The 227,062-nt window shown below is 69.7% G+C and carries 215 protein-coding genes, 4 tRNA genes, 1 pseudogene and 1 riboswitch (2 of these 221 running past the window's edge); of the genes and pseudogenes, 121 read left to right on the top strand and 99 right to left on the bottom strand.

All coding sequences use genetic code 11. The features are described 5' to 3' along the window. The 5 genes in view from JAV51_RS01855 to JAV51_RS01835 are tightly spaced (at most 1 nt apart) and all read right to left on the bottom strand, a layout consistent with a single transcriptional unit that may run on beyond the window. Window positions 1–723, bottom strand: the 5' portion of a protein-coding gene (locus tag JAV51_RS01855; protein ID WP_197318813.1) for an ABC transporter ATP-binding protein. Its footprint begins 75 nt before the window's first position; 723 of the gene's 798 nt are visible here — the first part of the coding sequence; its start codon is at window positions 721–723; its stop codon lies off the left edge, out of view. 1 nt (window position 724) lies between these two features. Further along, window positions 725–1,546, bottom strand: a complete 822-nt coding sequence (locus JAV51_RS01850) for an ABC transporter permease (RefSeq protein WP_197318812.1) — start codon at window positions 1,544–1,546, stop codon at window positions 725–727. Beyond that, a complete protein-coding gene (locus JAV51_RS01845; RefSeq protein ID WP_197318811.1) occupies window positions 1,543–1,800 on the bottom strand; it encodes a hypothetical protein in 258 nt (85 codons plus the stop codon). Before JAV51_RS01845 ends, JAV51_RS01850 begins: the two co-directional genes overlap by 4 nt. Beyond that, entirely contained in the window at window positions 1,797–2,567 is a 771-nt protein-coding gene (locus tag JAV51_RS01840; protein ID WP_197318810.1) for an ABC transporter permease, read from the bottom strand. The genes JAV51_RS01845 and JAV51_RS01840 overlap by 4 nt, the downstream gene beginning before the upstream one ends. A 1-nt stretch (window position 2,568) precedes the next feature. Then, window positions 2,569–3,594 (bottom strand): ABC transporter substrate-binding protein, encoded by a 1,026-nt coding sequence (locus tag JAV51_RS01835; RefSeq protein WP_197318809.1) that lies wholly within the window; start codon window positions 3,592–3,594, stop codon window positions 2,569–2,571. A gap of 571 nt (window positions 3,595–4,165) precedes the next feature. Between JAV51_RS01835 and JAV51_RS01830 the strand changes: the two genes are divergently transcribed. The 6 genes from JAV51_RS01830 (at window position 4,166) to JAV51_RS01805 (ending at window position 10,393) form a co-directional block, all read left to right on the top strand. Further along, window positions 4,166–7,357 carry a nitrate- and nitrite sensing domain-containing protein gene (locus tag JAV51_RS01830; RefSeq protein WP_197318808.1) on the top strand — a complete coding sequence of 1,064 codons (3,192 nt, stop codon included), beginning with the start codon at window positions 4,166–4,168 and terminating at the stop codon, window positions 7,355–7,357. A gap of 3 nt (window positions 7,358–7,360) precedes the next feature. Next, complete coding sequence (locus tag JAV51_RS01825; RefSeq protein WP_005441445.1) at window positions 7,361–7,816, top strand: roadblock/LC7 domain-containing protein; 456 nt, start codon at window positions 7,361–7,363, stop codon at window positions 7,814–7,816. 102 nt (window positions 7,817–7,918) lie between these two features. Further along, window positions 7,919–8,710, top strand: coding sequence for a DUF742 domain-containing protein (locus JAV51_RS01820; protein WP_197318807.1), 792 nt, complete (start codon window positions 7,919–7,921; stop codon window positions 8,708–8,710). Further along, on the top strand, window positions 8,691–9,299 hold the full coding sequence (locus tag JAV51_RS01815; RefSeq protein WP_197318806.1) for an ATP/GTP-binding protein: 609 nt from the start codon (window positions 8,691–8,693) through the stop codon (window positions 9,297–9,299). The genes JAV51_RS01820 and JAV51_RS01815 overlap by 20 nt, the downstream gene beginning before the upstream one ends. A 112-nt stretch (window positions 9,300–9,411) precedes the next feature. Continuing rightward, window positions 9,412–9,831 (top strand): roadblock/LC7 domain-containing protein, encoded by a 420-nt coding sequence (locus JAV51_RS01810; RefSeq protein WP_197318805.1) that lies wholly within the window; start codon window positions 9,412–9,414, stop codon window positions 9,829–9,831. Beyond that, window positions 9,824–10,393 (top strand): DUF742 domain-containing protein, encoded by a 570-nt coding sequence (locus JAV51_RS01805; protein ID WP_197318804.1) that lies wholly within the window; start codon window positions 9,824–9,826, stop codon window positions 10,391–10,393. Before JAV51_RS01810 ends, JAV51_RS01805 begins: the two co-directional genes overlap by 8 nt. Before the next feature lie 116 nt (window positions 10,394–10,509). Here the strand turns inward: JAV51_RS01805 and JAV51_RS01800 are convergent, their stop codons facing one another. Then, window positions 10,510–12,759, bottom strand: a complete 2,250-nt coding sequence (locus JAV51_RS01800) for a helicase-associated domain-containing protein (RefSeq protein ID WP_197318803.1) — start codon at window positions 12,757–12,759, stop codon at window positions 10,510–10,512. Window positions 12,760–12,835: 76 nt separating this feature from the next. Between JAV51_RS01800 and JAV51_RS01795 the strand changes: the two genes are divergently transcribed. The 4 genes from JAV51_RS01795 to JAV51_RS01780 all read left to right on the top strand — a co-directional run bounded on the left by JAV51_RS01795 (window position 12,836) and on the right by JAV51_RS01780 (window position 15,997). After that, window positions 12,836–13,021, top strand: a complete 186-nt coding sequence (locus JAV51_RS01795) for a hypothetical protein (RefSeq protein WP_197318802.1) — start codon at window positions 12,836–12,838, stop codon at window positions 13,019–13,021. A 107-nt stretch (window positions 13,022–13,128) separates the two neighbouring features. Continuing rightward, the gene (locus tag JAV51_RS01790) at window positions 13,129–14,529 is read left to right on the top strand and encodes an NAD-dependent malic enzyme (RefSeq protein WP_197318801.1); all 1,401 of its coding nucleotides are present in this window, start codon (window positions 13,129–13,131) and stop codon (window positions 14,527–14,529) included. Next, complete coding sequence (gene moaC / locus JAV51_RS01785) at window positions 14,526–15,035, top strand: cyclic pyranopterin monophosphate synthase MoaC (RefSeq protein WP_197318800.1); 510 nt, start codon at window positions 14,526–14,528, stop codon at window positions 15,033–15,035. The genes JAV51_RS01790 and moaC overlap by 4 nt, the downstream gene beginning before the upstream one ends. Further along, entirely contained in the window at window positions 15,032–15,997 is a 966-nt protein-coding gene (locus tag JAV51_RS01780; RefSeq protein ID WP_197318799.1) for a molybdenum cofactor biosynthesis protein MoaE, read from the top strand. Before moaC ends, JAV51_RS01780 begins: the two co-directional genes overlap by 4 nt. A gap of 148 nt (window positions 15,998–16,145) precedes the next feature. On the opposite strand, the gene JAV51_RS01775 is transcribed toward JAV51_RS01780, so the two are convergent. The 3 genes from JAV51_RS01775 to moaA form a co-directional block, all read right to left on the bottom strand. Beyond that, the gene (locus JAV51_RS01775; RefSeq protein ID WP_231641048.1) at window positions 16,146–16,808 is read right to left on the bottom strand and encodes a transglycosylase family protein; all 663 of its coding nucleotides are present in this window, start codon (window positions 16,806–16,808) and stop codon (window positions 16,146–16,148) included. Window positions 16,809–17,476: 668 nt separating this feature from the next. After that, the gene (locus JAV51_RS01770) at window positions 17,477–17,785 is read right to left on the bottom strand and encodes a MoaD/ThiS family protein (RefSeq protein WP_197318798.1); all 309 of its coding nucleotides are present in this window, start codon (window positions 17,783–17,785) and stop codon (window positions 17,477–17,479) included. A 30-nt stretch (window positions 17,786–17,815) separates the two neighbouring features. Continuing rightward, window positions 17,816–18,880, bottom strand: a complete 1,065-nt coding sequence (gene moaA, locus JAV51_RS01765) for a GTP 3',8-cyclase MoaA (RefSeq protein WP_197318797.1) — start codon at window positions 18,878–18,880, stop codon at window positions 17,816–17,818. Window positions 18,881–18,980: 100 nt separating this feature from the next. On the opposite strand from moaA, the gene JAV51_RS01760 reads away from it, so the two are divergent. Genes JAV51_RS01760 through JAV51_RS01735 form a run of 6 tightly spaced genes read left to right on the top strand, consistent with a single transcriptional unit; the run spans window position 18,981 to window position 23,800 of the window. Beyond that, the gene (locus tag JAV51_RS01760) at window positions 18,981–19,397 is read left to right on the top strand and encodes a molybdopterin-binding protein (protein ID WP_197318796.1); all 417 of its coding nucleotides are present in this window, start codon (window positions 18,981–18,983) and stop codon (window positions 19,395–19,397) included. Continuing rightward, a complete protein-coding gene (modA, locus tag JAV51_RS01755; RefSeq protein WP_197318795.1) occupies window positions 19,394–20,167 on the top strand; it encodes a molybdate ABC transporter substrate-binding protein in 774 nt (257 codons plus the stop codon). Before JAV51_RS01760 ends, modA begins: the two co-directional genes overlap by 4 nt. Window positions 20,168–20,198: 31 nt before the next feature. Next, window positions 20,199–20,975 (top strand): ABC transporter permease, encoded by a 777-nt coding sequence (locus tag JAV51_RS01750; RefSeq protein ID WP_197318922.1) that lies wholly within the window; start codon window positions 20,199–20,201, stop codon window positions 20,973–20,975. Then, entirely contained in the window at window positions 20,972–22,102 is a 1,131-nt protein-coding gene (locus JAV51_RS01745) for a sulfate/molybdate ABC transporter ATP-binding protein (protein ID WP_197318794.1), read from the top strand. Before JAV51_RS01750 ends, JAV51_RS01745 begins: the two co-directional genes overlap by 4 nt. A gap of 5 nt (window positions 22,103–22,107) precedes the next feature. Further along, the gene (locus tag JAV51_RS01740; protein ID WP_197318793.1) at window positions 22,108–22,932 is read left to right on the top strand and encodes an HAD-IIA family hydrolase; all 825 of its coding nucleotides are present in this window, start codon (window positions 22,108–22,110) and stop codon (window positions 22,930–22,932) included. A gap of 37 nt (window positions 22,933–22,969) precedes the next feature. Further along, window positions 22,970–23,800 (top strand): metallophosphoesterase, encoded by an 831-nt coding sequence (locus JAV51_RS01735; RefSeq protein WP_197318792.1) that lies wholly within the window; start codon window positions 22,970–22,972, stop codon window positions 23,798–23,800. Here the strand turns inward: JAV51_RS01735 and JAV51_RS01730 are convergent. The 3 genes from JAV51_RS01730 to JAV51_RS01720 are packed head-to-tail and all read right to left on the bottom strand — an operon-like array spanning window position 23,784 to window position 26,354. Next, window positions 23,784–25,418 carry an ATP-dependent DNA helicase RecQ gene (locus tag JAV51_RS01730; protein ID WP_197318791.1) on the bottom strand — a complete coding sequence of 545 codons (1,635 nt, stop codon included), beginning with the start codon at window positions 25,416–25,418 and terminating at the stop codon, window positions 23,784–23,786. The genes JAV51_RS01735 and JAV51_RS01730 overlap by 17 nt on opposite strands. A gap of 46 nt (window positions 25,419–25,464) precedes the next feature. Beyond that, entirely contained in the window at window positions 25,465–25,983 is a 519-nt protein-coding gene (locus JAV51_RS01725) for an SRPBCC family protein (RefSeq protein ID WP_197318790.1), read from the bottom strand. Continuing rightward, window positions 25,980–26,354 carry a YccF domain-containing protein gene (locus tag JAV51_RS01720; protein ID WP_197318789.1) on the bottom strand — a complete coding sequence of 125 codons (375 nt, stop codon included), beginning with the start codon at window positions 26,352–26,354 and terminating at the stop codon, window positions 25,980–25,982. Before JAV51_RS01720 ends, JAV51_RS01725 begins: the two co-directional genes overlap by 4 nt. A gap of 103 nt (window positions 26,355–26,457) precedes the next feature. On the opposite strand from JAV51_RS01720, the gene JAV51_RS01715 reads away from it, so the two are divergent. Beyond that, on the top strand, window positions 26,458–28,095 hold the full coding sequence (locus JAV51_RS01715; protein ID WP_197318788.1) for an AMP-binding protein: 1,638 nt from the start codon (window positions 26,458–26,460) through the stop codon (window positions 28,093–28,095). On the opposite strand, the gene JAV51_RS01710 is transcribed toward JAV51_RS01715, so the two are convergent. The 3 genes from JAV51_RS01710 to JAV51_RS01700 form a co-directional block, all read right to left on the bottom strand. Further along, complete coding sequence (locus JAV51_RS01710; protein WP_197318787.1) at window positions 28,092–29,129, bottom strand: ion channel; 1,038 nt, start codon at window positions 29,127–29,129, stop codon at window positions 28,092–28,094. The genes JAV51_RS01715 and JAV51_RS01710 overlap by 4 nt on opposite strands. 117 nt (window positions 29,130–29,246) lie before the next feature. Then, window positions 29,247–30,215 (bottom strand): R2-like ligand-binding oxidase, encoded by a 969-nt coding sequence (locus JAV51_RS01705; RefSeq protein ID WP_197318786.1) that lies wholly within the window; start codon window positions 30,213–30,215, stop codon window positions 29,247–29,249. Next, on the bottom strand, window positions 30,187–30,846 hold the full coding sequence (locus JAV51_RS01700) for a TetR family transcriptional regulator (protein ID WP_005466423.1): 660 nt from the start codon (window positions 30,844–30,846) through the stop codon (window positions 30,187–30,189). Before JAV51_RS01700 ends, JAV51_RS01705 begins: the two co-directional genes overlap by 29 nt. A gap of 83 nt (window positions 30,847–30,929) precedes the next feature. Here JAV51_RS01700 and JAV51_RS01695 point away from each other — a divergent pair, with 83 nt between their 5' ends. After that, window positions 30,930–31,577, top strand: coding sequence for an HAD family hydrolase (locus JAV51_RS01695; RefSeq protein WP_040919271.1), 648 nt, complete (start codon window positions 30,930–30,932; stop codon window positions 31,575–31,577). Here the strand turns inward: JAV51_RS01695 and JAV51_RS01690 are convergent. Beyond that, window positions 31,543–31,776: a hypothetical protein gene (locus JAV51_RS01690; protein WP_040919269.1), complete on the bottom strand. Its 234-nt coding sequence runs from the start codon at window positions 31,774–31,776 to the stop codon at window positions 31,543–31,545. The genes JAV51_RS01695 and JAV51_RS01690 overlap by 35 nt on opposite strands. A gap of 370 nt (window positions 31,777–32,146) precedes the next feature. On the opposite strand from JAV51_RS01690, the gene JAV51_RS01685 reads away from it, so the two are divergent. The 3 genes from JAV51_RS01685 to JAV51_RS01675 all read left to right on the top strand — a co-directional run bounded on the left by JAV51_RS01685 (window position 32,147) and on the right by JAV51_RS01675 (window position 34,320). Beyond that, entirely contained in the window at window positions 32,147–32,533 is a 387-nt protein-coding gene (locus JAV51_RS01685; RefSeq protein WP_005466419.1) for a cold-shock protein, read from the top strand. 137 nt (window positions 32,534–32,670) lie between these two features. Beyond that, window positions 32,671–33,117 carry an Rrf2 family transcriptional regulator gene (locus tag JAV51_RS01680; protein ID WP_005441398.1) on the top strand — a complete coding sequence of 149 codons (447 nt, stop codon included), beginning with the start codon at window positions 32,671–32,673 and terminating at the stop codon, window positions 33,115–33,117. A 12-nt stretch (window positions 33,118–33,129) separates the two neighbouring features. Beyond that, entirely contained in the window at window positions 33,130–34,320 is a 1,191-nt protein-coding gene (locus tag JAV51_RS01675) for a globin domain-containing protein (RefSeq protein ID WP_005441382.1), read from the top strand. Between the two features lie 10 nt (window positions 34,321–34,330). Here JAV51_RS01675 and JAV51_RS01670 read toward each other — a convergent pair whose 3' ends face one another. The 3 genes from JAV51_RS01670 to JAV51_RS01660 are packed head-to-tail and all read right to left on the bottom strand — an operon-like array spanning window position 34,331 to window position 37,461. After that, window positions 34,331–34,825, bottom strand: a complete 495-nt coding sequence (locus JAV51_RS01670) for a DUF2771 family protein (RefSeq protein ID WP_005466417.1) — start codon at window positions 34,823–34,825, stop codon at window positions 34,331–34,333. 9 nt (window positions 34,826–34,834) lie between these two features. Beyond that, window positions 34,835–36,565 carry an MFS transporter gene (locus tag JAV51_RS01665; protein ID WP_197318785.1) on the bottom strand — a complete coding sequence of 577 codons (1,731 nt, stop codon included), beginning with the start codon at window positions 36,563–36,565 and terminating at the stop codon, window positions 34,835–34,837. Window positions 36,566–36,603: 38 nt separating this feature from the next. Next, entirely contained in the window at window positions 36,604–37,461 is an 858-nt protein-coding gene (locus JAV51_RS01660; protein WP_374058961.1) for a glutaminyl-peptide cyclotransferase, read from the bottom strand. A gap of 64 nt (window positions 37,462–37,525) precedes the next feature. On the opposite strand from JAV51_RS01660, the gene JAV51_RS01655 reads away from it, so the two are divergent. Together JAV51_RS01655 and JAV51_RS01650 are read left to right on the top strand one after the other, a co-directional pair. Continuing rightward, window positions 37,526–38,593: a DUF3027 domain-containing protein gene (locus tag JAV51_RS01655; protein ID WP_197318784.1), complete on the top strand. Its 1,068-nt coding sequence runs from the start codon at window positions 37,526–37,528 to the stop codon at window positions 38,591–38,593. Continuing rightward, on the top strand, window positions 38,594–41,425 hold the full coding sequence (locus tag JAV51_RS01650; protein ID WP_197318783.1) for a sacsin N-terminal ATP-binding-like domain-containing protein: 2,832 nt from the start codon (window positions 38,594–38,596) through the stop codon (window positions 41,423–41,425). A gap of 36 nt (window positions 41,426–41,461) precedes the next feature. Here the strand turns inward: JAV51_RS01650 and JAV51_RS01645 are convergent, their stop codons facing one another. Further along, window positions 41,462–41,677, bottom strand: coding sequence for a DUF2530 domain-containing protein (locus JAV51_RS01645; protein ID WP_197318920.1), 216 nt, complete (start codon window positions 41,675–41,677; stop codon window positions 41,462–41,464). 102 nt (window positions 41,678–41,779) lie between these two features. Between JAV51_RS01645 and JAV51_RS01640 the strand changes: the two genes are divergently transcribed. The 3 genes from JAV51_RS01640 (at window position 41,780) to JAV51_RS01630 (ending at window position 45,468) form a co-directional block, all read left to right on the top strand. After that, the gene (locus tag JAV51_RS01640) at window positions 41,780–43,246 is read left to right on the top strand and encodes an NCS2 family permease (protein WP_197318782.1); all 1,467 of its coding nucleotides are present in this window, start codon (window positions 41,780–41,782) and stop codon (window positions 43,244–43,246) included. Window positions 43,247–43,644: 398 nt separating this feature from the next. Then, window positions 43,645–44,079, top strand: a complete 435-nt coding sequence (locus JAV51_RS01635) for a MarR family winged helix-turn-helix transcriptional regulator (protein ID WP_197318781.1) — start codon at window positions 43,645–43,647, stop codon at window positions 44,077–44,079. Window positions 44,080–44,124: 45 nt separating this feature from the next. Then, window positions 44,125–45,468 carry an MFS transporter gene (locus tag JAV51_RS01630; protein ID WP_197318780.1) on the top strand — a complete coding sequence of 448 codons (1,344 nt, stop codon included), beginning with the start codon at window positions 44,125–44,127 and terminating at the stop codon, window positions 45,466–45,468. Window positions 45,469–45,612: 144 nt separating this feature from the next. Here JAV51_RS01630 and JAV51_RS01625 read toward each other — a convergent pair whose 3' ends face one another. Together JAV51_RS01625 and JAV51_RS01620 are read right to left on the bottom strand one after the other, a co-directional pair. Further along, window positions 45,613–46,236 carry a superoxide dismutase gene (locus tag JAV51_RS01625; protein WP_197318779.1) on the bottom strand — a complete coding sequence of 208 codons (624 nt, stop codon included), beginning with the start codon at window positions 46,234–46,236 and terminating at the stop codon, window positions 45,613–45,615. Window positions 46,237–46,411: 175 nt separating this feature from the next. After that, window positions 46,412–47,908 carry a glutamate-cysteine ligase family protein gene (locus JAV51_RS01620; RefSeq protein WP_197318778.1) on the bottom strand — a complete coding sequence of 499 codons (1,497 nt, stop codon included), beginning with the start codon at window positions 47,906–47,908 and terminating at the stop codon, window positions 46,412–46,414. A 233-nt stretch (window positions 47,909–48,141) separates the two neighbouring features. Between JAV51_RS01620 and JAV51_RS01615 the strand changes: the two genes are divergently transcribed. The 4 genes from JAV51_RS01615 to JAV51_RS01600 all read left to right on the top strand — a co-directional run bounded on the left by JAV51_RS01615 (window position 48,142) and on the right by JAV51_RS01600 (window position 53,062). Continuing rightward, on the top strand, window positions 48,142–48,945 hold the full coding sequence (locus tag JAV51_RS01615; protein WP_197318777.1) for an RNA methyltransferase: 804 nt from the start codon (window positions 48,142–48,144) through the stop codon (window positions 48,943–48,945). Between the two features lie 24 nt (window positions 48,946–48,969). Continuing rightward, window positions 48,970–49,698: a DUF2537 domain-containing protein gene (locus JAV51_RS01610; RefSeq protein WP_197318776.1), complete on the top strand. Its 729-nt coding sequence runs from the start codon at window positions 48,970–48,972 to the stop codon at window positions 49,696–49,698. A gap of 172 nt (window positions 49,699–49,870) precedes the next feature. Continuing rightward, on the top strand, window positions 49,871–50,815 hold the full coding sequence (locus JAV51_RS01605; protein ID WP_197318775.1) for an NAD(P)-dependent oxidoreductase: 945 nt from the start codon (window positions 49,871–49,873) through the stop codon (window positions 50,813–50,815). Beyond that, the gene (locus JAV51_RS01600) at window positions 50,816–53,062 is read left to right on the top strand and encodes a glycosyltransferase family 2 protein (RefSeq protein ID WP_197318774.1); all 2,247 of its coding nucleotides are present in this window, start codon (window positions 50,816–50,818) and stop codon (window positions 53,060–53,062) included. On the opposite strand, the gene JAV51_RS01595 is transcribed toward JAV51_RS01600, so the two are convergent. After that, window positions 52,986–53,510: a GtrA family protein gene (locus JAV51_RS01595; protein WP_197318773.1), complete on the bottom strand. Its 525-nt coding sequence runs from the start codon at window positions 53,508–53,510 to the stop codon at window positions 52,986–52,988. The two genes, JAV51_RS01600 and JAV51_RS01595, sit on opposite strands and share 77 nt — an antisense overlap. A 152-nt stretch (window positions 53,511–53,662) precedes the next feature. Here JAV51_RS01595 and JAV51_RS01590 point away from each other — a divergent pair, with 152 nt between their 5' ends. Beyond that, a complete protein-coding gene (locus JAV51_RS01590) occupies window positions 53,663–54,817 on the top strand; it encodes an NAD-dependent epimerase/dehydratase family protein (protein WP_197318772.1) in 1,155 nt (384 codons plus the stop codon). A gap of 97 nt (window positions 54,818–54,914) precedes the next feature. Here JAV51_RS01590 and sepH read toward each other — a convergent pair whose 3' ends face one another. The 4 genes from sepH to JAV51_RS01570 form a co-directional block, all read right to left on the bottom strand. Next, window positions 54,915–55,727 carry a septation protein SepH gene (gene sepH / locus JAV51_RS01585; protein WP_197318771.1) on the bottom strand — a complete coding sequence of 271 codons (813 nt, stop codon included), beginning with the start codon at window positions 55,725–55,727 and terminating at the stop codon, window positions 54,915–54,917. 175 nt (window positions 55,728–55,902) lie between these two features. Then, on the bottom strand, window positions 55,903–57,033 hold the full coding sequence (serC, locus tag JAV51_RS01580) for a phosphoserine transaminase (RefSeq protein ID WP_197318770.1): 1,131 nt from the start codon (window positions 57,031–57,033) through the stop codon (window positions 55,903–55,905). Window positions 57,034–57,077: 44 nt separating this feature from the next. Beyond that, window positions 57,078–58,454 carry a serine hydrolase gene (locus JAV51_RS01575; RefSeq protein WP_197318769.1) on the bottom strand — a complete coding sequence of 459 codons (1,377 nt, stop codon included), beginning with the start codon at window positions 58,452–58,454 and terminating at the stop codon, window positions 57,078–57,080. A 5-nt stretch (window positions 58,455–58,459) separates the two neighbouring features. After that, window positions 58,460–60,259 (bottom strand): L-lactate permease, encoded by a 1,800-nt coding sequence (locus JAV51_RS01570; RefSeq protein WP_197318768.1) that lies wholly within the window; start codon window positions 60,257–60,259, stop codon window positions 58,460–58,462. A gap of 148 nt (window positions 60,260–60,407) precedes the next feature. Here JAV51_RS01570 and JAV51_RS01565 point away from each other — a divergent pair, with 148 nt between their 5' ends. Then, window positions 60,408–62,108 (top strand): SDR family oxidoreductase, encoded by a 1,701-nt coding sequence (locus tag JAV51_RS01565; RefSeq protein WP_197318767.1) that lies wholly within the window; start codon window positions 60,408–60,410, stop codon window positions 62,106–62,108. Window positions 62,109–62,112: 4 nt separating this feature from the next. Here the strand turns inward: JAV51_RS01565 and JAV51_RS01560 are convergent, their stop codons facing one another. Then, window positions 62,113–63,270 carry a citrate synthase 2 gene (locus JAV51_RS01560; protein ID WP_197318766.1) on the bottom strand — a complete coding sequence of 386 codons (1,158 nt, stop codon included), beginning with the start codon at window positions 63,268–63,270 and terminating at the stop codon, window positions 62,113–62,115. Window positions 63,271–63,542: 272 nt separating this feature from the next. Between JAV51_RS01560 and pdxH the strand changes: the two genes are divergently transcribed. The 4 genes from pdxH (at window position 63,543) to JAV51_RS01540 (ending at window position 67,922) form a co-directional block, all read left to right on the top strand. Further along, on the top strand, window positions 63,543–64,253 hold the full coding sequence (gene pdxH / locus JAV51_RS01555) for a pyridoxamine 5'-phosphate oxidase (RefSeq protein ID WP_197318765.1): 711 nt from the start codon (window positions 63,543–63,545) through the stop codon (window positions 64,251–64,253). A gap of 135 nt (window positions 64,254–64,388) precedes the next feature. Beyond that, the gene (locus tag JAV51_RS01550) at window positions 64,389–65,648 is read left to right on the top strand and encodes an MFS transporter (protein ID WP_197318919.1); all 1,260 of its coding nucleotides are present in this window, start codon (window positions 64,389–64,391) and stop codon (window positions 65,646–65,648) included. A gap of 139 nt (window positions 65,649–65,787) precedes the next feature. Next, on the top strand, window positions 65,788–66,699 hold the full coding sequence (locus JAV51_RS01545) for an aldose 1-epimerase family protein (protein ID WP_197318764.1): 912 nt from the start codon (window positions 65,788–65,790) through the stop codon (window positions 66,697–66,699). Between the two features lie 11 nt (window positions 66,700–66,710). Continuing rightward, window positions 66,711–67,922, top strand: a complete 1,212-nt coding sequence (locus tag JAV51_RS01540) for an amidohydrolase (protein WP_197318763.1) — start codon at window positions 66,711–66,713, stop codon at window positions 67,920–67,922. Window positions 67,923–67,991: 69 nt separating this feature from the next. Here JAV51_RS01540 and JAV51_RS01535 read toward each other — a convergent pair whose 3' ends face one another. Next, window positions 67,992–69,152, bottom strand: a complete 1,161-nt coding sequence (locus JAV51_RS01535; protein WP_197318762.1) for an acyl-CoA dehydrogenase family protein — start codon at window positions 69,150–69,152, stop codon at window positions 67,992–67,994. 72 nt (window positions 69,153–69,224) lie between these two features. On the opposite strand from JAV51_RS01535, the gene JAV51_RS01530 reads away from it, so the two are divergent. The 3 genes from JAV51_RS01530 to JAV51_RS01520 all read left to right on the top strand — a co-directional run bounded on the left by JAV51_RS01530 (window position 69,225) and on the right by JAV51_RS01520 (window position 72,268). Continuing rightward, a complete protein-coding gene (locus tag JAV51_RS01530) occupies window positions 69,225–69,812 on the top strand; it encodes a TetR/AcrR family transcriptional regulator (RefSeq protein ID WP_197318761.1) in 588 nt (195 codons plus the stop codon). 53 nt (window positions 69,813–69,865) lie between these two features. Continuing rightward, window positions 69,866–70,789: a carbohydrate kinase gene (locus tag JAV51_RS01525; protein ID WP_197318760.1), complete on the top strand. Its 924-nt coding sequence runs from the start codon at window positions 69,866–69,868 to the stop codon at window positions 70,787–70,789. A gap of 165 nt (window positions 70,790–70,954) precedes the next feature. Continuing rightward, window positions 70,955–72,268, top strand: coding sequence for a citrate synthase (locus JAV51_RS01520; RefSeq protein WP_197318759.1), 1,314 nt, complete (start codon window positions 70,955–70,957; stop codon window positions 72,266–72,268). Window positions 72,269–72,349: 81 nt separating this feature from the next. Here JAV51_RS01520 and JAV51_RS01515 read toward each other — a convergent pair whose 3' ends face one another. From JAV51_RS01515 to JAV51_RS01500, 4 genes are all read right to left on the bottom strand, one after another. Beyond that, complete coding sequence (locus tag JAV51_RS01515; protein WP_197318918.1) at window positions 72,350–73,984, bottom strand: alpha/beta hydrolase; 1,635 nt, start codon at window positions 73,982–73,984, stop codon at window positions 72,350–72,352. Continuing rightward, a complete protein-coding gene (locus tag JAV51_RS01510; RefSeq protein WP_197318758.1) occupies window positions 73,984–74,304 on the bottom strand; it encodes a type VII secretion target in 321 nt (106 codons plus the stop codon). Before JAV51_RS01510 ends, JAV51_RS01515 begins: the two co-directional genes overlap by 1 nt. A 100-nt stretch (window positions 74,305–74,404) precedes the next feature. Beyond that, complete coding sequence (locus JAV51_RS01505; protein ID WP_197318757.1) at window positions 74,405–75,418, bottom strand: LuxR C-terminal-related transcriptional regulator; 1,014 nt, start codon at window positions 75,416–75,418, stop codon at window positions 74,405–74,407. Window positions 75,419–75,508: 90 nt separating this feature from the next. Further along, window positions 75,509–77,299, bottom strand: a complete 1,791-nt coding sequence (locus tag JAV51_RS01500) for a thiamine pyrophosphate-requiring protein (RefSeq protein WP_197318756.1) — start codon at window positions 77,297–77,299, stop codon at window positions 75,509–75,511. Between the two features lie 224 nt (window positions 77,300–77,523). Between JAV51_RS01500 and JAV51_RS01495 the strand changes: the two genes are divergently transcribed. Next, on the top strand, window positions 77,524–78,276 hold the full coding sequence (locus tag JAV51_RS01495; protein WP_197318755.1) for a ZIP family metal transporter: 753 nt from the start codon (window positions 77,524–77,526) through the stop codon (window positions 78,274–78,276). On the opposite strand, the gene nfi is transcribed toward JAV51_RS01495, so the two are convergent. Next, complete coding sequence (gene nfi, locus JAV51_RS01490; protein WP_197318754.1) at window positions 78,254–78,952, bottom strand: deoxyribonuclease V; 699 nt, start codon at window positions 78,950–78,952, stop codon at window positions 78,254–78,256. The two genes, JAV51_RS01495 and nfi, sit on opposite strands and share 23 nt — an antisense overlap. A gap of 266 nt (window positions 78,953–79,218) precedes the next feature. Between nfi and JAV51_RS01485 the strand changes: the two genes are divergently transcribed. From JAV51_RS01485 to JAV51_RS01465, 5 genes are read left to right on the top strand one after another with little or no spacing between them, the layout of a single operon-like run. Next, window positions 79,219–80,727, top strand: a complete 1,509-nt coding sequence (locus JAV51_RS01485; protein WP_197318753.1) for an ATP-binding protein — start codon at window positions 79,219–79,221, stop codon at window positions 80,725–80,727. Further along, the gene (locus JAV51_RS01480; protein WP_197318752.1) at window positions 80,727–81,122 is read left to right on the top strand and encodes a roadblock/LC7 domain-containing protein; all 396 of its coding nucleotides are present in this window, start codon (window positions 80,727–80,729) and stop codon (window positions 81,120–81,122) included. The genes JAV51_RS01485 and JAV51_RS01480 overlap by 1 nt, the downstream gene beginning before the upstream one ends. A 2-nt stretch (window positions 81,123–81,124) precedes the next feature. Then, entirely contained in the window at window positions 81,125–81,481 is a 357-nt protein-coding gene (locus JAV51_RS01475) for a DUF742 domain-containing protein (RefSeq protein WP_197318751.1), read from the top strand. Further along, window positions 81,462–82,061 (top strand): ATP/GTP-binding protein, encoded by a 600-nt coding sequence (locus JAV51_RS01470; RefSeq protein WP_197318750.1) that lies wholly within the window; start codon window positions 81,462–81,464, stop codon window positions 82,059–82,061. The genes JAV51_RS01475 and JAV51_RS01470 overlap by 20 nt, the downstream gene beginning before the upstream one ends. Beyond that, window positions 82,058–83,290 (top strand): cytochrome P450, encoded by a 1,233-nt coding sequence (locus tag JAV51_RS01465; RefSeq protein ID WP_197318749.1) that lies wholly within the window; start codon window positions 82,058–82,060, stop codon window positions 83,288–83,290. Before JAV51_RS01470 ends, JAV51_RS01465 begins: the two co-directional genes overlap by 4 nt. A gap of 39 nt (window positions 83,291–83,329) precedes the next feature. Here the strand turns inward: JAV51_RS01465 and JAV51_RS01460 are convergent, their stop codons facing one another. The 3 genes from JAV51_RS01460 to JAV51_RS01450 are packed head-to-tail and all read right to left on the bottom strand — an operon-like array spanning window position 83,330 to window position 86,659. Further along, entirely contained in the window at window positions 83,330–84,436 is a 1,107-nt protein-coding gene (locus JAV51_RS01460) for a hypothetical protein (RefSeq protein WP_197318748.1), read from the bottom strand. 34 nt (window positions 84,437–84,470) lie between these two features. Then, the gene (locus JAV51_RS01455; protein WP_197318747.1) at window positions 84,471–86,030 is read right to left on the bottom strand and encodes a glycerol-3-phosphate dehydrogenase/oxidase; all 1,560 of its coding nucleotides are present in this window, start codon (window positions 86,028–86,030) and stop codon (window positions 84,471–84,473) included. Continuing rightward, a complete protein-coding gene (locus JAV51_RS01450) occupies window positions 86,027–86,659 on the bottom strand; it encodes a TetR/AcrR family transcriptional regulator (RefSeq protein ID WP_197318746.1) in 633 nt (210 codons plus the stop codon). The genes JAV51_RS01455 and JAV51_RS01450 overlap by 4 nt, the downstream gene beginning before the upstream one ends. 16 nt (window positions 86,660–86,675) lie before the next feature. On the opposite strand from JAV51_RS01450, the gene JAV51_RS01445 reads away from it, so the two are divergent. Continuing rightward, window positions 86,676–88,283: an FAD-binding oxidoreductase gene (locus tag JAV51_RS01445; RefSeq protein WP_197318745.1), complete on the top strand. Its 1,608-nt coding sequence runs from the start codon at window positions 86,676–86,678 to the stop codon at window positions 88,281–88,283. A gap of 24 nt (window positions 88,284–88,307) precedes the next feature. Here JAV51_RS01445 and JAV51_RS01440 read toward each other — a convergent pair whose 3' ends face one another. From JAV51_RS01440 to JAV51_RS01430, 3 genes are all read right to left on the bottom strand, one after another. Continuing rightward, window positions 88,308–89,459: a C39 family peptidase gene (locus JAV51_RS01440; protein ID WP_197318744.1), complete on the bottom strand. Its 1,152-nt coding sequence runs from the start codon at window positions 89,457–89,459 to the stop codon at window positions 88,308–88,310. A 57-nt stretch (window positions 89,460–89,516) separates the two neighbouring features. After that, window positions 89,517–89,939, bottom strand: a complete 423-nt coding sequence (locus tag JAV51_RS01435; protein WP_197318743.1) for a PaaI family thioesterase — start codon at window positions 89,937–89,939, stop codon at window positions 89,517–89,519. 83 nt (window positions 89,940–90,022) lie between these two features. Continuing rightward, window positions 90,023–91,645, bottom strand: coding sequence for a long-chain fatty acid--CoA ligase (locus JAV51_RS01430; protein ID WP_197318742.1), 1,623 nt, complete (start codon window positions 91,643–91,645; stop codon window positions 90,023–90,025). Window positions 91,646–91,932: 287 nt separating this feature from the next. Here JAV51_RS01430 and mihF point away from each other — a divergent pair, with 287 nt between their 5' ends. Further along, window positions 91,933–92,244, top strand: coding sequence for an integration host factor, actinobacterial type (mihF, locus tag JAV51_RS01425; protein ID WP_197318741.1), 312 nt, complete (start codon window positions 91,933–91,935; stop codon window positions 92,242–92,244). Between the two features lie 105 nt (window positions 92,245–92,349). Here mihF and JAV51_RS01420 read toward each other — a convergent pair whose 3' ends face one another. After that, window positions 92,350–93,501: an isochorismate synthase gene (locus JAV51_RS01420; protein WP_197318740.1), complete on the bottom strand. Its 1,152-nt coding sequence runs from the start codon at window positions 93,499–93,501 to the stop codon at window positions 92,350–92,352. A gap of 37 nt (window positions 93,502–93,538) precedes the next feature. Continuing rightward, entirely contained in the window at window positions 93,539–94,246 is a 708-nt protein-coding gene (locus JAV51_RS01415) for a 4'-phosphopantetheinyl transferase superfamily protein (RefSeq protein WP_197318739.1), read from the bottom strand. A gap of 139 nt (window positions 94,247–94,385) precedes the next feature. Here JAV51_RS01415 and JAV51_RS01410 point away from each other — a divergent pair, with 139 nt between their 5' ends. Continuing rightward, complete coding sequence (locus tag JAV51_RS01410) at window positions 94,386–95,555, top strand: acyl-CoA dehydrogenase family protein (RefSeq protein ID WP_197318738.1); 1,170 nt, start codon at window positions 94,386–94,388, stop codon at window positions 95,553–95,555. Between the two features lie 165 nt (window positions 95,556–95,720). On the opposite strand, the gene JAV51_RS01405 is transcribed toward JAV51_RS01410, so the two are convergent. The 4 genes from JAV51_RS01405 to JAV51_RS01390 are packed head-to-tail and all read right to left on the bottom strand — an operon-like array spanning window position 95,721 to window position 98,926. After that, window positions 95,721–96,053 (bottom strand): hypothetical protein, encoded by a 333-nt coding sequence (locus JAV51_RS01405; RefSeq protein WP_197318737.1) that lies wholly within the window; start codon window positions 96,051–96,053, stop codon window positions 95,721–95,723. Then, entirely contained in the window at window positions 96,046–96,654 is a 609-nt protein-coding gene (locus JAV51_RS01400; protein ID WP_197318736.1) for a TetR/AcrR family transcriptional regulator, read from the bottom strand. Before JAV51_RS01400 ends, JAV51_RS01405 begins: the two co-directional genes overlap by 8 nt. Next, on the bottom strand, window positions 96,645–98,177 hold the full coding sequence (locus JAV51_RS01395; protein WP_197318735.1) for an ATP-dependent acyl-CoA ligase: 1,533 nt from the start codon (window positions 98,175–98,177) through the stop codon (window positions 96,645–96,647). Before JAV51_RS01395 ends, JAV51_RS01400 begins: the two co-directional genes overlap by 10 nt. Beyond that, window positions 98,174–98,926, bottom strand: a complete 753-nt coding sequence (locus JAV51_RS01390; RefSeq protein WP_197318734.1) for an enoyl-CoA hydratase/isomerase family protein — start codon at window positions 98,924–98,926, stop codon at window positions 98,174–98,176. The genes JAV51_RS01395 and JAV51_RS01390 overlap by 4 nt, the downstream gene beginning before the upstream one ends. A gap of 48 nt (window positions 98,927–98,974) precedes the next feature. Here JAV51_RS01390 and JAV51_RS01385 point away from each other — a divergent pair, with 48 nt between their 5' ends. After that, on the top strand, window positions 98,975–99,406 hold the full coding sequence (locus JAV51_RS01385) for a GNAT family N-acetyltransferase (protein ID WP_197318733.1): 432 nt from the start codon (window positions 98,975–98,977) through the stop codon (window positions 99,404–99,406). Window positions 99,407–99,427: 21 nt separating this feature from the next. Further along, a complete protein-coding gene (locus JAV51_RS01380; RefSeq protein ID WP_197318732.1) occupies window positions 99,428–100,111 on the top strand; it encodes a metal-dependent transcriptional regulator in 684 nt (227 codons plus the stop codon). A gap of 51 nt (window positions 100,112–100,162) precedes the next feature. On the opposite strand, the gene JAV51_RS01375 is transcribed toward JAV51_RS01380, so the two are convergent. Next, a complete protein-coding gene (locus tag JAV51_RS01375) occupies window positions 100,163–100,969 on the bottom strand; it encodes an SDR family oxidoreductase (protein WP_197318731.1) in 807 nt (268 codons plus the stop codon). A gap of 74 nt (window positions 100,970–101,043) precedes the next feature. Between JAV51_RS01375 and JAV51_RS01370 the strand changes: the two genes are divergently transcribed. After that, the gene (locus JAV51_RS01370; RefSeq protein WP_197318917.1) at window positions 101,044–101,787 is read left to right on the top strand and encodes a 3'(2'),5'-bisphosphate nucleotidase CysQ; all 744 of its coding nucleotides are present in this window, start codon (window positions 101,044–101,046) and stop codon (window positions 101,785–101,787) included. 60 nt (window positions 101,788–101,847) lie between these two features. Here the strand turns inward: JAV51_RS01370 and JAV51_RS01365 are convergent, their stop codons facing one another. Both JAV51_RS01365 and recQ read right to left on the bottom strand, forming a co-directional pair. Next, window positions 101,848–102,105: a hypothetical protein gene (locus JAV51_RS01365; protein WP_197318730.1), complete on the bottom strand. Its 258-nt coding sequence runs from the start codon at window positions 102,103–102,105 to the stop codon at window positions 101,848–101,850. Window positions 102,106–102,540: 435 nt separating this feature from the next. Next, complete coding sequence (gene recQ / locus JAV51_RS01360) at window positions 102,541–104,361, bottom strand: DNA helicase RecQ (RefSeq protein WP_197318729.1); 1,821 nt, start codon at window positions 104,359–104,361, stop codon at window positions 102,541–102,543. Window positions 104,362–104,487: 126 nt separating this feature from the next. Here recQ and mgtE point away from each other — a divergent pair, with 126 nt between their 5' ends. Further along, window positions 104,488–105,828 (top strand): magnesium transporter, encoded by a 1,341-nt coding sequence (gene mgtE / locus JAV51_RS01355; protein ID WP_197318728.1) that lies wholly within the window; start codon window positions 104,488–104,490, stop codon window positions 105,826–105,828. A gap of 68 nt (window positions 105,829–105,896) precedes the next feature. On the opposite strand, the gene JAV51_RS01350 is transcribed toward mgtE, so the two are convergent. Next, on the bottom strand, window positions 105,897–106,979 hold the full coding sequence (locus tag JAV51_RS01350; RefSeq protein WP_197318727.1) for a M23 family metallopeptidase: 1,083 nt from the start codon (window positions 106,977–106,979) through the stop codon (window positions 105,897–105,899). A gap of 336 nt (window positions 106,980–107,315) precedes the next feature. On the opposite strand from JAV51_RS01350, the gene JAV51_RS01345 reads away from it, so the two are divergent. Next, on the top strand, window positions 107,316–108,152 hold the full coding sequence (locus JAV51_RS01345) for an SAM-dependent methyltransferase (protein WP_197318726.1): 837 nt from the start codon (window positions 107,316–107,318) through the stop codon (window positions 108,150–108,152). Window positions 108,153–108,173: 21 nt separating this feature from the next. Here JAV51_RS01345 and JAV51_RS01340 read toward each other — a convergent pair whose 3' ends face one another. From JAV51_RS01340 to JAV51_RS01325, 4 genes are all read right to left on the bottom strand, one after another. Then, window positions 108,174–108,608 carry a DUF4396 domain-containing protein gene (locus tag JAV51_RS01340; protein ID WP_197318916.1) on the bottom strand — a complete coding sequence of 145 codons (435 nt, stop codon included), beginning with the start codon at window positions 108,606–108,608 and terminating at the stop codon, window positions 108,174–108,176. A 250-nt stretch (window positions 108,609–108,858) separates the two neighbouring features. Further along, the gene (locus JAV51_RS01335; protein WP_197318725.1) at window positions 108,859–110,670 is read right to left on the bottom strand and encodes an NAD(P)/FAD-dependent oxidoreductase; all 1,812 of its coding nucleotides are present in this window, start codon (window positions 110,668–110,670) and stop codon (window positions 108,859–108,861) included. An 80-nt stretch (window positions 110,671–110,750) separates the two neighbouring features. After that, complete coding sequence (locus JAV51_RS01330) at window positions 110,751–112,247, bottom strand: FGGY-family carbohydrate kinase (RefSeq protein WP_197318724.1); 1,497 nt, start codon at window positions 112,245–112,247, stop codon at window positions 110,751–110,753. 256 nt (window positions 112,248–112,503) lie between these two features. Further along, window positions 112,504–113,469 (bottom strand): helix-turn-helix domain-containing protein, encoded by a 966-nt coding sequence (locus tag JAV51_RS01325; protein ID WP_197318723.1) that lies wholly within the window; start codon window positions 113,467–113,469, stop codon window positions 112,504–112,506. A 212-nt stretch (window positions 113,470–113,681) separates the two neighbouring features. Between JAV51_RS01325 and JAV51_RS01320 the strand changes: the two genes are divergently transcribed. After that, window positions 113,682–114,350, top strand: coding sequence for a C39 family peptidase (locus tag JAV51_RS01320; RefSeq protein ID WP_197318722.1), 669 nt, complete (start codon window positions 113,682–113,684; stop codon window positions 114,348–114,350). A gap of 16 nt (window positions 114,351–114,366) precedes the next feature. Next, window positions 114,367–115,317, top strand: coding sequence for a cutinase family protein (locus JAV51_RS01315; protein ID WP_197318721.1), 951 nt, complete (start codon window positions 114,367–114,369; stop codon window positions 115,315–115,317). A gap of 77 nt (window positions 115,318–115,394) precedes the next feature. On the opposite strand, the gene JAV51_RS01310 is transcribed toward JAV51_RS01315, so the two are convergent. After that, the gene (locus JAV51_RS01310) at window positions 115,395–115,958 is read right to left on the bottom strand and encodes a TetR/AcrR family transcriptional regulator (protein ID WP_197318720.1); all 564 of its coding nucleotides are present in this window, start codon (window positions 115,956–115,958) and stop codon (window positions 115,395–115,397) included. A gap of 90 nt (window positions 115,959–116,048) precedes the next feature. Here JAV51_RS01310 and JAV51_RS01305 point away from each other — a divergent pair, with 90 nt between their 5' ends. The 4 genes from JAV51_RS01305 (at window position 116,049) to JAV51_RS20155 (ending at window position 119,354) form a co-directional block, all read left to right on the top strand. Next, on the top strand, window positions 116,049–116,630 hold the full coding sequence (locus JAV51_RS01305; protein WP_197318719.1) for a dihydrofolate reductase family protein: 582 nt from the start codon (window positions 116,049–116,051) through the stop codon (window positions 116,628–116,630). Window positions 116,631–116,774: 144 nt separating this feature from the next. After that, on the top strand, window positions 116,775–117,086 hold the full coding sequence (locus JAV51_RS01300; RefSeq protein WP_197318718.1) for a DUF6403 family protein: 312 nt from the start codon (window positions 116,775–116,777) through the stop codon (window positions 117,084–117,086). Then, entirely contained in the window at window positions 117,079–118,440 is a 1,362-nt protein-coding gene (locus JAV51_RS01295) for a hypothetical protein (RefSeq protein WP_197318717.1), read from the top strand. The genes JAV51_RS01300 and JAV51_RS01295 overlap by 8 nt, the downstream gene beginning before the upstream one ends. After that, window positions 118,437–119,354 carry a hypothetical protein gene (locus tag JAV51_RS20155; protein ID WP_231641043.1) on the top strand — a complete coding sequence of 306 codons (918 nt, stop codon included), beginning with the start codon at window positions 118,437–118,439 and terminating at the stop codon, window positions 119,352–119,354. Before JAV51_RS01295 ends, JAV51_RS20155 begins: the two co-directional genes overlap by 4 nt. Window positions 119,355–119,364: 10 nt before the next feature. Here the strand turns inward: JAV51_RS20155 and JAV51_RS01285 are convergent, their stop codons facing one another. Both JAV51_RS01285 and JAV51_RS01280 read right to left on the bottom strand, forming a co-directional pair. Next, window positions 119,365–119,841 carry a DinB family protein gene (locus JAV51_RS01285; protein ID WP_197318914.1) on the bottom strand — a complete coding sequence of 159 codons (477 nt, stop codon included), beginning with the start codon at window positions 119,839–119,841 and terminating at the stop codon, window positions 119,365–119,367. Window positions 119,842–119,902: 61 nt separating this feature from the next. Beyond that, entirely contained in the window at window positions 119,903–120,613 is a 711-nt protein-coding gene (locus tag JAV51_RS01280; protein ID WP_197318716.1) for an alpha/beta fold hydrolase, read from the bottom strand. Between the two features lie 207 nt (window positions 120,614–120,820). On the opposite strand from JAV51_RS01280, the gene JAV51_RS01275 reads away from it, so the two are divergent. The 3 genes from JAV51_RS01275 to JAV51_RS01265 are packed head-to-tail and all read left to right on the top strand — an operon-like array spanning window position 120,821 to window position 121,993. Then, a complete protein-coding gene (locus JAV51_RS01275) occupies window positions 120,821–121,123 on the top strand; it encodes a helix-turn-helix transcriptional regulator (RefSeq protein ID WP_197318913.1) in 303 nt (100 codons plus the stop codon). Then, window positions 121,120–121,506, top strand: coding sequence for a VOC family protein (locus JAV51_RS01270; protein WP_197318715.1), 387 nt, complete (start codon window positions 121,120–121,122; stop codon window positions 121,504–121,506). Before JAV51_RS01275 ends, JAV51_RS01270 begins: the two co-directional genes overlap by 4 nt. A gap of 52 nt (window positions 121,507–121,558) precedes the next feature. Continuing rightward, complete coding sequence (locus tag JAV51_RS01265) at window positions 121,559–121,993, top strand: cytidine deaminase (RefSeq protein ID WP_197318714.1); 435 nt, start codon at window positions 121,559–121,561, stop codon at window positions 121,991–121,993. A gap of 1,644 nt (window positions 121,994–123,637) precedes the next feature. On the opposite strand, the gene JAV51_RS01260 is transcribed toward JAV51_RS01265, so the two are convergent. Continuing rightward, window positions 123,638–124,024, bottom strand: a complete 387-nt coding sequence (locus tag JAV51_RS01260; protein WP_307845705.1) for an NAD-dependent epimerase/dehydratase family protein — start codon at window positions 124,022–124,024, stop codon at window positions 123,638–123,640. On the opposite strand from JAV51_RS01260, the gene xerC reads away from it, so the two are divergent. Beyond that, complete coding sequence (xerC, locus tag JAV51_RS20360; protein WP_197318713.1) at window positions 124,017–124,877, top strand: tyrosine recombinase XerC; 861 nt, start codon at window positions 124,017–124,019, stop codon at window positions 124,875–124,877. The two genes, JAV51_RS01260 and xerC, sit on opposite strands and share 8 nt — an antisense overlap. A 53-nt stretch (window positions 124,878–124,930) precedes the next feature. On the opposite strand, the gene JAV51_RS01250 is transcribed toward xerC, so the two are convergent. Beyond that, window positions 124,931–125,003, bottom strand: a tRNA-Arg gene (locus JAV51_RS01250). Between the two features lie 164 nt (window positions 125,004–125,167). Between JAV51_RS01250 and JAV51_RS01245 the strand changes: the two genes are divergently transcribed. From JAV51_RS01245 to JAV51_RS01220, 6 genes are all read left to right on the top strand, one after another. After that, the gene (locus tag JAV51_RS01245) at window positions 125,168–125,818 is read left to right on the top strand and encodes a response regulator transcription factor (protein ID WP_197318712.1); all 651 of its coding nucleotides are present in this window, start codon (window positions 125,168–125,170) and stop codon (window positions 125,816–125,818) included. A gap of 46 nt (window positions 125,819–125,864) precedes the next feature. After that, entirely contained in the window at window positions 125,865–126,554 is a 690-nt protein-coding gene (locus JAV51_RS01240; RefSeq protein ID WP_197318711.1) for a response regulator transcription factor, read from the top strand. Beyond that, a complete protein-coding gene (locus tag JAV51_RS01235; protein ID WP_197318710.1) occupies window positions 126,551–127,936 on the top strand; it encodes a cell wall metabolism sensor histidine kinase WalK in 1,386 nt (461 codons plus the stop codon). Before JAV51_RS01240 ends, JAV51_RS01235 begins: the two co-directional genes overlap by 4 nt. Window positions 127,937–128,060: 124 nt before the next feature. Further along, window positions 128,061–128,840 carry a DeoR/GlpR family DNA-binding transcription regulator gene (locus JAV51_RS01230; RefSeq protein WP_197318912.1) on the top strand — a complete coding sequence of 260 codons (780 nt, stop codon included), beginning with the start codon at window positions 128,061–128,063 and terminating at the stop codon, window positions 128,838–128,840. 305 nt (window positions 128,841–129,145) lie between these two features. Next, window positions 129,146–130,477, top strand: a complete 1,332-nt coding sequence (locus tag JAV51_RS01225) for a S1C family serine protease (RefSeq protein WP_231641042.1) — start codon at window positions 129,146–129,148, stop codon at window positions 130,475–130,477. 219 nt (window positions 130,478–130,696) lie between these two features. Continuing rightward, window positions 130,697–131,197 carry a molybdenum cofactor biosynthesis protein B gene (locus JAV51_RS01220; protein WP_197318709.1) on the top strand — a complete coding sequence of 167 codons (501 nt, stop codon included), beginning with the start codon at window positions 130,697–130,699 and terminating at the stop codon, window positions 131,195–131,197. 218 nt (window positions 131,198–131,415) lie between these two features. Here the strand turns inward: JAV51_RS01220 and JAV51_RS01215 are convergent, their stop codons facing one another. The 3 genes from JAV51_RS01215 to JAV51_RS01205 form a co-directional block, all read right to left on the bottom strand. Then, complete coding sequence (locus tag JAV51_RS01215) at window positions 131,416–132,063, bottom strand: RcpC/CpaB family pilus assembly protein (RefSeq protein WP_197318708.1); 648 nt, start codon at window positions 132,061–132,063, stop codon at window positions 131,416–131,418. Between the two features lie 167 nt (window positions 132,064–132,230). After that, window positions 132,231–132,557 (bottom strand): FmdB family zinc ribbon protein, encoded by a 327-nt coding sequence (locus JAV51_RS01210; RefSeq protein WP_197318707.1) that lies wholly within the window; start codon window positions 132,555–132,557, stop codon window positions 132,231–132,233. Between the two features lie 125 nt (window positions 132,558–132,682). Then, window positions 132,683–133,294, bottom strand: a complete 612-nt coding sequence (locus JAV51_RS01205) for a 5-formyltetrahydrofolate cyclo-ligase (protein WP_197318706.1) — start codon at window positions 133,292–133,294, stop codon at window positions 132,683–132,685. 24 nt (window positions 133,295–133,318) lie between these two features. On the opposite strand from JAV51_RS01205, the gene JAV51_RS01200 reads away from it, so the two are divergent. The 6 genes from JAV51_RS01200 (at window position 133,319) to gdhA (ending at window position 139,143) form a co-directional block, all read left to right on the top strand. Then, window positions 133,319–134,221, top strand: coding sequence for a UTP--glucose-1-phosphate uridylyltransferase (locus JAV51_RS01200; protein WP_197318705.1), 903 nt, complete (start codon window positions 133,319–133,321; stop codon window positions 134,219–134,221). Further along, window positions 134,221–135,489 carry a gephyrin-like molybdotransferase Glp gene (gene glp, locus JAV51_RS01195; RefSeq protein ID WP_197318704.1) on the top strand — a complete coding sequence of 423 codons (1,269 nt, stop codon included), beginning with the start codon at window positions 134,221–134,223 and terminating at the stop codon, window positions 135,487–135,489. Before JAV51_RS01200 ends, glp begins: the two co-directional genes overlap by 1 nt. Before the next feature lie 11 nt (window positions 135,490–135,500). Further along, a complete protein-coding gene (locus tag JAV51_RS01190; RefSeq protein ID WP_197318703.1) occupies window positions 135,501–136,178 on the top strand; it encodes a GNAT family N-acetyltransferase in 678 nt (225 codons plus the stop codon). A 179-nt stretch (window positions 136,179–136,357) separates the two neighbouring features. Further along, window positions 136,358–137,215, top strand: a complete 858-nt coding sequence (gene glpR / locus JAV51_RS01185) for a gephyrin-like molybdotransferase receptor GlpR (protein WP_197318702.1) — start codon at window positions 136,358–136,360, stop codon at window positions 137,213–137,215. Window positions 137,216–137,272: 57 nt separating this feature from the next. After that, a tRNA-Ala gene (locus tag JAV51_RS01180) sits at window positions 137,273–137,345 on the top strand. 454 nt (window positions 137,346–137,799) lie between these two features. Continuing rightward, window positions 137,800–139,143, top strand: coding sequence for an NADP-specific glutamate dehydrogenase (gene gdhA / locus JAV51_RS01175; protein ID WP_197318701.1), 1,344 nt, complete (start codon window positions 137,800–137,802; stop codon window positions 139,141–139,143). 6 nt (window positions 139,144–139,149) lie between these two features. Here the strand turns inward: gdhA and JAV51_RS01170 are convergent, their stop codons facing one another. The 4 genes from JAV51_RS01170 to JAV51_RS01155 form a co-directional block, all read right to left on the bottom strand. After that, on the bottom strand, window positions 139,150–140,991 hold the full coding sequence (locus JAV51_RS01170) for a serine/threonine-protein kinase (RefSeq protein WP_197318700.1): 1,842 nt from the start codon (window positions 140,989–140,991) through the stop codon (window positions 139,150–139,152). After that, entirely contained in the window at window positions 140,988–142,913 is a 1,926-nt protein-coding gene (locus tag JAV51_RS01165; protein ID WP_307845704.1) for a serine/threonine-protein kinase, read from the bottom strand. Before JAV51_RS01165 ends, JAV51_RS01170 begins: the two co-directional genes overlap by 4 nt. Then, window positions 142,903–143,928, bottom strand: a complete 1,026-nt coding sequence (locus tag JAV51_RS01160) for a tryptophan--tRNA ligase (protein WP_197318699.1) — start codon at window positions 143,926–143,928, stop codon at window positions 142,903–142,905. The genes JAV51_RS01165 and JAV51_RS01160 overlap by 11 nt, the downstream gene beginning before the upstream one ends. A gap of 220 nt (window positions 143,929–144,148) precedes the next feature. Beyond that, window positions 144,149–146,050: a propionyl-CoA synthetase gene (locus JAV51_RS01155; RefSeq protein WP_197318698.1), complete on the bottom strand. Its 1,902-nt coding sequence runs from the start codon at window positions 146,048–146,050 to the stop codon at window positions 144,149–144,151. Between the two features lie 281 nt (window positions 146,051–146,331). Here JAV51_RS01155 and JAV51_RS01150 point away from each other — a divergent pair, with 281 nt between their 5' ends. After that, window positions 146,332–148,122, top strand: a complete 1,791-nt coding sequence (locus JAV51_RS01150) for a serine/threonine-protein kinase (protein ID WP_197318697.1) — start codon at window positions 146,332–146,334, stop codon at window positions 148,120–148,122. A gap of 97 nt (window positions 148,123–148,219) precedes the next feature. Here the strand turns inward: JAV51_RS01150 and JAV51_RS01145 are convergent, their stop codons facing one another. Continuing rightward, the gene (locus JAV51_RS01145; protein ID WP_197318696.1) at window positions 148,220–149,788 is read right to left on the bottom strand and encodes a dolichyl-phosphate-mannose--protein mannosyltransferase; all 1,569 of its coding nucleotides are present in this window, start codon (window positions 149,786–149,788) and stop codon (window positions 148,220–148,222) included. A 33-nt stretch (window positions 149,789–149,821) separates the two neighbouring features. On the opposite strand from JAV51_RS01145, the gene rsmI reads away from it, so the two are divergent. The 9 genes from rsmI to JAV51_RS01100 all read left to right on the top strand — a co-directional run bounded on the left by rsmI (window position 149,822) and on the right by JAV51_RS01100 (window position 161,159). Then, window positions 149,822–150,646 carry a 16S rRNA (cytidine(1402)-2'-O)-methyltransferase gene (gene rsmI, locus JAV51_RS01140; RefSeq protein ID WP_197318695.1) on the top strand — a complete coding sequence of 275 codons (825 nt, stop codon included), beginning with the start codon at window positions 149,822–149,824 and terminating at the stop codon, window positions 150,644–150,646. 62 nt (window positions 150,647–150,708) lie between these two features. Then, complete coding sequence (locus JAV51_RS01135) at window positions 150,709–151,695, top strand: DUF4185 domain-containing protein (RefSeq protein WP_197318694.1); 987 nt, start codon at window positions 150,709–150,711, stop codon at window positions 151,693–151,695. 137 nt (window positions 151,696–151,832) lie between these two features. Beyond that, complete coding sequence (metG, locus tag JAV51_RS01130; protein ID WP_197318693.1) at window positions 151,833–153,632, top strand: methionine--tRNA ligase; 1,800 nt, start codon at window positions 151,833–151,835, stop codon at window positions 153,630–153,632. Further along, on the top strand, window positions 153,629–154,465 hold the full coding sequence (locus JAV51_RS01125) for a TatD family hydrolase (protein WP_197318692.1): 837 nt from the start codon (window positions 153,629–153,631) through the stop codon (window positions 154,463–154,465). The genes metG and JAV51_RS01125 overlap by 4 nt, the downstream gene beginning before the upstream one ends. A 253-nt stretch (window positions 154,466–154,718) precedes the next feature. Next, entirely contained in the window at window positions 154,719–156,134 is a 1,416-nt protein-coding gene (locus JAV51_RS01120) for a resuscitation-promoting factor (protein ID WP_197318691.1), read from the top strand. Window positions 156,135–156,176: 42 nt separating this feature from the next. Continuing rightward, window positions 156,177–157,034, top strand: coding sequence for a 16S rRNA (adenine(1518)-N(6)/adenine(1519)-N(6))-dimethyltransferase RsmA (gene rsmA / locus JAV51_RS01115; protein ID WP_197318690.1), 858 nt, complete (start codon window positions 156,177–156,179; stop codon window positions 157,032–157,034). 53 nt (window positions 157,035–157,087) lie between these two features. Beyond that, window positions 157,088–157,177: riboswitch (SAM riboswitch) on the top strand. 192 nt (window positions 157,178–157,369) lie between these two features. Continuing rightward, window positions 157,370–158,374 (top strand): methionine ABC transporter ATP-binding protein, encoded by a 1,005-nt coding sequence (locus tag JAV51_RS01110; RefSeq protein WP_197318689.1) that lies wholly within the window; start codon window positions 157,370–157,372, stop codon window positions 158,372–158,374. Between the two features lie 48 nt (window positions 158,375–158,422). Then, window positions 158,423–159,349, top strand: coding sequence for a 4-(cytidine 5'-diphospho)-2-C-methyl-D-erythritol kinase (locus JAV51_RS01105; RefSeq protein WP_197318688.1), 927 nt, complete (start codon window positions 158,423–158,425; stop codon window positions 159,347–159,349). 22 nt (window positions 159,350–159,371) lie between these two features. Then, window positions 159,372–161,159, top strand: a complete 1,788-nt coding sequence (locus JAV51_RS01100) for an ABC-F family ATP-binding cassette domain-containing protein (protein ID WP_197318687.1) — start codon at window positions 159,372–159,374, stop codon at window positions 161,157–161,159. 27 nt (window positions 161,160–161,186) lie between these two features. Here JAV51_RS01100 and JAV51_RS01095 read toward each other — a convergent pair whose 3' ends face one another. Both JAV51_RS01095 and JAV51_RS01090 read right to left on the bottom strand, forming a co-directional pair. Continuing rightward, window positions 161,187–162,062, bottom strand: a complete 876-nt coding sequence (locus JAV51_RS01095) for a polysaccharide deacetylase (protein WP_197318686.1) — start codon at window positions 162,060–162,062, stop codon at window positions 161,187–161,189. A gap of 38 nt (window positions 162,063–162,100) precedes the next feature. After that, a complete protein-coding gene (locus JAV51_RS01090) occupies window positions 162,101–163,147 on the bottom strand; it encodes an MFS transporter (protein WP_197318685.1) in 1,047 nt (348 codons plus the stop codon). A 6-nt stretch (window positions 163,148–163,153) separates the two neighbouring features. Between JAV51_RS01090 and JAV51_RS01085 the strand changes: the two genes are divergently transcribed. Then, the gene (locus JAV51_RS01085; RefSeq protein WP_231641039.1) at window positions 163,154–163,543 is read left to right on the top strand and encodes a MerR family transcriptional regulator; all 390 of its coding nucleotides are present in this window, start codon (window positions 163,154–163,156) and stop codon (window positions 163,541–163,543) included. Window positions 163,544–163,588: 45 nt separating this feature from the next. Next, window positions 163,589–165,271 (top strand): fatty acyl-AMP ligase, encoded by a 1,683-nt coding sequence (locus JAV51_RS01080; protein ID WP_197318684.1) that lies wholly within the window; start codon window positions 163,589–163,591, stop codon window positions 165,269–165,271. 4 nt (window positions 165,272–165,275) lie between these two features. On the opposite strand, the gene JAV51_RS01075 is transcribed toward JAV51_RS01080, so the two are convergent. The 8 genes from JAV51_RS01075 to JAV51_RS01040 all read right to left on the bottom strand — a co-directional run bounded on the left by JAV51_RS01075 (window position 165,276) and on the right by JAV51_RS01040 (window position 172,011). Then, window positions 165,276–165,620: a DivIVA domain-containing protein gene (locus JAV51_RS01075; RefSeq protein WP_197318683.1), complete on the bottom strand. Its 345-nt coding sequence runs from the start codon at window positions 165,618–165,620 to the stop codon at window positions 165,276–165,278. Then, window positions 165,620–165,916, bottom strand: a complete 297-nt coding sequence (locus JAV51_RS01070) for a DivIVA domain-containing protein (protein ID WP_197318682.1) — start codon at window positions 165,914–165,916, stop codon at window positions 165,620–165,622. Before JAV51_RS01070 ends, JAV51_RS01075 begins: the two co-directional genes overlap by 1 nt. Window positions 165,917–166,074: 158 nt before the next feature. Continuing rightward, on the bottom strand, window positions 166,075–166,674 hold the full coding sequence (gene pth, locus JAV51_RS01065; RefSeq protein WP_197318681.1) for an aminoacyl-tRNA hydrolase: 600 nt from the start codon (window positions 166,672–166,674) through the stop codon (window positions 166,075–166,077). A 16-nt stretch (window positions 166,675–166,690) separates the two neighbouring features. Beyond that, window positions 166,691–167,314 carry a 50S ribosomal protein L25/general stress protein Ctc gene (locus JAV51_RS01060; RefSeq protein ID WP_197318680.1) on the bottom strand — a complete coding sequence of 208 codons (624 nt, stop codon included), beginning with the start codon at window positions 167,312–167,314 and terminating at the stop codon, window positions 166,691–166,693. A 279-nt stretch (window positions 167,315–167,593) separates the two neighbouring features. Further along, complete coding sequence (locus JAV51_RS01055) at window positions 167,594–168,574, bottom strand: ribose-phosphate diphosphokinase (RefSeq protein ID WP_197318679.1); 981 nt, start codon at window positions 168,572–168,574, stop codon at window positions 167,594–167,596. After that, window positions 168,571–170,043, bottom strand: coding sequence for a bifunctional UDP-N-acetylglucosamine diphosphorylase/glucosamine-1-phosphate N-acetyltransferase GlmU (gene glmU, locus JAV51_RS01050; RefSeq protein WP_197318678.1), 1,473 nt, complete (start codon window positions 170,041–170,043; stop codon window positions 168,571–168,573). Before glmU ends, JAV51_RS01055 begins: the two co-directional genes overlap by 4 nt. A 43-nt stretch (window positions 170,044–170,086) precedes the next feature. Then, window positions 170,087–171,841 carry a diguanylate cyclase gene (locus JAV51_RS01045; protein ID WP_197318677.1) on the bottom strand — a complete coding sequence of 585 codons (1,755 nt, stop codon included), beginning with the start codon at window positions 171,839–171,841 and terminating at the stop codon, window positions 170,087–170,089. Window positions 171,842–171,939: 98 nt separating this feature from the next. Then, window positions 171,940–172,011: transfer RNA gene (locus JAV51_RS01040), tRNA-Gln, on the bottom strand. A 161-nt stretch (window positions 172,012–172,172) separates the two neighbouring features. On the opposite strand from JAV51_RS01040, the gene JAV51_RS01035 reads away from it, so the two are divergent. Continuing rightward, the gene (locus JAV51_RS01035) at window positions 172,173–173,126 is read left to right on the top strand and encodes an acyl-CoA desaturase (RefSeq protein WP_197318676.1); all 954 of its coding nucleotides are present in this window, start codon (window positions 172,173–172,175) and stop codon (window positions 173,124–173,126) included. A 145-nt stretch (window positions 173,127–173,271) separates the two neighbouring features. Then, window positions 173,272–173,871, top strand: coding sequence for a TetR/AcrR family transcriptional regulator (locus tag JAV51_RS01030; RefSeq protein ID WP_197318675.1), 600 nt, complete (start codon window positions 173,272–173,274; stop codon window positions 173,869–173,871). Window positions 173,872–173,967: 96 nt separating this feature from the next. Here JAV51_RS01030 and JAV51_RS01025 read toward each other — a convergent pair whose 3' ends face one another. Continuing rightward, complete coding sequence (locus JAV51_RS01025; RefSeq protein WP_197318674.1) at window positions 173,968–175,182, bottom strand: sorbosone dehydrogenase family protein; 1,215 nt, start codon at window positions 175,180–175,182, stop codon at window positions 173,968–173,970. Window positions 175,183–175,310: 128 nt separating this feature from the next. Between JAV51_RS01025 and mfd the strand changes: the two genes are divergently transcribed. From mfd to JAV51_RS01010, 3 genes are all read left to right on the top strand, one after another. Next, a complete protein-coding gene (gene mfd, locus JAV51_RS01020) occupies window positions 175,311–178,913 on the top strand; it encodes a transcription-repair coupling factor (protein ID WP_197318673.1) in 3,603 nt (1,200 codons plus the stop codon). 114 nt (window positions 178,914–179,027) lie between these two features. Beyond that, window positions 179,028–180,029, top strand: a complete 1,002-nt coding sequence (locus JAV51_RS01015) for a hypothetical protein (protein ID WP_197318672.1) — start codon at window positions 179,028–179,030, stop codon at window positions 180,027–180,029. Then, a complete protein-coding gene (locus tag JAV51_RS01010; RefSeq protein ID WP_197318671.1) occupies window positions 180,026–180,994 on the top strand; it encodes a MazG family protein in 969 nt (322 codons plus the stop codon). Before JAV51_RS01015 ends, JAV51_RS01010 begins: the two co-directional genes overlap by 4 nt. A 2-nt stretch (window positions 180,995–180,996) precedes the next feature. Here the strand turns inward: JAV51_RS01010 and JAV51_RS01005 are convergent, their stop codons facing one another. Next, window positions 180,997–181,410, bottom strand: coding sequence for a M48 family metallopeptidase (locus tag JAV51_RS01005; RefSeq protein ID WP_197318670.1), 414 nt, complete (start codon window positions 181,408–181,410; stop codon window positions 180,997–180,999). A 178-nt stretch (window positions 181,411–181,588) separates the two neighbouring features. Here JAV51_RS01005 and JAV51_RS01000 point away from each other — a divergent pair, with 178 nt between their 5' ends. The 6 genes from JAV51_RS01000 to JAV51_RS00975 all read left to right on the top strand — a co-directional run bounded on the left by JAV51_RS01000 (window position 181,589) and on the right by JAV51_RS00975 (window position 187,172). Next, entirely contained in the window at window positions 181,589–182,110 is a 522-nt protein-coding gene (locus JAV51_RS01000) for a VOC family protein (RefSeq protein WP_197318669.1), read from the top strand. Window positions 182,111–182,244: 134 nt separating this feature from the next. Continuing rightward, window positions 182,245–183,531: a phosphopyruvate hydratase gene (eno, locus tag JAV51_RS00995; protein WP_197318668.1), complete on the top strand. Its 1,287-nt coding sequence runs from the start codon at window positions 182,245–182,247 to the stop codon at window positions 183,529–183,531. A gap of 5 nt (window positions 183,532–183,536) precedes the next feature. Beyond that, a complete protein-coding gene (locus JAV51_RS00990) occupies window positions 183,537–184,052 on the top strand; it encodes a septum formation initiator family protein (RefSeq protein ID WP_197318667.1) in 516 nt (171 codons plus the stop codon). After that, window positions 184,049–184,555 (top strand): DUF501 domain-containing protein, encoded by a 507-nt coding sequence (locus JAV51_RS00985; RefSeq protein WP_307845703.1) that lies wholly within the window; start codon window positions 184,049–184,051, stop codon window positions 184,553–184,555. Before JAV51_RS00990 ends, JAV51_RS00985 begins: the two co-directional genes overlap by 4 nt. A gap of 108 nt (window positions 184,556–184,663) precedes the next feature. Continuing rightward, window positions 184,664–186,205 (top strand): lytic murein transglycosylase, encoded by a 1,542-nt coding sequence (locus tag JAV51_RS00980; RefSeq protein WP_197318665.1) that lies wholly within the window; start codon window positions 184,664–184,666, stop codon window positions 186,203–186,205. 10 nt (window positions 186,206–186,215) lie between these two features. Continuing rightward, window positions 186,216–187,172 carry a Ppx/GppA phosphatase family protein gene (locus tag JAV51_RS00975; RefSeq protein ID WP_197318664.1) on the top strand — a complete coding sequence of 319 codons (957 nt, stop codon included), beginning with the start codon at window positions 186,216–186,218 and terminating at the stop codon, window positions 187,170–187,172. A gap of 116 nt (window positions 187,173–187,288) precedes the next feature. Here the strand turns inward: JAV51_RS00975 and JAV51_RS00970 are convergent, their stop codons facing one another. Next, a complete protein-coding gene (locus tag JAV51_RS00970; protein WP_197318663.1) occupies window positions 187,289–188,767 on the bottom strand; it encodes a S10 family peptidase in 1,479 nt (492 codons plus the stop codon). Between the two features lie 32 nt (window positions 188,768–188,799). Here JAV51_RS00970 and JAV51_RS00965 point away from each other — a divergent pair, with 32 nt between their 5' ends. Then, complete coding sequence (locus tag JAV51_RS00965) at window positions 188,800–189,507, top strand: uracil-DNA glycosylase (protein ID WP_197318662.1); 708 nt, start codon at window positions 188,800–188,802, stop codon at window positions 189,505–189,507. Between the two features lie 144 nt (window positions 189,508–189,651). Here the strand turns inward: JAV51_RS00965 and JAV51_RS00960 are convergent, their stop codons facing one another. Further along, entirely contained in the window at window positions 189,652–190,014 is a 363-nt protein-coding gene (locus JAV51_RS00960; RefSeq protein ID WP_197318661.1) for an antibiotic biosynthesis monooxygenase, read from the bottom strand. Between the two features lie 186 nt (window positions 190,015–190,200). Here JAV51_RS00960 and JAV51_RS00955 point away from each other — a divergent pair, with 186 nt between their 5' ends. Beyond that, the gene (locus JAV51_RS00955) at window positions 190,201–191,523 is read left to right on the top strand and encodes an NAD(P)/FAD-dependent oxidoreductase (RefSeq protein ID WP_197318660.1); all 1,323 of its coding nucleotides are present in this window, start codon (window positions 190,201–190,203) and stop codon (window positions 191,521–191,523) included. 28 nt (window positions 191,524–191,551) lie between these two features. Further along, window positions 191,552–191,628 (top strand) — tRNA-Leu (locus tag JAV51_RS00950). Between the two features lie 10 nt (window positions 191,629–191,638). Here JAV51_RS00950 and JAV51_RS00945 read toward each other — a convergent pair. The 3 genes and pseudogenes from JAV51_RS00945 to JAV51_RS00935 all read right to left on the bottom strand — a co-directional run bounded on the left by JAV51_RS00945 (window position 191,639) and on the right by JAV51_RS00935 (window position 192,859). After that, entirely contained in the window at window positions 191,639–191,863 is a 225-nt protein-coding gene (locus JAV51_RS00945) for a hypothetical protein (protein WP_197318659.1), read from the bottom strand. 29 nt (window positions 191,864–191,892) lie between these two features. After that, a pseudogene (locus JAV51_RS00940) lies at window positions 191,893–192,324 on the bottom strand (VOC family protein). A 46-nt stretch (window positions 192,325–192,370) separates the two neighbouring features. Next, entirely contained in the window at window positions 192,371–192,859 is a 489-nt protein-coding gene (locus tag JAV51_RS00935) for a TspO/MBR family protein (RefSeq protein WP_197318658.1), read from the bottom strand. 241 nt (window positions 192,860–193,100) lie between these two features. On the opposite strand from JAV51_RS00935, the gene JAV51_RS00930 reads away from it, so the two are divergent. Further along, window positions 193,101–193,916 carry a hypothetical protein gene (locus JAV51_RS00930; protein ID WP_197318657.1) on the top strand — a complete coding sequence of 272 codons (816 nt, stop codon included), beginning with the start codon at window positions 193,101–193,103 and terminating at the stop codon, window positions 193,914–193,916. Window positions 193,917–194,171: 255 nt separating this feature from the next. Beyond that, window positions 194,172–194,876 carry a hypothetical protein gene (locus JAV51_RS00925; RefSeq protein ID WP_307845702.1) on the top strand — a complete coding sequence of 235 codons (705 nt, stop codon included), beginning with the start codon at window positions 194,172–194,174 and terminating at the stop codon, window positions 194,874–194,876. 68 nt (window positions 194,877–194,944) lie between these two features. Here JAV51_RS00925 and JAV51_RS00920 read toward each other — a convergent pair whose 3' ends face one another. After that, entirely contained in the window at window positions 194,945–196,339 is a 1,395-nt protein-coding gene (locus JAV51_RS00920) for an MFS transporter (protein ID WP_197318655.1), read from the bottom strand. Between the two features lie 546 nt (window positions 196,340–196,885). Here JAV51_RS00920 and JAV51_RS00915 point away from each other — a divergent pair. Next, entirely contained in the window at window positions 196,886–197,521 is a 636-nt protein-coding gene (locus JAV51_RS00915) for a TMEM175 family protein (RefSeq protein ID WP_197318654.1), read from the top strand. 190 nt (window positions 197,522–197,711) lie between these two features. On the opposite strand, the gene JAV51_RS00910 is transcribed toward JAV51_RS00915, so the two are convergent. After that, the gene (locus JAV51_RS00910; RefSeq protein ID WP_197318653.1) at window positions 197,712–198,755 is read right to left on the bottom strand and encodes a 2-hydroxyacid dehydrogenase; all 1,044 of its coding nucleotides are present in this window, start codon (window positions 198,753–198,755) and stop codon (window positions 197,712–197,714) included. Between the two features lie 303 nt (window positions 198,756–199,058). Between JAV51_RS00910 and JAV51_RS00905 the strand changes: the two genes are divergently transcribed. After that, window positions 199,059–199,847, top strand: a complete 789-nt coding sequence (locus JAV51_RS00905) for a DeoR/GlpR family DNA-binding transcription regulator (RefSeq protein WP_197318652.1) — start codon at window positions 199,059–199,061, stop codon at window positions 199,845–199,847. A gap of 224 nt (window positions 199,848–200,071) precedes the next feature. After that, a complete protein-coding gene (gene ligD, locus JAV51_RS00900; protein WP_197318651.1) occupies window positions 200,072–201,004 on the top strand; it encodes a non-homologous end-joining DNA ligase in 933 nt (310 codons plus the stop codon). Window positions 201,005–201,017: 13 nt separating this feature from the next. Here ligD and JAV51_RS00895 read toward each other — a convergent pair whose 3' ends face one another. Both JAV51_RS00895 and JAV51_RS00890 read right to left on the bottom strand, forming a co-directional pair. Continuing rightward, window positions 201,018–201,437, bottom strand: a complete 420-nt coding sequence (locus JAV51_RS00895; protein ID WP_197318650.1) for an ATP-binding protein — start codon at window positions 201,435–201,437, stop codon at window positions 201,018–201,020. Continuing rightward, window positions 201,438–201,806, bottom strand: coding sequence for an STAS domain-containing protein (locus tag JAV51_RS00890; protein ID WP_197318649.1), 369 nt, complete (start codon window positions 201,804–201,806; stop codon window positions 201,438–201,440). It lies immediately after the preceding gene. Window positions 201,807–201,957: 151 nt separating this feature from the next. Between JAV51_RS00890 and JAV51_RS00885 the strand changes: the two genes are divergently transcribed. Genes JAV51_RS00885 through JAV51_RS00865 form a run of 5 tightly spaced genes read left to right on the top strand, consistent with a single transcriptional unit; the run spans window position 201,958 to window position 205,980 of the window. After that, on the top strand, window positions 201,958–202,812 hold the full coding sequence (locus tag JAV51_RS00885; RefSeq protein ID WP_197318648.1) for an STAS domain-containing protein: 855 nt from the start codon (window positions 201,958–201,960) through the stop codon (window positions 202,810–202,812). 6 nt (window positions 202,813–202,818) lie between these two features. Then, window positions 202,819–203,181, top strand: coding sequence for an STAS domain-containing protein (locus JAV51_RS00880; protein ID WP_197318647.1), 363 nt, complete (start codon window positions 202,819–202,821; stop codon window positions 203,179–203,181). Then, window positions 203,178–203,600 carry an anti-sigma regulatory factor gene (locus JAV51_RS00875; RefSeq protein WP_197318646.1) on the top strand — a complete coding sequence of 141 codons (423 nt, stop codon included), beginning with the start codon at window positions 203,178–203,180 and terminating at the stop codon, window positions 203,598–203,600. Before JAV51_RS00880 ends, JAV51_RS00875 begins: the two co-directional genes overlap by 4 nt. Then, complete coding sequence (locus tag JAV51_RS00870; protein ID WP_197318645.1) at window positions 203,597–204,610, top strand: ATP-binding protein; 1,014 nt, start codon at window positions 203,597–203,599, stop codon at window positions 204,608–204,610. Before JAV51_RS00875 ends, JAV51_RS00870 begins: the two co-directional genes overlap by 4 nt. Continuing rightward, window positions 204,607–205,980: a PP2C family protein-serine/threonine phosphatase gene (locus tag JAV51_RS00865; protein WP_197318644.1), complete on the top strand. Its 1,374-nt coding sequence runs from the start codon at window positions 204,607–204,609 to the stop codon at window positions 205,978–205,980. The genes JAV51_RS00870 and JAV51_RS00865 overlap by 4 nt, the downstream gene beginning before the upstream one ends. An 18-nt stretch (window positions 205,981–205,998) precedes the next feature. Here the strand turns inward: JAV51_RS00865 and JAV51_RS00860 are convergent, their stop codons facing one another. Next, window positions 205,999–206,382 carry an ATP-binding protein gene (locus JAV51_RS00860; protein ID WP_197318643.1) on the bottom strand — a complete coding sequence of 128 codons (384 nt, stop codon included), beginning with the start codon at window positions 206,380–206,382 and terminating at the stop codon, window positions 205,999–206,001. Window positions 206,383–206,516: 134 nt separating this feature from the next. On the opposite strand from JAV51_RS00860, the gene JAV51_RS00855 reads away from it, so the two are divergent. Further along, window positions 206,517–207,512, top strand: coding sequence for an ABC transporter substrate-binding protein (locus JAV51_RS00855; RefSeq protein WP_197318642.1), 996 nt, complete (start codon window positions 206,517–206,519; stop codon window positions 207,510–207,512). Window positions 207,513–207,546: 34 nt separating this feature from the next. On the opposite strand, the gene JAV51_RS00850 is transcribed toward JAV51_RS00855, so the two are convergent. From JAV51_RS00850 to JAV51_RS00840, 3 genes are all read right to left on the bottom strand, one after another. Continuing rightward, a complete protein-coding gene (locus JAV51_RS00850; protein ID WP_197318641.1) occupies window positions 207,547–208,470 on the bottom strand; it encodes a cell division protein DivIVA in 924 nt (307 codons plus the stop codon). A gap of 80 nt (window positions 208,471–208,550) precedes the next feature. Then, entirely contained in the window at window positions 208,551–209,306 is a 756-nt protein-coding gene (locus JAV51_RS00845) for a class F sortase (protein WP_197318640.1), read from the bottom strand. Further along, entirely contained in the window at window positions 209,303–210,901 is a 1,599-nt protein-coding gene (locus JAV51_RS00840; protein ID WP_197318639.1) for a collagen binding domain-containing protein, read from the bottom strand. The genes JAV51_RS00845 and JAV51_RS00840 overlap by 4 nt, the downstream gene beginning before the upstream one ends. Window positions 210,902–211,218: 317 nt before the next feature. On the opposite strand from JAV51_RS00840, the gene JAV51_RS00835 reads away from it, so the two are divergent. Beyond that, the gene (locus JAV51_RS00835; RefSeq protein ID WP_197318638.1) at window positions 211,219–212,049 is read left to right on the top strand and encodes a Bax inhibitor-1/YccA family protein; all 831 of its coding nucleotides are present in this window, start codon (window positions 211,219–211,221) and stop codon (window positions 212,047–212,049) included. 190 nt (window positions 212,050–212,239) lie between these two features. Further along, the gene (locus JAV51_RS00830; protein WP_307845701.1) at window positions 212,240–212,923 is read left to right on the top strand and encodes a hypothetical protein; all 684 of its coding nucleotides are present in this window, start codon (window positions 212,240–212,242) and stop codon (window positions 212,921–212,923) included. 45 nt (window positions 212,924–212,968) lie between these two features. Here JAV51_RS00830 and JAV51_RS00825 read toward each other — a convergent pair whose 3' ends face one another. Beyond that, window positions 212,969–214,189, bottom strand: coding sequence for an acetyl-CoA C-acetyltransferase (locus JAV51_RS00825; RefSeq protein WP_197318637.1), 1,221 nt, complete (start codon window positions 214,187–214,189; stop codon window positions 212,969–212,971). 120 nt (window positions 214,190–214,309) lie between these two features. Continuing rightward, window positions 214,310–216,151, bottom strand: coding sequence for a bifunctional UDP-sugar hydrolase/5'-nucleotidase (locus JAV51_RS00820; protein WP_197318636.1), 1,842 nt, complete (start codon window positions 216,149–216,151; stop codon window positions 214,310–214,312). Between the two features lie 138 nt (window positions 216,152–216,289). Between JAV51_RS00820 and JAV51_RS00815 the strand changes: the two genes are divergently transcribed. The 3 genes from JAV51_RS00815 (at window position 216,290) to JAV51_RS00805 (ending at window position 220,484) form a co-directional block, all read left to right on the top strand. Next, entirely contained in the window at window positions 216,290–217,663 is a 1,374-nt protein-coding gene (locus JAV51_RS00815) for a cystathionine beta-synthase (RefSeq protein ID WP_197318635.1), read from the top strand. 117 nt (window positions 217,664–217,780) lie between these two features. Beyond that, window positions 217,781–219,217 (top strand): hypothetical protein, encoded by a 1,437-nt coding sequence (locus JAV51_RS00810; protein WP_197318634.1) that lies wholly within the window; start codon window positions 217,781–217,783, stop codon window positions 219,215–219,217. A gap of 106 nt (window positions 219,218–219,323) precedes the next feature. Beyond that, entirely contained in the window at window positions 219,324–220,484 is a 1,161-nt protein-coding gene (locus JAV51_RS00805) for a cystathionine gamma-synthase (protein WP_197318633.1), read from the top strand. 3 nt (window positions 220,485–220,487) lie between these two features. On the opposite strand, the gene JAV51_RS00800 is transcribed toward JAV51_RS00805, so the two are convergent. Continuing rightward, window positions 220,488–220,757, bottom strand: coding sequence for a hypothetical protein (locus JAV51_RS00800; RefSeq protein WP_197318632.1), 270 nt, complete (start codon window positions 220,755–220,757; stop codon window positions 220,488–220,490). A gap of 122 nt (window positions 220,758–220,879) precedes the next feature. Between JAV51_RS00800 and ilvA the strand changes: the two genes are divergently transcribed. Further along, on the top strand, window positions 220,880–222,085 hold the full coding sequence (gene ilvA / locus JAV51_RS00795; RefSeq protein WP_197318631.1) for a threonine ammonia-lyase: 1,206 nt from the start codon (window positions 220,880–220,882) through the stop codon (window positions 222,083–222,085). A 44-nt stretch (window positions 222,086–222,129) separates the two neighbouring features. Here ilvA and hppD read toward each other — a convergent pair whose 3' ends face one another. After that, entirely contained in the window at window positions 222,130–223,314 is a 1,185-nt protein-coding gene (gene hppD / locus JAV51_RS00790) for a 4-hydroxyphenylpyruvate dioxygenase (RefSeq protein ID WP_197318630.1), read from the bottom strand. Window positions 223,315–223,434: 120 nt separating this feature from the next. On the opposite strand from hppD, the gene JAV51_RS00785 reads away from it, so the two are divergent. Then, the gene (locus tag JAV51_RS00785; protein WP_231641037.1) at window positions 223,435–223,980 is read left to right on the top strand and encodes an Lrp/AsnC family transcriptional regulator; all 546 of its coding nucleotides are present in this window, start codon (window positions 223,435–223,437) and stop codon (window positions 223,978–223,980) included. An 87-nt stretch (window positions 223,981–224,067) separates the two neighbouring features. On the opposite strand, the gene greA is transcribed toward JAV51_RS00785, so the two are convergent. Both greA and JAV51_RS00775 read right to left on the bottom strand, forming a co-directional pair. Beyond that, complete coding sequence (gene greA / locus JAV51_RS00780; RefSeq protein WP_197318629.1) at window positions 224,068–224,562, bottom strand: transcription elongation factor GreA; 495 nt, start codon at window positions 224,560–224,562, stop codon at window positions 224,068–224,070. A 176-nt stretch (window positions 224,563–224,738) separates the two neighbouring features. Further along, the gene (locus JAV51_RS00775; protein WP_197318628.1) at window positions 224,739–225,203 is read right to left on the bottom strand and encodes a DUF4307 domain-containing protein; all 465 of its coding nucleotides are present in this window, start codon (window positions 225,201–225,203) and stop codon (window positions 224,739–224,741) included. A 139-nt stretch (window positions 225,204–225,342) separates the two neighbouring features. On the opposite strand from JAV51_RS00775, the gene mca reads away from it, so the two are divergent. Then, a complete protein-coding gene (mca, locus tag JAV51_RS00770) occupies window positions 225,343–226,257 on the top strand; it encodes a mycothiol conjugate amidase Mca (protein ID WP_197318627.1) in 915 nt (304 codons plus the stop codon). Next, the gene (locus tag JAV51_RS00765) at window positions 226,254–226,637 is read left to right on the top strand and encodes a hypothetical protein (protein WP_197318626.1); all 384 of its coding nucleotides are present in this window, start codon (window positions 226,254–226,256) and stop codon (window positions 226,635–226,637) included. The genes mca and JAV51_RS00765 overlap by 4 nt, the downstream gene beginning before the upstream one ends. 49 nt (window positions 226,638–226,686) lie before the next feature. Here the strand turns inward: JAV51_RS00765 and JAV51_RS00760 are convergent, their stop codons facing one another. After that, window positions 226,687–227,062: the 3' end of an ABC transporter permease gene (locus JAV51_RS00760; RefSeq protein WP_197318625.1), read on the bottom strand. 467 nt of this gene lie beyond the right edge of the window; only the last 376 of its 843 coding nucleotides appear in the window; its start codon lies beyond the right edge, outside the window — the gene reads right to left on this strand; its stop codon occupies window positions 226,687–226,689.

The raw sequence follows: 227,062 nt of genomic DNA, 5'->3' as shown, positions 1-227,062 counted from the left end.
GAACTCGGCGGACTCCCGGGTCTTGATCTGGTCCCGCTCGGCGGGGAGGTCGACCGTCAGGTCGGCCACCACCGTGGCGGGCGACTTCGACAGCACGAGCACCCGGTCACCCAGGTACACGCTCTCGTCGATGTCGTGAGTGACCAGCAGGACGGTGCTGCCGTTCGCCGACTGCACCTTCCTGAGCAGATCCTCCAACTCGAAGCGGGTCTGCGCATCCACCGAGGCGAACGGCTCGTCCATCAGCAACAGCGCGGGACGCCTCGCCAGTGCCCTGGCGATCGACACCCGTTGCTGCATGCCGCCGGAGAGCTGCCACGGGTACTTGTTCCCCACCCCGGGGAGGTTGACCCACTCCAGGGCCTCCTCGGCCCTGCTGCGCCGCTCGGCCTTGCCGATGTTGCTCCAGCGCAGCGGGAACTCCACGTTCTGCCGCACCGTCAACCACGGGAACAGCGACCGGCTGTAGTCCTGGAACACCACGGCCAGGTCCTCCGGAACGCCGTCCACCCGGTCACCGTGCAGCGACACCTCGCCGCCCGAGGGCTTGATCAGCCCCGAGATGCAGCGCAGCATCGTCGACTTGCCGCAGCCCGACGGTCCCACGATGCACGCGAGTTCCCCGGTCTCCACGGTGAACGTCAGGTCGTTCACCGCGAGGTGCGCGCCGTCACCGCCGCCGTAGCGGTGGTACAGGCCGGACACCTCCAGCATTGTTGCCATGTCACGCTCCCGTCGTCTTGGCGTCCGCGGTACCCCGCGTGGGCTGCCAGGACAGCACCCGGCGTTCCACGGCCAGCAGCAACGCGTTGAGTCCGTAACCCAAGATCCCGAGCAGCACGATCCACGCCCACATCGTGGTGAACTCGTAGCTCTGCTGCGCGTAGATCAGTTGGAAACCGATTCCGCTGGTGACCCCGACCATCTCGGAGATCACCATGAGGATCAGCGCGAGGGAGAGGCTCAGCCGCATCCCCGCGAAGATCTTCGGCATGGCCGCGGGCAGCACGACCATGGTGACCCAGTAGTGCCGCGGGGTCCGGAACGACCGTGCGGTCTCCTGCTGCAGCGGATTCACCGACCGCACGCCGTCCACCGTGTTCAGGATGATCGGCCAGATCGACCCGAACACGATCGTCACGATCTTCATGGTGTTGTCGATGCCGAACAGCACCAGGAAAACCGGAATCAGCGCCGGTGGCGGAACCGCACGCATGAACGACAGCAGCGGCCCCGTGTAGTCGAGTGCCTTCTGCGACCGGCCCAACGCCGTGCCGACGGCGACACCGAGCACCACGGCGATCGCCCAGCTCCCGAAGACCCTGCCCAGGCTGGGCAGGACGTCGTCGAACACCGTGTCGGCGAGGAACAGCGAACCGGCCGGACCGGAGAAGAACACCTCGACGGCCTGGGACAGGATCTCCGTCGGCGGTGGGAAGAACGGACTCTCCCCGGCCGACGCGGCCAACTCCCAGACCACCACGAGCGCCAGGACGAGCGACCACTTCAACAGGAAGGACTTGAGGGCATCCACGGTCCTGCTCATGCCGCCTCCTGTGTCTTGCGGGACACCCGCACCCGGTCGGCGGCCACGAACAGCGGGCGATGGTGGTTCGTCGCCGCCTCCTGTGTCTTGCGGGACACCCGCACCCGGTCGGCGGCCACGAACAGCGGGCGATGGTGGTTCGTCGCCGCCTCCTGTGTCTTGCGGGACACCCTCCCCGCAGCGGCCTTGTCAGCCTGCCGCAGCGTGGGCCCAACCCGGTCGGCGGCCACGAGCGGGATTCGATGGTCGCTCATGCCACCTCCGCCGTGGTCGCCTTGTGCCACCGGAACAGCTTCCCGCTCAGCCTCTCCAGCCCCTCGTTGGCGAGGTAGCCGATGAGGCCCGCGACCACGGTCCCGGCCAGCACGATGTCCGTTCTGCCCGCGCCGTAAGCCGCTTCGAGAATGACGCTGCCTATGCCGACGTTCGCTCCCGCGATGAACTCCGTACTGACGATCACGATCAGTCCCACCGACGCCGAGATCCGCAATCCCGTGAACACGAACGGAGCCGCGTGCGGCAGGGCGACGGAGGTGAGGATGCCCGCCTTCGAGACACCGCACGAGCGGGCGGTGTCGATGAGCAGCGGGTCGATCTCGTCGAAGGCGTAGATCGTGTTGTAGAGGATCGGCCACAACGCGGCGTACACCGCGAGCGTGATCTTCGCCTCAGGCCCGCCGCCGATCGACACGAGGACGAGCGGGATCAGCGCCACCGACGGGATCGGTCGCAGGAACTCGACGAGCGCTCGCGTCGCGAGGCGGACGCGGGGGAAGTTGCCGAGAATCAGCCCCAGCGGGATGCCGATCACCGCGGCGATGCCCAGGGCCAGCGCCCACGCGAGCACGGTGGCGATGGTGTGGCGCAGGAATTCCTCCTGGCCCAGCAGCTCCACGATCCGCGAGAGCACCACCGTCGCGGGTGGGACGTCTTCCTCCATGACCAGGCCGAGCCTGACCACCAGTTCCCAGAGACCCAGGAAGGCGATCAGGCCGGCGAGGTTTCGTACCAGGGGGCGCACGTCAGGTGGTGCTTGGGGTGACGAGCATCGGCTTGATGTCGAACTTCTTCTTCAACAATCCGAATTCGACCATCAGGTCGGGGACCCGCTGCAGTCGGGACGCGTCGAGGCCGGCGTGGAAGTTCGGCAGGTTGACCAGCGACGCCGTGGTGGCGTCGATGCCCGCCGTCTCCTGGATGACCGGCTCGATCACCTCGCGGTTCTGCGTGTCCTCCGTCGCGCGCTCCATCGCGCGCTGGAAGGCGGCCACGGTCTTCGGGTTCTTCTCGACGAACTCGGCCAGCGCACCGTAACCGGCGAGCGGGAAGTCCTCCGTCGGACCGGTGGCGACGTCGCCGATCGGCGTGACGCCGTGCTCCTCGGCGCCGATCGTCAGGAACGGTTCCACGACCAGACCGGCGTCCACACGGCCCTTCGCCACCGCCGAGGCGATGTCGGGGAAGGAGGTCTGGACGAATTCGACGTTCTCGGGGTCGAGGCCGTTCGACTTCATCGCCGACATGACGAGCGTGTCGGAGATGGTCTTGACCGCCGACACCGCGACCCGCTTGCCTTCCAGGTCCTCGATCGACTTGACCGAGCCGCCCTTCTTCGCGATCAGAACGAAGGTGTCGGGAGCGGCCGAAACCGCGTCGGCGACGATCTTCAGCTCGGCGGCGCCACCCGTGTGAGCCAGAAGGAACGGCACGTAGCTCGACTGCACGATGTCGGCGTCCCCGCCGATCATCTTCTGCGTCGCAGCCTGACCACTGGCGGCGACCTCGATCTTGACGTTGAGGCCTTCCTCCTTGAAGTAACCCTTCTCCTGCGCGATGTAGAGGGGAGCGACGTCGATGGAGGGCAGGTGGGCGACGGTGATTGTGGACTTTTCGACGGAGCCGTTGCCGCCCTGCGGCTCGGAGGTGTCCTCCTCGCCGCTCAACAATCCGCATCCGCTCGTGGAGACGAGAAGACCCGCAGTCACCACGGCTGCGGCCAGCCGCCGTGGTCTGGACTTCTTTCTCGTCGGGGTGCCGTGTCGAAGCAAAGCCACTCCTCAGTGAGGTTCGTACCCAGTTTTGGTGTGCTGACCGAGCGCGAAGCCCTCCCGCAGTCGCTCAGTGAGCCAGGGTCACTGTAGAGATTCGGCGCGCCACTCACAATGCGTACGTGTTCGGAATCCGTCGGTGGTCTTGGTCCACTCGTTCGGATGCTCGCCGTTGTGGTGTAATTAACTTTGGGTTAGTCAGGTGGCGCAGTTGTGGACTTCCGGCGAGAGGTACACGCTCCGTGAAGTCCCGCGAAGACCAACTCTGGTGGGCTTACATCTTCGGAAGGTCTTCGCTACATTCTGTGTCTCAACTGGGGTGGCGGAACACCGAAGTAGTGACGGATAGATGACTGTTTGGTGTAAACCAGGTCGACCACGTCGGCCAGGTCGACGTTTCGGTGTGCTGATCGGCCCTTCGAGGATTGACCCATCTGGGGGGCTCCCGGCATGCTTCCGCTGCCTGGTCACCATGGCGGTGACCGACGTCGCGTGAACGTGCACGGTGAGTGACAAGTGCTCGGCCAAGACGCCGGCAACATCCGGCTCGGACAATGATGGTGGTAAAGCGGTGCCCAAGACTGAGACCGCGGACGGGGATGGGCTGGGAGCCGACAAGGATGAGGCCCGGAGCCAGGAGGAGTCGTCGGCGCGTCAGGACGCGACCGAATCCTCCGACGTCGGCTCCGAGGTCACGACGTCTCGGTGGCGGCTGAGCAACTGGCCGCTCCGTTACAAGCTCGCGGTCGTTTTGATCATTCCGCTGTTGACCGCGCTCGTTTTCGGCAGCCTTCGTGCTGTCTCGGAGTTGAGCGACGCCGGTGACTTCGACGACACGGTCACCCAGGTCGAGGTGGCGCAGCAGGTGACGGCTCTGGTGCACGAGCTCCAGAAGGAACGCACCCTGCAGGCCATCGACATGTCGTCCGACTGGGTCGACGCGCAGACCGTCAACGACCAGACGAGCAAGGTGAACGACGAGGTCAACCGGTTGCGCGAGCTGCTCGCCGAACGGGACCTCGGTGACGACGAACTGCAGCAGACCTACGAGCGGGCGATCCAGCGACTCGATGCCCTCGACCCACTCCGCGCGAAGATCAACAGCACGAACATTCCCGCGCTGACTGTCCACAGCATCTACAACTCGATCCTCGAACCGCTGGTGAACCTCGGCCGGACGGTGAACCTGTCGGTGACCGACCGCGAGCTGCTGCGGCGCGGCACCACGGTGCAGGCGATCACCGAGGCGAAGGAACACACCGCGCGCGAGAACGCGACACTGCAGATCGCGGCCGGGAACAACGCGTTCGTCGCCGACCTGCTCTCCCGCTCCCTCGCGTCGCAGGCGAGTGCGAAGGCGGCCGTCGGCAACTTCCAGTCGAACGCCACGCTCGGCGAGCAGCAGCGCTACTCCGCCGTCGTGTCCGGTGCGGAGGTCGACAACCGCGCTCGCATCATCGGTACCGCCTACGCCTCGTTCGACCGGCCCGAGGGCCTGAGCATCAGCTCGCGGCAGCTCTTCTCCGACAGCACCGCGACCGTGGACATGATGCGCACGATGGAGCGCGAGTTGCTCGCCGGGCTGCGTGCGCACGCCGAGACGTTGTCCAGCCAGGCGAGCCAGGCCGCGTGGATCTTCATCGGTCTGATGATCGCGACGCTGGTGGCGACCGTCGCTCTGACGCTGTTGGTGGCGAGGGCGCTGACCCGGCCGCTGCGCACGCTGCGGTCGAGCGCGCTGGAGGTCGCCTACGTCCGACTGCCCGAGACGGTGCGTCGGATCCTCGCGGACCCCAACCCGATGGACGCGTCCCGCGACGCCGTCACGCCCGTCCCTGTGCACACGCGCGAGGAGATCGGCGAAGTGGCGCGGTCGTTCGACGTCGTCCACGAGCGGGCCATCCGCCTCGCGGCCGAACAAGCGCTGTTGCGCGAGAACGTCAACGGCATCTTCGTCAACCTGTCGCGTCGGAGCCAGCGCCTCGTGGAGCGCCAGCTCGGCATCATCGACCGGCTGGAGTCCGACGAGCAGGACCCGGACCAGTTGGCGAGCCTGTTCGAGCTCGACCACCTCGCGACCCGGTTGCGCCGTAACGGTGAGAGCCTGCTGGTGCTCTCGGGCGCCGGTCTCACGAAGACGATGTCGAAGCCGGTGCCCGCGGCCGACGTGATCGGTGCGGCCGTGTCGGAGATCGAGCAGTACGCGAGGGTGGAGCTGGGCACCATCCCCGAGGTGTCCGTGCAGGGGCGTGCCGTGCACGACCTGGTGCACCTGCTCGCCGAGCTGCTCGACAACGCGACCTACTTCTCCGAGCCCGACACCAAGATCAGTGTCCGGGCGGTGGTCACCCGTCGCACCTCGTTGGCCGTGCAGATCACCGACCGTGGTGTGGGCATGTCGGAGCAGCAGCTCGCCGAGGCCAACGAGCGCCTCGCCGACCCGCCGGACCTGGATGTGTCGGTGACCCGCCGAATGGGTCTGTACGTGGTGGCGCGACTGGCCAAGCGGCACGGCATCGAGGTGCGCCTGCGCGAGAACGAGGACATCGAGGGTGGTGTGATCGCTCGCGTCGTCGTTCCGAGCGAGCTGCTCACCGGTGCGTCGTCGATGACGTCGCTGCCCTCGGCGGCCCCCGCCGCTCCGCGCGAGAGCCGGGCCGAGGTGTCATCGCCGTCCTTCGTGGACACTCCGCCTCCTGCGGGGGTGCCGCCGCTTCCCGCACCGCGCAAGCCGTCGGTGGACGCCGACCGTGCGACTCCGCCGCCTGCGCCACCGGCACCGGCACCGTCGGCGCCGCCCGCACCCCCGGAGCCGGAGGAACCGGATTCGCAGCCCGACTCCGGCGGTTCCCACGTGGAGAACGGGTTGCGGCCACTGGACCAGCCCATCAGTCTCGACGACCTCGTCGGTGGCACCGGCAAGGCGGCGGGACCGTTCGTCAGCCCGGCGCCGCCGGAACCCGTGCAGGAGCCCGCGACCGAGCTCGTGCAGCCGGCACCGCCCACCGGATCGGAAGAGCCGCAGTGGCCGGTCGAGTCGCCGGACGGCGACGACGACCAGGTCGTCGGGGCGGCCGAGGCGACCGGCTACGCCCCCGCGGGCTCGCCGGTTTCGCCGAACGAGGAGACGCGCTACGTCCCGAGGGACGCGGACTCGGGGCCCGCGCCGTCGGTCGGCGGCGACGGCAGCGCGCTGGAGGACGATGTACCTACCAGGAGGCTGCCGATCTACCAGTCGGTGCTGTCGCGGTGGTTCAGTGAGGAAGAGCCCCTCGACGAGGACGGTGCCGACGACAACGGTGCGGGCGAGGCCTGGGGTGCCCAGCCCGGTTCGGTGTCCGAATCGGACTCGGCCGAGGCAGGCGATGCCCCGGTGAAGGCGGACGAGCCGGAGAACACCGCGCCCAGCTCCCAGGACACGGGGTGGCACAGCGTCTCCGACAGCGGTTGGCAGGCCGCTCACGCTCTGCTTGAGGACAAGCACGAGGAAGTGACTCCCGCCGGTCTGCCCAAGCGTGTGCCCAACGCATACTTGGTGCCGGGTTCGGTCTCTTCGAGTAGGGGCAACGCGTTCGCCGACACCACTGTCGGGGAGCCCGGACGCAGTGCCGTCGCCAGATCGGCCGAGGCGGCGCGCAACCGTATGAAGAGCTTCCAGCGTGGCTACCAGAGCGGTCGCCACGCGCTCAAGGAGCCGTCGGCCCAGAGGGAGCAGTACGACGAGACGGGCAACGACACCCGTCACAACGGGGCGAAGGAGTAGAAGTTGACACGCGCGGGTTCAGCGCATCCGGGTGCGCCGAAAAAGGGCAACTCCGGACAGCAAGGCAGCTTCGCTTGGCTCATCACCGACTTCGTGCACCGGGTTCCCGGTGCCGCCCACGCCGTGGTCGTCTCGGCGGACGGGTTGCTGTTGGCGGCGTCGCGTGGCCTGCCCAAGGACAGGGCCGATCAACTCGCCGCGGTCGCGTCGGGGCTCACCAGCCTGGCGCGAGGTGCCGCGCAGGTGTTCGAGGGCGGTCCCGTCGCGCAGACCGTCGTCGAGATGGCTAACGGGTTCCTGTTCCTGATGTCGGTGTCCGACGGGTCGTGCCTCGCGGTGCTCGGTGCGCCCGACAGCGACATCGGGCTCGTTGTCTACGAGATGACGTTGCTCGTGGACCGGGTCGGACAGCAGATGACTCCGGAGTTGCGGGCCCAGTTGCAGGGGTCGCGCCGGTAGAGCGGACACGGGTTCGCACGACCCGAGACGCGCTTCGACAGTTGGCAGTTGCAGTAACCGTGAGACAACGCAGTTCGGTGACAACACACTGAGGAGACCGCCGTGGATACCGGGCACTCACGAGGTGATCGACGGCTCGACAGAGACCGTGTGACTGGGGGTTGGCCGAGCGAGCCGGAGGGCGCGGCTCTCCCGGGCCGTGCGGGCCGGGGACGACGCCCGTCGCGACGGGTCGACGATCCGCTCGACACCGGGGAGTGGTTGCGTTCCGGCGGCCTCGACTCCCCGGGGCCGTCGGATTTCGACCTCTCCGACTACGGCCGTTCCTCGTTGTTCTCCGGTCCCGGTGCCGAGCTGTACGGGATGGGTGGCGGCGGGTTCGCCGACGAGACCTCGTCGAACTACGCCGACGACGGTTATGGTCGTGCGTACGACACCGGCACCCATGAAACGGGCTCGTACCGTTCCTACGACGCGGGCCCTGCCTCCGGTGAGTTGTCGCGGCCCTCGGCCTACGATCACAGGGCCGCGGAACCGGAGGAGCCGGAGGAGTCGTCGGGTCTCGTCCGTCCGTACTTCCGCACCAGGGGCCGGACGAAGCCGGACTACGACCTGGCCATCGAAGCGCTGATCTCGACCAGCGAGCGGGGCAGGCGGCTGGAGCGGGTGCGCGTGCCCGAGCACCGTTCCATCTGCGGGCTGTGCCTGGACACCAGGTCGGTCGCCGAAGTCGCTGCGCTGCTGAAGATGCCGCTCGGTGTCGTGCGAATCCTCGTTGGTGACGTAGCCGGTCTTGGTCTAGTGCTCGTGCACTCCGCCTCGTCCTCCATGGTGGGAGACCGGCCCAGTATCGAGTTCATGGAAAGGGTTCTCAGTGGGCTTCGGAGAATTTGACGCGTCCGCTGCTCCGCCGGCGGCGTCAGGCCCGACCCAGTCGGCCAAGATCGTGGTCGCCGGTGGTTTCGGTGTCGGGAAGACGACGCTCGTCGGGGCTGTGTCGGAGATCGATCCTCTGACCACCGAGGCGTCGATGACCGAAGCGAGCGTGTCGGTCGACGACCTCTCGCAGACGCCGAACAAGATGACCACCACGGTCGCGATGGACTTCGGCAGGATCACGCTGGACTCCGACCTGGTGCTGTACATCTTCGGCACGCCGGGCCAGCATCGTTTCTGGTTCATGTGGGACGACCTCGCGCACGGTGCGATCGGCGCCGTCGTCATGGTCGACACCAGACGGCTCGCGGACGCGTTCCCGTCCATCGACTTCTTCGAGAACCGCAAGCTGCCCTACGTCGTGGCGATCAACTGTTTCGACCGACTGCTGCACCACCAGATCGAGGATGTCCGCCACGCGCTGACCATCTCGCCCTCGGTTCCGATCATGGCCTGCGACGCCCGTGATCGGGAGTCGGCCAAGCAGGTGCTCATCTCGATCGTCCAGCACGCCATCGCCCACGACACGGCGCTGCGGGCGGGGTGATGCGTTGGGCCACCGGCGTGATTGAGCCTGGCGGTCGGGGGAATTGGGCTCGACAGGATTGACCGGGCTAATAGTCTTGCCGCGACAGCGGGGCGGCAGGCTAGGAGGGACTGTGACCGCATCGGCCCACAAGGGCAGCTTCGGTTGGCTGATCACGGATTTCGTGCGCCGGGTACCGGGAGCAGCGCACGCCGTCGTGGTGTCGGCCGACGGTCTGCTGCTCGCGAACTCGCATGGGCTGCCCGTGGCACGCGCGGAGCAACTGTCGGCGGTCGCGTCCGGTCTCGTGTCGTTGACGCACGGGGCCTCCCGGTGCTTCGACGGCGGTGCGGTGAACCAGACCGTCGTCGAGATGGAGAACGGGTACCTGTTCCTCATGTCGATCAGCGACGGTTCGTGCCTGGCCGTGCTCGCGTCCCCCGGTGCCGACATCGGCACGGTGGCCTACGAGATGACCCTGCTCGTCGACCGGGTGGGACAGCAACTCACGCCCGAACTGCGGGCGCGGCTCTCGGGCGGCGTGCGTGGCTGAGGGCGTGGACGAGTGGGAGGCGCTCAACAAGCCCACCGACAGAGAAGCGTTCGACCAGCCCAGCAAGTTCGACCTGAGCTCGGTCTCCGGAGTCACCCAGCTCGCACGGCGAGTGCGTGACCAGTCGGGTTCGACACTGCCGGCGGGTGGGCCCAGAGCGGCCCGCCCACCGGCAGGTGTCCCGGCCCAGCCGAGGACGGCGACGGCGCCCCCGCACTTCACACATCGGTCGCTGGTGCGGCCGTACGCCCGCACCGGTGGCCGGACGAAGCCGGCCAAGGACCTGGCGCTCGAAGCTCTGGTGGTGACCACCGAGAGCGGCAGGCGTTACGAGGGCGTCGTGTCGCCGGAACAGCGGTTCATCTGCGACCTCTGCGTGGACGTGCACTCGGTGGCCGAGATCGCGGCGTTCGCCCGGTTGCCGCTGGGCGTGGTGAAGGTGCTGGTGGACGATCTCTCCGAGACCCGAGCGGTGGAGATCCAGCGCCCGGGCTTCGTCCTGGCCGACCGAGGCTCGCGCGACTTCATGCAGCGCATCCTGAACGGCCTGCGCTCCCTGTAACACCGTGTCCGCGAGTTGCGCACTCGTGTCCGCGAGCTGCGCACTCGTGTCCGCGAGTTGCGCACACGAGTCCGCGAGTCGCGCACAGGTGTCCGCAGTTGCCGGACGCCGTGCGGTCAGTCCTCCACGAGCGCGGCCGACGTGATGCGGTGCAACGGATACCGCTCGCCCGTGGCCGTCTCCAACATCCCGGCGCCGACGCGCACGGGGGTGAGCACCCGCTGGGTCGCGGTGCCGTGCGAGTCCACGAAGCCGATCCAGACCTCCCGCCGCTCCCGGGCGGCGTTCGACAGCAGTGCCATCGTGGCCGACGTGTCGGCACCGCCACCAGCGGGCAGCCGCACCATCGACCCCTTCCGGCTGCGGGCGGCCTTGTCACCGGCACGGACGTGAGCCACGACGGCCGTGAGCTGGTCCGCTCCCAGCGGGCCGAGGCGACTCGGCTCCAGCCGCCGAGTCTGCCGCGCCCGAGCGGGAATGCGCCGTCCGCTCGGCCGGAGGTCGACGATCCTGCCGTCCGGTCCCTCCGCGGCGGGGGCGAACCCGGCCGCGCGCAACGCGTCCAGCACCTCGGCCAAGGGGAACGGGCTGACGATCACGGTCGGTGCGATGCGGCGGAGTTCCAGCTCGGCGGCTGCCGGGGTGCGCAGGACCTCGGTGATCAGCACCTCGTCGTCGCAGCGCAGGAACGACGACGCGACCCCGCCGCGCAGGCGGCCGTGGCGTCGGGCGACGTCGTCGATGAGGTACGACAGCGACTGCGGCACCGGAGTGCGTGACCGGGTGCGGAAGAGTTCGTGCAGTTCGTCGGCGGTACGACCGGTGTCGAGCGCGCGACGGACCGACGCCTCGCTGACGCGGTACATCGTGGCGTGTCCGGCCGACTCGACGTCGGCCACCGCCTCGATCATGCGCGCGAGGTCCGGCTCCAGCGGACCGGGCGCGACGACCGTGAGGTCGGCCTGCACGAGGACGTGATCCACCGGCTGGGGCAGTGCGTCCGCCATCGCCGCGGCCGCGCCGTGCTGGTCGCCGTCCAGGAGTGCGCCTCCGGCGGTGGTGAGGGCGCCGAGTGCCACGACGCCGAGGGCGGTGGCCTCCGACATCGTGTCGCGCACGGCGTCGTCGCGGCTGCGCCCACCTTTGCGCGGTGCTCGCCAGGCCAGGAGCGTGACGAGGTCGTCGACCGACATCCCCGCCCCCGTGGGGAGTTCCGCGAGCGTGTCCAGCACGCGTCGACGCAGGACGGGAGCCAGCGGCCGCCGCAGTTCCTCCGACAGCGGCACCACGATTTTGTCGCGCGCGTCCCGCTCACCCGCGAGCCCGGGCATCCGGGGGAGGTCCAACCACGCCTGGGCCAGCATCAGCCAGCGTCCCGAGGGTGGGCTGGACAGCCAGGAGTCGGTCAGCACGGTGGGCACCCACTCCGGCGAGGTGCTCTCGTCCGACGCGGCGAGTCCGGCTCCGACGACGAGTTCGACCAGCAGCGTGGCACGGCGTTCGTCGACGTCCAGCTCGCGGGCGAGTCGACGCAGTTCCCGCACGCCGAGCCCACCGGACTTCAGCACCGGCGGCGGTTGGTGCGACCACGCGCGCAGCAACGTCTCGGTGTGGCGGAGGAACTCCATCGCCTCGCCCGCCGCGACGGCGTCGACGCGGGCACTGTCGTGGTGGTCGAGCCGCGGGTCGGGTTCCGTGAGCGCGGAGCGGTCGAAGACGACTCCGCCACGCAGGTGCAGGCCCACCTCGCGGGGGAGTTCCACGGTCTGCGGGTCGCGCCGCAGGAGCAGCCCCCGGGCCAGCAGCTTCTGCACCGGCGTCGTGGCCTCGTCCAAAGGCATGTCGGTGGCCGCGTCGCGGGTGCGTCCGAGCGGCGACCCGCTGGACAGTGTGGACAGCAGCGCCCGTTCGTCGTCCCCGATCTCGGTGAGCCGGGCGGCCACCGACGTGTCGTCGAGGTCGACCAGCTCGGCGGACGAGGCTCCGAGCCCGGCGGGGAAGGGACCGAACACCTCGCGCGCGGCGGCGGGCACGCGCACGGCGTCGTCGGGTCCCCATGCCAGCGCGAGGGACCGAAGCCGGTCGAGGGCCTTCGGCGGGACGAGCGGCAGGAGTCGGGCGAGGTCGTCGGCGGGGACGGGCGCGGTGTCGGCCCCGGCCACCAGCAACGTCTCCAGGACGGCGAGGGTCCCGTTGTCGAGGTTCTCGCAGGCCCGGGCCACCGAGCCGGCTGTCTCGGCGCGGGTGGCGAGGACGTCGGAGTTGGCGGGGGGAGGGGTGGCGAGATCGCGCCGGGCGCGCAACAGATCGGCCAGCGCGTCGTCAGGCAGGGAACGCAGCCAGTCCGCGAGCGAGGAGGCGGCCATCGTCACCACCATATCCTTCGGCCCCCGGCATCGGGCACACTATGGTCAGTCGTTTGGTGAGTACAGGGAGGACGACGTGGCCAAGGCCGACAAGGACAAGCTGCGGAATCGGATCGACCCGGAGTGGCCGGACGCCGAGCACGCGGTCACCGAACTGGCGGCCGACCGCCAGGGGGCGCTCTCGCCGTTCGGCGAGGTGAAGTTCCCGCTCGACAAGGTGCCGTACGTGCACCCCGAGACGGAGATCAACAAGTCGGCCTGACCTCGCAGAGGTTACTGACGAGTCACCCATCCGGCCGAATGTGACCTCCCGCATGCGGATACGCTTTTCCGCGTATCCAGCGCCAGTTTCGATGCGGGGGGAGACCCATGCCCGTTCCCGGTCCCGGTTACTCGATCACCGTGCGACTGGAGGCACCGCCGTCGGCGAGCGCGGCAGGTGACCTCACCACAGCCGTCGGCCGGGTGGGTGGCGTCCTCACCGCGTTCGACATCGTCGAGTCCCGCCCCGACTCGATCCTCGTCGACATCACCGCCAACGTGGCGTCGGCCGAGCATGCCGACGACATCACCAAGGCGCTCGACGAGCTGCCCGGCGTGCACGTGCGGAAGGTGTCCGACCGCACGTTCCTGATGCACCTCGGCGGCAAGCTGGAGGTCACTCCCAAGGTCGCGTTGCGTAACCGCGACGATCTCTCCCGCGCCTACACCCCGGGTGTCGCCCGCGTGTGCCAGGCCATCGCGGCGAACCCGGACGACGCGCGCAGGCTGACCATCAAGCGCAACACCGTCGCCGTCGTCACCGACGGGTCGGCGGTGCTGGGACTCGGCAACATCGGGCCCGCCGCCGCGCTGCCGGTGATGGAGGGCAAGGCGGCGCTGTTCAAGAAGTTCGCCGACGTCGACGCCTGGCCGGTGTGCCTGGACACCCAGGACACCGAAGAGATCATCCGGACGGTGAAGGCGCTCGCACCGGTCTACGCGGGCATCAATCTGGAGGACATCGCCGCGCCGCGGTGCTTCGAGATCGAGCGTCGGCTGCGTGAGCAGCTCGACATCCCGGTGTTCCACGATGACCAGCACGGCACCGCGATCGTCGTGGTCGCGGCGCTGCGCAACGCGTTGCGCGTCGTGAAGAAGCCCATCGAGGACTGCCGCATCGTGGTCAGCGGTGTCGGCGCGGCGGGATCGGCGATCATCCGCCTGCTCATGCGGAAGAACCCCGGTGACATCGTCGCCGTCGACATCGACGGCATCGTGCACCCCGAGCGGCCGAACCTCGACGACAACCTCCGCTGGATCGCCGAGCACACGAACGCGAAGCGGCAGTCCGGCTCCCTGCACGACGCGCTGGTCGGAGCCGACGTGTTCATCGGTGTCTCCGCGCCCAACCTCTTCGGGGCCGAACAGGTGGAGACGATGGCCGACGACCCGATCGTCTTCGCGTTGGCCAACCCGGACCCGGAGATCGACCCGCTGGAGGCGCAGCGGCACGCCGCCGTCGTGGCGACCGGCCGCAGCGACTACCCGAACCAGATCAACAACGTGCTGGCCTTCCCCGGGGTGTTCCGCGGGCTGCTCGACGCGCAGGCCCACAAGATCGACGACGAGATGCTGCTGGCCGCGGCCGACGCGATCGCCGACGTCGTGGACGACCGGCTGAACGCCTCCTACATCGTGCCCAGCGTGTTCGACGCCGCCGTGGCCCCGGCAGTGGCCGACGCCGTCAAGGCCGCCTCGCGGAGGCACGAAGTAGTCTCGGGTGCGTGAGTGAACTGAGCCACGTCGACCACTCGGGCACCGCCCGGATGGTCGACGTCTCCGCGAAGGACGTCACCGCGCGCACGGCTGTCGCGACCGGCACCGTGCACACGACCGCCGAGGTCCTCGGCCTCCTGGCCGAGGGCGGTCTGCCGAAGGGCGACGCGCTGGCCACGGCCCGTATCGCGGGCATCATGGGTGCCAAGCGCACGTCCGAGCTGATTCCCCTGTGCCATCAGATCGCGCTCACCAAGGTGGACGTCGACTTCGAGCTCGGGGTCGACACCGTGGGGATCACCGCCCTCGCCAGGACGAGCGATCGCACCGGGGTCGAGATGGAGGCGCTGACCGCCGTCGCCGTCGCCGGACTCGCCCTTCACGACATGATCAAGGCCGTCGATCCGGAGGCGACTCTCGACGGGGTGCGATTGGTGCGCAAGGAAGGCGGGAAGTCCGGCCTGTGGCAGCGCGCCGATGCGGGCGCACGCCAGGACGGGACCCAGGAGGACGCATGAGCCGGACCGCGCGAGTGATCGTGGCGTCGAACCGGGCTGCGGCAGGGATCTATCCCGATCGCACGGGACCGATCATCGAGGAGTGGCTCCAGCGGCGTGGGTTCGAGGTGCCGCAACCGCAGGTCGTCCCCGACGGCGAGCCGGTCGCCGAGGCGTTGCGGGAGTGCGTGGCCGCGGACGTCGACCTGGTGATCACGACGGGCGGTACGGGCATCTCGCCGATGGACCGCACCCCGGAGGCCACGGCGGGCGTGCTCGACCGGGAACTGCCCGGCCTGGCGGACGCGATCCGCGCGGCGGGGCGCGAGGCCGTGCCGACGGCGATCTTGTCGCGAGGACGCGCCGGTGTCGCTGGCCGCACGCTGGTGGTGAATCTTCCCGGCTCCCGTGGCGGGGTGAACGACGGGTTGACCGTGCTGGCCGACGTGCTCGACCACGCGCTCGACCAGATCGCGGGCGGCGATCACGTGACGACGTCGTCCGCCGTGGAGGGGAGCCAGGCCCACCCGGTGACGGAGGAGAACGACAACGGCGCCGGAGTCCGGATCGCGCTGGCACACGTGACCGAGGAGCCGCTCTCGGTGGAGGAGCACGCCCGGCTGGTGGCTGACGCGAGCGCGGGAGCGGTCGTGACGTTCGGCGGCGTGGTGCGCGACCACGACGGCGGCCGCACGGTGACGGCCCTGCACTACGAAGGGCATCCGACGGCCGGGGAGGTGTTGGCGCGAGTCGTGTCCGACGTCGTGTCCTCCCGTAGCGGCGTTCGTGCGGTGGCCGTCAGCCACCGACTCGGCGACCTGTCGATCGGTGACGTCGCCCTGGCCTGCGCCGTGTCGGCCGATCACCGCGCGGAGGCGTTCGCCACGTGTTCGGACCTCGTCGACGAGGTGAAGGCCCGACTCCCGGTGTGGAAACACCAGTGGTTCGACGACGGCACCGACGAGTGGGTCAACTCGCCCTGACCTGGTCCGCCCCAGCGGGCGCGGTGGGACGGGCGACCGGTGCCGTCACCGGAGTGCTGTCCGGCGAAGGCCCCACCGCCCGGGGGACAGCGGTGGGACCTTCACCGCACGCGCGCGTCCGAGCGCGGGTGCGGGTGGCCGGAACAGCTCACTCGGTGGCGATCTTCTGGCCAACCACGATGTAGTCGGGGTCGGAGATGTAGCCGTCGTTCAGCTCGACCAGCTTCAGGTAGCCACCCTCGACCTCGTGCTCCTTCGCGATCTCGCTGAGGGTGTCGCCCTTCTTGACGACGTAGTCGCCCTCGGGGTTCGACTTCGCGATGGCCGGAGTGGAGGTCGCCTCGGGTGCCGAGGTCGGGGCGGGAGCACTCTCCTGGGTGGACTCGCCCGCGGAGTTGCCGCTGTCGCTGCTGGTGCTCGCCGCGCCATCGGTGTTGGTGCCCTGGTAGGTACCACCGTCGGAGCCACGGGCGCCGCACACCGGCCACGCGCCGATGCCCTGGCCGTCGAGAACGCGCTCGGCGATGGCGATCTGCTGCTCACGGGACGCCTCGTGAGGCATGCCCGTGCCGCCGTACGCCTGCCACGTGCTGAGGCTGAACTGCAGGCCACCGTAGTAGCCGTTGCCGGTGTTGATGCTCCAGTCGCCGCCGCTCTCGCACTCGGCGATGGCGTCCCAGTTCACGCTGTCCGCCTGGGCGGGGGTTGCAGCGATGGTGAGCGGCGCGCCGACGGCGATACCGGCGACGGCGACGCGCGCCAGGTTGCGGGACGCGGCGGACGGTTTGCGGTGCTTGCCTCGGTAAGCCATGTTGACTCGTTCGACTTCCGCACCTGCGAGGTCGCAAGGCGGACCGTAGGGCCCGGCCGATCTTCGGGGGATCGGCGACCGGCACCGGGGGATGCCGGTTCCTTCTCGTCCCAGTCCGAGAAGTTCAGTTGCTCGGGGTTTCGGTTCCGGGAGTTCCGCCGGACTGGGTTCGGCGCGCGGAATCCCGGTCGTGGTCGGTTCGGGGCCAACCGGAATGCGACGGTACGTAACCCTGAGCGTGATCGGAAATTTTTCCGGGGGTGGCCTAGGTCACAGTAACGAGACGCAACCTTTTGCGATTCTGGTATTTTCCCTGATCAGGCGGCCGTTATGATCCCGTTTCCCTTCTGAAATATTTCACCCAAAGTGAGGTCTGAGTCACCCCGGTCTAGACCGCTCTGCTCCGTTCGTGGCAGGGGCCGCCGACAGTGGTTCGGACCCTTCGAGAGTCGGTGCGGTGAAGGGAGGTCGAAGCCGCGATTCGGGTCAACCGGGCGAACGGTGGTGAACCGCCGGCGACCGGGGGTACTCCTCTTCGGACCGACAGTGATCACGGAAAGGCGTGGCGATGTCCCGGACGGGACCGGACGGCAGGGCGCGCGGCACGTGGCTCGGCGCGCGAGCCGTGTCCGTCACGTCCGTTGCGGCCGAGTGGTTCGGACCGCGGCTCAGCCGCCGGCGAAGGGCGGCAGGACGTCCAGCTCGGCACCGTCGGGCAGCGGACGGTCGACGTCACGCACCGCGACGCCGTCGAGCAGGAAGCTTGCCGCCTCGAGGATGCGACCCAACTGCTCGGAGTGGTGGGAGCGCAGCCAATCGAGCGCGTCGGCCACGGACGCCGACGGGGGAAGCTGGATGACCTCGTGGTCGGCACCCCGGGCCGCTCGGGCGGAGGCGAAGTACCGCACTCGCACCGTCACCGTGTGCCCGTCGGCCTCCGGGGACGTGTCGACCACCTCGTCGGCGCCTGTGCTCATCGACCGCTCCTTCGTCGCTGCCGGCCCGGTTCAGCCGCCGATCGCGCTCATCGGACGGATCGGCTGGGCGAAACCGGCTTCGTTGATCTCGTGTCCCGCGAGTTTGCCCCACATCGCGTCGCGCCAGGCGTCGGCGATGCGTTCGTCGTCGGCGCCCTCGCGGAGCAGGCCGCGCAGGTCTGTCTCGGTGGTGCTGAACAGGCACGAACGGACGGCGCCGTCGGCGGTGAGCCGAGTTCGCTCGCACGCCGCGCAGAACGGGCGCGTGACCGACGGGATGATGCCGACCTCTCCGGGGCCGCCGTTCACCAACCAACGCTCGGCGGGGGCGCCGCCGCGTCGGGTCGGGCTCGGCGTGAGGTCGAACTCCGTGCGCAGCAGGGCGAGGATCTCGTCGGCGGTGATCATGTCGGCGCGGCTCCAGCCGTGCTGGGCGTCGAGCGGCATCTGCTCGATGAAGCGCAGGTGGTAGCCGTGGTCGAGAGCGAATCGCAGCAGGTCGGTGGCCTGGTGGTCGTTGAGCCCCCGCATGAGCACCGCGTTGATCTTCACTGGTTCGAGGCCCGCGTCCCGGGCCGCGGCGAGGGCGTCGAGGACGTGCCGGAGGCGATCGCGTCGGGTCATCGTCGCGAACGTCTCGGGGTCGATCGTGTCGAGCGAGATGTTGATCCGGTCGAGCCCCGCGTCGGCGAAGGCACGGGCGCGCTTGGCGAAGCCCACGCCGTTGGTGGTCATCGCCAGCCTGGGACGCGGCGTCAGCGCGGCCATCCGGGCGACGAGGTCTTCGAGGTGGGGCCGCAGGAGTGGTTCACCGCCCGTGAGCCGGACGTCGGTCACGCCGAGCAGCCGCACCGCGATGTCGACGAGGCGGACGAGTTCGTCGTCGGTGAGCACCTGCTGTTGCGGCATCCAGTCGAGCCCTTCGGCGGGCATGCAGTACGTGCAGCGCAGGTTGCAGCGATCGGTCACCGAGACGCGCAAGTCGGTGGCCACGCGGCCGAAACTGTCGACGAGCGCAGGTTCGGCCGGGCGCGGCCGATCGGGGGCCGTGCGCGCGGTGGGCACCCTGGGGATGCCGAGGTCCACTCCCGTCACCATTCCCAGCCTACTGCTGGTGACGGCAAAATGAAGGGCTCGCAACCAGCGGCGCGTCGGCCGCTGTCACATTCGCAGATGCGGACTTAAGATCGCAGACGTGCCGCATTTTCGGATTTCTGAGGCTGCTCGACTGCTCGGCGTCAGCGACGACACCGTCCGTCGCTGGGTCAAGGCCGGGCTGCTCACCGAATACACCGACTCCGCGGGTCGGAAGGTTCTCGACGGAGCGGAGCTCGCGGCTTTCGCCCGACGTGAGGCGGCGGCCTCGCCCGATCCCACGGGCGTCGCGCGGTCGGCGAGGAATCGGTTCGTCGGGCTCGTCACCGACGTGGTCGCCGACACCGTGATGGCGAAGGTCGAACTGCAATGTGGCCCCAACCGGATCGTGTCCCTCATGAGTTCCGAGGCGGTGTCCGAACTCGGGCTCGAACCCGGGGTGCTGGCCGTCGCCGTGGTGAAGGCGACGCAGGTGATCGTCGAGACCCCGGTCCGTGGTCGTGGGGAGGAGCGATGACCCGGCGCTCTCGCCCCGCGCGGTCGGTCGTCGCGGCGGCCGTGCTCACGCTCGTGGTCGGCGCGGGGACGGCGTGCGGGAACGGCGCCGAGGGAGAGCGGGTGCTCACCGTGTTCGCGGCGGCCTCGTTGACCGACGTGTTCACCGAGTTGGAGCAGCGTTTCGAGCGCACTCACGACGACGTGGACGTCCGCCTGCACTTCGCGGGGTCGTCACGACTGGCGCAGCAGATCGCGGAGGGTGCTCCCGCCGACGTGTTCGCCTCCGCCGACGTCGCACCGATGCGGACGCTGGAGCGCGAGGGCCTGCTGGACGGGGCCGCCGAGGTGTTCGCGACGAACACGGTCACCATCGCGGTGCCGCGGGGCAATCCGGCGGGGATCACGCGCCTCGCCGATCTCGCCGACCCCGACGTGACCGTCGTGGTGTGCGCGCCCGCCGTACCGTGCGGGGCGGCGGCCCAGGAGGTGCAGCGACGCAGCGGGGTGGCGGTGCGCCCGGCCAGCGAGGAGGCGGACGTGCGGTCGGTGCTCACGAAGGTCGAGGTCGGTGAGGCCGATGCGGGCCTGGTGTACGCCACGGACGTCGCCGCGTCCGACGCCGTGGAGGAGGTGGCGATTCCGGAGGCGGCCGAGGTGGTGAACGGGTATCCCGTCGCGGTGCCCGTGACCGCGGAGCATCCGGAGTCGGCACGCCGGTTCGTCGAGCTGGTGCTCTCGGACGAGGGCAGGCGGGTGTTCGCGGAGGCCGGGTTTGGCCTCCCGGAGTAGGCGGCGTCGCGCGTCGGAGGTCACCACGGGCGTGCCCGCGGTGCTGTGGGTGCCCGCGATCGTGGCGCTCGCGTTGGTCGTGCTGCCGGTCGTGGGCCTCGTGACGCGGATCGACCTCGCCCGGCTGCCCGAGCTGCTCGGCACGTCGGCGTCGCTCAACGCGCTCCGGCTGTCGCTCGTCACGGCCACCGTCTCCACCGCACTGTGTGTCGTGCTCGGCGTGCCGTTGGCGGTCGTGCTTGCGAGGTCGAGGGGACGCGGGGTGCGGTGGTTGCGCGCCGTGGTGCTGTTGCCGCTGGTGCTGCCCCCGGTGGTGGGCGGGCTCGCGCTGCTGTTCCTGCTCGGCCGCAACGGCCTGCTCGGCTACCTGCTCGACGTCGTGGCCGGGGTTCGGGTGCCCTTCACGACGTCCGCGGTGGTGATCGCGCAGACGTTCGTGGCCATGCCGTTCCTCGTCGTCAGTCTCGAAGGCGCGTTGCGTGCCTCCGGGGACGGATACGAACGGGTGGCGGCCACGTTGGGGGCGGGGCCGTGGACGGTGTTCCGGCGGGTGACCGTGCCGTTGCTGTTGCCGTCGCTCGGGTCGGGCGCGGTGTTGAGCTTCGCCCGCGCGCTCGGCGAGTTCGGGGCCACGATCACCTTCGCGGGCAGCCTCGAAGGCGTCACCCGGACTCTGCCCGTGGAGGTCTACCACCAGGCCGAGGCCGACGTGGACAGTGCCGTGGCGTTGTCGTTGCTGCTGGTGGTGGTGGCCGTGCTCGTGATCGTGGTGGCGCGGCCCAGGGCGTTGGAGGGAGTGCGTTCGTGACGCTGCGGGCCGAGCTGTCGCTGCGCAGGACGACGTTCGCGCTGTCGGTGGAGTTGGAGGTACCCGACGGCGGGGTGCTGGCCGTGCTCGGACCGAACGGCGCGGGCAAGTCCACCGTGCTCTCCTGCCTGGCCGGGCTCGTGCGGGCGGACCGCGCGCGAATTCGGCTGGGCGAGCGGGTGCTGGACGACGCCGGGGTGCACGTCCCGGCACACCGGCGCGGCATCGGGCTGCTCGCCCAGAAGGCCATGCTGTTCCCGCACCTGTCGGTGCTGGACAACGTCGCGTTCGCGCCGCGGTCGCAGGGCGCCACCAGGGCGCGGGCGCGTGAGGTGGCGCGCCGATGGCTCGCCGACGTCGACGCCACCGACCTCGCCGACCGTGCGCCGGGTGAGCTGTCCGGCGGGCAGGCGCAGCGGGTCGCCCTGGCCAGGGCGCTCGCCGGAGGCCCCGACCTGTTGCTGCTCGACGAGCCGCTGGCGGCCCTCGACGTCGACGCCGCCCCCGCCGTGCGTGGGTTGCTGCGGCGGGTGCTGCGCGAGAGTGGCCGCGCGCTCACCACGGTGCTCGTCACCCACGACCCGTTGGACGCGCTGACCCTGTCCGACCGGGTCGCCGTGCTGGCGGAAGGCCGCATCGTGGAGCGGGGGCCGACCCGGGACGTGCTCGCCTCGCCCCGGACGTCGTTCACCGCCCGGCTCGCGGGGCTCAACCTGGTGACGGGCGTGGCGAGCGGGTCGGGGACGAGCGCCGCGGTGCGGACGCGCGACGGCCTGCTCTTCTTCGGGGTGCCCGCGCCCGATCTGGTCGAGGGCGACGCGGCGGTGGCGGTGTTCGAGCCGGGCGCGGTGGCGGTCCACCCTCGGGACGCGGTGGTCGGAGGGTCGCCGCGCAACGTCGTGGACGCGGTGGTGACGGCCGTCGAACCGCACGGCGCCGTGGTCCGGCTGCGGACACGCGAGGGTGTCAGCGCCGACGTCACACCCGCCTCGGTGGCCGACCTCGGTCTCGATCCCGGCACGCCCGTGCGGCTGGCCGTCAAGGCGGCGGCGGTGTCGTTGCACGCCGCCGGGGGCGACCCTGGCATCGGTCGAGCACCCGACGCGGTGGACGGCGCAATAGGCTAGGAAACATGACCGAGCAGCCCGCTCCGCGCGAGGAGTCCGAGCCGTTGCAGTGGAACTACCTCACCGACATGGACGGCGTGTTGGTGCACGAGGAACACCTCGTGCCCGGTGCGGACGAGTTCATCGACGAGTTGAGGGCGAACGGGGCGCGGTTCCTCGTGCTCACCAACAACTCGATCTACACCCCGCGCGACCTGCGGGCCCGTCTGCTGCACAGCGGCCTTGACGTGCCGGAGGAAGCCATCTGGACGTCCGCGCTGGCCACCGCGCGGTTCCTCCGTGACCAGCGGCCCGGCGGATCGGCGTTCGTGATCGGCGAGGCCGGACTGACGACGGCCCTGCACGAGGCGGGTTACGTGCTCACCGACGTGGACCCCGACTACGTGGTGCTCGGCGAGACCAGGACGTACAGCTTCACCGCGATCACCCGCGCGATCCGCCTCATCGAGCGGGGTGCGCGGTTCATCGCCACGAACCCCGACCCGACCGGCCCGAGCCGGGAGGGACTGCTCCCGGCCACCGGGTCTATAGCGGCACTCATCGAGCGCGCCACCGGTCGCTCGCCCTACTACGTCGGCAAACCGAATCCGCTGATGATGCGTTCGGCGCTGCGGGCGCTGGGTGCGCACAGCGAGCACACCGTGATGATCGGTGACCGCATGGACACCGACATCCACGCGGGGATCGAGGCCGGACTGCACACGGTTCTGGTGCTCAGCGGCATCTCCACCCGGGAGTCCGCGGAGCGCTACCCGTTCCGGCCGACCATGGTCGTCGACTCGATCGCCGATCTCGTGGGACGGACCGCCGACCCGTTCCGGGCGGGCTGATCCAGGCGGACTCGGGACCAGGGCTTATCGTCGGGGCGTGAAGGACCATCCCACGTTCGTCGTCGGCGACGTCCATGGCCACCGCGACGAGCTGGCCGACGCACTCGGTGACGCCGGCCTCGTCGACGACAACGACAACTGGACCGGGGCCGACGCCCACCTGTGGTTCCTGGGTGACTTCGTCGACCGCGGCCCCGCCGGGGTCGGCGCGATCGACCTGGTGCGGTCGCTGCAACGGCAGGCCCCGGAATCCGGTGGGTTCGTCGACAGCCTGCTCGGCAACCACGAGATCCTGCTGCTGGGCATGCACCGCTTCGGCGACACGCCCGTGCCCTCCGAGGCGGCGGGTGGCCCCGGCCGTAGCTTCGCCCGGAGCTGGGCGATCAACGGTGGGCAGCTCGCCGACCAGGACGCCCTCACCGACGAGCACATCGAGTGGTTGACGTCGCGGCGCGTCGTGGCGGTGGCCGCCGATCACCTGCTGGTGCACTCCGACACGTTGGACTACCTCGACTGGGGAGACACGGTCGACGAGATCAACGACGCCGTGCGGGACGTCCTCGTCGGGGACGACCTGGGACTGTGGTGGGACCTCTGGCGCCGGATGACGACCCGGTTCGCCTTCCGGGGGCCCGAGGGCGAGGAGGCTGCCGGCGAGCTGCTCGACCACCTCGGCGGTGAGCGCATCGTGCACGGTCACAGCGTCATCGCCGACCAGGTCGGTGTGCATCCCGTGGAACTCGACGCCCCACACCTGTACGCGGGCGGCAAGGCGCTCGGTATCGACGCGGGACTGTTCGCGGGCGGACCGTGTCTGGTCGTGGAGTTGCCCTACGAACCCGACGACGACGTCACCGCACCGGTGTGAGCAGGTCGTTCTCGCGGACGGCGGCCAGCGACAAGGTGCGGTAGCCGACCTCGTCGAACAGCACCGTCAGCCGGTCGGCCTCGTGGTTCACCACCACTCCGTGACCCCACTCGCTGTGCCGGACGGCGGTGTCGACGCCGAACTCCGTGTCGTCGGGTGGGGCGTGGTCCTCGGCGGTGCCCTGCTCGCAGGTGTCGCAGAAGCCGCAGGGCTCGTCCAGCGACTCCCCGAAGTACCCCAGCAGGAACTGCCTGCGACACGACCGGGTTTCGGCGTACTGGCGCAGCACCTCGATGCGGGAGCTGTCGAGTGCGCGCCTGCGCTCGAACTGTCGCTCGACCGCGTCCTGTGAGTCCTGTGAGTCCTGTGCGCTGCCGCCACCCTGGTAGACGAACCCGCCGTCGTCGTCGGCCTCGACGACACCGGCCTCTTCCAATAGGTTGAGGTTGTTCATGGCGCTGCGGCGGGACTGCTCGACCTCGTCGTCGACGTCGGTCGGGTTCGGGGTGCCGTCGTGGTCGCGCACCGCCTCGGCCACCTCCCGCACCTTGTCCAGGTCGAGCGAGCGCGACGTGAGGAAGCGTTGCAACCGGTAGTCCTCGGGCCGGTGCACGAGCAGGGCGTCGGCCCGCTCGCCGTCGCGGCCCGCGCGGCCGATCTGCTGGTAGTAGGAGTCGAGCGAGTCCGTGGGCGCGCTGTGGACGACGAATCGCACGTCCGGCTTGTCGATGCCCATGCCGAACGCCGACGTCGCCACCACCACGTCCAGCTCGTCCGCCATGAAGGCGTTCTGCACCCGCTCGCGCTCCTTGCGACCCAGCCCGGCGTGGAAGGCCGCCGCGCGGATGCCACGAGAGGTCAGGTCCTCGGCGAACTCCTCCGCGGTGGCTCGCGTGGGCGTGTAGACGAGGCCGGGTTTCTCGGCGTCGCTCACCCAGTCGCCCACGAGACGTCGGCGCCGATCGTCGTCGGTCACCTGGACGGCGGCGAGGTGGAGGTTCGGCCGGTCGAAGCCGGTGACGAGGCGGACCTCGTCGCGCATGCCCAGGTGGTCGACGATGTCGTCGCGCACCGGACCTCCTGCCGTGGCGGTCAGCGCGAGCACCGGCGGGCGACCCATGCGCTCGATCGCGTGGCGCAACCGTAGGTAGTCGGGCCGGAAGTCGTGACCCCACTCGGAGACGCAGTGCGCCTCGTCCACCACCACGAGCGTCGGTTGCGCCCGGGAGAGCTCGGCGAGCGTCTCCTCCTTGGCCAACTGTTCGGGGGAGAGGAACAGGTACTCGGCGTCACCGCTGCGCACCGAACGCCAAGCCTGCTTCTCCTCTCCGCTGCCCTGACTGGAGTTCACGGCGACGGCGTCGGGCACGTCCGCGTCGTCGAGGTGGTCGAGCTGGTCGTGTTGCAACGCGATGAGCGGCGACACCACCACGGTCGGGCCGGACAGCAACACGGTCGGGACCTGGTAGATCGCGGACTTGCCGGAGCCGGTGGGCATCACCGCGAGCACGTCGCGCCCGTCGAGCAGCGGCCGCATCGCGGCGAGTTGGTCGTCGGTCAGCGACCAGCCGAACGCCGACTCGGCGACCGACTGGAGATCGGTGGTGTCGTGGGGCACCCGATCGGTTTCCCGGCCTCCGGATCGGGAAAACCGGCGCGCCCGGTCAGCTCTCGGCCAGCAGTCGGATGCCGTCCAGCGTGGCTTCCATCCCGCGGCGGAGGTCGGCGAGCCGGTGCCGGACGATCGCGCTCTTCTTGTCGGGCTTCGCCTCGACCGCCAACGTGAGCCCCGACCTCGCGGGTCCGAGCCGCACCGAGTGCCGCAACGTCACGCCGTCCTCGTGAGGGGAGAGATCGAACCGCCAGGTCGCCATCGGGGCGTCCGGGCTGGCGTGGGTGTTGCCGAACCGGCCGTCCGGGTCGACCACGGCCCAGGCGAACGCGGTCGGCGGCTCCCACGCGACGACGTGCGACTCGGTGCGCCAGGTGCCGAGCACGTCGTTGTGGTTGACACCCTCGAAGCGGGCGCCCGGCGCGGGGCCGGTGGCGCCGTCCAACCAACGCACCCGCTGCAGCTCGGGACTGAACCGCGCGGGGAGTTCGATGTCGGTGACGAGCTGCCACAGTCGGTCCGTCTCGGCCCGGACGACGACCTCGCACGTGCAGTCGGCCTGTGACGTCATCGCGTCTCCACGATCTGTCGGCCCAGCGGCAGCAACGCCACGGGAAGCAGCTTGAAGTTGGCGATGCCCAACGGGATGCCGATGACGGTCGCGCACAGCACCACGCCCGTGAGGACGTGCACGATGGCGAGCCACCAGCCCGCCACGAGAAACCAGACGACGTTGCCCAGCATCGACGGGAGTCCGGCGGTGGGGCGGTCGGTGACGGTGCGGCCGAACGGCCACAGCGCGTACCGCGCGATGCGGAACGACGCGAGCCCGAACGGGATCGTCCAGATCAGGAGGCAGCACACGATGCCGGCGGCGACGTAGCCCAGCGCGAGCCAGAACCCGGACAGCACCAGCCAGATCACGTTGAGTATCGACCGCACGCCCTCATTCTTCCGCCTCGGGCGCCCGCCGTGGTGGTGGCGAGTGTGAAGTGGCTCTCACTACACTCGCGGCGAGTGTCGCGCCGTCGACGAGGAGGCCGTCATGAGCGAGTCGCTGCCGAGTTATTCCTCGGGTGTCTTCGACGTTCCGCTGCTCGGTGACACCATCGGCGACAACCTGGACCGCACGGCGCGGACGCATCCGGACCGGGACGCGCTCGTCGACCACGGCAGCGGGCGACGCTGGACCTACCGCGAGTTCGTCGCCGACGTCGACGCGCTCGCCCTCGGACTGCTCGCACGCGGGGTGGCGAAGGGCGACCGGGTGGGCATCTGGGCCCCGAACTGTCCGGAGTGGACTCTCGTGCAGTACGCGACCGCGAAGATCGGTGCCGTCCTGGTCAACATCAACCCCGCCTATCGGTCGCACGAGCTGGAGTTCGTGCTGCGGCAGGCGGGTGTGTCGGTCCTCGTCGCGGCGGAGGCGTTCAAGACCTCCGACTACGCGGGCATGATCGCCGAGGTCCGGCCCCGTTGTCCCGCGTTGCGCGACGTCGTCCTGCTCGGCAGCGACGACTGGACGTCGCTGTTCGCCGCCACGGCCGACCGGAGTGCCCTGGACCGGGCACAGGCGTCACTGAGCGCCGACGACCCGATCAACATCCAGTACACCTCGGGCACCACCGGGTTCCCGAAGGGCGCGACGCTCAGCCACCACAACATCCTGAACAACGGCTTCTTCGTCGGGGAGCTCTGCGACTACACCGAGCACGACCGGATCTGCCTTCCGGTGCCCTTCTATCACTGCTTCGGGATGGTGATGGGCAATCTCGCCGCCACGTCGCACGGAGCGTGCATGGTGGTTCCCGCTCCCGCGTTCGACCCGAAGGTGACGTTGGAGGCGGTGCAGGCCGAGCGCTGCACGTCGCTGTACGGCGTGCCCACGATGTTCATCGCCGAGCTCGCCGAACCGAGCTTCGACGACTACGACCTCAGTAGCCTGCGCACCGGCATCATGGCGGGATCGCCGTGCCCGGTGGAGGTGATGAAGCAGGTCATCGAGCGCATGGGCATGGCCGAGGTGTCGATCTGTTACGGCATGACGGAGACGTCACCGGTGTCGACGCAGACGCGCAAGGACGACTCCGTAGAACGCCGTGTGTCGACTGTGGGCCGAGTGGGGCCGCACCTGGAGGTGAAGGTCGTCGACCCCGAGACGGGCCTGACCGTGCCACGCGGAACGCCCGGAGAGCTGTGCACCCGCGGGTACTCCGTCATGCTCGGGTACTGGGACCAGCCGGACAAGACGGCCGAGGTGATCGACGCGGCCCGCTGGATGCACACCGGCGATCTCGCGGTGATGGACGACGACGGCTATGTCAGCATCACCGGACGCATCAAGGACATGGTGATCCGAGGCGGCGAGAACGTCTACCCGCGGGAGATCGAGGAGTTCCTCTACACGCACCCGGACATCCTCGACGCGCAGGTGATCGGTGTGCCCGACCCCAAGTACGGCGAGGAACTCATGGCGTGGGTGCGGATGCGCGACGGCGCCGAGCCCGTCACCGCCGAGAGCCTGCGCGAGTTCTGCACCGGCAAGCTCGCCCACTACAAGATCCCGCGTTACGTCCACGTCGTGGACGAGTTCCCCATGACCGTCACCGGCAAGATCCGCAAGGTGGAGATGCGCGAGCGGGCCGTGGAGATCCTCGGGCTCGGCTCCGCCGAGAGTTCCTAGACCCGCAACGTGCGTTCGAGCTGGTCCGGTGTGAGTGGTTCGGCCGCGATGTAGTACAGCACCGAGCCCGGCTGGAGCTTGGTGTCCGACTCGGGATTGACGTGCAGGTTCTCCCCGTCGCGGGCGGCGAGCAGCGTCGCGTTGTACCGGCTCCCGAGGGCGGTTCGGCACTGCTCCACCGTCAGCGGGCTCACCGTCTCCGGCAGGGTCATCGAGTACGTGTTGGCGCCGCCGTGCGTCATGAGTTCGGCGTAGACCTCGCCGATGCCGGGCGACTGGATTTCCTCGGTGATCATGCGGGTCGCGTGCCACTGGACGGGCTGGATGTTGCCGCTGACGTAGCCGAGCAGCGACGAGCGTTCCAGGTCTCGCAGCGTCACCACGACGTGGGCGTCGGTCGTCACGTGGTCCACGGCCAGCGTCACGGCGAGCGCCTCGTTGTCGTCACGCACGTCCACGAGCACGGTGCGGGCCCGGTGCACCCCCGCGCGTCGCAGCACGGCCGCGTCGGTGAGGTCGCCACGGACGAAGGTCACGGCCTCGCCGGGCATCGGGTGGGTGCCCACCTCGTCCCACGCGCACAGCACCAACTCGCTGTTGCTGCCGCCGTCGTCGGCGAGCAGTTCCGCCACGATCCGTTCCGTGCGGCCCGGGGTGTACCCGAGCAGCACGGTGTGGCCCGACTCGTCGACCGTGACCGAACCCTGCATCCGCTGTCCCTTCGCCTTCTCCAGTACCGATGCCAGCTTCGTGAACACCGTGGTGAGGGCGGCGATGCCGCCGACGATGACGTAGGCGCCCACGGCGTGTCCCGCCGCCGTCTCGGGGTAGAAGTCGCCGTAGCCCACGGTCGAGGCGGTGACCACGAAGTACCACCAGTAGTTCGCGGGCTGGACCAACTCGCTGCCGTCCGGCTCGGCCAACGTCATCAGCGGCCAGCTCGTGAAGAAGACGAACGCGACCACGATCACCGGAGTCAGCCACGAGGTGAGCAGCGTGAGGCGCGCCAGCAGCCTGGCGATGAAGAAGGGCACGAGAGCTCCCGTTGACAACAGCGGGTGACTGACTCGTTTCTACCAGTGGTCAACGACAGCTTGCCGACGTCGGCAGGTGAGGGTGCTCACGCCCCGCCTCACCTGCCGACGGAGGTCTCACGCGCCGCGTTCGGCGGCCTCGGCGAAGGCCTTCTCGTCCTCCCGGCCGAAGGTCTCCTCCAACTGCTCGGGGGAGTGGTCGAGGTCGATCGCCGCGACGTCGGCGCCTCGGGCCGAGGCGATCGCGCCGAGTCGCCGCTGCGCCCGATCGGCGGCGTACTGCACGAACTCGTTGTTGTCGATGCCGAACGGGTTCTCCTCGAACTGCTCGTTCACCCACTTGATCATGCCGAGGGCGTGCGGCAGTAGCTCGCCCATGCGTTGCTGCACGACCTCCCACAACGAGTCGTCGGCGGCCACGTGCCGACGACACGTGAACGTGCCCCACGCCATGTGTCGACGCTCGTCGTCGGAGATCCGTCGCACGAGTTCCTGCATCCCGGGCAGGATGCCGAGACCGGTGCAGACCTTCTGCCACGCGTAGTACCCGGTCAGCGCGAGGGAGCCCTCGATCACGTGGTGGTAGGTGACGCTCGCGCGGACCTGGTTGCGTGGGCTCGGGTCCTCGGCGAGGACGCCGAGGGAGGCGGGCAGCTCCTCGTAGAACAGCGCGCGGTAATGCGGGTTCTCGGCGACGAAGGAGTGCAGGTCGTCGGTGAGGCCGACCGCGTCCATCCACCGCCGGAACACCTCGGTGTGCTTGGCCTCCTCGAAGCAGAACTGCGTCAGGTACATCTCGTCGCCCAACCTGCCCTCGGCGGCCATCGCCTTCATGAACGGCTGGATGTCCTCGGTGACGGCTTCCTCGCCCGCCACGAACTGCGCGCACAGGTAGGTGGCCGAGCGGCGTTGGTCGTCGGTCAGGGACTGCCAGTCGGCCGCGTCGGCGCCGAAGTCGATGTCGGCCGGGTTCCAGAACTTGCGGTTGCCCTTGACGAACAGGCGCAGTGGGAACGAGTCCCAGTTCAGTCCGCCGCGGCGCAGCGACTGGAAACCGTCACGGTGCTCGGCCGGTGTCGCGGTCATGGTTTCTGTCCCTTCGGTCGCGTGCTGTCGAGATGCTCGGAGGGAACGTCGTGTCGGGGCGGAGGAGGGCAGCCACCACGGTTCGGACGTGGTCGGCCGCGTCGGTGGCGGAGCCGTGCGGCAGCACGAGGTGGCTGAGGGTGAGTCGGGCCATGGTGGTGGCGACGAACCGGGGATCGGCGAGGTCGGGGAGTTGTTCCCGCAGGTACGCCTCGGCGAGATCGGTGGCGGCGTGCAGCACGGGCTGCCCGCGTGTGGTGATCAGGGGAAGCAGGTCCTCGGCCGGGCGTGCGCCCATGACGGCGGCCACCAACCGGTTCCTGCGCGCGTGCTCGACGGTGTAGACGGTGGCGGCGTGGACGCCGGTGAGGACGTCGCCGGCCTCGTCGAGCCGATGTCGGATGCCCTCGGTGACCTCGCCGAGGATGCGCAGCACCACGGCCTGGACGAGTGCGGCCTTGTTGCCGAACTCGTTGTAGACGGTCTGTCGGCTCACGCCCACCGCCGCCGCGACGTCCGCCATACGCAGCCCGGCATACCCGCTCTCGGTCAACAACTCGGTGGTGGCGTCGAGAAGCTGTTCGCGTAGCGATGCCCGAACTCGATCCGCATGGTTCGTGATCTGCGCCATAGCTCGATCTTGACAGAATGGGCTGCAGTGTCAATCGGCTGGACGGGTCTTCCCTCGCTGTCGAGCGAAGCTACCGTGGGCCCGTGGGCACCTGCGTGGGGTTCGACCTCGACATGACACTGATCGACCCTCGGCCGGGCATGGTCGAGGCCATGAACGCGCTCGCGGACGAGTCCGGCTTCCCGTTCGACGGTGAGCACTTCGCCGCGAATCTCGGGCCGCCACTCGACCACGTCCTGCGCGACTTCGGTGCTCCGGTCGAACGCATTCCCGCGCTCGTGGCCCGGTTCCGGCAGATCTACCCGGAGATCGTCATCCCGCGCACGGTGGCGTTGCCGGGGGCGGCGGAGGCGCTGGAGGCGGTCCGCCGGGTCGGTGCCCGATCACTCGTCGTGACCGGGAAGTACGCGCGCAACGCCGACCTGCACGTGCAGGCCCTGGGCTGGACGGTCGACACGCTCGTGGGCGAGCTGTGGTCGACGGAGAAAGCGGCGGCGCTCACGCGACACGACGCCCACGTGTTCGTCGGCGATCACGTGGGCGACGTCCGGGGCGCACTGGCGGCCGGGGCGGTCGCGGTCGGCGTCACCACCGGACCGTGCGATCGTGCGCAACTGCTCGACGCGGGAGCGCACGTGGTGCTCGACTCGCTGACGGAGTTCCCAGCGTGGCTCGCCGAGCACCGCGACGTCGGGTTCAGGCGCGACGGTGCTCGCGGACCAGCGAGATGAGTCCCAGTCCCAACCCGAGTGGGGTCACCACTCCGGCGGCGGCGGACAACCAGACCGGCAGTTCCGAGTAGCCGGCCGCGAAGAGCAGGAACACCGCGACGACTGCGAGCATCCCGAGCGCGAAGAGACCGATGCCGATCCGCATCAGCCACGGCTTCCGCGTGGCAGTCGAGTTCTTGTTCGGAACAGCGGTTTCCATGAGGTCATCTTAGAGGCGGCCCCGATGCCGTGCCTCGGCGTGTGTGACCCATCCGTCGGAGCGTGACCTGCGTCGCGATCGAAAGAGGGCAGCCTGCGGGAACTCGGCACTTGAGGAGTCCTTTGTGGAAGTCGAGAGGCGCGTCGGCCCGGGAGGGTCGTCGTGCGCGGTGTCGTCGGTGGCCGACGCTTGCCGTGAACATCGACGGCCACGGTGCCGGGTCGAACCGGACAATCACCCTCGCCGTCGAGGGTGCGGCGCGATACCCTGAAGGAGTGCGCGTCCTGGGTACGCCTGGGGCGCGTTCGTCGTGCGGGGCCGTGCGAGTTGCAGGGTCCGTTGCAGGAGAGCGAAGGAACGGTGAGAGGCAGTGCCGACCGGCAAGGTCAAATGGTACGACGCGGACAAGGGGTTCGGCTTCGTCACACAGGACGGAGGCAAGGACGTCTATGTTCGTAAGTCTGCGCTGCCGAAGGGTGTCGAGGCGCTGAAGGCCGGTCAGCGGCTGGAGTTCGGTGTCGCCGACGGCAGACGCGGCCCGCAGGCCCTGTCCGTCCGGTTGCTCGACCCGCCGCCTTCGGTGGCTGAGGCCCGGCGGCGCCCGGCGGAGGAACTCCACGGCCTCATCGAGGACATGATCAAGCTGCTGGAGATGAAGGTGCAGCCCGACCTGCGCAGGGGGCGGTACCCGGAGCGCAGGAACACCAAGCGCATCGCCGAGGTGATGCGGGCGGTCGCGCGCGACCTCGACCCGTGATCGCGGGGGCGCACACCTGATCGTCGACAAGGGCGGGCACGCGGGTGCCCGCCCTTTTTGTGATGTAAAGCGGACTCGGGGAGTCGTCAATCACAAACGAGTACGGCGGAGTCCGGTTTCGGGGTTAGCGTCCCGGCGTGCAGCTCAACCGGTCCACGGACATCGCGCTCAGGGTGTTGATGTACACGGCCGCCAAGGACGGTCGCCGGACGGTCGACGAGCTGGCCGCGGCGCTGTCCGTGCCCCGGCACCACCTGGCGAAGGTGGTGCAGCGGCTCCAGCGCCTGGGGCTGCTCGCCACTGCCCGGGGCCGTGGAGGAGGGGTGGAGCTGGAACCGGGCGCCCGGCGAGTCGGGGTGGGCACCGTCGTGCGGCGGCTCGAAGCCGACGACGAGGTCGTGCAGTGCGACGACCCACCCTGTCCGCTGCGTGGCCAGTGCCAGCTGCGCTCCGCCTTCCGCCGGGCCCACGACGCGTTCCTGCGCAGCCTCGACGAGGTGTCACTGGCGGACCTCGTGGCGGACGACGCCGGGCCGGTGCTGCTCAGCATCGGATGGAGCTCCGGGGACACCGGGGCACGCTGAGAGGAGGACGCCATGCTGTCGGCCAAGTCAGCCGAGATCGTCCGGGCCACGCTGCCGGTCGTTCGAGACCACGGGCCCGAGATCACGACGCAGTTCTACTCCGACCTGTTCGCCGGACACCCGGAACTGCTCGACCTGTTCAACCTCGGCAACCAGGCCAACGGCGACCAGCAGCGCGCGCTCGCGGCGGCGGTCGTGGCGTTCGCCGAGTACCTGGTGGGCGAGCGGCAGGCGGACTTCACGCCCATCGCGGAGCGCGTCGCGCACAAGCACGTGTCGCTCGGGGTGCAGCCCGCGCAGTACACGATCGTGGGGAGGTACCTGCTCGGCGCGGTCGCCAAGGTACTGGGTGACGCGGTGACCGACGAGGTGCGCGCGGCGTGGGACGAGGTGTACTGGCTGTGCGCCTGCCACCTGATCGCCGCGGAAGCGCAGCTGTACCAACGCGGTGAGGTCGAGTCGACGTCGCCCTGGCGGGACTGGCGGGTGGCGAAGCGGGTCGCTGAGGCCGAGGACACGGTCTCGTTCACGCTGGTGCCCGACGACGGTGGCCCGGTGCCGGCGTTCCGGCCGGGCCAGTACGTCTCCGTCGCGGTGACGCTGCCGGACGGGCGTCGTCAGCCCCGGCAGTACTCGCTTTCTCAGGGCCCGGGCCGGGGTTCGTTGCGGATCACCGTCCGCCGGGTGCGGGGCGCTGACGGCGCTCCCGACGGCCGTGTGTCCAACCATCTGTGCGACCGAGTGGCGGCAGACGACATCCTGCAGGTCGGACCGGTGGCCGGAGACGTGGTGCTGGACCAGGGTGACGACCCGGTGGTACTCGTCAGCGCTGGTATCGGAGTGACACCGATGGCGGGCATGCTGGACCACATCGGGCGGACCCAGCCGTTCCGCGAGGTCGTCGCGGTCCACGCCGACCGCTCGCCCGAGCGGCACGCACTGCACGACGACGTCGCGCACGCGGGCGCGCAGCTGCGCTCTTTCGAGCAGTTGAGCTGGTACGAGCAGGGCGCGACCGGCGACGCACGGCCGGGGTTGCTGAACGTCGACGAGATCCCGCTCCCGGAGAACGCGCTGGTGTACCTGTGCGGCCCGCTCCCGTTCATGGCGTCGGTGAGGGCAGGATTGCGCAGGCGCGGGGTGCCCGCCGAGCGCATCTTCACCGAAGTGTTCGGCGCGGGGATGCTCACCGGCGACGGGTGAGTCCGTCGCGTCAGTCCGGGTCGATCTGGAGCGACCAGACACCGCGCACGACGAGCTGCGGCGACCCCTGCTCGTCCATGATCGGCTGGTCGTTCTCGTCCACGGCGTAGGCGGCGCCGAGCTGCTGGACCTCCACCACGAGCGGCTGATGCTCGGGCGTCTCCGGCACCACGGTGTGGGCGTGCCGGGTGCCGTCGGTGAACACCTCCTGCTGCATCGGCAGCAAGGTGCCGTCGGGGGCGGCGGACTGCACGATCACCAGCCATGGCGTCTCGGCGATCTCGGCGGGAACGGAGATCTGCACGGGCTGACCGGGGCGGGCGTCCAGCGTGACGGGTTCGCCGTCGGTGTCGCAGGCCGTCAGCAGCGCGTCGCAGTAGCTCAGCGGTAGCGCCTGCACGCTGTCGCCGTCGGCGTAGAAGGTCACCTCGGGAGGGTGCGGAGCGGAACAGCCGGTCAGCACGGCCGCCCCGGCGGCCGTCAGCGCTACTACTGAACGTCGCATGGGGCGAGACTACGAGTCGCCCCGCGTCGGTTCCGGAGCGGGTCCGGCCGAGCGGGAGCGCAGGGCGGGGATCAACGACGAGCCACCTCGCACCAGCCAGGTCTGTGTGAGCCCGATCGCGAGCAGGCCGGACACGACGAGGAAGCCGATCCAGTAGGTGGGAGGAAGCAGGAGGCCGACCGCACCGCCGAAGACCCAGGCGAGTTGCAGCACGGTCTCGGACCTGCCGAACGCCGAGGCCCGCGACTCCTCGGGCATGTCCTGCTGGATCACCGCGTCGAGGCTGTTCTTCGCGAGCGCGCTCGCGGTGGAGCCCACCAGCCCGACGAGCGCGGCGGTGGCGATGCCGGCCACCACCGTGGCGACGACGGTGGCCGCGAGTGCGCTCGCCAGGCACGCGAGCACCACCTGATCGGACTTGCCGAAGTGCATCCGGGAGCCCAGCGCGTTGCCGAGGAAGCCTCCGACACCGGCGGCGGCGCCGATGATCCCGAGCAGCAACAACTGCACGAACGCGCTCTGCCCGCTGGTCTCGGTCTCGGCCTTCACGGCGAACGCGGCGAACATCATGAGGAACCCGGTGAGCACCCGGATCGAACCGTTGCCCCACAGCGCCACCACCACGTGTCGCGCCATCGGCTGCCGAGGCTTCTTGCCCGTGGCCTTCGTGGGATGCTGCCCGGTCAGCGAGGCGGGCACCTCGCCCTCGGTGACCTCGACCCACGACGGGATGCGCATGGCCTGTGCGGCGCCGACCGCGCAGATCACCGCCGTGAACCACAACGCACCGGCGGACCCGAACGCCCAGTTCAGACCACTGGCCATCGCGCCGAACACGCCACCCGCGGCGAGGCCGAACACGGCGAGCCGGGCATTGGTCTTCGACAGCGTGATCTCGGGTGGGAGCACTCTCGGCGTCACTGCCGCCTTGAGCACCATGAACGACTTCGACAGCACCATCTTGCCCAGCGCGGCGGGGTAGAGCACCCAACTGTCGAAGTTCAACGCCATGAGCACGCACATCAGTGCCTGCCCGGCCGACGACACGGCCATGGCGAGGCGGCGACCCCGTTGGATGCGGTCGAGCGCGGGGCCGATGACGGGAGCCACCAGCGCGAACGGGGCGATGGTGATCAGCAGATAGAGGGCGACCTTGCCTCGGCTCTCCCCGCTGCTTGCCGCGAAGAACAGCGTGTTGGCCAGCGCGACGGCCATGGCCGCGTCACTGGCGTAGTTGAGCATCACCGCGTACGTCAGGGAGGTGAGCCCCGACTTGTCGGCCCCGTCCGCGGTGGTGGCGCGGCGGAAGGCCGCCACGGCCTGTCCGGACAACTCGCGCCCGCGCAGGGCCGCGACCCGGGTGACGGTGAGCTTCTTCGGCAGCCGACGTGGTTGCGGCGGTCCCTCGAACCCGTGCGCCGCGGTGTCGGATTCGGGGTCGAACGTCTCCCGCGGTTGGCCCGGCGGATAGCCACCGGTGTCGTAGTGCTCGTACGGGGGTTCCCCGCGGCCCGTTCGCCACGGCGGCGGCCCGGCGTAGGGGCGCGCGCCGCGAGGCGGCGGGGGAGGCGACACCGGGACTGCTCCGGTCGGGGCCTCGTCGGCGGTCGGGACGGCGTCGGCGGAGCGGTACCTCCTGGTCGGCGGTGGCGTCGACCGGTGGCCGCGTGTGGGGTCGTGCGACTGACCCGCCCGCGGCTCGGGCGTCCACTTCCGCCTACCGCTGCGACCGGAACGCATGGACCAATCCTGCCGTACTCAGCGCGTTTTGGTGCGCGTCATCGACCGGTCGGGACGAACCTCACCGTGAACATCTTCGGCCACCACTTGCCGGTCACGAGGAATCGGTCCGAGTCGGGGAACGCCGCGATGCCGTTCAACACGTCGGCGTCGACCGCCTCCTCCGGGGTGAGCAGTCCCGAGGCGTCGATGCGCGCCGTGACCACGCCCGTCTCGGGGTCGATGCGCAGGATGTCGTCACTGTGCCACACGTTGGCGTACACGGTGTCGTCGACGCACTCCAGCTCGTTCAGCTCGTCGACCGGCACGCCGCCGTCGGTGACCTCCACGCTGCCGAGCACCGAGAAGTCGGTCGGGTCGCGGAACGCGAGCGTCGGTGAGCCGTCACTCATGACGAGCCGGTCGGCCTCGGCCTGGTGGCACAGACCCCAGCCCTCGCCCTCGTAGGTCACCCGGCGAAGTTCGGCGAGCGTGTCGCGGTCGCGTTCGATGGCGACGCCGTCGCGCCACGTGAGCTGCCAGATCCGGGAGTCCACCACCGTGATGCCCTCGCCGAACAGGGGCGCGGGCAACGACACCGTCACCGTGGGCTCACCACCGATCGGGCCACTCCGAAGCGTGGACTCGCCGACCAGACCGGTGCCCTCGTACAGGGTGTCGTCGACGATCTCCAGGCCCTGTGTGAAGGCCGTCGGATCGTGCGGCAGGACGTCGACGACCTCGACGGTCAGGCGTTCGGCCTCCGTGGCGGCCGAGGTCACGGAGTTCTCCGCGGACGTCTCGTCGGACGTGTCGTCATCGCCGGTCGTGCAGGCACCCGTACCCAACGCGACGGTGAGAGCCACGGTCGACAGGGTGGCCGCGGCCTTGCTCGTCAGACTGATCACTCGACGCACGGGCACCACCCTGGCACGAACCCACCGCTTCGGTGTAGTGCCTCGGTGCTGCACAATTGAAGGCATGACGCTGCTGCTCACGCACGACGACGGCACGATTCGCAGGAAGCTGCTCGATGCGGTCGAGGCGGCACGTGAAGCGGCGGCGGAGGACGCGGGCGCGGACAACGTGGGCGACTACGTGGGCGCCGTCGTCGAGGACGCGTTCGCGGTCACACACCTGTTCGAGTCGGCGCTTCCCGGCTACCGCGGGTGGCGGTGGTCGGTGACGGTCGCGACCGCCGACGAGGAGGCGCCCGTCACGATCAGCGAAGTCGTGCTCACTCCGGGGCCGGACGCGATCGTGGCTCCACGGTGGGTGCCGTGGGCGCGGCGGGTCCGCCCGGGCGATCTCGGGGTCGGTGACATCTTCCCGACCCAGCCCGACGACGCACGGCTCGCGCCCACGTACGCGACTCTCGACGACCCCGAGGCGGAGGAGGCGGCCCGCGAGATCGGCCTCGGCCGAGTCCGGGTGATGTCGCGACTCGGGCGCGAGGAGGCCGCCACCCGGTGGCACCGCGGCGAGTTCGGTCCCCGGGCCGACATGGCGCGCGGCGCTCCTGCCACGTGCGGCACGTGTGGTTTCTACCTCCAGCTCGCGGGATCGTTGCGCAACGCGTTCGGCGTGTGCGGCAACGAGATCTCGCCTGCCGACGGTCACGTCGTCCACGCCGAGTTCGGGTGCGGCGCGCATTCCGAGGTGAAGTTGGAGACCAGCTCGTCGGTTCCGGTGGCGGAGCTGGTGTACGACGACTCGCTGCTCGACACCGAGCCCCTGGAGCAGGACGGCGGCGAGGGCGGCGCTGAGAACGGTACCGAGGACACCGCCGCCGACGCCGGTACTGCCGCCGAGACGGCTGAGACGCCCGAGTCGGCCACGGACACCGAGCGCGCGGCGGCGACCGGCGCGCAAGCCACGCAGGCGGACCCGACAGTGGATTCGATCAAGGACACGGCGAAGGACACGGCGAAGGCCGCCGACAGCCGTCCCGAGCCGGACACCGTGACAGCCGAGCCGACTCCCGAGTCCCCGGCGTCGGAGGCCGCCGAGCCCGCCTCGGCACCGTCCCAGTCGACCCCGAACGCCTGAGTGGACCACGCGCCCGACGAGTCCGTCGTCGCGTTGCGGCAGGCGGTGCTGCGCGCCTGGCGCGACTCGCCGACCCGCTTCACCGAGGACACCCACGCCGAACGCGACCTACGGGTCGGTGCCTACCGCGACCGGGTGTTCGTCGAACTCGCCCAGAACGCGGCGGACGCGGCGGCGTTGGCCGCCGAACCCGGACGTCTGCGGGTCCGCGTCGTCGACGGGGAGCTGCGGGTCGCCAACACGGGTGCCCCGCTCGACCGCAGAGGGATCGCGGCGCTGGCGTCGCTGCGTGCGTCGGCGAAGGACGGCGAGCGCCGTCCGGACGACGATGCCGGGGAACGGGCCACTGTCGGCAGGTTCGGGGTGGGGTTCTCCGCCGTCCTCGCCGTGACGAGCGAACCTCGGGTCGTCTCGCGCACGGGCGGGGTGGCGTTCTCCGAGACCCGGACCCGGCAGGTGTGGGACGCCGACGAGGTCCCGATCCTGCGGTTGCCGTGGGAACTGCCCGCCGACGAGCCACCGGTGCCGGAGGGATTCGACACGGAGGTGCGCCTGCCCGTGCGGGGTGGTGCGCGCGTCGCGGCGGAACACGTCGCCGCGATGGAGCGTGAGGCCGCCGACGTGTTGCTGATGCTGCCGTCGCTGGTGGAGATCGACGTCGAGGGTCGGCGCTGGCACCGACGCGACGACGGCGCCGAGGTCGTGCTCACCGACCCCGACGGCGGGGTCACGCGGTGGCTGACCCACCGTGGTGCCGGCTGCACGTGGGCCGTCCCGATCGACGAGGACGGTCGCCCACGTCCGCTCACCGAGGACGTCCTGCACACCCCGACCCCGACGGACGAGCGACTCTCGTTGCCTGCCCGGCTGCTCACGACCGCCGTCCCGATGGAGCCGTCGCGGCGGCGAGTGCTGGCCTCGGCCGACGCGCCCGACGTGGTGCGCGCCCTGGAAACGGCAGCGCAGGCGTACCCGGGGTTGGTCCGGGCGCTGCCCGCCGGCCATCGCCTTGCGCTCGTGCCGCGGCCTCATTTCCCGCTCTCGGACGTCGACGCCGTCCTGCGTGATCTCGTGATCGCACGACTCACCGACGACGCCTGGTTGCCCTCCGCCGCCGACTCCGCGCTGCTGCCGGGACGCCGCGCGCGGGTGTCGACCGTCGACGCGCCCCGGCTGGTGACGCTGCTGGCGGACGTGGTGCCCGGGTTGGTCGCCGCACCCCTGTGCGGTCGGTCGGCGGCACGCACGGCCGACGTCGTGCAGGCGCGTGACCTCGGCGTCGGGGAGATCGTGGAGGCCGTCGGCGGCATCGACCGACCACCGTCCTGGTGGCGTGAGCTGTACACCGAACTCCTCGCCGCCGTCGACCGTGGCGAGGCCGAGCTCGACGAGCTGGGGGCGCTGCCCGTGCCCCTCGCCGACGGGCGCACGCTGCCCGGTGCGCGCGGGGTGCTGCTCGTCGACTCCGCCGACGAGGACACCGTCGTCGGCCTCGACATTCCGGGCCTACACGTCGCGCATCCCGACGCGGTGCACCCGCTGCTGCGACGCCTCGGCGCGGTGGAGGCCGGACCCGCGGAACTGCTGCGAGCGCCCGCCGTGGTCGAGGCGATCGCCCGCAGCGTGGACGACGCGTTGGCGGGGCTCGACGTGTCTCCGTTGGTGGAGTCGGTCCTGACCTGGGTCTCGGTGGCCGGAGGCGCACCGGGGCTCGGGGCGTTGGCGCTGCCCACCGCCTCCGGTCCGCGCCGGGCGGACGAGCTGCTGCTGCCGGACTCCCCGCTGACGACGGTGCTGCATCCCGACGCGCTGGGCGACGACGCGCCGCTGGACGTGCTCGCCGCCGACACGGCCCGCGGCTGGGGGCGCGAGGTGCTCGTCGCCTGCGGCGTCCGCGACACCTTCACCGTGTCGCCCGACGAACCCGATCCGGACGCCGACGAGCCGCCCGTGCCCGACCTCGATCTCGTCGACGACGACGCGTGGCCGCGCGCGATCCGACTGCTCGCCTCCGAACCGGACACCTGGCGCGTGCTGACCGCGCCGGACCACCGGCTCCGGGACTGGCTCTCCACCCACGCCCTGCTGGCGGGACGGCCGCCACGACACTGGCGACTGCCGTCGGCGATCGACCTCGCGGGTCTGTTCGACCCCGTCCCCGATGTCGGGCTGCCCGAGAATCTGCTCGCGGCGGTCGGCGTTCGTGCCGAACTCGCCGTCGACCCGGCCGAGGCCGACGACGCCGAGCTGCTGTGCGCGCGACTGGCCGACGCCGAGCGCGCCGTGCCTGCCGGGCTGGTGCTGCGTGCCCACAGCGTGCTGTCGTCCGTCTCACCCGACGACGTCGAGCCGCCCGACTACGTGCGCACCCTCGCGGGCACCGTGTGTCCCGCGGACGAGGCAGTGGTGCTCGACGCGCCGTGGTTGCTCGCGACGTGGCCCGCCGATCGCCTCGTCGCCGCCTCCGACCTCGCCGACGTGCCCGCGCTGGCCGACGTCCTCGACCTTCCGCTGGCGAGCGACGAGACCACCGCGACGGTCGACGACGACGGCGAGAGCGGCTTCGCCCCGTGGCCGGAGCTGCCCGCCGTCGTGGAGGTCGCCGAGCTGGTCGGCATCCCGTTGCCCGCCGGGGGAGTGGTGATCCACGACGAGCTGACCGTCGCGGGAACCCCGGTGCCCTGGTGGCGGGACGACTCCGGCGACCTGCACGCCACGGACTCGCCGGAGGGCCTGGCCCGTGCCTTCGCGTGGGCAGCCGACCGATGGTCCGACCGAGTACTGCTGGAACGGCTCCTCGACGACCCCGATCCCCGCGTGCTGCTGGGATGACGTGTGGTCCAGGTGAAGGAACGTCTGGTGACTGTGCTAAAGGTTTCGTTGTGCAAAACGCGACCCTCTGCGGGACGCGGCGCGCTGCCAGACCATGATGGCCATGCCCACCAGGCCGAGCCCGCCGCCCGCGAGGGTCGTCCACAGCCACACGCCGTGGACCCCGACGACCAACAGCACGACGAAGGCCACCAGCCAGCAGACCGTGCCGATGGTCACAGGTATCCAGAGGCTGACCACTGATGGCGGCAGTTCAGGCGTAGGACGAAGCCGTCCTTCGGTCTCCGGTGGGTTGTTCGGTTCGTCCACGCGGGACAGGCTACCGCTGCCGAGACGACACGAAGCAGGTGCGCGATGTCAGATGTGACCGCGGAGAAGCAGCGGTCGCCGCTCGACCGGTTCTTCCGGATCAGCGAGCGGGGGTCCACCATCGGCCGCGAGGTGCGCGGTGGGCTGGTCACCTTCGTGACGATGGGCTACATCATCGTCCTGAATCCGCTCATCCTCGGCAGTTACTCGGCCGACGACCCGGGTGCCGCCAAGGACATGACCGGGGCCATCCTCCCGGTCGACCAGGTCACCGCGGTGACGGCGCTGGTCGCGGGTGTCATGACGATCCTCATGGGGATCGTCGCGAACTACCCCTTCGCGATCGCCGCGGGACTCGGCATCAACACGCTCGTCGCGGTGTCCATCGCCCCGCAGATGACGTGGCCCGCCGCGATGGGGCTCGTGGTCGTCAACGGCATCGTGGTGATGCTGTTGGTGGTCACCGGGGTACGGACCATGGTGTTCAACGCCGTGCCCCAACATCTCAAGGCGAGCATCGCGGTGGGCATCGGTCTGTTCATCGCGATCGTGGGGCTCGTCGACGCGGGCTTCGTGCGCCGGGTCCCCGACGCGGCGGGCACCACGGTTCCCGTGCAGCTCGGCATCGACGGCTCCATCGCCTCGTGGCCGACGTTCGTGTTCGTCGTGACGCTCATCCTCATGGGCGTGCTGGTGGCCCGCGGCGTCAAGGGCGCGATCCTCATCGGCGTGCTGGGGGGCACCGTGCTCTCCATCGTGATCGAGGCCATCGTGCACGCCGGTCCGTCCCAGGGCGTCGACCCCAAGGGCTGGAACCTCGGCTACCCCGCACTGCCCGACGCGCTCTTCGACCTTCCCGACCTCTCGTTGGTGGGGGCGTTCAACTTCGACGCGTGGGTGCAGGTGCCCGCGATCACCGCCGCGCTGTTGGTGTTCACGCTCGTGCTCACCGACTTCTTCGACACCATCGGGACGATGACCGGACTCGGGCACGAGGCCCGGCTCGTCGACAAGGACGGCAAGCTGCCCAACGTCGGCAAGGGCTTGTTCGTCGACTCCGTGGGCGCCATCGCGGGTGGTGCCGCCTCGTCGAGCTCCAACACGATCTTCGTGGAGTCGGCCGCCGGGATCGGTGAAGGCGCGCGCACCGGTCTGGCGAACGTCGTCACCGGGCTGCTGTTCATCGCCGCGATGTTCTTCACGCCGCTGTACCAGGCGGTGCCGATCGAGGCCGCCGCGGCGGCGCTGGTCGTCGTGGGCGCGATGATGGTGCGGCAGATCGCCGAGATCGACTTCAAGGACTTCGCGGTGGCGCTGCCCGCGTTCCTGACGATCGTGGTCATGCCGTTCACCTACTCGATCTCCAACGGCATCGGCGCGGGCTTCATCAGCTACGTGCTCATCCAGCTCGTCACGGGCAAGGCCCGCCAGGTGCACCCGCTGATGTGGGTCACCTCCGCGGCGTTCGTCGTGTACTTCGCGATCGAACCGATCAGCCAAGCCCTGAACTGAGCCCTCGGGCGCCCGAGGTCCCGCGGGCGCCCGCGCGTGTCCGCGCGTGGCGCACGCGTGTCCGCAGTTGGCGTACTCGTGTCTGCGGCTCCCGTGTGCGTGTCTGCACTTCGCGTACGAAGCTCGGGCAAAAGCCCGAGGTGCGTCGCCGAAGTGCGGACACGAGTGCGCAGGGCGCGGACACGAGTGCGCAGGGCGCGGACACGAGTGCGCAGGGCGCGGACACGAGTGCGCAGGGCGCGGACACGAGTGCGCAGGGCGCGGACACGAGTGCGCAGGGCGCGGACACGAGTGCGCAGGGCGGCGCGCCCGACACGTCCCGTTTCGGGCCTGCGATCATGACGGCCGTCTCACCGCTGAACGGGTAGGGAAGGCTAATCGTGAGTTATGCTAAGGATGTGTCGGAAACTGCTGACGAACGGTCGCTGGCGAGCCGCCTGAGGCTGGCCGTCGTTCGGCTGAACCGCAGGTTGCGGGCGCAGCGAGCGAGTTCCGACCTATCGCTCACACAGATCTCGGCTTTGTCGACCCTGCACAAATGCGGGCCGATGACGCCGGGACAGCTGGCCACCCGGGAAGGGGTGCAGCCGCCGTCGATGACGCGGGTCATCGCCGCGCTGGAGGAACTCTCCTACGTCGTGCGCAGCCCGCACCCCACCGACGGGAGGCAGGCGATCGTCACGCTCACCGACGCCGGGAACGAGTACGTGCTCGCGACGATCACCCGCCGGGAGGCGTGGCTGGACCAGCGGTTGGCCGAGTTGAGCGAGGAGGAGCGCCAGACGCTCTCCGAGGCAGCGGAAATCATCGATCGCATGGCACGACACGGCTAGCGGGCCGCGGGGTGCCATGCCTCTGACGGGAGGCGACTTCACCGCGTGACTATCACGGGTAGCGAAGCGACCACACGACGGAACCAGCCCGCTATCCCCGATTCACCCGCACCCCCACGCCCCGGCGGCGACGTCGACGACGACGGTCGATCGCGGGGCATGTTCGCGTCTCTCAAGATCCGGAACTACCGCCTGTTCTTCGGCGGTCAGGTCATCTCCAACGTCGGCACCTGGATGCAGCGCATCGCCCAGGACTGGCTGGTGTTCGAGCTCAGTGGCTACGACCCGGTGGCGTTGGGCGTCGCCGTCGCGCTGCAGTTCATGCCGACGCTGTTGTTGTCGTTGTGGGCCGGCGTGCTCGCCGACCGCGTCGACAAGCGCAAGCTTCTCATCGGCATCCAGGCGGGCGTCGCGGTTCAGGCGCTCGCGCTGGGCCTGCTGGTGCTGAGCGGCGCGGCGCAGCTCTGGCAGGTCTACGCGCTGGCCTTCGTGCTCGGCACGCTGTCGGCGTTGGAGGTGCCCACCCGGCAGTCGTTCGTCTCCGAAATGGTGGGTCTCGACCAGGCCGCCAACGCCGTCGCGCTGAACTCGTCGATCTTCAACCTGGCTCGTATCGTGGGCCCGGCCATCGCGGGCTTCGCCATCGTGTTGGTGGGCACGGGCTGGTTGTTCGTCGCCAACGCCGTGACCACCATCGCCGTGATCGCGGGATTGGCCCTGATGAATCCCGCCGAGCTGTATCGCGCACCCGCCGTGGCTCGCGCGAAGGGGCAGCTACGGGAGGGGCTGCGTTACGTCCGCAGCAGGCCCGACCTGATGACCATCATGGTGCTGGTGTTCTTCGTGAGCACGTTCGGCATCACGTTCTTCACGTCGCTGGCGATCGTGGCGGCGAACGTCTTCGGCACCGAGGCCGACGGCTACGGCATGCTGTCGACGCTGTTGGCCGTGGGCACATTCACCGGTGCGTTGCTGTCGGCGCGCCGGGCGAGTCGGGAAGGTCCGAGCCTGCGGTTGTTGCTGATCTCGGCGGCGGCACTCGGCTCGGTGGAGTTCGTGGGCGCGTTCATGCCCACGTACCTGGCGTTCGGGCTGGCGCTCGTGCCGCTCGGGTTCGCCACGATCACGTTCCTCACCACGGCCAACGCGCTGGTGCAGACGACGGTCAGCGCGCAGATGCGAGGCCGGGTCATGGGCCTGTACGTCCTGGTGTTGATCGGTGGGAATCCGATCGGCGGGCCGATGACGGGCTGGATGGCCGAGACGTTCGGCGGTCGTTCGCCGTTCTACATCGGCGGGGCGGTCGCGCTCGTGGCGGCGTTGGTCTGCGGGTACCTGGCCCACCGGGCGCGGAAGCGAATCAGTGCCCAGGTCTTGCCTGCTGGATGAGGTTAGGCTAACCTCAGTCGCGTCGCTTCGTGGTGGGAGTGGCAGTCAGTTCGGGAAACGAAACGAGGCCCCGCACCGGGTTGGTGTGGGGCCTCGTTCGTGTCGAGGTCGGCGCCGTGTACCGGCGGCGCCGGGCAGGCCGACTCAGCCCAGCAGCAGGCCGTTGCGGCCGGCGCGGGCGTCCTCGAAGCGGCGACCGATCTCGGCCCAGTCGAACACGTTCCACAGGGCGTTGACGTAGTCGGGCTTGACGTTCTTGTACTGCAGGTAGAACGCGTGCTCCCACACGTCCACCAGCAGGATCGGGACGGTCGGCAGGATGAGGTTGTTGTGGTGGTCGCGAAGCTGCTGAGTGATCAGCGTCTTGCCCACCGGGTCCCACGACAGGGCGCCCCAGCCGTTGCCCTGGATCGTGGTGCAGACCGCGGTGAACTGCGCCTTGAACTTGTCGAAGGAGCCGAACGCCTCGTCGATCGCGGCGGCCAGTTCGCCGGTCGGCTTGTCGCCGCCGTTGGGCGACAGGATCTTCCACCACACGACGTGGTTCGCGTGGCCGGCCAGGTTGAAGGCCAGAGTGGTCTCCAGGCCGACGATGGACGAGAAGTCGTTCGCCTCGCGCGCGGCGGCCAGCTTCTCCAGGGTCTGGTTGGCGCCGTTGACGTAGGTCTGGTGGTGCTTGCTGTGGTGCAGCTCGTTGATCTCGCCGGAGATGTGCGGCTCGAGGGCACCGTAGTCGTAATCGAGGTCGGGAAGCTCGTACGTGGGCATGAGCCCTCCTTCGTATCTCGCGAACCAAGCCTTTGCGTCGCTGCCCAACCTAGTAGCCGTCGGTGGGACCGGCTAACCGGGGCGTGACGAAGTTGACCTTGCAAAGTGGAGTTAGGTGGAGGTCAAGACGCTGTTGCCCCCAACACATCCACGCGAGGTCGCGCGAGCGGGATCGTCAGTCGACCGGCCACGCGTGCACCGGCTCGCCGGAACGCGACAGCTCCAGGTAGCGGGCGACCATGGTGGCCAGCGCCGTCTCCCGGTCCATACCGCGTTCCTCGGCCCGCACCACCATGTCGCGCTGCCACACGCTGCCGGTGCGTTGCCGGACGCAGCGCTGCTCGATGACGCCGAGGTAGCGGTCGGCCACCTCGTCGGAGACGTCGGAGCTGCGCAGTCCCTCCCTGGCCAGGGGGAGCAGCACTCGCAGGGCGAGTTCGTCCGGCGGGATCCAGCCGATGCCCGGCCAGTACAGGTGGGCGTCGAAGCCGTTGCGGGCGCCCGCGTAGAGGTTCTCCTCGGCGGCCTGGAACGACATCTGTGTCCACACTGGTCGTTCCTGCTCGGCGAGGGCGCGCTGGGCGCCGTAGAAGAACGCGGCGTTCGCCATCATGTCGACCACCGTCGGGCCCGCGGGCAGCACGCGGTTCTCCACGCGCAGGTGAGGGCGGCCGTCCACCACGTCGTAGACGGGCCGGTTCCACCGCCACACGGTGCCGTTGTGCAGGCGCAGTTCGGTCAGCTTCGGCACCCGGCCCGACTCCAAGGTCTCCATCGGGTCCTCGTCGTCGGTCTCCGGCAGCAACCCGGGGAAGTAGCGGACGTTCTCCTCGAACAGGTCGAAGATCGACGTGATCCACCGCTCGCCGAACCACACCCGGGGCCGCACGCCCTGGTTCTTCAGCTCTTCGGGGCGGGTGTCGGTCGCCTGCAGGAACAACGGGATGCGCGTCTCGTGCCACAACGCCTTGCCGAGCAGGAACGGGGAGTTGGCGCCGAGTGCTACCTGCACCCCGGCGAGACACTGGGCGGCGTTCCAGTGGGCCGCGAACTCCTCCGGCGCCACCTGCAGGTGAAGCTGCACGGACGTGCACGCGGCCTCGGGCAGGATCGACTGCGCGAACGAACGCAGTCGTTCGGGTGCCCGGTCGGGCAGGCCGACGCCTTCCAACGACAACAGCGGCTTCTCTCCGCGGGAGGCGAGAATCTCGTCGTTGAGCAGGGAGTAGCGGGCGCTGTTGGTGATCCACTTCTGGTCGAAGTGCTCGGACCGCAGCGTGGGCAGCACGCCGATCATCGCCACCTGCGCGCCGGCCTCGGCGGCCTTCTGACGGGCCTTGGTGAGGTAGTCGTCCAGCAGCGACTCCAACTGCAACGCCGAGGTCCCGTCGAGCGGCAACGGCGGCACGTTCAACTCGATGTTGTGCTGCGACAGCTCGGTGGTGAACGCGTCGTCGTCGAGCGCGCCGAGCACGGCCGCGTTCGACATCGAGGGCTGCATGTCCTTGCCGACGAGGTTCAGTTCCACCTCGAGTCCGATGTGCTTGCGCGGGAACGTGAAACTGCCGTCGGAGAGCATCCGCGCCAGTGTGTCCAGGCACCGTTGTACCTTGCGGCGGTAACGCCCTCTGTCCCTCGGGGTGACGGCGTCCGGTGACACGTCCTTGCCCATGGAATGTCGTTCCTTCTCCTCGTCCGGCCTCGGCTCACCCGAACGCCTTGGCGTTGACCCCCTGCCAGGCGGCAACGTTGACACACCCCAGTGATCACGACTAGCGGCCAAACTGGTGCACTCTGTCACCTCCACGTAACTCAGCGCATGATCACGTCCGTTCGTACGCCCGGGCTACCCAGCATTCGGAGCACCGACTCCTGTCGGGAAGGAGGAGTGCGACACTCCGAGGCGTGGCGAAGCTGATCGAGATCGACGACGCGGCGGACCCGCGCGTGGACGACTTCCGTGACCTCACGACCGCCGACCGTCGACCGGATCGGCCGGGAGGGCGCGGACTCGTCATCGCGGAGGGTGTCGTGGTCGTGCGGCGGTTGCTGGAGTCCCCGTACCCGTTGCGCGCCGTGCTCGGGGTGCCGCGCAAGCTCGACGAGCTGCGGGACGATCTCGACGCGGTCGACGTGCCCGCGTACGTCACGTCGGCGCAGACCATGTCCGACGTCGTCGGGTTCCACCTCAACCGTGGTGTGTTGGCGGTCGCGGACCGGGCGCCCACGCCGTCGTTCACCGAGATCGTCGAGTCGTCGTCGGTGCTCGCCGTGCTGGAGGGCGTCAACGACCACGAGAACCTCGGCGCGATGTTCCGCAACGCGGCCGCGCTCGGGGTCGACGGCGTCCTGGTGGGGCCGGGATGCGCCGATCCGCTGTACCGGAGGAGTGTTCGCGTGTCGATGGGGCACGTGTTGCGAGTGCCCTTCACCTCGCGGCTCGACTGGCCCGACGCGCTGTTCGCGTTGCGGCGGCACGGGTTTCGCGTGGCCGCTCTCACTCCGCGCAGCGACGCGGTAGCGTTGCGCGACGTGTGTGCGGGCGGAACCGGTCGGATCGCGTTGCTGCTCGGCTCGGAGGGACACGGCTTGTCGGAGGTGGCCCTCGACGCCGCCGACACGGCGGTGCGCATCCCGATGGCGTCCGGGGTGGATTCCCTCAACGTCGCCACGGCGGCCGCCGTGGCGTTCTACGAGCTGACGAGGTGAGGTGCGAAGCGCGGGTGAGCGGGTGTGAATGAGGCCGAGCTGTTGGTGCGCGACGACCACGCCGTGATCGTCGGCGTCGTGCGGCACACCGACCCCGGGACGGCTGAGGACCACGTCGTCGACAGGAACGCCGGGGACACCGGTCAGGGCGGCGGGGAGGTCACGGTGATCGCGCAGGGGCGCGCGGACGCCCGGAGCGCAGGCCGCGCGGCCGGTGGTCCCGCCACGCTCGGACTCGACGAACTCGTCGGTGCCGACCTCGCCGAGGCGCTCGACGAGTGGGCGCGAGTGTGCGCCGCCATCCGCCGCACCGGCAGCGGAGCGGGCCGTGCCGTCGTCTCGCGGCGAGGCGGCCAGCTCGCGCTTCGGGTGGCGTCGATGCTCGACGAGCCCGTTCGGTACCGCGACCCCATGACCGACGGCACGACGCTCGTCCATCCGCCACGGTCCGGGGTGCGCCCGGCCCCCGTTCCGGCGAGGGCGGCGGTCGACACGACGCCGTGGGCCACCGGGCTGACCGCCGCCGCCTTCATCGCCGTGTTCGTCGTCGTGGCGATGCTCGCCCTCGCGTCGTCCCTGGCGACGGAGACGGCCGGGTGGGTGTCCGTGGTCGCTGCCGCGATCGTCACCGCCGGGCTCGCGCCGTCGCTCTGGTTGGGGCGGCGGGTGCCGGTGGTGCGGTGGATCGTGCTCGGGGCCGTCGCGGGCACCGCCCTGTCGTGGGTGGGGGTCCTGTTCATCGCGTTCGCGTGACGGTCGGGACGGTCCGGAGCGCCGGTGTCCCGGAACGGTGAACACCCGTGCGTGGGGTGCGAACAGGCGTGCGTGGGGCGCGGACACGAGTGCGTGGGGCGCGGACACGAGTGCGTGAGCTGCGGACACGGGTATGGGTTCGACCACTCGGCGCATTGGGTACGTTGACCTCATGTCTTCCGCCACGCATGCAGAGTCGCCTCACGTCGTGGTCACCGGTGGTTGTGGCTTCATCGGCCGCGCGGTGGTCGCCGCGTTCCGCAGGCGCGGTGCGCGGGTGACGATCGTGGACCGGGAACCGGTCGCCACCCACGACGACGGCGTGGTCGCGATCCGGGGCGACCTGGCGGACCCGGAGGTGCGGGAGCGCGCCGTGGTGCCGGGCACCGACGGGATCGTGCACCTGGCGGCCATCACCTCCGTGCTGCGGTCCAAGGAAATGCCCGCGAAGACCTACGCGGAGAACGTCGGCATCACCCACGAACTGTTGGAACTCGCGCGGATGCACGGCGTGCGGCGGTTCGTCCTGGCGTCGACCAATGCGGTGGTCGGTGACGTCGGGACGCGCACCATCACCGAGGACATGCCGTTGCAGCCGCTCACGCCGTACGGCGCCACGAAGGCGGCGTGCGAGATGCTGCTCTCCGGTTACGCGGGCACGTACGGCATCGCCACGTGCGCGCTGCGGTTCACCAACGTCTACGGCCCAGGGATGAGCCACAAGGACAGCTTCGTGCCGCGCCTGATGCGCGCCGCCCTGTCGGGTGGGGGAGTGAAGGTCTACGGCGACGGCACACAGCGCCGCGATCTCGTCTTCCTCGACGACGTGGTCCGCGCGGTCGAGCTGGCGTGGGACAGCGGGCACGTCGGCAGGGCGATCGTCGGCGCGGGCCGGTCGGTGTCGGTGCTGGAACTGATCGACACCGTGCGCGAGGTGACCGGTGCCGCGATCCCCGTGGAACACGTTCCCGCGCCCGGCGGGGAGATGCCCGCGGTCGTCGTCGACGTCGCGCGCAGTGCGGAGACCATCGGATACCGGCCGACGTACAGCCTGCGCGACGGGCTGGCGGCCACCTGGCAGTACTTCCTCGACCACGACAGGCAGAAAGTGTTCTGAGTGACCGGCTTCCTCCGCCGCCACTGGTTGTTGCTCGTCCTGCTCGCCGGTGGCATCACGCTCCGTGTGCTGGTGTGGCTGGCGTACGAGCCCGCGCTGCTGTACATCGACAGCTTCCGCTACCTCGGCAACCTCGACGCGTTGCGGCCCACCGACCTGAACCCGCTCGGGTACACGGTCGTGCTGAAGGCGCTGCTCTCCCTCGGTGGTCTCGCGTTCGTGGAGACCGTGCAACACGTGTTGGGTGTGCTGCTCGCGGTGTCGCTGTACGCGCTGACGCTGCGACTCACGTCGCGGCCGTGGCTCGGTGCGCTCGTCGCGGCGCCGGTGTTGTTGGACGCCTACCAGCTCCAGATCGAATCGATGCTCATGTCGGAGGTCTGGTTCCAGGCCCTGCTCGTGGGCGCGCTGTGGGCGCTGCTCGGTCGTGGCGAACCGACGTGGTGGCGGGCAGGTGTGGCGGGAGTCCTTCTCGGACTCGCGGTGGTCACCCGAACGATCGGGTTCACCCTCGTGATGCCGATGGTCGCCTATCTGCTGTTGGTGGGGGGCACCTGGCGTCGCAGAGGTGGGTGGAAGCGCATCGGTGCGCGGACCGCGGCGGGCGTCCTCGGCGTCCTGGCCGTGTTGTTCCCGTACTCGGCGTACTTCTACTCGCAGGCCGGGTACTGGGGGCTGACCGGTGCCACCAACAACGTGTTGTACGGGCGCACGGCCAGCATCGCCGACTGCGACGAACTGCCCCCCGACGACGCCGGGCTGCAGTTGTTCTGTCCCGACGTGCCGCTCGAGGAACGGTACGGGGTCGACTACTACACCCACTACGTGTACGGCGACCCGAACTGGCCCCCGGAGGGGCTGCCCGACGATCGGTCCAAGGAGGAGCTGGCGAGTCAGTTCGCCAGGGAAGTGATCCGGAACCAGCCGGTCGACTTCGTCGTCTCGATCCTGCGGGACTTCGCGAAGAACTTCGATCCGATCAAGCAGACGCACCACAACGACGTTCCGGTGCAACGCTGGCAGTTCCAGCTCACCTACCCCTACTACAACGTCGGCGACTCCAGTCTGGAGGCGTACAACGAGACGACCTACGCCTACGACGGGACACCGCCCCGCGCGAACCCGGATTTGACGGCGTTCCTGCGTGCCTACCAGCTCGGTGGTGGGTACACATGGGGGCCGGTGCTGGCGGTGTTCACCGTGCTCGGCCTGCTCGCGGCGCTCGGCGTCGGCAGGACGCGTCGAGCGGGGTTGAGGGCCGCCGCCTTCCTCGCCACCGGAAGTGGCTCGATCATCCTGCTGGGAGCCGCGTCGTTCGAGTTCTCCTGGCGGTACCAACTACCGGCGCTGGTGTTGCTCCCGCTCGGGGGAGCGCTCGGGCTCGCTGCGCTGTTGAGGCCGCGCGACCCCGGCGCCGCGACGACAACACGGAGGACCACGTTGGACGACTACCCCGACGACGTCGACGCCGCGGCCGTCGCCGACTTCCGGCAGCGTTACGGCAACAGCCCGTTGACGCCGCTGGTCGTGGTGATCGCCGCCTACAACGAGGCAAAGGGCATCGGTGCGGTGCTGCGCGAGATGCCCACGCACTGCGGCGATCTGCCGGTGTCCACCCTCGTCGTGGTCGACGGCGCCACCGACGACACGGCGAAGATCGCCCATGAGGCCGGCGCGTTCGTGTGCGTCGCCTCGCGCAACCGAGGCCAGGGTGCGGCTCTGCGACTCGGCTACCACCTCGCGTCCGAGTCCGGTGCGCGCTACATCGTCACCACCGACGCCGACGGCCAGTACGACAACAACGAGATGCCGATGCTGGTCAAGCCGCTGTTGGACGACACGGCCGACTTCGTGACGGGATCACGCAGGCTCGGCAGCTACCAGCACGACAGCGCGATCCGCTGGCTGGGCGTGCGGGTGTTCTCGTGGCTCGCGACCGTGCTGACCTTGCAGAAGGTCACCGACACGTCGTTCGGCTTCCGCGCGATGAAGGCGGAGCTTGCCACGTCGGTCACCCTGCGCGAGCCGCAGTACCAGTCGTCGGAGCTGCTGCTCGGAGTCATGGCGCGGGGCGCGCGGGTGCTGGAGGTGCCCATGACCATGCGGCTGCGCAACAATGGCCGCAGCAAGAAGGGACGCAGCATCCCCTACGGGGCGAATTACGCGCGTGTCATGTTGGGGACTTGGCTACGTGAATACGTCCTGCGCGGCGGAAAACGATCCGGTCGAGCAGTGCGAACTTCATGACGAAAACGATCGCGTAACCGGCCAGGAAGACGGCGTCGAGGACGATAATTCGCACGAACCCGGACAATTCCAGCGGTTCGGTGAGGTGGCCGGCGAGTGTGGTCAGTCCCACCGAGGCGAGCCCGGTGAGTCCGATCACGAGAAAGTAGGGCAGTAGTTCCCGCCGAACGGCGGGTGTGCCCCGGCGTCCCCACGCCCACCGCCGCGCGAGGAAGTAGTTCGGGATCGCGCCCGCCACGAAGGCCACGGCGCTCGCGAGGGCGGGTGCGGCGCCCCACCACAGCAGTCCGATGAGGCTGACCTGGCTGATGCCGGTGGCGAGAGCAGAGCTCGTCGCGGCCCGGAACAGGCGGACCAGAAGCCGGGGGCGACGGTCCGTCGAAGACGGGGGAGGTTCCTCGGCCGCCGAGGTAGCGGTGCTCACGTTTCCATTGTGCATACCCGCCATCCGGGTGGCAGGGGAACGTTCGTATCCTCCGGGCGGGTTGATCCGTGGCTCCGAGTGGTACACGGTAGAGCCATCAACAGGCGAAAGAAGTGCACCAGAACGGAAATTGGAACCGGTGCACCGTGAAGTGACGATCTGGAGGCAGTCGAGTCGTGCGAGTCCTCGTTCTCGGTGGTGACGGATACCTGGGGTGGCCGACAGCCCTCCACCTTTCGGATTGCGGGCACGACGTCGCCGTCGTCGACAATTATGCGCGCAGAAGGTACGACGAGGAGCTCGGCTCCCAGAGTCTGGTCCCCATCGAGGACCTCGACACTCGGGTGGCGGCGTGGAAGGAGGTCTCCGGTAAGGAGATCCCCGCGTACATCGGCGATCTGCTCGACGCCGACTTCGTGTACCGCGTCGTGCGGGAGTACGAGCCGAACGCGATCATCCACTTCGCCGAGCAGCGGGCCGCCCCGTACTCGATGATCGACCGCGAGCACGCCGTCTACACGCAGCACAACAACGTGATCGGCAACCTCAACGTCATGTACGCGATCGCCGAGATCGACCCGGAGATCCATCTGGTCAAGCTCGGCACCATGGGCGAGTACGGCACCCCCAACCTCGACATCGAGGAGGGGTGGCTGGAGGTCGAGCACAACGGTCGGAAGGACCGAGTGCTCTACCCGAAGAAGCCGGGCTCGTTCTACCACCTCACCAAGGTGCACGACTCGCACAACATCGAGTTCGGGTGTCGCATCTGGGGCATGCGTGCGACCGACCTGAACCAGGGTGTCGTGTACGGACAGCAGACCGACCAGACCGCCCGCGACCCGCGCCTGGCCACCCGGTTCGACTACGACGCCGTGTTCGGCACCGTGCTGAACCGCTTCGTCATCCAGGCCGCGCTGGGGCAGCCGCTCACCGTGTACGGCAAGGGCGGGCAGACGCGGGGCATGCTCGACATCCGCGACACCGTCGAGTGTCTGCGGCTCGCCGTCGAGAACCCCGCCGAGCGGGGCGAGTTCCGGGTGTTCAACCAGATGACCGAGAGCTTCTCGGTCAAGCAGCTCGCCGAGTTGGTGGCCGAGACCTATCCGGGGTCGGTGGACATCGACTACCTGGAGAACCCGCGGTGGGAACTCGAGGAGCACTACTACAACGTCAAGCACACGGGGCTGCTCGAACTCGGCCTGAAGCCACACCTGCTCTCCGACACGCTGATCGAGTCGCTGTTCCCGATCGTGGAGCAGAACAAGCACCGGGTGAACCTGGACAACCTCGTGCCCAAGGTGAAGTGGTCCAGCGCCAAGAACTCCTGACGCTACGGCCGGACGACGAACGAACGGGCCCCCACCGGTGATCGGTGGGGGCCCGTCGGCGTGAGTGGTGGTCGGCAGTGGTGCCGGTGGTGTCCGGTCAGCCGCGCTGGCTGCGCACACCGAGCAGGACGTCCTCCCACGCGGGCACGGTCGGGTGGGTCTTCTTGCCCCGCACCGCCCCCTGCTCGGGGACGATCGAGTCGCCCGCCACCTGGCGCGCCGGGGAGGCGTCGTCCGCGTCGACCGCGCCCGGAATCGGTGCGATCACCCGGCCCCCGTCGGCGGCGGCGTCCGTCCGTCGGGACTCGACGGGCTGCCCCACCGCCCGCGGCCGGTAGGCGTCCGGGTCCAACAGCGTCTCGGCCAGTTCGTCCAACGGCGTCACGGTGCCGCCGTGAGCGCCGGGCGAGAAGGCCCACCGGGCCCGGTTGTCCGAGCACCCCGCCGTCCACGTGAGCCCGACGATCCACCTGCCGTCGTCGGAACGCCATGCGTCCCAGTTCGCCTGCGTGTAGTCGTGCCCGCGTCGCGCGAAGGAGTGGGCGACGATTTCGCCGAGGGTGCGCACGTCAGGGCCGTCCTCGCGCGCCGGGTGCGCGCGCTGGGCCAGCTCCGCCGTGCGAGCGCGTTCCGCCAGCACGGGGTAGGCGAACCGCTCCACTCGGGCGACCGACATGCCCGCCGCTTCGGCGACCTCGGCCACCGAGCTGCCGGCGCGAATCCGAGCCTGGATCTCGCGCGGGCGCATCGTGTTCTCGTTCTGGATCTGCCCGAGCCGGGCGGCGTCGCCCCGGGCCGCCGCACGCAGGCGTTCGTCCGCGGGCAGGAGGAAGCGCTCACGCCGCTCCGGGTCTTCGCACACGATGGACTTGCCGTCCTCGTGCAACCCGACCACTCGTAGCGTTCGCATGTCCCCGCCTCCGAAAGACTTCACCTGTGTGGGGGTCCACGGTAGAACGGCGAGTCGCCTTGACGAGTGAGGCGCGCCGAACTCCCTGTGCATTCGCGTCGATCTGCTCGACCCGACCCACAGAATGCCAGTTACGACGCGCCCGTTTACCCGTTTTCGGATCAGTCGAACCCGATCATGACGAAAGTCGCTCCACGACCCAGTCGACGCAGCGGGTCAGCGCCGTGACGTCGTCGGGATCGATGGCCGGGAACATGCCGACCCGAAGCTGGTTGCGGCCGAGCTTGCGGTACGGCTCCACGTCCACGACACCGTTCGACCGCAGCACCTTCGCCACCGCGGCGGCGTCGACGGAGTCGTCGAAGTCGACGGTGCCGACCACCTGCGAGCGCAGTGCGGGATCGCTGACGAACGGCGTGGTGTAGGAGGTCTTCTCCGCCCACTCGTACAGGCGGTTCGACGACTCCCGCGTCCGCGCGGTGGTCCACTCCAGGCCGCCGTTGCCGAGCATCCACTCGATCTGGTCGGCGAGCAGGAACAGCGTGGCCACGGCCGGGGTGTTGTACGTCTGGTCCTTGCGCGAGTTGTCGAGAGCCGTGGGCAGCGAGAGGAAGTCGGGCACCCACCGGTCGCTCGCGCCGATCTCGTTCACCCGCTCGATCGCGGCAGGCGACATCAGGGCGACCCACAGCCCGCCGTCGGAGGCGAAGGACTTCTGCGGCGCGAAGTAGTAGACGTCGAAGTCGGCCGCGTTCACGGGCAGTCCGCCCGCGCCGGAGGTCGCGTCGATCGCCACGAGCGCACCGTCGCTGCCCTCGGGTCGCACCACGGGGACCGCCACACCGGTGGAGGTCTCGTTGTGCGCCCAGGCCACCAGGTCTGCCCCGGCCTCGTAGGCGATGCGGGGCGCGCTGCCGGGCTCGCCGCTCACGATGATCGAGTCGCCGAGGAACGGCGCCTTGTCGGTGACCTTGGCGAACTTCGACGAGAACTCGCCGTAGGTGAAGTGCTGCGCCCGCTCACGGACGAGTCCGAAGGCCGCCGCGTCCCAGAACGCCGTGGTGCCGCCGTTGCCGAGCACGACCTCGTAGCCGTCGGGCAGGCCGAACAGCTCGGTGAGCCCGGACCGGACCCGGCCCACCAGGGACTTCACCGGCTTCTGGCGATGGGACGTCCCGAGGACCTTCGCTCCCTCCTCGGCGAGGTTGGCCAACTGTTCGGGGCGAACCTTGGAGGGCCCGCACCCGAACCGGCCGTCGGAGGGCTTGAGGTCCGCGGGCAGGGTCAGGTCAACGGCATCGGTCATGCCCACAGTCTTCCACGCGGCGTCCATTCGGTGAATGGGCCGTCTCACGCCTCGGACGGCCCGGAGGCACTCGGTCGCCAGCCGTGTTCGTCGACTCCACCCGGCACGGGTGCGCTCGGGTCGTACGGCGTGCGCGTGAAGAGGAATGTGGCCAGGTCGAGGTGGTGCGGCCTGCCCTCGGCGTCGCGGGCCACGGTGAGCGTCTCGCCTGCGTAGTAGCCGTCGAGGCCGAGCCAGCGGTCGTCGCCGAGCGGGCGGAACCGTGACCCGCGGCCTCCGCCCGTCGCGGGATTGAGGTCGAGCCAGCCGTTGGGCAGCACCCGCAGGTGGTACGGCGTCGGACCCCAGTGCCACAGGCCCGTGAGGTCGAGCAGCGCGGTGTCGATGGCCGCGGGTTCCCACTCGGCGGGCAGCACGGGTTCGTAGTCGTCGGCCATCGACACGAGGTCGGCGACCAGCGAGAGGATGCCGATGCCCGCGGTGGTGTTGGCGAACGCGACCGCACCCGTGCCGGTGGCCGGGTCGATCATCGTGGAGGCGAGGAAGCCCGGCATCGACCCGCTGTGCCCGGCGAGGCGCTTGCCGTTGACCTGAACGACCTGGAAGCCGAGCCCGTACCCGGAGGTCCACGGCCCGCTGTCGTCGATCACGGCGGCCTCGCGCATCTCCGCGACCGTGTCGGGGTGGAGGACCTCGCCCGTGTCGCCACCCACGAAGGCCGTCCAGCGCGCCAGGTCCTCGACGCACGACCAGAGTTGTCCCGCGGGGGCCATGGCGCCCGCGTCGTGCTCGGGTTCGGGCAGCAGGACGTCGGCGAACGGGTGCACGGCGTACCCGGTGGCGTGCCTGCCGCTCGGCCTGCCCGTGGTGTGCGACATCCCGAGCGGGCGGAGGACCTCGTCGCGGACCGCGTCCAACCAGCTCTCGCCGCGCAGGCGGGCGACCAGCTCACCGAGCACGCCGTAGCCGACGTTGGAGTAGTGGAATCGACGTCCGGCGCGGTGCTTCAGCTCGTCGGGGCCGAGGCTCGCGTTGAGTTGGGCCCAGTCGCCGCCCGGCGTGCGTTCCCACCACGCGCCCGGCGACTCCGAGGTGAGACCGCTGCTGTGGGAGAGAAGCTGCGCGATCGTGACCGAGCCGAAGCTCGTGCCCGGCACGTGCTTCTCCAGCGGATCGTTGAGCGCAAGCCTGCCCTCGTCCCGGAGTCGCATGACGACGGCCGCGACGATCGACTTGGTGATCGAGCCGATCCGGTACTGCGTCAGGTTGTCGGGCGCGGAGTCGTCGACCTTGCCGCGCGCGGCCGACCAGACGAGCTCACCGTGTCGAATCACGCCGGCCACGAGGGACGGCGCGCGACCGGACACCTGTTCGGTGGCCACACGGCGGAGCAGGGCGAATTCGGTGGTGGGCAGCAGCATGGCGGCTATTCTGCCGCGTGTCGCCCGTCCGGTGCCGTTCGGCTGCGCTGCAATCGGTGGATCACCAGGCCGACGGCAGCCAGGAGCGCGACGAGCAGCACGGTGCCGAGATTGAGCCCGAGCCCGTTGGTGAACACGAACGTCAACGCTCCCGCGAAGAGGCAGTAGTAGACCATCGGGATGATCGTCTTGCGGATGGTCTCGCCCTCACGCCCGAGCAGGCCCACGGTCGCCGACGCCGCCACGACGTTGTGCACCGTGATCATGTTGCCTGCCGCCCCTCCGACGGCCTGACCCGCGACGACGGTCTCGGGTGCGACGCCGATCTGTTCGGCCGTGGAGAACTGGAACAGCGAGAACATCAGATTGCTCACCGTGTTGCTGCCTGCGACGAAGGCGCCGAGCGCGCCGATCCACGGGGCCAGCACCGGCCAGGAGTCCCCGACGGCCGAGGCGGCGCCGTCGGCCAGCGTCAACGGCATGCTCTCGTAGCCGGAGGTGTTCTCCCCGGAGTTGATGAAGACGCGCACGAGCGGGAGCGCGAAGAGCAGCGCCACCGCCGTTCCGGCGAGCTGTTTGCCCGCCACTCGCCACGAGGCGGCGATCTGCGCGCGGTTCATGCGGTGCAGGGCGTAGGCCGAGACGCTGGCCAGGACGAAGATGAAACCGGGCAGGTAGAACGGATCGAGGCTCTCGTCGATCTCGGTGCCGAGGATGGAGTCGAAGTCCAGCGACAGTCCGGTGAGGAAGTCGGTCAGCGGGGTGAGGGTGCGGGTGAGCACCAGCAGCGCCGCCACGAGCAGGTACGGCGCCCATGCCCGCAAGGGATGCATGCGGCGACCGGCGACGTCGGTGTCGGGTGCGACGGTGCCGGTCCACCCGGCCTGCCAGGTTTCACGCGGTCCGAAGTCCCACTGCCGACGGGGAAGGAAGAGTCCTCGGCGCGCGGCGGTGACCACGATGCCCAGCCCGACGAGCCCGCCGAGCAGGGACGGGAACTCCGGGCCGAGCACGGCCGCGACCGTCACGTACGGCACGGTCATCGCCAGCGCCGAGAACAGCGCGAACTTCCACACGCCGAGGCCGTCGGCGAAGCGCGCGATGCGGGGCCGGTCGTCGGTGCCGAAGAAGCCGGTCAGCAGACACGCCAGGAACAGCGGGACGAGCGTGCCGATGATCGCGTGCACGACGGCGGCGTCGAGTGCGATGCCGGCGACGTAGTCGGGCAGGGGCAGGCCGAGCAGCGACGCACGTTCCGCCACGGCCGCGCTGCCGCTGAGGCCGTCGGTGACGCCCACGAGGACCGGGGTGCCGACGGCGCCGAACGTCACGGGCGTGCTCTGGATGACCAGGCCGACCATCACCGCCGCCATGGCGGGGAAGCCGAGGGCCAGCAGCAGCGGCGCGACGACGGCGGCCGGGGTGCCGAAGCCCGACGCGCCCTCGATGAAGCTGCCGAACAACCACCCGATGATCACGGCCTGGACGCGTCGGTCGGCACTGATGTCGGTGAACGTGGCCCGGATCGTGGCGAGCGCACCGCTGCCGGAGAGCGTGCCGAGCAGCAGCAACGCGCCGAAGACGATGTAGAGCAGGCCGACCGCGAGGATGAGCCCCTCGATGCTGGACGCCGCGATGACCACCGGCTCGACGCCCCACACGAACGCGGCGATGCCCACGACGACCGCGAAGCCGATCGGCATCGCGTACTTGGCGGGCCAGCGCAGGCCCACGAGAAGGAAACCGACGACCGCGATGGGTGCCAACGCGATCAGACTCAGTACGGCCAGGTTGTCGATGCCCATCGTGTCGCCCGCCCCGCCTTCGTTGGTGGTTCAGGTTTCCGTAGAGCGGAATACAACTTCCGCTCTGTTATCGGGATCACACAGTGTTACAGCGGGTGTGCCGGTCGTCAATAGTTCGAGTGGCGAAGGTTCGCCCTAGCATGAGTCGATGCGAACGACGGTGACGACCAGCGACGGTGTTCGGTTGTCGGTGCGGGTGCGTGGTCCGGAGCGGGCGCCGACTGTGGTGTGCGTGCACGGCTACCCCGACAACGCGGCGCTCTGGGACGACGTCGTGGCGGCGTGGCCGGACGGGTGGCGGGTGGTCACCTACGACGTGCGGGGCGCGGGTTCCTCCGATCGACCTCGTGGGCGGCAGGCGTACGGTCTGGACCGGCTCGCCGAGGACCTGCGGGCCGTCGTCGACGCCGTGTCGCCGGATCGTCCGGTGCATCTGCTCGGGCACGACTGGGGGTCCATCCAGGTCTGGCACGCGCTCGAAGGGCCGTGGCTCGACGGCCGGGCGGCGTCCTTCACGTCGATCTCCGGGCCGTCGTTGCGGCACGCGTTCCGCTGGTTGCGTACCGGCTGGCGTCGTGACGGTGGCGTCGCGGCGGTGCTGTCGCAGCTCTGGCGGTCGAGCTACATCGCGTTCTTCCGCACTCCCGTGCTGCCCGAACTCGCCTGGCGCACCGGGCTCGCGACAGCCCTGGTGCGCAGGCGTGAACCCGCGGAGGCCACGCCGTCCAGGGCCGACGCCGTGTTCGGGCTGAACCTCTACCGGGAGAACATGCGAGGCCGCCGTGGCAGGCCCCGGCCGGTCGACGTGCCCGTGCAGGTGCTCGCGCCACGGGCCGACCCGTTCGTCGGCGTCCGGCTGCAGACCGAACTGGAGGACTGGGTGCCGAACCTGCGCGTGCGGCGCATCCCGGGCAGCCACTGGGTCGTGCGGGCCGACGCCGCCCGGATCGCCTCGGCCGCCGCGGAGTTCGCCACGTACGTGCAGGGCGGTCCGGAGACCCAGGCCCTCAAGCGCGCGCGACGCGGGACGCTGAGGGTGGGCCGCTTCGACGGTCGGCTCGTCGTCGTCACCGGTGCGGCCAAGGGCATCGGGCGGGCCACGGCGTCCGCGTTCGCGCGGGAGGGTGCCGATCTCGTCCTCGTCGACGTCGACGACGAGGCGCTCGCCGAGACGGCCGGGTCGGTGCGCGATGCCGGGGTGAGCGCCGTGACGTACCACGTCGACGTGTCCGACGGCGCGGCGATGAGCGCCTTCGTCGACGAGGTGGTGCGCGACCGCGGGGTGCCCGACGTCGTCGTGAACAACGCGGGCATCGGCCTGGCGGGGCCCGTGCTGGAGACGACCGAGGAGGAGTGGCGTCGGCTGCTGGACGTCAACTTCTGGGGCGTGCTCCACGGGTGTCGGCTGTTCGCCCCGCACATGGTGGAGCGAGGAGAGGGCGGGCACCTGGTGAACCTCGCGTCGATGGCGGCCTTCCTGCCCAATCCGCTGCTGCCCGCGTACGCGACGGTGAAGTCGGCCGTGCTGATGCTGTCGGAGTCGTTGCGGGCCGAGCTCGCGGCGTCGGACGTCGGGGTCAGCGCCGTGTGCCCGGGGTTCGTGGACACCGACATCGTCTGCTCCACCCGCTTCGCCGGGACCGACGAGGCCGAACAGCGTCGCAGGCGGCAGCGGGCGCAGCGGTTCTACACCGCCCGCCGGGCGCGGCCCGAGCTGGTGGCGAAGGACGTCCTGCGGGCGGTGGAGCGGAACCTGCCAGTCGTGGCTCCCACCGTGGAGGCGAAGGCCGCGCGCCTGGCAACCCGGTGGGCTCCGGGGCTCGTGCGCGCGGCCCTGCGCCGCCGGTGATGCGTCAGCCGTTCGTCGCGAGCCGGTCCCAGCCCTGGACCTCCTGCGGGGTCCTGGGGCCGGGGCCCACGTAGGAGGCCGACGGGCGCACGAGTCGTCCCGTCCGCTTCTGCTCCAGCACGTGGGCGGCCCAACCCGCGGTCCGTGCTGCCGTGAACATGGCCGGCATCATGGCGGGCGGCACCTCGGCGAAGTCGAGGATCACTGCGGCCCAGAACTCCACGTTGGTCTCGATCGCGCGGTCGGGACGCCGCTCGCGCAGCTCGGCCAGCGCGGCCTGCTCCAGCTCGGCGGCCACCTCGTAGCGCTTGGCGCCCAGCTCGCGGCACGTGCGCCGCAGCACCCTCGCTCGCGGGTCCTCGGCGCGGTACACGCGGTGTCCGAAGCCCATCAGGCGCTCTCCGCGGTCGAGGATGCCCTTGACCACGGCCCGTGCGTCGCCGGTGCGCTCCACCTGCTCGATCATCGGCAGGACGCGGGCGGGAGCGCCGCCGTGCAGCGGGCCGGACATGGCGCCGATGGCGCCGGAGATCGCGGCGGCCACGTCGGCGCCGGTCGAGGCGATGACCCTGGCGGTGAAGGTCGAGGCGTTGAGTCCGTGCTCGGCCGCCGAGACCCAGTAGGCGTCGAGGGCCTTCACGTGCGCGGGGTCGGGCTCACCACGCCAGCGGACGAGGAACCGTTCGGTGGTGCCCGACGCCTCGTCGACCCGGGACTCCGGTACCGCGGGTACGGCGTTGCCCCGTGCGGACTGGGCGATGAAGGACAACGCGATGGCGGACACGCGACCGAGTTGTTCGCGAGCGTCGGCCTCGGTGATGTCGAGAAGCGGTCCCAGCCCCCACAGCGGCGCGAGCGCGGGCAGTGCCGACTGGACGTCGGCCCGCACGTCCCCACTGCGCACGGGAATGGGGAACGGTTCGTCCGCCGGAAGTCCGTTCTCGAAATGCCCGTCGACCAGCAAACCCCAGACGTCACCGAAGCCGACCGTGCCCGCCAGTTCCTCGATGTCGACACCGCGATAACGCAGGGCGCCTCCGTCGCGGTCGGGTTCGGCGATCTCGGTGCGGAAAGCGACCACGCCTTCCAAACCGGGACGGAAACCGTCGTCCGGGTCCTGCGCCGCGCTCGCTGTGGGCTGCCCGTTCGTGGTGGGTGTCATGGCAGTAGACCTTTCGTGCGAATCGCCGTGGGTCGTCGTCGAGCGCGGGAGGCACGAACACGCGCCTCGTCGCGCGTCTGAAAGTGACTCTGCTCCTATTACTGACCGGTAGCAATCAAAAGCGCGGTGGTATCGGTCACGATTCCGAGAACGATTCAGAAAGCGTTCGTCCTGCCGAAGTGGGACCCGTCACCATCCGCGTACTTTCGCGCTTCCGTGAGACCCTTTACCGTCGGCCACAAGCGGGGAGATCAGGTGCGCGGGAGGTTGCCATGACCGAAACCGGAAACGGCGTGGACGGCAGCGTGGAGAGCGCCGCGAACGTCGACGTCGCTGACGTCGCCGTACGGCTGCCCGCCATGCGGGTCGCCTACAACGGGGGCGCGTTGGACGAGGCGGACCTCGCCTCGACCTGGCACGAACAACTCCAGTCCTGGCTCGACGAGGCGATCGCCCACGGCCTCCCCGAGCCGAACGCCATGGTGCTCGCCACCGCCGACGCCCACGGTTTCCCGTCGTCCCGCACCGTGCTGTGCAAGGGGCTCGACGAGCGCGGCATCGTCTTCTACACCAACTACACCTCCGCCAAGAGTCACGACCTCACGGTGACGCGGTACGCGTCCGCGACCTTCCCCTGGTACCCGCTGCAGCGTCAGGTGCACGTGCGGGGCGAGGTGGAGAAGGTCGACCCCGCCGAGACCGCGAAGTACTGGGCCTCCCGGCCGCGGGGTTCCCAGCTCGGTGCGTGGGCGTCCCCGCAGTCGGCGATCGTGTCCGGGCGTCGGGACCTCGACACTGCGTTGAGCGCCATCGAGCGCCGCTTCCGTGACGTCGAGGAGATCCCGGTGCCGCCCCACTGGGGTGGCTGGCGGATCCGTCCGGAGATCGTCGAGTTCTGGCAGGGCAGGCAGGACCGGATGCACGACCGACTGCGCTTCGTCCGCGGTGAGGACGGCTGGGAGGTCCGCCGCGTCGCTCCCTGAGTCGCGAGGCGCGCGCCATAATCCGACCGGGGCAGGTCGTTAGCTCGGCTAAGCTCCCGCCACGTGACCGAGCAGACCTCCACGGACTCCGCCGGACCCTCGTCCACACCGCCGCCGAGAGGCCGGTTGCGCAGGATGGTGGGCGCACTGGGCAACGTCGTCGCCGACCGGCGACCGCTGCGCATCCCCGCGTTCCGGCGACTGTGGTTGAGCTCGATCGTCACGGCGATCGGCAGTCAGCTCACCGCCGTCGCCGTGCCCAAGCAGATCTACGACATCACGGGCTCGTCCGCCTACGTCGGCCTCACCGGTCTGTTCGGGCTCGTCCCGCTGCTGGTGTTCGGCCTGTGGGGCGGGGCGATCGCCGACACCGTGGATCGTCGGGTGTTGCTGCTCGTGTCCAACGTCGGGATCGCGGTGGCGGCCCTGCTGCTGTGGGCGCAGGCGCTGGTGGGGCTCGACTCGGTGTGGGTCGTGCTCGTCCTCCTCAGCGTCAACCAGGCGTTCTTCGCGATCAACATGCCGACGCGGCAGGCGGTGGTCGCCCGCGTGGTGCCCGAACACCTGTTGCCCTCCGCCGCCGCACTGACGGGCACGATGGCCACCTTCGGTGCGGTGTTCGGGCCGATGCTGGCCGGGGCGCTGCTGCCCGTGGTGGGCCTGTCGACGCTGTACCTCGTGGACACGCTGGCGCTCGTGGCCGTGGTGTGGGCGGTGTGGACACTCCCGTCCCTGCCGCCACTGTCCGGCAAGATCCGCGCGGCGGGACTGCGGGACGTCCTCCAGGGCTTCCGCTACCTCGCGACCCAGAAGGTGCTGCTCGCGTCGTTCGTGGTGGACGTCGTGGCGATGGTGGCGGGGATGCCGAGGGCGTTGTTCCCCGAGATGGCCGAGCGCACGTTCGGTGACCCGCCCGGAGGGGGAACCGCGCTCGGGTGGCTGTACGCCGGGATTCCGTTGGGTGCGTTGCTGCTCGGGCTGATGTCCGGGTGGGCGCACCGCATCGGCCGACACGGTGTGGCCGTGGCCGTGTCCATCGGCGTGTGGGGTGTCGCGATGGTCGGGTTCGGATTCTCGCAGTCGTTGTGGCTGGCCGTCTTCTTCCTCGCGCTCGGGGGAGTGGCCGACATGGTGAGCGCGATCTTCCGGCAGGCGATCCTCCAACAGGCCACCACCGACGAGATGCGAGGCCGGATGCAGGGGGCGTTCACCGTGGTCGTGGCGGGCGGGCCGCGCCTGGCCGACATGACACACGGCTGGGCCGCCGCGGCGATGGGCACCACGGCGGCGACGGCGGGCGGCGGTGTCCTCGTGGTGCTCGGCGTGGTGGTGGCGGTGGTGCTGCTGCCCGCGTTCTGGCGTTACCGCGCCCCCACGGAGGCCAAGCCGAGCTAGAGCCGTCCCCGAACTGCGAACACCCGTGCGAGACCCGAGGACACGCCGTCCTCTCCGGCGTGTCATGGCTCGGCGCACGCGTGTCCGCACTTCTCGCACTCGTGGTCGCACCTCTCGCACGCTCGGTATCGTCTGCGGCATGGCGAATCCGACGGGGGAACAGTTCGAACTGACCAGGGGCAACGCCCGTGCCGTGGTGACCGAGATCGGCGCGGGCCTGCGGGCGTTCGAGATCAACAAGGTGCCGTACCTGGAGACGTTCGCGCCCGAGGTGGAGCCCCCGAAGGCGGCCGGACAGGTGCTCCTGCCGTGGCCCAACCGCACGAAGGGCGCCCGCTGGGAGTTCGACGGTGAGGTGCAGGAACTCGCCGTCACCGAGGAGGCGCGCGGCAACGCGATCCACGGCCTCGTGCGGGACAAGGAGTGGGAGCTGCTGGAGCACGGCGAGTGGTTCATCCGTCTCGCCGTCGAGGTCGGCGCGGAGCAGGGCTGGCCCGTGCCGTTGCACACGGAGATCACCTACGACCTCGCCCCGCGCGGCATCACCGTGACGCACCAGGTGCGCAACGAGGGCGACAAGCCGATCGGCTTCGGCGTGGGGACCCACCCGTACCTGCGCATCGGTGACGTGCCCACCGACGAGCTGACGCTCACGCTCGCCTCGTCGCGCGTGCGCCCCTACGTCGCGGACGAGCAACTGCCCTTCGGTGACGAGATCGACGTCGACGGCACCGACTACGACCTGCGCGAGGGCCGCATCGTCGGTGGACTGGACCTCGACACCGCGTTCGGCGGGCTCGCGGCGTACGACGACGGTCGCTACCACCACCTGCTGTCGCACCACGAGGCGACCGTCGATCTGTGGGCCGACCCGGACTTCGGCTGGGTCCAGGTGTTCACGCCGTCCGACTACCCGGGTCGGGGAAGGGCGATCGCGATCGAACCGATGACGTGTCCAGCCGACGCGTTGAACTCGAAGACCGACCTCATCGAGTTGGAACCCGGCGCGTCCTGGGGAGCGTCGTGGGGCATCCTCGTCGACATTCGTTAGCGTAACGAACTATGACGACTGCGATCATTGGCGGATATGTGGTCCCCGTCGACGGGCAACCGATCGACGGCGGGACCGTCTTGGTGGAGGACGACAAGATCGTCGCCGTGGGCACGCAGGCCGAGGTCGACGTGCCCGACGGCGCCGAACTCGTCGACGCGTCCGGCTCGTGGGTGCTCCCCGGCTTCATCGACGCACACGCCCACCTCGGCGTCCACGAGGAGGGCGAGGGCTGGTCGGGCAACGACACCAACGAGATGACCGACCCGAACGGTGCCCGGTTCCGGGCGTTGGACGGCATCGACCCGTACGAGGTCGGCTTCGACGACGCGCTCGCGGGCGGCGTCACCAGCGTGGTGATCAAGCCCGGCTCCGGCAACCCCATCGGTGGCCAGACGGTCGGGGTGAAAACGTGGGGCCGCACGGTGCTCGACATGGTCTTCGCCGAGCACGTCAGCGTGAAGAGCGCCCTCGGTGAGAACCCGAAGCGTGTCTACGGCGAGAAGGACAAGACTCCGTCGACCCGGCTCGGTGTCGCGGCCACCCTGCGCGAGGCGTTCACCAAGGCCCGCAACTACGCCGCCCAGCGCGACGCCGCCCGCGCCGAGGGCAAGCCGTTCGACACCGACCTCACGTTGGAGACGCTGGCACGCGTCCTGGACGGCGAGCTCTACTGGGACCAGCACACGCACCGGGCCGACGACATCGTCACGGCCGTGCGCCTCGCCGAGGAGTTCGGCTACAAGCTCGTGGTCAACCACGGCACCGAGGGACACCTCATCGCCGACTTCCTCGCCGAACGAGACGTGCCGGTAATCCTCGGCCCGCTGTTCACCAGCCGCAGCAAGGTGGAGCTGCGCAACCGCACCCTGCGCTCGGCGGGCATCCTCGCGCGGGCCGGTGTCGAGATCGCGATCACCACCGACCACCCGGTCGTCCCGATCAACTTCCTCGTCTACCAGGCCGCGCTCGCGGTCAAGGACGGGCTGGACCCGGAGACGGCCCTGCGTGCGTTGACGGTGAACCCCGCCCGCATCCTCGGCCTGGACGACAAGGTGGGCGCGCTCAAGCCGGGACTGGACGCCGACGTGGTGATCTGGTCGGGCGACCCGCTCGACGTCATGAACCGCGCCCTGCGGGTGTTCGTCCGGGGCCGCGAGGTCTACCACTTCGACGAGGCGGCCGGTGAGGGCGTGGTCGTCGACCGGCGTTATCGCGAGTGACGCGGTCGCTCCTCACCGCTCCCCCGGGGCGGTGAGGAGGACCGACGCGGTGGGAGTTCCCGCGCGGTTTCAGGACTTGCGCAGTTCCCGCGCGATGACCATGCGCTGGATCTGGTTCGTGCCCTCGAAGATCTGGGGCACCTTCGCCTCCCGCAGGTAACGCTCCACCGGGAAGTCCCGGGTGTAGCCGGCACCGCCGAACACCTGCACCGCGTCGGTGGTCACCTTCATGGCGGCGTCGGTGGCGACGAGCTTCGCCACCGACGACTGTCGGGTGAACGGCAGGCCCCGGTCGCGACGTCGGGCGGCGTCGAGGTACGTCGCCCGCGCGGAGTCCACCGCCGCGGCCATGTCGGCGAGCAGGAACTCCAGCCCCTGGAAGTCGATGATCGATCGGCCGAACTGGGTGCGCTGCTTGGCGTAGGCGACGGCCTCGTCCAGCGCGGCCTGCGCGAGCCCGACGGAACAGGCCGCGATGCCGAGGCGGCCGGAGGCCAGCGACGACAACGCGATCTTCAGCCCCTGTCCCTCGGCGCCGATGAGCCGGTCGGCGTCCACGCGCGCGTCGTCGAAGAGCATCTGCGCGGTGGTGGAGCCGGTGAGACCCATCTTCCGCTCGGGAGGCGCGGCGGACAGCCCCGGCGTGTCGGCGTCCACGAGCAGGCAGCTGATGCCCTTGCCGCCGTCGTCGGACGTGCGCACCATCGTCGTGTAGTAGTCGGCCTGCCCGCCGTGGGTCGTCCACGCCTTCACGCCGTTGACGACGTAGACGTCGCCCTCGCGCCGAGCTCGCGTGGACAGTGCGGCGGCGTCCGACCCGGCGTGCGGCTCCGACAGCGCGTACGCGCCGAGCAGCTCGCCCTCCAGCATCTCGGGCAGCCACCGCTGTCGCTGTTCGTCGGTGCCGTACTCCGCGAGCGCGTAGCACGACATCGTGTGCACCGACAGCCCGACGCCCACCGACATCCATGCGCGGGCGATCTCCTCCAGTACCTGCAGGTACACCTCGTAGGGCACGGCGCCGCCGCCCCAGCGTTCCGGGTAGGGGAGGCCGAGCAGTCCGGCGCGGCCGAGGACGCGGAACTGCTCGCGCGGGAAGGTCTCCTTCTCCTCGTACTCGGCCGCCAGGGGTGCCAGCTCGTCACGGGCGATCTCCCGGGCGAGGGCCAACAGGTCCTCGGACTCGGTGTCGGGGAGCAGGCGTTGCACCGCGGTCGGCGTCGTGGGCATCATCGCCTCCGAAAGTGTACTGAGGATAGTACTGACGTCTGGCTTACAGTACTACCACGTACGATGACGACCATGCGTTCGACCGGGCCTCGCACTCGACGGCAACGGGTGTTGCTGGCCGAGCTGGAGGAGTTGTTCCTCGCCGAGGGCTTCATGTCCTTCACCCTCGACGACCTGGCCGCCGAACTGCGCTGTTCCAAGACCACGCTGTACGCGCTCGCGCCCAGCAAGGAGCAGCTCGCCGTCAAGGTGGTCGCGCACTTCTTCAAGGGAGCGGCCGAGCGGATCGAGGCTCAGGTCGCGGACGTCGACGACGCCGCCACGGCGGTCCGCACGTACCTGGCGGGCGTGTCGGCCGAGCTCGACCGCGCCTCGCCCGCGTTCATGGCCGACGTCGAGCGGTTCGAACCCGCCAGGGCCGTGTACGCGCTGAACTCCGAGGCCGCGGCGCGGCGAATCCGGCAGTTCATCGCCGACGGCGTCGAGCAGGGCGTCTTCCGGGACACGCACGCCGACGCGATCGCCGAGATGGCGGGCATCCTCGTCGAGTCGATCCAGTCGGGCGTGGTGGGCCTGCGGGCGCGCACCACGGACGCCGAGGCGTTCGAGGCGCTCGCGGACTTGCTGCTCAACGGCCTGCGCGTCGGACTGTCGGACTGACCACGTCCTTCGACCCCGCCACGTCGGGGGTCGAGGCGTTAGCATCGGCGACCGTGATCGTGTCCGGTGGTGAAGCGCTCGTCGACCTCGTCCCTGCCCCGGGAGGGCTGTTGGCTCCCCGCCTCGGTGGCGGCCCCTACAACGTGGCCCTGACCGCGGCGAGGCTCGGTGTGCCCACGGCGTTCCTGTCGCGCGTCTCGACCGACGCCTTCGGCGACGCGCTCGTGCGCAGGCTCGGCGAGTCCGGTGTGGACACGTCGTTGGTGCAGCGCGGGCCAGAGCCCACCACGCTCGCCGTGGTGACGCTCGACGACGACGCCAGTGCCCGCTACAGCTTCTACACCGAGGGCACGGCCGACCGGTTCGTCACCGATCCCGGCCCGTTGCCCGACGGCACCGCCGCGTTGTCGGTCGGCACGCTGGGAATGGTGCTCGACCCGGGCGCCACCGTGTACGAGACGATGCTGCGCCGCGAGCACGAACGGGGCGTGCTGACCGCGCTGGACCCGAACATCCGCGCCGACATGATCGCCGACCCCGACGCCTACCGGGCGCGGTTCGCGTCCTGGCTGCCGTCGGTGAGGCTGCTGAAGGTCTCCCTCGACGACGCCGAGTGGCTCGCCCGCGCGACGGATCTCGACGACGTCCTCGCCGCCGCGCGCTCCTGGTTGGACGCCGGCCCCCAAGCAGTGGTCTTGACCAAAGGCGGCGACGGCGTGGTTCTTCTCACGTCTTCGGGGCTGGACGTCACGGTTGCGGGCCGTCCGGTCGACGTGGTCGACACCATCGGCGCGGGCGACACCGTTCAGGGTGCGATGCTCGCGTGGCTGGTCCGACACCAGGTCACCGACCTGTCTGCGCTGACCAGGGGCGAGGCGGACGAGTTGCTCACGTACGCGACGAGGGCCGCGGCGGTCACAGTCTCCCGCAGCGGGGCCGAACCCCCGACCGAGGACGAGTTGCAGCAATGCGTGTGAAGCTGGTCGCACTCGGTTAGCTGTGGGTAACGCCACGGCTGCGTAACCGCCCTCATCTGGACTAGCGTTAGAGGGCATTCATACCCCAGCGGGGCGGTGTGCGAAGTATGTGAACCGCACGATCTGCGGTCACAGCCGGCCCGTGTGACCGTGAGAGGCATGTGCATGTCCGACGCGACTGCGGCGCAGACCGGGGGCGAGAAGGTACAACTCCGCCTGCCGACTGGCGAGCACGAGTTGAACGTCGTTCGCGCCGTGGAAGGCGCGCCCGGGATCGAGCTCGGGAAGCTGCTCGCACAGACCGGGTACATCACGTACGACCCCGGCTTCGTCAACACCGGAGCCACGTCTTCGGCGATCACCTACATCGACGGTGATCAGGGTGTGCTGCGCTACCGCGGCTACCCCATCGAACAGCTCGCGCAGCACTCGACGTTCATCGAGGTCTCCTACCTGCTCATCTACGGTGAGCTGCCCACGAAGGAGCAGCTGGAGCAGTTCACCTCCAAGATCAGCAGGCACACGCTGCTGCACGAGGACCTGAAGCGGTTCTTCGACGGCTTCCCGCGCGACGCGCACCCGATGCCGGTGCTCTCCAGCGCGGTGTCGGCGCTGTCGACCTTCTACCAGGACTCGCTCGACCCGTCGAACATCGACAACGTCGAGCTGTCCACCATCCGACTGCTGGCGAAGGTGCCCACGATCGCGGCCTACGCCTACAAGAAGTCGATCGGCCAGCCGTTCCTGTACCCGGACAACTCGCTGGGTCTGGTCGAGAACTTCCTGCGGATGACGTTCGGGCTGCCCGCCGAGCCGTACGAGATCGACCCGGCGATGGCCAAGGCACTCGACCTGCTGTTCATCCTGCACGCCGACCACGAGCAGAACTGCTCCACGTCGACCGTCCGCCTCGTGGGCTCGTCCGAGGCCAACCTCTTCGCGAGCATCTCGGCGGGCATCATGGCCCTGTTCGGCCCGCTGCACGGCGGTGCGAACAGCGCGGTGCTGGAGATGCTGGAGGGCATCAAGGCCGACGGTGGCGACGTCGACACGTTCGTCAACCGCGTGAAGAACAAGGAGAAGGGTGTCCGCCTGATGGGCTTCGGGCACCGGGTCTACAAGAACTACGACCCGCGCGCGAAGATCATCAAGCAGACCGCGGACGAGATCCTCTCCAAGATCGACGGTGGCGACGAGCTGCTCGACATCGCGAAGCGGTTGGAGGAGCGCGCGCTCTCCGACGACTACTTCATCGAGCGCAAGCTCTACCCGAACGTCGACTTCTACACCGGCCTCATCTACCGGGCCATGGGCTTCCCGACGCAGTTCTTCACGGTGCTGTTCGCCCTGGGGCGCCTGCCAGGCTGGATCGCGCACTGGCGCGAGATGATGAGCGACCCGGCCACCAAGATCGGCCGCCCGCGCCAGATCTACACCGGCGAGAAGGAGCGGGACTACAAGCCGCTGTCCGAGCGCTGATCGCTCCCGTCGGACACCGTGATCCGGTGACGACGACCGAGGGCCACCCTGCCGACGTGCAGTGGTGGCCCTCGTCGTTGATCAGAACACCTTCTTCAGGAAGCCCTTGGCGGTGTCGACGCCGTCGCCCAGGACGTCGAGCACGGTCGTGCCCACGGTGAGGATGTTCTCGCCCACGTCGCCGAGTGCCTCGTCCTTCTCCGACTCCACCTCCAGGACGTCGTCGACGAACTGCTGGAGCGCCGAGGGGCCCGACACGGCGTCCTTGTCGCCCGTGATCACGTTCGTGACGTCGTCGAGGAACGTGCTGTCGTCCCAGTACCCCGTGTGGCCCGTGAAGACCGAGACGCCGAGCTTCTCCGTTCCGCTCAGCTCGGAGGGGCCGTCACCGTGCACTTCCAGCCCGTGGGCGGCGCGGATGAGGTCGGACCCGCCCGTGGCGGAGTAGACGTCGCCCTTGAGGTTCAGGGCCTTCTCGACGTCGACACCCGAGACGTCGTCGAGACCGAATCCGGCGCCGCCGACGGTGACGATGTCGGCCTCCATGCCAGGTGACTGCTGCGCTGCTTCGCTCACGACGAGCGAGGCGTAGGAGTGCGCCACCAGGGTCGTGTGCAGGCCCCCGCCCTCGTGGGTCGTCTTGAGGCTGTCCACGAACGACCGCAGCGTGGGACCGCCCTTGTCGGCGTAGCTGGGGTCGTGGGCATGCAGAAGCACGCTGTCGGGGGCGTCGTAGTCGAGCCACAGCACCGACGCCACGCTGCCGCCCTTCTTGTTCGCGGCGTCGAACATCGTCTGGGCTCGATCCAGGTCGACGTCCAGACCACCCCAGAGCGAGGCCGTCGTGCCCGGCACGTAGACGGACACGTCGTCGGCCGTGTCGGGGTCGCCGATCGAGACGATGATCTTGCCGTCGCCGGAGGTGTCGAGCTTCAACAGGTACAGATCGTCGGCGTTGTCGGCATCCGTTCGCGAGGCTTCGATCCGGTCACGGATCTCGCGGAGCCGCTCGGCCTGAGTCTCGTTCACCTCCGTGATCTGCTTGTCGAGCACGGCGAGGTTCGCTTCGTGGCGGTCGCGAGCCGGGATTCCGTCGAGACTGCCGATCACCTCGGGATGTGCTGCGATCAGTTCTCGCCGCTGCGCCGGGCTCAGTGCCTTCCACCAGGCCGCGATCTCGGCCGGGGTCTTGCCCGTGGGGATGGACACCGTGGCCGCGCCGGTGTCGAGGGCGGCGGCAAGGCCCGCGCACTCGCTCAGAACCGAGGCCAGTTCGGCGTCGATGTTCCTGGCTGCCGCGAGCGCTTCCGTGGCGAGCGCGGTCAGTTCCGCCATGTCGTTCGGTTCCGGTCGCTGCCCCGGAAGTGGTCGTGCGGTGCCGTCCGGGTCGATGCGCAGGCCCAACGCGGGTGCCTGGTCGCAGGCTCTCCGCAGTTGTCCCTGGGCTCCCCGCCACTCGTTCGCGGCCTTGGCGAGCGCGCCGGCAATGCGTTCGGCTTCGTCGGCCGATGTGGTCAGGCGCTCGCGACCGGCGGTGATCGCCTCGCCCGCGCGATCCGCCGCGGCTCCCTGCCATGCCCCGCCGTCGATGGTCGCCAGCACGCGGGAGCTCACCGAGGAGGCCGACTCGTTGAGTGCGTCGGCCAACGCCCTCCAAGCGGCGGCGTCGGCATCGACGGTGCCGAAGTCGCTCGATCGAAGCTGTTCGGTGTTCATCACGCCGACACCCCCACCCGCTCCAGCAGGCCGAGGATGCGGCGGAGCCCTTGGGCGGCCTCGTTGTCGGTGGCCTCGTACCGGTCCGCCGCCGAGGCCAGTCGGTCCCCGAACGAGCACAACTCGTCGGCCAACGCCTGCACCCGCGACTTCCACGAGGCCGCGGCCGAGGCCAGCGCCGGGCCCGAGCGAGTCCCCGCGAGGGTCGCCGCCGAGTCGAGAACCGCGCTCGCTCCGCTGCCGGCGAGCGATTCACCCGCCGTGGAGGCGTTGCGTGCTGCGACACGCAACGCTTCGCTGTCCACTTCCGCCCGAACCATGACCGGTTCCTCCTTCGCCGTTCGCGTCCGTCGTGCATTCGGACGCCGAGGCGAGGCGGGTGGGTCCGTCCGCGAGCGGCCATGACCGCCTCAGGACAGATCAGCGGCGATCGAGCTCGGAACCGTCGAGCCAGCCGAGTTGGGCGGCCCGGAAGACGAGTTGGATGCGGTTCGACACGTCGGCCAGCTCGTAGAGTTCGGCGATCATGCGGCGTACCGTGCGGGTGGAGACGCTGAACCGGCGTGCCACGGTCTCGTCCTTGCTGCCGTTGGCCACCATCACCAGCAGTTGCTTCTGCGCCCGGGTCAGCGGTGCGCCACCGCGGTCGGGTTCCTCACCGTCGAGCGGGGCCGCCGCGAGCCAATAGCGTTCGAACAACTCCGACGCCGCGGCCACCGCGCCAGGTGTCCGCACGAGCAGGCTCCCCTGCGTGTGGTCGTCGGGGTCGAGCGCGGACACCACGTACTCGTCGTCGACGACGAGGGTCCAGACCGGCAACGCCGGTGCCGTCCGGATCTCCACACCGGCGGCGCGCATGCGACGTGCTCCCTCGACGAGCGGAGCGAGGTAGTTGATGCTGTCGAGCATGACCACGCGAAGAGCCACCCCCCGCTCGGCGAGGCGGATCGCGAACCGAATGATCGGTGTGTAGTCGGTCGGGTCGGTGATGCCCGGTGCCGGGCCGGCCGCGGCGAGCGCGTCGAGCCGTTGCGTGGCGGTGACGGTGATGTGTTCGAGGCACCGCAGTGCCGCCGCAGATCCCCGGTTGACCTGGATCTCGGGGGAGTCGGTCGGGGCGCCCTGCACGACCTGCGCGGCGAGTTCCTCCGCCGCGGCGGCCGCCAGTTCGAGGCGCTGTTCCTCGGCACGCAATTCACGGCGTGCGCGGGCGAGCAGCGGGGGCAGGGCGATGGCCGGATGCACCGGACGTACCCGGTCGTCGGGTAGTGGCTCGACGAGTCCGAGCGCGTGCAGCCTCGCCAGCGTCGCGGCCGCGTCCTCGGACGTCAGACAGAGCCGCTCCGCCACGAGCGCCGCCGCGCTCTCCGGTCGTTCGAGCAACAGGCGATAGGCCCGCTCGACACGGTCGTCGAGCCCCAGGCACTCCAACATCCGTCCCCCACGTGACTGCCGCGACGGTGTCCTCGATGACGTGTGTCACCGTACCGATCCGCGCGATCACGTGGGGTGAGTCACGGCGGCTCACCGGGAGCCCGACAGCACCTCCTGCGCCTTGGTCTTCGCGCCCTGCACGAGCAGGTGCCAGGCGTTGGGGTCGCCCTTGAGCAGTGCCTCCGTCACCGACTTGACCTGGTCGAACGTCGCGTGCGGCGGAATGGGCGGCAACTCGGGGTCGCAGTGGACGTCGAGGACCACCGGCCGGTCGGCCGCGAGCGCCACGTCCCACGCCTCACCGAGGTCACCCGGCTCGTCGACGGTGATGCCCTCCAGGCCGACGAGCTTGGCGAACTCCGCGTACGGCACCTCGGGCAGGCTCTGCGACTCCTCGAACTTCGGCGCACCACCCATCGCACGCAGCTCCCACGTCACCTGGTTCAGGTCGTGGTTGTTGAAGACGCACACGACGAGCCTCGGGTCCTGCCACAGTCGGCGGTACCGGGCGATCGTGACGAGCTCGGCCATGCCGTTCATCTGCATGGCACCGTCGCCCACCAGCGCCACCACCGGCCGATCCGGGTACGCGAACTTGGCGCCGATCGCGTACGGCACGCCCGCGCCCATCGTCGCGAGCGTTCCGGACAACGACCCGCGCATCCGCCCCCGCATCCGCAGGTTGCGGGCGTACCAGTTGGTCGACGACCCCGAGTCGGCCGTGACGACCGTGTCGTCGGGGGCGCGGTGTGACAACTCGTGGACGACGCGCATGGGGTTGACGGGTTCGGCGTCGAGCAGGGCCTGGTCGCGCAGGGTGTTCCACCAGTCGGACACGCTGCCTTCGATCGTCTCCCGCCACGACCGGTCGGTCTTGCGGGCGAGCAACGGCAGCAGGGCGCGCAACGTCGCCTTCGACTCGCCGACGAGGTTCACCTCGGTCGGGTATCGCATGCCGATCCGGCCGCCGTCGATGTCGATCTGCACGGCGCGCGCCTGGCCGAACTCCGGCAGGAACTGCGAGTACGGCAGATTCGAGCCGACGATCAGCAGCGTGTCGCAGTCGCGCATCAACTCGTAGCTCGGTTTGGTGCCGAGCAGGCCGATCGAGCCGGTCACGAACGGAAGGTCGTCAGGGAGCACGTCCTTGCCCAGCAGCGCCTTCGCCACTCCGGCGCCGAGCGTGTCGGCGACCCGGATCAGCTCCTCCGCGGCGTTGCGCGCTCCCTGACCGGCGAGGATCGCGACCCGGCGACCGTCGTTCAGCACCTCGGCGGCGTGAGCGAGTTCGTCCTCGGGAGGGAGGACGACCGCCCTCGGCGTGCTCGGCGGGCTGGAGGGCACTTGCTTGAACGCGTGCTCGGGCGGAGTGTAGTCCTGTTCCTGCAGGTCGGCCGGGATGATCAGCGCGGTCGGTGCCTTGCGGGCCAGCGCGGTGCGGAACGCGCGGTCGAGCGCGTTGGGAAGCTGCTGGGCGACGTTGACCTCCACCAGGTACTCCGAGGCGACGTCCTTCAACAGCGACTGGAGGTCGATCTCCTGCTGGTAGCTGCCGCCCATGGCGCTGCGTGCGGTCTGACCCACGATCGCGACGACGGGCACGTGGTCGAGTTTCGCGTCGTAGAGCCCGTTGAGCAGGTGGATCGCGCCGGGACCCGAGGTGGCGAGGCAGACTCCCACCTCACCGCTGAACTTCGCGTAGCCGACGGCCTGCAGTGCCGACATCTCCTCGTGTCGTGACTGCACGAACCGTGGCTGGTTGTCGGCCTTGCCGAACGCGGCGACGATGCCGTTGATGCCGTCGCCGGGGTAGCCGAACACCTGGTGGACACCCCAGTCCCGCAGCCGCTGGAGCAGGTGGTCGCCGACCGTGTCGGTCATGGGCCCTCCTCGCGTCGATGCGCTCGCAGTCTGGAACCCGGCTACCCGAGTGGGTGCTTCTCAACCGTTCGCGCGCGTGCCGGCGTCCTGCGCGCGCGTGCCGACGTCCTGCGCACGCATGTCGGCGTCGTGTGCACGCATGTCGGCGTCCTGGGGTGCGGACACGCGTGCGCAGACTGCGGACACGAATCGCGGGTACACCAACCCCGAGGTGACGCGAGGAGGTGGCCGTGTGGTGGCAGGCGGGCCTGTGGGGGTTGGTCGCCGGGGCGGCGTTGCTGCTCGGAGCCTCGGCCGGGTGGTGGCTGCGGGTGCCGCCCGCCGTCGTCGCCGGGGTGATGGCCTTCGGCGCGGGCGTGCTGGTGTCGGCACTTGCGTTCGACCTCGTGGACGAGGCCGAGCACAGCGGCGGTCTGGTTCCCACCGTGCTCGGCTTCCTGCTCGGAGCGGTCGCCTACGTCGGCGTGAACGCGGTCCTCGCCCGTCGTGGCGCGCGACATCGCAAGCGGTCGACCGGATACCAGCCTTCCGAGGAGGAGTCGGCGGGCAGTGGCCTGGCCATCGCCTTCGGCTCGCTGCTCGACGGCGTGCCCGAGTCGGTCGTCCTCGGACTGTCCGTCGTGGAAGGCGGAACGGTGGGGCTCGCCGTGCTCGCCGCCGTGGTCGTCTCGAACATCCCCGAGGGACTGTCGAGCGCGGTGGGCATGAAGCGAGCCGGTCGAAGCGCCGCGTACGTCTTCGGCGTGTGGGCCGGCATCGCGCTCGCGTGCGCCGTGTCCGCGGCGCTCGGCAGTCTCCTGTTGGTCGACACGTCGGCGGCCACGGTCGCGGTGATCACGGCGGTCGCGGCGGGCGCCATCCTCACCATGGTGGCCGACACGATGATCCCCGAGGCCTTCCAGCGCACGCACATCCTCACCGGACTGATCACGAGCCTGGGATTCCTCGCCACGTTCACTCTGCAACGGTGGGGTTGACCCGCCCCGCCAGTACTTCGCGGCAGAGCTGGTCGGCGTGACGGGTCGTTTCGGGAAGCCGGTATCGAGTGCACAAAGTGAGCGTGTGATCACGTGCCGTGTCGAGGCTCAGTCGGTGTCCGATTGAGACGAACACCGGCTTGACGCCATCGCGGGTGCGGACCACCGCGCCGACGACCTCGTCGTCGAGCAGCAGGGGCGACCACGCTCCGCGTCGGGACGCCGGGGGGACGAACTCCCCGACGTGGACGTTCTTCGCGACTCCGAACGTCGGGACGTCGGCGAGCAGACCGAGGTGGCAGGCGAGTCCGAAACGGCGCGGGTGGGCGAGTCCGTGACCGTCGCACACGATCAGATCGGGCGTGGTCCGAAGCTGCTGTAGCGCCGTGACCAGCGCCGGAAGCTCGCGGAAGGCGAAAAGGCCCGGCTCGTAGGGAAACATCGCGGTGGTCACCACGGTGGACGTCTCCACGACCTCCAGGGTGTCGTGGTCGAGCACCACGACCGCGGCGGCGAGCCGGTTCGAGTCGGCGGCGTACGCAACGTCCACGCCGGCCACGGTGCGTAGTGGAGTGGTGACGTCGTCGACAGCGCGAATGCGGTGCCGGAGTCGCTGCTGCATCGCCACCGCCTCGGTCGCCGTCGTCGGCCAAGGATCGGAGAGTCGAATTTCCATGGTTCCCCTTTTTCTCACTAACGTGGACGTCCATTCTCGACAGTTCGGACATGTCGTAGGGGCAGTTCGCAGACATGATCGAATCGAGGTCTGTACGACGGCCACGGAGATCGACTACTCTGAGCGGCGCAGTGAGGCAGGCCGTTCGTGCCGCCGTTCATCTCAGGGCTTTCGTATGGAGGTGCACTGGGTTCCGCGGTTTTCCAGCGCGCCCGTGCCACGGTGTGCTGACATGTTCTGGCAGGCCGACCGATCTCTGGATGTTCATGGATAACTCATCGACGACGCGGCGTGGCCCGAGTCCTCTCGGCTGGGCGTGTATCGCCCTCATTGCCGGATACGTGATCGTCGCATCGATCATGCTGGCTGTCGGTGGGCAGCCGTGGTGGCTCGTTCCGGGAGCGGTGGCGCTCGTGGTGCTCGGCGTCTTCGCCTCCGTGACGGTGCGTACGGCCAACAGCATGGCCGCGTGTCGCCAGGCGTTGGCCGACGAGTTCGCCGCCCAACGCGAGGTGCAGGAGTTGTTCCTGCAGTACATGGACGCGTACTCGCAGGGACTGACGCCCACGGCACTGCCCGAGGAGCCTCCGAGGCCGGAGGCGGCCGAGCAGTACGAGCGCATGAAGTCGATGGTCGACAACGCGCGGAACGCCTACGAAGCACAGCGCAGTGCGGTCCACTCGGCGGTGGTGTCGCTCGCCCGTAAGGTCCAGACCTCCGCACACCGGATGCAGGAGGAAGCCGGGCGCATGGTCAGTCGGCACCCGAACGACCCGGACGTGCTGGAGACCAGCATGCGGGTCGACCACGCCGCCGCGCAGCAGGCGCGGTACGCCCAGTCGCTCGCCGCCCTGTGCGGGGAACGGCCGGGGCAGCAGTGGAACGAGGCGCTGGCCCTGTCCGACGTCGTGCGTGGAGCAGCCGGGCGCATCACCGCCTACCAGCGTGTGGAGGCGTCGGGCGACCCGGCGATCGCCGTCACGGCCCGTGTGGTCGAGCCCCTCATCCACATCGTCTCCGAGCTGTTGGCCAACGCCGCACAGTCGTCGCCGCCCACCACGAACGTGCTGGTGACGCTGCGGCATGTCCAGCGCGGTGCCGTGATCGAGATCGACGACTGCGGTGTCGGCATGGACGACCGCCGGCTCGAACAGGCGAGGCGGATCGCCTCGGGCGAGGAGGTGCACGACCTGTTCACGCTCGGGGAGGTGCCGCAGACCGGTCTGCCGTCGGTGGGTACGTACGCACGTCGGTACGGCTTCCGGGTCGACCTCGGCGAATCCGTCTACGGCGGTGTGCGCGCCATCGTGATGGTGCCCTCCGAGCTGACCGAGCCGTTGCCGCCGGGACATGCCGCGATGAGCGGTCAGCTCGCGCTCACCCGGCAACACTACACGGCCGACAACCTCAAGCCCGTGGTGAAGGGGGCAGCTCCGACACAGACCGCGCCGCAGTCGCAACAGTTGCCCCTGCCCGATCCCACTCCCGTCGCCACCGAGCAGCGGGAGGAGCCGAAGGAGGCTCCCGTCGCCCCCTCCGCCCCGCAGGCAGACCTTCCCGTGCTGCCTCGCCGGAAGTCTCGGCGCGGCGAGGCCGTCGTCGTCGAGAACAGCAGTGAAATCACCATGGACATTCCCGCGGTTCCCGCCGATCCTCAACAGGCGGCGGAACAAGCCGGGCAGTGGATGAGCGCGTTCCTCAGTTCGGACACCTCGAATCGGAGCGCCGCCACCCAGAACCCGCCGTCCGCCTCTCGTGACATTTCGGAGGAGTAATGGTTGCCCCCGCCGGTGACAACAGTTGGATGCTGGAACAGATCAGAAGCGTGCGTGGTGTGCGCCACGCGATTGTCCTCACGTCCGACGGTCTGCTGAAGGTCAAGACCGAGCAGACCGCCACCGACCTCGCGGACAAGCTCGCCGCCGCATGCGCCGGGTTGACCTCGCTCGGTCGAGGCGTCGGTGACGAGTTCGGTTCCGGCGGTGACCCGAAGCAGGTGATGGTCGAATTCGACGGCGGTTTCCTGTTCGTGCGCGGCGCCGGTGACGGTTCCCGGCTCGCGGTGGTGACCGAGTCCGTCATCGACCCGGGCCTCATCGCGCAACAGATGCAGCTACAGGTACTCCAGATCGGAGAGCGGACCCTCAGCACGCCGACACGCGCACGCTGATCATGGACCGCTCCGAGGAGTACCAGGACGGGCCGATCAGGCCCTACGTCATCACGGGTGGCCGCGCTCACCCGACTCGGAACACCCTGCGGCCCGAGACGCTGCTGGTGGCCAATCCCGATGCGCTTCTCCCGCCGTCGACCAGCCGGGAGAAGCGGTCCCTTGTGGACATGTGCCGAGGCATGCTGTCGGTCGCCGAGGCGGCGGCACACCTGCGCCTGCCGGTGAGCGTGGTCGTGGTGCTCGCGTCGGACCTGATCGACACGGGGCACCTCGTCGTGCGCTCCAGCCCGCAGCGACTCGTCATCCCCGAAATCGATCTGCTGGAGAAAGTGCTGAATGGGCTCCGCAAGCTCTGAGCGTTACGTGTCCTCGACCGTCATCCAGTCGGTCAAGATCCTGGTGGTCGGAGCCTTCGGCGTGGGCAAGACGACTCTGATCGGGTCGGTCAGCGAGATCGCCCCGCTGCGCACCGAGGAGACCATGACGGCCGCCAGCGTCGGAGTGGACTCGCTCGCCGGGCTGGACAGCAAGAGCACCACCACGGTGGCCATGGACTTCGGGCGCATCACGTTGACGCCCGAGATCGTCCTGTACCTCTTCGGTACGCCGGGGCAGAAGCGGTTCTGGAATCTGTGGGAGGGCCTGTCGGACGGGGCCGTGGGCGCTCTCGTGTTGGTGGACCCGCGCAGGCTGGAGGACAGCTTCGAGGTGTTCGACCAGTTGGAGCTGCACACGAAGGTGCCGTTCGCAGTGGCGGTCAACCAGTTCCCCGGCTCGCCGCAGTACAGCGAGGAACAGCTTCGGGAGGCGCTCGACCTGCTTCCGGAGACGCCCATCGTCTTCTGTGACGCCCGGGAGCGGAAGTCGGCCGCGCAGACGCTCGTCAAGCTCGTCGAGTACGCCATCGAGGTGCGTAACAAGTCGGAGGTCGCATGACCACGCCACGGCAGCAGCGGACGTTGGCCGAGATGACCGGGCTGACGCCGTTGTCGCACATCGTGAACTCGCAGGACCCGCAGGCGGTGTACAGCGAGTTGCGAGCCCGCTGGGGTCAGGTCGCGCCGGTGGAGTTGATGCCGCGGGTCAACGGCTGGCTCGTGATGGGTCACTCCGAGATCTGTCAGGTCGCCCGTAACGAGCGGCTGTTCTCGCACGACCCGCGGAGCTGGCGTGAGTACACGAGCGGGGTGATCCCGCCGGACGCGCCGCTGGCCGCGTTGTTGGCGCCGTTGGACAACGCCGTGTACGCGGATGGCGAGCGGCATCGTCGGTTGCGGGCGCCGGTCGAGGAGGGTTTCGACAAGCTCGACGAGCACCGGCTGCGTCGGACGGTCGAGCAGATCTGCATGGGCCTGCTCGACGAGTTCTCCATGCGCGGTGAGGCCGACCTCGTCAGCGAGTACGCCGCCGCCATTCCCATGCTGGTGATCCTGTCGCTGCTCGGTGTGTCCACGGAGGACCAGGCGAAGCTGCGGGAGACGCTGCTGGCGGGCATCGAGTCGTACTTCGCCGACGACTCGATGCAGAAGTTGCTGGTCCAGCTCGTGCACGATCGTCGGGCACAGCCGCAGGACGACCTGACCTCGCAACTCGTGCGGCACCCGGCGATGCGCACCGACGACGAAGTGCTGCACGCCATGATGATGGTGATCGGCATGGGGTACGAGGTCACCGGTGTGTGGATCGCGATGGCGTTGCGCCTGATGCTGACCGACCGCCGGTTCACCGCCCGCATGCGTGGTGGTCGCCTCGGTATCGACGAGGCCCTCGACGAGGTGTTGTGGCGTGACCCGCCGGTGGCGAACCTGATGGGTCGGTACGCGGCCGCGGACTGCGAACTCGCGGGGCAGCAGATCCGGCGTGGTGACGCGGTGATCCTCAGCTTCGCGGCGGGCAACGCCGACTACCGGGTGCGGTCCAACGATCCGTGGCTGGAGATCGGCAACCGGGCGTACCTGTCGTTCAGTGCGGGTTCCCACGCCTGCCCGGCTCAGCGTGCCGGGCGGTTGATCGCACGCATCGCGGTGGAGACGGCGCTGTACGCGCTGGACGACGTGACGGTCGCCGTGCCGGTGGAGGAGTTGACGTTCACCCCGGCGCTGTGGAACCGGCATCTGACGTCGCTGCCGGTGCGGTTCACGCCGTCCGCGACCGCCCACCGCTGACGAGACCGTTCCTCACCCACCGCCGTGGCCGGACGTCGGTCAGGCGGAGCCGCGAAGCGCGGTCCGGCGGACCGACCGCGCGAGCAGGGCGGCGGTCACGAGTGCGAGAGTGATCGCCGCGGCGACGTCGAGCGGCCCGGCCGCGCCGGTGACGATGCGGCTCGGCACGGCGAAGGGTGCCACGGGCGGCAGCAGGGACGTCACCAGCGCGGTGGGATCGTCCGGCCGAGGCAGTACGGCCATGGCGGAGCCGAGTCCTGCGAGCACCACCAGGACGGCGGGCACCCAGGCGGGTCGCTCGGCCTGCGACAGCAGCACGGTCACCGGTGCGCACGACACCCACGCGAGCCCGAACCACACCAGGCTCCACACGAGCGTGGTGACGGCGAGGTCGAGCGGTGGAGCCGCGCCGATGGAGGCGGCGACGATCAGGGCCGTCCCGCCGACGAGCAGCAGTTGCAGCGCCCCGGCGAGTCCTGCGGCGCACGCGAGTGGCCACACCGGACCGACCGTGCCGACCGGCGCCACGTCTCCCCGAGCCAGCTCGCGCCGGAGCACGACACCACTGCCTGCCAGCGTCACCACCAGCAGTGTGATCGCCGCCAGTGCCACGAGTGCGCGTTCGCCGGGTGAGGCGGTCTCGGGAACGGTCTCCACCTCGACACCCACGGACAGCACGTCGTCGTAGGCCGTCGCCGGGTCCGCGCCCGCCTGCGCCAGCTTGGCGGTGACGACCTCCGCGCGGGAGATCTCGGTGAGCAGACTTCTCACGACCTCGTCGAGGTCGGCCCCGGTGATGGCGCGCAGGTTCGCGGCACTGCCCGAGACCAGCACGTCGAGCGTTCCCCGTTCCACGTCGGCGCGCGCGAGTTCGGCGTCGTGGTAGCGCACGACGTCGACGTCCACACCCGCGTCGTGTGCGGCACGAAGAAGCGGGTCGGCGATGGCGCCTGCCTGCCCGCTGAGTCCCACCGTGGTGCCGCCCACTGTGTCGGACACGGAGGTGTAGAGCAGTGGGACACACACGAGCGCCGCGAGCAGGAGCACCGTGCTCGTGAGGAAGTAGCCGGGTCCCAGGTGGCCGCGCAGCGCGCGGAGCGTGGCGGCGGGCGACGTCTCGCGGCGGAGGGTGATGCCGTCGGGCATGGCATTCGCTCCTTCCCGTCGCGACGCGCCGAGCCTACGTCAGCCCACGCAACGCTCGCTCGACCAAGTCGGACACGACGGGGTGAGCTCTTTCCGCGTCCTCGGGGACCAGACCAAGGCGGGTCCGCCGGTGGAGCACGTCGTCGGCGTCGAGGGCCCCTTCGTGCCGCACCGCCCACACGACCTCGGCGGCGGTGATGGCGCACCCGGGGAAGAGAGGGCGGGCCAGTTCGGGGTCGACGTCGCCCAACGCGGCCACCCGGGGTGCCTCGATGCCGTACTTGCCCACCAGCCTGCGGGGTGCCTCCACGGCGGTGAGGGCAGGGCGCGGCGCGGCACCGACGAGCGGAAGCCGTGCGGTGCGCGAGGGCGCGGCGGACAGCCCGGCTCGCCGAACGGCGGCGTCCACGGCCTGCTCGGCCATCACCCGATAGGTCGTGAGTTTGCCGCCCACGACCGTGACCACGCCGGTTGCGGGATCGGTCAGGACGGCGTGTTCCCGGGAGAGGTCGGCGGTGCGGCCCCCGGGCGTGTCGAGCAGGGGGCGCAACCCGGCGAACGAACCCCGGACGTCGTCGCGGGTGAGCGGGCGGGCGAGCACCGTCGACGCCACGTCGAGCAGGAAGTCGACGTCGGAGTCGGGTACCTCGGTGACGTCGGTGGCCTCTCCGTCGAGCGGCTCGTCGGTCAGTCCCAAGTAGACGGTACCGCCGGGCTGGGGAAGCAGGAACACGAACCGGTTGAGTTCCCCGGGAACGCCGACCATGAGAGCCGTCTCGCCGATGCCGACGCTGCGGGCGTCGAGGACCAGGTGGGAGCCGCGGGACGGTCGCAGCCGCACGTTCGGCACCAGACCGCCCGCCCACACGCCTGCGGCGTTGACCACCTGCCGGGCGCGAAGCTCGACGTGTTCGCCGGTGAGCTCGTCGCGGGCGCGGACCCCGTCGCCCCTCAGGTCGAGTGCCCGCACGCGCGTGAGAACGCGGGCCCCGAGCCCGGCCGCCGTGCGGGCGAGCGCCACGACGAGTCGTGCGTCGTCGGTCAGTGCCCCGTCGAACGCCAGCAGACCACCGCGAAGCCCGGTGTCGCGCAAGCCGGGGACCAGTGTCAATGCCGCTGGAGCGGGAACTGTGCGGGGTCGGGGCAACAGCGAGGACGGGGTCCGGGCGAAGCGACGCAGCGCGTCCCCGGCCGTGAGCCCGGCCGCGGTCAGGGCGTACTCGCGGGACGGGGTGTCGGCGTAGCGGGGGAACAGCTGCGCCATCGGCCGCGTCAGGTGGGGCGCGGTGCGGCGAAGCAGGACGTCGCGTTCGACGGCGCTCTCGCGGGCCAGGGCCAGCTTGCCGTGGGCGAGGTACCGCAGGCCGCCGTGGACGAGCTTGCTGGAGAACCGGGACGTGCCGAACGCGAGGTCGTGGGCCTCGATCAGCGCCACCGACAGCCCGCGCGAGGCCGCGTCGAGGGTCACCCCGACGCCGGTCACGCCGCCGCCCACCACGAGGACGTCCACGCGCTCTCCCGAGGCGAGTGCGTCGAGTTCACGCGCCCGGCGGCGGGCGGTCAACGAGGCGTGGATCAGGTTCGTTCCGCTCATCGCGTCAGACCTTCTTCCAGGAGGTGTCGGAGTTCGGACAGCAAGGGCTCCGCCGCGACGTCCTGGGTGGCGGGGCGCCAGGAAAGGACGAACGACTGCACGGTGAGCAACACGGCCCTGGCCTGCACCGTCGGGTCACCGGAGCGGATCGAGCCGTCGGCCTGCCCCTCGGTGATCAGCTCCACGAGCGTGTGCTCGGCAAGTCGCTGGGTGCTGCCGAGTCGTTCGGTGACGTAGGGCAGCAGCAGGTCGGCGTCGCGGTCGAGCACGGTGCGCAGCAGCGGGTCGGTGACGAGGGCCCGCACGGTGGCCACGGCGAGTCGCACGAGGCGGGAGCGCGCGGGCAGCGAGGGGTCGACGGTGGCGTCGACCTGCCGGAGCAGTGACGCGAACTCGCGGGTCAGCAGCGCGGCGAGGATGCTGCGCACGTCGGGGTACCGACGGTAGAGCGTCATGCGGCTGACCCCTGCGGTCCGCGCGATGTCGGTGAGTGTCGTCCGTCGCACCCCGCCGTTGAGCACGCAGGTGCGGGCGGCGTCGAGGAGAACGTCGTCGGGTACCCGGGTGGTCGAGGTCCGTTCGCCCACGGCCGTCCCGCTCCGCGCAGGGGTGTGACGTTCGCTGCTCATGTGTCACACTCTAGTCGTGAACGAGACCGTCGACCATCGACTCCGCTCCGCCTGGACTCCCGAGGCGGGTCACGCCGCCGCCCTCCCGCCCCACGCGCTGCGCTGGCTGGCCGACCGCATCGGGCCGTTGACGCCGTCCACACCCGCCGCGCCCTCGTCGGCGATCGCCGTGCCGCCGTCCGAGCTGGCACCCGAGGCCAAGGCGGCTCTCGTCGAGGTGGTGGGGGCCGACGGAGTGCTCGACGAGGGGAGTGAACGGCTCGGTCGAGCGGGCGGACTGTCGTACCTGGACCTGCTCCGCCGCCGTTTTCCCGACGGGCTCGCGGTTCCGGACGCCGTGGTGGTGCCCGCGGACCCCGACGCCGTGCAGCGGGTCGTGGACGTGTGCGTGGCCCACGACGTCGGCGTGGTGCCGTTCGGCGGAGGCACGTCCGTCGTCGGCGGGGTGGCCGCGTTGCGGGGCGACAAGAAGGCGGTGATCGCGCTCGACCTGCACCGACTCGACCGGTTGGTCTCCGTCGACCCGACGTCGCGGCTGGCCGTGTTCCAGGCGGGCGTGCGCGGGCCCGCAGCGCATCGACTGCTGGCTCCGCATGGTCTGACGCTCGGGCACGTGCCGCAGTCGTTCGAACGGGCCACGCTCGGTGGGTTCGCCGCGACGCGCTCGGCGGGGCAGGCGTCGTCGGGCTACGGCCGGTTCGAGGACATGGTCCAGGGGGTGCGGTTGGCGACGCCGTCGGGTCCGTGGCGACTCGGGGTGGCCCCGGCTTCGGCGGCGGGGCCGGACCTGCGGGCGTTGGCCGTCGGCAGCGAGGGAACGCTCGGTGTCATCACCGAGGTCACCGTGCGGGTGCGGCCGGTGCCGGAGCGCGAGCGTTACGAGGGCTTCGTGCTCCGAGGCTGGCACGACGCGATGCACGTCGTGCGCACGCTCGCGCAGAACGGGCTGGCGGCCGACGTCACCCGCGTGTCCGATGTGGACGAGACAGAGGTGACGCTCGCCCTCAAGGGCGGGGTCGTGACGGGGGCGCTCCGTCGCTATCTCTCCGCGCGCCGGGTCCACGAGCCGTGTCTGCTGATCCTCGGCTGGTACGGCCGCGCTCCCCAGCGGGCGCGGGCACTGAAGGTGCTGCGGGCGGCGGGGGCCGTCTCGCTCGGGCGAGCGCCCGGCGAGGCGTGGCGACACGGCCGGTTCTCCGGTCCCCGCCAGCGTGACGCGTTGCTCGACGCCGGGGTGTGCGTGGAGACGCTGGAGACGGCCACACAGTGGTCGCGGCTGGCCGAGCTCTACGACGCCGTGCGCTCCGCACTGCGTGGCGCGCTCGACCGTCCGGTGATCATGTGTCACATCTCCCACGCCTACGAGACCGGTGCGTCGCTGTACTTCACCGTGCTCGCCGCGCGCGACCCGGACGACCCGTTCGGACAGTGGGAGCGCGCGAAGCGGGCCGCCAGCGAGGCGATCAGCGGACGCGGCACGATCAGCCACCACCACGCCGTCGGGGTGGACCACGCGCCGTACCTGCGCGCCGAGATCGGTGACGTGGGGATGTCGGTGCTGGCGGCGGCGAAGAACGCGACCGACCCCAGCGGCGTCCTCAACCCGGGCAAGCTCGGCTTGTGACACCGAGCCCGAGGCGGGTGCGGCTCAGTCGGGCAACGCGCCGGGCGGGGCGATGAGGTAGGCGACGCCCGCGGGGGTGTCGACGACCGCGCCGTCCTTGCCCGGACGTCGGGTGCGTTGCCAGACGGTCTCGAATTCCGCGCGTGGGTAGATCCGACGCACCGAGTCGGCGTCGTCGGAGGCGGGGTCGTGCGCGATCACGTCGCCGGAGTCGGTGAAGCCGACCACGACGAGGAGATGGCCGTTGGTGGCGTAGTCCGCGCCGGGAAGCTCGCCCTCGGTGAACGACACCGAGACGATCACCGGCACGCCGTGGGCGACGTGCCGTTCGACGTCGCGCAGTGAGGCCAGGCGCGCGACCCGGCCGTGAAGCCCGTACTGCGACGCGTATGCCACGTTGAACGCCCAGTTGCCCGTGCCGCCGTAGGCGTGGTCGAAGGTGTGTCGCGCGGCGTGCACCACGCTGCGGTCGGGGTGGTCGTGGGGGACCCACGCGAGTTCCGTCCGCGTCGGGCCGGCGCCCCAGTACTCGACGACCATCTCCGTCGAGGCCGGGCTGCACCATCCGTCGCCGCCACCGCCGTACTCGGCGAACTGTCCTCTGTGGAGATACTGCGCGTAGCGCGGCACGGGCAGTTCGATGCCGCGGCCCGGGCCGGGGGAGGACGTCGGGACGTCGGACCGGGGTTCCGTGGCGGAGACGACGCCTCCCACCGTGCTCACCACGGGGCTGGCGTCGGTGCCCGCCGCCCGGCACAGCGTCACCCTCACCCGGTAGCCGCGCAGGTGCACTCCTTCGGCGGCCAGGAGCCGGTCGACGGCGACGTACGCGGTCTCGTCGCGTTGTCCCGACACCGACGTGCGCCGGACGTCGGCCTCGTCGAACGACCAACGTCCCATCGAGAACCACGAGGTCTCGCGGCCCGAGTCGGTCCGGGCCTGCGCCTCGACGGTCAGCCACGTACCGGGCGGCGTCACGGCGTTCCACGACACGACGAGGTCGTCCGCGTCGAAGGGGACGGACACCTCGGGCGAGGTCCACCAGGCGTACTCGCCGCCGTCCTGGACCCCGGCCGGAGCCCCGATCCGGAGCCCGCTTCCCGTCACCTCGGTGCCCGTCGATTCGCCCTGGGCGAGGGGTGACTCGCCGCTCCACTCGTGGTAGTCGATGTCCACGTCGTTCAGCCTAAGGGCGTGGTGGGCGAGCTCGACGGATTCGCACCGCGGCGGAGGTCAGGATCTCAGTACCGCCTGGGTCTGGGTGACCTTCGCGACGAGGTGATCGTCGTCGTCGTGGATCTCGGTCTCCACGACGATCACCCGACCGCCCGCGTGCAGCGGTCGGGACGACGCGGTGGCGTGTCCGGTGCGGACGGCGCGCAGGAAGTTGGTCTTCGACTCGATGGTGGTCGTGCCCTGGGCGCCCTCGGGGAGGTTCAGGTACGCGCACACGGCGGCGGCCGAGTCGGCCAGCGACATAAACACACCGCCGTGCAGGGCTCCGCCGAGCGTGCAGAGCGACTCGTCGTGGGCGATCCGCGCCACGACGAGCTCCCGGGAGTGCCGCAGGACCTCGACACCCAGGCGTTCGGTGAACGGCATGGTGCGGTGGAACAGGGCGGTTCCGTCGTCGTCGACGGTGGGCGCTGTCTGCATGTGGTAACCCTGCCGCACCTCCCGGTCGGCGTCCAGCGGCCGGAGGCGACCCCGCCGGAGCGAACGGCGGGGTCGCGTGCGGCTCAGAAGTGCGTGACGTCGAGCTTGCCGTCGGCGTGGGCGGCCCGCAGCCGCTTCTTGTCGAACTTGCCCACGCTGGTCTTGGGAACCTCGTCGACGAACGTCCAGTGCTCGGGAAGCTGCCACTTCGCCACCTTGTCGGCGAGGAAGTCGCGCAGTTCCGCGGCGGTGACCTCGTGGCCCTCGCGAACCACCACCGCGACCAGCGGCCGTTCGTCCCACTTCTCGTCGGGCACGGCGATGACCGCCGCCTCGGCGACCGCCGGGTGAGCCATCACCGAGTTCTCCAGGTCCACCGACGAGATCCACTCGCCACCGGACTTGATGACGTCCTTGGAACGGTCGGTGATCGTCAGGTACCCGTCGGGCGTGATCGTGCCGACGTCACCGGTGCGCAGCCAGCCGTCGTGGAACTTCTCGGGGTCGGCTCCGCCGTGGTAGGCCCCGGCGATCCAGGGACCCTTCACCTCCAGCTCGCCCACGCTGGTGCCGTCCCACGGCAGTTCGCGGCCCTCGTCGTCGACGAGCCGAGCCTTCACACAGGCGGGGAAGCGGCCCTGGGTGTAGCGGTAGCGCCAGGCTTCCTCGCCGGTCGCCTTCGACGGAGGCCGCGCGACGCTGCCCATCGGGGAGGTCTCGGTCATGCCCCACGCGTGGAGCACCGGCACGCCGTACCGCTCCTCGAAGGCGTGCATCATCGCCGGCGGGGCGGCCGACCCGCCCACCACGACCTCGCGCAGGTGGGAGATGTCCTGCGGGTTCGCGTCGAGGTGCTGGAGCAGGCCCTGCCAGATCGTGGGCACCGCGCCGGCGAACGTCGGCTTCTCGGCGGCCAGGATGGTCGCGATCGCAGCGGGCTGGAGGAACCGGTCGGGCAGCACCATCGACGTGCCCACCATCAGCGCCGCGTACGGCATGCCCCACGACATGGCGTGGAACATCGGCACGATCACGAGCGCCTTGTCCTGGTCGGTCAGGCGCATCGAGTCGGTCATGCACACCTGCATGGAGTGCAGCCAGATGGAGCGGTGGGAGTAGACGACGCCCTTCGGGTCGCCGGTGGTGCCGGAGGTGTAGCACATGGCGGCGGCGGAGCGCTCGTCGATCTCGGGCCAGTCGAACGTCTCCGGCCTTCCGGCGAGCAGCTCCTCGTACGAGTGCACGGTGACCCCCGAGGGAGCCTCCAACGCCGCCGCGTCACCGTTGGCCACGACGACGTGCTTCACGGTCTTCATCTCGGGAAGCTGCTTGGCGAACAGCGGCAGCAGCGACCCGTCGACCACGACGACGTGGTCCTCGGCGTGGTTCGCGACGTACACGAGCTGTTCAGGGAACAGCCTGATGTTGAGGGTGTGGAGCACGGCCCCCATCGCCGGGACCGCCAGGTAACACTCCATGTGCTCGGCGTTGTTCCACATGAACGTGGCCACCCGCTGATCGCCGGTGACGCCGAGTTCGCGCAGGGCGTGGGCGAGCTGGGCGGCTCGCGCGCCGATCCGCGCGAAGGTCGTCCTCCTCGGACCGCTGTCCGTCCAGGTGGTGACTTCGGCGTCACCGTACATCCGCGTGCCGTGTCGCAGCAGATGCGCCAGGGACAGCTGATCGTCCTGCATGGTGCTCAACATTGAGGCTCCTGCTGTAGGTCGAGGGACCAGGTTGTCGGCGACTGTAATGCGCGCCGCACGTTCGGGGCTTGTGCACAGCGCCCAACTGTGCCCGCCGTCGTCGATTCGCCACCGGCTGTGACCATTCGGTGGCACGGAAGGGGAAACCTCGCGTGTCGATTTCGCGTCGCGGGCACAGTTGGCGTTTACTGAGGCCCAGGACCGCGGCGGTTTTGCGCATCGGCGTGACCGGGTAGGTCTGTCACCGCGCGTGCGCGGTGTTCGACGAGCACGAAAGGAACACGACGTTGGCACTTCCCACTTTGACCCCGGAGCAACGGGCGGAGGCTCTCGCCAAGGCCGCTGAGGCCAGGAAGGCGCGCTCCGAGTTGCTGGCCAACATCAAGTCGGGCAAGGAGAGCATCGACGCGGTGCTCAACCGGGCCAAGGAAGACAAGACCGTCGGAAAGACGAAGGTGACGCAGCTGCTCAAGGCCGTTCCGGGGCTCGGCCAGGTGAAGGTCATGGCGCTGATGGAGCAGGCGGGTATCGACCCCGACCGCCGGGCCGCGGGCCTCGGCGACCGGCAGCGCGAAGCACTCATCAACGCTCTCAAGTGAGTATTCGGGGCGAACCGGCCCCGAATACCTGAGCACGAAACGCCTCCCGGACGGAATCGACGACCGACGGCGAGGCGAGATCGTCGACCGACGCAATTCGGTCGATCACCTCTGGGGCAGGCCCATCGCGCGCAAGAGAGTCGCGAATTTGGCCGACGTTTCCTCCAGTTCCGTTCTCGGATCGGATTCCGGCATGATTCCGCCGCCCGCGTACAGCCGGAGCGAATGCTCCGTGACTTCGGCGCAACGGATCGAGACGGCCCATTCGCCGTCGCCCTGCGCATCCACCCAGCCGACCGCACCCGCGTAGTACCCGCGGTCGAACGTCTCCAGCTCGGCGACGAGTCGCCGTGCCGACGACGTCGGCGTTCCGCACACGGCGGGGGTGGGGTGCAGGGCGGCGGCGAGGTGCAGGGCCGTGACGGCCGGATCCGTCAGCTCGCCGCTCACCGTGGTTCCGAGATGCCACATCGTCGGCGTCGCCACCAGTGCCGGGCGAGCCGGTGCGCTCAACCGTCGGCAGTACGGTCGCAGCGTCTCCACCACCGCTTCCGTCAACACCGCGTGTTCGCGGTGGTCCTTGCGGGAAGCCAGCAGGGCCGTCGCGTTGCGCTCGTCGACGTCGGGGTCCGGCGATCGCGGTGCCGACCCGGCGTGGGGGTAGGACCGCACCGTCCGCCCGTGTCGGGACAACAGCAGTTCCGGACTCGCCCCCAGCAGCGTCGCTCCGTTCGGCAGGGCGGCCGCGAAGGTGTAGCCGCCCACGTTGTCCACGACGAGGTTGTGCAGCACTGCCTCAGGGGACACCGGCTCGGCGAACTCGACGTCGAGCGCGCGGGCGAGGACGACCTTGCGCAGGTGCCGGGCGGTCAGTGCGGTGATGCCCGAGGCCACCGTCCGGAGGTGCTGCTCCGGCTCGGGGACCGGCCGGATCGTGACGGGGGTGGTGACGTGGCGACGCGCCCACGACGCGGCCTGGGGATGAACGCTTCCGGCCTCGGCGAACTCGACCGGGACGACGAGGTGTCCGGGCGTGTCGGGTGCCTCGGCGAAGGGCAGCACTCCCACCGCCACGTCGGGCCCGGCGGTGCGGGTGTCGCGGAGTCGGTCTCGCACGAGATCGGCGAGCGCGGTCGCGTCGGGGTCCGTGAGCGTCGTGCGCACCCCGGTGGCGAGGAGGGTGCGTTCGCCCGTGGCGAGGAAGAAGTCGCCTCGCCGGTAGCGCGACACGAGTTCGGCGGGGCGGCGTGCGGTCACCTCGGCCCCTCTCGGGTCGGCTCGGTCGGACTCGCTCCTATTGTCCGTCGAGGGAGGCGCCCGGGCGCCACCAGCGCTCGGTGACGTCGACGTTCTCCGAGGTCAGGACGGCGACGGCCGCACGGTAACCCGGGCCTGCGTCGAGGTCGCGGAGTCGCGTGGTGTCGGGGGACAGGGTGGTCTCACCCGAGACGAGCAGCCGGGCCGGTGCGTCCGCACTCGACAGGGTCAGCGCCTTCAGCGAGATGCGCAGGCCGCGACCCGTGGCCTTCATCAGCGCTTCCTTGCGCGTCCAGAACGTGAAGAACGCGCGGGCACGGCCGGCGGCGTCGGTGGGCAGAGTCCGTTGCTCGGCTTCCGACAGGGCGTAGGAGATGAGCGAGTCGTCGGCGTTGCGGCTCGCGTCCTCCACGTCGAGGCCGACCGGCGCGCCCGAGGTGGCGGCCACCCCGATGCGGTCGCCCGCGTGGGAGATCGACAACGCCAGTGCGGCGCCGGGAACGCGCACGGGCCCGTGTGGCTTGTCGCAGTCGGGGCAACTGGCGTCGAAGTGGATGTTTTCGGGCGTGCTGCCCAGTCGGTGTGCCGCGACGGTCTTCGCGAGGACACGGCCGGTGAGGAACCGCCGCTGATCCTCGTGCCTGCGGTAGGCGCCGTAGCGCTCCTTCTCCGTGGGGTCGAGCAGGGCCAACGCGTCGGAGGTCGCGGTGATCGGTTCCGACCACCACACGGCGCAATCGGTCATCGAGATCCTCTCCCCCTGGAGCGCTGCGGATCGAGCCGGACCCAATCTATGCGGCGTCGGGGCTCCCGCCAAGGCCGCGCTTGCGCTACCGTGCGAACTAAGCAATCGCTTAGTCAGCTTCAGTCAGGAGCGTGAGCCGATGGATTTCAGCCTCAGCGACGAGGAACGTCAGATCCGCGACTGGGTCCGAACGTTCGTTCAGAAGGAACTCGTGCCCCTCGAACAGGAGGTGCTGCGCAGGGAACGCGCACACCAGCCGGGCCTGACCAACGACGAGTTGACCGAGCTGCGGCAGAAGGCGAAGAAGTCCGGGTTCTGGGGCGTGCAGACGCCGCAGGAGTACGGCGGCATGGGTCTGTCCGCGGTCATGACGGCACTGCTGGAGGCCGAACTCGGCCGCACGTTCGTGCCGTTCAGCTTCGGCGGCTCGGCCGACAACATCCTCTTCCACGCCAACGAGGAACAGAAGCAGCGCTACCTGCTGCCCACCATCGAGGGCACCCGCAAGTCGTGCTTCGCCATCACCGAGCCCGGGGCGGGCTCCGACGCCAAGGCGATCCGCACCACCGCCCGCAAGGAGGGCAACGAGTGGGTCATCAACGGTGAGAAGACGTTCATCACCGGCGGCAACGAGGCCGACTTCACCATGGTCTTCGCCGTCACCGACCCCGAGAAGGGCGCGAACGGCGGCGTCACCTGCTTCCTCGTCGACCGCGACATGGGTTGGCGCTCGGAGTACATCGACACGATGGGCGAGTGGGGCCCCGCGTCGCTGATCTTCGAGGACGTGCGGGTGCCCGAGAGCCAGATCCTCGGCGAGGTCGGGCAGGGATTCGCGCTCGCGATGCAGTGGATCGGCCGGGGCCGCTACCTGCTTCCCGCGCGAGCCATCGGGTCGTGCGAGCGGCTGCTGACGATGGCCATCGACCACGCCAACACGCGCGAGACGTTCGGCGCTCCCATCGCCGAGCGCCAGGCGATCCAGTGGATGATCGCCGACTCCGGGGTCGAGATCGAGGCGTTGCGGTGGCTGGTCCTGCACGCCGCGTGGCTGGTGGACTCGGGACTCGACTCACGGCACGCGCAGTCGATCGCCAAGCTGTACGGGGGTCAGAAGGCCAACGAGATCGTGGACCGGGTGCTCCAGATCCACGGCGGCATGGGCTACACCCGTGAGCTGCCCATCGAGCGGTGGTACCGCGAGCTGCGACTGCTGCGAATCTACGAGGGCACCGACGAGATCCAGCGCCGCACGATCGCGCGGAACCTGCTCAAGGGGCACGTGAAGGTCGGCGGCACGCTCGGCTGAGGACGGGCAGAGGGCAGGTAGAGGGCAGGTAGAGGACAGGCAGAGGACAGGTAGAGGACGGAGCCTCGCGCAGGACGGGGTTCGGGAGACGCCGTGGAGTCGGTCGGTCCGGCTCCACGGCGCCCGTGTCACCTCGTCGTCAGTTCGTCATGTCGTGGCGTCGACCTACTTGTCGGCCTCGCCGCGCTCGCGGAGGGCGACCGGGACCCCGGCCAGGTCCTCCTCGTTGCACAGCAACTTGAGGTCGTAGTAGGGGTAGCCGTCGCGTTCGTCGTAGTCGAGGTGGACGGCGAGCACGTCCACCGGTTCCCCGAGCCACTGCTGAGCCTGCCGGAGCCAACCGGCGCAGCGTTCCAGCGCGGCGGGGAGATCGTCGTCGCGGAACTCCACCGGTCGGTAGGGCACGTCCTGGATCTGGTCGCGCGGGTCCGAAGGCATGGGAAGCTTCGGGGAGACACCGGCCTCGTTGAGTTCCAGCTGGATGGTTTCCTCACTCACCCTTCGACTGTCCCTCAGCCGCGCTCTGCGAGCAAGCTCCCACGGCACGCAGTGCTACGTCGGCGTAGTGCGAGGCGAGTTCGTCGAGCGGCAGTGAACCCCGGGGCGAGTACCACCGCGCGACCCCGGTGCACATCTCCAGGAGCGCGAGCCGGGTCACACCGGGGTGCGCGGTGGTGAACACCCCGGCCTCCACGCCGTCGGTGACGGCGTCGGCCCACAACCGCTCGTAGGCGTCGCGGAGTTCGACCACCGAGTGCCGCACGCCGGGGGAGAGCACGGGGATCTCGTGGTCGACGATCCGAGTTTCCTCCGGCATGCGTGCATGGGCTCTGACGTGCAGTTTCACGAGTCTGCGCAGTCGGGTCGCCGGATCGTCGACACCGGCGAGCTCGGCCTGTGCGGAGTCGAGCAACGACCGCAGACACCGACGCATGATGTCGGCGAGCAGGTCCTCCTTGGAGCCCATGTAGTGGTAGAGGCTGGCCGTCGACAACTGCGACTCGCTCGCCAGGTCGCGGATGCCGGTGCCGTGGAACCCCTTCTCCGCGAACAGCTTCACCGCCGCCCGGTGGACCCGCTCGCGCGTGTCTAACGCCACCGTTGCTCCACCCGGTCGTAGGAGTCCTTCGGGGCGTCGGCCCCCGCTTTGCGCAGTTCGCCCTTGGCGACGCGTTCCGACGCGGTGAGAGGCAGCGAGTCGACGAACGCCCAGTAGCGCGGCACCTTGAAGTAGGCGAGCTTGGTGCCGCAGTGTTCGGCCAACTCGTCCGGGGTCACCTCGTGTCCGTCGGCGAGGACGACGAGCGCCTTCACCTCTTCACCACGCAGCTCGTCCGGCACGCCGAGCACCGCGGCCGTGCGCACGGCCGGATGCAGTTGCAGTGCCCGCTCGACCTCGTCGGCCACGATGTTCTCGCCGCTGCGGCGAATCATGTCCTTCGTGCGGCCGACGTAGTAGACCAGGCCGTCGCCGTCCATCCGCGCCACGTCGCCGGTGCGGAACCAGCCGCCGCGGAACGCCTTGGCGGTGGCCTCGGGGTCGTCGTGGTAGCCGTGCATCAGTCCCACACCGCGGATGAGCAGCTCGCCCTCGGTGCCGCGCGGAACGGGGCGGCCGGCGTCGTCGGCGATCATGACCTCCCTGCCGGGCGCGGGCCTGCCGAGGCACCCCGTGCCGACGCAGCGGTCGTGGTCCTCCGGGTACATGCGGATGTCGCCGCCGGTCTCGGTCATGCCGAACGCCTCGTACCAGGGCGCTCCCCAGCGGCGTTCGAGTTCGGCGTGCAGATCCTTCGGGATGGCCGAGGCACAGACGGCGCGCACGCGGTGGTCGCGGTCGGCCTCGGAGGGCGGCATGCGCAGCAGCAGTGTGGGCATCAGTCCGAGACAGTAGAACCAGGTGACCTCGTACTCGCGCACCTTCTCCCAGAACGTCGAGGGATGGAAGCGGTCGAGCACCACCAGCGTGGCGCCGGACGCGAGTCCGAGTGCGACATTCCACTGTGGATCAATGTAGTGGAACGGTTGAGCGGTCAGGAGAGTGTCGTCCGCCGAGATGTTCGGGAACTGCGACACGAGGCCGTGCGCCAACGTCGTCCAGTAACGGTGTGGCAGGACGCAGCCCTTGGGTGCGCCCGTGGTGCCCGACGTGTACTGGATGTTGGTGGGGCGCTCGGGCGCGACCTGGTACGGCGGTGGAGCCTCACCGGTGATCGCCGCCAGTTCCTCGGGCGTGAGCACGCGTTCCACCGACGTCCGCGGCGCGATGGTGGTCAACAGCTCCACGAACCGCTCGGCACCGATCGCGAAGCGGGCACCCGAGTGGGCCAGCACGTGCTCGCCGTCGAGTTCGCGGTAGTTCGTGTTGACCGGCACGAGCACCGCGCCGAGCCGGGCCAGTGCCAGCCAGAGCAGGGGGAACTCGGGCCGGTTGTCGAGCATCACGGCCACGCGGTCGTCCGCGCGCACGCCGACGGCGTGCAGTGCCGCCGCGAGCGACTCGACGCGCTCGGCGAGGTCGGCGAACGTCACCCGCTCGCCGGTCTCGTCGAACACCCAGGCGTCCTTGTCCGGCCACGCCGTCGCGGCGTGCCGCAGCAGTCCTACGAGGTCGTCGGTCATCGTTTCCCGAATTCCTCCTTCGACGCGGCCACTTCCGGTGTGTGCTCGGTGATCATTGCGTGACTGACCTCCAGTTCCAGTGCCGTCTCGACCGTGCTGTCGACACCGCGGTCGACGGCGCGCTTGGCCAACGCCAGAGCCGAGGCGGGCTTGTCGGCCAAGGTGCGGGCCAGGGTGTGGGCCGTCGGGGCCAGCTCGTCGGCTGCGACGACCCGGTTGACCAGGCCCATCGCGTGGGCCGACGCCGCGTCGACCCGCTCACCGAGCATGATCATTTCCTTGGCGCGCATCGGGCCGACGAGCAGCGGGAGCAGGCGAGAGGCGCCGTTGGTGATGCTCAGGCCCAGGCCCACCTCGGGGAAGGCGAACACGGCGTCGTCGGCGGCGAGCACCAGGTCACACCCCAGCGCGAATTCCGCACCCGCCCCGATCGCGTAGCCGTGGACGGCCCCCACCACGGGCTGGGGCAGGTTCCGCAGCGCCCGCGTCACGTCCTGCAGCTGCTCCAGCCGTTCCCGGGACTCCTGCTCCGGCGGCGGCTGCTTGAGGTCGTGGCCCGAGCAGAACGCCCGGCCTCGACCGGCCAGCACCACCGCGCCGACACCGCGATCGGCCGAGATGCGGCCCAGCGCGGTGAGCAGGTCGGACACGAGCTGCGGTGTCACGGCGTTCAGTCGGTGCGGCCGGTTCAGCCACACCGTCGCCACCCGGTCGTCGAGGTCAACGTCCACGGTCTCAAGGTCTCGCATGAGCTCGCAGCCTAGCCAAACGATCGATCGATCGATAGGGTTCGTGACATGCCCATACGCGACGCCGTGAAGGACGACATCGACGAGATCTGCTCGATGATCGAGGAGCACGCCCGTTACGAGGGCAACGACGACCTGCACCTCGACCGCGCGGAGATGGCGCAGCACCTGTTCGGCCCCGATCCGAAGGCGTGGGTGCTCATCGCCGAGGTGGACGGCGCGGTGGCCGGGCTGGCGTTCTGCTCGTGGAACTTCTCGACGTGGGAGGCCAAGCCCGGAATCTGGCTCGACGACCTCTTCGTGCGTCCCCAATACCGCAGGTCCGGACTCGGCAGGCAGTTGCTGCTCGAACTGAAGGCCCGCACCGACGGTCGCGTCGAGTGGGACATGCAGGAGGGCAACGAGAAGGCCGCTGCGTTCTACGCCGACCTCGGAGCGCAGCCCGTGCCGGGCTGGGTGCGCTATCGCTGGCGTGGCTGAACGGTCCGTATCGTAGAAGCCATGGTTGGTGGCGCGAACCGTCGATCGGCCTCGATCGAGGACTACCTGAGGGCGATCTACGGCCTGGAGGAGCGGGGTGAGGCCGTCACGAACACGTCGCTGGCCACCCGCCTCGAGGTGAGTCCGTCGTCGGCGTCGGGGATGGTCACCAGACTCGCCCAGCAGGGCCTCGTGGAGCACGTCCCGTACCGGGGCATCGAGTTGACCGGTGACGGTCGGCAGTTGGCCATGTCGGTGCTGCGTCGGCACCGGCTGATCGAGTCCTACCTCGTCTCCGAGCTGGGATACACGTGGGACGAGGTGCACGCCGAGGCCGACCTGCTGGAACACGTGGTGTCCGACCTGCTCGTCGAGCGCATCGCGGCGAAGCTCGGCAACCCCGTGCGCGACCCCCACGGCGACCCGATCCCGGCCGTGGACGGGTCGGTCGAGGAAGTGTCCACCAAGCTGCTGGAGGAACTGCCCACCGGAGCCGTCGGCGAGATCGTGCGCGTGTGGGACACCGACCCGGAGCTGTTGCGGTACCTCTCCGAGCGCGCCATCGGCCTCGGCGAGCGCATCGAGGTCGTCGAACGTCAACCCTTCGGCGGGTCGATCGTGGTGAAGGTGGGGCAGCCGCCGCACGACGCCACGCACGCGCTCGGCAGGCAGATCGCCCACGCCCTGTCGGTGTCGCTGCGTTAGCGACGGCGCGGTGCCACGGGGGCTGGTCGCGAGGACGGCACCGACGGCACGTCAGCCGACGATCGAGGCCCCGGCGGAGTCCGGTTCCGACGCGAGGCGATGCAGCCGGGCGAGCAGGCGGTCCGGAAGCAGCCGCCCCGCCAGCACGAACGCCCAGTTGTAGAACGGGCCCGTGACGACGTGGGCGCGTCCCGCCATCACCGCTTGGTAGGTCTGCCGCGCGACGCGCACCGGGTCGTCCTTGAACGACAGTGAGCCCAGCTTGGTGTCGAGCATCCTCGCGCGAGTGAAGAACTCCGTGTCGGTGAGCCCCGGCAGCACCGTGGTGACGGTGACGCCCGTGCCCCGCAGTTCCTCGGCGACGGCGGCGGCGAACGACGACACGAACGCCTTCGACGCGTTGTACGTGGACTGGAACGGTCCGGGTAGGCCCGCGACCGTCGACGACACCACGACCAACCGCCCGCGACCGCGCTCGACCATCGCGGGCAGGAGGCGTTTGGCCAGGTGCAGGGTGCCCGAGACGTTGAGGTCGACCACCCGAAGCTGGTCGTGCAAGGGCGTCTCGCCCACGAACGGGCCGCCGACACCCACCCCGGCGTTGAGGACGAGGACGTCGACGGGCCGGTCGAGTTCCTCGATGCGTTCGACCAGCTCCGTGACGCCGGGGTAGGTGGCGAGGTCGCCACGCACGCTCCACACCCGCCGACCGTGGGCGCGCACCGCCTCCGCCGCGGCGTCGAGTGCGTCGTCGTCGGCCGAGAGGACGAGATCGAACCCGTTGCGGGCGAACTCCTCGGCGAGTTGCCGTCCGATGCCGGTCGACGCCCCCGTGATCACCGCCAGTTGCTCGTCCATCCTCGTTCCCCTTCCGCCGTTCGTGCCGCCCGAGGGATACCCGCCTCACCCGGGCCCTTACGCTGCCCGACGTGATGACGGACGTGGGACTCGCCGTCGCGCTCGCCGAGGAGGCCGGAGCGCTGTTGTTGCAGGTTCGGCAGGACGCCGGTCGGGACGCCGACGCCAGGGAATTGGGCCGTCGGGGTGACGCGGAGTCGAACGCGTTGATCCTGCGTCGACTCGCCGAGCACCGGCCGCACGACGCGGTGCTGTCGGAGGAATCGGCCGACGAACCCGCGCGGCGACACGCCGAGCGAGTGTGGATCGTGGATCCGCTCGACGGAACGCGGGAGTACGGGATCGGGCGTTCGGACTGGACCGTGCACGTCGCGTTGTGGCAGGCGGGGCGCGGCATTACCGACGCCGCGGTGGCGGAGCCGGACAAAGGGTGGGTGAGTTCCACCGACGGCGCGGCGATAAAAGGGGTAAACCCGATTCGGGAAAGAACGCGAATTCTGGTGAGCGACAGCCGGCCACCCGAATTCGCGAAAAGGGTCGCCGAGGAGGTCGGGGCGGAACTCGTGCCGATGGGATCGGCGGGAGCGAAGGCGATGGCGGTGGTGCGCGGGGAGGCCGACGCCTACCTCCACGCGGGTGGTCAGTACGAGTGGGACTCGGCGGCACCCGTCGGCATCGCCGTGGCGGCCGGGCTGCACACGTCCAGGGTGGACGGTTCCGAACTGCGCTACAACCAGGACTCGGTGTACCTGCCTGACCTGCTGATCTGTCGCCGAGAACTGGCGGAACCACTGCTGCGGGCGATCGCGCGAGCCTGACCGTACACATGGAAACGGGTGGGAGGCCAGAGCCTCCCACCCGTAGCTGGAGTAACGACCTCAGTCGTTGTTCGCCTCCGCGTTGGTGCAGACCGTGTCGCCGGTGACGTTGGCACCGAGCAGAGCGATCAGGTTCAGGTCCAGCGTGTCGCAGAGGTTGATGTCGTTGTTGCTCAGCACGTCATCAACGTTGATGAGGCCGATCTGGTTCGTGTTGTCGTTGGCCTCCACGTCCGCGGGCGTGGTCGCGAAAGCGGGCGAGCCGATCATCATCAGTCCGGCCGCGGCGGAGGCGACAATAGCAGTCTTCTTGAACACCTTAACCCATTCCTATCGACTCGAGGGACGTTCGGTTGCGGTTCGGAATTAACCCGCCAACCGAGAACGAATTTAGCCGCAGGTCCTGTCGAGCACACGACAAAAAGCGACTGCATCCGATCACCCAAAATTGTCGTGACACGGATCACTTCCCGGGGAGGATTAGACCGCGAATGCCCGTTGACCTGCGAAAACATGAAGCCGGTGAGGTTGCGCTGCGTAGTTGGGCACCTGGTCGGGAAGATCGCGACACTCGGGGTGGTGGCGACGAGCCTGCTGAGCGTGTCGAAGAATGCGAGCGCAAATGACCCGATGGAATGAATGAGAACCGTCGCTATCGCTAAAGGCGATTCATAAACCGCTGCTCACCTCGGCTTTACCGGGCCCGAGGGGGTGTCGGAGCGCGGGACGTCATCGGCTACGGGGGTGTCCGGGTCAGGACGTGAGGACGCCGAGCACCTCGTCGCCGTAGCGGGACAACTTGGTCTCCCCGACGCCGTTGACGGTGCCCAGCTCGGCGCGGGTGGACGGGCGCAACGTGGCGATCTGACGCAGCGTGGCGTCGTGGAAGAGGACGTAGGCGGGCACGCCCTGCTCCTTCGCGGCAGCCGCTCGCCAGGCACGCAGTCGCTCGAACACCGCGCTCGCCTCGTCGTCCAGTTCCACCGTCTCGGCACGTGCCGACGTCGTCCGCGACGAGCGCACCGCCGTTCGCGCCGGGTCGCGCCGCAGCGGCACCGTCCGACCCCGGAAGAGCACCTCGTCGGAGGCGTCGGTGGTGACCAGCGTGCCGTAGTCGCCCTCGACGGCCAGCAGTCCCTGCGCGAGGAGTTGCCGGACGACCGCACGCCACTCGCCCTCGCCGAGATCGGTGCCCACGCCGAAGACCGACAGCTGGTCGTGTCGGTGCTGGGTCACCTTGGGCGTGCGCTTGCCGCGCAGGATGTCGACGATCTGGCCTGCGCCGAACTTCTGTCCCCGTTCCCGCTTGAGACGGACCACCGTGGACAACAACTTCTGTGCCGCCACGGTGCCGTCCCACGTCTCCGGAGGGGAGAGGCAGGTGTCGCAGTTGCCGCACCGCTCGCCGTCGAGCTGCTGACCGAAGTAGGCGAGCAGCCGGGCGCGGCGGCAGTCCACCGTCTCGCACAACGCGAGCATGGCGTCGAGGTGCGAGGACAGTCGTCGTCGGTGCGCGGCGTCGCCCTCGGAGGTGTCGATCAGCCGACGTTGCGCCACGACGTCCGCCAGCCCGTAGGCCAGCCATGCCGTCGAGGGGAGCCCGTCGCGTCCCGCGCGCCCCGTCTCCTGGTAGTAGCCCTCCACCGACTTCGGCAGGTCGAGGTGCGCGACGAACCGCACGTCGGGTTTGTCGATGCCCATGCCGAACGCGATGGTGGCCACCACCACGAGCCCGTCCTCCCGCAGGAACCGCGCCTGGTGTCGCGCGCGGGTCCCCGCGTCGAGCCCCGCGTGGTAGGGCAGCGCCTCGATGCCGTTGCGGCTGAGGAACTCGGCCGTCTCCTCCACCGAGCGTCGTGAGAGGCAGTAGACGATGCCCGCGTCGCCCGCGTGCTCGGTGCGGAGGAAGTCCAGCAACTGCTTGCGCGGGTCCCGCTTCGGGACGATGCGGTATTGGATGTTGGGGCGGTCGAAGCTGGAGACGAACACCCGCGCGTCGGTCAGCTTCAACCGCGCGGTGATCTCCTCGCGCGTCGCCGGTGTGGCCGTGGCCGTCAACGCGATGCGCGGCACGTCCGGCCTGCGCTCGTGCAGCGTGGACAGTTCCAGATAGTCGGGGCGGAAATCGTGGCCCCACTGCGACACGCAGTGCGCCTCGTCGATGGCGAACACCGACACCGGCCCGCGCTCGACGAGCCGCATGGTGGCCTCGGAGCGGAGCCGTTCCGGCGCGAGGTAGAGCAGGTCGAGTCGGCCGGCGAGGAACTCCGCCTCCACCATGCGGCGTTCGTCCGGGTCCTGCGTCGAGTTCAGGTAGCCCGCGCGCACTCCGGCGGCCCGCAGGCCGTCGACCTGGTCCTGCATGAGGGCGATGAGCGGCGAGATCACCACGCCGACGCCGTCGCGTACCAGGGCGGGGATCTGGTAGCAGAGGGACTTGCCCGCGCCGGTCGGCATCAGCACGAGCGCATCGCCGCCGTCGACCACGTGGTCGACGACCTCCTGCTGGTCACCGCGGAACGAGTCGTAGCCGAAGACGCGGCTCAGCACGTCGAGTGTCTGCGGATTCCCCACGCCGCGATCCTAGGGCGTCGAGTCGTCGCCGAGGCCCCACGGCGGCGAACGGAACCGCACGTGACGCCCGGCCACGTTTACTCACGGGGTATCCCGCTGGGCGAACTGGAGGGAGTACCGGCCGTCATGGCAGCACAGCCGACCGACACACTGCGGGACCTGCTCGGGGACCACGACCTGCCCGGACTGCAACGCTGGCTCGACGAACACCAGCCGTACGAGATCGCCGACGAGCTCGGCAGGGCGGACGCCGTTCACGCCGTCCTGCTGTTCCGTCTGCTCGACAAGGACCGCGCGCTCGACGTGTTCGAGGAACTCGACCCGTCCGACCAGCACAAGGTGCTGGAAGGACTGCGGGAACCAGCGTTCCGTGACGTCGTCGAACGCATGGCCCCCGACGACCGGGCCCGGTTGGTGGGGGAGGCGCCCGCGAAGTTCGCGCGCCGCGTGCTCGCCGGGCTGAGCCCGCGGGAACGCGAGTCGACGGCGGCGCTGCTGGGCTACCCGGAGCACTCGGTCGGCCGCTACATGACACCGGAGACGGTGGCCGTGCGCCACCACATGACGGCCGACGAGGCGCTCGCCCTCGTGCGACGCAAGGGCGGTGACGCCGAGACGGTGTACACGCTGCCCGTGGTCGACGACCGACGGTGCCTGCAGGGCATCGTGTCGCTGCGCGACCTCGTCCTGAGCGCGCCCGACACCGAGGTCGCCGACATCGCGACCACCGACACGCCCCGGGTGCAGGCCACCGAGGACGTCGAGGAAGCGGCGCGGCTGATGCAGGACACCAACGTGCTCGCACTGCCCGTGACCGACAGCGAGAACCGGGTACTCGGTCTGCTCACCATCGACGACGCGTTCGAGGTGATCGAGGCCGCCGACACCGAGGACATCGCCCGGCAGTCGGGGTCGGCGCCCTGGGCGGGGCACTACATGTCGGCGAGCGTGGTGGAGCTGGCGCGCTCACGCGCCGTGTGGCTGCTGCTGCTCATCCTCGCGGCCACGCTGACGGTGAACGTCTTGCAGTTCTTCGAGGACACGCTGGCGAGTGTGACGGCTCTGGCGCTGTTCATCCCGCTGCTCGTGGGGACGGGCGGCAACGCGGGCGCCCAGGCGGCGACGGCGGCGGTGCGCGCGCTGGCCGTGGGCGAGGTGCGCACCCGGGACGTCCTGCGGGTCGCGTGGCGCGAGTGCCGGGTCGGCCTGGTGCTCGGGTTGATGCTCGCGGTGGTGGCGCTGGCCATCGGCTCGTTGCTCGTGGACGTCACCGTGGCGGGGAGCGTGGCCGTGTCGCTCGTGGCGGTGTGCGCGTGGGCGGCCACCATCGGGTCGACGATGCCGCTGTTGGCCAAGCGCGTCGGCATCGACCCCGCCGTGATCTCCGCGCCGCTGGTGACGACGCTGGTGGACGCCACGGGGCTCATCATCTACTTCCTCGTGGCGCGGCTCGTGTTCGGGTTGTGAGCACCATGACGAAGGCCACCGTCACCGGGGCTCGGTGGCGGTGGCCTTCGTGGTTGCCCTGTGGGCGATCACAGCACGATGCCGTGCTCCTGCAGCCAGGGCAGCGGGTCGATCTTGACGCCGTTCTCGTGGATTTCCAGGTGCAGGTGCGGGCCGGTGGACTGGCCGCGGTTGCCGATCGTGGCGATCTGCTGGCCGGCCTCGACGCGCTGACCCACCGTGACCAGCGACTCGTTGATGTGGCCGTACACGGAGATCAGGCCGTTGTCGTGCTGCACCCGCACCCACAGGCCGAAGCCGCTCGCGGGACCGGACGAGATGACGGTGCCCGACATGAGGGAGTGGATCGGGGTGCCGATGCTGTTGGCGATGTCCACGCCGTAGTGCGTGGTGCCCCACCGGGCACCGTAGCCGGAGGTGAACGTGCCCTCGGCGGGCTTCACGACGCCCGGAGCGGGGGTCGGCTCGGCTGCCGCGAGCGCGGCACCACCGGCGGCCGGGTCCTCGGCGGGCTCCTCACCGTTCTCGATCCGCTTGCGCTCGGTCAGCTCGTCCAGCGCGGACTGCTTCTCGTCCTGCTTGGCCGAAGCCTGCTCGTGTGCCTTCTCGGCGTTCACCTTGGCCCGCTCGGCCTTGGTCTCGTCGCGCTCGGCGGCCTTCACGGCCTTCTCGGCGTCGTCGACGGCGTCCTTCTTGTCGTCGACGTCCTCACGCAGCGAGTCGGTGACGTCCGAGCCGAGGAAGCCCAGCACAGAGGTGACGACGCCCGCGAAGCTGAAGCCGGAGGACTCCTCGTCGAGGCGCTCCTCGGCACGCTGCAGGTCGGCCTCGGCCTTGGCGACGGCGTCGCGGGCCTGGTTCAGCGCACCGCGAGCGTCGGCGGTGGCCTTCTTCGCCTCGTCGTGCACCGACGTGGTGTTGTCCAGCTTCCGCTGGGCGTCCTCGGTCTGCTTCTTCACGCGCTCCAGGGCCTTCTCCGCGGAGGCGATCTGCTCGTCGAGGGACTTCTCGCCCTGCTGGGCCGGGGCCTGGACGCTGTGCTGCGTCGCCGGGGTCGCCGGGTCGGCGAAGCTGATGCCGGGCGTGGAAATCAGGGTCAGGGAGGCGAGCAGGGCAACGGGGGCCGCCCGCCGAACATGATGCGCACGCATGATTCTGTGCGAACTCCATTGATGTCGGGGGATGAGAACACCGGTGGGGGGCCGATGCACTCGAATCGGGGCAATGGCGACTATGCGAGCTCCCCAAGATCGCTCTCTAGCAAACTTGACGCTCGCCACAACGTTTTGGTCACGGTTTCCGCAAAAATCGGCGTGGTGTACTTGACTGCGCACAGATCGCCGAACTATTGCAGCCCCTCGACGAAGGTCGGGAACCCCGGGAAGAGGGTTCCGTGTTGATCACCGAAGTGACACACTCGACGTGATCGAACACGCTCGGTGGCAGAGTGTTGATCGACAACTCGCCACCGGAAGGAGCCCAAGGCAGTGCAGGACGCAGAACGAACAGTTCCGCCGTCGGCTCGGCTCGACCCGACCAAGCCCACGGTGGCCCGCATCTACGACGCGAGCCTCGGCGGCAAGGACAACTACGAGGTCGACCGCCAGATCTTCGAGATGATCAAGCAGGTCGCCCCGCATCAGGGTGACGTGAGCTGGATGAACCGGCGATTCCTGGTGCGCGCGGTGCGCTACCTCACCGAGCTGGTGGGCATGGACCAGTTCCTCGACCTCGGCAGCGGTCTGCCCACGGTCCAGAACACCCACGAGGTGGCCCAGTTCAGCAACCCCGAGGCCAGGGTCGTCTACGTCGACAACGACCCCATCTGCAACGCGCACGGGCGGGCTCTGCTGGAGGAGAACGAGTACACGCGGTTCGTGGAGGCCGACCTCACCAAGCCCGCGGACGTGCTCGCTCACCCCGAGATCACCGCGCACCTCGAACTCGACCGACCGCTGGTGCTCATGCAGATCGGCACGCTGCACCATGTGTCCGACGAGCAGGACCCGGTCGGTGTCATGCGCCACTACGTGGATGCGTTGCCCTCGGGCTCGTACGTGGTCCTGACCCACTTCTGGGACCCCGCCGACGAGAACCCGGCCTGGTCGAAGCAGGCGCACGACCTGATGGACAAGCTCCGCAGCGCCAACATGGACACCGGCTTCTGGCGCACTCGCGAGGAGATCGAGAAGTTCTTCGGCGGCGCTGAACTGCTGGAGCCGGGGCTCGTGGAGCTCGACGAGTGGTGGCCGTCGGGTCCGCGCACGCGCGAACCGTGGCCGGAGGAACACCTCATGCTCGGGGGCGTGGCCGTCAAGCGGTGACGGGCCTGTGCCCGCACGTGGTCAGTGCTCGGCTCCGTGGCGGTAGGAGTGGGCGACGGCGTGCCCCATGCCACGGCCGATGAGCCACTTGTTCACCGGCGTGGTGACCACGAACGCCACGGCGAGAGCCACGGCGAGCGAACCCCAGAACAGGGGTGAGTCCAGCGGCGCGTCCATCGCGTCGGGGATGGCGAGGAGGACAGCGTTGTCCACCGCCTCCATCACCGCGATCGACACGGTGTCGGCGGCCAGCGCCACGCGCAACGCCTGCCGGAGACCGACGCCCGCGCGCAACACCCCGCGCATGCTGAGGGCGTAGCCGAAGAAGAACGCCAGCACGATGGCCAGGACGAGCGTGGGGACGGTGCTCCAACCGAACGCCGTCCCGATCACCATGCCGAGCACCTCGCCGATGGCGCAGCCGGTGAGGCAGTGCAACGTCGCCGACACGGCCATGCCCCAACCGGCTGCGGAGGCGACGCGATGTCGTTGCTCCGTCGGACTCGCGTGGTGGTCGCTGTGTGGCACCGTCCCCTCCTTCTCCGGTCACGGTGGCTACCCGCTGTCGACCATCGATCAACCTGGCCGGGCAGGCAAGGATTCCGTGGCGGTGCTCGACGACGTGACGCGGAATGCTGCCACCGTCGTCCGGTACCGAGCATGTCGACTCGCCGTCGGGGACCGGAGCCCGATACGCGTGCCGGGTTCACCTCCCGTCGCTGAGGACCTCCTCGATCCCGTCGCCCGAGCGCCATGCGCGCAGCAGGCGTTGGAACGCCGCCGGGCCGGGGCCGTAGGTCTGCCGGGGGCCACGGGACATGCCCTCGTTGTTGTAGTAGCCCGGCGTGCACTCGGCGTCGAACTCGCCTCGGTCCGGGGAGTTCGCGCGGATGGTCTCCACCCACGCGTTCTCGGCCTCGACGGTCGGTTCGATGCACTTCACGCCGCGCTTGCGGGCCTCCGCCACGACGGCCGCCACGTGGATCGCCTGCTCGTCGAGCACGTGCGTGAAGTTCACCGACGGCGCGTTCTGGATCGGACCGAGGTGGAACAGGTTGGGGAACCCGTTGCTGTAGAAGCCGTGCAGCGTGCGCGGTCCGGTGGTCGCCCACGACTGGAGCAGGTGCACGCCGTCGCGGCCGTACACCGGAAGCCGCCCGGTCATCACGTCGGACTTCCCGACCTCGAAACCGGTGGCGAACACGATGCAGTCCACTTCGTACTCACGGTCACCGACCACCATGGTGTGCTCGGTGATGCGCTCGACGCCGCCGTGGTCGGCAGTGTCCACGAGCGTGACGTTGTCGCGGTTGAACGTCGCCAGGTACTCGTCGCTGAAGGTCGGCCGCTTACAGCCGTAGCGGTACCAGGGCTTGAGCAGCTCCGCGGTCGCCGGGTCCTCGACGATCTCGTCGACACGTGCGCGGAGCTGGTTCATCTTGTGGAAGTCGAGCAGTTCCTCGACACGGTCCCACTCGGCGGGGTCCATGCCCTGGGGGACATCGGTCGACATGATTTTGCCGAGGACACGGGCGCTCGCGGTCCACGCGTCGTTCACGAGGTCCTCGTCGACCTCGGCGCCGGTGACGACGGCCTGGAAGTTCTCACGGCGCCGGCTGTGCCACCCCGGCTCCAGGGACGCCGCCCACGCCGGATCGGTGCGCCGGTTGCCGCGCACGTCCACAGTGGATGGTGTGCGCTGGAAGACGTACAGGTGTCGGGCGTCGCGAGCCACGTGGGGGATCACCTGGATCGCCGTGGCGCCGGTGCCGATCACCGCGACCCGCTTGTCGTTCAGGCCGGTCAGATTGCCGTTCGCGTCGCCGCCCGTGTAGGCGTAGTCCCACCGGCTGGTGTGGAAGGTGTGTCCGGCGAAGTCCTCGATTCCCGGAATTTTCGGCAACTTCGGGTGGTCGAGCGTGCCGTTCGACACCACCACGTACGTCGCCCGCATCTCGTCGTCGCGGTCGGTGCGCACGATCCACTCGCCGTCGTCCCACCGCAGCTCCCGCACACCGGTCTGGAAGCACGCGTCCCGGTACAGGTCGAACGTGCGGCCGATGGCCATCGCGTGCTGCCGGATCTCCTCGCCCGGCGCGTACTTCCACTTCGGGACGTACCCGACCTCCTCCAACAACGGCAGGTACACGTAGGACTCGATGTCGCAGTGGATGCCGGGGTAGCGGTTCCAGTACCACGTGCCGCCGAAGTCGCCCGCCTTCTCGATGATGCGGATTCGGTCGAGACCCGCCTGCCGAAGTCGTGCGCCCGCGAGCAGACCGCCGAAGCCGCCGCCGATCACGACGGCGTCCACCCGGTCCCGCAGCGGCTCCCGGGTGAAGCCCGGTTCGACGTAGGGGTCCTCGGCGTAGTAGCCGAACCGGCCCTCCGCTCGCTGGTACTGCGTGGCGCCGTCGGGACGGATTCGCCGATCGCGTTCCCGGCGGTAGCGCTCCCTCAGGGCGTCGACGTCGACGTCGAGGTCGTCGGGGAGCCACGGGTGCTGGGACATCGACATGAGGCGAATCTCCTGGGAGCGCGACACGGTCCGTTTCAGTCAGGTGACTGAAACGGACCCTACCGGACGTGATCGTCCGGTCACGTCCCTGCCGGTCGCGTCGCCCGCGCGGTCAGGAGTCGCTGTTGTTCGGCGAGGGCGTGCTGCACGGCGCGGCTCGCCGGATACAGCGCGCGGTACTGCGCGTAGAACGCGTCGTGGATCTCGCGGACGTCGGGATTCGGTTCGCACACGTGGGCGGGCGGGTTCCAGTCGGTCATGCTCACGGACTCCACCAGTCCGGCGGCGAGGAACGCGGCACCGTAGCTCGCTCCGACGGTCACGCTCGGCACGAGCTGTGGCAGTCCGGTGACATCGGTGACGATCTGGGTCCACAGCCCGCCCTGGGTGCCACCACCGACGGCGACCACCCGCGTGATGTCCGACCCCACCTCGCGCAACGCCTCGACGTTGTGTCGCACCGCGAACGCCGTGGCCTCCAGCACCGCGCGGTACACGTCGCCGCGCGTGTGGCTCACGGTCAGCCCGGCGATCACGCCCCGGGCGTCCGGATCGAAGATCGGCGTGCGTTCCCCGGCGAAGTACGGCAACACCAGGAGCCCGTTCGCTCCCGCGCCCGACTCGCGAGCCTCGGCCAGCATGGTCGCGTAGTCGGGGCCGCCCGTGAGGTCCCGCAGCCACGACGTGATCGCGCCGGAGGTGGCCATCCCGCCCGCGAGGTTCCGGGTGCCCGGCAGAGCGCCCAGCGTGCCCCACATGGCGGGCGTCGTCAGCCGCTCGCGCATGGTGTTGATCAGAAAGAGCGTCGTCCCGTACATGATCATGAGGTCGCCGGGGTTCTGCGCGTCGACGCTCACCGCTTCCGACCACGCGTCGATGGTGCCCGTGATCACGGGCACGCCCGCCGGGATTCCCGCCACCGCACGTGTCGTCACGCCCGCCCTCTCGCCGGGCCAGCGCAGTGGCGGCAGCTCCAGGTCCGGGCAGACGTGTCGGGTCCACGGTTCGTACCAGGCGGCGTCCACGGTGTCGAACAACGGCGTGCACTGGCTGGCGGAGTGGAAGTCGAGCACGTACTCGCCCGTGAGCCGGTGGACGAGCCACGAGCTGGGGACGAACAGGCGGCGAGCGCGCGCGTAGCGCTCGGGCTCGTGGTCGGCGAGCCAGCGTAGTTTCGGGCCCACCGCTTGGCTCGACAACATCGAGCCGCATCGGGCGAGGATCGCGTCCGCGCCGAGTTCGTCGTTCAACGCCTCGATCTGTGCGCCCGCGCGCGTGTCGACGCCGTAGAGGATCGCCGGGCGCAGCGGGGTGCCGTCGGCGTCGGTCACCAACACGCATGGACCCATGCCGCTGACACCCACCGCCGCCACGTCGACGTCACCGGGGGCGGTGAGTTCCTCGGCCAGCTCCACGAACTCGCGCCACCAGACCTCCGCGTCCATCTCCACGTGACCGGGAGCGGGGCGCTGCACCGTGTGCTCGCGGACGGCGGTGCGCACCAGTCGTCCGTCTCCCGTCACCAGCACGCCCTTGCTGCTGGAGGTACCGATGTCGACGCCGAGGTAGCCACGCATGTCCCGCAGACTGACAGGTGGCGGGCCCGGTGACAAAGAATTCGGTCGAAGGATTCGGTCGAACGGGCAGCGCTTCCGTTGTTGAGGGTCGCCGCCATGGCCTGGCAGCTCTACCACTGAGTCGAATCCCGCAGCCGCCGTCGCTCGCGTCGACGGCCGATCAGCCCTGCCCTCGTCGCGCGTCAGCGCGCGGCGTTGCGGGCGGCGGCGGACCTCGTCGAACGGTTGCTCCGACGGGTGTCCGGGCCGCGAAGCGTCACAGCAGTCCGCGCTTCGCGGCCTGGACCCCTGCCTGGAACCGGGTCGTCGCACCCAGCCGATCGAGCAGTGCGGCGATACGTCGCACCACGGTGCGTCGGGACATGTCGAGGCGTCGGGCGATGGTGTCGTCCGTCGCGCCGGCGGCCATGAGCGTCAGAATGGCGCGGTCCTGTTCCGGAAGACCCTGTTCGCCGCCCACATCCGTCACCGGAACACTCAGTGTCCAGAGTGTTTCGAAAATTCCGATGAGCGCCTGGAGTAAACCGGAGGCGCGCACCAGAAGTGCGCCTTCGAGACCGGAGTGGTCGGGGTCGGGCACCAGTAACGCCGACTCCGCGTCGCCGATGGTGAGTTTCACCGGCAGTTCGGGCAGCACGCGCACGCGTTCCCCCAGCTCGGCCATCCGCGTCATCGTGGTGAACAATCGTTGGTCGGCGTACACGGCCTGGCTGTAGAGAGTCCGATAGCGAATGCCCTCGGCCATTCTGCGCGTCTGCGTTTCCGCTTGCTCCCGGAAATGATGCGGCTTGCTGTAGTAGGGCGGGCGGTCGAGCCAACGGACCTGCTCTGCGGCCTGCTCCTGCAGCCGGTTGGTGAGCATGATGAGCGTCGCCGGGTGCTCGATCGGCTCGACGTACCGCAGCGGTCCACTCGCCGCGTGCGCGTGGTGGTAGAGCCGGTCCAGCTCGGCTCCCGCACGCCACAACCGAGCACGTCGTTCTTCCTCCTCCGCCAACGCCAACGACATCACGCGGTCGGGGGGAGCGGCCTCCCAGCGGGCGGGCTCGCCGTCGTCGGCGGCGACCAGGTCGAGCTCGGCCAGCGTGTGCAGGACCTCCAGCACCGTGTCCTCGGGCAGGCCGGTGTAGCGGGCGATCGCTTGGTGATCCGATCTGCCCCGCATCGTCAGGGCGCGGTAGATCCGCCCCTGGTCGCTGTCGGGCACGAGGACGTCGAGCACGGTCCCCTTCCGGTTTCCGGGCACACTGCGGGCCCGGAAATGATATGATCTTGCTCTTTTCCGGTCAACATACGAACGTCGGGAATTATGCAATGCCGAGTCGAGAATTGGCGCAACTGTGCGATGTCACAGGTGCGCCAGCTCGATCACTGGATATTGTCTCGCCGGTCTTGGCACCATCGAGTCCCATTTTCTGACTCAGGGGAGTAGGAATGCGTCAGCGAAAACTGGCCGCTTCGGCTGCCGCGCTCACGGTCATGCTCGCCGTTCCGCTGCTGGGGCCCGCCACTGCCGGTGCCGCCGTCGAGGCCACCGGTCCGGCCGTCACCGCGAAACCTGCCGCCGCCGACCTGGCGCAGGAACCGCGGGCGATGGGTGAGGTCATCCTCAACGTCGACTACCAGGTGCAGGAAACGGGTTACTGGTGTGGACCGGCCGCCGTGCGCATCGCGCTGTCGGCTCGCGGCATCTACCGCAGCCAGGCCGACCTCGCCGCGGAGCTGGGGACGCACACGGGCGGCACCGACTGGATCGGCCAGGTCACGCGCGTGCTGAGCAACTACGTCGGCTGGTACGAGACCAAGGAGATGCCCAACGATCCGCCCACGCAGGCCCAGAAGGACCTGTTGTGGCGCGACATCGTGCTCAACATCAACAACAACTACCCGATCGTCGCGAACATCGTCGCGCCTCCGGGCAACCAGCCCCCCGGCTATCCGCCGAACCAGACCATCTATCACTACTTCACGGTGATCGGCTACAACGACATCGACCGCACGGTGCTCATCGCGGACCCGGCGTCGTTCGGCGGCTACCAGTTCTACTGGCTGACCTTCGACCAGCTGGCCTCACTGATTCCACCCAAGGGATACAGCGCCTGACGGCGCGGAGGGAACGATGGCAAAAAACAGAAAAGGGCGTGCGGCGCTCCTCGCGACCGTCGCCGCCACCACCCTCGCCGGGCTGCCCGTCGCACAGGCAGCGGCTGAACCCGTCACGTCCAATGCCTGCCCGGAGACGGCGGTGTTCGAGGTCGACGGCTATGGCCACGGCGAGGAACTGACCAACTGGAACAACACGGCGTTCAACGCCAACCCGCCCGCCGGGTGGGAGATCGTCCAGGTGCCCTACCACGACGGTGTGTTCCCGGTGGTCGACGAGTACCCGCTGGACAAGGCGGTCGCCGACGGGACGAGTAAGCTCGACGCCGCGGTGCGGGACTTCCACGCCCGGTGCTCGGGGACTCGGTTGGTCATCTCGGGTTACTCCGAGGGTGCCTTGGTGGCGGGCAACGTGCTCGAAGCCTTGGCGAAGACGAACGACATCCCGCATCACCTCATCGAGGGCGTGCTGTACGGGAACCCGCGCCGGGCGTTCGGCGACGGCGGTGCGGGCGGCATCGCGGGTGGTATCGAGACGAACCTCCCGACGATCCTGCCCGACGTCACCATGCAGGGGCCGCACGAGTTCGGCGACCTCTCGGTGGCCGACATCTGCAACGAGAACGACGGCATCTGCAACTCCGCCAACATGATCACCAACCTGGCGGCGTTCGCCAACGGTCTCGTCGGCTACGCCTCCGGCGACCACGGCTACGTGCTGAACCCGGCGGCGGACCTCGGCAAGGGGCGGGTGCTGTACCGGCAGCCGCAGCGGGTGCCGCACGGTGCCCCGTTGCCGCTTCCGATCGGCACGCCGTGGCAGATCCAGCAGTTGCTGGGTGACACCACGATGGCTCGCGACGCGGCGCGGACGGCGGCCAACGGCCTCTCGGCGTTCGTGGGTCAGGAGACTCTCGACAAGCTGGCCGAGACCAACCCCTGGTACCTCCTCCTCAAGGAGGCCTGAGCAACGACGCTCACACCTCGACGGCCGCCTCGGGACACCGTTCCCGAGGCGGCCGTCCTTTGTGTTCTCTCCGCCGCTCACTCGGCGGGCAGCGCCCGCGCCACGAAGTCGGCCACCAACGCGTCGAGGTCGACGTCGTCGAGGACGTCGGGCAGCGTGAGGTGTTCCAGGATCAGTCCGCTCATCGCGTAGTACAGCAACACCGTCGTGAGGTCGTCGCCGGGCAGGCCGCCTTGACGACGTCCTTCGACGTTGAGCCGCAGGTTCTCCTTCAGTGTCGTGGTCAGTGTCGTGCGCAGGTCCGGCCGTCGGGTGGCTTCGAGTCGGAGTTCGAGCAGGGCGAGCCAGCCCGCGCGGTCGTCGGCGATGCGGTGCAGCAGCACCCGCATGAACTGGGTGAGCATCGCCTTCGGCTCGGTCTCGGTGGCATCGGCGGGGCCGACGGCCACCCGGTGGTGGATGCGCTCGGCTGCCTGTTGCAGCAGGTCGTCGCGGTTGGCGAAGTAGTTGGACGCGGTTCCCTTCGGCACGCCCGCCTCGGTGTCGACCGCGCGGAAGGTCAGGCCGCGAGCGCCGTCCCGGGCGAGCACCTCGATCGCCGCGTCGACGAGGGCGGTGCGGCGTTGTGGGTTGGTGACCATCGAACACCTCTCCGTCTTGACAACCACTGTGTCCATAGTACTACGCTCGAAGTACTTCAACTGGAGTGGTTCAAGTGGCGGGAGGCGCCCATGCGAAAACTGACCTACCTCGTGGCCCAGACGATCGACGGCTATATCGCCGGCCCTGCCAACGACGACCCGTCGCCGTGGTTCGTGCTGGAGGGAGACCACGCCGAGCCGTTGCGTCGGGAGTTCCCCGACATGCACCCCACGCACGTGCGCTCGATGCTCGGCCTGGAGGACGTGCCCAATCGGCATTTCGACACCGTGTTGCAGGGGAGAGGGTCCTACGAGATCGGGTTGCGACACGGCATCACCAACGCCTACCGGCATCTGCGCAGCATCGTGTTCTCCACGACGATGACGGAGAGTCCGGACCCGACGGTCGAACTGGTGCGTACCGACCCGGTCGCCACGGTGCGCGCGCTCAAGCAGCAGGAGGGGATGGACATCTGGTTGTGCGGCGGCGGCAGGCTCGCCACCACGCTGCGCGACGAGATCGACCGGCTGATCGTCAAGTTGCAGCCGATCGTCGCGGGCGACGGCATCCCGTTGTTCCACGGCGCGAGTTTCCGGCCGGAGCGCTACGACCTCACCGACGTCCGGCACTACCGCAGCGGCGTCGCCGTGCTCACCTACGACAAACGCTGACTCGGTTCGTCGAAGTGGCCTTCCCTCCGCGGGGCGGTGTCGGGAAGGATACGGCGTGATCGACGGCGTTTCCGGCGAGTTCGGGTCCGTTCGGAGGTTGTGAGAGCGACGGCACTTCGCCTCGAGAGAGAAAGCGATCGGTGCATGTCCTGGACGTGGTGGGTCTGGTCCCTCGGTGGTGCCGCTCTGCTCTGCGCAGGCTTCGCCGCCGCCTACGTACCTCGTCGGCGGGCTCGTCGACGGGCCGCGGCGGTGGAGTGGTCGACTGCGCGGGCGGCGATCACCCGTGCGGAAGTGAGTCGCGACGCCACTTCGGCCGCCGTGCCGGAGGCCGAACGGCTGCTCGCCCGCGCCCGGCACCTGGCGGCCGACGGTGGCGGCAGCGCTGCAGCGCGCGCGGCGGCGGACTGTGCCACGGAGGCCGACCGACTGTGGCGGGAGGCCGCCGATGTCTGACCACCACACCCGAGCCGAGGCCACGGCACACCGACGGACGTTGAGCCGCTGGGGCGCGCTCGTGCTCGCCGCCGTCGCGCTCGTCGTGTTCGTCGAGGCCCAACCCGACCGGCCCGACGCCAGCTACGCCAACACGTCGACGACGAAGTTGGCCGAGGGCAGCGCCGGGGAACTCAGCGACCACGGTGTCCCTTCGGTCGAGGAGATGACCGCGCTGCTCGACGAACGACCCGTGGTGCGGTTGCCGGGCTCGATCGCCGTCTGGGACGAGGATCGGGTGCGGGAGGCGATCGGCGACGCCGGATACCGGCTGCTCGTGGTCCCGCCCGGTCTGGACGAGGCCGAGCGCGACCGGGTCAACGACGTGGAGAACGCCGACATCGTCGTGCAGGGAACCCGGGTGTCCGGCGGCGGGTTCGAGGTGGTCGGCGACGAGCTGTCGGACTGGCGCGACCAGTTCGCGATCGGCGACGTGACGAGCGAGCTGGTCACATTGGTCCAGGCCCTGCGCGAAGTGCCGAGAGAGCAGGTGGAGAGCGACTTCGCGTGGCGGGAGCCCACCGAGTCCGAGCTGGCCACGGTGGTCGCCGACCTGCGCGACACCGGTGTCCACGTCGCGGAGGGAGCCACGCTCGGCGAGGTGCCGGAAGACTCCGCCCGCGGCGCGTTCCCCGACCAGGACCTCCTGGTGGTCGCGCTGCCGCAGCAGCCGCGCGGTGAGCCCGTCGCCCGGTACGGCCCCGCGCTCGCCGAGGTCTTCCCCGACACCCCGATCGTCGTCGTGTACGGGTCGTGGGTCGAGTACGACGGCCCGCACCGCGACGAGTTCGCCGAGGTGGCGGCGACGAGTTTCTACGCGCAGTTCGGCAGCAGGCTCAGCCGGTACGACTACCCGCAGGACAACATCCTGTACGCCTACCTGAACCGCGTGGGCGATTTGCGGTTCTCGGGCGTGTTCGGCAGGCCGACGCCACCGGAGCCGTTCGACCCGATGCCGACCGCGTTGCTGGCACTGCCGTTGGTGTTCCTGCTGTGCGTGGCGGCGTTCGTGACCACGTCGCTGCGACCCGTTCTCGGCGACGCCACCCGCCCGAAGAGTCCCTCGGCTCGACTGGCCGGGCTCACCGCGTTGTCGATCGAGGTCTCCGGACTGTCGGGCCGCGACACCGACCCGGCACTGGTGCGGGCCATCGCGACCCTGTCCTCGGCCAGGGAAGCCGAGGACAGCAATCTGGGCGAGTCGCACGTCCAGTCCCTTCTGGACGATGCCGAGCGCGAACTCGCCTCCGTCGCCGACTCGCTCGGCCGCCCCGACTACGCCCCCGACGTCTACTTGCGGAGCAGGATCGCATGACCCGACGCATCCCTGTCGCGAAGCGGCCGATCCTGCTGATCGCGCTGCTGTGTCTCGGTGTTCTGGGCTGGTCGGCGTGGACGGGCGGCTTCTTCGACGACGAGGTCGAAAGCCACGTCCGCACGTCCTCCTTCTACGCCGCGCCCGAGGTGGACGTGGACCGCGAGGCGGCCGAGCGCATCATCGGCGATCGCAAGCTCGTCGTGATCATGCTCGAACCGGGAGCCGACCGCGACGCCCTCGACGAGCGGTGCGAAGGCCACTGGAACGCCGCGGCGAACACACTGATGCTGGTGCTCAGCCAGCGCGACGACGAGTACGGAACCTGGGCCTGTAGTCATTTCCCCGGCGCGTACGAGGAGAACTTCGGCAAGAGCGTCGTCGTGGAGTCCATGATCGCCAATGGGGTCGACCAGTTCGTGGACCGGCCGCTGGAGGCGTTGAAGGTCGTGGTCGTGAATTACGACCTGCTGGTCGGCAGCGGTCATCAGCCTGACGGTTCCCGGCAGATCGACGCACCGATCGGACGGTACGTCGTCGCCGCGGCGACCCTGCTCGCCGTGGTGGTCGGCACGGCCGTCGCGTACGTCGGTGCCCGCCGGGTGGGCCGGGTGGCCGCGCGTCGGGCCGCGCAGCGCGAGGCGGCCGGCGACGCCCGATCGCGGTTGAGTGCCGCGGCGGCGCACCTCGCGCAACAGATCATCGACCTCGACCGGCTCCACGACGACGTGTCGACGGCGGCGCGGCGACGGAAGTTCCGGCAGCACTACCGGTCGGTCGTGTCGCAGTACACGCGGCTGGGCGAGCAGGCCGTCCGTTCCGACCTCGACGAACGGGAGGCGGAACAGCTCACCGCGAAGATCGAGGCGTTGAGCCGACGCTGCCGGGAACTGGAGAGCATGGCGACGCGCTGAGCGCGGCCTGTCACACCCCGGTGATGCCGTCGATGCGTTCCCGGATCAAATCGGCGTGTCCACAGTGGCGGGCGTACTCACCGACCATGTGAGTGTAGATCCACCGCAGCGACACCTCGCCGCCGTGGGGAAACGGTCGGAGCTCGTCGAGCGAGTGCGCCCGGCAGTTCCTCCGCGCGACGGCGACCTCGTCCTCCCACGCGGCCAGCGCCTCGGCCGGCGACACGTCGGCGGCGACGTCGAAGGCGCCGTCGTGACTGCCGTAGACACGCGGCAGATCCTCGCCGTGGAGAACCTGGCGGAACCAGTGGCGCTCCACGTCGGTCATGTGCTGCACCAGTCCCAGTAACGTCAGCGACGACGGCGGTACCGAGGCGGTCCGAAGCTGCTCGGTCGACAGCTCGGCACACTTGAGCGCCAGTGTGGCGCGGTAGAAGTCGAGCCACCCTTCCGCCATCGTGCGTTCGTCGGCGGCGAGGGGTGGCATGGGGCGGTCGTGCGGGGAGTGGTCCGGCATGGGCCGATGCTGCCACCCGGGTCGGACAGTCTCAGGGCACACGGTGCGCTTCCACGGCGCGGAGCACGACGTCCGCGAGCTGCGTCGGCTTCGTGAACTGCGGCCAGTGTCCGGTGGGCAGGTCGACGAGTTCGACGTCCCTGACCTCGGCGAGTTCCGCGACCATCGGATGCCCCTCCGCCAGCCACCCGCGTAGCAACTCGCTGGAGAACTCGCAGCACACGACCGTGGCGGGCACGTCGTGACGCCGTTCGTCGTGCAGTACGAGTCCGTCGTAGGCGACGCGCGCGGGCTCGGGGAGCGCCCGGGCGCGGAACGCCTGCCGCAACGGCTCGTCGAGGTCACGCAGGTCGGCGTCGGTGAAGTACGACCAGTCCGGCAGCGGAATCTCGCCGTCGACGACCGGGAGGTCGTCGTTGATGGGGCGTCCTGCGGGAAGCGGAGCCGAGTCGACGTAGACGACCCGTGCCACGCGGTCGGGCCGGGCGTCGGCGACCGCGTACGTGATGGCGCCGCCTCCCGAGTGCCCGACCAGCACGACGTCGCCGGTGCAGCGGTCCACGACGTCGACGACGGCATCGACGTGGTCCTGCAACGTGATGCCCCGGCGATCGGCGTCGAGGGATTCGAGCCCCGGCAGCGTGACGGCGTGCACACGATGCCCGGCGCGTCCGAGCAGCTCGGCGACGTCACCCCACGACGCGCCGTCCAACCAGAACCCGGGAACGAGAACGAGGTCCATGCCCACCACGCTACGAGTGGGGGCCGACGATGCGCGTCCCGAGCGCGTCAGCGGTGCCGTCGCCGCGGGACCGGAGACCTGCTTCCGTTCCGGCAGCCGTGACGGCCGATCGCGGCGAGCGTCATCGCGAAAGCGACGCAGTGGCGCGTGCGATCACACGGCGTCGCGCAGCATCGGGAGCCTCGACAGGCAAGTGAATACTTGCCTATGGTGGGTGTGGTGAGTGACGTGTTCAAGGCGCTCGCCGATCCGACTCGTCGGGCGGTGCTCGACGAGTTGACGGAGCGTGACGGCCAGACCCTGTTCGAACTGTGCGCGCGGCTCACCAGCAAACACGGCCTGACTTCGTCGCGACAGGCGATTTCCCAACATCTCGCCATCCTGGAGGAAGCGGGTCTGATCACCACGCGCAAGGAGGGGCGCAGCAAGTTCCACTGGCTCGACACGACACCACTGCGAGCCATCACCGACCGCTGGCCGGTGGCGGACGGCGGAAGGACGACACCGTGAGAATCAACATCACCAGCGTCTTCGTGGACGATCAGGAGAAGGCGCACCGCTTCTACACCCAGACGTTGGGCTTCGTGACGAAGCACGACATGCCGCTCGGCGACGCCCGTTGGTTGACGGTCGTGTCGCCGGAGGAACCGGACGGCACGGAGCTGTTGCTGGAACCGGACGGTCATCCCGCGGTGCGGCCGTACAAGGACGCACTCGTGGCCGACGGCATCCCGGCCGCCTCGTTCGCCGTGTCGAACGTGGAGGAGGAGGTCGAGCGGCTCACCGCGCAGGGCGTGCGTTTCACGCAAGCGCCGTTGCGGATGGGTGGCGTGACCACCGCCGTCTTCGACGACACGTGCGGCAACCTCATCCAGATCGCCGCACACGGCTGACCGGAGGTGAAAATCCGTCGGGCGGCGCGATGGAAGTCGGTAGGTTGACGGCGTGAAGCTCGATCAACGACTCGTGGACGCGGCGGTCGAGCAGATGCGTCGCCGCGACCGCACCGAAGCCGCAGCGGTCTACCTGGAGGACGGTCGAATCCTCACCAGCGTGGCGCTCGACAACCTCAACGCGGCGGCGTCACTGTGTGCGGAGACGGGCGCGATCTGCCAGGCGTACACGCTGGGCGTGGCCATCACGGCGTCGGTGTTCGTGAGTAGCTGGGGCAACGACGGCGCGATCACGGTGCTCGCCCCGTGCGGCATCTGCCAGGAACGCCTCGCCCTGTGGGGGCCACACGTGCAGGTCGGTGTCGAGGACCCCACTGCGCCGAACGGGTGGAGCGTGCGCACGCTGGCGGAGCTGAACCCGCATTACTGGGCGAAGCACTTCGTCGAAGGCGACACCTGGCCGCCACCTGAGGCGCACGCGGACTGATTACGGCGGCGTAAGCCTTCCGGGCGTGTCACCTCGCGCCACGCCGTGGGTGTGCTCGGGCGATGTTGGGTTCGTCCGTTGGAGGTCGGGTACGTCGCTGGAGGAAGCCGACCCTGGGGCCCTGTGGGAGGCGTCGGTCGTCGGCCGGGAGTGCATCGGCCCCGCAGCGGAGAAGCGCTCGGGCGGTCGGTGCCGGACTGGGCCCCGCGGCTGCTCGGTCACGCGGGGAGGGCCACTATCAAGATTCGAAAGTGGAAAGTCGCGACATGAAGTTCTGGCCAATGCGTGGCCAGAGGAGATGCGCCCCCGGGAGGATTCGAACCTCCGACACCCGCTTTATGGCGGCGCGTCTCTCGTCATCTGTCGATGGGGCTCAACATCGGCTGTGACCTGCTCGAACAGGCAGAGCAGTGTTACCAACTTCGGGCGATGAGTGTCGTCATTTGACGTTGATTGGCGAGGGTAAAGCGTGGCGACGATCAAGGAGTGCGTTCGCGTTCAGCTTTCCAGAGGCGCAACGCTCGGTGTCGCAAGGGCTGGGCGCGCTCGCGTGAATCTTTCAGCCACGCGAGCGTGTCCAGCACTTCGCGTGCTGGACAGCCGTCTTCGATCCATGTGAGCGCACAGGTTGGCCAGTGATCGGAGGTCCACGTGAGAGCAAGACGTAGCAGTTGACTCCATGGGGGCAGGCCGGCGGTGGCAACGTGTGGCGCTGCCGCGTGTTGCACGTTGGTGTACGGCTGTTCCAGGAGAGGCAACAGGGCGATAAGCGCGTCGCTAGCGGCCCTGGCGTCCGACTCATCGTGTCCGACCGACCATGCTCCATCAGCATCCACGCCGAGCATCAGGCCATACTCGTTGACTCTGAGTACCGGCTGCCACTCTGGTATTCGCACATGGCCCACGCTAGCGCCACCGAGTGACGTCCTGCGCCGCATACAGGTGGCAGAGATAGGTATCACTTGACCGCCCCCAGGATCACGAAGCACCGCCTTAGGAGGGCGCTTCGGCCATGCCCTCTGCCTGCTTCCTGGCTGCTGACCTGCGCCCCAATGTGTCGCCTGGTGGTGGTCAGTTGTCGTTGGTTTCGGTCACTAGTGCCTCCCATGTGCCCCCAATGTGCCCCGTGCTGGTGCTGATGGGTGGACTCAGCACCAGCGGTTGTTGGTGAACTGCGTCCGGCCTGGGGTGATGTCGCGGTGAAGGCCTCTGACCTGCGTGTTGGTGCTCGTCGGTTGCCGTCGTTTCGCGTTGGTCGTCGCTGCCGCCTGTACCGGAGTTGTACCGGGAGCGCCACGCACGCGGGTGGCTTGGTGTTCCATCCCGTCTGACCTGGCGTAGCCCGATCACGCTGTGTCAAGGGGGCAACCTTCCTCGTTGACCGGCGGCTGACGTTGCCAGGCTTGCCCCCTTGACGCGGCGTGATAGCCCTCTGGGAGGTCGGACGGGATGGAACACCTACCGGACCACCACCGAACCGCAACGTGCGTGATGGTCCCGGCCATCCCGGAGACCTGCCCGCCCGGCGAGGGCATCTCTTCTTCCTTCTGGCGGCCCCGGCGGGGCCGCCCTTGAACAAGAGAAGAAAGTTTGGAACAAGAGAAGAAAGTTTGAACACACGCGCAGTGGTGGGCTCCAGAAGGCTCATGCGGCTTCGAATGCGTGCCAGGCGTCGGTGATGATGTCGGCGAGTGCCGAGTGTTGTGGCTGCCAGTCGAGTTCTTGGCGGATGCGGGTGGTGTCCGGGACGATGTGCTTGACCTCGTCGACGGCTGGCTTGCGTTCGATGGCGATTGGTCGCCTGGTCACCTTCTCCGCGGTGGTGATGATGTCGCTGACGCTCGCTCCCTGTCCGCTGCCGACGTTGAATCGGCCGAAGGTTCGGGGCGTGTTGAGAGTGGCGATGACGGCGTCTGCGGCGTCCTGGACATGTAGGTAGTCGCGAACACTGTCGCCTGCGCCGTTGACCGGTACGGCTTCACCGTTGCGTGCGCTGATCAGTACTCGGGGGATGATCGCGCTGGTGGACACCTGGCGTCGCTACCTGGCTTCACGTGTGGGTGCTTTGCGTATCCAGGATGTTCGGGTCTCGACGGTCAACCGGGTCATCACCGAGATTCGCGACCAGGTGGGCCGCGGGGCGGCTTCGCACGCCAAGGTGGTGCTGTCTGGCATCTTCGGCCTGGCGGTGCGACACGACGCGCTCGACAAGAACCCGGTTCGCGAGATCGAAGGCCTTGGCAAGAAGAAGCGCAAGAAGGAACGCCTGGTCAACGCGCGCACCATTGGTGCTGTCTTGGCGCTCTTCCATGCCTCGGAGAAGGCTGCACGCTGGGATCTGGTCGACATGGTGGATGTGCTCTCGGGGCTTGGCTGCCGGATCGGGGAGCTGCTCGCGCTGAACTGGGACAGCTCGGTCGACTTCGACGCCGGCACCATCCGGTTCCACGGCACGGTCATCCGCGTCACCGGCAGGGGCCTGTTCGTGCAGGACCACACCAAGAGCCGCGCGGGGATGCGCACCATCCGCCCGCCGGCGTGGGTCATGGACATCCTGAAGCGACGGCACGCTGAGACGGAGTCACCGTGGGTGTTCCCCTCCGCGACGGGGACCTTGCGAGACCCGGACAACACGCGGGCGCGCATCCGCCAGGTCGTCGCCGGGACGGCGTTCGAGGGCCTGCATCCGCACGACTTCCGTCACTACGTCGCGGGTGTGCTCGACGACGCCGGGCTCACGGCTCGGGAGATCGCCGACTACCTCGGTCATGAACGCATCAGCACGACGCAAGAGGACTACATGGAGCGTGGTGTCGTCGGCGAGGATGCGGGGCTGGCTCTCGCTGAGCGGCCACGGACCGGACCCGCGAATATCGAGGGTTAAACGTGGGGAGGTTCGGCGTAGCTCCCCTGGTCGGCTCGTGACCAGGGGGTTTGCGCCCCCGGGAGGATTCGAACCTCCGACACCCGCTTTAGGAGAGCGGTGCTCTATCCCCTGAGCTACGAGGGCTTGTGAGTTCTCGACTCTACGCATACCTTAGCGCCTCCGTCGGTCCACGCTGTGAGTGGGACCTTGACGGAACGCGGGCCGCTCACTGTAATACCTCCACTACTTATCAGTAACCGCATTGTGACTGGGCGCGTGACGCGCTCCGTCGGCTGCCGGAGGCGCTGTTGATCAAGGTGATGTTCGCCGACGACGAGGAGCTGGTCCGGTCGGGGCTGCGCGCGATGGTGGCGCCTGCTTCAGACATCGAGGTGGCGGGCGAGGCTGCTGACGGCAGAACGGCGGTCGAGGCGGTGCGGCGGTTCCACCCGGACGTCGCGTTGCTCGACATCCGGATGCGTACTCCTGACGACGGCATCCGTGCCCTGCGGGCCATCCAGACCTTGCCGAACCCTCCGGTCGTCGCCATGTTGACGACCTTCGACATCGACGAGTACGTGAGCCTCGCGCTCCGCTTCGGGGCCAACGGCTTCCTGCTGAAGGACATCGAGCCCGCCATGCTCGTGCGCGCCATCCGCGACCTCGCTCGTGGCGGTGCGGTGCTCGATCCCGGCGTGGCGGCGCGCATGGTCAACGCGCATCGCGACGGGCAGCGTGCGTCAGCACCGGCGCGTGAGCTGATCGCGTCGTTGTCCGAGCGGGAACGCGAGGTGGTGACACTGATCGGGCAGGGTTTGTCGAACGCCGAGATCGGGAGTCGGCTGCATCTGTCGGAGGCGACCGTGAAGGGCTACGTGTCCGCGGTGCTGTCCAAGATCGGCGCGGCGAACCGGGTGCAGGCGGCGCTCCTGGCCTACCGCGGTGGTCTCGTGGACTGAGGACGTCGTTAAGGAGCTTCTCAGCCGTCGGGGCCAGACTGGACCCATGCGCATTCTCGTTGTGGACGACGACCGGGCTGTCCGGGAGTCGCTGCGGCGTTCGCTGGAGTTCAACGGCTACCAGGTGGAGCTCGCCGGCGACGGAGCCCAGGCACTGGAGAAGGTGGCCACCGATCGTCCCGACGCCATGGTGCTCGACGTCATGATGCCGCGTCTCGACGGCCTCGAAGTCGCGCGTCGGCTCCGGGGAGTCGGTGACGACCTGCCGATTCTCGTGTTGACGGCGCGGGACGCGGTTTCCGACCGGGTGGCCGGACTCGACGCCGGGGCCGACGACTACCTGCCGAAGCCGTTCGCGTTGGAGGAACTGCTGGCGCGGTTGCGGGCGTTGCTGCGTCGGGCGGGCCAGGGCGGGACCGGAGGCGACGATGACGTGCTCACGTTCGCCGACCTCACGTTGAACCCGAACACGCGGGAGGTGTCGCGCGGAGGGCGGCCGATCAGCCTCACCCGAACCGAGTTCTCGCTGCTCGAACTCTTCATGTCGCGGCCGAAACACGTGCTGGCTCGCAGCCGCATCCTCGAAGAGGTTTGGGGTTACGACTTCCCCACGTCCGGTAATGCGCTTGAGGTCTACGTCGGCTATCTGCGACGGAAGACCGAGGCGGGCGGGGAGCCGCGACTGATCCACACGGTGCGCGGTGTCGGTTACGTGCTGCGGGAGACACCGCCGTGACGACGGCTCCGGACGCACCTCCACGACGCAGGCGCTTCTCATTGCGGGCGCGCGTGTCATTGCTCGCCGCCGTCTGCGTGGGCTGCACGGTGGCGTTGGTGTCCCTGGGCGCCTACGTCACCGTGCATCGCAACCTCTACGCCGAGTTCGACGAGAACCTCGTGAACCGCGCCCAGGCGGCTGTGCGGAGCCCGTCGGTCGAGAATCGGCTGCAGTCCGTGCCGGGTGCGTTTCTGGCGAGCAGTGACGTCCACATCGGGCTCCTCACGGCGCAGGGCGGGCTCGTCTATCCACGCGCGGGGACACCGCCACCGTGGGGCCGCAGCGAACTCGCCGTCGCCGACGGCTCCAGCGAGTCCTCGCTGCGGACCGACGAGAAGACCGACATGCGGGTCGTGGCACTGCCTGCGGGCAACGGCGTGGCGTTGGTGCTTGCGCAGTCGCTCGCACCGACGAAACGAACACTCGGTGAACTGGCTCTGGTGCTGCTGTTCTTCGGCGGCGCGGGAATCCTGGTGGCCGCTGCTGCGGGTACGGCCGTGGCTCGCGCAGGTCTGAGACCTGTGGAGCGCCTGACCTCCGCGACGGAGCGGGTCACGCGCACCATGGATCTGCGGCCGATTCCCGTGAGCGGTGACGACGAACTCGCCCGGATGACCCAGAGCTTCAACACGATGTTGGCCGCGGTTGCCGAGTCGAGAGACCGTCAGCGCCGACTCGTTGCCGACGCGGGCCACGAGCTGCGAACGCCGCTGACTTCGCTGCGCACGAACTTCGAGCTTCTGCTGGCGGCGAGCCGGGAGGGCGCTCCGACGTTGTCCGCTCGGGATCGCGCCGACATCGAGGCGGACATCCGGGCACAGCTCGACGAGGTCACCCAGCTCATCGGCGACCTCACCGAACTCTCGCGCGAGGACAGCGCCACGGAGACGACGGAGCGCGTCGATCTCGTCGAGGTGGTCGAGCGCGCACTCGACCGGGCTCGACGCCGAGCCGGCACCATCGAGTTCCGGACGGACCTGCGACCGTGGGTGCTGATCGGGGATTCCCACGGACTCGAACGTGCGGTCCTGAACCTGCTCGACAACGCCGTGAAGTTCTCGCCACCGGACTCGGTGGTCCACGTGGCACTGCGGCCCCTCGGCGACGGCACGGCGGTGATCGAGGTGTCCGACTCGGGGCCGGGTATCGCGGCAGAGGACCTTCCGCACGTGTTCGACCGCTTCTACCGCGCCAACGAGGCCCGCACGTTGCCGGGCTCCGGACTCGGTCTGGCGATCGTCAAGCAGGCGGCCGAGCGGCACGGAGGCACCGTGTACGCGTCGAACAAGCCGGACGGCGGCGCGCTCATGGCACTGAGGCTTCCCGGTATCACGGGCTGACGCCGTCGAAGGCTGTGCCCCGCTCGGGTTCTCGTCACTCCCCGTATGGGTGATCATCACCGAGAGTGCGGTTGTTCGCGTACGCTTTTCTGATAGAGGCGTGGTCGCGGAAACGGAGTCGACAGTGCTGGCGCGGCAACGACAGGCGGTCATTCTGGAGGAGACCCGACGCACCGGTGCGGTTCGGGTGAGTGACCTCGTGAGCAGGCTGGGTGTGTCCGACATGACCATCCGGCGGGATTTGGACGTGTTGGCGGGCCGTGGCCTGGTCGAGAAGGTGTACGGCGGCGCCACCCGCGTGTCGGGCGGGTCCCCCGTCGAGACCTGTGTGGAGGCGAGGGCACGGCACGAGGCCATCGCGGCCGAGGCGGCACGTCGGGTGAGACCCGGGCAGGCGGTGGCCTTGTCGTCCGGTCCGGTCACGAACGTCCTTGCCCGCGTGCTGGACCCGGTGCCGAACCTGACCGTGGTCACCAACTCCCTCACGGTTGCCGACATCGCCGCCTCGTCCGCACAGCCCGACCGGGTGGTGATCCTGACCGGGGGAGTGCGGGGCGGTTCCGACGTGCTCGTGGGACCACTCGCCGTGCAGAGTCTGCGCGGCCTGCACGCGGACCTCGTCTTCCTCGGGGTGTACGGGATCAGCGAGCGTGCGGGTTACACCGTGGCCAACCTGTCGGAGTGCGACGCCGACCGGGCTCTGGTGGAGACCGGCCGGAGCCTCGTCGTCCTCGCCGACCACACGCGATGGTCCGTGGCCGGCATCTCGACGGTCGCGTCGCTTTCCGAGGCCGACGCGGTGATCAGTGACGAGGGACTGGACGACGCGGCGCGCGACGTGCTCTCCGCCCATGTGGGCGAGTTGACGCTCGTGCCGCAGCCGCACCGAGAGGGCTCACGCTGAACAAGGCGGTGCGGCAGCCCGCGGACGGCCGTCGGACTGTCCACCGCGACGGGACGGAACGCCCGCTGCCGCGCACGGCGGCGGACAGGGACCGAGACCCGGCCTGGTTGTACTTGGAGCTGTCCTCGGTGCGGTGAGCGCGGGACGAACTCATGTACCTCGCGGGGTCGGAGCCGACCACGGGGGTCCGGATCAACGACAACACCTCGAACCGGGTCGTGGAGCGCGCCGCTGGTCGGTGCACTCGTACCGAGCACACAGCCGGTCTTCAGCGTGCTCTCAGGAGTTCGCCCCATTATGGAGACATGACCGAGAACGACCCTTCCGCGCAGGACAGGCCGACTCCGGCGCCGGGAACGCCGGAGCAGCCGGACTCGGCACACAGCGACCCGTCGGGCCCCCGCGATGCCGCCACGGGGCCGACGGACGCAGGCGGGCCGTCGCACGACTTCCAGTACCCGCCCCACACACCGCCACCCGGGAACACAGCCGGGGGTTACGGGTCGTCCCCCTACGGACAGGCGCACTACGGCGTGTATCCACAGGCCGACAGTCCAACGCGGCGGCAACAGACCGCGATGGTGATGCCGCGCAAGCTCGTGGCAGGCGTCGCGTTGCTCGCGTTGCTGGTCGGCGGTGCAGCCGGAGCGGCGGGCGGATATCTCGCAGCCGACAACGCCGCTGCGCCGCCTGCGCCGAACGCACTCGATCAGCCGCTTCCGGCCAAGCAGACCGGCAATCCGCCCGAGGGAAGCATCGAAGCGGTGGCCGCGAAACTCGAACCGAGCGTCGTCCAGCTCCAGGTGCAAGGCCTCGGCTCGGCCAACGAAGGCTCCGGGTTCGTCATCAGCGAGGACGGCTACATCCTCACGAACAACCACGTGGTGGAGGCTGCGGCTCGGGGCGGCCGCATCACGGTGTCGTTCCGCAACGGCGACCGAGCGGAAGCCGAGATCGTCGGCCGAGACCCCACGACCGACATCGCCGTGGTGCGGGCGGACGCCGACGGGCTGACCACCGTCGAGTTGGGGCGTTCGGACGATCTCCGAGTGGGCGAGTCCGTGGTCGCGGTCGGCTCTCCGTACGAACTCGCCGGCACGGTGACGGCGGGCATCGTCAGCTCGTTGAACAGGCCGGTGACCGCAGGAGGTCAGGGTGACCAGGCCACGGTCATGGACGCCATCCAGACCGACGCGGCGATCAACCCCGGCAACTCGGGTGGCCCGTTGGCCAACATGCAGGGGCAGGTCATCGGAATCAACTCCGCGATCTACAGCCCCTCGCAGGGCGGGAACGTGGGCATCGGGTTCGCGATCCCGATCGACCAGGCACGCCGGACCGCCGACGAGATCATCGAGAACGGGCAGGCGACGCAGACCTTCATCGGGGCAACGGTGGGAGACGCCCCGCGAGGCGGTGCGCGGATCGGTGACGTGCAGGCCGGTAGTCCCGCCGAGAAGGCCGGCCTCAAGTCGAACGACGTGATCGTCAAGATGGGCGAGCGTCGCATCGACGACGCGAACACGTTGGTCGCCGCCATCCGGACGAGGGCGCCGGGCGAGAAGGTCACCTTCACGCTGGCTGACGACAGCAAGGTCGAGGTCACGTTGGGTGGCCAGCCGGTCCCCGTCAACTGAGGACGAGAACGCCGCGGGCGCGCGCGGCGGCGAGAGCGTGCCCGCGGACTTCGGGGGGACTCCGCTCACCGAACACGGGCGGGCCATTCGTGCGACCGCGTTGCTGTCGTGCGACCCCAGGACGAGGGCGAGGTGCTGTCGGCGGACGACACGGAGTGGGTCCGCCGACCGCGCGGCACCGATCACCCTGAGTCGGCGAGTGGCACTACGGTAGTGGTCATGGAACGGGATGCACAGCGGTTGGGTCGGGCCCTCGTCGTGATCGTGGACGACCGGTTGGCGCAGGGCGAACTGGAAGACAGCACGGGACCGCTCGTCACCGAACTCCTGGAGGAAGCCAACTTCATCGTCGACGGCATCGTGGTGGTGCGCGCCGACACCGTGGAGATCCGCAACGCACTGAACACGGCGGTGATCGGCGGCGTCGACCTGGTGATCACCGTCGGTGCCACCGGAGTGTCCCCGCGCGACGTCACGCCCGACGCCACCGCGGGCGTGCTCGACCGCCCCGTCCCCGGCATCGCCGAGGCGTTGCGTTCGTCCGGTCTGGCCGCGGGTGCTCTGGACGCCGGCATCTCGCGAGGCCTCGTCGGAATCTCGGGCAGTACGCTGGTGGTGAACCTCGCAGGCTCCCGCGCCGCGGTCCGCGACGGCATGGCGACGTTGTCGGCGCTCGTGCCGCACGTCATCGACCAGCTCTCGGGCCTGGACGGAGCCTGATTCCGAGCCGAGACACCTTGGACGACACTGTGCGACCGGACGATCAGAGCCGCCGTGAACGACCGCGGCGCCGTAAGACTCTCGACGATGTGTTTGGTGACGTCCTTCCCACCACCACGCGCGACGAGCGGGAGCCGTCGTCCTCCTCCGGTCTCCCGGACGACTGGTATCGCGAGAACCGGCCACCCCACCACGACCGGTGACCATCCGAGTGGACGTCATCGCAGCGCCACGGTGACAGGTCGGTCCAGCCCGGCCGCTGCGACGTGCGCTGCCTGCTCGGCGGCGACGGCCACCAGCACGAGTGGGCGGTGCGTATGGAGTGGTCCGCCGATGCGTTCGGGCTCGGGCTTCGTCACCATGACCACCCTCGCGCCTTCGGCGAGCACGTCTGCCTGATCGGTCCCGTCGCCGGCGGGAACGACGACGTCGACGCGAGCGCCTGGCCGCAGCAGGCCGCTGACGTCGGGGTCCGCCAGCCGGAGCGGCACGGTCGTGAAACCTGGTGGAACGCTGCGCCGATCGTCCAGGCGTACATCGGTGACGGGTTCACCGGCCCTTGCGGGTCCGACGAGCCGCCGGTGCACGGCCTGCCGTAGCTCGGACAACGCACCGTCCGGGCGAGTCGCGACGGCCATGTCGACCACGCGGAGATCGGCGGACGACAGGGCTGAACCCGACGTCACGTCCCGGGTCGTCACCAGCGTGGGGAGCGTTCGTTCCTGATCGGTGCCCGGAACTGCGGCGAGACCGGCGGCGACGAGAAGCAGCGCGATTGCGATCCCCCGCCGGACGAGGACGAGTGATCGCCCGCGCAGCCGGGCCCGCAAGAGATGTCGCCGTCCACGGGTACGTGTGTCGTCCATGCTGCTTCCCCCTCGTCGTCCCTCCGTGGCGCGCGTCACGCACGCCAGGGACGAAGGTAGGAGCTCAACCCACCCTCAGGAAGCAGCCGACCGACAGCCTGTGGACAACTCCGCCCCTGTGGACAACCGGCTCACGCGGGCCGTGTCACGGGCGCCGACAGCTACGGTCAGGAGGCCGCGGCGGTGGAGGTGCTGGAGCTGGACGAGCTGGAGGAGGTGGAGCCGTTCGACGAAGAGGACGTGCTGGACGACGAGCTGCTCGAGGAGGACGAGGACGAGCTGGACGAGGGCTTCGCCGCGGTGGAGGTCTTCGAGTCCGACCGCGAGTCCGTGCGGTAGAACCCGCTGCCCTTGAAGATGACGCCGACGGACCCGTAAAGCTTGCGCAGCGGCCCCTGGCACTCGGGGCAGTCCGTCAGGCTCGCGTCGGAGAACGACTGGACCACCTCGAACCGGTGGTCGCACTCCTTGCAGGCGTACTGATAGGTCGGCACAAGGTCTCCTTCAGAGGATTCGGCACTCCCGTTCTGGCACTCGGAAGCCGAGAGTGCTAACGCAATTCTGCTCGATCGTGTTCCCCGAGCGCAATCGAGGTCCAGGTGGGACACAGCGGCGTGGCTCACACCTCGGGGCGTTCGGCAAGGTGGACGAGCCCTCGTCGAGGGGTGACGGCAGCGTGCACCCGGACGTCGTGAGGCTCGGAGGGCAATCGGTCGACCAGCTCGGAGTCGCGGACCACAGCGACGAATCGGGTCGTGCGGGCAGCGAGCACCAGCGACCGATCGTAATAGCCTCCGCCCTTGCCCAGCCGCACGCCGACGTGATCGACCGCCAGGGCGGGCACCAGGACGACGTCCGCCTCCGCCACGACGCGAGGCCCGAGGCGGCTGCCGGTGGGCTCCAACACCGACGGCATCGCACCGGGAGCGAGTGTGTCCGGGCCACCGTACTCGGCCCAGTCGAGCGGCCCGGGCTCGTCCGGGATCACAGGAAGGAGAACTCTGATGGTCTGAGCTCGGAGAACGTCGAGTAATCCGCGACTTCCCGGCTCGGTGCCGAAGGGAACGTAGGCGCACACGGTGGACGCCCGCAGCTCGGCGAGGGCTTGTGAGAGTGCCGCAGCTTCCTCGGCACGCTGTTCGGGTGGGACGGCGGCGCGTTCGGCGCGAATCCGGGCACGCCACGCTGTCTTGCCACTCGCCGGGGGGTTGTCGTTGTCGGTGCGTCGCACGCGTCCAGGCTAGGCTTTGCGGCCATGACGGGCGCCACGATTGAGACCACGTTCCGGACCGCCATCGTCCCGGCCGCGGGGCTCGGCACCAGATTCCTGCCGGCCACGAAGGCTGTGCCGAAGGAGTTGTTGCCGGTCGTCGACACGCCGGGCATCGAGCTCGTGGCGAGCGAAGCCGCTCAAGCGGGTGCTCAGCGCATGGTGATCGTGACCTCTCCCGAGAAGAAGTCGGTGGTGGACTACTTCTCCGGTAAGCCCGAGCTGGAAGCCACGCTCGAACGCAAGGGTAAGACCGCATTGTTGGAGAAGGTCCGTCGAGCGCCGGGATTGTTGGACGTCGAGGTGGCGATCCAGGAGGAGGCGCTGGGGCTCGGTCACGCGGTGGCGCAGGCGGAGCCCAATCTCGACGAGTCCGACGAGGCCGTGGCAGTGCTGCTGCCCGACGACCTCGTGCTGCCCACGGGTGTGCTCTCGAAGATGGCGGAGGTTCGTGCGCGCCATGGCGGAAGCGTCCTGTGCGCGTTCGACATTCCGAAGGAACAGATCTCGCCGTACGGCGTCTTCGACGTCTCGGACACCGACGACGCCGACGTCAAGCAGGTGCACGGGATGGTCGAGAAGCCGGCTCCGGAGGACGCGCCCTCGACGTACGCCGCAGCGGGACGTTATCTGCTCGATCGGGCGATCTTCGACGCTCTGAAGCGCATCGAACCGGGTTCCGGCGGTGAACTGCAGTTGACCGACGCCGTCGCGCTGCTGATCTCGGAGGGGCATCCGGTGCACGTCGTCGTCCACCACGGTGGTCGACACGACCTGGGCAACCCCGGCGGGTTCCTGCGCGCGGCCGTCGATTTCGCACTGGACAACCCCGACTACGGCCCCTCGCTCCGAGAGTGGCTGATCGAACGGATCGGTACTGCCGACTGATGACTGAGACCGAGTCGACCGTCGTCACACACCCGACCGCCGAGCTGCGGTCGGTCGAGGATCAGCTCGCACTGCTGCTGAAGGCGGCGGTGCGGCCCCGTCCTGTCCGGGTGGCGATCTCCGAGGCCCAGGGACTGCTCTGTGCCGAGGAGGTGGTCGCCGAACAGGCGCTCCCGGGATTCGACCAGGCGGCCGTGGACGGCTACGCCGTGCGCAGCGTCGACGTGCGCACCGCCAACGAGGAACCCGTGGAGATGCCGGTGGTGGGAGAGATCCCGGCCGGTTCGCGACAGCCCAGGCGGTTGCAGCCGGGACAGGCCGTCCGGGTCGCCACCGGTGCGCCGCTGCCGACTCTCGCCGACGCCGTCGTGCCGAGTTCCTTCACGGACGGCGGCACGGCGAAGGTCACGGTCAAGCGCCCGGTTCCCTCCCACGGCTACGTCCGCCGGACCGGTGAGGACGTCCAGACCGGTGACGTGGCCGTGCGCAAGGGCGACACGATCGCCGCCGCGCAGGTCGGCCTCCTCGCCGCGGTGGGCAGGTCCAAGGTGCTCGTGCACCCACGGCCCCGCGTGTCGATCATCTCCGTGGGCGACGAACTCGTGGACATCGACCGCACACCCGCCGTCGGCCAGGTCTACGACGTCAACTCCTACGCCCTCGCCGCCGCGGCTCGGGACGCGGGCGCGGAGGTGAGCAGGGTGGGCATCGTCCCGCTGGACCCGAAGCGGTTGCGGGAGACCGTCGAGGGCCGGTTGCTGATGTCCGAGGTCATCGTCGTGGCCGGGGGAGCGGGCGGCACCATCGGCGAGGAGGTCCAGGCCGCGCTCGCCGACCTCGGCGAGATCGACACCACGCGGGTCGCGATGCACCCCGGCTCCACCCAGGCATTCGGGCGGTTGGGTCCGGACGCGGTGCCCACGTTTCTCATCCCGGCCAACCCGATGAGCGCGTTGGTGGTGTTCGAGGTGATGGTGCGTCCGCTGATCCGCGCGGCCCGGGGAACGCGAAACCCGCACCGCAGGACCGTGGAGGCGCGGTTGCTGTCGCCGATCACGTCCACGAAGGGCAGGCGCGGTTACCTGCGGGGACAGCTCCTGCGCGACGAGAGCAACGGCGAGTACCTCGTCCAGCCGCTCGGCACCAGCGGGTCGCACCTCCTCACGTCGCTGGCCGAGGCCAACTGCCTCATCACCGTGGACGACGACCTCGACGAGGTCGCGGCGGGCGAGCAGGTCAAGGTCGCCTTCCTCGCCCCGCGTGCGTAGCGGGGCGGATCATGTCCCCCGGGTCCGGTGTGCCGTACGTCGCGGAGCCCCAACGTCCCGGGTGGCCCGCGAGACTGGGCCCGCTGGTCGTGCCCGCGGGTGTGGTGCGGTTACGGCCTCTGCGGCTGCGCGACGGGCGTGACTGGAGCCGACTGAGGCTTCGTGACCGCGACTACCTCGAACGTTGGGAGCCCGCCCAACCGGGCGGCTGGCGCGAGCGCAACGCGGTCTCCGCCTGGCCGTCCCAGTGGTCCGGACTGCGTCGGCTCGCCAAACGAGGCGAGTGCTTTCCGTTCGCCATCACGGTCGACGACGAGTTCGTCGGCCAACTGACGATCGGCAACGTCATCCGCGCCGCACTGCGGTCGGCATGGATCGGTTACTGGGTCTCGTCCGTGCACGCCGGGGGTGGGGTGGCGACGGCGGCCGTCGCGTTGGCGACCGATCACGCGTTCACCGAGGGCGGCCTGCATCGGCTCGAAGCGACAGTGCGTCCGGACAACGTCGCGAGTCTCGGCGTGCTGGCCAAGGCCGGGTACCGCCGGGAGGGATTGTTCCTGCGCTACTTGCTGGTCGAGGGACGGTGGCGAGATCACCTCTGCTACGCGATCACGGCAGAGGAGATCGGGGACGGGGTCGTCGCCCGGCTGGTGGAATCGGGTAAGGCGAGTCGGCTCGAATCACGATGATCGTGTGAAGTCGGTGTGGGCCAACCAGGTGAGTCGGCGGCGAGTCCGGCGAGTCTCCACACCTTCCGTCACCTTCGTGACTAGCGTGACGAGAGCCGGAGTGCGGGCGGAGTGCGGGCCGCGAGGCCGAAAGAGTTCGACACACCGGCGCGCAATACAGGTCGGGGGAGGTGACGGGAGTGCCCAGCTCGTTGATCATTGTGGGGCTCGCTGCGGCATGGCTTGCCGTCCTCGTTCCCATGGTGGCGCGTAAGCGACAGGTGATCACGCAGACCAACGACGCGGCTCTGGCTGCGCGGGTCGTGCGCAGTGGGAGTGCGCGCGACGCGGCGAGCGGTGAGGTCGACGGTGGGGACGTCGACTTGTCGAGAACCGGGAGCGCGGGCCGCTCGGACGACGTCCGCGACGCCTACGAGGACACCGAGGGCACCGAGGACGTCGACGACGACCACACCTATGGTGACGAGGGTGGTACGTACGGCGATGAACGCCGCCTGGTCGGTGGCGACGAGTTCTCGTCGGGACGGGTCGCGATGAGCGAGGACCGTTCCGTTCGGCGGTACCGGCCCGGGCGTGGGGGGTTCGATCCCGAGGCCGCGGCACTCGCCGCCAAGGCGAAGTACGCGTTCCGGCAACGCGTCGTGCTGATTCTTCTCGTCACGGTGTTGGTGACCGCGCTCGCGGCGGGTCTCGTGCTCCCCGTGCTGTGGTGGGTCAACGGTGCCGCCGACCTGGCTCTGGCGGCCTACCTCGTGTACCTGCGTAGGCAGGTCCACATCGAGGAGGAGATCCGGCAGCGTCGGCTCGCACGCCTGCGCGCGGCGTCTCGGCGGACGCCTCGACGGGCGGACCCGTTGGAGGACATCGAGGTGGTCCACCAGGACGCGGGCGGCATGGTCGGTGCCGAACGCAAGCCCATGCCCACCACACGAGTGCGGAGGCAGGCCGTGGTCGTGGATCTCGACGACGAGGATCCCGCGTTCCACGAGCTCGACGACCCCAGCCGGTTCTCGTACCGGCGGGCCGTGGGGGAATAGGGACCCCCCTTGTTCGCGGGTGTGGCAGGGTTGCTATGCTCTTCGAGCAAGTGAAAAGGGGCTGTAGCGCAGTTGGTAGCGCGTCTCGTTCGCATCGAGAAGGTCAGGGGTTCGATTCCCCTCAGCTCCACTCCGAAAGCCATCCGCTGCGGCGGGTGGCTTTTTTCGTATCGGCAGCGACTCGACCGCGACACGACGCCGACCGCCTCACCGCGGCGAGACCGCGAGTGGAGTCTCCCGTTGGACCAGACGTCCGTGACCCGCGGAGACCGACGACACGGCGCGGGATCGACTACCGGGCGGCCATCCGCGGTGTCGTGACGTCCGGCGGTGAGAGGTCCAGGCCACGTTCTCCGGGCGGCGGAAGTCTCGGGGTTGTCGAGGTGGTCCGACGCACCTGCGTCGGCGCGGGTCCGTGAGGCCGGGGCGAGCCGAGTGGTGAACCTCACCAGCGGGTCGACGAACTGTGCACGTCACGGCTGTGGTGCCGCAGGGGTGACGTACGCCGTCTTGCCGACCGGCGTGCAGCGATGTTTCGTTGAGGTTAACGATTCGGTCGTCGACCAGCGATTCAGGAGGCGGGTGTGCCGATTCACGAACGGCTCGAAAGCGTCTACGCCGAAGTACTGGCGCGTAACCCCGGTGAGACGGAGTTCCATCAGGCCGTCCGTGAGGTCCTCGAAAGTATCGGGCCCGCCGTGGGGAAGCACCCCCAGTACGCGGACGCGAAGATCGTGTCACGCATCTGCGAGCCGGAGCGTCAGATCATCTTCCGCGTGCCGTGGGAGGACGATCGCGGGGAGATCCACATCAACCGCGGCTTCCGGATGGAGTTCAACAGCGCGCTGGGCCCCTACAAGGGCGGCCTCCGCTTCCATCCGTCGGTGTATCTCGGCATCGTCAAGTTCCTCGGCTTCGAGCAGATCTTCAAGAACTCGCTGACCGGTCTGCCGATCGGCGGTGGCAAGGGCGGCTCGGACTTCGACCCCAAGGGCAAGTCCGACCGCGAGATCATGCGGTTCTGCCAGAGCTTCATGACGGAGCTGCACCGGCACATCGGCGAGTACACCGACGTGCCCGCCGGTGACATCGGCGTCGGCAGCCGCGAGATCGGCTATCTGTTCGGCCAGTACAAGCGGATCACCAACCGGTACGAGTCGGGTGTGTTGACCGGGAAGGGCCTCATCTACGGCGGCGCGCGGGTACGGACCGAGGCCACCGGCTACGGCACGGCCTTCTTCGTCAACGAGATGCTCGCCGCCCGCGGCGACAGCTTCGCGGGCAAGACCGCTGTGGTGTCCGGTTCCGGCAATGTCGCCATCTATGCGATCGAGAAGGTGCACCAGCTCGGTGGTCGCGTCGTGGCGTGCTCCGACTCCTCCGGCTACGTGGTGGACGAGAAGGGCATCGACGTCGAGCTGCTGAAGGAGATCAAGGAAGTCCGTCGGGAACGGATCTCCGCCTACGCTGAGCGGGTCTCTCACGCGCGTTACGTGGCCGGACAGCAGGTGTGGGACGTGCCGTGTGACGTCGCCATGCCGTGTGCGACGCAGAACGAGATCACGGGCAAGGAGGCCGAGCGCCTCGTCCGCAACGGCTGCACCGTCGTCGCCGAGGGCGCCAACATGCCCACCACGCCCGAGGGAGTGCGCCTGTTCCAGGACGCCGGTGTGGCGTTCGGGCCGGGCAAGGCGGCCAACGCCGGTGGCGTGGCCACTTCGGCGTTGGAGATGCAGCAGAACGCCTCGCGTGACTCGTGGTCGTTCGAGTACAGCGAGGACCGTCTCGAGGACATCATGCGCGACATCCACACGCGGTGTCTGGAGACGGCCGACGAGTACGGCATGCCCGGCAACTACGTGGCGGGCGCCAACATCGCGGCCTACACCCGGGTCGCGGACGCGATGCTGGCGCTCGGCCTCATCTAGGTCCCGTCACCCGCGTGGCAGCGCCGAGGCGATCTCGGTCGCGAGCTGCTGCGCGGGTTCGCAGGGCACCGGCTCCTCCATCTCGCTGTAGACCACGTCGATCTCCTCGACGCGTCGGTCGTCGACGGGGCGGTGTGCCCAGCGGACCCCGCAGTAGCTCTGCCTCTCCGGGAAGAAGACCTCGGCGTCGACGCCGTTCAGCGACACCTGGCGGGTCTCGACGCCGTCTGTCTCGTAGCCGCCGGAGAGCCCGGGTGCCACCCGCACCCGCACGCTCTTGTTCTCTCCCCACCGGCACACGTGCAGGCCTTCGAACGTCGGCCTAGCGGGACCCAGTACCTCGCGAACCACCGCGTCGTCGAGCAGCTGGCAGGGGTCGAGGGGATAGGCGCTGTCGGCGGGGTAGTCGGCCAGCACGTCGTCGCTGCGTAGTCGGTCGAGCGCCTGCTCCAGCGCGGCCTGGACGTCTTCGCACGAGTCGGTGACGGCGTCCTGGACGCTGAGGGCGTAATCGGGGTGCTCGGGGAGCTGAATGGAGGCCTCACAACCGGTGAGCGTGTCGAGGTGGATGGTCCGGCCGTCGGCACTCTGCACGGGTGTTGCCGCGTTGAAACGAGTGGCGAGTCGGAGTTGGACCGACCCCGACTTGGTCCCTCGGTAGTAGCAACTGTCGAGGGAGTAGGGACTGGTGTCGGGGATCAACGCGCCCCACGACGGAGTGCGGACGTGGGCGAGCGGGATGCACGGGTCGACCCGACGCAGCCGTTCGATCGACAACGACTCCTCCGCGCCGACGTCGGGTTCGAACGCGAAGGGCAGTGACGGAGACTCCTCGGACGCGCCGGTGTCGAGGACGTTGACGAGCACCACGACGAGGACGGCGACCAACGCCACCGCGTAGGCGGCGACAGGTACCATCCAGGGTCGTCGCCGTCCGGGTGAGACGGTCGGAGGCGGGGGAGGCGGAGCCTGGGTGACGGCTCGCAACCGCTGTTCCTGCCGGGTGATCAGCGCGCGCACGGCCTCGGGCCACGGTGCGGTCGTCGACGTCACCGGCCCGAGTCGGTCGACGAGCTGCTGCGGGGTCGGTCGCTGCGCCGGGTCCTTGGCGAGGCACGGCTCGACGAACTCCCGGAGTTCCGCCGGAAGGGAGCTGAGGTCCGGGTCGAGGTGGGCGACGTTGTACAGGGTCTGCGGTGTCGAGGCGCCGGCGAACGGTCGTTGCCCGGTGGCGGCCGTGAGCAGCAGCGAGCCGAGGGAGAACACGTCGCTGGCCGGGGTGATCTCCTTGCCCAGGGCCTGCTCGGGTGACATGAACGCCGGTGATCCGATCAGCGCGTTCGTGGCCGTGAGGTCCGCACCATCGGCGGCACGGGCGATGCCGAAGTCGATGACTCGCGGTCCGTCGTGGGTGAGCAGGACGTTGCCGGGCTTGAGATCACGGTGGATCAGGCCGGCGCGATGGATGTCGGCCAGCGCCACCGCGAGGGTGACGGCAAGGTGGCGAATCCCGGTGACGTCGAGCGGTCCGACCTCGTCGACCACCTCGGCCAGCGACGGCCCCGGCACGTACACCGACGCGAGCCACGGGGTGTCGGACTCGGGGTCGGCGTCGAGCACGGAGGCGGTGTAGGCGCCCGAGACGAGCCGGGACGCAGCCACCTCCCGGCGGAAGCGGTCACGGAACACGGAGTCGTGTGCCAGGGACGAGAACACCAGTTTCACTGCGGCGAACCGGCCGTCGGGTCCGACCGCCAGCAGTGCACGGCCCATGCCGCCCTCGCCGAGCACGGCCAGGGTCCGGTAGCGACCCACGAGACGCGGGTCGTCGGGGCTCAGCGGTCTCACGGTCGCGGCAACCTCTCCAGGACACGCGCCGCCGCGAACCGGGCGGCGTCGCAGGCGTCCATCTGCGACCTCGCGCCGATGGGCGAGTATCGCACCGTCACAACCTGGGTCGACGTCTCCTCCGAGGGAACGTGTGCCCAGCTCAGCGCACACGACCGCGTGTCTTCTGACGGTCCCTCGCGGTACACCGTGTGGCCGCCCAGCTCCTCCGGGCGGAAATTGCGGTCCAGTTTGGCGGGATCGGTTCCCATGCCGAGATCGACGGACAGCGTCCCTCCGACGTTCCAGTCGCACGAGCGCAACCCGTCCGGGGCGCTCGTGGGAGTCACGGAGAAGAACTCCTCCACCTCGGAGCGGTCGAGCAGCGCGCACGGGTCGACGGTCGCGAAGGACCCGGGCACCGGATCGTGCTCGGGAGGATCGGTCGTGATCACGTCGAGTGCGGTCACGAGCAGGTCGCGCGCCGCGGTGCAGGACTCGCCGTCGCCGGAACCTGCCTCGACGGCGATCGTGAGGTCCGGATCGTCGGGTAGGACTGCGGCGACCTCGCACCGGCCGTCGCTCTGTGCGTCCACCACGAGGACGAGGTCGTCGAGGACCGTCTCCTCCACGTCCTCGCTCGGTGTCGGTGACATGGGAAGGTAGTCGCCGAGCTCGAGGTGGAACCACCGACCGTCGGTGCGCTCGTAAGTGCATCGCGAGAGCTGCACGGCGAAGAGCGGCGTCAGGTCGGCTTCGTCGGCGAAGACCTTGCAGGGATCGACGGCACGAAGCGACGCGCGGCTCAACGGGCCGTCGTCCACGGGCTCGGTGTCCACGCCGCCCTCGACGGCGGCGGTGACAGACGTCGGCGGCTGTGCTTCCCCCGGCGAGGCGTGGCCGGATCGGGTGCGCTCGCTGCCGAGTAGCCCGACCGTGGCGACCGTGCCCACGACTGCCAGCGCCGCCGCGACGGCGACGATGATGCGGCGCCGCGTTCGAGTCGGTCCGGCGGTCTCCGGTGGCGCGGCGAGGATGTCGCCTGTTCGGGCTTCCAGCGTGCTGACGTGCTGGTGCACGTCGGGTGGCCACGGCGCGGAACCGGGCTCCACGGTGGCGATCGAGACGAGGTCGTCGAGCAACGCGTCCGGCGTCGGACGGCTCTCCGGGGCGCGATCGAGGCACCGGGCGACGAGGCTCCGCAGTGGTTCGGGGACGCCGCCGAGGTCAGGTTCGGCGTGGGCGACGTTGTACAGCGCCTGCACGGCCGACGACCCCGCGAACGGACTGGTTCCCGTCGCGGCGAACGCGAGCACGGCACCGAGGGAGAAGACGTCGGTGGCCGCGGTGACGGCGTGCCCGTGCGCCTGCTCGGGCGACATGTACTCCGGCGAGCCGATCACCGACCCCGTGCCGGTGAGTTCGACGTCGTCCTCCGCCGCGCGGGCGATGCCGAAGTCGATCACGCGGGGGCCGTCGTGGGTGAGCAGCACGTTGCTCGGCTTGAGGTCACGGTGCACGAGACCGACGCGGTGGATGTCGGCGAGCGCCGTGGCGAGCCCCACCGCGAGGCGGTGCACCGACGAGGCGGGAAGTGGTCCGAATTGGACGACGACGTCCTGCAGCGACGGTCCCGGCACGTACAGGGTCGCCAGCCACGGCGTCGGCGCGTCGGGATCGGCCCCCAGAACCGGCGCGGTGTAGGCGCCGGACACCCGGCGGCACGCCTCGATCTCGCGGCGGAACCGCTCCCGGAACACCGGCTTGCGCGCGAGCGAGTCGTGCACGAGTTTGACCGCGGCGGCCCGGCCGTCCGGGCCCGCCGCGAGCAGCACGCGGCCCATGCCGCCCCCACCCAGAGTGGCCAGGGTGCGGTACGGGCCGACGTGCCGAGGATCGTGTGGCCGAAGCGGCTTCACGACCGCGGTGCGGTCATCGGGCACCCACGGCCCTGCGCACCCCGGACAGCACCCGGCTCGCGCGTTCCCGGGCGCGTTCGGCGCCGCGGGCCAGCACCTCGTCGAGCTCGCTGCCCGGCTCCATGTAGGCCTCGTAGCGCTCCCGCATCGGTGCGAGCTCGGTGTTCAGCACCTCGAACAGCACGTTCTTCAGCTCGCCCCAGCCCATGCCGCCTGCTTCGAGTCGCTTGCGGGTGTCGGCGACGACGTCGGCGGCCGACTCCGGCGCGAACTGCCGGAGGATCTGGAACGGCGCCGAGCTGTCCGGATCCTTCGGCGCCTCCACCGGCGTGCTGTCGGTGGGGATGCGGCGCACCAGCTTCTTGAGCTTGTTCTCCGGGAGGAACAGCGGGATCGTGTTGTCGTACGACTTGCTCATCTTGCGGCCGTCGAGTCCGGGCAGGACGTCACCGGCGCCGCTCTCCGGGATGACACCCTTCGGGATCTTGAAGGTGTACTTGTCGCCGAAGAGGTGGTTGAAGCTGCCTGCGATGTCGGCGGCGTACTCGACGTGCTGCATCTGGTCTTTGCCGACCGGCACCACGTCGGTCTCCATGATGAGGATGTCGGCGGCCATGAGGACCGGGTAGTTGTACAGCCCCATGTTCACACCGGCGTCCGGGTCGTCACCCGCCGCGACGTTGCGGTCCCGGGCGGCCTTGTACGCGTGGGCGCGGTTCATGAGGCCCTTGCCGGTGACGCACGAGAGCACCCAGCTCAGTTCGAAGATCTCGGGGACGTCCGACTGGACGTAGAACGTCGTCCGCTCCGGGTCGAGCCCCGCGGCAAGCCAGGAGGCGGCCACCGACCGTGAGTAGTGCCTGAGCAGGTCCGCGTCACGGATGGTCGTCAGCGCGTGGTAGTCGGCGATGAAGTACAGCGAGTCGTACTGTTCGGCCAACCGCAGCGCCGGACGGATCGCACCCACGAGGTTGCCCAGGTGGACCTCTCCTGTTGGTTTGATACCGGTCAAGGAGACCTTGCCTGCGGGGTCTGACATGCAGGCCATCCTAGCGAGCTGTCCGTCACCCGAGAGGAAGCCCGCCGCTCGTGCGAAGCACGTTGCCCGGGGCCGCGTGGGACGGCCTCGGTCGGCCGTGGTGCGTCCCGCGCCGCGCCGCGGCCGTGACTCCGCGGGGGAACCGTGGCCGAGGCAGCGCAGGTCGAACGTGCGGCGGCCCCGGAAGCTCCGGAAGCCCCGGCGATGCGGGGCGCGCGGATCACGTGGCCGGGCGCAGCGCGGTGCGGAGACGGTCGAGCACCTCCGGGTCCTCGATCGTGGACGGCACCGGCACGTCCCGGCCGTCGGCGATGTGCCGCATGGTGGCTCGAAGGATCTTGCCCGACCGGGTCTTCGGCAGGGCGTCGACGACGGCGACGTCGCGGAACGCCGCCACCGGGCCGATCTCGGCTCGCACCGCCGCCACGAGGTCGGTCACGAGCTGTTCCTCCGAGATGTCGGCACCCGCCTTGAGCACGACGAACCCGCGCGGGAGCTGTCCCTTCAGCGGATCGGCCACCCCGATCACCGCGCACTCCGCGACGGCCGGATGCGCCGCCAGCACCGCCTCCATCGCGCCGGTCGACAACCGATGTCCCGCCACGTTGATCACGTCGTCGGTGCGTCCCATGACGAAGAGGTAGCCGTCGACGTCGACGTACCCCGAGTCCCCGGTCAGGTAGTGGCCCGGGTATCGGGACAGGTAGGAGGAGACGAAACGGTCGTCGTCGCCCCACAACGTGGGCAGGGCACCCGGGGGCAGTGGCAGCCGCACGGCGATCGCGCCTTCCCGGCCCGCAGGCCGTTCCTCGCCCGACTGATCGAGGATGCGCACGTCCCACCCCGGCATGGGCACCGATGCCGAACCCGGCTTGACGGGCAGCGGCTCCAGCCCTCGCGGGTTGGCGGCGATGGGCCAGCCGGTCTCCGTCTGCCACCAGTGGTCGATCACCGGTACGCCCAACCGCTCGCTCGCCCAGTGGTAGGTCTGCGGGTCCAGGCGTTCCCCGGCCAGGAACAACGTGCGGAGGTCGCCGAGGTCGTACGTGCCGATCTCCGCGCCTTCCGGGTCGACGCGCTTGATGGCACGCAGTGCGGTGGGGGCCGTGAACAACGCCTTCACTCCGTACTGGGACGCGACCCGCCAGAACGCGCCTGCGTCCGGCGTCCCCACCGGTTTGCCCTCGTAGAGCACCGTGGTGGCGCCCACGAGCAGCGGCGCGTAGACGATGTAGGAGTGCCCGACCACCCAGCCGACGTCGGAGGCCGTCCACCACACGTCACCGGGCCCGACGTCGTACACGGCGGACATCGACCAGGCCAGGGCCACGGCGTGCCCGCCGTTGTCGCGCACCACGCCTTTCGGCTTTCCCGTGGTACCCGAGGTGTACAGGACGTAGAGCGGGTCGGTGGCGGCGACCGGTACCGGGTCGGCGGGCGTCGTCGCAGCGGTGACCACCTCGCTCCAGTCGAGTTCTCCGTCCCCCAGCTCGGCACGGGCGACGTCGCGCTGCAGGACGACCACGTGGTCGGGCTCGGGCGCACCCCGGTCGCGCACGAGGCGTCGTGCCTCCCTCACGATCGGGACGTACTCCACGATGCGCGAGGACTCCACGCCGCACGACGCCGTCAGCACCACCTTGGGCGCCGCGTCGGCGATGCGTGCCGCGAGTTCCTTCGGCGCGAAGCCACCGAAGACGACGGAGTGCACGGCGCCGAGCCGAGCGCACGCGAGCATCGCGGTCACCGCCTCGGGAACCATCGGGAGGTAGACGACGACCCGATCGCCCTTGCCCACGCCCAGAGAGCGCAGGGCGCCGGCCAGCCTCGCCACCTCGTCCCGGAGCTCGCGGTAGGTGTACTGCGCGGTGGCCCCGGTGACCGGTGAGTCCCAGATGAGCGCGGTCCGCTCGCCTCGTCCCGCGTCGACGTGCCGGTCGAGGGCGTTGGCCGCCGTGTTGAGCTGACCGTCGGGGAACCACCGATACAGGGGCGCGTTCGTGTCGTCGAGTGCGACACTCGGGGGCCGCACCCAGTCGACGGCACGTGCGGCGTCCAGCCAGAACGACGTCGGATCGTCGAGGCTGCGCCGGTACTGCTCGCGGTATGCGCCCGTGTCCATGGTTCCTCCTCGTCGTCGAGGGGCGGTGAGGCTTCCTGCGACGACGGTAGAGCGGGGCAACCCGCAACACCAGGCCGTCGGGTGACGAACGGAGCCGCTCGACTCGGAAATCGCCGTTTCCCCAGGAGGAGCGCGAGTCGATCACGTCGACTCGTTGCGACTCGGTACCACTCGGTGACGGTCGACTGCGGGTCGTCCCCTCGGCCGCCGTAAGCTCGGACGTGAGCGCAGGCATACTGTGCTCTCGGACGATGCCGGGCGACGCGGCGAAGGAGCGAGAGGTGGAATCGATCGCGAGCGCGCTGCTCTCGTTCGCCTATCAGCTGTTCCAGCCGGGGTTCTGGCCCGGCGACTGGGCGTGGGCCACGAGCATGGCCGGTGCGCTCATCGGGCTGTTCCCGGTGGGGACGGCCGTCGCCGTGGCCCTGATGCGCAAGTTCACCGGGAACCGCTACCACGGTGGAGCACTGGCCGCGCTGGGCGTTCTCGGCCTGGTCGGCATCCTGCTGCTCCCATGGTTGCTCGCCGCGGGCGTGTCCAGCGTGTTCCGGGCTGCGTTCGCCGGGGAGAACACCGGGCTGTCGAACGCCGAACTCGCTGCTCTGCACCAGGACTACGGCATCGGGGCGCAGACCGAGTACCTGGGCGGAGGGCGCAACGTCTACGAGACGCTGTTCTATCCGTCCGACAGCGTCCTGACCTACGGTCTCTACCTCGTCTTCCTCGTCGGGCTGCCGGTCCTGACACTGCTGGCGATCATGCTGCTGGGGCGCATCGCTCTCCGGCGTGGCCCGAAGTGGCCCGGCCGACTGCTCTGGGTGCCGTTCGTCGTCTACGTGATCGTGAGCGCGGGCGTCGAGGCCAACGTCGCCGTGCACCTGTGGCTCGGGTTCCTGCCCGTGATCGTGCTCGGGGTCATTCCCGTGTCGTTGGTCGGGCCGCCGAGTTGGTCGACGATCGAGAACTCCGACAAACGACCCGAGCCCAGGCCGGAGCCGCCCCAGCAGCCGGTGCACCTCAACCCGAGGGAACCGGAGGCCGCGCCGCCGCCCGCGCCCGCGAAGCAGTACGCACCGACCTCCGTCGCGCCCGCGCCGGAGCCGGAACCGACCGCCTTGGCCGAAGAGCCGCCTGCCGAGCTCGCCGCGACGCCTGGTCCGGTGCCCGTCCCGCCGGGTAGCTCCACGGCCGGCAGCAGCCGGTTCCGTCGGGTCCGACGCCTCGGCCACGGTGGGTTCGGCACGGTGTGGCAGGCGGTGGACACGCAACTGGGCCGTACGGTCGCCCTGAAGATCGCCCACGCGCCCGACCGTGACACCGAGGAACGTATGCAGCGGGAGGCACGGGCACTGGCAGCCCTCAGCCACCCCAACTGCGTGCGGGTCTACGACCTCGTGGCGGAGCCCGACGGGCTCGCCCTCGTGATGGAGTACCTCGAAGGACAGCCGCTCGCCGAGATCGTCGACAACGGTGGTCCGTTGGACGACGTGGCCGCGGGTCGGCTGTGGGCCACGATGGCCAGCGCGTTGGCTGCGGCGCACAGCAAGGGCGTGCTGCACCGGGACATCAAGCCGTCCAACATCATCGTCGACCCGATGGGCGTGGCCCACCTGATCGACTTCGGCATCGCCCGCAGTCGGGGCGACTCGAAGCTGACGGCCACCGGCATGATGGTCGGCACTCCCGACTACGTCGCTCCCGAGACGGCCGCCGGTGCGCCCGCGAGCCCGGCGTCCGACGCGTGGCAGCTCGCCGCCACGGTGAGTTACGCGCTGACCGGCCAGCCGCCACGAGGCACGCGGGAGACGCCGATGGCCGCGCTGATGGCCGCCGCGCGTGCCGAGGCGCCCACCCACCTGCCGCGGCAGAGCGTGCACGCGCGGCTGCTCGCGGCCTCGCTCGACCAGCAGCCTCGCAACCGGCCGACCCTGAACGTCGTGTACCGCGAGGTGGAGGGCTGGCTGTCGCGGGCGGGCACGTCCACCGACGGCCCCGTGACGAAACTGGTGCCGCGGCAGCAGACCGAGGGCGGGCCGCACCACGACGGAGGCAACGCCCGACCTGTGCGGTGATGGTCCCGGACGACGTCGCAGACTCGGCGTCGCCCGGAAGGACCCACCGGGAGGACTCCGCCGGGCCGGGACGGCTTCCGGTCAGGTCGTCGACGCGTCAGCGCCACGACGGGAGCCACATCTCCGCCTGCCACCGGTCGTAGGTGATCGGCTCGCCGACGAGGATCGGCCACAGCCATGCGAAGTTCGCCACCACGAGCCCGACGTACAACGACACGACCAACAGCCCGGTGCCTCGGCGTTCCGTGTGGCCGCGTGCGCCGAGGATCTGCCCGAGCACGAGCGTGAGTCCGAGCGCCAGGAACGGTGCGAGCGGGGTGGCGTAGAAGAAGTACATCTGCCGGTCGAGGTTCACGAACCACGGCAGCAGACCCGCCAGGTACCCGACGAGGACGGCGGCGTAGCGCCAGTCCGCGCGGAACACCGCCCGCCACAGGCCCCAGCCGAGCACCGGGAGCGCCAGCCACCACATCGCCGGCGTGCCGATGAGCATGGTGGCGCTGACGCACTCGGTCTCGCCGCAGCCGGTGATCTTCTCGCCCGACTCGTAGTAGTAGAGCATCGGGCGCAATCCCATGGGCCACGTCCAGGGCTTCGACTCCCACGGGTGCGGGTCGCCGTCGGGGGTCGAGAGGTTGCTGTGGAAGTCCAGCACGTTCGTGGTGTAGAGGAACAGCGACCGCAAGGCGGCGGGCACGAACCCGAACGGGCCGTCGCCCATGCCCTGGAGTTCGACGTAGTGCCGGTCGGTGGCGGTCTCGCTGGCGAACCACGCCCACCAGCTACCCAGGTACACGAGCACCGAGATCACGCCGATGCCCCAGGCGGCGGGCAGCAGGTCCTGCCGCAGCGCACCGACCCACGGCCTGCGAACCCCGGCCGTCCTGCGTGCGGCGATATCGAAGGCCAGGCAGAGCAGACCGAACGCGATCACCCAGTAGGCGCCGGACCACTTCACGGCCGTGGCGAGCCCGAGCAGCACCCCGGTCCCGAACCGCCACCAGCGGAAACCCAGCCGGGGCCCGAAGTCGGACGAGTCGATCCAGCCCTCGCGCACGGCCGTCGCCAACCGCTCCCGCACCTGGTCGCGGTCGCAGAGCAGACAGCCGAACGCGCCCAGCACGAAGAGGGCGATGAAGATGTCGAGCATCCCCATCCGCGACTGCAGGTGCAGCACCCCGTCGCAGATGACGAGCACACCCGCCACCGCGCCGAGCAGTGTCGACCGGGTCAACCTGCGCGCGATGCGGATGGTGAGCACCACGATCAAAGTGCCGGCCACGGCGGCGCTGAACCGCCAGCCCCAGCCGTTGTACCCGAACAGCCACTCGCCCACGGCGATCAGTTGCTTTGCCAGCGGCGGGTGCACGACGAGCTCGTAGCCGTAGTTGTCCTCGTACCCGCCGTTGCGCAGCATCTGCCACGCCTGCGGCACGTAGTGCTTCTCGTCGAAGACCGGTGTCCCCTTGTCCGTGGGAACACCGAGGTCGAGCAACCGCAGGAACCCGCCGATCGCGCCGAGAACCACCGTGACGATCAGCGCGCGGATCCGGTCGCCGGGCAGAGGCCTGCCGAGGAGCGCGGCCTCGCGGTCGCTCGGGGGCTCGGAGACCTGTGGCGCTCGGCCCACGCCGCCCGCCGACGAACGGGTGAGGAGTGCGGTCACGGGCCCCGATACTACGGGCTAGCCTCTGGCGTTGTGACGCTCGTACTCGCTGCCACCCCGCTCGGTGACTCCCGCGACGCCTCGCCCCGACTCGCCGAGGTCGTGGCCGAGGCCGACGTGGTGGCGGCCGAGGACACCCGCCGATTCCGGGCGCTCGCGACGACGCTCGGCGTGACGCCACGCGGTCGGGTGGTGAGCTTTTACGAGGACGTCGAGGCCGCCCGCCTGCCGAGGCTGTTGGAGGCGTTGCGGGGTGGTCAGACGGTGGTGCTGGTCACCGACGCCGGGATGCCGAGCGTCTCCGACCCCGGCTACCGGCTCGTCGCGGCCTGCGTCGAGGAGGGGATCGGCGTGACGTGCGTGCCCGGGCCGTCCGCGGTGACGACCGCGCTCGCGGTGTCGGGCCTGCCGCCGGACCGCTTCTGCTTCGACGGCTTCGCTCCCCGGAAGCCGGGGGAGCGCACCCGTTGGCTGCGCGAGTTGGTGGACCAGCCGCGCACGGTGGTGTTCTTCGAGTCGCCCCACCGCCTCGCCGCGACGTTGACGGAGGCCGCCGAGGTGCTCGGGGCCGACCGCAGGGCCGCCGTCTGCCGGGAGCTGACGAAGACCTACGAGGAAGTGCGTCGTGGTGGGCTCGGGGAGCTGGCCGAGTGGGCGGCGGACGGGGTGCGCGGCGAGATCACCGTGGTGGTGGAGGGAGCCGCACCGCGGACCGTCGCGCTCGCCGACCTCGTCGGTGAGGTGTTGACGCGGGTGGAGTCCGGTGAGCGGCTGAAGTCGGTGGCCGGGGAGGTCGCCCAGGCCGCCGGGGTGTCGAAGAAGGAGCTCTACGACGCGGCGTTGAAGGCGCGTGGCTGATTCGGGGGACATCGCGGCTCGTCGGACGTCGTTCCTCCCGCCGCCGGGCTAGCGTCGGGTTCGTGGTGCGGGTGGGTGAGACGACGCGGATCGGTCCGGTGACGGGAGCGGGCTCTCCGAGTGAGACCGGCGAGCGGTACAACATCGTCGCCACCGACCTCGGCATTCCCTGGGACGCGGGTGACGGGCGCGTGTTCGTGGCCTTCGGCGACACCTACGGCGAGGGCTGGGGCGGCAATGGTCCCGGTCCGGGCGACGCCGACTGGCGGTGCAACGTGCTCGCGTGGTCGTTCGCGCGTGACCTCGCTGCGGGAATGACGCTGGACGGCGTGGTGGCGCGGCCGGACGGCAGCGCCGCGCAGGTGCTCCCCAAGGGGAGCGGCCAGGAGATCACCGTGATCCCCAACAGCGGCGTGACCGTGTCCGGCGTGCACTACCTGCACTACATGTCGGTGCGCGAGTGGACGCGGCCGGGCGAGTGGCGGACGAACCACGCCGGGATCGCCGTCTCCCGCGACGACGGGTGGACGTGGGAGAAGCCGCGTGCTGCCCGGTGGTCGAACCGGTGGGGGGACAACCGGTTCCAGCTCGGGGCGTTCGCCGTCGAGGACGACCGCGTCTACCTCCTGGGCACCACCAACGGCCGATACGGCGACGCCTACCTCGCCAGGACGGACCCGGCGGCGTTGCCCGACGTCCGCGCGTTCGAGTACTGGACGGGCTCGGGGTGGAGCGGGCGCGCTCGGGCGGCGGTCGCCGTCGCCTCGGGCCCGGTCGGGGAGATGTCGCTCGGGTTCCATCGCACGCTGGGCCGGTGGTTGCTGATGCACCTCGACGAAGTGCGACGCGGCATCGTCCTGCGCTCGGCGGAGCGGTTGACGGGACCGTGGACGCAGGGCGAGGTGGTGGTCTCGGGCGACGAGTACCCGGCGATCTACGGCGGCTTCCTGCACCCGTGGTCGTTGGAGGGGCCGGACCTGTACTACCTGGTCTCCCAGTGGGGGCCGTACAACGTGTTTCTCACTCGGACCCGGCTGGTGCTGGAGTGACGTGTGCCCCGTCGGCGCGTCCCGGAAGTGCGGACATGCGTACGGGAAGCGTGGACACGAGTGCGTGGGGCGCGGACACGCGCACTCGCCTGTCCCTCGCGCGGAAACGTCGAGGGAGGTCCGTAGGCTAACCAGGTATGAGCACCCCAGTGTTGACCGCGGTGGCCTGGCCCTATGCCAACGGCCCCCGCCACATCGGCCACGTGTCCGGCTTCGGCGTTCCGTCCGACGTCTTCTCCCGCTATCAGCGAATGGCCGGCAACCGGGTGCTCATGGTCTCGGGCACGGACGAGCACGGCACGCCGATCCAGGTGCAGGCCGAGAAGGAGGGCCTCACCCCGCAGCAGGCGGCCGACAAGTACACCCGCCAGATCACCGAGGACCTGCGCGGTCTCGGGCTGTCCTACGACCTCTTCACCCGCACGAGCACCGGCAACCACGCCGCGGTGACGCAGCAGATCTTCCTCGCGCTGCACCGCAACGGCTACGTCATCCCGAAGACCACGACGGGAGCCATCAGCCCGTCCACGGGACGTACGCTGCCCGACCGCTACATCGAGGGCACGTGTCCCATCTGTGGCTACGACGGTGCCCGTGGCGACCAGTGCGACAACTGCGGCAACCAGCTCGACCCGGCCGAGCTGCGCAACCCGCGCTCGCGCATCAACGGCGAGACCCCGAAGTTCGTCGAGACCGAGCACCTCTTCCTCGACCTGCCCGCCTTCACCGAGACGCTGGGCAAGTGGCTGTCCACCAAGACGGACTGGCGGCCCAACGTCGTGAACTTCACGAAGAACCTCCTCGACGACATGCGGCCCCGGCCGATCACCCGTGACCTCGACTGGGGTGTCAAGATCCCGCTGGACGGGTGGCGCGACCAGCCGATGAAGCGCTTCTACGTCTGGTTCGACGCGGTGATCGGCTATTTCTCGGCGAGCGTCGAGTGGGCCCGTCGGTCGGGGAACCCGGACGCGTGGCAGGAGTGGTGGAACAACCCCGACGCGCGCAGCTACTACTTCATGGGCAAGGACAACATCACCTTCCACGCCCAGATCTGGCCCGCGCTGCTGCTGGGGCACAACGGTGAGGGCGACCGTGGGGGCGAGCCCGGGCCGTACGGCAAGCTGGGGCTGCCCGACGAGATCGTCTCCAGTGAGTTCCTCACGATGAGCGGGTCGAAGTTCTCGACCTCGCGCGGCACCGTGATCTACGTGCACGACTTCCTGCGCGAGTTCGGTCCGGACACCCTGCGCTACTTCATCAGCGTGGCCGGGCCGGAGACCCAGGACACCGACTTCACGTGGGACGAGTTCACCCGCCGCATCAACTTCGAGCTGGCCAACGAGTGGGGCAACCTCGTCAACCGCTCGATCTCGATGGCGCACAAGAACAACGGTGGGGTGCCGAGGCCCAACACCCCGACCCAGGCCGACGAGGATCTGAAGGCACAGGCCAGGGCGGCGTTCGACACCGTGGGCGGCCACTTGCGCCGGTCGCGGTTCCGGCAGGCCGTGCAGGAGGCCATGCGGGTGGTGTCGGCGGCCAACAAGTACCTGTCGGACCAGCAGCCGTGGAAGCTCAAGGACGACCCCGAACGCCGGGACACGGTGCTGCACACGGCCCTGCAGGTGGTGTCGGACGCGAACACGCTGCTGACGCCGTTCCTGCCGAATGCCGCGCAGAAGGTCCACGAGGCGCTGGGCGGCACGGGTGTGTGGGCGGCCCAGCCCGAGGTGCAGGAGGTCGCCGACCTCGACGTGCCCGACCGGGTGAATCCCATCCTGACCGGTGACTACACCGTCGAGCAGGCTCGGTGGGAGTCCACCCCGATCGAGGTGGGAAGGCCGCTGGCCAAGCCGACCCCGCTCTTCGCCAAGATCGACCCGAAGCTCGCCGAGACCGGGCCGGAGTGGGCGCCGATCCAGGTGGCCGAATGAGTCGTCGTGAGCTGCCGCCGGTGCCGGAGCGGCTTCCGGCACCGACGGTCGACTCGCACACCCATCTCGACGCGTGCGGCGCGACGACCCCCGACGGGGTGCGCGCCGCACTCGACCGGGCGGAGGCGGCGGGGATCGTCGCCGCTGTGACCGTGGCCGACGACCTCGCCTCCGCGCGGTGGGTCGCCGAGGCGTCGGGATGGGACGACCGGCTCCACGGTGCCGTCGCGTTGCACCCGACGCGCACGAAGGACTTCTCCAACGAGGACAAGGCGGAGTTGGAACGCCTGGCGCGGGCGGAGCGGGTCGTGGCCGTGGGCGAGACGGGGCTGGACTACTACTGGGACTACTCGCCGCCCGCGGCGCAGCAGGCGGCGTTCCGGTGGCACATCGACCTCGCCAAGCGCGTGGGCAAACCGCTCATGATTCACGACCGGGAGGCCCACGACGACGTTCTGGCGATCCTGGAAGAGGAAGGAGCGCCGGAGACGGTGGTCTTCCACTGCTTCTCCGGGGACGCCGACATGGCTCGGCGGTGTGTCGACGCGGGCTACGTGCTGTCGTTCTCGGGAACGGTGACGTTCCGTAACGCCCGGGCTCTCCAGGAGGCGGCTCGGCTCGTGCCGGACGAGCAGTTCCTCGTGGAGACCGACGCCCCGTTCCTCACCCCGCATCCCTTCCGCGGGCGGCCGAACGAGCCCTACTGCGCGGCCTACACGGTCGTGGGACTCGCGGAGTTGCGGAAGCAGCCGGTGGAGGCCGTTGCGGACGCCGCGCGGCGCAACGCGGAGCGTGTGTTCCGCCTGCGTAATCGTGGCAGCGAGATCGTCTGAGGTTGCCCTGACTTCTCGTGAGGAAGATCACTAGTGCCCCTAGGGGTGATTGCGCAACCCTTCGGCACTCGTTATGGTCCCGTGACCGTGCTGGGAAGTGGTCCGAGAGTGATCGCGTGATGACGGTGATGTCACGGACCGCCACCAGTGTGGCCCACAGTCACGTCGGTGTACGTCGGGGAAAGCGCCCTGAGGGGTGCGAGGGCGGCGCTGACTGCGGGAGTCGGTGTACTTACGTGAAGGGATCGACCCTGTGACTGGTAGAGACGGGCATACGGCTGCCTCAACGGCCCTGCTCGACTGGCCGAGCGAAGCCGAGAACCTCGACTTCTCGCCCGACCCGGAAGTCACACCCCACGACGTGTTGACCGCTCTCGGGCCCGACGCCGAGACGCTCATGGCCGAGGCCGGGGTCGGCGTGGACGAGCTGATCCGGCTCATCAACGCCGAGACCACGATGCTTCCGCCGATCGCGTTGCCCGACGAGGCCGAGGCGAGCGCGGAGACCGACGCCTCGGAGGAGGCGGAGGACGGCCTCGTCAGCGCCGTCAAGACGTGGAAGAAGCGCTTCCTGCGAGGCACCGTCCTCGCGGTCATGATCACCCTCACCGGTGGCGGTGCCGCGGCGCTCGCGATGAACAAGAGCGTCACGGTCGACGTCGACGGTGAGAAGCAGACGATTCGCAGCTACGGCGACACGGTCGGCGAGGTGCTGGAGGACGCCGGCATCAGCGTCGGTGCCCACGACGCCCTCTCGCCGTCCCCGCAGGCGCCCGTCGGCGACGGCGGCGTCATCAAGCTGGAGCGCGGCAGGCAGCTCACCCTCGTCGTCGACGGCGAGACGCGCGAGTCGTGGGTGCGCGCCACCACGGTGCGCGAGGCCCTGACCCAGCTCGGACTCGACCACCTCAGCACCGGAGGCACCTGGTTCTCCGCGCCGCTGTCGGGCGAGGTGCCGCTCGAGGGCATGCGCCTGGAGGTCAAGACCGAGAAGACCGTCACCCTGTTCGACGGTGGCGAGAAGCCTCGTGAGGTCACCACCAACGCCGTGACCGCCGTGGAGCTGCTCGACGAACTCGGCCTCGGCCTCGGCAAGCAGGACAAGATCGAGGAAGGCGAGGAGTTCAAGCTCGTCGACGGCGCCGAGGTGCACGTCAACCGCACCGGCGTGGCCACGGTGAAGAAGACCGAGGCCATCGAGCCCGAGGTCGAGACCATCGAGGACGACACCCTCGACAAGGGCAAGGAGATCGTCGAAAAGGAAGGCAAGGCCGGCGAGAAGATCGTCACCTACCGCGTGACGAAGAAGAACGGCAAGGTGATCGACAGCGTCGAGCTGCACACCGAGATCGTTCGCGAGGCCGAGAAGAAGGTCGTCCGGGTCGGCACGAAGGTCGCGGTTCCCAACATCGGCGACACGTCGGTGTGGGACGCGCTGGCGCAGTGCGAGTCGACCGGGAACTGGTCGATCAACACCGGCAACGGCTACTACGGCGGTCTGCAGTTCAACAAGCAGACCTGGGACGCCTACGGCGGTACGCAGTACGCCGCGTACCCGCACCAGGCCACGCGCGAGCAGCAGATCGACATCGCCGAACGGCTCCGGGACGCCAACGGTGGCTACGGTGCCTGGCCGCACTGCTCCGCGAAGCTCGGCCTGCCGCGGTAAGCCCACGGCTCCGCCGTGGAACGCAGTCTCTAGGCTGGCCCGGTGACCGAGACACCGGGCCTGCTGGGAGCTTCCGAGATCCGTCGGTTGGCCACCGCGCTGGGAGTGCGGCCGACGAAGAAGCTCGGCCAGAACTTCGTGCACGACGCCAACACCGTGCGCCGGATCGTCGAACTCGCCGACGTGAGGGGCGACGAGCCGGTCCTGGAGGTCGGTCCCGGCCTCGGTTCCCTCACTCTCGGTCTGCTGGCCGCCGGTGCGCGTGTGTCGGCCGTGGAGATCGATCCGGTCCTCGCGGGACGGTTGCCCACCACGGTGGCCGAGCACGCACCCGAGGCCGCCGCTCGACTCGACGTCCTCGAACGCGACGCGCTGCGGCTGCGCGCGGACGAGCTGCCCGTCGAACCCACGGCGTTGGTGGCCAACCTGCCCTACAACGTGGCGGTGCCGGTCGTACTGCACCTGTTGGCCGAACTGCCGTCGCTGCGGCGTGCCCTCGTGATGGTGCAGACCGAGGTGGCCGACCGCATGGCCGCCGAACCCGGTAGCCGCATCTACGGCGTTCCGAGCGTGAAGCTCGCCTGGTACGGGCGGGCGCGCAAGGTCGCCTCCGTGTCCCGGTCGGTCTTCTGGCCGGTGCCCAACGTCGACTCCTCGTTGGTCGCGTTCGAACGCACGGCTCCGCCGGAGGGAGCTGATCGCGACGCCGTGTTCACGGCGATCGACGCGGCATTCGCGCAGCGGCGCAAGACACTGCGGGCGGCGTTGGCCTCCTGGGCGGGCTCCGGGGAGCGCGCCGCGTCGGTGCTGACGGCCGCCGGCATCGACCCCGCCACGCGAGGCGAGCGACTGACCGTCGAGCAGTTCGCCGAGGTCGTGGCCGCTGCGGCGAAAGTGTGATCTCAACCCGGCTTGCTTGCCAACGGCGGGATCGCTCGGATGTACTGTGGGCGCATCCATCCCGAGCGACCGAGAGACCTGGCTCAGAGACGTCGCAGCAACCGCCCCTGAGGGGAAGGTGCTAACGCCAGGACCGATGGAGGATCTCCGTGTATCGCACGCCGCTCCTGACGCAGCGCCGAGTAGTCGACCAGGGCCGTCGCACCGTGTGCGCTTGTTGTAGCCACGTCATGGCTCGCTGAGGCCTTTTCCCGCCCTACGTCGGTTCTCTTCTTTCTTTCGTCTTCGAGGACGTCCCACGCGGACGCCCGGTTTCGAGCTGCCTGGAGCTTGTGGTGATCACTGTCGAGAACGTCAGCAAGTCGTTCCCCTCCGCTCACGCCCCCGTGGTCGCGTTGCGAGAGGTCAACCTCGCCGTCAGCGCGGGGTCGCTGTTCGGCCTGATCGGGCCGAAGGAGGCGGGCAAGACGACGCTGGCGCGGTGCGTGGCGCTGCGGGAGCGGCCGGATCGGGGCACGGTGCGGTACGACGGCATGGACACCAGCCGGTTGGCGGGTCGCAGGCTGTGGGGCGCGCAGCGACAGGTCGCGGTGGTGGAGTCGGCGCTGCGGCCCGAGCGAACCGTGGCGGGCAACATCGCCGCCCCGCTGGAGCGCATGGGCGTGGAGGCCGACCGGCGGCGTCACCGGGTCGGCACCCTGCTCGACGTCATCGGGCTTTCGCGTTCGGGTGCCCGGTTGCCGTCGGAACTGACGCCGGGCCAGCAGCGTCGGGTCGCGATCGCGAGGGCGTTGGCGACGGAACCGTCCGTGTTGCTGGCCGACGACCCGATCGACGGGGTGAGCGGCGAAGAGACGCCCGCCGTCCTGGCAGTGCTCGACCGCGCCCGCTCCGAGCTGGGTGCCACGGTGATCGTCACGTCGCGGGAGGCCGACATCGCCCGCCGGGTGTGCGACGAGGTCGCGCTGCTCGACCGCGGCACGGTCGTGGAGTCGGGCACCCTGCTCGGTCTGCTCGGCAAGCCCGGCAGCCCCATCGCGGAGGCTCTGTTGCCCCGGGTCGACACTCCGCGGTCGCTGCTGTCGTCGTACGACCGGGCGGTCGACGTGATCCTGGTGGGTTTCGCTGCCGTCGGGGCGTTGCTGCCCGAGGCGTCGGCGCGGTTCGACGTCGACCTGACCACCATCGGCGGGGGACTGACGAGGTTCGGTGACACCCCGGTGGCCCGGTTCCGCCTCGGCGTCGAGGGACAGCGGGCCGATGCCGCGCTGGCGTGGATGGCGGAGCGTGGCGCGTACCTCAGCACGCCCATGTACGGGCTGCGGGACGTCGCCGCCTGACGTCGCCGCCTGGATCGGCGGTCTCCGGGGGCCCAGTAGGCTGGTGGAGTGCTTGCCGTCGTACCACCGCCCGTCACCGTGCGAGTGCCGTCGAAGATCAATCTGCATCTGTCCGTCGGTGACCTGCGGGAGGACGGCTACCACGACCTCACGACCGTGTTCCACGCCTTGTCGTTGACCGACGAGGTCACGGTCTTCTCCACCCCGGAGGCCGGGATCGAGGTCTCCGGCGAGGGTGCGAGGTCGGTGCCCACCGACGGCACCAACCTGGCGATGCGGGCGGTGCGCGCACTGGCCGAGCACGTCGGCAAGCCCGCCGAGGCCGAGCGGGTGCGCGTGGTGATCCGCAAGGGCATTCCTGTGGCCGGTGGGATGGCGGGTGGCAGCGCCGACGCTGCCGCCACGTTGCTGGCGTGCTCGACGCTGTGGGGTCTCGACCTGCACCGTGACGAGCTGGCGGAGATCGCCGCCACGCTGGGCAGCGACGTGCCGTTCGCGCTCTACGGCGGGACGGCGTTGGGCACCGGACGCGGTGAGCGGCTCGTCCCCGTGCTGTCGCGCCACACGTTCCACTGGGTCCTGGCGTTCGACCAGCGTGGGTTGTCGACCCCGAAGGTCTACGGCGAGCTGGACCGCCTCCGTGACGCCGGGGACCCGCCGAGGGTGGGGTCGCCCGACTCGTTGCTGGAGGCGCTGGCGGCCGGGGACGCGCGACGCCTGGCGGAGCTGCTCGGCAACGACCTCCAGGCTGCCGCTGTCTCGTTGCGTCCCGGCCTGCGTCGGACGTTGCGTGCCGGGGTGTCGGCGGGAGCCCTCGCCGGTGTGGTCTCGGGGTCGGGCCCCACGTGTGCGTTCCTGTGCACCGACGGCGAATCCGCCCTCAAGGTGGCCGCCGAACTCGCGGGCGCGGGTGTCTGCCGCACGGTGCGGGTGGCCCACGGGCCGGTGCCCGGGGCCCGCGTGTGCGACGAGTGACGCGAACGACGGAAGGACGTTGATGGCCGCGCATCTTCTGGGCGCCGAGGCCCTGCACCTGGAGTACCCGACCCGGGTCGTGTTCGACTCGCTGACGCTCGGGGTCGAGGAAGGCGACCGCATCGGCATCGTCGGTCGCAACGGTGACGGCAAGTCGAGCCTGCTCGGGATGCTCGCCGGGACGATCGAACCGCAGTCGGGCAGGGTGACGCGCCGCAACGGCGTCCGGTTCGGGGTGCTGAGCCAGGGCGACGACCTCGACGCCGCCTCCAGCGTCGGCCACGCGATCGTCAGTGACCGGCCCGAGCACGAGTGGGCGGGCGATCCACGCGTGCGTGACGTGATCAACGGACTCGTGTCCGACGTGCCGTGGGAGGCGAAGGTCGGCGAGCTGTCCGGTGGGCAGCGTCGCCGGGTGGCGCTCGCGGCGTTGCTGGTCGGTGAGTGGGACCTGATCGCGCTGGACGAGCCGACGAACCACCTCGACGTCGAGGGCATCGCCTGGCTGGCCGAGCATCTGAAGCGGCGGTGGGCGGCGAACACGGGCGGCCTGCTGGTGATCACCCACGACCGCTGGTTCCTCGACGAGGTGTGCACCGAGACGTGGGAGGTGCACGACGGGATCGTCGAGCCGTTCGAGGGCGGGTACGCCGCGTACGTGCTTCAGCGGGTGGAGCGTGACCGGATCGCGGCGGCGGCCGAGAGCAAGCGACAGAACCTGCTGCGCAAGGAGCTCGCCTGGCTGCGCCGGGGTGCCCCCGCACGCACGTCCAAGCCGAAGTTCCGCATCGACGCAGCCAACCAGCTCATCGCCGACGTGCCTCCCGTGCGTAACCCCCTCGAACTGCAGCGGCTCGCGGTGGCACGCCTGGGCAAGGACGTCGTCGATCTCGAAAACGTGAGTGTGAGCTACGGCGATCGCGAGGTGCTGCGGGACGTCACGTGGCGGATCGCGCCCGGCGAACGCACCGGCATCCTCGGTGCGAACGGCGCTGGTAAGTCCACTTTGCTCGGTCTCGTGTGCGGCACCGTGTCGCCCACGTCCGGTCGCGTGAAGTGCGGCAAGACGGTCCGAATCGGACTGCTGGACCAGCAGTTCTCGCAACTTGCCGACATCCACGGCGATCGGGTGCGCGAGGTGCTGGCCCGCACGAAGGCCTCGTTCACCATCGACGGCAAGGAACACACTCCGGCGCAACTGCTCGAACGTCTCGGATTCGCCCGGGAACACCTGTCGGCGCGGGTCGGGGACCTCTCCGGCGGGCAGAAGCGGCGGTTGCAGCTCTTGTTGCTGCTGCTCGGTGAACCCAACGTCATCGTGCTGGACGAGCCGACCAACGACGTTGACGCCGACATGCTCGCCGCCGTCGAGGACCTGCTCGACTCGTGGCCGGGCACGCTGATCGTGGTGTCGCACGACCGGTACCTGCTGGAGCGGGTCACCGACCAGCAGTACGCCATCGTGGACGGACGGTTCCGGCACGTGCCGGGCGGTGTCGACGAGTACCTCCGACTGCGTCGCGAGGGCACCGCAGCCCCGAAACCGACCACGGCGACGAAGCCGTCGTCCGACTCCGGCTCGGAGATCTCCGGTGCCCAGTTGCGCGCGACGCAGAAGGAGATCAGCGCCATCGAGCGAAGGCTGGAGAAGCTCTCGCGCAGCATCGAGCAGGTGCACGAACGCATGGCCTCGCACGACCAGAGCGACTACGAGGGCCTGCAACGGCACACCGCCGAACTCCGCGAGCTGGAGGCCGAGGTCGCGGAGCTGGAGGAGCGCTGGTTGGAGCTCTCGGAGCTCGTCGGCTGACACCGCGCCGACGCCGCGGCGGCCTGCTCACCGGGTGGGGAAGAGCCCCGCTTCGACGTCCGGCTTCTCGTGGGCGCGCTCCGGGAGCGAGACGTCGGCGAGGTGGGTGGCGAGTTCATGGCCGGTGAGGATCGGGACGTCTCCCGCGTCGAGGATGTGGCCGATCAGCTCTTCCAACGCCACGGCGCGCGCGGGGCGTCCGGTGAGGAAGGGGTGGTTGGTGAGCATGAACAGCCCCCCGAAGCGGCGCATGGCGTCGACCTCGGCCTTCCACGTCGCCAGCACGTCGGCAGGGTTCTTGATGTGCTGCCCGATCTCGGGGAAGGGCAGGAACGCGTACTGCTCCCAATCGTCGAGAGACCAGTGCGGCGGCAACTCGACGATGCCGCCGTGCGGTGTGGTGATCCGGTACGGGGAGTCCTGGGACATCAGCGAGCTGTCGTAGCTCAATCCGTGCTCGGCGACCAGGGCCGGTGTGTGCCAGCTCGCCTCCCACAGTCCGGCGCGGTGTCCGTGGATCGGAACGCCGATGTCCTCGAAAACCTTCAGCGCGCGAACGAAGTCCCGTTCCTCCTCGTCCCGGGTCATGGACGACGCGGGCACGTGACTGTAGGAGTGGTGGCCGATCTCGTGGCCCTCGGCGGCGATCCGCTCGACCAGGTCGGGGCGGCGTTCCGCGACCCAGCCGGGGAAGAAGAACGTGGCCTTCACGTGCAGACCGGCGAGGATGTCCAGGATGCGAGGGACCCCGATCTCGGGTCCGAACTGCTGGTGGCTGATGGCCATAGCGTGCTCGGCGGCCGCCGAGTCGACCGAGAGGACACCGGTCTCGGCATCGACGTCGAAGGTCAGGCAGGCGACGGCCGAGGTGCCCTCGGGAAGCCACGTACGGTCGACGGTCATGGATCTCTCCTGTTCTGAAAAGGAACGGTGAAGCGAAATCAGAGGCTTGCGGTCAGGGCCCCGAGCCCGAGGCCGACGTCGAAGGCGACGTTCCAGGCGGCGCTCGTCCGATCGGTGTGGGCCGGCGACCGGACTCGTCGCATCATGGACGTCAGCGTTGCGGTCTGGACCGCGCCGGAGGCGGCGCCGATCAGAGTCGCGGCCGGCAGGAGCACGCCCGCTGCGGAACTCGCGGCGAATCCGATGGTGGCGACGACCAGCACGGCCACGGACAGTGCGGCGGTGCCGGCGACCGACCACCGGTCGCACAGGACACCGCCGACGAGACGTCCGAGTGCGACGGCGCTCTGCACCGCGAACGCCGCCGCGACCGTGAGAGTCGCCGAGGTGTCGCCGAGCAGCGGACCGAGGGACGACAACACGGCCGCGTAGAGCGTCACGGCCAGGACGTGGCCGAGGAGGACGACCGGGACCGTCCTCGGTCGGGACTCCGTGGTGGAGGCCGATGAGGACGGTGCGTTCCCGGTCGTCACGTCGCATGGGACGGCCATGACTGCGAGAAGTCCCAGCACGGCGAACGTCACCCCGCCGATCACCACGCCGGACGGACCGGCCAGGGTGGCGAGCAGCAGCCCCACCGGCGCACCGATCGCGCCGCCGAGGGCCGAGCCGAAGCCGTAGATCCCGAGCGCACGGCCGACCTCGTCGGCGGCCACGTCCCGTGCCCACGCCGTGCCCGCGATGACGAAGACGCCGAAGCCGAGCCCCAGGAGGCCGAGGCCGAACCACGGAACGTCGACCGTCGCCAGGACCGTCAGGCCGGTCGCCATGGTCGCCAACGCCCAGGTCACCGTCCTGGCGCGGACGCGCGTCCACCGTCCGGCGAGGACGACCACCGGCTGGACGAGCACCACCACCAACAGCACGGCCGAGACCAGCACGCCCGGCGACGGCTGGGCATCGACGAGGAACACCGGGGCGGCGGCGTAGAAGCAATAGAAGCTGCCGAACGCCCCACCCGCAGCGGCGGCGATGCCGGTGATGCCTCGCGTGCTCCGCGCCGCAGTCGAGGGGCTGACTACCATGCGGCGATGATGAGAGTTGACACCGATGTCAAGTTCAAGTCCGACGAGTTGCTCACCATCGGACAGCTGGCGCAGGCCACGGGCGTCAGTACCCGGTCGATCCGGTACTACGAGGAACGAGGACTGGTGGTCTCCCACCGCTTGCCGTCGGGGCACCGTCGTTTCGTGCCCGAGTGCGTCGAACGGATCGTGTTGATCCAGTATCTGTTCGCCGCGGGGCTGACCAGCGCGACGATCGAACCGCTTCTGCCGTGCATGCTCGACGAGTCGCAGCGCACGGACTTCCTCATCGGCGAACTCCGGCGACACCGGGATCGGCTGACCCGCGAGATCCGGCAACAGCAGGAGACCGTGCGCATCCTCGACGAGGTCATCGCCGAGTACGACGGTGGGTGACGCCGAAGGCGGAGGGCCGGATCGGTCACCGATAAAGTGCTACTCATGAGTCGGTTCGTGGACACCATGGTCGCCACCGCGCACGCGGGTGGCCGAGAGCGCGGAATGGTCACCGGAGAGCCCCGGGAACCCGTGCGGAGAACGTGGTTCGAGGTGCACGAGCGGGCTCGTCGGGTGGCCGGAGGGCTCGTCGAGGCGGGTCTCGAACCCGGTGGAGCGGTCGCGGTGCTCGCCGGAGCTCCCGAACTCATCGCCCCCACCGTCCAGGGTGTGTGGCTGGCGGGTGGCAGCGTGACGATGCTCCACCAGCCCACCGCGCGCACCGACCTCACGACGTGGGCCGAGGACACCGTCCGGGTGCTGCGCATGATCGGGTCGTCGCTCGTCGCCCTGGGAGAACCGTTCGACGGGCTCGCCCCAGTGCTGGACGAGCACGGCATCGCCTACCGCTCGATCAGCGGACTGCTCGACGCCGAACCGCTGGCCGAACCCGTGCCGACGGGGGAGGGCGCGCTGGCGCTGATGCAGCTCACCAGCGGGTCGACCGCCGCCCCGAAGGCCGTGAAGATCACGCACGGCAACCTGTACTCGAACGTCACCGCCATGGTTGAACGAGCCGAGTTCGACTTCGCCACCGACGTGATGGTGTCGTGGCTTCCGCTGTTCCACGACATGGGCATGGTCGGCTTCCTGACCGTGCCGATGACCTTCGGCGTCGAACTCGTCAAGATCACGCCGGTGGACTTCCTCACCGGTCCGCTCGTCTGGCCGCAGTTGATCAGCAAGTACCGCGGCACCACCACGGCCGCACCGAACTTCGCCTACGCGATCGTCGGCCGCAGACTCGCGAAGGTGGAGGACGACGACGCCTACGACCTGTCGACCCTGCGGATCGCCCTGAACGGCGCCGAACCGATCGACCCCACCGCCGTCCGCACGTTCACGGACGCGGGCAAGCGCTTCGGCATGCCGTCCGAGTGCGTGTTCCCGGCGTACGGCCTGGCCGAGGCCACGCTCGCCGTGTCGTTCGCGCCGCTTTTCACCGGCCTGACCTCCGACGTCGTCGAGGCCGAGGCGTTGGAGAACCACGATCGCGCGGTGGCGGTGCCGGAGGGCGACCCCCGACGCGGCACCGACGAGGTGCGGCAGTTCGCCGTTCTCGGTCGCCCGTTGGACGGCCTGGAGGCGCGGATCGTCGGCGAGGACGGCACGGTGCGCGGCGAGCGCGAGGTGGGGGAGATCCAGCTCCGTGGCGAGGCCGTGTCGCCCGGATACCTGACGGTGGACGGACCGCTCGACACACGCGACGCCGACGGCTGGTTCCCCACCGGGGACATCGGCTACCTCACCGACGGGCAGATCGTGATCTGCGGCCGCAAGAAGGACGTCATCATCCTCGGCGGACGCAACGTGTACCCCACCGACATCGAACGTGCCGCGGGCTCCGTCGACGGTGTCCGTGCGGGCAACGCCGTGGCGGTGCGCATCGACGCGGGCACACGACGGGAGCGGTTCGCGGTCGTCCTCGAATCCGCCGTGGCCGGTGACGCCGACGCCGAGCACGCGCTGGCCAAGCAGGTGGCGGCGCGCGTGCGGGACGCGGTGGACGCTCGCCCCTACGCGGTCGTGGTCCTGCCGAAGGGCAGCCTGCCCAAGACTCCGTCGGGGAAGGTCAAGCGCGCCGCCACGGCGACGCAGTACCGCGACCTGATCGACGCGCGGGCCTGAGGCGTCAGACCAGCTTGCGCCACAGTGGCGCGCGGGCGTTGCTGTGGTCGAGCGCCGGAGCCAGGTACGGCTTGGCGGTCCTCGTCGACTCCCTGGCTCCGAGCGTCGACTCCACCAGCCGTAGGAACGTGTCCACCGCGGCGGGGTCGTAGCCGGACGTCCGGCGCGCGGGCGGGCACAGGGTGAACGCCACCTTGTGCACGTCGGCGGCGGTCACCGAGTCGCGCCCTTCCAATGTGGCCGCGACTCGGTCGAGAAAGGCGTCGACCTGCATCCGGTTGTAGCCGCGGGTGCCCCACGGCGCGGGCGGGAACCAGGCACGGTCGACGTCGTCGGCGGTGATCTCCATCAGGCCTCGTGCACCTCCACGGCCGTGGCCCTGCCGAGTCCCGAGCGCGACGCGAACAGCTCCTCCATGGCGTCGAGGAACTCGTCGACCTGCTGTTCGTCGTAACCGCGTCGACCGAGCAACGGCCGTCCGAATCGGACGTGGTGGATCTCGGGAGCGGTGAGGTCGTCACGACCGGCCAACGTGTCGGCGATCCGCGTGACGAAGGCGTCGACCTCGGACTTGGAATAGCCGCGGCGGCCGAACGGTGCGTTGTCGAACTCGATGTCGCTGATGTCTTCTGCGGTGAACGACATGGGACCTCTCTCGGACGTCGTCGCTGTGCGCAACGGCCTAGCCACGATGAGTAGGCCCGGAAACGTGACCGAGAAGAGGATGACCCGGCAGGGTGGTGCGGAGCACCCGGTCGGGGGACGAGAAGTGTCGTTCTTGGAAGGTCCGGTGTGGACGGCGCTCAGCGGCTGTGGAACTCGTTCTGAGCTGCTGTGAGGCCCTTGCCGAGCAACGTCTCCACCGCGTCGGCGCACAGGGCGATGTTCAGTGCGAGGTCGCGACGTTCCGTGGTGGAGAAGTCCTTGAGGACGTAGTCGGCAGGGTCCATGCGCCCGGGCGGACGGTCGATGCCGAACCGAACCCGGTAGTAGTCCTGGGTCCCCAGGGACTTGGTGATCGAGCGCAGTCCATTGTGGCCACCTGCGCCGCCACCGTACTTGAGTCGGACGGTGCCGTAGGGGAGGTCCAGTTCGTCGTGGATCACGACGACACCCTCGGGACCGATCTTGTAGAAGCGAGCGGTGTTGACGACCGGCCCGCCGGAGAGATTCATGAACGAACGGGGCTTGGCGAGGACGACCCGACGACCCGCGAGGCGGCCCTCGCACACCTCGGCGCCGCCCTTGTGGGCCTTGAAGCGGCCGCCGATCCGGTCGGCGAGCTCGTCGAGGACGAGGAAACCGATGTTGTGTCGGTTGCCCTCGTAACGTGGTCCGGGATTGCCGAGACCGGCGAGCAACACCTGCTCGCCGGTCCCCGGCAGATCGTGAGTCACGGTCATGTCCTCGCGGGAGAACTCACTCGGTGGCTTCGGGCTTGTCCTCGACCACACCGGCGCCCTCGGCGTCCACCGACGCCTCCATGGCGGCCTCGCTCGGCGACTCGGACACGGCCACAAGCAGCGTCTCGGGAGCGGTCACCAGGGTCACGCCCTCCGGCAGCGACACGTCGGCGGCGGTGATCTGCGCACCCGCGGCAGCACCGTCGACCGACACCTCCAGCTGCTCGGGCAGCTTCGTGGTCTCGGCCTCGACCTGGATGGTGTCCAGCTCCTGCGTGGTCAGGGTGCCCGGGCCGGCCTGGCCGGTCACGACGACGGGGACGTCGACGACGACCTTCTCACCGCGCTTGACGGCCAGCAGGTCGACGTGCTCGATGTAGTTCTTGAGCGGGTGAACGGTCACGGCCTTGGTGAGCGCGAGCTGGGTGCCGTCGGAGCCCGCGACGTCCAGGGTGATGACCGCGTTCTGCCCGTTCTCGCGGATGACGCGCGCGAACTCCAGAGCGGGCAGCGACAGGTGCTGCGGGTCCACGCCGTGGCCGTAGAGCACCGCGGGGATCTTGCCGGCGCGACGCGTGCGGCGCGCGGCGCCCTTGCCGAACTCGGTGCGTGGCTCGACGGTCAGACGTACCTCGGACACGGGGATGCACTCCTCTTGCGGTGGAATCGAGACGTTGCTTGTGGCTGTCCGGCGGCGAGTCCACGACGTGCGCGCACGAGGGCTCTCAAGCCGCCGCGTCGATCACGTCGGGCGCCGGCGATCATTCGCGGCACCCACCTCGCCGAGACAACCGCTTCAGTCTAGGCCAACCGGATTTTCCTCTTGACAGCACCCGTCGGTCACTGTTTGTGAAACGGACAGACCGAAGGCCACCGCCCCGGCGGGGACGATGGCCTTCGGAAAGTCGGTGTCGGCGGCTCAGGCGCTGCCGTCGAAGAGGCTCGTCACCGAGCCGTCCTCGAAGACCTCCTGGATCGCGCGCGCGAGCAGCGGCGCGATCGAGAGGACCGTGAGCGTGGGGAAGCGCTTCTCCTCGGGGATCGGCAGCGTGTTGGTGACGACGACCTCCTTCACCGGCGCCTTGGCGAGCCGCTCGGTGGCCGGGTCGGACAGGATGCCGTGCGTCGAGGCGATCACCACGTCGGCGGCACCCTCCGCCACCAGCGCGTCGGCGGCCTTCGTGATCGTGCCACCGGTGTCGATCATGTCGTCGATCAGGACGCACAACTTGCCCTTGACGTCACCGACGACCCGGTTGGCCACGGCCTGGTTGGGCTTGTCGGGGTCACGGGTCTTGTGGATGAAGGCGATCGGCCGGTCGCCGAGCTGCTGCGCCCACTTCTCGGCCAGCCGCACCCGACCCGAGTCCGGCGACACGACGGCGATGTCCTGGTCGCCGTAGTGCTCGCTGATGTACTGGGCGAGGACGTTCTGTCCGTGCAGGTGGTCCACCGGGCCGTCGAAGAAGCCCTGGATCTGCGCCGTGTGCAGGTCCACGGTCAGGATGCGGTCGGCACCCGCCGTCTTGAACAGGTCGGCCACGAGCCGCGCCGAGATCGGCTCCCGGCCCTTGTGCTTCTTGTCCTGCCGCGAGTACGGGTAGAACGGCACGATCGCGGTGATCCGCTTGGCGCTGCCGCGCTTGAGCGCGTCCACCATGATGAGCTGCTCCATGATCCACTCGTTGATCGGAGGAGAGAAGCTCTGGAGGACGAAGGCGTCGGTGCCCCGGACGGACTCCTCGAAGCGGACGTAGATCTCACCGTTGGCGAAACTGTGCAGAGTCTGCGGGGTGATCGTCACGTTGAGGTGCTTGGCCACCTCTTCGGCGAGTTCGACGTGCGAACGGCCGGCGAAGAGCATGAGGTTCTTCTTCGGCGTGCCGGATTTCGGGCTCATTCTGGCGACTCCCCGTCGGTTTCGGTTTCCTGCTGTGCGGCGAGCGCCTTCTCCGCTGCCTCCGCCGCGGGTGTGCCCGGCCTGCGCCTGACCACCCAGCCTTCGATGTTGCGTTGCGGTGCCCCGGACACGGCAAGTGCCCCGGGTGGAACGTTGCGGCGGATCACCGTTCCAGCTCCACTGTAGGCGCCGTCCCCCACGGTGACCGGCGCGATGAACATGGTGTCCGAGCCCGTGCGCACGTACGAGCCGACCACGGTGTGGTGCTTCTGCACGCCGTCGTAGTTGACGAACACACTGGACGCGCCGATGTTGCTGTACTCGCCGATGGTCGCGTCACCGACGTAGGTGAGATGCGGCACCTTGGTGCCGCGGCCGATGTCGGCCTTCTTCGTCTCGACGAACGTCCCGATCTTGCCCTCGTCGCCGAGCTTGGTCCCGGGGCGGAGGTAGGCGAACGGCCCCACCTGGGCGCCGGCCCCGACGACCGCCTCGTTGCCGTGCGTGCGCACGACCGTGGCACCGGCACCCACGTTGACGTCGGTGAGCGTGGTGTCGGGGCCGATCTCCGCGCCCTCGCCGACCGTGGTGCGGCCGTGGAGCTGCACGTTGGGTCGCAGCACGACGTCGCGCGCGAGCTGGACGTCCGCGTCGAGCCACGTGGTGGCCGGGTCGATCACCGTGACGCCGGTGCGCTGCCAGCGCTCGACCAGCCGCCGGTTCAACTCCGCCGCCAGCGCCGAGAGCTGCACCCGGTCGTTGACGCCCTCGGTGAGCCACGGGTCGGACACGACCACCGCGCCCACGCGGCGCCCGTCGGCGCGCGCGATGCCGAGCACGTCGGTGAGGTACAGCTCGCCCTGGGCGTTGTCGGTCGACAGGCGGGTCAGGGCGTCGGCGAGCACGGCCCCGTCGAACGCGTAGACCCCGGAGTTGATCTCGGTGATGGCGCGCTGGTCGGCGTCGGCGTCCTTGTGCTCGACGATGCCGGTGACCTCGCCCGCGTCGTCCCGCACGATGCGCCCGTAACCGGTGGGGTCGTCGACCACGGCGGTCAGCACCGTGACGGCGTTGCCGCGTTCGTGGTGCTCGGCCAGCAGCCCCGACAACGTCTCGGTGTCCAGCAGCGGAACGTCGCCGTAGGTCACCAGCACCGTGCCCGCCGCGGCGGCCGACACCGCGTCGAGCGCGCACGACACGGCGTGCCCGGTGCCCTTCTGACTCTCCTGCACCGCGGTGGTGACGGACCGTCCCAGCACGGTGTCCAGGTGTCGGAGGTGTTCGCCGACGGCCTCGCGGCCGTGCCCCACGACCACGACGAGCTCGTCGGGTTCGAGGCCCGCGGCGGCCCGGACCGCGTGTTCGATCAGCGGACGCCCCGCGATCGGGTGCAGGACCTTCGGGAGACTGGATCTCATGCGGGTGCCCTCACCCGCGGCGAGAATGACGGTGCTCAGCGGGCCGGTCACGGTGCTCCTCGGAGTGCGAAGGGATGTCCGACGGCCCACGATCCTACGGGTGTGCCCCGGCCTCCGCCGTGGGGTCGGTCCCCTGGGAGTGGGTGGCGCCACGTTCCCCGACGGGCTCCGGTCTGGGCTGTCGCACGCCGTCGTCACCGGCGAGCCCGGACGCGATCTGATTGCCGCCACGACGCTTCGCCTGGTACATCGCGGCGTCGGCGCGCGAGAGGACCTCCTCCGCGCTCTCCTGCGCCCGCAGGCACACGAGCCCAACCGACAGCGTCACTCCGTGGGAGAGATGCCGGGGCAGGGACGCGACCGCCTTCACCGCGCGCGTCAGCGCCTGGGTGGCGGCGGGCTTCGCTGCGCCCGGCAGCAGGACGATGAACTCGTCGCCGCCGTATCGCGCCACGATGTCGTCTCCGCGGAGCGCGTCGCGCAGCGTGCTGGCGACCACCCGCAACACCGCGTCGCCCTCGGCGTGCGAGTGCTGGTCGTTGACGTCCTTGAACCCGTCGAGGTCGACCAACGCCACGGACAGCGGATCGGACTCCGTGGACGTGGCGAGCGTGCGCAGGCGCTCGTCGAGTGCCCTGCGGTTGGGCAGGCCGGTCAGCGGGTCCTGCATGGCCTGCTGGGTGATCGCGCCGTGCTCCGCCGACAGGCGTTCGTGTTCCCGGCGCGTGTTCAACGTGGCGATCTGCGACTCGCGCAGTGACCACAGCTCGGCTTCGAGTTCCGCGGCGTACTCGGCGAGCAGCGACGGTGCCGACGTCTCGCCCGACTCGGCATCGGTCTTGCCGCCGGCGTCGGTGTCACCGAGACCGCCGCTGAGCACTGTCAGCTCGCGCAGCAGGTTCAGCCGCATCGAAGGCTGGGAGGCGTCCTCGGCAGCCGTCCGGCGAGCCTCCAGCAGCGTCCCGATCGCCTCGTCGGTACGGCCGTCCGCCGCGAGACAGCGGGCGAGGGCGATCGTCACCAGCGACTTCTCGTGCGGATAGCCCTGCTCGCGCGCGAGTCGTCGCAGCCGGTCGATGTGTGCTGCCGCGGGGGCTGCCAACGCGAGCGACGCCGCGAGCATGCCGACCTGGTCGACGGCGGGGACGTCCGGTCGTCGGGGGAACAGCGACTCGGTGAAGGGCGCCTCGACGGCGATGGCGATCGACGCCGCCGTCCGGAACTTCTCGCCGGCTTCCTCCGTCCGCCCCACGCGTTCCAGCCGCAGGCCCCAGCCGAGCAGCATCTTCACGCGGTTCATCAACTGGAGGGTGATCTCGTGCGGCCCCGCGCTGTCCCGGATCGCCTGGTGGGCTCGGGAGATGACCTCCTCCGCTGCCTCGTAGACGCCGAGCTGGTTCAGCACGATCCAGCAGTCGTTGAGCGCCGACGACAGCATCCGGTCCCACGCTCGCCGACCGAAGTGGACTTCCGGCGCCGGAACGTCGTCGAGCAGCGCCAACGCGCGGGCGATCTCGGTGAGCGCGGCGTCGTCCTGCTCGTTGAGCATCAGCAATCGGCCGCGCAGGGCGTGCGCGTCCGCTCGCAGCAGGGCCAGACCGTGTCGCCTGGTGTGCGTGAGCATCTCGTCGAGCAGTGGTTCCGCCTCGGTGGCGGCGCCGCGCGTGACGAGCCGGGCGAGGCCCGAGGCGCGGAGCAACTGGGCGACGAGCATGGGTTCGCCGCGACGCCGGGTCTCTTCGAGGAGTTCGTCGAGGAGGGCAGTGACGCGACGTTGTTCGGCGGGGTCCGTGCGTTGCACAGCGGCAATCAGCTCACGGGCCCGGCCCAGTACCCACGCATCGGACATGTCCCCCAAGGCCGGGTGACGCTCACCGGCCGCGTCGTCCACGTGCAGCGCCCCAACCCCCTTCAGGCATCTCCTGGCACGTCAGGAGCCACCTTCTGCTCCGCCGCCAGGACTCGAACCTGGACCGTCAGAACCAAAATCTGAAGTGCTGCCAATTACACTACGGCGGATTGCGCCTGGTCAGGATAGCCACCGCGAAAACGGACACTCATCGAGGGGCGGTTGTCGGGCGGTTTGGGCATTCCCCCGCCATGGAAACCTCCTGTAGCGTAACTTACGGAAACGTAGGTAAGGGCGACCTTGCCGACCCTCGTGGAAAGAAGTGAAGCGCATGACGGCCACCCTTGACGAATCCGCGGCGAAGCCCGCGCGAGGACCCAAACCGATACTCGACGGCAAGCGTGGACCGGGCGTGCAGTTCGCGGTGTACTTCGGTGTCATCGCGCCGCTGGTCGCTCTTGCCGCAGCCGTGCCCTTCGCCTGGGGCTGGGGCCTGACGTGGGTCGACGTCGGCCTGTTCGTCTTCTTCTACGCCTTCACGGGACTCGGCATCACCGTGTCGTTCCACCGGCACTTCACCCACGGCTCGTTCAAGGCCAAGCCGTGGCTGCGAGTGATCATGGCGATCGCGGGGAGCATGGCCCTCCAGGGCCCGGTCATCACGTGGGTCGCCGACCACCGGCGTCACCACGCGTTCTCCGACAAGGAGGGCGACCCGCACTCGCCGTGGCTGTTCGGCACCTCCCCGCTCGCCATCGCCAAGGGCTTCTGGCACGCCCACATGGGCTGGCTGTTCGAACGCGACCGCAGCAACGCCGAACGGTTCGCGCCCGACCTGCTCAAGGACAAGGCGATCGTGCGGGTCGACAACCTGTTCTGGCTGTGGACCCTGCTGACCTTCGCGCTGCCCGCGCTGCTCGGCGGTCTCATCACGTGGTCGTGGTGGGGCGCGGTGACGGCGTTGTTCTGGGCCGGTTTCGTGCGGGTCTGCGTGTTGCACCACGTGACCTGGTCGGTGAACTCGATCTGCCACATGATCGGTGAGCGGCCCTTCGCCGCTCGCGACCGGTCGGCCAACTTCTGGCCGCTCGCGATCTTCTCGTTCGGCGAGTCGTGGCACAACCTGCACCACGCCGACCCGACCTCGGCGCGGCACGGCGTCAAGCGCGGTCAGATCGACATCTCCGCGCGGCTGATCTGGATCTTCGAGAAGCTCGGCTGGGCGTACAACGTGCGCTGGCCGACCCCCGCGCGGTTGCAGAAGCTCTCGGCCGCCAACAAGTAGCACCCTGTCGGCGGGTCGGTCCGTCCCGTCCTCCTGAGTCGTCTCGCGGCGCCCGGGCTACGCTGCCTCGGTGGCCGCGAGACGACGAGCGAAACGAGACGTGGTCACCGGGTCCGGTTCGGAACGCCCGGTGACACGGGTGCGCATGACCGGAGCCGAGCGCCGGCAGCAGCTCCTCGACGTGGCGCGCTCGCTCTTCGCCGAGAAGGGGTTCGACGGCACGTCGGTGGAGGAGATCGCCCACCGGGCCAACGTGTCGAAGCCGGTGGTGTACGAGCACTTCGGCGGCAAGGAAGGCATCTACGCGGTCGTGGTCGACCGCGAGACCCGGGTGCTGCTCGACCGCATGGTGTCGACCCTGCACGGCGGTCACCCCAGGGAGCTGCTCGAACAGGCCGCGGTGGCGTTGCTCGACTACGTCGAGGACTGCCACGACGGTTTCCGCATCCTCGTCCGTGACTCCCCGGTGGCCAGTTCCACCGGGACGTTCTCGACCCTCCTCAACGACATCGCGAGCCAGGTCGAGTACGTTCTCGCCCACGAGTTCGACGAGCGAGGTTACGACGACAAGCTCGCCCCGCTGTACGCGCAGGCCCTCGTGGGCATGGTCGCGCTGACGGGACAGTGGTGGCTCGACGCTCGCAAACCGAAGCGCGACGAAGTGGCCGCCCATCTCGTGAACCTCGCCTGGAACGGCTTGTCCAACCTGGAACACAAGCCGAGGCTTCGGCTCAAGCGTTCGTGAACCCTCCCCGGCGTGTCCGCGAGTTGCGCACGCGTGTCCGCACTCCAGGCACGTGAGTTCGCACCTCAGGCACGCGTGTTCGCACTCCCCGCACGGCTAGCCGCGCTGCGGAGTCACCCGTAGCACCGAGTCGTCCTGACCGTCGGACGTCGTGACGTACAGCGCGCCGTCCGGTGCCGACCGCACGCCGCGCAGACGGCCGAACCGCTGGTCGAACTCCTGGGGCAACACGACCTCGACGACCTTCTCCCCGGCGGCGTCGAGCTCGAAGAGCAACAACTTCTGCCCGCGCAGCGCGCCCACCGCGAGTGCTCCGTCCAACGGCCCCCACTGCGGCCCGGACAGGAACGCCGCTCCCGACGGTGCCTCGGTGTCCGTCTCACCCGACGTCCACAGCGGAGGCACGGCGTCCGGGAACCGCTGGAGGTCGGTCATGGGCACGTCCTCGTCGTAGGTCTCCGTGTTGTCGCCGCCGCGCGAGGGGTCCCAGCCGTAGTTGCGGCCGGGCCACAGGCGGTTCACCTCGTCGAACCCGGTGGGGCCGTGTTCGGTCGTGAAGACCTGACTCGTCCCGGGCCGCACGGCAACGCCCTGCACGTTGCGGTGCCCGTACGTGTAGACGAGGCGTTCGTCGGCGTCGTCGGACGAGACGAACGGGTTGTCGCGCGGCGGCCGGCCCGTCTCCAGGTCGACCCGCAGCACCTTGCCGCCGAGACTGCTCAGATCCTGCGGGACCGTCGGGTCGTCCGCCGCGTCGCCGGTGCCCACCAGCAGGGTGCCGTCGGCCGCCACCGTGGGGCGGCAGCCGGAGTGTCTGCCGCTGTCGTTCACGGGCAGCCCGGTGACGAGGTCGCGCACGTGGGTCGCGCTGCGGGCGTCCTCCGAGAGCCGCCAGGTGACCAGGCGGACGTCGGCGTCGGCACCGCGGCCGTGGGTCTGGCAGGTGGTGAAGAGTCGGGACGAGGCGAAGTCGGGGTGCACCACCAGCCCCATGAGGCCGCCCTCGCCCCGAGCGTGCACGTCCGACAGGTCGGCCTCGATGTCGTGCGTGCCTTCGTCGTCGACCAGGACGAGCCGCCCGGGACGTTCGGTGACGAGCAGCGCGCCGTCGGGAAGGAAACCGACGTCCCACGGGTGTTGCAGGCCCTCCGCGACCGCCTCCGCGTGCAGCGTGATCCCGCCCGGCGCGCGCAGTGACGTGGCGGGCTCCCCGGGTGCCGTCGCGTTCGGATCACCGTCGCACGCTGCGAGAACGGTGCCGAGAAGGGAGAGCAGAACGAACCACGGAAGGCGGGTGGGTCGGGCGCGCATGGGGTCAGTGTGCCCCGGTGCAGGTGGGGTCGCCGCTCGAATGAACCCGTACCCTGGGAGGACGAAGCCCCGAGTCCCCCGTTTCCTCGGGCAGGGGTGTGTCTCGTGTTGAGGGGAAGAACGCGTCCGTGACCGAATCGCCCACCGGCTCGTCGTCCGGATCACTCACCGGACTGCTGTCCGCACTGCTGTCCGACCCCGCCGTCCGTGGTGTCGTGGACCGCGCGGGTGCGCCGTTGCTGGACCTCGACGGTCCCGCCGCCGTGCACCAGGTCGTGGTGGCCGCGCTCGCCGCGGAGGAGGGCGCGGGCCGTCCCGTCCTGGCCGTCACTCCCACGGGACGGCAGGCCGACGAACTGACGTCCGCGCTCGTCAGCCTGCTCGGTCGTGACGCGGTCGCCGACTTCCCGTCGTGGGAGACGCTGCCTCACGAACGGCTGTCGCCGCGCGCCGACACCGTCGGCAGGCGGCTGGAGGTGCTGCGCCGACTCGCGTCGGCCGACCACGGGGGACTGCGCGTGGTCGTGGCCACGGTGCGCAGCCTGATCCAGCCGATGGCGCCGGGCCTCGGCGACCTGCACCCCGTCGAGCTGCGCGTGGGGGAGGAGAGCGACTTCGAGAGCGTGCTCGAACGGCTCGTCGAACTCGCCTACACCCGCGTCGACATGGTCGAGAAGCGCGGTGAGTTCGCCGTCCGAGGCGGCATCCTCGACGTGTTCGGCCCGACGGCGGAGCACCCTCACCGCATCGAGTTCTGGGGTGACGAGGTCAGCGAGATCCGGGCCTTCGCGGTGAGCGATCAGCGGTCGCTGCCGGGCGAGATCTCCGAGTTCGTGGCGCCGCCGTGTCGGGAGGTGCTGCTGACTCCGGAGGTCAAGGAGCGGGCGGCGGCGTTGGCCCGCGCGCACGAGTCGGACACCCAGCTCCGGGAGATGCTCGACAAGCTGGCCGACGGCATCCCGTGCGAGGGGATGGAGGCGCTCATCCCGGTGCTGTGCGAGGGGGAGCTGGAGCTGCTCACCGACGCCGTGCCGAAGGGCGCCCACGTGGTGCTGACCGACCCGGAGAAGATCCGCGCCAGGGCCGCCGACCTCGTGCGGACCGGTCAGGAGTTCCTGGAGGCGTCGTGGATGACCGCGGCCGACGGTGGCGGCGCCCCGATCGACCTCGGCGCGTCGGCCTACCGTGACCTCGACGAGGTACGCACCCACGCGACGGACACCGGCCGCTGCTGGTGGACGCTCTCGCAGCTCACCAGCGAGGACGACGTCCACCACGTGGCGATCGAGGCCGCACCCGCGTACCGGGGCGAGCTCGACCGGGTGGCCACCGACCTGCGGGCCCACACCGCCTCGGGCGGGGCCGCCGTGGTCGTCGTCGCGGGAGCGGGCACGGCGAAGCGGGCCGTCGAACAGCTCTCCGCCGCCGACGTGCCCACGACGCTGGCCGCCGAGGGAATGACCACCGAACCCAAGCCCGGCGTGGTGACGGTGACCTGCGGTGGAGTGTCCGACGGCTTCGTCGTGCCCGGCAGCGCGCTCGTCGTGCTGAGCGAGGCCGACATCACCGGGCGCGGTGCCACCGCGGGTCGCGCCAAGGTGGACCTCAACACGAAGATGCCGTCGCGTCGCCGCAACGCCGTCGACCCGCTCGCGCTCAAGTCGGGCGACTACGTCGTGCACGAACAGCACGGCATCGGCCGGTTCGTCGAGATGGTGCGGCGCACGGTCGGCGGGGCCACGCGCGAGTACCTCGTGCTGGAGTACGCGCCGTCGAAGCGCGGGCATCCCGGCGACCGGTTGTTCGTGCCGACCGACCAGCTCGACGAGGTGACCCGTTACGTCGGTGGCGAGGTCCCGTCGCTGAACAAGCTCGGCGGCTCCGACTGGAGCAAGACCAAGGCCAAAGCGCGCAAGGCGGTCAAGGAGATCGCCGCGGAACTCGTGCAGCTCTACGCCGCCCGGCAGGCCGCGCCGGGGCACGCGTTCGGCCCGGACACCCCGTGGCAGCGGGAGCTGGAGGACGCCTTCCCGTTCACCGAGACGGCCGACCAGCTCGCCGCGATCGACGAGGTCAAGCGCGACATGGAACGCGGCGTGCCGATGGACCGCGTGATCTGCGGCGACGTCGGCTACGGCAAGACCGAGATCGCCGTCCGGGCGGCGTTCAAAGCCGTCCAGGACGGCAAGCAGGTGGTCGTCCTCGTGCCCACCACGCTGCTCGCCCAGCAGCACCTGGCGACGTTCACCGAGCGCATGCGCTCCTTCCCGGTGACGATCAAGGGGCTGTCGCGGTTCACGGACCCGTCGGAGGCCGAGCAGGTGTTGACCGGCCTGGCCGAGGGCGAGGTCGACATCGTCATCGGAACCCACCGCCTGTTGCAGTCCGGCGTCCGGTACAAGGACCTCGGTCTGGTGATCGTCGACGAGGAACAGCGGTTCGGCGTCGAGCACAAGGAACACATCAAGGCGCTGCGGACCCACGTCGACGTGCTCACCATGTCGGCGACCCCGATTCCGCGCACTCTGGAGATGAGCATGGCGGGCATCCGGGAGATGTCCACCATCCTGACCCCGCCCGAGGACCGGCACCCGATCCTCACCTACGTCGGCGCCTACGACGACAAGCAGGTCGCGGCGGCCATCCGGCGGGAGCTGCTGCGCGACGGTCAGGTCTTCTACGTGCACAACAAGGTGTCGTCCATCGAGAAGGCCGCGCGCCACATCCGGGAACTCGTGCCCGAGGCCCGCGTGGTGACCGCGCACGGCCAGATGAACGAGCATCGGCTCGAACAGATCATCCAGGGCTTCTGGGAGCGCGAGTACGACGTCCTCGTGTGCACCACCATCGTCGAGACCGGGTTGGACATCTCGAACGCGAACACCTTGATCGTGGAACGCGGCGACCTGCTCGGGCTGGCGCAGCTCCACCAGCTCCGGGGCCGGGTCGGGCGTGGCCGCGAGCGCGGGTACGCGTACTTCCTGTATCCGTCGGACAAGCCGTTGACCGAGACCGCGCACGACCGGCTCGCGACGATCGCGCAGAACACCGAGCTCGGCGCCGGCATGGCCGTGGCGATGAAGGACCTGGAGATCCGCGGCGCGGGCAACATCCTCGGCGCGGAGCAGTCGGGACACATCGCGGGCGTCGGGTTCGACCTCTACGTGCGACTCGTGGGCGAGGCCGTGGACGTCTTCCGCAAGCACGCGGGCGCGGAGGGAGTCGCCGAGGAGGAGGCCGCCCCGACCGAGGTCAGGGTGGACTTGCCGGTGGACGCGCACATCCCGCACGACTACGTGCCGGGCGAGCGGTTGCGGTTGGAGGCGTACCGCAAGATCGCCACGGCGACGGACACCGCGGAGCTGGACTCGGTGCGCGAGGAACTCGTCGACCGCTACGGCAGGACGCCGGAGCCGGTGGACCGCCTGCTCGCCGTGGCCGCGTTCCGGCAGGTGTGCCGCGAGGCGGGCGTCACCGAGGTGACCGTGCAGGGCAAGAACCTCCGGTTCGCGCCGCTGGAGCTCGCGGACTCGCAGCTTGTGCGGCTGCGGCGGCTGTATCCCAAGGCCGTGTACAAGGCCGCGACGCGGACGGTGTCCGTGCCGCGGCCGACGGAAGGACCGGCGGGCGGCCGGATCGGGGCACCGGTGTTGCGGGACGAGGCACTGCTGGACTGGTGTGCCACGTTCGTCCGGTCGGTGACGAAGCAGCCTGCCGCCGTCGGGGCCTGAGGGCAGCAGGGGCGGGCCGGTGCATCGGAGGCCGGTCTGCGGGAGTCGGCGGCGCGGAGGCACCGACGATCCGCTCTTGCGGTCGTGTGCGGGGTGTGTGAGAAAGTACGCGCTGTGATTCGGACCATCCGTCGTTCCCGCAGCCGTTCCAGCCATTCCGGCCCGTTCCGACGTTCCGCGGGCCTGGTCGCCACCGTCGCCACCGCGCTCGTACTCACGGCGTGTGGCTCGGGCCCGAGCACCACGAACGCGGCCATCGTCGTCGGCGATCGGACCATCGCTCTCGACGACGTGCAGTCCGAGATCCAGTGGTTGCTCGACAATTCCCCGCAGGCCAAGCAGGCGCAGGACCAGGGCAGCTTGAGCCTGATCAGCCGGGAGCTCGTGCGTAGCCGTGTCGTGCACGAGCTGGTGAGCGTGGCCGCGCAGCGGGAGAACCTGCGTGTCGACGAGACCGCGGTCGACGAGCTGGTGGAGGCCGCCGGTGGTGTCGAGACGGCCGCGCGCAACATCGCCGTCGAGCCGGACCGCGTCCGCGACGTCGCCCGCGACCAGCTCCTGTTGGAAGAGCTCGGCCGTGCGGTGCAGGACCGACTGACCGTCCACTACGTCGGCGCGATGATCACCGAGTCGACCGTCGAGGCCACCGACTCCGAGGTGGCGCGTGAGCTGGGTCGGCGGATCGCCGCGAACCCCGGCGACGTCGAGACGATCCTGCGCGAGTCCGGTCACGAGGTGATCGACCGGACGGTGTCGCTGTCGGAGACGTTGGCCGAAGACCCCGAGCTGGCGATCAGCGCGGTGTTCGGCGCCCCGCAGGGCTCCGTCGTCGTGATCCAGCCGAGTCAGCAGCGGGTCGGCTGGCTGGTCGCGTTGATCGAGGAGCGCAGCGAGCAGTCCGGCGCGCCCCGGCAGGATGGCGAGCAGGCCGCGCAGCCGGTGGACCCCCAGTTGCTGTACTGGGCCGGGCTGCGTCAGCTCCAGCCGATCGCCGACGAACTCGGTGTGGAGATCAACCCTCGCTTCGGCGTCTGGGACGACACCGGTCTCGCCCCCGCTCCCAGTGAGGGCGAGCTCTCGGGTCACGTGTGGGAATCCCGTACTGTGCAGCCATGACGTCGTATCCGATCGCGGCGGCGACGGTCGTGCTGATCTCGCCCGCGACGCCGGAGGTTCTGCCCGCAGCGGCGTGGCCCGTCCTTCGGTCAGCGGAGGCCGTCTACGCCGCCGCGGACCTGCCCGAGGTCACCCGTGCGGCACTCGACGCCAAGGCGGCGCCGCATCCGGAGGTGCTCGCGCGGGTGCCGCGGGTCGTGCTGCTCGCCGCGAGCCTCGACGACCCCGGCGCGGCCGAACTCGTGCGCCGGGGAGCCGCCGTGATCGAGACCCCGGTGCCGCCGCTGGTGCGCGCGGTGGAGGTCATGGACCGGCTGCGGTCGCCCGGCGGTTGCCCGTGGGACGCCGCGCAGACTCACGAGTCGCTGTTGCAGTACCTCGTGGAGGAGACCTACGAACTGCTCGACGCCATCGAGCAGCAGGACCGCGCGGCGATGCGGGAGGAGCTCGGCGACGTCCTGCTCCAGGTGCTCTTCCACGCCAGGGTGGCCGCCGAGCACGACAGCGACCCGTTCGACGTCGACGCCGTCGCCGACGAGCTTGTCACCAAGCTCGTCAACCGGCATCCGCACATCTTCACCGACGGCGACGCGGTGCACACGCCGGAGCACCAGCAGCAACGCTGGGAGCAGCTCAAGCAGGCGGAGAAGCAGCGGGAGTCCGTGATCGACGGGATCGCTTTGGGCCAACCCGCCGCCGCGTTGGCGGGCAAGCTCGGTCAGCGCACCGGACGTCGGGAGCTGCCGTTCGACCTGTTCCCCGCGGGCGCCGACGAGGGCTCGAAGCTCTTCCGCATCGCCGCCGCCGCGCGGCGGGCGGGTGTCGATCCCGAGGGCGCGTTGCGCGCGGTGGCGAAGGACTTCGCGGCGAAGGTCCGGGCGGCCGAGTCGCAGGCTCGTCGGCACGGGGTGGACCCTGCCCGGCTCGACGCCGAGGGCTGGCGTCGGTTCTGGCCGCGCGGCTGAGGTCAGTCGTCCCCGCCGAGTGCGACGCGGGCCGACACGTGGTCGAGCGCGTCCCGGTACTCGGGGGTCGGGTGCATCGCCGTGGCCATGCGGAGCTGCGCCAACGCCTCCCGCCACCGCCCGAGTCGCTGCAACGTCCGGCCGAGCACGAGCCGTGCGTAGTGGTCGGTGGGGTCGAGTTCGACGACCTTCGTCAACGCCGCCTCGGCCCGGTTGAGCTGCGCCGAGTGGAAGTACGCGCGCCCCGCGAGCAGTTGCACGCTCGGCTTGTCGGGATCGGAGTCCAACAACGGCTTCAGCGCGTCGAGCGCGTCGAGCGGCCGGTCGCGCACCAGCTTCTCCGCCCGGCGGAACGCGGCCACCCGCTCGCCGCCGGACAAGCCGGGCGAGTGCGGTGGGCGTACCTCGTCAGCCATCAACTCGACGGTACCGCGTGACGGCGGGACGTCGAGAGTTCCGAGAGGTCGCGACTCGATCGTGACCGTGGGTGGCCCTTTGCCGCGAGGTCGTCCGCCCAGGTGGACGAGCCGACGGCCGGGACGATTCGGCGGGGCGGTGAACGGGACGAACCCCGATGTGGTGGACTTTCACGTCATGAGCGACGAAGTCCCGAGGTACCTCGGCCTCGCGCCGTACCTGTACTACACCGACGCGACCGAGGCCGTGGAGTGGTTGACGCGCGTGTTCGGGTTCCGCGAGCGGGTCCGCTACGTCGACGCCGCCGGCGAGGTCTTCCAGGCCACCCTGCTGGCGGGTGAGGCGGAGGTGCAGGTCACCGCCGTCGACTCGACCTACTGGGAGTCGAAGGGCGTGGACGGGCCGGTCGGGCAGCTCAACGTCGTGTACGTGGACGACGTCGACGCCCAGTACGAGCGGGTGCGTGAGGCGGTGGGGGAGTCGGTCGAGCTCACCACGCCCCAGGACCAGCCGTACGGCGCCCGGTTGTTCACGGTCCAGGACGTCGGCGGCAACAGCTGGACCTTCTGGCAGCGCATCTCCGACGTCGTCGACCTGCCCGTGGGCTGGCAGGAGATCCGCGCCGACGAGACCCCGGACGGTGAGGATGCCGCCGAGTCCGTCTCCGGCGAGCCGTCGCGCGACGGCGACCTGGGCTGACCTCCGCTGCGGGATCGCCCTCACACCGTGTCCGCGCTGTGGACGGCTAGTCTGAAACCGTCGGCCGCGCCCGGACGGGCGTGGTCAGGTCCGCGACAGCCCGGCAGTGGCGACAACCGGATGAGGAGCTGAGTGTGGCGGTTATCGAGCAGGTAGGCGCGCGGGAGATCCTGGACTCGCGCGGCAACCCCACGGTCGAGGTCGAGGTCGCTCTCGACGACGGCACCCTGGCGAGGGCGGCGGTGCCCTCGGGTGCGTCGACGGGTGAGCACGAGGCTGTGGAGCTGCGCGACGGCGACACCAAGCGCTACAACGGCAAGGGTGTCGAGCGTGCTGTCGCGGCCGTGTGCGACGAGATCGGTCCGGGTCTGACGGGCGTGGACGCCGTCGAACAGCGCGTCGTCGACCAGCGGCTGCTCGACCTCGACGGGACACCCGACAAGAGCAGGCTCGGCGCGAACGCGATCCTGGGCGTCTCGCTGGCCGTGGCGAAGGCGGCGGCGGAGTCCGCCGAACTGGAGCTGTTCCGTTACCTCGGTGGGCCGAACGCGCACGTGCTGCCCGTGCCGATGATGAACATCCTCAACGGTGGTGCCCACGCCGACACCGACGTGGACATCCAGGAGTTCATGATCGCGCCGATCGGTGCCGAGTCGTTCCGCGAGGCGCTGCGGTGGGGCGCCGAGGTGTACCACGCGCTCAAGTCGGTGCTCAAGAGCAAGGGCCTGGCCACGGGGCTGGGCGACGAGGGCGGTTTCGCCCCGAACCTGCCGAACAACCGCGAGGCGCTCGACCTCATCCTCAGCGCCATCGAGAAGGCGGGCTACCGGCCGGGCCGGGACGTCGCGCTGGCGCTCGACGTGGCGGCCACGGAGTTCTTCTCTGACGGCGCCTACCAGTTCGAGGGCACCAAGCGCAGCGCCGCCGACATGGCCGCCTACTACACCGAGCTGGTCGACGCGTACCCGCTCGTGTCGATCGAGGACCCGCTGTCGGAGGACGACTGGGACGGCTGGGTGCAGCTCACCTCCGAACTCGGCTCGCGGGTGCAGCTCGTGGGTGACGACCTGTTCGTCACCAACCCGGACCGGCTGGAGGAGGGCATCTCGCGTGGTGCCGCCAACGCCCTGCTGGTCAAGGTGAACCAGATCGGCACGTTGTCGGAGACCCTCGACGCCGTGCAGCTCGCGACGTCGTGCGGCTACAAGTCGATGATGAGCCACCGGTCCGGCGAGACCGAGGACACGACCATCGCCGACCTCGCCGTGGCCACGGGCGTGGGCCAGATCAAGACCGGTGCCCCGGCGCGGAGCGAGCGGGTCGCCAAGTACAACCAGCTCCTGCGCATCGAGGAGGCGCTCGCCGACGCCGCGCGTTACGCGGGTGATCTGGCCTTCCCGAGGTTCAACGCGGAGGGCTGACCGGCGTGGCCGAGCGCGGCAGACCGCGAAGCAGACGCGGCGGGGGAAAGGAGACACGCTCCGTCCCCCGCCGTCCCGGTCGGGTGGGCAGGGAACGGCGGGTCGCCCGACTCCGGCGGCTCGGTGCCGTCCGCATGGCCGACGCCGCCAAGGCGCTCGGCCTGTCCACCACCCGGCGCGCCGCCTTGGTGGCCATCGTGGTGTGCGCGCTCGCGTTCACGATCGCCGTCCCGTTGCGCACCTACCTGTCGCAGCGGGCGGACGTCGCCGCGCACGAGCGTCAGGTGCAGCGGCTGGAAGCGGAGGTCGCGGAGCTGGAGAAGCGTCGGGACGAGCTGCGGGACCCCGCGCAGGTGGAGGCCGAGGCCCGACGGAGACTGCGTTACGTGATGCCGGGTGAGACGCCGTACATCGTGCAGTTCCCCGAGGATCGCGCGCAGTCCGGTACCGGGACCGACGACGGCGCCTCCGAGCCGGAGCCTTGGTACGAGATGGTGTGGAACAGCGTGACGGAGAGGTGAGTCCGATCGAGTTCGAGCCGGTGACCGACACCGACCGCGAGGTCATCAGGCAGCAGTTGGGCAGGCCGCCTCGGGCGCTGCGTGCCGTCGCGGCCCGGTGTCCCAGTGGTCACCCCGCCGTGGTGCAGACGAATCCACGCCTGGAGGACGGCACACCGTTCCCGACGCTCTACTACCTGACGTGCCCCACGCTGTCGTCGATGGTGGGTCGGCTGGAGGCGTCGGGAATCATGCGCGAGATGACGGCGCGCCTGGCCGACGACCCGGAGCTCGCCGAGACGTACCGGAAGGCACACGAGTCCTACCTCGCGCAGCGCGACGCCATCGAGCCGTTGGGCCACCAGGTGACGGCCGGGGGCATGCCGACGCGGGTGAAGTGCCTGCACGTCCACCTCGCGCACACGCTCGCGTGCGGTCCCGGTGTGAACCCGTTCGGGGACGAGACGCTGCGCCTCTTGCGTGAGGACGGGTGGCCGCTCGGTGATTGCGCGCAACCGCGTTAGTCCTTCCGGGGTAATCCGCGTTTGATTCGTTCCCGAGGGGGTGAAACCCCCGGAGGGTTTGCGGCAGGCTGGGAACGGCTCGACGTGGTCGGCGGGGAGGATTCGAACGTGGGTGCTCGCGGTGGCTCGGGCGCGTCCGCGCGGTCCGGTATCGGACGCAAGGCCGCCGTCGCGATGCTCAGCGGTTCGCTCGCCATCCTCCCGTTGCTCGTCGTCAGTGACGGCACCGCGCGGTGGTGGAACCTGTCGGAACGGCACGGCACCGCTCCGTCCCCACTGGACGTCGACCGGCCTCAGGCGTTGGGGCCGGTGTCGGTCGACGGAAGCCTCCCGGACTCGGTCACGCCCGAGGAGCTGAGCCTCGACGAACCCTCCGAGGGCAGCCTCGGCATTCCTCGTTCGGCGCTCGACGCCTACCGGCGTGCGGCGGAGCGAGTGGCCGCCGAGTACCCGGGCTGCCACCTCGACTGGGCACTGCTCGCCAGCATCGGCCGGATCGAGTCGAACCACGCGTCCGGCGGGTACGTCGACTCCAACGGTGACACGTTGGAGGTCATTCTCGGTCCGGTGCTCGACGGCAAGGGTAACGTCGCCGCGATCGCCGACACCGACGGTGGTCGGTACGACGGCGACACGACGTGGGACCGAGCCGTGGGGCCGATGCAGTTCATCCCGTCGACGTGGGAGCGTTACGCCGCCGACGGCAACGGCGACGGGATCTCCGACCCGAACAACGTCCACGACGCGGCCGTCGCGGCGGGGCGGTACCTGTGCTCCGGCGGGGTCGACCTGTCGGATGCCGAGCAGCTTCGCGCCGCCGTCTACCGCTACAACAACTCGTGGGCCTACGTGGACACGGTGATCCGCTGGGCCAAGGCGTACCGCAGCGGTGTGACGACCCTGCCCGACAGCGACCTGCCTTCTGCAGTGCCCGACATCCTGCTCGCCGACGGCGGGAGCCGCCCCCACGACGGCTCCTTCGGCGCGCATCCGCCCTCGGGCGGGGCGGAACCGACCCAGCCGTCGGAGACCACGGAGCCCGATCGGCCGGGCTCGCCGGACGAGTCCACCGATCCGACTCCGCACCCCACGGAACCGAAGCCCACCGACCCGCCTGTCACGGACCCGACAGACCCCGGTGAGCCCACGGACCCGGACGAGCCGACGGAGCCGGAGCCCACGGAACCGGAGCCCGAACCCACGGAACCCGAGGAGCCGACCGAGCCCGAGGAGCCCGAACCCACGGAGCCGAGTGAGCCCGAGCCGACGGAGCCTGCGGAGCCGGAGCCCACGGAGCCGAACGAGCCGGAGCCCACGATGCCCGAGCCTCAGCCGTGCACTCCGGAGGACCCGGCCGACGACGCCGAGCCGACGTCGCCTGAGACCGACACGACGGGCGCGTCCGAGTCCGCCGAACCGACCACGCCGGCGGAACCGACCGAGTCGACCGACCCGTCGGAAACGACCGAGCCCTCCGCGCCCGGTACCTCCGACCCGAGCGACCCGGCCGATTCCATCGACCCGCCGTGCGAGGACGACGAGACCGGCGACGGCACGGGCGAGGGTGACAAATCGAGTGAGGAGCCCGGCACGGCCCCCACGACGACGCCCGAGCAGGTGTCGGCCACGAGGGAGTCGGGAGCCGACTAGGGTTGGCCGCATGCCACGGGTAGCTGCCATCGACTGCGGGACCAACTCCATCCGCCTGCTCGTCGCCGAGCTGACGCACCGGCACGACGGAAGCGTCGACCTTCGCGACCTGCACCGTGAGATGCGAATCGTGCGACTCGGCCAGGGTGTCGACGCCACCGGGGGGCTCGCGCCCGAGGCGCTGGAGAGGACCCGGGAGGCACTCAAGGCGTACGCGGTGGCGGCCCGCCGCAAGGGTGTGGAGCGGGTGCGCATGGTCGCGACCTCGGCCACCCGCGACGCGAGCAATCGCGACGAGTTCTTCTCGATGACCCGGGAGTTGCTCGGAACCGAGGCGGAGGTCATCAGCGGCGACGAAGAGGCCCGCCTGTCGTTCGCGGGAGCGGTGGGGGAGCAGGACCCCGACGACGGTCCGTTCCTCGTGGTGGACGTCGGAGGCGGGTCCACCGAGCTCGTGCTGGGCACCTGGGACGGTCGTCGGGCGGACGTGTGGGCGGCCCGCTCGGTGGACATCGGGTGTGTGCGCATCACCGAGCGCGTCCTGCGGTCCGACCCGCCCACGGCCGACGAGATCGCCGAGGCCCGTGAGCTCGTGGTGCGCACGCTGGAGCCCGCGTTCGAGGCCGTGGACGTGTCGAAGGCGAGCCGGTGGATCGGTGTCGCGGGCACCGTGACGACCCTGTCGGCGCTCGCCCAGAAACTTCCCGAGTACGACTCGGAGCGCACACACCTGTCGACGATCGCGCGAACCGACCTCGACACGGTGGTGGAGGAGGTGCTCGCCGCCGACCACGAGACCAGGGCGGCGAACCCGGTGATCCACCCAGGCCGGGTCGACGTCCTCGGCGGTGGCAGCCTGATCGTGCGCACTCTCGCCGAGGAGATCGCCCGGCGCGGCGGCCCTGCCGACCCGCTCGTGGTGAGTGAGCACGACATCCTCGACGGCATCGCGCTTTCGCTGGCCTGAGTCGCTCGTTCACTCTCTGTCCTGACGCGACACTCGCGTTAGGGCAGTCCGACTAGGAGCGGCGTCGCCGCGGTCGTGGCCGAATCCCGCTGTCGGCCACGACCGCGAAACGCATGTCAGCGGTTGGAGCTCTCCGCCACGAATCGCGCGAGGTCACGCGACTGCTGCACGCGTGAGGGCTCGTGCACGTACATCATGTGGCCTGCCGGGTAGTAGGCCGTGTCGATGTTGCCGCGCAGCTCCTCCGGGATCTGGAGCTGGGCGAGCACGTGCTCGGCGGCGTAGTGCGGAGTGGCGCCGTCGTAGTAGCCGAACGCCACGTGCACCTTCAGGTGCGGGTTGGCTCGCATGGCCGACGACAGGTCGTTCACCACGGAGATCGGCCTGCCTTCGAAGTCCGAATAGGACCACTCGCGGTTGACGTCGAGCGACAGGATCTCGTACGGCAGGTCGTTGGCGTAACCGAGTTCGCTGCGCACGTAGTGGTTGAACGCCGCCGAGTACGCGCCGATGATGCGGGAGATCGACGCGTCGTCGCTCATGTGCTCGCGTCCGCCGTCGGGCTCCCACGTCGTGAAGCGGCCGTCCATCCGACCGGTGGTGAGTCCCTTGTCCCGCAACAGTTCCGTGAAGAACCGCACGTGTTCGATGCGGAGATTCACGCGATCCACATAGGACTCGGAAAGTCCGGTGAGGCGCGCGAGTCGGGCGACGAGGTCGGCGCGCTCGTCCGCCGACAGCCGGGAGCCCCTGGCCAACGCCCACGGCAGGTCGCGCGAGGCGAACTCCTCCGCCTCGGTCAGCACCTCGTCGAGCGGCCGGTCGCCGTGCTTGCCGTGGTAGTGCGCGATCGCCGCGTACGTCGGCACGTACGTCGAGTACGGCAGGTCGTTGCCCTCGTGGAACATCACCGTGCCCATGTCGAGCACCGACGAGATCAGCAACAGGCCGTTCAGGTACAGCCCGTGGCGTTGCTGCAGGTGAGCGGCCAGCGCGGCGGCCCGCAGCGTGCCGTACGACTCGCCGGCCACGAACTTGGGTGACAACCAGCGCCCGTTGCGCGACGTCCAGAGTCGAATCACCTCGCCGACGGCCTCGACGTCGGGCGTGAAGCCGTGGAACTCCTTCGGCTTCTCGCCCTCGACCGTCCGCGAGTACCCCGTGGACACCGGGTCGATGAACACCAGGTCGCTGTGCGCGAGCAGTGTCTCCGGGTTGTCCACCAGCCGGTACGGCGGCGGCTCGGGATCGTCGACGTCGCCCGACACCACACGGCGCGGGCCGAACAACCCGAGGTGCAGCCAGATGCTGGACGAGCCGGGGCCGCCGTTGAAGGCGAAGGTCACCGGTCGCGAGCCCGGCTCGGCCCCGTCGAGCGTGTACGAGGTGAGGAACACCTCGGCCTTGGGCTTGTGGCCGTCGAAGGCGCCGTCCTTGAGCACCTCCTTGCGCAGCACGATGCGTCCCGTGCTGGCCGTGTAGGCGAGTTCCTGCCCGCCCACCGACAGCGTGTGGTGGGTCGTCACCACGTCGTCGCGCGGTTCGGCGGACGCGCCGTCCTTCTCCTGTGCATCCTCGCTGATCTTGTCTGGCATGCGACCAACGTAGGCCACGGGACAATGGTGCGGTGAGTTCGTCGTGGGAGTCGTTGGACCAGCTCGACGCGGCCGTCAGCGAGTGTCGGGCGTGTCCCCGTCTCGTGGAGTGGCGGGAACACGTGGCGCGGACGAAACGCGCGGCGTTCGCCGACGAGACCTACTGGGGGCGTCCGGTGCCCGGCTTCGGGCCCGCCGACGCCTCGCTCGTCATCGTCGGGCTCGCGCCCGCCGCCCACGGCGGGAACCGCACGGGTCGCATGTTCACCGGCGACCGCTCCGGAGACGTCCTCTACCAGGCGCTCTACGACGTGGGTCTGGCCTCGCAGCCGACGGCGACACACCGCGACGACGGCCTCACCCTGCGCGGCACACGCATCACCGCCCCCGTGCACTGCGCCCCGCCAGCGAACAAGCCGACGCCCGCCGAGCGGGACACGTGTCGGCACTGGCTGGCCGACGAACTCGCCCTGCTCCGCCCGACGCTGAAGGCCGTGGTCGTCCTGGGTGCATTCGGCTGGCAGGCGCTGCTGCCGGTGCTCGCCGACGCCGGGTGGATGATCCCGCGTCCCCGGCCGAAGTTCGGCCACGACGTCCACGTGCCCCTCGCCGGGCCCACGCCCCTGCACCTGCTCGGCTGCTACCACGTCTCGCAACAGAACACGTTCACCGGCAGGCTCACCCCGGCCATGCTGCGGTCGGTGCTGGAGCGCGCGAAAGGGCTGGCGGGGATGGGCTGAACCAGGTGCGGGGAACGTCGAGATCGTCGGTCGTCACTGACCTCCGAGCGGTTCTGTCCGAACCTTCAGTCGCGTTACGACCTGGAGCGCGAGAAGGACGTGCTCGCCGCCACGCTGGACCGAATCCGGCCGCTGTCGGTGTGATCAGCCGCGAGCCTCGTCGGTGGCCTCGTCCGAGGATGTGCGGCGAAAGCCGTAGTGGCGTTTGACCTCGGCGACGTGGACCTCGAATTCCTCGTACCACCGCTTCCTGCCGGTCTCGCGAGCGAGCGTGTGTTCGGCGTCCTGCCGCCATGCGGCGATCGAGGCCTCGTCCCGCCAGTACGACACCGTGATGCCCACGCCGTCGCGCACGGAGTCGACGCCGAGGAACCCGGGTTGTCGCGAGGCAAGCTCCACCATCCTGCGGGCCGTCTCGCCGTAGTCGTATGTGTCGTCGGTGAGCCGGGACGTGAAGACCACCGCGTAGTAGGGAGGTTCCGGGAACGTTCGTCTCGGTGACTGCATGGTGTCCGGTGTAGCAGTCGGGTCCGACACGAATTCGCACTCACGGCGTCCGGCCGACGACTCCCCGTCGCCGTCCGCCCGCTCGCGCTGCGACGCCGACTGAATCGTTTGGGTAGCGTGGCGACGCTGGTCACAGCCGGGGAGGGGTAGCTAACACCGGCCATACAGCGGTGCGACCATGGAGTCATGGCAGTCAAGTCGGAACCGACGCGGATCCTGGTCCTCGGTGGCGGATACGTCGGCTTGTACACGGCCCTCGGGCTGCAGAAGAAGCTGCGGGCCAACGAGGCTTCCGTGACCGTCGTCGACCCGCAGCCGCACATGACCTACCAGCCCTTCCTGCCGGAAGCGGCTGCCGGGTCGATCGAGCCACGTCACGTGGTCGTGCCGCTGCGCAGGGTGCTCCGGCGCTGCCACGTCCTCACCGCGCGCGTCACGTCCATCGAGCACGCCGACAAGACCGTCACGGTCGAGGCGCCCGACGGTCACATCGAGCAGCTCAACTACGACGTGCTCGTGGTCGCGCTCGGCTCCGTCGCTCGCTTGCTGCCGATTCCCGGACTTGCCGAAGAGGGCATCGCGTTCAAGACCATCGGCGAGGCCATCTACATCCGCAACCACGTCCTGACCAAGCTGGACGAGGCCGCGAGCACCCTCGACCCCGAGCTGCGCAAGCGGCTGCTCACGTTCACCGTCGTCGGCGGTGGGTTCGCGGGCATCGAGGCGCTGGCCGAGCTGGAGGACATGACCCGCGACGCCTGCCGCTACTACGAGAACATCGAGCCGGAGGACATCCGGTGGGTGCTCGTCGAGGCCGCGGGCCGCATCCTCCCCGAGGTTCGCGAGACGCTCGGCGTGTGGACCGCGGAGCAGTTGGAGAAGCGCGGCATCGAGGTCTACCTGTCGACCGCGGCGAAGTCGTTCGAGAACGGCCACGTCGTGCTCTCCGACGGCACGGAGTTCGACAGCGACACGATCATCTGGACCGCCGGTGTCAAGGCGAACCCCGTGATCGCCAACTCCGACCTGCCCCTCGACAAGCGCGGCAGGCTGCAGGCCACGGCGGCGCTGCAGGTCGTCGGTCACCCGGACGTCTGGACGGCCGGTGACGTCGCGGCGGTGCCCGACCTCTCGCGCACCGAGGCTGACCCCACGGCCACCTGCCCGCCCAACGCGCAGCACGCGGTGCGTCAGGCCCGACACCTGGCGAAGAACATCATCCGCACCCTCCGCGGCGGCACGCCGACGGACTACTACCACAAGAACCTCGGTGCGGTCGCCGGTCTCGGCCTGCACAAGGGCGTCGCCGACGCCATGAAGCTCAAGATCAAGGGCTTCCCGGCATGGCTGTTCCACCGCGCCTACCACGTCAAGGCCATGCCGACCTTCAACCGCAAGGTCCGCATCCTCCTGGACTGGGCGCTCAGTGGTGTGCTGCGGCGCGAGACCGTCTCCCTCGGGCAGATCAACAACCCGAAGGAAGAGTTCGCCAGGGCTTCTCGCTCGTAGGTCGCTACGGGGGCATAAGGTAATCCCTGCCCCCGTAGCCCAACCGGCAGAGGCGGTCGACTTAAAATCGACTCAGTGCGGGTTCGAGTCCCGTCGGGGGCACCAAAGGCGCAGGTCAGGTGTCCCGCTCGGTGGTCGTCCATTCGTACGTGGCCGGATGATCGTCGATCCTGAGTGAGTACAAAGGTTCTGCCTGCAGCACCCGCCACTCGTCGTCTTCCAGGTGCAGCGACCCGAGCGCGATGCCGGTCTCTCGGATCGTCACGACGCAGTCCGGCAGCGCCGCGGGCCAGCCGTTCACGATGTCGAAGGGCAGCACCTCGTCCGACGGCCTGGGCACGCATCCCCTCCCATCGCTGTCGACACCGATCAGTCGAGGCAGAATTCGTTGCCCTCGACGTCCTGCATCACCAGGCACGACTCGTTGACGCCGTCGGCGCGTAGGAGGCGCACGCGCTTCGCGCCGAGGGCCTCCAGTCGCGTGCACTCGGCCTCCAGCGCGGCGGTGCGTTCCTCGCCCACGAGTCCCGTGCTGAACCGCACGTCGAGATGCAGCCGGTTCTTCCCGACCTTGCTCTCGGGGACGCGCTGGAAGTACAGGCGCGGCCCGACCCCCGACGGGTCGACGCACGCACACTACGTGCCGCGCTCCTCGGCCGGTTGGGATCGCTCGTAGTCGTCCCAGGTCGTGTAGCTCTTCGGGGGCGACAGCACGTAGTGCAGTACCTCGCACCAGAACCGGGCGACACGCACGGGTTGGCCACAGTCGAAGGTGACCTGGAACTGCTTGATCGACATCACGTCACCGTAGCGTCGCGGCTCGGCGACGTGCAGCCGAGTTTCCGGCTCAGCGGCCCAGGCGACGGAGGAGGCGCGTGCGTGTCGAGTCGCGGACGGCGGCGGTGAGGGCCGTGGCGTATGCGGTCCAGGCCAGGTACGGGACGAGGAGGCGGGCCGCGGTGGGATCGCGGCGCGCGGCGGTGGCGATCTCCGCGACGATCGCGCCGTCCAGTGCTGCGATCACCGCGAGCGACAGGGGACGGTTGCGGGCGACGAAGAACGCGCTGGGCCAGGCGGCGTTGAGGGCGAGTTGACCGACGTGCAGGCCGAGTGCCGTGCGGCCGGCTCGTCGCGTCCACAAGCGATATCCCGAGACGCCGATCGCCGTGTACAGCGCGGACCAGACCGGCCCGAACACGCCCGCGGGCGGCGCCCACCGCGGCTTGTCCAGTTGACCGTAGACCTTCGGTGCCTTCGCGGAACCCCGTGCTCCCAGCGCGGCAGCCGCCAGCGCCGTGCCCGCTCCGAACATCAGTCCGCTCACTGATCGCCGCATGTCTCGACGCTACTGGCCCCGACCCGGTCCGGCAGCGCGACGACAAGGCCGCGCCGATCTGTCACAACCGGCCCGAATCGGACGCGGCGCGGGCACAATACCCAGGGTGACCGACATGGTCCGATGGCGTGTCGGTCGAGACGACGATCGTGTGCAGAGGATGTCGATGAGTTACCCGTCCCACCCAGGACCCTCGTATGGGCAGTATTCCGGCGGACCGGCCCCGCAGGGCCACCAGCCGATGCCGCCGACGAACCCCTACGGCGGCCCGCCACCCTCCGGCGGGAAGAAGACGGGGCTGTGGGTCGGCCTGGGTATCGGGGTCGTGGCGGTAGTGGCGTTCGTCGTCACGGCGTTCGTGGCGCCCGGCTTCCTCGTCGGAGACGACACCCGGGACGATCGCGCGGTCAGGACCGACACCCCTGCGGGCATGTCGCAGCCGTCCTCGCCGTCGACGGGGCTCATGACCGACCTGCCCGAGGTCGATCGGACCGAGGCCGAGGAGCTGGGCAGCAACATGGGGGAGGCGATGCGCGCCGGGCAGGCGGACGCGCTGGCCGCGTTGATCTGCGCGGACGCCTCCGAGACCGTGAAGGCCTTCGTGGCCGACTTGGAGGAACCGCAGCCCGGGACCTACGTCCACGAGGTGACGGAGGTCGACGGGGTCGCCCGCGGTTCGTTCGCGTCGAACGGCCCCGCACTGGGCAAGCCCGAGATCCAGGCCCAGGTGACGGTGGTGGCCACCCTGGTGCCGCAGAACGGCGGTTGGTGTTGGCAGGAGCTCCAGGACTCGCTGACCTACTTCGACGGGATCGCCGCAGCGTTGAACGGCGGTGAGCTGCAGACGTTGCGGGACATGAAGTGCCAGTACGACGTCGTGACGGTGGACGACCCGCTCGCCGACGCCGTCGCCGACGACTCCGAGTACGCGATGAGGTCGGTGACCCCGGGTGGGCCGACGCCGTCGGCCGAGTTCGTCGGCGGTGACAACGCACTTCGGCTCACCCTTTCCGTTCAGAAAGGGCAGTTCTGCCTGCTCAGCGCCCTCAGGGGTTGACGGCGCCGCTCGGCCTCCGTGCGCCCGAGGGCCATGGTGGTCGACCTGTTGCCTCACGTGCTCGACAACGACGACTGAAGGATTCACATGACCTATCCACCCCAGTCCGGGCCGACACCGCACGGCCACCCCGGCGGTGCGGCCCCGCAACACGGCCCGCAGTATCCGGTCGCGGGCCCGCCTGGTGCCTACAAAGCGCCACCACCGCCTCGCAAGGGGGCGACGGGGGCGTTGATCGGTGTGAGCATCGCCGTCGTGGCACTGGTGGTGTTCGCCATCACGGCGTTCGTCGCGCCGGGCTTCCTCGTCGGAGACTCCGATTCCCAGCGTGCCGCGCAGTCCCGTGCCGACGAGGATCTCACCGTTCGGGGTGTGTCGGCCCAGGACTTGGGAGACAAGGTCGCGAAAGCCCTGAAGACGGGCCAGTCGACTGCCGTGACGGCCTTGATGTGTCCGGACGCCACGGACGCGCTGAGAGCATTCGCCGAACAGTTCCAACAGCCGCAAAACGTGCACATCGATGCGCAAGGAGGGTTCCTCGGCGAGGACGAGAAAAAGGGCTTTGCGAGCGCGATGGTGTCGCTGACCGGCAGTGCAGTGGGTCGGTCCGACGTCGACGGCAAGATTCCCACGGGCTTCACGTTCGTCGAGCAGGACGATGGCTGGTGCTGGAAGGACCTTCGCGACATGGTGAGCTTTCTGGAGGACTTCCGCGACACCTTGAACGCCGGTGACCTGGGCGCTTTACATTCCATGCATTGCATGGACGGGCCGCCCGGCTTCCCGTCGGACCCGTTCGAGGACGCGATCGCTCTCGGCGTGGCCTGGACGGTGGACAACCACCGTTTCACGAGCATCGGAGGAGACGCCGACTTCGTCGGTGGTGGTGCCACGTTGAGAATCAGCTTCAGTAACTCCCGCGGGGACTTCTGTGCCATGACCGTCAGACTGAACACGTGACCGAACCGACGAGCCCGCCCTCGCCGACGACGGGTGAGGGCGGGCTCGTCCGGGTTCGCTCCCCGCGCTCAGCCGGCGACCGGGGCGGGCGGCGGCGTGGCCGGCTTGGCCGTCGGCTGCCGCGAACTCACCACACCCCGCAGCGACAGGCCGTTGGTCTCCGGCAGCATCAGCACCGGAACGGCTGCGATGGCGGCGGCGCCCATGAGGTAGAACGCGGGCCACATCGTGTTGCCGGTGCTGTCGACCAGCGAGCCGACGATGTAGGGCGCGGTGCCCGCGAAGGCCGCGGTCGACACGTTGTAGCCGATCGAAAACGCGCCGTACCGCACCCGCGTGGGGAACATCGCGGGCAGCGTGGAGGCCACCACGGCCAGGAACAGCACGAGACATCCGCCGAGCATCGCCAGGCCGCCCGCCAACAGCATGCCGTTGACGCCGTCGCCGGTCTTGCTCGCCTCCATCAGTGAGAAGGCCGGGATGGGCAGGGCGATGAACCCGGCACAGCAGGCGATGAGCAGCGGCTTGCGGCCGATCCGGTCGGACAATGCGCCGATGGGCACGATGACGATCAACATGGCCAGGATGACACCCATGATGATGAGCAGCGGGACGTTGCCTTCCAGGCCGAGCTGGTCCTTCAGATAGGTCTCGATGTAGCCGAGAAGGATCCAGTCACCGACGTTCAACAGGATCACGAGGCCGATCAGGTGCAGGATCGACTTCCAGTTCGTCGTGAGCAGTTCCCTGAGCGGCGACTTCGCCACCTTGTGCTCACCGGCGAGGTCCTTGAACAGGGGAGTGTCCTCGACCTTCGTCCGCAGCCAGAGGCCCACGAGGCCCAGCGGTCCGGCGATCAAAAACGGGATACGCCAACCCCACTGCTGCATGGCTGCGTCACCGAGGATGATCGTGCACAGCGTCACCGTGGTGGCGCCGAGGAAGAAGCCCACGAGTGTGCCGAACTCCAGCCAACTGCCGAAGAAACCGCGCCGCTTCGGTGGGGCGTACTCGGCGATGAACGTGGCCGCGCCCCCGTACTCGCCACCTGCGGAGAAGCCTTGCAGGCCGCGCAGCAGGATGACGAGGACCGCCGCCCACATGCCGATCTGGTCCCAGGTGGGGAGGAGTCCGATCGCGAAGGTCGAGCCCGACATGAGCAGCACGGTCAGGGCGAGGACCTTCTGGCGGCCCAGCTTGTCACCGAGCGGGCCGAGCACGAAGCTGCCGAAGGGCCGGATCACGAACGTCACGGCCAGCAGCGCGAAGGTCGCCAGCGCGCCCTCCGACGTGCTTCCGGCGTTGAAGAAGGTCTGCCCCAGGATCGCCGGCATGAAACCGAAGACGCCGAAGTCGTACCACTCGATGCAGTTTCCCATCGCCGAACCAGCGACGGCCTTGCGAACGGCCGTCGGTTCGGCACTGCTCTCTGTTCGCGGCTCGTGTGTGTCCGGTGCCGCCATGATGCCTCCCCGACCAGACGGTTGCCCGGACAGTCTCCGCAAAGGTGTAGTCCTTCGCCACCGGTCGTTCGTGAAATGTCCGGAATCGAGGTCGTCGTGCGGCACGGGAATCGCCGTGCTGCCTCGAACGGAGCAGTGGACGTGGCGTCGGTCTCACTACCCGCCTTCGGGTCGTTGAACTCTTCGCGTGGCCCGATCGAGTGGTGACTTTTCGTGGTTCTCGATGCGGGAAGGGTTACTGTGGTCAGTCTCACGAGGACGAAGGCGCTGGCATGGGCAGGGGGACGAAGTGCTCATTTCTCTCGCTGACGCAGGTGATTCGCAATCCTGAGTGGACTGAGTCGAGAGCGCTCGATCCGGAGCCACTGTGTCCACAGTGCCTCGTCGAGGAGAGGGATCGCGGTCGTGTGGTCGACGTCCGGTGAACGGCGAGTCGGTGCCGGAGACGTGTGAACGCGTGATGGTCGGGTAAGGAATGGCGACCACTCACCCCACGGAAGAGACGCGGAGTACTTCTTCCGTCGAGTCGATCGGCACGGTGGGAGCGTGGACGAAAGCGGTGGCGTCGAGCGAGTCGTCGCGTTGTCCGACGGCGTGTTCGCCATTGCGCTCACCCTGCTCGCGTTGCCGCTCGTGGACGCCGACATCGACGAGAACGTCGTGGCGAGCGATCTGTTCGGCCTCGCGCCGAAGCTGCTGGTGTTCGCCTTGAGTTTCGCGGTCATCGGCCGGTACTGGCGGGTGCACCACCAGGTGTTCGCCCACATCGTGCGCAGCGACGGAACGCTCGTCGTGTTGAGCCTCGTGTTCCTGTTCTGGATCGCACTCCTGCCGTTCCCGACCGCCGTGCTGGGCGAGCACGGGGACACCCCGGCCGCGGTCGTGCTCTACGCGAGCACGATCATCCTCACCGGGCTCAGTTCCACCGCGCTGTGGTGGTACGCGGCCGTGGGGCGGGCGCGGTTGCGGGCCGACACGCGCTCGTTGACGCACGAGGACCTCGACCCGGACTGGGTCCGGCGCAGCCTGGCCGGTGGGCTCGCGGTCGTGGTGGGGTTCGTCCCGTCACTGCCGCTGGCGTTCGTCGACCCCTCGTGGGCCGAGCTGTCGTGGCTGCTGGTGATGCCGGCAGGCTGGCTGCTCGACCGGATCTCGGTGCGGGGCCGCTACTTCTGGCCGTGAGTGCGCAGCCGGTCGACAGCCGCGGGGCGGAGGTAGTCGTCGTAGCGCGCTCGGGGTTTCGGTTTGTGGTTGCACCGTGACGGTGCGTGCGTCGGCGCCCCGGATGTCCTCGCCGATCGAGGTGACGTCGAGGTCGAGCAACCGGCACGGCCGTCATTAGTGCCGTGCCGATGTCGAGGCTGACGATCCGCTACCTCGTCAGAACGTCCGGGTTGGCGACGTTGGCCAGCGGCTCGCCGCGCACGTAACGGCCGACCTCGGCCGCCACGATCGACGCGGCCCGGTCGGCCGTCTGCTTGCTCGCCCCGCCCAGATGCGGCGTCGCGATGACGTTCGGCGCGTCCCGCAGTGCCCAGTCGGCGGGCGGCGGTTCGACGTCGTAGACGTCGAGGGCCAGCGCGCCCAGCCGACCGGACCACAGGGCGTCGGCGAGCGGTGCGTAGTCGAGCAGCCCACCCCGAGCGGAGTTCACCAGCACCGCGCCGTGAGGCAGCAGGGCGAGCTTCTCCGCGCTGATCAGGTGTCGGGTCTCCTCGGTCAGCCGAGCGTGCAGGCTCACCGCCGTGCTGCGCCGCAACAGGTCGTCGAGGTCCGTGAGCTGGGCCCCGACCGCCTCGACGGCCGCGCGGTCGGCGTACGGGTCGGAGACCAGCACGTGCGCGCCGAAGGCCACGAGGACCTTGGCCACCCTGGCGCCGATGGCGCCGAACCCGACCAGCCCCACGGTGGTTCCTTCGAGTTCCACTCCCGCGTTCGCGTAGGTGTAGTAGTCGCCCCGCCAGGTGCCCGACAGCAGCTCGGCGGACGAGGTGGAGATCCGCCGCATCGCCGCCAACAGCAGGCCGATCGCGAACTCCGCGGCTGCCGCCGCGTTGCGGCCCGGCGCGAACGTGACCGCCACACCTGCCTCCGTCGCCGCCGCGAGGTCGATGTTCACGGGGCCGCCGCGGCACACCGACACGAGCTTCAGCCGAGGCGCGGCCTCGAACACCTTCCGCGTGAAGGGAGCCATCTGCGTCACCGCGACCTCGGCGTCGTCGAGCGCCGCGATCACGTCCTCCTCGGTGCCGCTGGCCTCGTTCACCCCGGCCACGGGGCCGAACGGTTCGATGGGCCAGGGCAGCGACAGCTCCCGGAACTCGACCTCGGTCGTCGTGCCGGACAACTCGGCCCGCACGGCTGCCTTCAGCAGGTCATTACCGACGAACTCGTCGCCGGCGCTGAGAATCCGCATCCCGTTCCTCCTCGAACACGCCTGTCAGCAGGCAGCCTGGGTTTCGACGACCTCGCGCACCCGCGGTCACGTCGACGAGGACACCGTCCACGTCGCACACCGCCGCGGCGAGCACCATCGATCACAGCCCCTTTCACGCGATCGGTGTTAAGTTAACACCGTGCGGCGGGAAATGTAACCGCCCGATGTCGGCGGGACGCGGTGCTCGCGTGGCGGCGGCGGTGCGTGACCAGCGTGGGTGTCGTGGTCTGCGGCCTGTGGCCGGTCCGGGATTCGGCTTGCGGCGGGTGACACACTTCCACCATGAGCAGTGAGACGTCCGGGACCACGCGCAGTCGACAGGCCCGGCAGCAACTCATCGCCGACTTCGTCATCGACCACGGCACGGCGGCGCTGGCCGACCTCGTCGAGTTGACCGGCGTCAGCCACATGACGGTGCACCGGGACATCGACGACCTCGCGCGGCGCGGTGTCTTGCGCAAGTTCCGAGGCGGTGTGTCGGCTCTTCCGTCCACTGTGTTCGAGAGTAACGCGGAGTATCGGCTCGGAGCGCACGTCGAGGAGAAGGCCGCCATCGCACGCAGGGCGGTGACGCTGGTGGAGCCCGGAATGTCGATCATGCTCGACGACTCCACGACGGCGTTGGCGCTGGCCAGGCTGCTGCGAGAGCACGCGCCGCTGACGGTGGCCACGAACTACCTCCGCACTGTCGACGTGCTGAAGGACGTCGACGACATCCGGCTCATCTGCATCGGCGGCGACTACTCGCGCACGCACGACTCGTTCCTCGGTATGCCTTGTCTGGAGATGGTCGAGCGCATCACTGTCGACGTCGCCTTCGTGTCGACCTCGGCGATGAACGCCTCCATGACGTTCCACCAGGAGCCCGAGGTGGTGCTGGTCAAGCGCGCGATGCTCGCCTCGGCCGAGACGAAGGTGCTGCTGATGGATTCGAGCAAGATGCCGCGTTCGGCCCTGCACCGATTGGCGCCCGTGACGGACTACGACCGGTTGATCGTCGACGCCGGAGTGGACGAGTCGCTGGTCAAGGAGCTGCGCGAACGCATTCCTGTCGACGTGGCCCCGCTGTGACGGTGCGACTCCGTCGGATGGGCGATGCGGCGCTGTCGCGGTCGAGCGTGGCATTCGTAACACCGTTGGAGTTAAGTTAACGCCGTAGGGTGTCGTGATTGCCGATGTTGCCGAGGGCACGACGGTCACCGGCTGACCACGGCGAAGGGGGGCGTCGTGAGAGGGCCGCCTTCGGGGCAGCTCGACGACCGACGCGGGCGGCGTGCCGCGGTTACGGTGAGGTGGTGGGCACGGACGAGGCCGTCGAGCTGGATGTCGACGGACGCACGGTGCGGCTGACTCATCCCGACCGCGTGTACTTCTCGGCACGCGGCGAGACCAAACTCGACCTCGCGCGGTACTACCTCGCCGTGGGCGACGGCATCGTGCGCGCGCTGTACGAGCGGCCGTGCATGATGCACCGGTTCCCGTCCGGGGTGGACGGCGAGAAGGTGCACCAGAAGCGAGTTCCGCGGGGTGCGCCCGACTGGCTGGAGACGGTGCGGGTGTACTTCCCGCGTTACGGTCGCACGGCCGACGAGCTGTGCGTCACCGAGCTGGCGCACGTCCTGTGGGCGGTGCAGATGTCGACGGTCGAGTTCCATCCGTGGAACTCGCGTCGGGCCGACACCGAGCGTCCCGACGAGTGGCGGATCGACCTCGACCCGATGCCGGAGTGTGGTCTGGACACGGTGAAGCGGGTCGCGCACGTCGTCCACGAGGTGTTGGAGGACCTCGGCATGCGCGGATGGCCGAAGACCTCGGGCGGTCGGGGCCTGCACGTGCTCGTCCGCATCGAACCGCGTTGGGGCTTCGCCGAGGTCCGGCGGGCGGCGCACGCGTTCGCGCTGGAGGTCGCCCGGCGTGCGCCCCGCGACGTCACGACGGAGTGGTGGCGCAAGGACCGCGACCCCACCGCCGTGTTCGTGGACTTCAACCAGAACGCGCGCGACCACACCGTCGCCGCCGCCTACTCGGTGCGAGGCGTGCCCGAGGCGACGGTGTCCACCCCGCTGCGCTGGGACGAGGTCGACGACGCCGAGCCGCGTGACCTCACCCTCGCCACGGTGCCGACGCGGTTCGCCGAGCTCGGCGACCTCCATGCCGGGATCGACGACGTCGCGTACTCGTTGGACACCCTGCTCGAATGGGCCGACCGGGACGGGCTGGACGCCTGAGGCGAGTGTGTCGTCAGCCCTCGGGGTCGCCCCGCAGCGGGGCGTCGACCTCGGCCCACACGACCTTGCCCGACGCGTTCACCTCCACGCCCCAGTCGTCGGCGAACGCGTCGACGAGGAACATCCCGCGCCCGTGCTGCCGATCCGGTGACGGTGTCAGCACGAGCGGAGGTTCGATGCTGCCGTCGTGCACTTCGGTGCGCAGGACGGCCCCGTCGCGCAGCACGCGCAGTCGTTTGGGACTGCGGGAATGCAACACGGCGTTGGCGACGAGCTCCGAGACGATGAGGAGGAAGTTGTACCGCGTGTTCGGTTCGATGTCGCCGAGGACGGCGTCGGCGGCGCGCCTGGCCTGCGCCGGGATGTTCCTGTCCACGCTCAACTGCACGTCCACCAGGGGAAGGGCGTGCGGGGCACCGGCCCGACCAGCCATCTAGTCGTCCAGTTCGATGTCGAAGAGAGGAAGCAGACCGGCGATCTGCAACACGCGGTGGGCGTACTGGTCGACATGGACCAATTTGACCGTTCCACCGTGTTCGGTGACGCGGGCGTGGGCGCGCACGAGCGCGCTGATGCAGGCGGAGTCGAAGAACGACAGTCGGCTGAAGTCGACGACGAACCGGTCGGCGCCCTCGGCGAGCAGTCGGTCCAACGCGTCGTCGAGTTGGGGAGCGAGTCCGTGGTCGATCTCGCCGACGAGGGTGATGCGGCCCTCGTCGTTGCTCACCAGCTCGACATGTACCGTCGATCCTTCCGGTCGGTCTGGAGTTCGCGTCGTGGGCGGTTTGTCGCCGTCCGTCATTCTCAACCGCTCCTGTGCGCTGTCGCGGGAGGTCGCGGCAAGCCCCTACCGGGGAGTACCCAACCTGGAGGTTAGCCCTGTCGTGCCCTAAGTTTGCCAGGGAAAGCCGCATCTATCAGCTCGAATCCGACCCCGCCTGGAGCGCACCCATATGACTGACGAGACCCCGCATCGCGTACGACTTCGTGTTCTCCGCTTCCTGGAGGAACACGCGGACGACATCCAGCGGGAGTGGGTCGCGGCGCCGCTCTTCAACACGCGCAACAAGGCGGAGTCGGACGAGGAGGCGGCAGCACTGGTGAGCGGCCTCGCGAGCGTCATCGAGGCCGGTGCGGAGGAGGACCCCTCCGCCGAGGGGTTCGCGTCGGTGCGCACCGTGCTGAGTTCCCTGGCTGCCCGCTCGGCCGGTGGTCCCTCGGGCAGCAAGCGACCCGACGTGACCTCGTTGAAGCCGCCGCTGCTGCGGTTGTGGGAGCAGCAGGAGCTGACGAAGGACGAGGGGTACTACGGGGCAATCACGCTGTCGACGGCGTTGAACACCCTCCGGGTCGCGCTGCTGGAGATCGAGCTGTCGGCGGGCGCCGACACCATCCTCGCGCAGCAGGAGCAGCTCGCCGAGTTGTCCACGCCAGTGGTGAAGCTGTGGGAGGGCATTCTCGCGATCCCGCTCATCGGCACCCTCGACAGCATGCGGAGCCAGGCGGCCACGGAGAGCCTGCTCGACCAGATCGTCAAGCAGCAGGCGAAGGTGGCGATCCTCGACATCACCGGTGTGACCGCGGTCGACACGCTCGTGGCGCAGCACCTGCTCAAGACGGCGATGGCCGCGCGGCTCATGGGGGCCGAGTGCATCATCAGCGGTATTCGGCCGCAGATCGCGCAGACGATGGTGCAGTTGGGCATCGACCTGGGCGAGGTCGCGACCCGGGCGACGCTGGCCGACGCGTTCGCCTATGCGCTGCGGACCACCGGGTACCGGGTCGAGCAGCGTTCCGAGGTGAAGTGACCCCGGATGACGAACACGACTTCGATCGTCGGACTCGGTGACGTCCTGCTCGTCACCATGCAGGGCGAGCTGCGTGACGACGACGCCCTCACCCTCCAGGAGAACCTGACCACCCGGGTCGCCGACACGAGCGCCCGCGGCGTGTTGATCGACATCTCCGGCTTGGAGATCGTCGACTCCTACCTCGCGCGAACCCTGCACGACATCGCGGGCGCGTGTGCGTTGCTGGCGGCGAGAACCGTCGTGGTCGGCATGCGTCCGGAGGTGGCCATCACTCTCGTCGAGCTCGGGTTGACGCTGCCGGGGCTGGAAACCGCGTTGACGGTGGCGGGAGGACTTTCGCTCCTGGGCAGCACGGGGCCACGATGACGGACGTGTCCACCGTGCACGAGGTGCCGATCCGGGGGGAGGTCGACATCGTGCACGTGCGGCAGGCCGCGCGAGAAGTGGCGGTGTCGGTCGGTTTCTCCCTGGTGGAACAGACCAAGCTGGTGACGGCGGCGAGCGAGTTGGCGCGCAACACGCTCAAGCACGGTGGTGGCGGTGTCGCGGAGGTCGAACTGGAGCGGGGCAGCGGGCACACCGCGCTGAGACTCGTCTTCCGCGACGAGGGCCCGGGTATCGAGGACGTCGACCTGGCGCTCACCGACGGGTACAGCAGCGCGGGCGGACTGGGGCTGGGGCTCAGCGGTGCTCGGCGGCTGGCGGACGACTTCGAGCTGCGAACCGAACCCGGCCAGGGGACGACCGTCACGGTGTCGTTCCGCTCGCGAACGGGCCCGAGGTGACCGGCTCGGCGCTCGCGGTGACCGCTCCGATCCACGTGACCCAGGCGCGGCAACTCGCGGCGCGGGCGGCACGGCAGGCGGAGCTGCCGGAGAGCGTGGTGGAACGGGTGGCGTTGGCCACGGTGGAGCTGGCCACCAACCTCGTGAAGTACGCCACCAAGGGCATGATCATGATCATGCCCGGCCCGGACCGGCTCGACGTGCTGGCCACCGACCGTGGTCCCGGCATCGAACACGTGCCGGAGAGCATGCGGGACGGGTATTCGACCACCGGCACGTTGGGCATCGGTCTCGGTGGCATCCGACGGATGGCCGACGAGTTCGACATCCATTCCCGCCACGGCGAGGGCACGACGATCCTCGCCCGCTGGCACGGTCCCGCGTGGGACGTGCCGCTGGGCGCGAAGCTCGGCGTCCGGGTCGGTGCCGCGTTGTGCCCGGCACCGGGGGAGACGAGTTGCGGCGACAACTGGGTGTCCGCGCAGGCCGACGGGGTGCTCACCGTGGCGCTGAGCGACGGCCTGGGGCACGGCCCCGAGGCCGCGGCGGCGAGCCACGCGGCGATGGAGCACGTGGTGGCGAGGCCGTCCGCGTCCCCGCTGGAGCTGCTGCGGGCGATGGACGCGGACATGAACCCCCGACGGGGAGCCACGGTGGCTCTGGTGCAGTTCCACCTGGCGAACTCCACGATCTCGTTCTGCGGCGTGGGGAACACCACCGTGCGTCTCATTCGCGGTGACGGCACGCACGAAGCGCTGGTCTCGACACCGGGCATCGTGGGGCGGAGGCAGCGAAGTGGCCGACGCTCGATGCCGGTGACGCGGCCGTGGGACAGCCGCGCCGTGCTGGTGATGCACACCGACGGCGTGACGGAGCGGTGGTCGCCGGCGGAGCACGTCGACGCGCTCGACCACGATCCCGCCACCGTGGCAGGCTGGCTGCTGGGCACTTACGGCAGGCACCGGGACGACGCGTGCGTCGTCGTGGTGTCCGGAAGAGGAACCAGATGACCGACGACCTCCGAGCACGGGAACGGGAGGAGGTCGTGCGCGCCCTGAAGGAGGCGCTGTGCGACCGCAGCCTCCCGCCCGACGTGTGGCGTCGGCTGGAGTCGGAGTGGGCCGACGAGCCCGGTGACGCACTCGCGGTGGGCCTGCGTGCTCTGGCCGACGTCGTGGGCGAACGGGACCGCGACCTCCAGTGGCACCAGTCCGAGCTGGAACAGACCAACGCGGGGTTGCTCGCGCTGCACGCCGAGATCGACCGGCAGCGGCACCGCACCTCGTTCCTCGACGAGGTGTCGCGGGCCTCGGCCCGGTCGCTGGACTCGACCCACCTGCTGGAGGCGGTGGTGGAGCTGGTGGGTTCGCACGGCCTCGCCGACACCATGCGGGTGTGGACCCTCACCGAGTTCGGGTTGAGCTGTCGCGACGAGCCGGAGCGCGAGCCGGACAAGACCACCCGGAGCGCGGCCCGGACGCGGGAGCTCGCTCGGGACGGCGGCCTGCGGATCAGCGTGCCGTTGACGGCGGGTCCCCATGTACTCGGGGTGTTCGACTTCCATCGCACGACCGTGGAGTTCGGAGACGAGGACCTGTCCCTCGCGACGGGCATCGCCGACCGGGTCGCCGTGGGGCTGCGCAACGCCAACGAGTACGAGCGGGAACACGAGCTGGCCGAGCGGCTGCAACGCGCGATGCTGCCCACCCTGGCACCGCTGCGAGACCTGGGCCTGGTCGCGCGGTACCGCTCGGCCACGAGCGGGGTGCACGTCGGCGGTGACTGGTACGACGCGGTGACCCGCCGGGACGGGACCGTGATCCTCACGGTCGGCGACGTCACCGGGCACGGCGTGGACGCCGCGGTGGTGATGGGGAAGCTGCAGAACGCGCTCCGCGCCTACGCGCTGGAGGGGCACGGGCCGGCGGCGTCGCTGCGGCTGGTGCACGACCTGCTGCGGGGACTCGACACCCCGCTCTACGCCACGGCCGTGGTCGCGGAGGTGGAGCCGGACGCCGGTGTGCTGCGGTGGGCGAGTGCGGGCCATCCTCCGCCGCTGCTGCACGAGCGAGACGGTGGGGCGCGTTACCTGGAGGCCGAGCACGCTCCGATGTTGGGGATCCATCTCCCCGTCGGGCTCCGGTTCCCCCAGCACGAGCGCGAGCTGAGCCCCGGGTCGTCGGTGGCGCTGTTCACCGACGGGCTGATCGAACGCAGGACGAGCGACCTCGACGCGGGCATGGAGCGGCTGCTGGAGGCGTTCCGGACCTGCGAGGCGGACGCGCTCGACGCGAAGGCCGAACACGTGTTGCGGACGATGCTCGGCGCCACCGACCACGACGACGACGTGTGTCTGCTGCTGTGCCACTGGGAGGGCTGACACCGCACGTGGGGTCGTTCAGTGGTCGCACACGGTGAGTTCGATGACGGTGAGCGGTTCGTCCGCCGGTCCGCGCGTGTGGAAGCAACGCGCCGATCGCACCAGCGCGGTCAAAACGTGCCAGTGGAAACCCTCGTCGGGGAGGCCGGTTCCCTCGCGGCTGACGACCTCGACGCGCGCGGTGATGGTGCCGTCCCCGACGACGAAGCGGGTGCGCAACGTGGTGGGGGTGGCGGCGCGCGAGAGCAGCAGGCCACAGGCCTCGTCGACGGCGAGGCGCAGGTCGGCGATCGTGTCGAGCTGCAGGTCGAGGCGGATGGCGAGGTCGGCCGCGACATTGCGCATCACCGGCACGAGAGCAGCGTCCGCGTCGACTGCCAGATCCACGGTCCGGTTCGTCACGCTGTGACTCCCTTCCTGCCCCTTGCACGGTAGGCCGTCTCGGCGTGCCGACGAGCCGACAGACCGAGCAGGGCGCGACGGAGCCGCTGACATCACACTTCCGAGTGAAGTTAGGGTCGTCTAACCTAACTCGCATGGCTAGATCACTGTCGCGTCGCGCGTTCCTCGGCGGCGGCCTCGCTCTCGGAGCGACCGGCCTGCTCGCCGCCTGTGGTGGCGGAACGTCGAACGGTTCGGGCGGCTCCGGCGCGTGGTCGTTCACCGACGACATGGGCAACACCGTCACCCGTGACCGCCGCCCCACGCGCATCGCGGGCCTCAACGACGCCATCGCCTCGCTGTGGAACTACGGCATCGTGCCGGTGGCGTCCTTCGGTGCGACCGCGCTCGCCGACGACGTGAACTTCGAGGGCCAGGACACGTCCCAGGTCGTCGAGGTGGGCACCACCTACGGCCAGATCGACCTCGAGGCGCTCGCCACCCAGAAGCCGGACCTCATCGTCGTGCACGCCTATCCGGTGGACTCCGAGGGCACGCTGGACCCGAAGAAGCCGCTGTTCGGTTTCAACGACCTGCAGCAACAGCAGCTCGTCAACGAGATCGCCCCCGTCGTGGCCATCGCGATGGCGGGTTCGGCGACACGCGTCGTCGACCGCACCGTCGAGCTCGCCAAGGCCCTCGGGGTGACCGACGAGACGCTCGCCGAGCCGAAACGCCGGTACGAGGAGGCGCGGGAACGACTCAGCGCCGCCACGGAGAGCGGACTCAGCGCCCTGGCCATGGCCGCGTACCCGAACGACGGCGTGCACATCGCGAAAGCGAAGGACGACCCGGCGCTGCGCAGCTACACCGAACTCGGTCTGTCCTATCCGGACCCCGGTGGCGACGACTACTTCTGGCGGTCGGTGAGCTGGGAGAACATCACCGACTACCGCAGCGACGTGGTGCTGTACTCGCTGCGGGCCATGGACGGCGAGGCGATGCTGAAGCAACCCACGTTCGCGCAGCTTCCGGCGGCGAAGGCCGGACAGGTGTACCCGTGGGAGTTCAGCTCGATGGACTACGTCGCGCAGGCCCGCACGATCAACCGTCTCGCGGCCAACCTGGAGAAGTCCCGCAAGGTCACCTGAGGCGGGACGGGCACGCCCGTCCCGCCCGGACGAACTACGCCTTCGACCCGTTGGACGAGGACTTCGCCAGCGCGGCCTCTTCCTCCGGCGTGGGGACCAGGGCCGACTCGCCCTGACGCAGCACCTTGTCGGCCTCGGCGAGCCGCGCGCGCGTCTCCTCACGGATGCGCGTCAGCCGCGTCACGATGTCGTTGGCCTCGGTCGTGCGACGCTCGGCGTCGGCGGTGGCCTCGTCCACGAGGGTGCGGGCCTTGGCGGTGGCTTCCTCCACCAGCCGCTTCGCCTCGGCGTTGGCCTCCGCGATCCGCCGTTCCGCGGCGTTCTTGCTGGCCTTGGTCTGGTCGGCCACGTACTTCTGCAGCGCGCTCTTCTCCCGCGCCACCCGAGTCTGGAAGTCCTCCTCGATCCGGCGCCGCTTGCGCTCGGCCTCGTTGTCGAGCTGCTCCCGCCGCGCGGCCGCCTCGGTGGTCATCCGCTGCACCTCGGCCCTCGTGGCCGCGAGAGCCTCCTCGTGCTCGCGCTTCAGCTCCTCGGCGTGACTGTCGAGGGTCTCCAGCAGGCTCTGGTAGCGCTCGTGGAGCCGCTTCGACACGGTGCTGCTCTCGGCCCACGTCTTCTGGGCGGCGGCCTCGGCACGGGCGACGATCTCGGCCGCCTGCGTCTCGGCGATCTGGACGGTGCGCTGCATCCGCTCGTCGAGGTCCTCGATGCGCTCCGGAGGTTTCTTCAGCTCCTCCACGCGATCCCTGAGCTTGGCGATTTCGCGACGGGCACCGTCGAGCTCGCGGGCGAGGTCGTTCGCCCTCGACGCCGCGGCGTCCCGCTCGGTCATGAGCCGATGGACCTGTGCCTCCAGATGGTCGAGATACTGCACCACCTGATTGCGGTCGAAACCATGCCATGCTTGGCCGAACTCCCGCCTCAGCGGAAGCAGCCGGTGATCGTGGTCGGAAGCCATGCTCCGACCGTACCCGCGCGCGCCCGCGCGTCGGCGTCAGGCAGGCCGAGTGGGTGAGAGCCGGCCGCCGTGCGACATCGTCACACCGGCTCGGCCACCACCACGCGATTCTCGGCGTAGCCCGTCGTGCCGCCGAGCCATCGCCCGCCGCACGTCACGAGCACGAGGCGGTGCGGACCGGACTGGCCGAACAGCTCGGTGGCTCGCGCGGGCAGTTCGTCCTTGCCGAGGGTGAGTATCTGCGAGACCGCGTAGGCGAACTCGGTGCCCTCGGCGTCGGTGACGGTCACGCGCTCGCCGATGCGGACGTCCCACAGCTCGGCGAACGGTCCGGTGCGGCCCTGCCAGTTCACGTGCCCGGCGAAGACACTGGCGCCGCTGGGTGCGTCCAGTCCGGCTCCCCACCAGGTGGCCTCGTCGAGGTCGTCCGGCACCGGCAGCACCCCGTCGGCCGTGAGGTCCTTGCGTACCAGGCGTGCCGTGCCCCCGTCGGGCAACAGGACCGTGCCCGGACGTTGCCCGCTCGGGGCGGTGGCGGGCTCGTCGGTGGCGGGTGCCGCCGCGTCGGCGTCGGGCTTCTCGTCCTTGCGTGCCTCCTCGCGGTCCGGCTCCGGTTCGGAGCTGGGCTCACTCGTCGGCGTGGCCGGGACCGGTGTCTCGGTGGGGGCTCCGGGGACGGCCGTGCCCGCCACGACCGTCGGCGATCGCAACGCCAGCACGCCGCCGACCACGAGCTCCACCGCGAGGACGCTGGCCACCCCCAACAGGTAGGCCCGACGCCAGCGGCGACGGTCGTGGTCGGCAGTGCGGGCCGTCTCGTCGTCAGGTTCCGTCATCGTTGCCGCAGAATGCGCTTCCGAGCGAGCCAACCGGCGAGCGCGGCGACCGCCAACGCGAGCCCGCCCAGGGTGAGCAGGGCGCTGACCGGCGCACCCGAGGTGGTCGCAGCCTGCGCCACCGTGCGTTCCGCACCCGCGGGAATGGTGCGCGGTACCTCGTCGGCGACGTTCGTGATCCGCAGTTCGAGCGTCTCGCCCGGGTTCAGCTCACCGCACGCCGTCGGTGGGTCGTCCGGGTCGAAGGCGTCGGCGTAGCCGTTCGGCGGCGACACCTCGATCAGACACACGGTCTGCGGCGTGCGCAGGTTCTCGACGGTGACGACCCCGTCGGCGCCCTCGGTGGTCACGACCAACGGCTTCCCGTCCTCGCCCACGAGTTCCGTGCCGTCGGCGGCCAGAGCCGGAGAGGTTCGGTCCTCGCCGGTGATCCGCAGCGGAACCCCGGCGATGCCCTCGCCGGTGGCCTCGTCCACCTTCGTCACCTTCACGATCCCGGGCGTCGGCACCGCGCTCGTGGCCGCCTCGGCGGTCAGGGTCTGCTCGCCACCGGTCGACACCACGCGCTGGGTGTCGGCGGTGACGGGGTCGCGGACGTAGGGCCGCTCGGCGGGAGCGCTGAGCGTGGCGACGATGCCCGGCTGCTCGCCCGTGGGGCTCGCGCTGATGCGCGCGGTGCCGTTCTCGTCGGTGGTCACCGTGAGCTGCTGCTGCGCCGGGGAGGTCTCGTCGGAGTCGTCGGCGTTCTCGTCGTTTCCGTCGGTCACCCCCGCTTCGGCCTCGTCGGCGCCGGTCGCCGCGGCTCCGGCCGCGTCGGTGTCGGCCTGGTCGGTGGCGGCGCTGGGAACGGTGTCGGCATCGGCCTCGGTGTCGCTGTCGGAACGGTCCTCGACGCCGAGGTCGCCTGCCGGGGCGAGGTCGGTCAGCGTCAGCTGCACCTCCACACCCGGGATGCCCTTGCCCTCGGGACCGGTGACCGTCACGGACCACTCGGCCGGGGTGTCGAGGTACTGCTCGCCTTCGGGGGCGGTGGCCGTCACGGTCCACGGGCCGCGGTTGGCCTCGGCGTCGGCCCGCAGGCGTTCCACGGCCTGCTGCGCGGAGGCCGGCAGCTTCGCGTAGTGGCCCTCGACGTCGTAGCCGATCTTCGTGAACGGCTTGGCCGGGTCGAGGTCGGCCTTGCTCCGGGGCGCGGCCGTCCAGGAGTGCAGGAGGTGGGCCAGCGCGGCGGCCTCGTCGGCGTCCCGGGTGTCGCCGTAACGCAGCAACAGGTACGAGATGTTGGCGGCGACGTCGTCGGGCAGCGGGTCGCCCCACTTGGTCAGCAGCTCGTCGCCCGGTTCGTACCGCTCTTTGCTGTCGGGTGCCTTCAGCGCGAACGACACGCAGAACACGTGCTCGCCGTTCACGACGTAGGAGCCGAGCCAGTCGTAGGCGCGGTCCCGGCCGCCCCAGGACTGTCCCGGTTCGGTCCGGTGCCCGATGCCTTCCTCGACCGCCGCGGAGGCCGACGGGGCGACCACGACGACCGACAAGGCACTGAGCAGGGCGACGAGAACGAGGCGGAGCGCCTGCGTGGGACGTCTTCGAGTCACGGGTGGAAACCCCCAAGGTCAGTGAGATACCGATCACGCCGACGCGTGGGAGGGCAGCCGCGTCGGCCCGGTGCTGCACTCGCGTCGTGAGAATGGCGTGTCGCCCGTCACCAGGGCAAGCGGCCAGCCGGTGGACGTGCGGGGGCCGTTTCGGGAAGGATGCGGACGACATGCCCACGACGGGACGTCGTGACGGCCGGTTCGCCTACCGTGGGCGTTCGGACAGGTAAAGTTGCCTTTACCTACAGTGCAGGGAACCAATCGGCGCACGCGGTCGTTGACATCCGTGCAGGTGCCGAAAGATCCAGGAGGATCAGGTGCGAACTTCCAGCAACCCCGCCTTCCGCAACCTGCCCAGGGGTGCGGCGGGCGCTCCGTACGCGGGCTTCCAGCCCCCCGGCGCTCCGGCCGGCTACGGAACCCCGGCAGGGTACGGCGCTCCGCAGGCGCCTTCGGGCGAAGCCAGCCGCCCCATGACGGTCGACGACGTGGTCATGAAGACCGGCATCTCGCTGGGCGTGACACTGGTCGTCGGTGTCCTCACGGCGATCTGGGCCCAGTCGCAGGCCGCCGCGGGCTCGATGGGCGCCATCACCGGCGCCATGATCGGCGGGATGCTCGTCGGTCTGGTGCTGTCTCTGGTCATCATCTTCAAGCAGATGGCCAGCGCGCCGATGACGCTCGCCTACGCCGCCGCCGAAGGTGTCTTCCTGGGCGCCATCACCGGCGTCTTCGAGATGATCTACGAGGGCATCGCGCTGCAGGCGATCCTCGGCACCGCCGCGGTGTTCGTGGTGATGCTCGTGGTCTACAAGACCGGCGCCGTCAAGGTGACGCCCAAGTTCCGCAAGTGGATGATCGGCGCCCTCGGTGGGGTCGCGATCGTCATGCTGGTGAACCTCGTGCTGAGCCTGTTCGGCGTCAACACGGGTCTGCGGGACGGCAGCACGCTGGCCATCGTGTTCAGCCTCGTGGTGATCGGGATCGCGGCGTTCAGCTTCCTGCTCGACTTCGACATGGCCGACGAGGCGATCCGTCAGGGCGTCCCGGCCAAGTTCGCGTGGTTCGTCGCGTTCGGTCTGCTGGTCACTCTCGTGTGGCTGTACCTGGAGATCCTGCGACTGCTGTCGTATCTGCAGCAGGACTGACGGTCCTCGCGACACATCGTCGAAAGGGGCGTCCGGCCGAGTGGCCGGGCGTCCCTTTTTTCGTTCGTGACCGTTTCATCTCGGTTCGACCCATCGGTGAGGAGTGAGGTCGCCGACGTTCTACGCTGATCCTCGCGAACCTTCGCCGGTGTCGGGCGAGGTCCGCCCGTCGAACGTCTGGGGAGGTCGCGTGACTTCGTCTCCCGCCGCCGGGTCCGGCGGCCCTGATTCCGGTCTGCCGTCGCACGGCTCGTTCGGACAGTCGTACGTGCCACCCGCCTACGGCCAGCTCCCGACCGGCCCTCCGCCGCCACCGCCTCCTCCCACCCCACCGAGGCAGTCCAAGGTCGGAATCGTCGTCGCCGTCGTCGTGGTGCTGGTGACGGCCGTCGCGGGTCTCGTGCTCGTGCTTGTCACGAAGCAGCAGACCGTGGAGCGCCCGAACGTCACCGATGTCGCCGTGGGCGCCTGTGTGGCCGTCGACGCCCTGGGGCGGTCGAAAGACGCGTCGGTGGCGAGAGCCGCGGACTGTTCGGATGCCGACGCGCTGTGGCGCGTGGCCGCCAATCTCGACAGCACGTCTGCTCCCTGCCCGGACGGCGACTACGACGAGTACCACTTCGCGGCGGGCAACAAGCTCTGCCTCACGCTCAACGTGAAGGCCGGGGACTGTCTCGCCCATCTCGACACGGGTCTCGCGGACATCGAGAAGGTGAACTGCGCCGAACCGAGCGCGGAGGTGGCCGTGGTGGCGGTGCGGGACGGGGTCACCGACGCCGTCGCCGTGTGCGAGGACGTGCCTGACGCCGCCGGAGGGGTGTTCTACTCCGAGCCCGCTCGGGTGCTGTGCCTCGGTTACCCGAGGTCGGTGTGAGTCGAGGCGGTGCGTGGCCGCGGCGCACGCACCGCCTCGGTCGGCTCAGCTCAGCCGTTCGATCACCATGGCCATGCCCTGGCCGCCGCCCACGCACATCGTTTCGAGTCCGAACTGCTTGTCGTGGTGCTGCAACGAGTTGATCAGCGTCGTGGTGATCCGCGCGCCGGTCATGCCGAACGGGTGACCGACGGCGATCGCGCCACCGTTGACGTTGAGCTTGTCGAGGTCGATGCCCAGGTCGCGGTAGGAGGGGATGACCTGCGCGGCGAACGCCTCGTTGATCTCGACGAGGTCGATGTCGTCGATGGTCAGGCCCGCGTTGGCGAGGGCACGCTTGGACGCCTCCACCGGCCCGAGCCCCATGATCTCCGGGGACAGCCCGGACACGCCGGTGGACACGATGCGCGCCAGCGGCGTGATACCGAGTTCCTTCGCCTTGGTGTCGCTCATGATCACCAGGGCGGCGGCGCCGTCGTTCAGCGGGCACGCGTTGCCCGCCGTGATCCGGCCGTCGGGGCGGAACACCGGCTTGAGGGCCTCGACGCCCTCCATCGTGACGCCGGGGCGCGGGCTGTCGTCGGCCGACACGACCGTGCCGTCCGGCAGGGTCACCGGCGTGATCTCCTTGGCCCAGAAACCGTCGGCGAGGGCCTTCTCCGCGAGGTTCTGCGAGCGCACGGCGAACTCGTCCATCTCGCGGCGGGTGATTCCCTTGTGCAGTGCGAGGTTCTCGGCGGTCTGCCCCATGGGGATGTAGATGTCGGGCAGCAGCCCGTCGGCGCGCGGGTCGGTCCACTCGTCCGCCCCCGACTCGGCGGCCTGCGCGGTGCGGGCCTCGGCGTCGGCGAACAGCGGGTTGTGCGTGTCGGGCCACGAGTCGGACGTGCCCTTGGCGGCGCGTGACACGGTCTCGACGCCGGCCGAGATGAACACGTCACCCTCGCCGGCCTTGATGGCGTGCAGCGCCATGCGCGTGGTCTGCAAGCTGGACGAGCAGTAGCGGGTGATGGTGCAGCCGGGCAGGTGGTCGTAACCGAGCTGGACGGCCACGACGCGGCCCATGTTGAAACCCTGCTCGCCGCCGGGCAGGCCGCAGCCGAGCATGAGGTCGTCGATGTCGTGGGGGTCGAGCTGGGGAACCTTGTCCAGTGCCGCGCGCACCATCTGCGCGGTGAGGTCGTCGGGACGCATGTCCACGAGGGAGCCCTTGCGGGCCCTGCCGATGGGCGAGCGGGCGGCGGACACGATGACGGCTTCGGGCATCGAACACTCCTTCGGGTCGACTAAGCGCGTGCTTAGTTCCATCCTGCCCGCCTGGCCCGGGATTGCAAAGAAGTGCGCCGGACACCACACCACGTCGCGGCGGGTGTCCGGCGCACGATGTCACAGGGAGGTGATCCGTCCCTCGCCGCCCTCGGGGTAGTCGGCCGCGGTCACCGTGCCGCCCAGCCCCTCGGAGAGGAAGCCCTGCACGGCGAGCTGGTGAGTCAGACCGACACTCGTGAACGGCAGGTCGGCGAACGGGTAGCCGTCCCCGCCTCGGGCGGAGAAGTCGTTGGTCGCCACCGACACCGGCGGCCCCTCCACGACGACCCCGTCGGCCACCAGGACCGTCCCGTCGGCCAGCACCACGTCGCGCACCCGCTCACCGGGGGTCACGATCACGTTGGTGCCTTCCTCGATCTCCTGCGCCTGCCGGGCCGGGTCGTAGGTGAACGTCAGACCCGCCACCTGCATGAACGCGCCGGAGGCGTCGGGGGCGGCGGCGACGCCGCGTTCGAGGAGCTGGCGCAGCACGTCCCTCGGGACCTCCGGGACCACGGCGACGAAGTTCGCGAACGGCGCGACCTCGTAGGTGTTCAGCGCGGTCACCTCACCGGCGGGCAGCACCGAGTCGTTACGGATGCCGCCGCCGTTCTGGATGGCGACCTGTGGGGTGGGAACGTCGTACTCCTCGGCCTGCTGTCGGCCCGCCCACAGGATGCTGTCGGCGACGAGGTTGCCGAGGTTGGTCTCGCGACTGCGGACGTCGTTGCGCACGCCGTTGAGCGGCACCTCGCTGGTGGCCACGACCTCCTCGGCCAGCGAGGCCACGTGCTCGGCCACGGGCTTCTCGACCTCGGCACGCACGATCGGGTCGCCGTGGACGGCGTCCGGCCCGACCCCGGAGACCCGCGCCGGTCCGGTCTGCTTCTCGTCGACGTCGAGGACCCTGCCCCAGCGGTCGAAGTTCAAAACGAGCCTGCCGACGTACTTGTAGTCGCCCGTCACGGCGATGACGGGCACGGTCCGCCCGTCGGCGTCCTCGGCCTCCAGCGGGAAGCCGCGCTCGGGCACGTCGCCCGGGATCAGCCGGTCGTCCTCGTTGGCGAGGATCTCGCCGCCGCCCGCGCCGAGCACCGCGTCCACGCCTCGGAGCTGCGGGACGAGGGCCAGCTCGTTGTCGATGTCCTGGAGGTGGCTGACCAGCACGACCTTGTCGATGCCGCGACGGGCGAAGTCGTCGGCCAGCGCGTTGGTGATCTCGGCCAGCTCCGGCTTCACCTCGACGTCGCGGGGGCTCGACAGCGTGGGCAGCTCCGGCGTCGTCAGCCCGATGATGCCGATGCGCTCGCCCGCCGTGCGGAACACCCGGCTCGTGGCGAGGGTGCCGTCCTCGGTGTGGGCGGCCAACGCGGGTTCGCCGGAGACGTCGAGGTTGGCGCTGACGAACGCCACCTCGTCGCCCGCCGTGTCGAGGAACCGGGCGAGCTCGTCCGGGCCGAAGTCGAAGTCGTGGTTACCGATGATGCTGACGTCGAAACCGATGTGCTTCAGCGCGAGCGCGTCGTAGAAGGGGGCGTCCTCGACGGTGCTCGCGGAGTACTCGGGCCCGGGGAGGAAGTTGTCGCCACCGGAGATGACGATCTCGCCTCGGTGTCCGGCCTGGCCGGGCGCGGGCTTGCCGCGGGTCGCCTCGGCACGCAGCTTGTCGATCAGCGTGGCCATGCGGGACGGGCTGCCGTAGGGGTGGGTGCCGCCGTCGACGATCGGCCCCTCGTCGGTGCCGTCCTCCTGTTCGCCGCCCGGCACGCCGAGCAGGGCGGATTCCATGTCGCTGCTGAACAGCACGGTCAGGGTGAAGTCGACGCGGTCAGAGCCGGCGGCCGATGCGGGGAGTGTCGCCGTGCCCAGCAGCGTCGCCGCGGCCAGCGCGCACAGCGCGGCCTTGCGGGGTGTTCTCACGTGGGCTCCTCGGATGCTCGCGAACGCGATGTCGCGCCAGAGCTAACCACACGAGTCCTATTCGGACAATGGCCTGGGTGTGGCGACCGACGAAGGTCGGTGTCCCCGTTCCGGCCCCGGGCCGCATACCCTGGTCGCATGGAATACGCCGAACACGTCACCGACCTCGTGGGCAACACTCCGCTGGTCAAGTTGAACGCCCTCACGAAGGGCGTCAAGCCGCTCGTGCTCGCCAAGGTCGAGTACCTCAATCCCGGCGGCAGCGTGAAGGACAGGATCGCCGAGCGCATGATCGAGGCCGCCGAGGCATCGGGGGAGCTGCGGCCCGGGGGCACGATCGTGGAGCCCACCTCGGGAAACACCGGGGTCGGCCTGGCCATGGTCGCCCAGCGCAAGGGCTACCGGTGCGTGTTCGTGTGCCCGGACAAGGTCAGTGAGGACAAGCGCAACGTCCTCAAGGCCTACGGCGCCGAGGTGGTGGTCTGCCCCACCGCCGTGCCGCCGGAGCACCCCGAGTCCTACTACAACGTCTCCGACCGGCTCACGCGCGAGATCGAGGGCGCGTGGAAGCCGAACCAGTACGCCAACCCGCACAACCCGGAGAGCCACTACCTCTCCACCGGGCCGGAGATCTGGAAGCAGACCGACGGCAAGGTGACGCACTTCGTCGCGGGCGTGGGTACGGGCGGCACCATCTCGGGCACCGGGCGTTACCTCAAGGAAGCCTCCGACGGCCGGGTGAAGGTGATCGGCGCGGACCCCGAGGGCTCCGTGTACTCGGGTGGCACCGGCAGGCCGTACCTGGTCGAGGGCGTCGGTGAGGACTTCTGGCCGGAGACTTACGACCGCGACATCGCCGACGAAATCATCGCGGTCTCCGACGCCGAGTCGTTCACCATCACGCGCAGGCTCGCTCAGGAGGAAGGCCTGCTCGTGGGCGGGTCGTGCGGCATGGCGGTCGCCGCCGCGCTGCGCCTGGCCGAGCGGTGCGGTCCGGACGACGTCATCGTGGTGCTGCTGCCCGACAGCGGTCGCGGTTACCTCGGCAAGATCTTCAACGACAACTGGATGTCGTCGTACGGGTTCCTCTCGCCCGACTCGCAGGACGCGACGGTCGCCGACGTCCTCCGGCGCAAGAACGGCACGCTGCCCGACCTCGTGCACACGCACCCGAACGAGACGGTGGCGGAGGCCGTGGCCATCCTGCGGGAGTTCGGTGTCAGCCAGATGCCGGTCGTCAGCGCCGAACCTCCGGTCATGGCCGCCGAGGTCGTGGGCGCGGTGAACGAGCGGGACCTGCTCGAAGCGTTGTTCACGGGCAAGGCCGCGCTCGCGGACCGGCTGGAGGACCACATGTCGGCCCCGCTGCCCACCATCGGCGCCGGTGAGCACATCGGGGCCGCCATGAAGGCACTCGGGACTGCGAGCGGTGCGCTCGTCCTCGTGGACGGCAAGCCCGCGGGAGTCGTGACCAGGCACGACCTGCTGGCTTTCCTCTCCGGGCACGCGTAGGCGACTCAAGATCATCGGACGACCTGCCAGGGGCGTTACACGCTGCACGGGTCACGATCCGATAGCGTGTGCGCGAGCGAAATCACCAAGGTCCTCGTCAAGGGGGTTCACGACCCAATGAGTGCTCCGCAGCCGCCGAACCAGCAGTGGGGTGGCGAGCAACAACCCCAGGGGCCGTCCGACGGTCCTCAGCCACAACAAGACAACCAGTTCGGCCAGTCCGAACCGACCCAGGTGGTCCAGCCGCAACAGCCCCAGCAGTCACAGGGTGAGCAGCAGCAGACGTTCGGGGACAGCCCCGAGCCGACGCAGGTCGTTCAGCCCCCGAACCCGGCCGCGGGAGACCAGCAGGGCTCGAACGCCGAGTCCACGCAGTTGGTGCCCCCGGGCCTGCAGCCACAGGCGGGCATTCCCTACGCTCCGCCGCCCAGCGCCGCGGACAACCCGGCCGCGGTGAACCCGCAGGCCGCCTTCGGGCAGCAGCCGTCCGGTGGTTTCGGTGCTCCGGGGCAGCAGCCGGGGCAGCCTGGTCCGCAGTCCGGCCCGCAGCCCCAGCAGGGCTTCGGCGGACAGCCGGGTCAGTTCGGTGCGCCGCCTCAGGGCGGCTTCGGTGCCCCTCCCGGCGGCGGGTTCGGCGCTCCGCCGCAGCCCGGCTTCGGCGGGGGAGCGCCCGCCGGCCCGGGCGGCATGAACATCGTCGGCCTCGTGGTGGGCGGCGTGCTCGCTGTAATCGGCGCCATCTCGCTGATCTTCGCGTTCATCGACCTCGGAGATGTCGGCGATTTCAGTGACATCGTCGACAGCGTGCCGCGGGCGAAGGAGATGCTGAAGCAGGCCGGTATCGCCTCGCCCGGCACGCTCACCTTCTACATCATCCTGACGCTGATCGGCTCGCTGGCGGCGATCGCGGGTGGCGTGCTGATGGCTCTGAGCTCGAAGCTCAAGGGCGCGCTGCAGAAGCTCGGCCCCTTCGTGACCCTGGGCGGTGGCGCGCTGCTGCTGGTCTCCGCCGTTCTGCTGATGATCGGCACCTCGGTCAACGACGAGTACGCCTCGCAGTTCGGCAAGAGCGGCGGGTTGGGCAGTGCCACTCTCTACCTGATCTTCGGCATCATCGTGCTGGCTGCCGGTGTGCTGGCGGTCATTCCCGCGACGGCCGCGATGCTGGGCGTTGGTGGTCCCGGTGGTCCCGGTGGCGGCGGCAACTTCCCGCCCCCCGGCCAGCCTGGTGGCTTCGGTCAGCCCGGCGGGTTCGGCCAGCCGGGGCAGCCCGGTGGCTTCGGCCAGCCCGGTGGGCAGTTCCCGTCGAGCGGTGGCTTCGCCCAGCCCGGCGGGCAGTTCCCGTCGAGCGGGGGCTTCGAGCAGCCGGGGCAGCAGGGCGGCTTCGGCCAGCCCGGCCAGCCCGGTCAGCCCGGTCAGCCCGGCGGGTTCGGCCAGCCCGGCCAGCCCGGCCAGCCCGGCCAGCCCGGCCAGCCCGGCCAGCCCGGCCAGCCCGGCCAGCCCGGTCAGCCCGGCGGCTTCGGTCAGCCGGGTCAGCCGCCGCAGCAGTGGTGATCCACTGATTCGCATGTCGAAAGGGCCGTGGGTGTGGCACCCGCGGCCCTTTCAACTTCCTTGACGCGTGACGGCGGACGCTGGGGGCCACCCGTACGCTGTGGGCATGGTTGCAGACCCGCGCTACGGATTCGAGACACGCGCCATCCACGCAGGGCAGGAGCCCGACCCGCGTACGGGTGCGGTGATCGTGCCGATCTACCAGACCTCCACCTACGCACAGGACGGAGTGGGCGGCCTTCGCGAAGGCGGCTTCGAGTACTCGCGGACCGCGAACCCGACCCGCGTCGCGCTGGAAGAGGCCCTGGCCGCGTTGGAGGGCGGTCGGCACGCGCTGGCGTTCGCGTCGGGGATGGCCGCCAGCGACGCGGTGCTGCGCACCATGCTTCGTCCTGGTGACCACCTGATCCTCGGCAACGACGTCTATGGCGGCACGTTCCGGCTGATCGACAAGGTCCTCACCGAGTGGGGCGTGACCTACAGCGTCGCCGCGCTGTCCGACCTCGACGAGGTCAGGACGGCCATGCGCCCCGAGACCAAGCTCATCTGGTGCGAGTCGCCCACCAACCCGCTGCTGGGTATCGCCGACATCGCCGCGCTGGCGGAGCTGGCGCACGTCGGCGGCGCGAAGCTCGTCGTGGACAACACCTTCGCCACGCCGTACCTGCAGACGCCGCTCGAACTCGGCGCGGACGTCGTCGTGCACTCGACGACCAAGTACCTCGGCGGCCACTCGGACGTCGTGGGCGGAGCCGTCGTCACCGACTCCGACGACCTGCGGGAGCGGCTGTTCTTCCTGCGCAACTCCGCCGGTGCCGTGCCGGGCGCCTTCGACGCGTGGCTGACGCTGCGGGGGCTCAAGACGCTCGCCGTCCGCATGGAGCAGCACTGCGCCAACGCCGAGCTGATCGCCGAGGCCCTGTCGGTGCACCCGAAGGTCGCGCACGTCTACTACCCGGGGCTGGCCGAGCACCCGGGCCACTCGCTGGCCGCCAAGCAGATGCGGCGCTTCGGCGGGATGGTGTCCTTCACCCACGCCGACGGTGAGCAGGCCGCGCTCGACATGGCCGCACGGACCAAGCTGTTCGTGCTCGCCGAGTCGTTGGGTGGGGTGGAGTCGCTCATCGAGCACCCGGGTCGCATGACGCACGCGAGCGTCGCCGGATCGCTGCTGGCAGTTCCGCCGGAGCTGGTGCGACTGTCCGTCGGCATCGAGGACGCGCACGACCTGCTGGCCGACCTGCGCGAGGCGCTCGACGCGTCGTAGTGGTCAGCGGTTGAGGTCGCCGGGGGAGGTGGCGTCGGCACCGGATCGGTCGTGGTCCTGACCGATGCCCGCCTCCCTCAACTCGGCGCCGGTGACACAACCGCCGACGAGGGTGACCTGCCTGCCGTCACGGACGTACCGGCCCTGGTCGCACTGCGACTCCGACACGGTGTAGACGGCGGCCCCGGTCAGCGCGAGAGCGGACACCACACCGGCGATGAGCGGCAGGACACCAGCGGAACGCGACCCCGTGGAGGTCTGTGTCCTTCCCATGCCTTCGTCTCCCGCCGTGAGGTTCTCTCGGTGACATCCGGTGTATCACAAGCTTACCCAATCGTGATCTGCGCAAGCACGTAACCTCATGGTCACCCTGTGTGCAGTGACATCATCCCGGTATGGGACTTGTCAATGTGGACACAATCCGCGAGGCGAGGCGGCTGCTCGAACCGGTCGTGCGCAAGACACCGGTGGAGCGGGCGCGGGACCTCGAACCGCGCCAGGGTGGTCCGGTTCTGCTGAAGTGCGAGAACCTCCAGCGCACCGGGTCGTTCAAGATCAGAGGTGCCTACACGCGCATCCACGGCCTCAGTGAGGCGGAGCGGGCGCGGGGCGTCGTGGCCGCCAGCGCCGGGAACCACGCTCAGGGCGTGGCGCTCGCTGCGGCGTTGCTGGGCACCAAGGCGACGGTGTTCATGCCGCAACGCGCCCCGCTGCCGAAGCTGGCCGCCACGCGCGGGTACGGCGCCGACGTCCACCTGCACGGCGAGTCCCTGGAGGAGGCGCTGGCCGAGGCCGTGGCCTTCGGCGAGCGCACCGGCGCGGTCTTCATCCACCCGTTCGACCACCCGGACGTCATCGCCGGTCAGGGCACGGTGGGGCTGGAGATTCTGGAACAGGTGCCCGACGTGGCCACCGTGCTGGTCGCCACCGGTGGCGGCGGGCTGGTGGGAGGGCTGGCCAGCGCCGTGAAGGCCATGAAGCCGGATGTGCGGATCGTCGGGGTGCAGGCCGAGGGTGCCGCCGCGTTCCCGCTGTCGCTGTCCGCGGGCAACCCCGTGCGGCTCGAGCGCACGCAGACGATGGCCGACGGCATCGCGGTGGGCGAGCCCGGCCCCGTCACGTTCGAGCACGTCCGCTCGCTCGTGGACGACGTCGTGACGGTGGGCGAGGAGTCGCTGTCCCGGGCGGTGCTGCTGTGCCTGGAGCGGCGGAAGCTCGTCGTCGAACCCGCGGGTGCCGCCGCGGTGGCCGCGCTGCTGGAGCACCCGGGGGTCTTCGAACCGCCGGTCGTCGCGGTGCTGTCGGGCGGCAACGTCGACCCGCTGCTGTTGTTGCAGATCATCCAGCACGGCATGACCGCCGCGGGCCGATACTTGAGCCTGCGGCTGCGCGTGCCCGACCGGCCCGGGTCGTTGGCGGGGGTGCTGACGAGGATCGGAGAGCTGGGCGCGAACGTCCTCGACGTCGAGCACTCCCGGATCTCGGGCAGGCTCGCGATGGGAGAGGTCGAGATCGCTCTGAAACTGGAGACGCGAGGGCCCGAGCACTGCGCCGACGTCGCGACGCAGTTGCAGCGGGCGGGATATCGCGTGCTGGTGTGAGGAAGGCCGTGGGGCCGCACGACGCTGGGCGGCCCCACGGGGGCTCACAGGTTGCCGCGACGCTCCTGCTCGCGCTCGATGGCCTCGAACAGGGCCTTGAAGTTGCCCTTGCCGAAGCCGAGCGAGCCGTGCCGCTCGATGAGCTCGTAGAACACGGTGGGGCGGTCGCCGATCGGCTTGGTGAAGATCTGGAGCAGGTAGCCGTCCTCGTCGCGGTCGACGAGGATGCGGTGCTCCTTCAGCGTCTCGATCGGGACCCGGACCTCACCGATGCGGGCCCGCAGCTCCGGGTCGTCGTAGTAGGAGTCCGGGGTGTCCAGGAACTCGACACCGGCGGCGCGCATCTCGGTCACCGTCCGCACGATGTCGTTCGTCGCGAGCGCGATGTGCTGGCACCCGGCGCCGTCGTAGAACTCCAGGAACTCGTCGATCTGCGACTTCTTCTTGCCGATGGCCGGCTCGTTGAGCGGGAACTTCACGCGGTGGTTGCCGTTGGCGACCACCTTGCTCATCAGCGCCGAGTACTCGGTGGCGATGTCGTCGCCGATGAACTCGGCCATGTTCACGAAGCCCATGACGCGGTGGTAGAAGGCCACCCACTCGTCCATCTTGCCGAGCTCGACGTTGCCGACGCAGTGGTCGACGGCCTGGAACAGGCGCTTCGGGGCGCCCTCGGGCTTCGGCACGGAACGCTCCCTGGCCTCGTAGCCCGGTAGGTACGGGCCGGAGTAGCGGGAGCGGTCGACGAGGCTGTGTCGCGTGTCGCCGTAGGCGGCGATCGCGGCGATGCGCACGGTGCCGTGCTCGTCGGAGACGTCGTGCGGCTCCTCCAGCACGGTGGCCCCGTTGGCGCGGGCGTGCTCGACGCACTTGTCGACGTCGGCCACTTCGAGGGCGAGGTCGGTGACGCCGTCGCCGTGCTTGCGGTGGTGGTCGAGCAGCGGCGAGGTGGGCTTCACCCCACCGTTGATCACGAAGCGGGCCGACCCGGACTTGAGGACGAACGACTTGTAGTCGGGATTGCCGGTCTCGGGGCCGGAGTAGGCAACGAGGTCCATCCCGAACGCCGCCTGGTAGAACGTCGCGGTCTGGGTGGCGTTGCCCACCACGAAGACCACGGCGTCCATCGCCTTGACGGGGAACGGGTCGCTGGCCACGTCGTGGTCGACGAGGCCGACGAGCTGCCGGAGCTGGTTGTAGTCGATGTCGTCGAGTGCTGGGTTCGCCATGGCACGAAGAATGCGCGCGGCTCTGCAGACTGGGCAACAGCCGTGCGAAATACTGGTCAATCTGCTCAGTGATGTTGGCATTCGAGTGAACAGATTGGCGCAGATTGCGCAGGAGGGGCCATGACGCTGGACGAACTCGACGCGCGGCTGTTGTTGTTGCTCACCGACGCGCCGAGACTGGGTGTGTTGGAGTGCGCGCGTCGACTCGGGGTCGCGCGCGGGACCGTGCAGGCTCGGCTCGACCGCCTCACCGCGTCCGGGGTGCTGCGCGGGTTCCCGCCGGAACTCGACCTGGCCGGCATGGGGTACGGGTTGACCGCGTTCGCCGTGTTGGAGATCGCTCAGGGGCGGCGCAGCGAGGTTGCCTCGGCGCTGGCCGCGATCGACGAGGTCTGCGAGGTACACGCGACCACGGGGCAGGGAGATCTGTTCGTCCGGGTCGTCGCCCGGTCCAACGACGACCTGCAACGCGTCATCGACGAGGTCGTCGGGGTTCCCGGTGTCCGGCGGACGGCGACCTCCATCGCACTGTCGACGCCGGTCCCGCCGCGCGTGCGCCCGCTGCTGGAACGCATCGCCGGCAGGTCGAGCGGAGGACGTCCCGAGAGCCGGGACGGCGACGGCACCAGCGCCGTCGGCGCCACCGGTGTCGACCGGAGGCGGTGATTCCCGGGCCCGGACACACCAACGGCCGGTGCGGACCACCACGGTGGCTGCACCGGCCGTGTTCACCCGACGGCGAAGTCCGGCAGCTCAGGAGCTGTACGGGACCGCCTTCACGAGCGTCACCTTCTGGGTCTTGCCGTTGGGCAGCAGGTACTCGCGGGACTCACCCTCGCGGGCACCGAGCAGCGCCTTGCCCAGCGGGGAGTCGGGCGAGTACACCTCGATCGGTCCGCTACCGCCCTCCTCGCGCGTGGCGAGAAGGAACGTCTCCTCGTCGTCATCGCCTTCGTACCGCACGGTCAACACCATGCCCGGCTCGGCGATGCCGTCGTCCTTCGGCGCTTCGCCGACCTTCGCGGAGCGCAGCAGCTCCTGCAGATGCCGGATGCGGGCTTCCTGCTGGCCCTGCTCCTCGCGAGCGGCGTGGTAGCCGCCGTTCTCCTTGAGGTCGCCCTCTTCACGGCTGGCGTTGATCTTCGCGGCGATGACCGGACGATTCTCGATCAGTGCGTCGAGCTCGCTCTTGAGCCTGTCGTAGGCATCCTGGGTCAACCAGGTCACCTTGGTGTCGCTCACGGTCACCATCTCCTCCTAGGGCCTGCCGAACCTGGGTATACAAGCCGGCCACCACAGCATCGTGGCTGGTAGATAAAGGAAAGACACGGCCCGCGTGGGACCGTGCCGATAGACAGAGGATAGCACGAAACCACCCCCGGAGGCCGCCGAGTTCTCACAACGCCGGATATCCGGCGCTCATTTCACTCCGTTGGCCGCTGGGGGGTTGACAAGTATTCGGGAACATCATAAGAGCAGCCGTACACATCCGCAGTGACAGGCCGACCGATGCTCCGCACGACTGTGTCCAGGCGCGACGCGCCCGGTGGAACGTAGAGCTCCTTCCTTCCGGTCTCGGCTCCTCCGATGTCACGCACCCGCACGATGCAGACCGCCGGGCGCGAGGGATCGTTGCGGTTCACGTCCACCGTCACCTCCATGGCATTGCCGGGGCGTTCCTCGAACGCGACCCGCTGGCCGTCGATGGGGGTGGCGAACCACTGCGTGTAGACGAGGTAGCTGGCGACGCCGAGCACCACGAAGACGGCGACACCGACCCAGGACGCCTTCCGGCCGCGCAAGGAGCGGCGGGGCGATCGGATGCGGGCCGAGCCGTAACGGTCCTCCAGAGCGTCCACCGAGTCCCGGTCGGGTTCGGAGCTGCTCAAGGGGAGGGCCTCCAGGTCTCGTCGGTGCGGCGGGGAGAATGAAAACACCCACCTCGTGTGTTGAGTATCCGTGAGGGCGGAAACGGACGTGGGCCGGGGGTCCTTGATGACCCGTGACGGGAAAGGAACCGAGCCGAGCATGGCGCCAGCCGAGGGAGGAAGGGCCGACAGGGTGGACACGGGCTTGCGGCTGATGGCGGTGCACGCGCACCCCGACGACGAGTCGAGCAAGGGGGCCGCCACGATGGCCCGTTACGTCGCCGAAGGGCACGACGTCATGGTCGTGACCTGCACCGGCGGCGAGGCGGGCAGCGTCCTGAATCCGGCGATGGACCGGCCCGAGGTGCGCGAGAACATGACGAAGCTGCGCAGGGAGGAGATGGCCAGGGCGGCCAAGATCCTCGGCGTGCAGCACCGCTGGCTCGGCTTCATCGACTCGGGCCTGCCGGAGGGGGACCCGCCGCCGCCGTTGCCGGAGGACTGCTTCGCCAACGTGCCGCTGGAGGAGCCGGTCCGCAAGCTGGTGCGCGTCATGCGCGAGTTCCGTCCTCACGTCGTGATCACCTACGACGAGAATGGTGGTTACCCGCACCCCGACCACATCCGCTGCCACGAGGTGTCCATGGCCGCCTACGACGCGGTGGCCGACGCCGAGCAGTTCCCCGACGAGGGCGAGCCGTGGCAGCCGCTCAAGCTCTACTACAGCCACGGCTTCTCGCGGGCCAAGTTCGAGGCGTTCCACGAAGCGCTCACGTCGCGGGGGCTCGAATCGCCCTACGAGGAGTGGCTGAAGAACTGGGACCCCGAGCGACCCGACGTCATGGAGCGCGTCACCACGCAGGTGCCCTGCGCCGACTACTTCGAGGTCCGGGACGACGCGCTGCGGGCGCACGCGACCCAGATCGACCCCAACAGCCGTTGGTTCGCGGTGCCGCTCGACGTGCAACGCGAGGTGTGGCCCACGGAGGAGTACGAGCTGGTGCGCTCGCTCGTCGACACGACGCTGCCCGAGAACGACCTGTTCGCGGGTGTCCGAGAGAGGGTGACGACATGACACTGCCGGCCTTCGCCGCCGTGCCCGCCATGAACGCCGGGGTCTGGCTCGCGCAGCAGCAGCCCGGCGGCGACGGTGGCGACGGCGGCGGTCAGGGCGAGGACTTCGGCAAGTCCTCGCCCGTCGGCCTGCTGCTGTTGCTGGTGTTCTTCATCGCCGTGGCGTTTCTGGTCCGCTCGATGACCAAGCACCTGAAGCGCATCCCGGCGAGCTTCGACGACCCCTCGGAAGGTACGGAAGGCGCCGAAGGTACCGAGAACGCCGCGAAGGGCGGCGCAGCCGAGCGTGCGGACGACGGTGCCGACGACGCCACGGGCGCGGCCACGAAGTCGACCGGCGTGGAGGCGGCGTCCGGGGGCGACTCGGGCGGCAAGGGCTGAGACCGCCGACGTCGGGTGGCCCCCGGTCGTCGGCGTCCCGCCGACGGGGTCAGCGGCTCAACTGCCGGTAGCGGCGAACCGACAGCGGGAAGAAGACGGCGATCAGCAGCACCGGCCACACCACGGCGGGCAGCACGGGATTCGCCGCGATCCAGGAGTCACTCGTCCAGCCAGGATTTTCGAAGAGGTCCCGGGTCGCGGCGACGGTGGCCGAGAGCGGGTTCCACTCGGCGATCGGCCCGAGCCAGCTCGGCATCGTGGCCGGTGAGACGAACGCATTGGACAGGAAGCCGAGAGGCCACACCAGGATCTGCAGCGCCGTCACCGACTCCGGGCTGCGGGCGACCAGCCCCAGGTAGATGCCCACCCACAACATGGCCAGCCGCAGGAGCAGCAGCAGGCCGAGGGCGACCACCGTCGCGGCG

The sequence above is a fragment of the Saccharomonospora sp. NB11 genome, assembly GCF_015910535.1.
Lineage (GTDB): Bacteria > Actinomycetota > Actinomycetes > Mycobacteriales > Pseudonocardiaceae > Saccharomonospora.
This window is presented reverse-complemented; position numbering and strand designations above follow the sequence as displayed.

What these genes read in the sequence shown, in the direction of transcription:
- JAV51_RS01850 (WP_197318812.1), bottom strand. Translation starts at nt 1,546, where the DNA reads ATGAGCAGGACCGTGGATGCCCTCAAGTCCTTCCTGTTGAAGTGGTCG.
- JAV51_RS01845 (WP_197318811.1), bottom strand. Translation starts at nt 1,800, where the DNA reads ATGAGCGACCATCGAATCCCGCTCGTGGCCGCCGACCGGGTTGGGCCC.
- JAV51_RS01800 (WP_197318803.1), bottom strand. Translation starts at nt 12,759, where the DNA reads ATGGCCGCCTCCTCGCTCGCGGACTGGCTGCGTTCCCTGCCTGACGAC.
- JAV51_RS01790 (WP_197318801.1), top strand. Translation starts at nt 13,129, where the DNA reads ATGCCCGTTCCCGGTCCCGGTTACTCGATCACCGTGCGACTGGAGGCA.
- JAV51_RS01780 (WP_197318799.1), top strand. Translation starts at nt 15,032, where the DNA reads ATGAGCCGGACCGCGCGAGTGATCGTGGCGTCGAACCGGGCTGCGGCA.
- JAV51_RS01775 (WP_231641048.1), bottom strand. Translation starts at nt 16,808, where the DNA reads ATGGCTTACCGAGGCAAGCACCGCAAACCGTCCGCCGCGTCCCGCAAC.
- JAV51_RS01770 (WP_197318798.1), bottom strand. Translation starts at nt 17,785, where the DNA reads ATGAGCACAGGCGCCGACGAGGTGGTCGACACGTCCCCGGAGGCCGAC.
- modA (WP_197318795.1), top strand. Translation starts at nt 19,394, where the DNA reads ATGACCCGGCGCTCTCGCCCCGCGCGGTCGGTCGTCGCGGCGGCCGTG.
- JAV51_RS01740 (WP_197318793.1), top strand. Translation starts at nt 22,108, where the DNA reads ATGACCGAGCAGCCCGCTCCGCGCGAGGAGTCCGAGCCGTTGCAGTGG.
- JAV51_RS01725 (WP_197318790.1), bottom strand. Translation starts at nt 25,983, where the DNA reads ATGACGTCACAGGCCGACTGCACGTGCGAGGTCGTCGTCCGGGCCGAG.
- JAV51_RS01715 (WP_197318788.1), top strand. Translation starts at nt 26,458, where the DNA reads ATGAGCGAGTCGCTGCCGAGTTATTCCTCGGGTGTCTTCGACGTTCCG.
- JAV51_RS01705 (WP_197318786.1), bottom strand. Translation starts at nt 30,215, where the DNA reads ATGACCGCGACACCGGCCGAGCACCGTGACGGTTTCCAGTCGCTGCGC.
- JAV51_RS01700 (WP_005466423.1), bottom strand. Translation starts at nt 30,846, where the DNA reads ATGGCGCAGATCACGAACCATGCGGATCGAGTTCGGGCATCGCTACGC.
- JAV51_RS01690 (WP_040919269.1), bottom strand. Translation starts at nt 31,776, where the DNA reads ATGGAAACCGCTGTTCCGAACAAGAACTCGACTGCCACGCGGAAGCCG.
- JAV51_RS01675 (WP_005441382.1), top strand. Translation starts at nt 33,130, where the DNA reads ATGCTGTCGGCCAAGTCAGCCGAGATCGTCCGGGCCACGCTGCCGGTC.
- JAV51_RS01670 (WP_005466417.1), bottom strand. Translation starts at nt 34,825, where the DNA reads ATGCGACGTTCAGTAGTAGCGCTGACGGCCGCCGGGGCGGCCGTGCTG.
- JAV51_RS01665 (WP_197318785.1), bottom strand. Translation starts at nt 36,565, where the DNA reads ATGCGTTCCGGTCGCAGCGGTAGGCGGAAGTGGACGCCCGAGCCGCGG.
- JAV51_RS01655 (WP_197318784.1), top strand. Translation starts at nt 37,526, where the DNA reads ATGACGCTGCTGCTCACGCACGACGACGGCACGATTCGCAGGAAGCTG.
- JAV51_RS01640 (WP_197318782.1), top strand. Translation starts at nt 41,780, where the DNA reads ATGTCAGATGTGACCGCGGAGAAGCAGCGGTCGCCGCTCGACCGGTTC.
- JAV51_RS01625 (WP_197318779.1), bottom strand. Translation starts at nt 46,236, where the DNA reads ATGCCCACGTACGAGCTTCCCGACCTCGATTACGACTACGGTGCCCTC.
- JAV51_RS01620 (WP_197318778.1), bottom strand. Translation starts at nt 47,908, where the DNA reads ATGGGCAAGGACGTGTCACCGGACGCCGTCACCCCGAGGGACAGAGGG.
- JAV51_RS01605 (WP_197318775.1), top strand. Translation starts at nt 49,871, where the DNA reads ATGTCTTCCGCCACGCATGCAGAGTCGCCTCACGTCGTGGTCACCGGT.
- JAV51_RS01595 (WP_197318773.1), bottom strand. Translation starts at nt 53,510, where the DNA reads ATGGCGGGTATGCACAATGGAAACGTGAGCACCGCTACCTCGGCGGCC.
- sepH (WP_197318771.1), bottom strand. Translation starts at nt 55,727, where the DNA reads ATGCGAACGCTACGAGTGGTCGGGTTGCACGAGGACGGCAAGTCCATC.
- serC (WP_197318770.1), bottom strand. Translation starts at nt 57,033, where the DNA reads ATGACCGATGCCGTTGACCTGACCCTGCCCGCGGACCTCAAGCCCTCC.
- JAV51_RS01575 (WP_197318769.1), bottom strand. Translation starts at nt 58,454, where the DNA reads ATGCTGCTGCCCACCACCGAATTCGCCCTGCTCCGCCGTGTGGCCACC.
- JAV51_RS01570 (WP_197318768.1), bottom strand. Translation starts at nt 60,259, where the DNA reads ATGGGCATCGACAACCTGGCCGTACTGAGTCTGATCGCGTTGGCACCC.
- JAV51_RS01565 (WP_197318767.1), top strand. Translation starts at nt 60,408, where the DNA reads ATGCGAACGACGGTGACGACCAGCGACGGTGTTCGGTTGTCGGTGCGG.
- JAV51_RS01560 (WP_197318766.1), bottom strand. Translation starts at nt 63,270, where the DNA reads ATGACACCCACCACGAACGGGCAGCCCACAGCGAGCGCGGCGCAGGAC.
- pdxH (WP_197318765.1), top strand. Translation starts at nt 63,543, where the DNA reads ATGACCGAAACCGGAAACGGCGTGGACGGCAGCGTGGAGAGCGCCGCG.
- JAV51_RS01550 (WP_197318919.1), top strand. Translation starts at nt 64,389, where the DNA reads ATGGTGGGCGCACTGGGCAACGTCGTCGCCGACCGGCGACCGCTGCGC.
- JAV51_RS01545 (WP_197318764.1), top strand. Translation starts at nt 65,788, where the DNA reads ATGGCGAATCCGACGGGGGAACAGTTCGAACTGACCAGGGGCAACGCC.
- JAV51_RS01540 (WP_197318763.1), top strand. Translation starts at nt 66,711, where the DNA reads ATGACGACTGCGATCATTGGCGGATATGTGGTCCCCGTCGACGGGCAA.
- JAV51_RS01535 (WP_197318762.1), bottom strand. Translation starts at nt 69,152, where the DNA reads ATGCCCACGACGCCGACCGCGGTGCAACGCCTGCTCCCCGACACCGAG.
- JAV51_RS01530 (WP_197318761.1), top strand. Translation starts at nt 69,225, where the DNA reads ATGCGTTCGACCGGGCCTCGCACTCGACGGCAACGGGTGTTGCTGGCC.
- JAV51_RS01520 (WP_197318759.1), top strand. Translation starts at nt 70,955, where the DNA reads ATGTCCGACGCGACTGCGGCGCAGACCGGGGGCGAGAAGGTACAACTC.
- JAV51_RS01515 (WP_197318918.1), bottom strand. Translation starts at nt 73,984, where the DNA reads ATGAACACCGAACAGCTTCGATCGAGCGACTTCGGCACCGTCGATGCC.
- JAV51_RS01510 (WP_197318758.1), bottom strand. Translation starts at nt 74,304, where the DNA reads ATGGTTCGGGCGGAAGTGGACAGCGAAGCGTTGCGTGTCGCAGCACGC.
- JAV51_RS01505 (WP_197318757.1), bottom strand. Translation starts at nt 75,418, where the DNA reads ATGTTGGAGTGCCTGGGGCTCGACGACCGTGTCGAGCGGGCCTATCGC.
- JAV51_RS01500 (WP_197318756.1), bottom strand. Translation starts at nt 77,299, where the DNA reads ATGACCGACACGGTCGGCGACCACCTGCTCCAGCGGCTGCGGGACTGG.
- nfi (WP_197318754.1), bottom strand. Translation starts at nt 78,952, where the DNA reads ATGGAAATTCGACTCTCCGATCCTTGGCCGACGACGGCGACCGAGGCG.
- JAV51_RS01485 (WP_197318753.1), top strand. Translation starts at nt 79,219, where the DNA reads ATGGATAACTCATCGACGACGCGGCGTGGCCCGAGTCCTCTCGGCTGG.
- JAV51_RS01480 (WP_197318752.1), top strand. Translation starts at nt 80,727, where the DNA reads ATGGTTGCCCCCGCCGGTGACAACAGTTGGATGCTGGAACAGATCAGA.
- JAV51_RS01475 (WP_197318751.1), top strand. Translation starts at nt 81,125, where the DNA reads ATGGACCGCTCCGAGGAGTACCAGGACGGGCCGATCAGGCCCTACGTC.
- JAV51_RS01470 (WP_197318750.1), top strand. Translation starts at nt 81,462, where the DNA reads ATGGGCTCCGCAAGCTCTGAGCGTTACGTGTCCTCGACCGTCATCCAG.
- JAV51_RS01465 (WP_197318749.1), top strand. Translation starts at nt 82,058, where the DNA reads ATGACCACGCCACGGCAGCAGCGGACGTTGGCCGAGATGACCGGGCTG.
- JAV51_RS01460 (WP_197318748.1), bottom strand. Translation starts at nt 84,436, where the DNA reads ATGCCCGACGGCATCACCCTCCGCCGCGAGACGTCGCCCGCCGCCACG.
- JAV51_RS01455 (WP_197318747.1), bottom strand. Translation starts at nt 86,030, where the DNA reads ATGAGCGGAACGAACCTGATCCACGCCTCGTTGACCGCCCGCCGCCGG.
- JAV51_RS01450 (WP_197318746.1), bottom strand. Translation starts at nt 86,659, where the DNA reads ATGAGCAGCGAACGTCACACCCCTGCGCGGAGCGGGACGGCCGTGGGC.
- JAV51_RS01435 (WP_197318743.1), bottom strand. Translation starts at nt 89,939, where the DNA reads ATGCAGACAGCGCCCACCGTCGACGACGACGGAACCGCCCTGTTCCAC.
- JAV51_RS01430 (WP_197318742.1), bottom strand. Translation starts at nt 91,645, where the DNA reads ATGTTGAGCACCATGCAGGACGATCAGCTGTCCCTGGCGCATCTGCTG.
- JAV51_RS01415 (WP_197318739.1), bottom strand. Translation starts at nt 94,246, where the DNA reads ATGACCGATTGCGCCGTGTGGTGGTCGGAACCGATCACCGCGACCTCC.
- JAV51_RS01410 (WP_197318738.1), top strand. Translation starts at nt 94,386, where the DNA reads ATGGATTTCAGCCTCAGCGACGAGGAACGTCAGATCCGCGACTGGGTC.
- JAV51_RS01395 (WP_197318735.1), bottom strand. Translation starts at nt 98,177, where the DNA reads ATGACCGACGACCTCGTAGGACTGCTGCGGCACGCCGCGACGGCGTGG.
- JAV51_RS01390 (WP_197318734.1), bottom strand. Translation starts at nt 98,926, where the DNA reads ATGCGAGACCTTGAGACCGTGGACGTTGACCTCGACGACCGGGTGGCG.
- JAV51_RS01385 (WP_197318733.1), top strand. Translation starts at nt 98,975, where the DNA reads ATGCCCATACGCGACGCCGTGAAGGACGACATCGACGAGATCTGCTCG.
- JAV51_RS01380 (WP_197318732.1), top strand. Translation starts at nt 99,428, where the DNA reads ATGGTTGGTGGCGCGAACCGTCGATCGGCCTCGATCGAGGACTACCTG.
- JAV51_RS01375 (WP_197318731.1), bottom strand. Translation starts at nt 100,969, where the DNA reads ATGGACGAGCAACTGGCGGTGATCACGGGGGCGTCGACCGGCATCGGA.
- JAV51_RS01370 (WP_197318917.1), top strand. Translation starts at nt 101,044, where the DNA reads ATGACGGACGTGGGACTCGCCGTCGCGCTCGCCGAGGAGGCCGGAGCG.
- mgtE (WP_197318728.1), top strand. Translation starts at nt 104,488, where the DNA reads ATGGCAGCACAGCCGACCGACACACTGCGGGACCTGCTCGGGGACCAC.
- JAV51_RS01350 (WP_197318727.1), bottom strand. Translation starts at nt 106,979, where the DNA reads ATGCGTGCGCATCATGTTCGGCGGGCGGCCCCCGTTGCCCTGCTCGCC.
- JAV51_RS01340 (WP_197318916.1), bottom strand. Translation starts at nt 108,608, where the DNA reads ATGGCCGTGTCGGCGACGTTGCACTGCCTCACCGGCTGCGCCATCGGC.
- JAV51_RS01335 (WP_197318725.1), bottom strand. Translation starts at nt 110,670, where the DNA reads ATGTCGATGTCCCAGCACCCGTGGCTCCCCGACGACCTCGACGTCGAC.
- JAV51_RS01330 (WP_197318724.1), bottom strand. Translation starts at nt 112,247, where the DNA reads ATGCGTGGCTACCTCGGCGTCGACATCGGTACCTCCAGCAGCAAGGGC.
- JAV51_RS01320 (WP_197318722.1), top strand. Translation starts at nt 113,682, where the DNA reads ATGCGTCAGCGAAAACTGGCCGCTTCGGCTGCCGCGCTCACGGTCATG.
- JAV51_RS01315 (WP_197318721.1), top strand. Translation starts at nt 114,367, where the DNA reads ATGGCAAAAAACAGAAAAGGGCGTGCGGCGCTCCTCGCGACCGTCGCC.
- JAV51_RS01310 (WP_197318720.1), bottom strand. Translation starts at nt 115,958, where the DNA reads ATGGTCACCAACCCACAACGCCGCACCGCCCTCGTCGACGCGGCGATC.
- JAV51_RS01305 (WP_197318719.1), top strand. Translation starts at nt 116,049, where the DNA reads ATGCGAAAACTGACCTACCTCGTGGCCCAGACGATCGACGGCTATATC.
- JAV51_RS01300 (WP_197318718.1), top strand. Translation starts at nt 116,775, where the DNA reads ATGTCCTGGACGTGGTGGGTCTGGTCCCTCGGTGGTGCCGCTCTGCTC.
- JAV51_RS01295 (WP_197318717.1), top strand. Translation starts at nt 117,079, where the DNA reads ATGTCTGACCACCACACCCGAGCCGAGGCCACGGCACACCGACGGACG.
- JAV51_RS20155 (WP_231641043.1), top strand. Translation starts at nt 118,437, where the DNA reads ATGACCCGACGCATCCCTGTCGCGAAGCGGCCGATCCTGCTGATCGCG.
- JAV51_RS01285 (WP_197318914.1), bottom strand. Translation starts at nt 119,841, where the DNA reads ATGCCACCCCTCGCCGCCGACGAACGCACGATGGCGGAAGGGTGGCTC.
- JAV51_RS01280 (WP_197318716.1), bottom strand. Translation starts at nt 120,613, where the DNA reads ATGGACCTCGTTCTCGTTCCCGGGTTCTGGTTGGACGGCGCGTCGTGG.
- JAV51_RS01275 (WP_197318913.1), top strand. Translation starts at nt 120,821, where the DNA reads ATGGTGGGTGTGGTGAGTGACGTGTTCAAGGCGCTCGCCGATCCGACT.
- JAV51_RS01240 (WP_197318711.1), top strand. Translation starts at nt 125,865, where the DNA reads ATGCGCATTCTCGTTGTGGACGACGACCGGGCTGTCCGGGAGTCGCTG.
- JAV51_RS01225 (WP_231641042.1), top strand. Translation starts at nt 129,146, where the DNA reads ATGACCGAGAACGACCCTTCCGCGCAGGACAGGCCGACTCCGGCGCCG.
- JAV51_RS01220 (WP_197318709.1), top strand. Translation starts at nt 130,697, where the DNA reads ATGGAACGGGATGCACAGCGGTTGGGTCGGGCCCTCGTCGTGATCGTG.
- JAV51_RS01215 (WP_197318708.1), bottom strand. Translation starts at nt 132,063, where the DNA reads ATGGACGACACACGTACCCGTGGACGGCGACATCTCTTGCGGGCCCGG.
- JAV51_RS01200 (WP_197318705.1), top strand. Translation starts at nt 133,319, where the DNA reads ATGACGGGCGCCACGATTGAGACCACGTTCCGGACCGCCATCGTCCCG.
- glp (WP_197318704.1), top strand. Translation starts at nt 134,221, where the DNA reads ATGACTGAGACCGAGTCGACCGTCGTCACACACCCGACCGCCGAGCTG.
- JAV51_RS01190 (WP_197318703.1), top strand. Translation starts at nt 135,501, where the DNA reads ATGTCCCCCGGGTCCGGTGTGCCGTACGTCGCGGAGCCCCAACGTCCC.
- JAV51_RS01160 (WP_197318699.1), bottom strand. Translation starts at nt 143,928, where the DNA reads ATGTCAGACCCCGCAGGCAAGGTCTCCTTGACCGGTATCAAACCAACA.
- JAV51_RS01155 (WP_197318698.1), bottom strand. Translation starts at nt 146,050, where the DNA reads ATGGACACGGGCGCATACCGCGAGCAGTACCGGCGCAGCCTCGACGAT.
- metG (WP_197318693.1), top strand. Translation starts at nt 151,833, where the DNA reads ATGAGCACCCCAGTGTTGACCGCGGTGGCCTGGCCCTATGCCAACGGC.
- JAV51_RS01125 (WP_197318692.1), top strand. Translation starts at nt 153,629, where the DNA reads ATGAGTCGTCGTGAGCTGCCGCCGGTGCCGGAGCGGCTTCCGGCACCG.
- JAV51_RS01100 (WP_197318687.1), top strand. Translation starts at nt 159,372, where the DNA reads ATGGCCGCGCATCTTCTGGGCGCCGAGGCCCTGCACCTGGAGTACCCG.
- JAV51_RS01095 (WP_197318686.1), bottom strand. Translation starts at nt 162,062, where the DNA reads ATGACCGTCGACCGTACGTGGCTTCCCGAGGGCACCTCGGCCGTCGCC.
- JAV51_RS01090 (WP_197318685.1), bottom strand. Translation starts at nt 163,147, where the DNA reads ATGGTAGTCAGCCCCTCGACTGCGGCGCGGAGCACGCGAGGCATCACC.
- JAV51_RS01085 (WP_231641039.1), top strand. Translation starts at nt 163,154, where the DNA reads ATGATGAGAGTTGACACCGATGTCAAGTTCAAGTCCGACGAGTTGCTC.
- JAV51_RS01080 (WP_197318684.1), top strand. Translation starts at nt 163,589, where the DNA reads ATGAGTCGGTTCGTGGACACCATGGTCGCCACCGCGCACGCGGGTGGC.
- JAV51_RS01075 (WP_197318683.1), bottom strand. Translation starts at nt 165,620, where the DNA reads ATGGAGATCACCGCCGACGACGTCGACCGTGCCTGGTTCCCGCCCGCG.
- JAV51_RS01070 (WP_197318682.1), bottom strand. Translation starts at nt 165,916, where the DNA reads ATGTCGTTCACCGCAGAAGACATCAGCGACATCGAGTTCGACAACGCA.
- pth (WP_197318681.1), bottom strand. Translation starts at nt 166,674, where the DNA reads ATGACCGTGACTCACGATCTGCCGGGGACCGGCGAGCAGGTGTTGCTC.
- JAV51_RS01055 (WP_197318679.1), bottom strand. Translation starts at nt 168,574, where the DNA reads ATGAGCCCGAAATCCGGCACGCCGAAGAAGAACCTCATGCTCTTCGCC.
- JAV51_RS01045 (WP_197318677.1), bottom strand. Translation starts at nt 171,841, where the DNA reads ATGTCCGATGCGTGGGTACTGGGCCGGGCCCGTGAGCTGATTGCCGCT.
- JAV51_RS01035 (WP_197318676.1), top strand. Translation starts at nt 172,173, where the DNA reads ATGACGGCCACCCTTGACGAATCCGCGGCGAAGCCCGCGCGAGGACCC.
- JAV51_RS01030 (WP_197318675.1), top strand. Translation starts at nt 173,272, where the DNA reads ATGACCGGAGCCGAGCGCCGGCAGCAGCTCCTCGACGTGGCGCGCTCG.
- JAV51_RS01025 (WP_197318674.1), bottom strand. Translation starts at nt 175,182, where the DNA reads ATGCGCGCCCGACCCACCCGCCTTCCGTGGTTCGTTCTGCTCTCCCTT.
- JAV51_RS01010 (WP_197318671.1), top strand. Translation starts at nt 180,026, where the DNA reads ATGACGTCGTATCCGATCGCGGCGGCGACGGTCGTGCTGATCTCGCCC.
- JAV51_RS01005 (WP_197318670.1), bottom strand. Translation starts at nt 181,410, where the DNA reads ATGGCTGACGAGGTACGCCCACCGCACTCGCCCGGCTTGTCCGGCGGC.
- JAV51_RS01000 (WP_197318669.1), top strand. Translation starts at nt 181,589, where the DNA reads ATGAGCGACGAAGTCCCGAGGTACCTCGGCCTCGCGCCGTACCTGTAC.
- JAV51_RS00975 (WP_197318664.1), top strand. Translation starts at nt 186,216, where the DNA reads ATGCCACGGGTAGCTGCCATCGACTGCGGGACCAACTCCATCCGCCTG.
- JAV51_RS00970 (WP_197318663.1), bottom strand. Translation starts at nt 188,767, where the DNA reads ATGCCAGACAAGATCAGCGAGGATGCACAGGAGAAGGACGGCGCGTCC.
- JAV51_RS00960 (WP_197318661.1), bottom strand. Translation starts at nt 190,014, where the DNA reads ATGCAGTCACCGAGACGAACGTTCCCGGAACCTCCCTACTACGCGGTG.
- JAV51_RS00955 (WP_197318660.1), top strand. Translation starts at nt 190,201, where the DNA reads ATGGCAGTCAAGTCGGAACCGACGCGGATCCTGGTCCTCGGTGGCGGA.
- JAV51_RS00935 (WP_197318658.1), bottom strand. Translation starts at nt 192,859, where the DNA reads ATGCGGCGATCAGTGAGCGGACTGATGTTCGGAGCGGGCACGGCGCTG.
- JAV51_RS00930 (WP_197318657.1), top strand. Translation starts at nt 193,101, where the DNA reads ATGCCGCCGACGAACCCCTACGGCGGCCCGCCACCCTCCGGCGGGAAG.
- JAV51_RS00920 (WP_197318655.1), bottom strand. Translation starts at nt 196,339, where the DNA reads ATGGCGGCACCGGACACACACGAGCCGCGAACAGAGAGCAGTGCCGAA.
- JAV51_RS00910 (WP_197318653.1), bottom strand. Translation starts at nt 198,755, where the DNA reads ATGCGGATTCTCAGCGCCGGCGACGAGTTCGTCGGTAATGACCTGCTG.
- JAV51_RS00905 (WP_197318652.1), top strand. Translation starts at nt 199,059, where the DNA reads ATGAGCAGTGAGACGTCCGGGACCACGCGCAGTCGACAGGCCCGGCAG.
- JAV51_RS00895 (WP_197318650.1), bottom strand. Translation starts at nt 201,437, where the DNA reads ATGGCTGGTCGGGCCGGTGCCCCGCACGCCCTTCCCCTGGTGGACGTG.
- JAV51_RS00890 (WP_197318649.1), bottom strand. Translation starts at nt 201,806, where the DNA reads ATGACGGACGGCGACAAACCGCCCACGACGCGAACTCCAGACCGACCG.
- JAV51_RS00885 (WP_197318648.1), top strand. Translation starts at nt 201,958, where the DNA reads ATGACTGACGAGACCCCGCATCGCGTACGACTTCGTGTTCTCCGCTTC.
- JAV51_RS00880 (WP_197318647.1), top strand. Translation starts at nt 202,819, where the DNA reads ATGACGAACACGACTTCGATCGTCGGACTCGGTGACGTCCTGCTCGTC.
- JAV51_RS00875 (WP_197318646.1), top strand. Translation starts at nt 203,178, where the DNA reads ATGACGGACGTGTCCACCGTGCACGAGGTGCCGATCCGGGGGGAGGTC.
- JAV51_RS00865 (WP_197318644.1), top strand. Translation starts at nt 204,607, where the DNA reads ATGACCGACGACCTCCGAGCACGGGAACGGGAGGAGGTCGTGCGCGCC.
- JAV51_RS00855 (WP_197318642.1), top strand. Translation starts at nt 206,517, where the DNA reads ATGGCTAGATCACTGTCGCGTCGCGCGTTCCTCGGCGGCGGCCTCGCT.
- JAV51_RS00850 (WP_197318641.1), bottom strand. Translation starts at nt 208,470, where the DNA reads ATGGCTTCCGACCACGATCACCGGCTGCTTCCGCTGAGGCGGGAGTTC.
- JAV51_RS00845 (WP_197318640.1), bottom strand. Translation starts at nt 209,306, where the DNA reads ATGACGGAACCTGACGACGAGACGGCCCGCACTGCCGACCACGACCGT.
- JAV51_RS00825 (WP_197318637.1), bottom strand. Translation starts at nt 214,189, where the DNA reads ATGCCCGAAGCCGTCATCGTGTCCGCCGCCCGCTCGCCCATCGGCAGG.
- JAV51_RS00815 (WP_197318635.1), top strand. Translation starts at nt 216,290, where the DNA reads ATGGAATACGCCGAACACGTCACCGACCTCGTGGGCAACACTCCGCTG.
- JAV51_RS00810 (WP_197318634.1), top strand. Translation starts at nt 217,781, where the DNA reads ATGAGTGCTCCGCAGCCGCCGAACCAGCAGTGGGGTGGCGAGCAACAA.
- JAV51_RS00805 (WP_197318633.1), top strand. Translation starts at nt 219,324, where the DNA reads ATGGTTGCAGACCCGCGCTACGGATTCGAGACACGCGCCATCCACGCA.
- JAV51_RS00800 (WP_197318632.1), bottom strand. Translation starts at nt 220,757, where the DNA reads ATGGGAAGGACACAGACCTCCACGGGGTCGCGTTCCGCTGGTGTCCTG.
- ilvA (WP_197318631.1), top strand. Translation starts at nt 220,880, where the DNA reads ATGGGACTTGTCAATGTGGACACAATCCGCGAGGCGAGGCGGCTGCTC.
- hppD (WP_197318630.1), bottom strand. Translation starts at nt 223,314, where the DNA reads ATGGCGAACCCAGCACTCGACGACATCGACTACAACCAGCTCCGGCAG.
- JAV51_RS00785 (WP_231641037.1), top strand. Translation starts at nt 223,435, where the DNA reads ATGACGCTGGACGAACTCGACGCGCGGCTGTTGTTGTTGCTCACCGAC.
- mca (WP_197318627.1), top strand. Translation starts at nt 225,343, where the DNA reads ATGGCGCCAGCCGAGGGAGGAAGGGCCGACAGGGTGGACACGGGCTTG.
- JAV51_RS00765 (WP_197318626.1), top strand. Translation starts at nt 226,254, where the DNA reads ATGACACTGCCGGCCTTCGCCGCCGTGCCCGCCATGAACGCCGGGGTC.